Annotated in this window: 191 protein-coding genes and 9 pseudogenes (2 of these 200 running past the window's edge); 107 read left to right on the top strand and 93 right to left on the bottom strand. The window is 61.6% G+C overall.

Annotation, left to right across the window (positions count from 1 at the left end):
* Positions 1–13 carry the start of a LysR family transcriptional regulator gene (locus tag ACNQP3_RS16365; protein ID WP_012272777.1) on the bottom strand. It extends 929 nt beyond the left edge of the window, so the window shows 13 of its 942 coding nt (coding positions 1–13); the start codon lies at positions 11–13; its stop codon lies off the left edge, out of view.
* Between the two features lie 142 nt (positions 14–155).
* On the opposite strand from ACNQP3_RS16365, the gene ACNQP3_RS16360 reads away from it, so the two are divergent.
* From ACNQP3_RS16360 to ACNQP3_RS16350, 3 genes are all read left to right on the top strand, one after another.
* Positions 156–1,298: an iron-containing alcohol dehydrogenase gene (locus ACNQP3_RS16360; protein ID WP_060514380.1), complete on the top strand. Its 1,143-nt coding sequence runs from the start codon at positions 156–158 to the stop codon at positions 1,296–1,298.
* A 44-nt stretch (positions 1,299–1,342) separates the two neighbouring features.
* On the top strand, positions 1,343–2,686 hold the full coding sequence (locus ACNQP3_RS16355) for an MFS transporter (protein WP_060514379.1): 1,344 nt from the start codon (positions 1,343–1,345) through the stop codon (positions 2,684–2,686).
* A gap of 117 nt (positions 2,687–2,803) precedes the next feature.
* Entirely contained in the window at positions 2,804–3,589 is a 786-nt protein-coding gene (locus ACNQP3_RS16350; RefSeq protein WP_264316221.1) for a 2-keto-4-pentenoate hydratase, read from the top strand.
* Here ACNQP3_RS16350 and ACNQP3_RS16345 read toward each other — a convergent pair.
* On the bottom strand, positions 3,579–4,394 hold the full coding sequence (locus ACNQP3_RS16345; protein WP_264316220.1) for a helix-turn-helix domain-containing protein: 816 nt from the start codon (positions 4,392–4,394) through the stop codon (positions 3,579–3,581). The genes ACNQP3_RS16350 and ACNQP3_RS16345 overlap by 11 nt on opposite strands.
* A 105-nt stretch (positions 4,395–4,499) precedes the next feature.
* Between ACNQP3_RS16345 and ACNQP3_RS16340 the strand changes: the two genes are divergently transcribed.
* From ACNQP3_RS16340 to ACNQP3_RS16330, 3 genes are all read left to right on the top strand, one after another.
* A complete protein-coding gene (locus ACNQP3_RS16340; protein WP_060514378.1) occupies positions 4,500–4,814 on the top strand; it encodes a hypothetical protein in 315 nt (104 codons plus the stop codon).
* A complete protein-coding gene (locus ACNQP3_RS16335) occupies positions 4,811–5,248 on the top strand; it encodes an MAPEG family protein (RefSeq protein WP_060493511.1) in 438 nt (145 codons plus the stop codon). Before ACNQP3_RS16340 ends, ACNQP3_RS16335 begins: the two co-directional genes overlap by 4 nt.
* Before the next feature lie 84 nt (positions 5,249–5,332).
* Positions 5,333–5,566, top strand: a complete 234-nt coding sequence (locus tag ACNQP3_RS16330) for a hypothetical protein (RefSeq protein ID WP_012272770.1) — start codon at positions 5,333–5,335, stop codon at positions 5,564–5,566.
* A 73-nt stretch (positions 5,567–5,639) separates the two neighbouring features.
* Here the strand turns inward: ACNQP3_RS16330 and ppk2 are convergent, their stop codons facing one another.
* Positions 5,640–6,557 carry a polyphosphate kinase 2 gene (gene ppk2, locus ACNQP3_RS16325; protein ID WP_264316219.1) on the bottom strand — a complete coding sequence of 306 codons (918 nt, stop codon included), beginning with the start codon at positions 6,555–6,557 and terminating at the stop codon, positions 5,640–5,642.
* 181 nt (positions 6,558–6,738) lie between these two features.
* On the opposite strand from ppk2, the gene pstS reads away from it, so the two are divergent.
* The 9 genes from pstS to ACNQP3_RS16280 all read left to right on the top strand — a co-directional run bounded on the left by pstS (position 6,739) and on the right by ACNQP3_RS16280 (position 16,542).
* Positions 6,739–7,770, top strand: a complete 1,032-nt coding sequence (gene pstS / locus ACNQP3_RS16320; protein ID WP_012272768.1) for a phosphate ABC transporter substrate-binding protein PstS — start codon at positions 6,739–6,741, stop codon at positions 7,768–7,770.
* A gap of 70 nt (positions 7,771–7,840) precedes the next feature.
* On the top strand, positions 7,841–8,809 hold the full coding sequence (gene pstC / locus ACNQP3_RS16315) for a phosphate ABC transporter permease subunit PstC (RefSeq protein ID WP_004574212.1): 969 nt from the start codon (positions 7,841–7,843) through the stop codon (positions 8,807–8,809).
* The gene (gene pstA / locus ACNQP3_RS16310; protein WP_012272767.1) at positions 8,806–9,699 is read left to right on the top strand and encodes a phosphate ABC transporter permease PstA; all 894 of its coding nucleotides are present in this window, start codon (positions 8,806–8,808) and stop codon (positions 9,697–9,699) included. The genes pstC and pstA overlap by 4 nt, the downstream gene beginning before the upstream one ends.
* A gap of 50 nt (positions 9,700–9,749) precedes the next feature.
* Positions 9,750–10,538, top strand: coding sequence for a phosphate ABC transporter ATP-binding protein PstB (pstB, locus tag ACNQP3_RS16305; protein WP_012272766.1), 789 nt, complete (start codon positions 9,750–9,752; stop codon positions 10,536–10,538).
* A 94-nt stretch (positions 10,539–10,632) separates the two neighbouring features.
* Positions 10,633–11,331, top strand: a complete 699-nt coding sequence (locus ACNQP3_RS16300) for a hypothetical protein (protein ID WP_012272765.1) — start codon at positions 10,633–10,635, stop codon at positions 11,329–11,331.
* Positions 11,331–11,930 carry a hypothetical protein gene (locus ACNQP3_RS16295; protein ID WP_179027823.1) on the top strand — a complete coding sequence of 200 codons (600 nt, stop codon included), beginning with the start codon at positions 11,331–11,333 and terminating at the stop codon, positions 11,928–11,930. Before ACNQP3_RS16300 ends, ACNQP3_RS16295 begins: the two co-directional genes overlap by 1 nt.
* 241 nt (positions 11,931–12,171) lie before the next feature.
* Entirely contained in the window at positions 12,172–13,356 is a 1,185-nt protein-coding gene (locus tag ACNQP3_RS16290; RefSeq protein WP_264316218.1) for a porin, read from the top strand.
* A gap of 146 nt (positions 13,357–13,502) precedes the next feature.
* Positions 13,503–14,666 carry a nitric oxide-sensing protein NosP gene (gene nosP / locus ACNQP3_RS16285; protein ID WP_060514377.1) on the top strand — a complete coding sequence of 388 codons (1,164 nt, stop codon included), beginning with the start codon at positions 13,503–13,505 and terminating at the stop codon, positions 14,664–14,666.
* Entirely contained in the window at positions 14,635–16,542 is a 1,908-nt protein-coding gene (locus tag ACNQP3_RS16280) for a NahK/ErcS family hybrid sensor histidine kinase/response regulator (RefSeq protein WP_012272761.1), read from the top strand. Before nosP ends, ACNQP3_RS16280 begins: the two co-directional genes overlap by 32 nt.
* On the opposite strand, the gene ACNQP3_RS16275 is transcribed toward ACNQP3_RS16280, so the two are convergent.
* The 6 genes from ACNQP3_RS16275 to ACNQP3_RS16250 form a co-directional block, all read right to left on the bottom strand.
* Complete coding sequence (locus ACNQP3_RS16275) at positions 16,527–17,192, bottom strand: response regulator transcription factor (protein WP_012272760.1); 666 nt, start codon at positions 17,190–17,192, stop codon at positions 16,527–16,529. The two genes, ACNQP3_RS16280 and ACNQP3_RS16275, sit on opposite strands and share 16 nt — an antisense overlap.
* Positions 17,193–17,250: 58 nt before the next feature.
* On the bottom strand, positions 17,251–17,799 hold the full coding sequence (locus tag ACNQP3_RS16270; protein ID WP_012272759.1) for a PQQ-dependent catabolism-associated CXXCW motif protein: 549 nt from the start codon (positions 17,797–17,799) through the stop codon (positions 17,251–17,253).
* A 137-nt stretch (positions 17,800–17,936) separates the two neighbouring features.
* Entirely contained in the window at positions 17,937–18,728 is a 792-nt protein-coding gene (locus ACNQP3_RS16265) for an ABC transporter permease (RefSeq protein ID WP_012272758.1), read from the bottom strand.
* Complete coding sequence (locus ACNQP3_RS16260; RefSeq protein ID WP_012272757.1) at positions 18,725–19,465, bottom strand: ABC transporter ATP-binding protein; 741 nt, start codon at positions 19,463–19,465, stop codon at positions 18,725–18,727. Before ACNQP3_RS16260 ends, ACNQP3_RS16265 begins: the two co-directional genes overlap by 4 nt.
* On the bottom strand, positions 19,462–20,451 hold the full coding sequence (locus ACNQP3_RS16255) for a YVTN family beta-propeller repeat protein (RefSeq protein ID WP_012272756.1): 990 nt from the start codon (positions 20,449–20,451) through the stop codon (positions 19,462–19,464). The genes ACNQP3_RS16260 and ACNQP3_RS16255 overlap by 4 nt, the downstream gene beginning before the upstream one ends.
* A gap of 30 nt (positions 20,452–20,481) precedes the next feature.
* On the bottom strand, positions 20,482–21,660 hold the full coding sequence (locus ACNQP3_RS16250) for an ABC transporter substrate-binding protein (protein WP_060493515.1): 1,179 nt from the start codon (positions 21,658–21,660) through the stop codon (positions 20,482–20,484).
* A 150-nt stretch (positions 21,661–21,810) separates the two neighbouring features.
* On the opposite strand from ACNQP3_RS16250, the gene ACNQP3_RS16245 reads away from it, so the two are divergent.
* Positions 21,811–23,085: a histidine kinase gene (locus ACNQP3_RS16245; RefSeq protein ID WP_012272754.1), complete on the top strand. Its 1,275-nt coding sequence runs from the start codon at positions 21,811–21,813 to the stop codon at positions 23,083–23,085.
* Positions 23,085–23,723, top strand: a complete 639-nt coding sequence (locus tag ACNQP3_RS16240; RefSeq protein ID WP_012272753.1) for a response regulator transcription factor — start codon at positions 23,085–23,087, stop codon at positions 23,721–23,723. Before ACNQP3_RS16245 ends, ACNQP3_RS16240 begins: the two co-directional genes overlap by 1 nt.
* A gap of 66 nt (positions 23,724–23,789) precedes the next feature.
* Here the strand turns inward: ACNQP3_RS16240 and ACNQP3_RS16235 are convergent, their stop codons facing one another.
* Both ACNQP3_RS16235 and exaA read right to left on the bottom strand, forming a co-directional pair.
* Complete coding sequence (locus tag ACNQP3_RS16235) at positions 23,790–24,449, bottom strand: pentapeptide repeat-containing protein (RefSeq protein WP_060493517.1); 660 nt, start codon at positions 24,447–24,449, stop codon at positions 23,790–23,792.
* A gap of 67 nt (positions 24,450–24,516) precedes the next feature.
* Entirely contained in the window at positions 24,517–26,412 is a 1,896-nt protein-coding gene (gene exaA, locus ACNQP3_RS16230; protein ID WP_012272751.1) for a quinoprotein ethanol dehydrogenase, read from the bottom strand.
* Between the two features lie 254 nt (positions 26,413–26,666).
* On the opposite strand from exaA, the gene pedF reads away from it, so the two are divergent.
* From pedF to ACNQP3_RS16180, 10 genes are all read left to right on the top strand, one after another.
* On the top strand, positions 26,667–27,128 hold the full coding sequence (gene pedF / locus ACNQP3_RS16225; protein WP_264316217.1) for a cytochrome c-550 PedF: 462 nt from the start codon (positions 26,667–26,669) through the stop codon (positions 27,126–27,128).
* A gap of 5 nt (positions 27,129–27,133) precedes the next feature.
* A complete protein-coding gene (locus ACNQP3_RS16220; RefSeq protein ID WP_012272749.1) occupies positions 27,134–28,009 on the top strand; it encodes a substrate-binding periplasmic protein in 876 nt (291 codons plus the stop codon).
* 8 nt (positions 28,010–28,017) lie between these two features.
* Entirely contained in the window at positions 28,018–28,779 is a 762-nt protein-coding gene (locus tag ACNQP3_RS16215; RefSeq protein ID WP_012272748.1) for a quinoprotein dehydrogenase-associated SoxYZ-like carrier, read from the top strand.
* Positions 28,780–28,817: 38 nt separating this feature from the next.
* On the top strand, positions 28,818–29,759 hold the full coding sequence (locus ACNQP3_RS16210) for a quinoprotein relay system zinc metallohydrolase 1 (RefSeq protein ID WP_264316216.1): 942 nt from the start codon (positions 28,818–28,820) through the stop codon (positions 29,757–29,759).
* A gap of 208 nt (positions 29,760–29,967) precedes the next feature.
* Entirely contained in the window at positions 29,968–31,755 is a 1,788-nt protein-coding gene (pedH, locus tag ACNQP3_RS16205; RefSeq protein WP_012272746.1) for a PQQ-dependent alcohol dehydrogenase PedH, read from the top strand.
* Positions 31,756–31,881: 126 nt separating this feature from the next.
* Positions 31,882–33,402: an aldehyde dehydrogenase family protein gene (locus ACNQP3_RS16200; RefSeq protein ID WP_012272745.1), complete on the top strand. Its 1,521-nt coding sequence runs from the start codon at positions 31,882–31,884 to the stop codon at positions 33,400–33,402.
* 199 nt (positions 33,403–33,601) lie between these two features.
* Entirely contained in the window at positions 33,602–33,673 is a 72-nt protein-coding gene (pqqA, locus tag ACNQP3_RS16195; protein ID WP_071984777.1) for a pyrroloquinoline quinone precursor peptide PqqA, read from the top strand.
* A gap of 51 nt (positions 33,674–33,724) precedes the next feature.
* Positions 33,725–33,997: a pyrroloquinoline quinone biosynthesis peptide chaperone PqqD gene (gene pqqD, locus ACNQP3_RS16190; protein ID WP_012272744.1), complete on the top strand. Its 273-nt coding sequence runs from the start codon at positions 33,725–33,727 to the stop codon at positions 33,995–33,997.
* Between the two features lie 89 nt (positions 33,998–34,086).
* Positions 34,087–35,250 (top strand): alcohol dehydrogenase-like regulatory protein ErcA, encoded by a 1,164-nt coding sequence (ercA, locus tag ACNQP3_RS16185; RefSeq protein WP_012272743.1) that lies wholly within the window; start codon positions 34,087–34,089, stop codon positions 35,248–35,250.
* Positions 35,234–36,898 carry a NahK/ErcS family hybrid sensor histidine kinase/response regulator gene (locus ACNQP3_RS16180; RefSeq protein ID WP_264316215.1) on the top strand — a complete coding sequence of 555 codons (1,665 nt, stop codon included), beginning with the start codon at positions 35,234–35,236 and terminating at the stop codon, positions 36,896–36,898. Before ercA ends, ACNQP3_RS16180 begins: the two co-directional genes overlap by 17 nt.
* A 35-nt stretch (positions 36,899–36,933) precedes the next feature.
* On the opposite strand, the gene ACNQP3_RS16175 is transcribed toward ACNQP3_RS16180, so the two are convergent.
* The 14 genes from ACNQP3_RS16175 to ACNQP3_RS16110 form a co-directional block, all read right to left on the bottom strand.
* Positions 36,934–37,233 carry a hypothetical protein gene (locus ACNQP3_RS16175; protein ID WP_264316214.1) on the bottom strand — a complete coding sequence of 100 codons (300 nt, stop codon included), beginning with the start codon at positions 37,231–37,233 and terminating at the stop codon, positions 36,934–36,936.
* A 79-nt stretch (positions 37,234–37,312) separates the two neighbouring features.
* The gene (locus ACNQP3_RS16170) at positions 37,313–40,504 is read right to left on the bottom strand and encodes a UvrD-helicase domain-containing protein (protein ID WP_264316213.1); all 3,192 of its coding nucleotides are present in this window, start codon (positions 40,502–40,504) and stop codon (positions 37,313–37,315) included.
* Positions 40,501–43,116 (bottom strand): PD-(D/E)XK nuclease family protein, encoded by a 2,616-nt coding sequence (locus ACNQP3_RS16165; protein ID WP_264317303.1) that lies wholly within the window; start codon positions 43,114–43,116, stop codon positions 40,501–40,503. The genes ACNQP3_RS16170 and ACNQP3_RS16165 overlap by 4 nt, the downstream gene beginning before the upstream one ends.
* Before the next feature lie 189 nt (positions 43,117–43,305).
* A complete protein-coding gene (locus ACNQP3_RS16160) occupies positions 43,306–43,956 on the bottom strand; it encodes a HEPN domain-containing protein (protein ID WP_012272738.1) in 651 nt (216 codons plus the stop codon).
* 151 nt (positions 43,957–44,107) lie between these two features.
* Positions 44,108–45,139 (bottom strand): helix-turn-helix transcriptional regulator, encoded by a 1,032-nt coding sequence (locus tag ACNQP3_RS16155; protein WP_179027817.1) that lies wholly within the window; start codon positions 45,137–45,139, stop codon positions 44,108–44,110.
* A 73-nt stretch (positions 45,140–45,212) separates the two neighbouring features.
* Positions 45,213–47,306: an AAA family ATPase gene (locus ACNQP3_RS16150; protein WP_264316212.1), complete on the bottom strand. Its 2,094-nt coding sequence runs from the start codon at positions 47,304–47,306 to the stop codon at positions 45,213–45,215.
* Between the two features lie 185 nt (positions 47,307–47,491).
* Positions 47,492–48,439: a DNA-binding transcriptional regulator DsdC gene (gene dsdC, locus ACNQP3_RS16145; protein ID WP_060492470.1), complete on the bottom strand. Its 948-nt coding sequence runs from the start codon at positions 48,437–48,439 to the stop codon at positions 47,492–47,494.
* Positions 48,440–48,474: 35 nt separating this feature from the next.
* On the bottom strand, positions 48,475–49,812 hold the full coding sequence (locus ACNQP3_RS16140; RefSeq protein WP_012272734.1) for a D-serine ammonia-lyase: 1,338 nt from the start codon (positions 49,810–49,812) through the stop codon (positions 48,475–48,477).
* 34 nt (positions 49,813–49,846) lie between these two features.
* Positions 49,847–51,190, bottom strand: a complete 1,344-nt coding sequence (locus tag ACNQP3_RS16135) for a gluconate:H+ symporter (RefSeq protein ID WP_060492471.1) — start codon at positions 51,188–51,190, stop codon at positions 49,847–49,849.
* Positions 51,191–51,329: 139 nt separating this feature from the next.
* Complete coding sequence (locus ACNQP3_RS16130) at positions 51,330–52,466, bottom strand: MFS transporter (protein ID WP_012272732.1); 1,137 nt, start codon at positions 52,464–52,466, stop codon at positions 51,330–51,332.
* 76 nt (positions 52,467–52,542) lie between these two features.
* On the bottom strand, positions 52,543–53,265 hold the full coding sequence (locus tag ACNQP3_RS16125) for a proteasome-type protease (protein ID WP_012272731.1): 723 nt from the start codon (positions 53,263–53,265) through the stop codon (positions 52,543–52,545).
* A gap of 73 nt (positions 53,266–53,338) precedes the next feature.
* Complete coding sequence (locus ACNQP3_RS16120) at positions 53,339–54,118, bottom strand: transglutaminase family protein (RefSeq protein ID WP_264316211.1); 780 nt, start codon at positions 54,116–54,118, stop codon at positions 53,339–53,341.
* Positions 54,115–55,065: an alpha-E domain-containing protein gene (locus ACNQP3_RS16115; RefSeq protein ID WP_012272729.1), complete on the bottom strand. Its 951-nt coding sequence runs from the start codon at positions 55,063–55,065 to the stop codon at positions 54,115–54,117. The genes ACNQP3_RS16120 and ACNQP3_RS16115 overlap by 4 nt, the downstream gene beginning before the upstream one ends.
* 3 nt (positions 55,066–55,068) lie before the next feature.
* Positions 55,069–56,478, bottom strand: a complete 1,410-nt coding sequence (locus ACNQP3_RS16110) for a circularly permuted type 2 ATP-grasp protein (protein ID WP_012272728.1) — start codon at positions 56,476–56,478, stop codon at positions 55,069–55,071.
* A 552-nt stretch (positions 56,479–57,030) separates the two neighbouring features.
* Here ACNQP3_RS16110 and ACNQP3_RS16105 point away from each other — a divergent pair.
* The gene (locus ACNQP3_RS16105) at positions 57,031–57,594 is read left to right on the top strand and encodes a hypothetical protein (protein ID WP_012272727.1); all 564 of its coding nucleotides are present in this window, start codon (positions 57,031–57,033) and stop codon (positions 57,592–57,594) included.
* A gap of 107 nt (positions 57,595–57,701) precedes the next feature.
* Here ACNQP3_RS16105 and ACNQP3_RS16100 read toward each other — a convergent pair whose 3' ends face one another.
* Positions 57,702–58,628 carry a LysR family transcriptional regulator gene (locus tag ACNQP3_RS16100; RefSeq protein WP_012272726.1) on the bottom strand — a complete coding sequence of 309 codons (927 nt, stop codon included), beginning with the start codon at positions 58,626–58,628 and terminating at the stop codon, positions 57,702–57,704.
* A 268-nt stretch (positions 58,629–58,896) separates the two neighbouring features.
* Here ACNQP3_RS16100 and speB (ACNQP3_RS16095) point away from each other — a divergent pair, with 268 nt between their 5' ends.
* The 11 genes from speB (ACNQP3_RS16095) (at position 58,897) to lipA (ending at position 74,050) form a co-directional block, all read left to right on the top strand.
* Positions 58,897–59,868 carry an agmatinase gene (gene speB, locus ACNQP3_RS16095; protein ID WP_012272725.1) on the top strand — a complete coding sequence of 324 codons (972 nt, stop codon included), beginning with the start codon at positions 58,897–58,899 and terminating at the stop codon, positions 59,866–59,868.
* A gap of 15 nt (positions 59,869–59,883) precedes the next feature.
* Entirely contained in the window at positions 59,884–61,392 is a 1,509-nt protein-coding gene (locus tag ACNQP3_RS16090; protein ID WP_012272724.1) for an aldehyde dehydrogenase family protein, read from the top strand.
* Between the two features lie 96 nt (positions 61,393–61,488).
* The gene (locus ACNQP3_RS16085) at positions 61,489–61,668 is read left to right on the top strand and encodes a hypothetical protein (RefSeq protein WP_012272723.1); all 180 of its coding nucleotides are present in this window, start codon (positions 61,489–61,491) and stop codon (positions 61,666–61,668) included.
* A complete protein-coding gene (locus ACNQP3_RS16080; RefSeq protein WP_264316210.1) occupies positions 61,665–63,134 on the top strand; it encodes a cytosine permease in 1,470 nt (489 codons plus the stop codon). The genes ACNQP3_RS16085 and ACNQP3_RS16080 overlap by 4 nt, the downstream gene beginning before the upstream one ends.
* Before the next feature lie 4 nt (positions 63,135–63,138).
* On the top strand, positions 63,139–64,827 hold the full coding sequence (betA, locus tag ACNQP3_RS16075) for a choline dehydrogenase (RefSeq protein WP_012272721.1): 1,689 nt from the start codon (positions 63,139–63,141) through the stop codon (positions 64,825–64,827).
* 353 nt (positions 64,828–65,180) lie between these two features.
* A complete protein-coding gene (cycA, locus tag ACNQP3_RS16070) occupies positions 65,181–66,605 on the top strand; it encodes a D-serine/D-alanine/glycine transporter (RefSeq protein WP_264316209.1) in 1,425 nt (474 codons plus the stop codon).
* A gap of 94 nt (positions 66,606–66,699) precedes the next feature.
* Positions 66,700–68,232: a sigma-54-dependent transcriptional regulator gene (locus ACNQP3_RS16065; RefSeq protein ID WP_012272719.1), complete on the top strand. Its 1,533-nt coding sequence runs from the start codon at positions 66,700–66,702 to the stop codon at positions 68,230–68,232.
* Positions 68,233–68,491: 259 nt separating this feature from the next.
* Positions 68,492–68,869 carry a glycine cleavage system protein GcvH gene (gene gcvH, locus ACNQP3_RS16060; protein ID WP_012272718.1) on the top strand — a complete coding sequence of 126 codons (378 nt, stop codon included), beginning with the start codon at positions 68,492–68,494 and terminating at the stop codon, positions 68,867–68,869.
* Between the two features lie 15 nt (positions 68,870–68,884).
* Positions 68,885–71,755 carry an aminomethyl-transferring glycine dehydrogenase gene (gene gcvP / locus ACNQP3_RS16055; RefSeq protein WP_264316208.1) on the top strand — a complete coding sequence of 957 codons (2,871 nt, stop codon included), beginning with the start codon at positions 68,885–68,887 and terminating at the stop codon, positions 71,753–71,755.
* A 32-nt stretch (positions 71,756–71,787) separates the two neighbouring features.
* Positions 71,788–73,041: a serine hydroxymethyltransferase gene (gene glyA / locus ACNQP3_RS16050; protein WP_012272716.1), complete on the top strand. Its 1,254-nt coding sequence runs from the start codon at positions 71,788–71,790 to the stop codon at positions 73,039–73,041.
* A 34-nt stretch (positions 73,042–73,075) separates the two neighbouring features.
* Positions 73,076–74,050: a lipoyl synthase gene (gene lipA, locus ACNQP3_RS16045; protein ID WP_012272715.1), complete on the top strand. Its 975-nt coding sequence runs from the start codon at positions 73,076–73,078 to the stop codon at positions 74,048–74,050.
* 45 nt (positions 74,051–74,095) lie between these two features.
* Here lipA and ACNQP3_RS16040 read toward each other — a convergent pair whose 3' ends face one another.
* From ACNQP3_RS16040 to ACNQP3_RS16025, 4 genes are all read right to left on the bottom strand, one after another.
* Positions 74,096–75,025, bottom strand: coding sequence for a LysR family transcriptional regulator (locus tag ACNQP3_RS16040; RefSeq protein ID WP_264316207.1), 930 nt, complete (start codon positions 75,023–75,025; stop codon positions 74,096–74,098).
* 98 nt (positions 75,026–75,123) lie between these two features.
* Entirely contained in the window at positions 75,124–75,633 is a 510-nt protein-coding gene (locus ACNQP3_RS16035; protein WP_060492476.1) for a flavin reductase family protein, read from the bottom strand.
* Between the two features lie 25 nt (positions 75,634–75,658).
* On the bottom strand, positions 75,659–76,693 hold the full coding sequence (locus tag ACNQP3_RS16030) for a methionine synthase (protein WP_012272712.1): 1,035 nt from the start codon (positions 76,691–76,693) through the stop codon (positions 75,659–75,661).
* Between the two features lie 27 nt (positions 76,694–76,720).
* Complete coding sequence (locus tag ACNQP3_RS16025; protein WP_060492477.1) at positions 76,721–77,704, bottom strand: DUF1852 domain-containing protein; 984 nt, start codon at positions 77,702–77,704, stop codon at positions 76,721–76,723.
* Positions 77,705–78,203: 499 nt separating this feature from the next.
* On the opposite strand from ACNQP3_RS16025, the gene ACNQP3_RS16020 reads away from it, so the two are divergent.
* From ACNQP3_RS16020 to ACNQP3_RS16010, 3 genes are all read left to right on the top strand, one after another.
* The gene (locus tag ACNQP3_RS16020) at positions 78,204–78,344 is read left to right on the top strand and encodes a hypothetical protein (protein ID WP_012272710.1); all 141 of its coding nucleotides are present in this window, start codon (positions 78,204–78,206) and stop codon (positions 78,342–78,344) included.
* A gap of 103 nt (positions 78,345–78,447) precedes the next feature.
* Positions 78,448–78,948 carry a peroxiredoxin gene (locus ACNQP3_RS16015; protein ID WP_012272709.1) on the top strand — a complete coding sequence of 167 codons (501 nt, stop codon included), beginning with the start codon at positions 78,448–78,450 and terminating at the stop codon, positions 78,946–78,948.
* 86 nt (positions 78,949–79,034) lie between these two features.
* A complete protein-coding gene (locus tag ACNQP3_RS16010) occupies positions 79,035–79,973 on the top strand; it encodes a LysR family transcriptional regulator (protein ID WP_060492478.1) in 939 nt (312 codons plus the stop codon).
* Here the strand turns inward: ACNQP3_RS16010 and ACNQP3_RS16005 are convergent.
* Complete coding sequence (locus ACNQP3_RS16005; protein WP_012272707.1) at positions 79,950–81,080, bottom strand: porin; 1,131 nt, start codon at positions 81,078–81,080, stop codon at positions 79,950–79,952. The two genes, ACNQP3_RS16010 and ACNQP3_RS16005, sit on opposite strands and share 24 nt — an antisense overlap.
* Before the next feature lie 373 nt (positions 81,081–81,453).
* Between ACNQP3_RS16005 and ACNQP3_RS16000 the strand changes: the two genes are divergently transcribed.
* From ACNQP3_RS16000 to ACNQP3_RS15985, 4 genes are all read left to right on the top strand, one after another.
* Positions 81,454–82,755, top strand: a complete 1,302-nt coding sequence (locus ACNQP3_RS16000; protein WP_060492479.1) for an MFS transporter — start codon at positions 81,454–81,456, stop codon at positions 82,753–82,755.
* 1 nt (position 82,756) lies between these two features.
* Positions 82,757–83,941 carry a M20 aminoacylase family protein gene (locus ACNQP3_RS15995; protein ID WP_060492480.1) on the top strand — a complete coding sequence of 395 codons (1,185 nt, stop codon included), beginning with the start codon at positions 82,757–82,759 and terminating at the stop codon, positions 83,939–83,941.
* Positions 83,942–84,135: 194 nt separating this feature from the next.
* A complete protein-coding gene (locus tag ACNQP3_RS15990; RefSeq protein ID WP_264316206.1) occupies positions 84,136–84,393 on the top strand; it encodes a hypothetical protein in 258 nt (85 codons plus the stop codon).
* A 168-nt stretch (positions 84,394–84,561) separates the two neighbouring features.
* Positions 84,562–84,852 carry a hypothetical protein gene (locus ACNQP3_RS15985; RefSeq protein WP_060492481.1) on the top strand — a complete coding sequence of 97 codons (291 nt, stop codon included), beginning with the start codon at positions 84,562–84,564 and terminating at the stop codon, positions 84,850–84,852.
* A 54-nt stretch (positions 84,853–84,906) separates the two neighbouring features.
* Here the strand turns inward: ACNQP3_RS15985 and arsH are convergent, their stop codons facing one another.
* From arsH to ACNQP3_RS15930, 11 genes are all read right to left on the bottom strand, one after another.
* A complete protein-coding gene (gene arsH / locus ACNQP3_RS15980) occupies positions 84,907–85,608 on the bottom strand; it encodes an arsenical resistance protein ArsH (RefSeq protein ID WP_264316205.1) in 702 nt (233 codons plus the stop codon).
* A 13-nt stretch (positions 85,609–85,621) separates the two neighbouring features.
* Positions 85,622–86,092: an arsenate reductase ArsC gene (locus ACNQP3_RS15975; protein WP_060514066.1), complete on the bottom strand. Its 471-nt coding sequence runs from the start codon at positions 86,090–86,092 to the stop codon at positions 85,622–85,624.
* Positions 86,093–86,120: 28 nt separating this feature from the next.
* The gene (locus ACNQP3_RS15970) at positions 86,121–87,404 is read right to left on the bottom strand and encodes an arsenic transporter (RefSeq protein WP_264316204.1); all 1,284 of its coding nucleotides are present in this window, start codon (positions 87,402–87,404) and stop codon (positions 86,121–86,123) included.
* Positions 87,405–87,425: 21 nt separating this feature from the next.
* Entirely contained in the window at positions 87,426–87,773 is a 348-nt protein-coding gene (locus ACNQP3_RS15965) for a metalloregulator ArsR/SmtB family transcription factor (RefSeq protein WP_012272699.1), read from the bottom strand.
* A 120-nt stretch (positions 87,774–87,893) separates the two neighbouring features.
* Positions 87,894–89,402 carry a TolC family protein gene (locus ACNQP3_RS15960; protein WP_012272698.1) on the bottom strand — a complete coding sequence of 503 codons (1,509 nt, stop codon included), beginning with the start codon at positions 89,400–89,402 and terminating at the stop codon, positions 87,894–87,896.
* 37 nt (positions 89,403–89,439) lie between these two features.
* The gene (locus ACNQP3_RS15955; RefSeq protein WP_264316203.1) at positions 89,440–99,966 is read right to left on the bottom strand and encodes a VCBS domain-containing protein; all 10,527 of its coding nucleotides are present in this window, start codon (positions 99,964–99,966) and stop codon (positions 89,440–89,442) included.
* Between the two features lie 94 nt (positions 99,967–100,060).
* Positions 100,061–102,151: an HlyD family efflux transporter periplasmic adaptor subunit gene (locus ACNQP3_RS15950; protein WP_060492486.1), complete on the bottom strand. Its 2,091-nt coding sequence runs from the start codon at positions 102,149–102,151 to the stop codon at positions 100,061–100,063.
* Positions 102,151–103,497: an efflux RND transporter periplasmic adaptor subunit gene (locus ACNQP3_RS15945; RefSeq protein ID WP_012272695.1), complete on the bottom strand. Its 1,347-nt coding sequence runs from the start codon at positions 103,495–103,497 to the stop codon at positions 102,151–102,153. The genes ACNQP3_RS15950 and ACNQP3_RS15945 overlap by 1 nt, the downstream gene beginning before the upstream one ends.
* A complete protein-coding gene (locus ACNQP3_RS15940) occupies positions 103,494–104,246 on the bottom strand; it encodes an efflux RND transporter periplasmic adaptor subunit (protein ID WP_012272694.1) in 753 nt (250 codons plus the stop codon). Before ACNQP3_RS15940 ends, ACNQP3_RS15945 begins: the two co-directional genes overlap by 4 nt.
* A gap of 182 nt (positions 104,247–104,428) precedes the next feature.
* A complete protein-coding gene (locus ACNQP3_RS15935; protein ID WP_060492487.1) occupies positions 104,429–105,436 on the bottom strand; it encodes a zinc-binding alcohol dehydrogenase family protein in 1,008 nt (335 codons plus the stop codon).
* A 151-nt stretch (positions 105,437–105,587) separates the two neighbouring features.
* Positions 105,588–106,385, bottom strand: coding sequence for an SDR family NAD(P)-dependent oxidoreductase (locus ACNQP3_RS15930; RefSeq protein WP_012272692.1), 798 nt, complete (start codon positions 106,383–106,385; stop codon positions 105,588–105,590).
* 108 nt (positions 106,386–106,493) lie between these two features.
* On the opposite strand from ACNQP3_RS15930, the gene ACNQP3_RS15925 reads away from it, so the two are divergent.
* Complete coding sequence (locus ACNQP3_RS15925; RefSeq protein ID WP_060514124.1) at positions 106,494–107,444, top strand: GlxA family transcriptional regulator; 951 nt, start codon at positions 106,494–106,496, stop codon at positions 107,442–107,444.
* A 14-nt stretch (positions 107,445–107,458) separates the two neighbouring features.
* On the opposite strand, the gene ACNQP3_RS15920 is transcribed toward ACNQP3_RS15925, so the two are convergent.
* From ACNQP3_RS15920 to ACNQP3_RS15905, 4 genes are read right to left on the bottom strand one after another with little or no spacing between them, the layout of a single operon-like run.
* Positions 107,459–107,926: a DoxX family protein gene (locus ACNQP3_RS15920; RefSeq protein ID WP_179027802.1), complete on the bottom strand. Its 468-nt coding sequence runs from the start codon at positions 107,924–107,926 to the stop codon at positions 107,459–107,461.
* Positions 107,927–107,936: 10 nt separating this feature from the next.
* On the bottom strand, positions 107,937–108,692 hold the full coding sequence (locus ACNQP3_RS15915) for a DNA-binding domain-containing protein (RefSeq protein ID WP_264316202.1): 756 nt from the start codon (positions 108,690–108,692) through the stop codon (positions 107,937–107,939).
* The gene (locus ACNQP3_RS15910) at positions 108,689–109,522 is read right to left on the bottom strand and encodes a DUF692 domain-containing protein (RefSeq protein WP_012272688.1); all 834 of its coding nucleotides are present in this window, start codon (positions 109,520–109,522) and stop codon (positions 108,689–108,691) included. Before ACNQP3_RS15910 ends, ACNQP3_RS15915 begins: the two co-directional genes overlap by 4 nt.
* 16 nt (positions 109,523–109,538) lie before the next feature.
* A complete protein-coding gene (locus ACNQP3_RS15905) occupies positions 109,539–109,826 on the bottom strand; it encodes a DUF2282 domain-containing protein (protein WP_012272687.1) in 288 nt (95 codons plus the stop codon).
* Positions 109,827–110,012: 186 nt separating this feature from the next.
* Here ACNQP3_RS15905 and ACNQP3_RS15900 point away from each other — a divergent pair, with 186 nt between their 5' ends.
* Together ACNQP3_RS15900 and ACNQP3_RS15895 are read left to right on the top strand one after the other, a co-directional pair.
* Positions 110,013–110,600, top strand: a complete 588-nt coding sequence (locus tag ACNQP3_RS15900; protein ID WP_041166520.1) for a sigma-70 family RNA polymerase sigma factor — start codon at positions 110,013–110,015, stop codon at positions 110,598–110,600.
* Entirely contained in the window at positions 110,587–111,228 is a 642-nt protein-coding gene (locus tag ACNQP3_RS15895; protein ID WP_060492488.1) for a DUF1109 domain-containing protein, read from the top strand. The genes ACNQP3_RS15900 and ACNQP3_RS15895 overlap by 14 nt, the downstream gene beginning before the upstream one ends.
* A gap of 25 nt (positions 111,229–111,253) precedes the next feature.
* Here the strand turns inward: ACNQP3_RS15895 and ACNQP3_RS15890 are convergent, their stop codons facing one another.
* A complete protein-coding gene (locus ACNQP3_RS15890) occupies positions 111,254–112,636 on the bottom strand; it encodes a PLP-dependent aminotransferase family protein (protein ID WP_060492489.1) in 1,383 nt (460 codons plus the stop codon).
* Positions 112,637–112,757: 121 nt separating this feature from the next.
* Between ACNQP3_RS15890 and ACNQP3_RS15885 the strand changes: the two genes are divergently transcribed.
* From ACNQP3_RS15885 to ACNQP3_RS15825, 13 genes are all read left to right on the top strand, one after another.
* A complete protein-coding gene (locus ACNQP3_RS15885; protein WP_012272683.1) occupies positions 112,758–113,627 on the top strand; it encodes a DMT family transporter in 870 nt (289 codons plus the stop codon).
* Positions 113,628–113,840 (top strand): hypothetical protein, encoded by a 213-nt coding sequence (locus ACNQP3_RS15880; RefSeq protein ID WP_012272682.1) that lies wholly within the window; start codon positions 113,628–113,630, stop codon positions 113,838–113,840.
* Positions 113,819–116,134, top strand: a complete 2,316-nt coding sequence (locus ACNQP3_RS15875) for a tetratricopeptide repeat protein (RefSeq protein ID WP_060492490.1) — start codon at positions 113,819–113,821, stop codon at positions 116,132–116,134. The genes ACNQP3_RS15880 and ACNQP3_RS15875 overlap by 22 nt, the downstream gene beginning before the upstream one ends.
* Positions 116,135–116,227: 93 nt before the next feature.
* On the top strand, positions 116,228–117,202 hold the full coding sequence (locus ACNQP3_RS15870; protein WP_012272680.1) for an AAA family ATPase: 975 nt from the start codon (positions 116,228–116,230) through the stop codon (positions 117,200–117,202).
* Between the two features lie 11 nt (positions 117,203–117,213).
* On the top strand, positions 117,214–118,164 hold the full coding sequence (locus ACNQP3_RS15865) for a DUF58 domain-containing protein (RefSeq protein ID WP_012272679.1): 951 nt from the start codon (positions 117,214–117,216) through the stop codon (positions 118,162–118,164).
* Positions 118,161–118,658: a DUF4381 domain-containing protein gene (locus ACNQP3_RS15860; protein ID WP_060492491.1), complete on the top strand. Its 498-nt coding sequence runs from the start codon at positions 118,161–118,163 to the stop codon at positions 118,656–118,658. The genes ACNQP3_RS15865 and ACNQP3_RS15860 overlap by 4 nt, the downstream gene beginning before the upstream one ends.
* Positions 118,645–119,619: a vWA domain-containing protein gene (locus ACNQP3_RS15855; protein WP_264316201.1), complete on the top strand. Its 975-nt coding sequence runs from the start codon at positions 118,645–118,647 to the stop codon at positions 119,617–119,619. The genes ACNQP3_RS15860 and ACNQP3_RS15855 overlap by 14 nt, the downstream gene beginning before the upstream one ends.
* Positions 119,616–121,217, top strand: coding sequence for a VWA domain-containing protein (locus ACNQP3_RS15850; protein ID WP_060492492.1), 1,602 nt, complete (start codon positions 119,616–119,618; stop codon positions 121,215–121,217). The genes ACNQP3_RS15855 and ACNQP3_RS15850 overlap by 4 nt, the downstream gene beginning before the upstream one ends.
* Positions 121,214–122,524, top strand: a complete 1,311-nt coding sequence (locus tag ACNQP3_RS15845) for a hypothetical protein (protein ID WP_264316200.1) — start codon at positions 121,214–121,216, stop codon at positions 122,522–122,524. The genes ACNQP3_RS15850 and ACNQP3_RS15845 overlap by 4 nt, the downstream gene beginning before the upstream one ends.
* Before the next feature lie 44 nt (positions 122,525–122,568).
* Positions 122,569–123,579: an HAD family hydrolase gene (locus ACNQP3_RS15840; RefSeq protein ID WP_264316199.1), complete on the top strand. Its 1,011-nt coding sequence runs from the start codon at positions 122,569–122,571 to the stop codon at positions 123,577–123,579.
* Positions 123,580–123,663: 84 nt separating this feature from the next.
* Positions 123,664–125,232 (top strand): arylsulfatase, encoded by a 1,569-nt coding sequence (locus tag ACNQP3_RS15835; protein ID WP_012272673.1) that lies wholly within the window; start codon positions 123,664–123,666, stop codon positions 125,230–125,232.
* An 81-nt stretch (positions 125,233–125,313) separates the two neighbouring features.
* Entirely contained in the window at positions 125,314–127,842 is a 2,529-nt protein-coding gene (locus tag ACNQP3_RS15830) for a fused MFS/spermidine synthase (protein ID WP_264316198.1), read from the top strand.
* Positions 127,843–127,885: 43 nt separating this feature from the next.
* Complete coding sequence (locus ACNQP3_RS15825; protein ID WP_012272671.1) at positions 127,886–129,514, top strand: mechanosensitive ion channel family protein; 1,629 nt, start codon at positions 127,886–127,888, stop codon at positions 129,512–129,514.
* A 7-nt stretch (positions 129,515–129,521) separates the two neighbouring features.
* Here ACNQP3_RS15825 and ACNQP3_RS15820 read toward each other — a convergent pair whose 3' ends face one another.
* The 4 genes from ACNQP3_RS15820 to aspT form a co-directional block, all read right to left on the bottom strand.
* Positions 129,522–130,535: an AraC family transcriptional regulator gene (locus tag ACNQP3_RS15820; RefSeq protein WP_041166721.1), complete on the bottom strand. Its 1,014-nt coding sequence runs from the start codon at positions 130,533–130,535 to the stop codon at positions 129,522–129,524.
* A gap of 73 nt (positions 130,536–130,608) precedes the next feature.
* Positions 130,609–131,277 (bottom strand): DUF3313 domain-containing protein, encoded by a 669-nt coding sequence (locus ACNQP3_RS15815; protein ID WP_012272669.1) that lies wholly within the window; start codon positions 131,275–131,277, stop codon positions 130,609–130,611.
* Positions 131,278–131,327: 50 nt separating this feature from the next.
* Positions 131,328–132,620 carry an OmpP1/FadL family transporter gene (locus ACNQP3_RS15810; protein WP_012272668.1) on the bottom strand — a complete coding sequence of 431 codons (1,293 nt, stop codon included), beginning with the start codon at positions 132,618–132,620 and terminating at the stop codon, positions 131,328–131,330.
* Between the two features lie 212 nt (positions 132,621–132,832).
* Positions 132,833–134,515, bottom strand: a complete 1,683-nt coding sequence (gene aspT / locus ACNQP3_RS15805; protein WP_012272667.1) for an aspartate-alanine antiporter — start codon at positions 134,513–134,515, stop codon at positions 132,833–132,835.
* A gap of 310 nt (positions 134,516–134,825) precedes the next feature.
* Here aspT and ACNQP3_RS15800 point away from each other — a divergent pair.
* Together ACNQP3_RS15800 and ACNQP3_RS15795 are read left to right on the top strand one after the other, a co-directional pair.
* Positions 134,826–135,494 (top strand): annotated as a pseudogene (locus ACNQP3_RS15800) (PAS domain-containing protein); the annotation flags it as partial.
* 105 nt (positions 135,495–135,599) lie between these two features.
* Positions 135,600–135,797 (top strand): annotated as a pseudogene (locus tag ACNQP3_RS15795) (methyl-accepting chemotaxis protein); the annotation flags it as partial.
* 176 nt (positions 135,798–135,973) lie between these two features.
* Here ACNQP3_RS15795 and ACNQP3_RS15790 read toward each other — a convergent pair.
* From ACNQP3_RS15790 to ACNQP3_RS15760, 7 genes are all read right to left on the bottom strand, one after another.
* Positions 135,974–139,120, bottom strand: coding sequence for an efflux RND transporter permease subunit (locus ACNQP3_RS15790; protein WP_264316197.1), 3,147 nt, complete (start codon positions 139,118–139,120; stop codon positions 135,974–135,976).
* The gene (locus tag ACNQP3_RS15785) at positions 139,117–140,580 is read right to left on the bottom strand and encodes an efflux RND transporter periplasmic adaptor subunit (protein WP_264316196.1); all 1,464 of its coding nucleotides are present in this window, start codon (positions 140,578–140,580) and stop codon (positions 139,117–139,119) included. The genes ACNQP3_RS15790 and ACNQP3_RS15785 overlap by 4 nt, the downstream gene beginning before the upstream one ends.
* A complete protein-coding gene (locus tag ACNQP3_RS15780; RefSeq protein ID WP_264316195.1) occupies positions 140,577–141,830 on the bottom strand; it encodes a TolC family protein in 1,254 nt (417 codons plus the stop codon). The genes ACNQP3_RS15785 and ACNQP3_RS15780 overlap by 4 nt, the downstream gene beginning before the upstream one ends.
* A gap of 90 nt (positions 141,831–141,920) precedes the next feature.
* A complete protein-coding gene (locus ACNQP3_RS15775) occupies positions 141,921–142,157 on the bottom strand; it encodes a hypothetical protein (protein WP_306106069.1) in 237 nt (78 codons plus the stop codon).
* 212 nt (positions 142,158–142,369) lie between these two features.
* A complete protein-coding gene (locus ACNQP3_RS15770) occupies positions 142,370–142,843 on the bottom strand; it encodes an OsmC family protein (RefSeq protein WP_012272661.1) in 474 nt (157 codons plus the stop codon).
* A gap of 401 nt (positions 142,844–143,244) precedes the next feature.
* The gene (locus ACNQP3_RS15765; RefSeq protein ID WP_264316194.1) at positions 143,245–144,540 is read right to left on the bottom strand and encodes a DUF1254 domain-containing protein; all 1,296 of its coding nucleotides are present in this window, start codon (positions 144,538–144,540) and stop codon (positions 143,245–143,247) included.
* Between the two features lie 63 nt (positions 144,541–144,603).
* Positions 144,604–146,094 (bottom strand): DUF1254 domain-containing protein, encoded by a 1,491-nt coding sequence (locus tag ACNQP3_RS15760; protein WP_264316193.1) that lies wholly within the window; start codon positions 146,092–146,094, stop codon positions 144,604–144,606.
* Positions 146,095–146,275: 181 nt separating this feature from the next.
* On the opposite strand from ACNQP3_RS15760, the pseudogene ACNQP3_RS15755 reads away from it, so the two are divergent.
* Positions 146,276–146,365: pseudogene (locus ACNQP3_RS15755) on the top strand (transporter); the annotation flags it as partial.
* A 24-nt stretch (positions 146,366–146,389) separates the two neighbouring features.
* Here ACNQP3_RS15755 and ACNQP3_RS15750 read toward each other — a convergent pair.
* Together ACNQP3_RS15750 and ACNQP3_RS15745 are read right to left on the bottom strand one after the other, a co-directional pair.
* The gene (locus tag ACNQP3_RS15750; protein WP_264316192.1) at positions 146,390–146,947 is read right to left on the bottom strand and encodes a GNAT family N-acetyltransferase; all 558 of its coding nucleotides are present in this window, start codon (positions 146,945–146,947) and stop codon (positions 146,390–146,392) included.
* A gap of 111 nt (positions 146,948–147,058) precedes the next feature.
* Positions 147,059–147,853, bottom strand: coding sequence for an aminoglycoside phosphotransferase family protein (locus ACNQP3_RS15745; RefSeq protein WP_177336835.1), 795 nt, complete (start codon positions 147,851–147,853; stop codon positions 147,059–147,061).
* A gap of 171 nt (positions 147,854–148,024) precedes the next feature.
* Here ACNQP3_RS15745 and ACNQP3_RS15740 point away from each other — a divergent pair, with 171 nt between their 5' ends.
* Complete coding sequence (locus tag ACNQP3_RS15740; protein WP_264316191.1) at positions 148,025–148,645, top strand: tyrosine-type recombinase/integrase; 621 nt, start codon at positions 148,025–148,027, stop codon at positions 148,643–148,645.
* Positions 148,646–148,758: 113 nt separating this feature from the next.
* On the opposite strand, the gene ACNQP3_RS15735 is transcribed toward ACNQP3_RS15740, so the two are convergent.
* Complete coding sequence (locus ACNQP3_RS15735; RefSeq protein ID WP_264316190.1) at positions 148,759–150,168, bottom strand: sensor domain-containing diguanylate cyclase; 1,410 nt, start codon at positions 150,166–150,168, stop codon at positions 148,759–148,761.
* Positions 150,169–150,891: 723 nt separating this feature from the next.
* Between ACNQP3_RS15735 and ACNQP3_RS15730 the strand changes: the two genes are divergently transcribed.
* From ACNQP3_RS15730 to ACNQP3_RS15685, 10 genes are all read left to right on the top strand, one after another.
* Positions 150,892–151,758, top strand: a complete 867-nt coding sequence (locus tag ACNQP3_RS15730) for a pirin family protein (RefSeq protein WP_264316189.1) — start codon at positions 150,892–150,894, stop codon at positions 151,756–151,758.
* Between the two features lie 115 nt (positions 151,759–151,873).
* Entirely contained in the window at positions 151,874–152,563 is a 690-nt protein-coding gene (locus tag ACNQP3_RS15725) for a hydrolase (RefSeq protein WP_264316188.1), read from the top strand.
* A gap of 29 nt (positions 152,564–152,592) precedes the next feature.
* Positions 152,593–153,219, top strand: coding sequence for an isochorismate family cysteine hydrolase YcaC (gene ycaC / locus ACNQP3_RS15720; protein WP_264316187.1), 627 nt, complete (start codon positions 152,593–152,595; stop codon positions 153,217–153,219).
* Between the two features lie 72 nt (positions 153,220–153,291).
* Positions 153,292–153,699 carry an OsmC family protein gene (locus ACNQP3_RS15715; RefSeq protein ID WP_264316186.1) on the top strand — a complete coding sequence of 136 codons (408 nt, stop codon included), beginning with the start codon at positions 153,292–153,294 and terminating at the stop codon, positions 153,697–153,699.
* Between the two features lie 45 nt (positions 153,700–153,744).
* Positions 153,745–154,686, top strand: a complete 942-nt coding sequence (locus tag ACNQP3_RS15710; RefSeq protein ID WP_264316185.1) for a pirin family protein — start codon at positions 153,745–153,747, stop codon at positions 154,684–154,686.
* A 2-nt stretch (positions 154,687–154,688) separates the two neighbouring features.
* Complete coding sequence (locus tag ACNQP3_RS15705; protein ID WP_264316184.1) at positions 154,689–156,113, top strand: OprD family porin; 1,425 nt, start codon at positions 154,689–154,691, stop codon at positions 156,111–156,113.
* An 8-nt stretch (positions 156,114–156,121) separates the two neighbouring features.
* Positions 156,122–158,275, top strand: coding sequence for an FUSC family protein (locus ACNQP3_RS15700; RefSeq protein ID WP_264316183.1), 2,154 nt, complete (start codon positions 156,122–156,124; stop codon positions 158,273–158,275).
* The gene (locus ACNQP3_RS15695) at positions 158,265–158,471 is read left to right on the top strand and encodes a DUF1656 domain-containing protein (protein WP_264316182.1); all 207 of its coding nucleotides are present in this window, start codon (positions 158,265–158,267) and stop codon (positions 158,469–158,471) included. Before ACNQP3_RS15700 ends, ACNQP3_RS15695 begins: the two co-directional genes overlap by 11 nt.
* A gap of 2 nt (positions 158,472–158,473) precedes the next feature.
* Positions 158,474–159,421, top strand: coding sequence for an HlyD family secretion protein (locus tag ACNQP3_RS15690; protein ID WP_264316181.1), 948 nt, complete (start codon positions 158,474–158,476; stop codon positions 159,419–159,421).
* 6 nt (positions 159,422–159,427) lie between these two features.
* Positions 159,428–160,336, top strand: coding sequence for a LysR substrate-binding domain-containing protein (locus ACNQP3_RS15685; protein ID WP_264316180.1), 909 nt, complete (start codon positions 159,428–159,430; stop codon positions 160,334–160,336).
* A 172-nt stretch (positions 160,337–160,508) separates the two neighbouring features.
* Here the strand turns inward: ACNQP3_RS15685 and ACNQP3_RS15680 are convergent, their stop codons facing one another.
* On the bottom strand, positions 160,509–160,748 hold the full coding sequence (locus tag ACNQP3_RS15680) for a hypothetical protein (RefSeq protein ID WP_264316179.1): 240 nt from the start codon (positions 160,746–160,748) through the stop codon (positions 160,509–160,511).
* Between the two features lie 443 nt (positions 160,749–161,191).
* Between ACNQP3_RS15680 and ACNQP3_RS15675 the strand changes: the two genes are divergently transcribed.
* Positions 161,192–162,067 (top strand): hypothetical protein, encoded by an 876-nt coding sequence (locus tag ACNQP3_RS15675; RefSeq protein WP_264316178.1) that lies wholly within the window; start codon positions 161,192–161,194, stop codon positions 162,065–162,067.
* Positions 162,068–162,343: 276 nt separating this feature from the next.
* Here the strand turns inward: ACNQP3_RS15675 and ACNQP3_RS15670 are convergent, their stop codons facing one another.
* The 3 genes from ACNQP3_RS15670 to ACNQP3_RS15660 all read right to left on the bottom strand — a co-directional run bounded on the left by ACNQP3_RS15670 (position 162,344) and on the right by ACNQP3_RS15660 (position 163,967).
* Complete coding sequence (locus ACNQP3_RS15670; RefSeq protein ID WP_264316177.1) at positions 162,344–162,751, bottom strand: ACT domain-containing protein; 408 nt, start codon at positions 162,749–162,751, stop codon at positions 162,344–162,346.
* A 266-nt stretch (positions 162,752–163,017) separates the two neighbouring features.
* A complete protein-coding gene (locus ACNQP3_RS15665; protein ID WP_012272649.1) occupies positions 163,018–163,377 on the bottom strand; it encodes a cupin domain-containing protein in 360 nt (119 codons plus the stop codon).
* A complete protein-coding gene (locus ACNQP3_RS15660; protein ID WP_012272648.1) occupies positions 163,374–163,967 on the bottom strand; it encodes a GNAT family N-acetyltransferase in 594 nt (197 codons plus the stop codon). Before ACNQP3_RS15660 ends, ACNQP3_RS15665 begins: the two co-directional genes overlap by 4 nt.
* A 283-nt stretch (positions 163,968–164,250) precedes the next feature.
* Between ACNQP3_RS15660 and ACNQP3_RS15655 the strand changes: the two are divergent.
* A pseudogene (locus ACNQP3_RS15655) lies at positions 164,251–164,615 on the top strand (EamA family transporter); the annotation flags it as partial.
* A gap of 8 nt (positions 164,616–164,623) precedes the next feature.
* On the opposite strand, the gene ACNQP3_RS15650 reads toward ACNQP3_RS15655, so the two are convergent.
* Positions 164,624–166,093 carry an aldehyde dehydrogenase family protein gene (locus tag ACNQP3_RS15650; RefSeq protein ID WP_012272646.1) on the bottom strand — a complete coding sequence of 490 codons (1,470 nt, stop codon included), beginning with the start codon at positions 166,091–166,093 and terminating at the stop codon, positions 164,624–164,626.
* A 202-nt stretch (positions 166,094–166,295) separates the two neighbouring features.
* Here ACNQP3_RS15650 and ACNQP3_RS15645 point away from each other — a divergent pair, with 202 nt between their 5' ends.
* Positions 166,296–167,045: a class II aldolase and adducin N-terminal domain-containing protein gene (locus ACNQP3_RS15645; protein ID WP_060492520.1), complete on the top strand. Its 750-nt coding sequence runs from the start codon at positions 166,296–166,298 to the stop codon at positions 167,043–167,045.
* Positions 167,046–167,100: 55 nt separating this feature from the next.
* Positions 167,101–168,048 (top strand): choline ABC transporter substrate-binding protein, encoded by a 948-nt coding sequence (locus ACNQP3_RS15640; protein WP_060492521.1) that lies wholly within the window; start codon positions 167,101–167,103, stop codon positions 168,046–168,048.
* A gap of 71 nt (positions 168,049–168,119) precedes the next feature.
* Here ACNQP3_RS15640 and ACNQP3_RS15635 read toward each other — a convergent pair whose 3' ends face one another.
* The 3 genes from ACNQP3_RS15635 to ACNQP3_RS15625 all read right to left on the bottom strand — a co-directional run bounded on the left by ACNQP3_RS15635 (position 168,120) and on the right by ACNQP3_RS15625 (position 172,128).
* Positions 168,120–169,169 carry a GlxA family transcriptional regulator gene (locus ACNQP3_RS15635; protein WP_049773300.1) on the bottom strand — a complete coding sequence of 350 codons (1,050 nt, stop codon included), beginning with the start codon at positions 169,167–169,169 and terminating at the stop codon, positions 168,120–168,122.
* Positions 169,170–169,280: 111 nt separating this feature from the next.
* On the bottom strand, positions 169,281–170,942 hold the full coding sequence (locus ACNQP3_RS15630) for a choline dehydrogenase (protein ID WP_060492522.1): 1,662 nt from the start codon (positions 170,940–170,942) through the stop codon (positions 169,281–169,283).
* 22 nt (positions 170,943–170,964) lie between these two features.
* A complete protein-coding gene (locus ACNQP3_RS15625) occupies positions 170,965–172,128 on the bottom strand; it encodes an aromatic ring-hydroxylating oxygenase subunit alpha (RefSeq protein WP_060492523.1) in 1,164 nt (387 codons plus the stop codon).
* Between the two features lie 317 nt (positions 172,129–172,445).
* Between ACNQP3_RS15625 and ACNQP3_RS15620 the strand changes: the two genes are divergently transcribed.
* Positions 172,446–173,417 carry a hypothetical protein gene (locus tag ACNQP3_RS15620; protein ID WP_264316176.1) on the top strand — a complete coding sequence of 324 codons (972 nt, stop codon included), beginning with the start codon at positions 172,446–172,448 and terminating at the stop codon, positions 173,415–173,417.
* 47 nt (positions 173,418–173,464) lie between these two features.
* Here ACNQP3_RS15620 and ACNQP3_RS15615 read toward each other — a convergent pair whose 3' ends face one another.
* Positions 173,465–173,698 carry a hypothetical protein gene (locus tag ACNQP3_RS15615; protein WP_264316175.1) on the bottom strand — a complete coding sequence of 78 codons (234 nt, stop codon included), beginning with the start codon at positions 173,696–173,698 and terminating at the stop codon, positions 173,465–173,467.
* Positions 173,699–174,283: 585 nt separating this feature from the next.
* On the opposite strand from ACNQP3_RS15615, the pseudogene ACNQP3_RS15610 reads away from it, so the two are divergent.
* Positions 174,284–174,406 (top strand): annotated as a pseudogene (locus ACNQP3_RS15610) (MgtC/SapB family protein); the annotation flags it as partial.
* A 46-nt stretch (positions 174,407–174,452) separates the two neighbouring features.
* Here ACNQP3_RS15610 and ACNQP3_RS15605 read toward each other — a convergent pair.
* From ACNQP3_RS15605 to mrdA, 3 genes and pseudogenes are all read right to left on the bottom strand, one after another.
* Positions 174,453–174,677 (bottom strand): annotated as a pseudogene (locus tag ACNQP3_RS15605) (LysR family transcriptional regulator); the annotation flags it as partial.
* A 199-nt stretch (positions 174,678–174,876) separates the two neighbouring features.
* Positions 174,877–177,219 carry a penicillin-binding protein 1A gene (locus ACNQP3_RS15600; protein ID WP_264316174.1) on the bottom strand — a complete coding sequence of 781 codons (2,343 nt, stop codon included), beginning with the start codon at positions 177,217–177,219 and terminating at the stop codon, positions 174,877–174,879.
* 43 nt (positions 177,220–177,262) lie between these two features.
* A complete protein-coding gene (mrdA, locus tag ACNQP3_RS15595; protein WP_264316173.1) occupies positions 177,263–179,191 on the bottom strand; it encodes a penicillin-binding protein 2 in 1,929 nt (642 codons plus the stop codon).
* 265 nt (positions 179,192–179,456) lie between these two features.
* Here mrdA and ACNQP3_RS15590 point away from each other — a divergent pair, with 265 nt between their 5' ends.
* The 3 genes from ACNQP3_RS15590 (at position 179,457) to ACNQP3_RS15580 (ending at position 183,443) form a co-directional block, all read left to right on the top strand.
* Positions 179,457–180,380, top strand: a complete 924-nt coding sequence (locus tag ACNQP3_RS15590) for a carbon-nitrogen hydrolase family protein (protein WP_264316172.1) — start codon at positions 179,457–179,459, stop codon at positions 180,378–180,380.
* Between the two features lie 148 nt (positions 180,381–180,528).
* On the top strand, positions 180,529–181,842 hold the full coding sequence (locus ACNQP3_RS15585; RefSeq protein WP_319026126.1) for an MFS transporter: 1,314 nt from the start codon (positions 180,529–180,531) through the stop codon (positions 181,840–181,842).
* A gap of 71 nt (positions 181,843–181,913) precedes the next feature.
* Positions 181,914–183,443, top strand: coding sequence for an aspartate/glutamate racemase family protein (locus ACNQP3_RS15580; protein WP_264317302.1), 1,530 nt, complete (start codon positions 181,914–181,916; stop codon positions 183,441–183,443).
* Here ACNQP3_RS15580 and ACNQP3_RS15575 read toward each other — a convergent pair.
* Positions 183,406–184,317, bottom strand: a complete 912-nt coding sequence (locus ACNQP3_RS15575) for a LysR family transcriptional regulator (RefSeq protein WP_264316170.1) — start codon at positions 184,315–184,317, stop codon at positions 183,406–183,408. The two genes, ACNQP3_RS15580 and ACNQP3_RS15575, sit on opposite strands and share 38 nt — an antisense overlap.
* 100 nt (positions 184,318–184,417) lie before the next feature.
* Between ACNQP3_RS15575 and ACNQP3_RS15570 the strand changes: the two genes are divergently transcribed.
* Complete coding sequence (locus ACNQP3_RS15570; protein ID WP_264316169.1) at positions 184,418–184,747, top strand: peptidoglycan-binding domain-containing protein; 330 nt, start codon at positions 184,418–184,420, stop codon at positions 184,745–184,747.
* 25 nt (positions 184,748–184,772) lie between these two features.
* Entirely contained in the window at positions 184,773–186,473 is a 1,701-nt protein-coding gene (locus tag ACNQP3_RS15565; protein WP_264316168.1) for a peptidoglycan D,D-transpeptidase FtsI family protein, read from the top strand.
* Positions 186,474–186,684: 211 nt separating this feature from the next.
* Here ACNQP3_RS15565 and ACNQP3_RS15560 read toward each other — a convergent pair whose 3' ends face one another.
* The gene (locus tag ACNQP3_RS15560; RefSeq protein WP_401050508.1) at positions 186,685–187,569 is read right to left on the bottom strand and encodes a LysR substrate-binding domain-containing protein; all 885 of its coding nucleotides are present in this window, start codon (positions 187,567–187,569) and stop codon (positions 186,685–186,687) included.
* A gap of 242 nt (positions 187,570–187,811) precedes the next feature.
* Between ACNQP3_RS15560 and ACNQP3_RS15555 the strand changes: the two genes are divergently transcribed.
* Complete coding sequence (locus ACNQP3_RS15555) at positions 187,812–188,567, top strand: class II aldolase/adducin family protein (protein WP_264316166.1); 756 nt, start codon at positions 187,812–187,814, stop codon at positions 188,565–188,567.
* Positions 188,568–188,626: 59 nt separating this feature from the next.
* Here ACNQP3_RS15555 and ACNQP3_RS15550 read toward each other — a convergent pair whose 3' ends face one another.
* The 14 genes and pseudogenes from ACNQP3_RS15550 to ACNQP3_RS15485 form a co-directional block, all read right to left on the bottom strand.
* Entirely contained in the window at positions 188,627–189,562 is a 936-nt protein-coding gene (locus ACNQP3_RS15550) for a LysR family transcriptional regulator (RefSeq protein ID WP_264316165.1), read from the bottom strand.
* A 67-nt stretch (positions 189,563–189,629) separates the two neighbouring features.
* Positions 189,630–190,355, bottom strand: coding sequence for an SDR family NAD(P)-dependent oxidoreductase (locus ACNQP3_RS15545; protein WP_086976120.1), 726 nt, complete (start codon positions 190,353–190,355; stop codon positions 189,630–189,632).
* A 14-nt stretch (positions 190,356–190,369) separates the two neighbouring features.
* Entirely contained in the window at positions 190,370–191,293 is a 924-nt protein-coding gene (locus ACNQP3_RS15540) for an NAD-dependent epimerase/dehydratase family protein (protein WP_264316164.1), read from the bottom strand.
* Positions 191,294–191,303: 10 nt separating this feature from the next.
* On the bottom strand, positions 191,304–192,134 hold the full coding sequence (locus tag ACNQP3_RS15535) for a polysaccharide deacetylase family protein (RefSeq protein ID WP_264316163.1): 831 nt from the start codon (positions 192,132–192,134) through the stop codon (positions 191,304–191,306).
* Positions 192,131–193,555 carry an APC family permease gene (locus tag ACNQP3_RS15530; RefSeq protein ID WP_264316162.1) on the bottom strand — a complete coding sequence of 475 codons (1,425 nt, stop codon included), beginning with the start codon at positions 193,553–193,555 and terminating at the stop codon, positions 192,131–192,133. Before ACNQP3_RS15530 ends, ACNQP3_RS15535 begins: the two co-directional genes overlap by 4 nt.
* Before the next feature lie 17 nt (positions 193,556–193,572).
* Complete coding sequence (gene speB / locus ACNQP3_RS15525) at positions 193,573–194,529, bottom strand: agmatinase (RefSeq protein ID WP_086976113.1); 957 nt, start codon at positions 194,527–194,529, stop codon at positions 193,573–193,575.
* Between the two features lie 310 nt (positions 194,530–194,839).
* Positions 194,840–196,252, bottom strand: a complete 1,413-nt coding sequence (locus tag ACNQP3_RS15520) for a purine-cytosine permease family protein (RefSeq protein ID WP_264316161.1) — start codon at positions 196,250–196,252, stop codon at positions 194,840–194,842.
* Positions 196,253–196,868: 616 nt separating this feature from the next.
* Positions 196,869–197,648: an ABC transporter substrate-binding protein gene (locus tag ACNQP3_RS15515; RefSeq protein ID WP_264317301.1), complete on the bottom strand. Its 780-nt coding sequence runs from the start codon at positions 197,646–197,648 to the stop codon at positions 196,869–196,871.
* Between the two features lie 76 nt (positions 197,649–197,724).
* Complete coding sequence (locus ACNQP3_RS15510; protein WP_264316160.1) at positions 197,725–198,672, bottom strand: ornithine cyclodeaminase family protein; 948 nt, start codon at positions 198,670–198,672, stop codon at positions 197,725–197,727.
* Positions 198,669–199,646 carry a threonine/serine dehydratase gene (locus ACNQP3_RS15505; protein ID WP_264316159.1) on the bottom strand — a complete coding sequence of 326 codons (978 nt, stop codon included), beginning with the start codon at positions 199,644–199,646 and terminating at the stop codon, positions 198,669–198,671. The genes ACNQP3_RS15510 and ACNQP3_RS15505 overlap by 4 nt, the downstream gene beginning before the upstream one ends.
* A gap of 19 nt (positions 199,647–199,665) precedes the next feature.
* Positions 199,666–200,787, bottom strand: coding sequence for a succinylglutamate desuccinylase/aspartoacylase family protein (locus ACNQP3_RS15500; protein ID WP_264316158.1), 1,122 nt, complete (start codon positions 200,785–200,787; stop codon positions 199,666–199,668).
* 399 nt (positions 200,788–201,186) lie between these two features.
* On the bottom strand, positions 201,187–201,792 hold the full coding sequence (locus tag ACNQP3_RS15495; RefSeq protein WP_264317300.1) for a helix-turn-helix transcriptional regulator: 606 nt from the start codon (positions 201,790–201,792) through the stop codon (positions 201,187–201,189).
* A gap of 262 nt (positions 201,793–202,054) precedes the next feature.
* Positions 202,055–202,752: pseudogene (locus ACNQP3_RS15490) on the bottom strand (tyrosine-type recombinase/integrase); the annotation flags it as partial.
* A gap of 149 nt (positions 202,753–202,901) precedes the next feature.
* Positions 202,902–203,816, bottom strand: coding sequence for a LysR family transcriptional regulator (locus ACNQP3_RS15485; RefSeq protein ID WP_012272580.1), 915 nt, complete (start codon positions 203,814–203,816; stop codon positions 202,902–202,904).
* A 206-nt stretch (positions 203,817–204,022) separates the two neighbouring features.
* On the opposite strand from ACNQP3_RS15485, the gene ACNQP3_RS15480 reads away from it, so the two are divergent.
* From ACNQP3_RS15480 to ACNQP3_RS15470, 3 genes are all read left to right on the top strand, one after another.
* Positions 204,023–205,045: a zinc-dependent alcohol dehydrogenase family protein gene (locus ACNQP3_RS15480; RefSeq protein WP_264316157.1), complete on the top strand. Its 1,023-nt coding sequence runs from the start codon at positions 204,023–204,025 to the stop codon at positions 205,043–205,045.
* Positions 205,046–205,565: 520 nt separating this feature from the next.
* Positions 205,566–206,951: a hypothetical protein gene (locus ACNQP3_RS15475; RefSeq protein WP_264316156.1), complete on the top strand. Its 1,386-nt coding sequence runs from the start codon at positions 205,566–205,568 to the stop codon at positions 206,949–206,951.
* Entirely contained in the window at positions 206,951–208,303 is a 1,353-nt protein-coding gene (locus ACNQP3_RS15470; protein ID WP_264316155.1) for a GntR family transcriptional regulator, read from the top strand. The genes ACNQP3_RS15475 and ACNQP3_RS15470 overlap by 1 nt, the downstream gene beginning before the upstream one ends.
* 111 nt (positions 208,304–208,414) lie before the next feature.
* Here ACNQP3_RS15470 and ACNQP3_RS15465 read toward each other — a convergent pair whose 3' ends face one another.
* Together ACNQP3_RS15465 and ACNQP3_RS15460 are read right to left on the bottom strand one after the other, a co-directional pair.
* Complete coding sequence (locus ACNQP3_RS15465; protein WP_012272576.1) at positions 208,415–209,716, bottom strand: MFS transporter; 1,302 nt, start codon at positions 209,714–209,716, stop codon at positions 208,415–208,417.
* 66 nt (positions 209,717–209,782) lie between these two features.
* The gene (locus ACNQP3_RS15460) at positions 209,783–211,096 is read right to left on the bottom strand and encodes an L-fuconate dehydratase (protein WP_012272575.1); all 1,314 of its coding nucleotides are present in this window, start codon (positions 211,094–211,096) and stop codon (positions 209,783–209,785) included.
* A gap of 101 nt (positions 211,097–211,197) precedes the next feature.
* Here ACNQP3_RS15460 and ACNQP3_RS15455 point away from each other — a divergent pair, with 101 nt between their 5' ends.
* From ACNQP3_RS15455 to ACNQP3_RS15415, 9 genes are all read left to right on the top strand, one after another.
* The gene (locus ACNQP3_RS15455; RefSeq protein ID WP_012272574.1) at positions 211,198–212,145 is read left to right on the top strand and encodes a LysR family transcriptional regulator; all 948 of its coding nucleotides are present in this window, start codon (positions 211,198–211,200) and stop codon (positions 212,143–212,145) included.
* 27 nt (positions 212,146–212,172) lie between these two features.
* Positions 212,173–213,126, top strand: a complete 954-nt coding sequence (locus ACNQP3_RS15450) for a LysR family transcriptional regulator (protein ID WP_012272573.1) — start codon at positions 212,173–212,175, stop codon at positions 213,124–213,126.
* Positions 213,127–213,311: 185 nt separating this feature from the next.
* Entirely contained in the window at positions 213,312–214,853 is a 1,542-nt protein-coding gene (locus ACNQP3_RS15445; RefSeq protein WP_012272572.1) for a UxaA family hydrolase, read from the top strand.
* Positions 214,854–214,888: 35 nt separating this feature from the next.
* Positions 214,889–215,947: an Ldh family oxidoreductase gene (locus ACNQP3_RS15440; RefSeq protein ID WP_060514097.1), complete on the top strand. Its 1,059-nt coding sequence runs from the start codon at positions 214,889–214,891 to the stop codon at positions 215,945–215,947.
* A gap of 20 nt (positions 215,948–215,967) precedes the next feature.
* Positions 215,968–217,185, top strand: coding sequence for a fumarylacetoacetate hydrolase family protein (locus tag ACNQP3_RS15435; protein ID WP_012272570.1), 1,218 nt, complete (start codon positions 215,968–215,970; stop codon positions 217,183–217,185).
* Between the two features lie 99 nt (positions 217,186–217,284).
* Positions 217,285–218,586, top strand: coding sequence for an MFS transporter (locus tag ACNQP3_RS15430; RefSeq protein WP_049773234.1), 1,302 nt, complete (start codon positions 217,285–217,287; stop codon positions 218,584–218,586).
* 228 nt (positions 218,587–218,814) lie between these two features.
* Positions 218,815–220,464 carry a VRR-NUC domain-containing protein gene (locus ACNQP3_RS15425; RefSeq protein ID WP_264316154.1) on the top strand — a complete coding sequence of 550 codons (1,650 nt, stop codon included), beginning with the start codon at positions 218,815–218,817 and terminating at the stop codon, positions 220,462–220,464.
* Positions 220,461–222,722, top strand: coding sequence for an ATP-dependent DNA helicase (locus ACNQP3_RS15420; RefSeq protein ID WP_264316153.1), 2,262 nt, complete (start codon positions 220,461–220,463; stop codon positions 222,720–222,722). The genes ACNQP3_RS15425 and ACNQP3_RS15420 overlap by 4 nt, the downstream gene beginning before the upstream one ends.
* Positions 222,723–222,856: 134 nt before the next feature.
* Positions 222,857–223,888: a hypothetical protein gene (locus tag ACNQP3_RS15415; RefSeq protein ID WP_264316152.1), complete on the top strand. Its 1,032-nt coding sequence runs from the start codon at positions 222,857–222,859 to the stop codon at positions 223,886–223,888.
* 31 nt (positions 223,889–223,919) lie between these two features.
* On the opposite strand, the gene ACNQP3_RS15410 is transcribed toward ACNQP3_RS15415, so the two are convergent.
* Positions 223,920–225,101 carry an NnrS family protein gene (locus tag ACNQP3_RS15410; protein ID WP_264316151.1) on the bottom strand — a complete coding sequence of 394 codons (1,182 nt, stop codon included), beginning with the start codon at positions 225,099–225,101 and terminating at the stop codon, positions 223,920–223,922.
* Positions 225,102–225,315: 214 nt separating this feature from the next.
* Between ACNQP3_RS15410 and ACNQP3_RS15405 the strand changes: the two genes are divergently transcribed.
* From ACNQP3_RS15405 to ACNQP3_RS15385, 5 genes and pseudogenes are all read left to right on the top strand, one after another.
* Complete coding sequence (locus ACNQP3_RS15405) at positions 225,316–226,230, top strand: site-specific integrase (protein WP_012272565.1); 915 nt, start codon at positions 225,316–225,318, stop codon at positions 226,228–226,230.
* A 273-nt stretch (positions 226,231–226,503) separates the two neighbouring features.
* Complete coding sequence (locus ACNQP3_RS15400) at positions 226,504–227,337, top strand: urease accessory protein UreD (RefSeq protein WP_264316150.1); 834 nt, start codon at positions 226,504–226,506, stop codon at positions 227,335–227,337.
* A 9-nt stretch (positions 227,338–227,346) separates the two neighbouring features.
* On the top strand, positions 227,347–227,649 hold the full coding sequence (locus ACNQP3_RS15395; protein ID WP_003253929.1) for an urease subunit gamma: 303 nt from the start codon (positions 227,347–227,349) through the stop codon (positions 227,647–227,649).
* Positions 227,650–227,668: 19 nt separating this feature from the next.
* The gene (locus tag ACNQP3_RS15390; RefSeq protein ID WP_060493125.1) at positions 227,669–227,986 is read left to right on the top strand and encodes an urease subunit beta; all 318 of its coding nucleotides are present in this window, start codon (positions 227,669–227,671) and stop codon (positions 227,984–227,986) included.
* Positions 227,983–228,942 (top strand): annotated as a pseudogene (locus tag ACNQP3_RS15385) (urease subunit alpha); the annotation flags it as partial. The gene ACNQP3_RS15390 and the pseudogene ACNQP3_RS15385, both read left to right, overlap by 4 nt.
* Here the strand turns inward: ACNQP3_RS15385 and ACNQP3_RS15380 are convergent.
* Complete coding sequence (locus tag ACNQP3_RS15380; RefSeq protein ID WP_131949441.1) at positions 228,943–229,551, bottom strand: acyl-homoserine-lactone synthase; 609 nt, start codon at positions 229,549–229,551, stop codon at positions 228,943–228,945. It abuts the pseudogene before it with no gap.
* Between ACNQP3_RS15380 and ACNQP3_RS15375 the strand changes: the two are divergent.
* Positions 229,549–230,295, top strand: a pseudogene (locus ACNQP3_RS15375) (urease subunit alpha); the annotation flags it as partial. The gene ACNQP3_RS15380 and the pseudogene ACNQP3_RS15375 overlap by 3 nt on opposite strands.
* A gap of 10 nt (positions 230,296–230,305) precedes the next feature.
* A protein-coding gene (gene ureE, locus ACNQP3_RS15370; protein ID WP_012272561.1) for an urease accessory protein UreE crosses the window boundary here: on the top strand, positions 230,306–230,686 show its 5' portion. 117 nt of this gene lie beyond the right edge of the window; the window shows 381 of its 498 coding nt (coding positions 1–381); it begins with the start codon at positions 230,306–230,308; its stop codon lies off the right edge, out of view.

Here is a 230,686-nt window from a genome sequence, read left to right as displayed (position 1 = left end):
GCGAGGGGGTCATCGGGTATGCGTCCTGGTTATACCGATATGGATTGTTCTCAATACCATGGCCAGCCGTGCATTCCTATACTGGCGCTGCACAGCGTCGCTTCCCTTGCGGTTGAGACGCCCAGAACAATAAAGCCAGGAGCCTGCCAAGCCTTATGTCCCTGATCAACTACGTCACCCAGATTCAATTCGAAATCGGCGCCATCGCCCGCTTGCCTGCCGAGTGCGAGCGCATTGGTATAACCAGGCCTTTGATCGTGACCGACCGAGGCGTGCGCGCTGCCGGTATTGTCGATACGGCGTTGAACACCTTCGGCGACAGCACCGCGCAACTGCCGATCTATGACGGTACGCCACCCAACCCCAACGAGAATGCCGTGCGTGAAGCCGTGGCCATGTTCAAGGAGTGCGGCTGTGACGGCATCATCGCCATTGGCGGCGGTTCGGCGATCGACCTGGCCAAAGGGGTGGCGGTGTGTGCCCGACACGATGGCCCCTTGAAAAGCTTTGCGGTGATCGAGGGCGGCCTGGCCCGCATCACCCCGGCAACCGCGCCGGTGATTGCGGTACCGACCACCGCCGGCACGGGCAGCGAGGTAGGGCGGGGCGCCATCCTGATTCTGGATGACGGGCGCAAGGTGGGGGTGATCTCGCCCCATGTGGTGCCCAAGGCTGCCATCTGTGACCCGGCGTTGACCCTTGGCCTGCCGGCACAGCTCACGGCTGCCACTGGCATGGATGCGATTGCCCACTGCCTGGAAACCTTCATGGCCCCTGTATTCAACCCGCCTGCCGACGGTATTGCCCTTGACGGCCTGTGGCGCGCCTGGCGCTTCATCGAGAGCGCCACCCGCGAACCGGGCAACCTGGACGGGCGCATCAACATGATGAGTGCTTCGCTGCAAGGTGCGTTGGCTTTCCAGAAGGGCCTGGGCTGCGTGCACAGCCTTAGCCATGCGCTGGGCGGGATCAACCCGCGCCTGCATCACGGTACCCTCAATGCGATCTTCCTGCCTGCCGTCATCACCTTCAACCGCCAGGCCGAAACGGTGCTTGACGAGCACAAGATGCAACGCATCGCCCAGGCGATGGGGTTGGCGGACGACAGCCAGATCGAAGAGGCCATCCGCAACATGACCCGCACGCTGGGCCTGCCGACCGGGCTGCGCGAGCTGGGCGTCAGCGAGGACCTGTTCCCGCGCATCATCCAGGGCGCGCTGGCCGACCACAGCCACCGCACCAACCCGCGCGAAGCGTCTGCCGAGGACTACCAGGGGTTGCTTGCAGCGTCCATGTAAGCCGTTACTTGCGGTTCTTCCAATAACAACAAAAGTGAACGCCCATGAATAGCAAATACGCGCAAGCCGAGCTTGCAGGTTCGCCGGAAGCGGTCGCCAGCGCGAACCCCTTCAGAAAGTATCAGGTCATCACCGTCAGCCTGTTGCTGGTGATTGGCATCATCAACTATGTCGACCGCAGTGCGCTGTCGATCGCCAACACGTCGATCCAGCGCGACATGGGTATCACGCCGTCACAGATGGGCATTCTGCTGTCGGCGTTTTCCCTGGCGTATGCCTTTTCGCAACTGCCCCTGGGCATGATCATCGACCGCCTGGGCAGCAAGATCTCGCTGGGGGCGGCCTTGTTGGGCTGGTCGGTGGCGCAGACGGCTTCCGGCCTGATCAACAGTTTCTCAGCGTTTATCGGGCTGCGGGTGGTGCTGGGGATTGGCGAAGCGCCGATGTTCCCGTCGGCGGCCAAGGCGCTGGCAGAATGGTTCGAGGCCGAAAAGCGGGGGACGCCGACCGGCATCGTACTGTCATCGACCTGCATTGGGCCGTGCCTGGCGCCGCCGTTGCTCACGTTGCTGATGGTCACCTGGGGCTGGCGCGGCATGTTCATCGTCACCGGGGTGTTTGGCATCTTGGTCGCCGCCTGCTGGTTCGCCTTCTACAAAAGCAAGGCGCGCTACCTGGCCGAACTGCCTGCCGAAGAGCGTGAGCGGCTGCTGGCGACCCAGGCGTGTAAACAGCCGGAGGCAAGTGCCAGGCCGAGCCTGCGGGCACAACTGGCGGCGTGGGCCGAGTTGTTCCGCCACAAGAGCACCTGGGGCGCTGTATTGGGCTTCATGGGGGTGATCTACATGCTGTGGCTGCACCTGACCTGGTTGCCGGGCTACTTCGAACGTGAGCATGGCTTGAGCCTGTACCAGACGGCCTGGGTGGTTTCGCTGGCCTATGTGTTCGGTGCGCTGGGCACCATTGTCGCGGGACGCATCTGCGACCGCCTGGTGAAAAACGGCGCCAGCGTGCTGGGTAGCCGCAAGCGGGTCGTGGTGACGGCGTTGTTCGCGGCGGCGGCATTTACCGTTCCGTTGTCGTTCGGTAGCGGTTTCATGCTCAGCGTGGCATTGCTGTGCTGCGCGTTGTTCAGTGTGAACATGGCCAGCTCCACCGCCTGGATGATCGCCAATACGGTGGTTGACAGCCAGCGTGTGGCCTCGTTTGGCTCGATCCAGAACTTCGGCGGCTACCTGGCGGGCTCGGTGGCACCGATCGTGACCGGGTTCAGCATCCAGCAGACCGGGTCGTTCGCTTCGGCATTCCTGATCAGTGCAGCGGTGGCGGCAGTGGCGGCGATGGCTTATGTACTGTTGCTGAAGCAGCCGGTTTCAACGGATCAGTGATCGTCATGCCGATTCATAACGGCTTGTTATGCCAGGCATCATGACAATATATTTACCCTCATCAATTTCAGGCCCTAGCATCTGTTGCCCGCCATCGCCCATTTCCATGAGGTTTTGATGAACAGTTCGCTCTTCGTACACCAACGCACCGCAGCCCTGTTAATGCAGCACTGGCGCAGTGGTGACCTGCTGACGGAACTGCCCGCCAGCCTCAAGCCTGAGACGTTGAAGCAAGGTTATGACAGCCAGGACCAGTTGTTTGCCGCTGCCGCTGGCCAGCGCGCAGGTTGGAAGCTGGGCGTCGGCAGCCCCGCAGCCATGCGAGCAGCCAACTTGTCGCGGCCACTGATTGGCCAGCTGGAGGCGGGGCGTTGTCATGCGGATGGCGCACACATCCAACTGCCGGCCATTACACCGGTGACCATCGAGTGCGAGATCGCCTTCGTGCTTGACCGTGATATCCCGCCACAAGCTGGGCGGGCCCCGGTCAGTGAGGACATCCGCGCTACCTGCGTCACCTTCGAAGTGGTGCGCTCGCGCTTTGTCGACCGCAAGGCGGTCGGCTGGCCGAGCTTTGTGGCAGACAACGTAGGCTTCGAGGCGCTGGTGGTCGGCAGCAGCCTGGGCGCAGGCATCGCTGTACCGCTGTTGGCCGACCTGGCCGAAACCACCGAGGTGCACGTAGACGGTGAATTGCGGGCGCGTGGCCTGTCGGGCGAAGCGGCGACCGACCCGCGGGTGTCACTGGCCCACCTTTATGCACATGCCGCCGAACGCGGCGAGACCTTGAAGGCAGGTGATGTGGTGACCACGGGGGCCATGTGCCAGCCCTTTGACCTGGATGGAACCGGGTATCGGATAAGCGCCAGGTTCCTTGGCCAGGTGCTGTCGTTCACGCTGTAACGGCCGACCATTGCTCGAACGCCGCCTGCATCCTCTGCCGGGTCTGTGGGTCGGCGGGGATCAGGTGTTCGATGCGCAGTGATTCCACCGTGATATCCAGCGGCATGCCGAAGGTGGTGAACGTGGACAGGAACCTCAGCTCGCCATAGGGGCTATGCACACGCGTCAGCAGCACTGGTGTGGCAGCCGTTTCGAGCGGGCTGCCCGGAATCGGCAGTTTGCCCAAGCGCTCTGCCAGCGCCGGGTTGCCTGCCGCCTCCCTGGACGCACGTTGCCAGGCAGCGCTGCGAATTTCTTGCGCATTGGCCAGATGATCGCCCAGGCCGCCGGGGCAGAGCAGTGTCTGCAGCAGGTTGAGGCCTGTGGCCGGCTGTGCTGTAACGCCGGCCATCGCCAACAAGAGCCCGGTACTGGTATTGGCGGCGATGACGTCCCAGTTGCTGTCGATGACGATCGCAGGTGCGGGGTTGTTGACCTGCAGGATGTGTTCAATGGCGGCTTGCACCAGCGCCAACTCGGGCGCATCGAGTGGCGAGGCCGCGTAGCGGGGCGCGTAGCCGGCAGCGACGAACACTTCATTGCACAGCTCCAACGGCGCGCCAAGGGCCGAAAGCAGCGCATGCAAGGTGCTCGGGCTGGCCCTGGCGCGGCCGGTCTCCACGCAGCTCAGATGGCGCTGCGACAGCCCCGCCAGCAGCGCCAGGTCCAGCTGGCTGAGGCTGGCCTGCCGACGCAGGTGGCGTAGATGCTGGCCTGCCGAAGTATGTGGGGCAGGGCTATTGCGATGGAACAGGTGCTGATTCATGCGTGGCCTGATCGTCCTTGAGTGCAATGTACATGACCTCACTGGTCATTGAGCGCCAACAACCCTACCACTACTGTGCCCGCAAACCCTACCAAGGAGAACGATATGGGCTTGCGTATCTGCGCGCTGGCAGTGCTGATGCTGTTTTCGCTGTATACCGGCTGGACGATGCTGATTGCCGAGCAATCACTGCTGGCGTTCGGGCTGGCGCTGTTGTCCCGGCCGGACACTGCCCAGGTAGTCATCGACCTGTACCTCATGGCGGGGCTGGCTTGCCTGTGGATGGTCAAAGACAACCGACTACGGGGCAGTGCCGGCGTCGCGGTGCTGCCTTACCTGCTGCTGACCGTTGTCTTCGTTTCGCTGGGGCCGTTGTTGTACCTGGTGATACGAGGCGTTGCCGGAGGGCGACAGCCATGAGCGGTGCCTTGCAGGTGTACGCGTTGTGCGTGGTCGTGCTGTTTCTCAAGATGTTGTTGGTTTCCTGTTATCAGGGCTATCACCGCTTGCGTTTCGTGGCCTTCACCAACCCGGAGGACGCCGCTGTATTCAAACGCGCCGCACAGGCCACGGAACGCCCGCAGGTGTTGCGTGCAGCCAAGGCATGGGCCAATGACCTGGAAAATATCCCGTCCTTCTTCGCCCTTGGTGGCTTGGCCATCGCCCTCGACACACCGGCGGCGCTCGGTGCCTGGTTAAGCATCGTGTTCACCTGCGCCAGGGCCCTGCACACTTGGGCCTATCTGGCGGGGGTGCAGCCCTGGCGAACGCTGTTCTATGGCGTCGGGGTGGTCTGCCTGTTGGGCTTGTGCGCAATCATCGTGCTGAAGGTACTGAAGGGTTTGCTTCACTGATTCTGGCGAAAGAGCAAAGTTTGCATGAGTCAACTTGATGCTTTCCCGCATTGCTACTAATACTTAGGTACTGCCGGGAGAGGGATGATCATGCAGACGCGCTTTGTGGTGGTTCCAGCGGTGCCGCTCAAGAAAGAAATCTATCCACGCAACCTTGGCTTTCCCGCCACATTGGCGGCGGGCTATGACTTGTATGACACGCAAGAAAAGCTGCGTCTGAGCCTGCACTACCCGACACGCGCCGAAGCTGAGTTTCAATGTGCATGCCGCAACCGTTGTCGGGATGCCGACGAGGCGGATATCGCGGGAATTGGTTGAGCCCAGTGCAACATTGATACATGCAGAAAACCAAGGGCCGCCAGGCGGCCCCAATGCGTTGGGCTGACAGGCGTCAATAAATCTGCGGCACGATGATATCCATCGGCGTCGGGTTGCGAATGTAGTCCTCCTTCCTGACCCGTTGCGGCAGCTCGATCATCGGCACCTCCACTTCTTCATAAGGCATTTGCCCCAGCAGGTGGTGGATGCAGTTGAGCCGGGCTTTTTTCTTGTCGTCGGCCTGTACCACCCACCAGGGTGCCTCGGCGATGTGGGTGCGTTCGAGCATGATTTCCTTGGCCTTGGTGTAGGCCTCCCAGCGCCGGCGTGACTCCAGGTCCATGGGGCTGAGCTTCCATTGCTTGAGCGGGTCGTGCAGGCGGCTGAGAAAGCGCAGGTGTTGTTCCTGGTCGGAAATGGAAAACCAGTACTTGATCAGCTGGATGCCTGAGCGGGCGAGCATGCGTTCGAACTCCGGTACCGTGCGGAAAAACTCCTCGTACTGGTCGTCGTTGCAAAAGCCCATGACCTTTTCCACGCCGGCACGGTTGTACCAGCTGCGGTCGAACAGCACGATTTCGCCTGCCGCCGGCAAATGCGGAACATAACGCTGGAAGTACCATTGCGTGCGTTCGCGATCATTGGGGGCGGGCAGGGCGGCCACCCGACAGACACGGGGGTTGAGGCGCTGGGTGATGCGCTTGATCACGCCACCTTTGCCAGCCGCGTCACGGCCCTCGAACAGGATTACCACCTTGTGGCCGGTCTTGACCACCCAGCTTTGCAGCTTTACCAATTCCCCTTGCAGGCGGAACAGCTCGCGAAAGTAAGTCCTGCGTGCGGCTTTTTCGCTGCCATCCTCGACATGTTCATCAAACAGCGCATTCAGGTCATGGCCGCCTTCGGCCAGTTCCAGCTCCAGTTCTTCATCGCTGTGGTCAAGCAGTTCGCGGTGGATGCGCCGCATCAAGGCGTGTTCTGTGGCGGTCATGGCAAAGGCTCTCGTTAGCGGAAATGGCCAAGTGATAGTCCGCTTCGGTTACCAAGGCATGACATCAAGTTGCCGTCATGGCACAGGTAAAGCGCTCTAACACGCGGATGCCATTCAACAGTCACAAAGCTGTAACACAGCTGATGCAAAGTGTGCCGGCCATCACACGGAGCACTTTTTGATGAAACGCCTGATGAAGTCTGCTGCACTCGCCGTTGCGGTTTCCCTTTGCGCCACTTCGGCAGCCTTTGCTGCAGAAAACGTCCGCCTGACTGGTTCCGGCGCCAGCTTCCCTGCACCGATCTACCTGACCTGGTTCAAGGACTTCAGCAAGAACACCGCTGGCGTCACCGTTGACTACCAGTCCAAAGGGAGCGGGGCGGGTGTTCAGGACTTCCTGAACAAAACCGTCGACTTCGCCGCCAGCGACTCGGCCATGAGCGAAGCAGACATTGCCAAGGTTGGCGAAGGCGTGCAGTTGCTGCCAATGACCGCCGGTGAAATCGTCCTGGCTTACAACCTGCCGGGCAACCCGAAAGGGCTGAAGCTGCCGCGCGATGTGTATTCCAACATTTTCCTCGGCAAGATCACCCAGTGGAACGACCCGCAAATCGCCGCGGCCAACCCTGAGCTGAAACTGCCTGCCACCCCGATTACCGTGGTCGTGCGTGCCGACTCCAGCGGTACCACTGCGGTCTTCACCAAGCACCTGTCGGCCATCAACGCTGACTTCAAGCAAGGGTTGGGTGAAGGCAACACCGTCAACTGGCCGGCCACCGACAAGTTCATCAAGTCGCCGAAAAACGATGGCGTAACCGCCACCGTCCGCCAGACCCCAGGTGCCATCGGCTACATCGAGTACGGCTTCGCCAAGCTGGCCAAGGTCGACTTCGCCGTGCTGCAGAACAAGGCTGGCCAATACGTCGTGCCGAATGCCGAGAGCGGTGCCGAAGCACTGGCTGCGGTGAACATGCCGGAAAACCTGGTGGCTTGGCTGCCGGACCCGGATGGCGCCAAGTCCTACCCGATCACTTCCTACACCTGGATGATCTTCCGCAAGGACAACGGCAACCCGGAAAAGGCCAAGGCCATGCGTGAAATGGTCGAGTACAGCCTGACCAAAGGCCAGACCATCGCCGACTCGATGGGTTACATCCCGCTGCCTGCTTCGGTCGTCGACCAGGTGCGTAAAGCGTCCGCCAACATCCAGTAATACCCAGGCGCTCCCGGTATTGGCATGACGCCATGCCGGGGGTGTTTGTCCCTTGTCCCGGAACTCGCCAATGAACACACCCTTTGCCATACCGGATAACCCAGACTCCGCGTGCCAGCCACCGTCTGCGAAAGACTTCCTGGTCGATCGCACCTTCCGTGCGCTTGCGCGCATTGGTGTGGTGCTGGTGCTGGCGCTGGTCTTCGCGCTGGTCTACGAAGTGGGCCGCAAGGCACTGCCTGGCATCGAAAAGCACGGCTTTGACGTGCTGTTTGGCAGCGTCTGGGACGTCAACCAAGGCAAGTACGGTATTCTGCCAGCGATCTGGGGTACGCTTTACAGCGCCTTGATCGCCCTGTTGATCGCCGGTTTCTTCGGCGTCAGCATGGCCATTTTCCTTACCCAGGATTTTCTTCCGGCCAAGCTCGCCGCGGTGTTTCGCACCATCGTCGAGCTGCTCGCCGCCATCCCCAGCGTGGTCTATGGCCTGTGGGGCATCTATGTGGTCATCCCGGCAATTCGCCCGCTGACCGCCTGGTTGAACAGCGAGCTGGGCTGGATCCCGTTTTTCGGTACCTCCCTCAGTGGCCCCGGCCTGCTGCCAGCGGCGCTGGTACTGGCGATCATGATCCTGCCGACCATCGCTGCGGTTTCCCAGGATGCGCTGACCAGCGTGCCGATGAAAACCAAGCAGGCTGCCTATGGCATGGGGACTACCCATTGGGAAGCCATCCTCAAGGTGATGGTGCCATCGGCCGCTACCGGCATCTTCGGATCGCTGGTGCTGGGCCTGGGCCGTGCGCTGGGTGAAACCATGGCGCTGGCCATGCTGGTCGGCAACGCCAACACCATTTCCCTTTCCTTGTTCGCCCCGGCCAATACCCTGGCGGCGCTGTTGGCGCTGAACTTCCCGGAGGCCGGCCCCAACGAGGTCGAAGTGCTGATGTACGCGGCACTGGTGCTGATGTTCATCACGCTGCTGGTGAACGTGCTCGGCTCGATGATCATGCTCTACGCCCAGCGGGGTAACAAACAATGACTGACCTGACGACCCCTGTGGCCGCGTTGCCCAGCCTGCAGCGCAAGCTGGAAGGCCGTGCCCTGCGCAGCCTGGTATTGACCACCCTGGCCTGGCTGGCGGCGCTGGTGGCCAGCGTGCCGCTGATTTCCGTGCTGTACATGCTGATCACTCGTGGTGGTGCACGCCTTAACCTGGAAGTGTTCACCGAGTTGCCGCCCACCGGCTTCGAGATGGGTGGCGGTTTTGGCAACGCCATGGCCGGCACGTTCGTCATGGTCGGTATTGCCGCCGCCATCGCGGTACCGGTCGGTATCCTGGCCGCGGTGTTCCTGGCCGAGCTAGGCCCGGACAGCAAGCTGGCCAACGCCGCGCGCTTTGCCGCCAAGATGCTTACCGGCCTGCCGTCGATCCTGGCCGGCGTGTTTGCCTACGCCCTGGTGGTGATGACCACCGGTACCTACTCGGCACCGGCAGGCGGTGTGGCCCTGGCGGTGCTGATGCTGCCGATCGTGGTGCTGACCGCCGAAGAGTCGATGAAGATGGTGCCCAAGATCATGAAGGACGCTGCCTACGGCATGGGCTGCACCCGCGCCCAGGTGATCTGGAAGATTGTTTTGCCCACCGGCCTGCCGGCCATCCTCACCGGCGTGATGCTGGCCGTGGCCCGCGCCGCTGGTGAAACCGCGCCACTGCTGTTCACCGCACTGTTCAGTAACTACTGGATCTACCACGACGGTAGCCTGGCGGTCATGAACCCTACGGCCTCGCTCGCCGTGCTGATCTACAACTTCTCCGGCATGCCGTTCGACAACCAGCTCGAGCTCGCCTGGGCGGCCTCGCTGGTGCTGGTAATGATCGTGCTGGTCATCAACATTCTGAGCCGAGTCTTCGGCAAGCCCAAGTATTGAGAAAGGGAGCATCCAACTTGAACGTATCCACTGCGCAAAGAGCCGCTCCCATGGTCAGTGAAGCTACCCCGATCGTCATGGACTGCAAGCTGGACAAGATTTTCTACGGCAATTTCATGGCCGTGCGTGACAGCCATGTACCGATCCGCAAGAACGAGATCACCGGCTTCATCGGGCCGTCGGGCTGCGGCAAGAGTACCGTGCTGCGTAGCCTGAACCGCATGAACGACCTGGTGAAGGGCTTCCGCTTCGAAGGCCATGTGCACTTCCTGGGCCAGGACGTTTATGGCAAGGGCGTTGACCCGGTGGTGGTACGCCGCTACATCGGCATGGTGTTCCAGCAGCCCAACCCGTTCTCGATGAGCATCTTCGACAACGTCGCCTTCGGCCTGCGCCTGAACCGCTACAAAGGCGACTTGGGTGATCGCGTGAAGCACGCCTTGCAAGGCGCCGCGCTGTGGGACGAAGTGAAGGACAAGCTCAAGGTCAGCGGCCTGTCGCTGTCCGGTGGCCAGCAACAGCGCCTGTGCATTGCCCGTGCCATTGCCACCGAGCCAGAAGTGCTGTTGCTGGACGAGCCGTGCTCGGCGCTCGACCCGATCGCTACCCGCCGGGTGGAAGAGCTGATGGTCGAGCTGAAGAAGGACTACACCATCGCGCTGGTGACCCACAACATGCAGCAGGCGATTCGTGTGGCCGACACCACGGCGTTCTTCTCGGTCGATATCTCCCAGGGCACGCGCACCGGCTACCTGGTCGAGATGGGCCCTACCGCGCAGATTTTCCAGAACCCGCGCGAACAACTGACCAGCGACTACATCAGCGGCAAATTCAGCTGAGCCATGCATGCCCAAGGTGGCCGGGTGTCGCAGCCAGGGAGGTTGCAACACCTGGCCGCGTTACCTTCCGTTAAAGTGTTACCCAGGATTTCCAATGCGAGCGATGCGTCGTCTTGATCTGTCAGCGGTAGAGCGCGCACTGCGCGAGGTGCAGGGCCGCTTTGCAGAACTCAGCCAGCATTTCACCGAACCGCGCGACCCGTTCACCGACGAGGTGCTGCTGAATGTGCTTGAAGGCTATGCCCTGATTGACGACTATGTCGCTCGCGGTATCGACCTTTTCGACCTGCAACAGCTGAACCTGATGCTGGAAATCAATGCCACCGTGCTGTGCGGCAGCGACCCGGCCCGCCGCCTGGAGTTCGCCCCGCACCTTGCCGCAACCGAGGCGCACTTTTTCAACAACGTGGAAGGTGGCATCAAGGATTTGTACAACTGGTACTGCTCGTACCGCAGCGATTCGATCTGGAAGCGGGCAGCCGGTGTGTATGTACGTATCCTCAGCAAACCGCAGCTGTTCATCGAAGGCAACAACCGCACCGGTTCGCTCATCGTCAGCTACTTGCTGATGCGTGCCGGGCTGCCGCCATTCGTGCTGTCGCTGGATAACGCCGAGGGTTACTTCAACCCGTCCTCGGTCATACGCAACTCCGCTAAACACGGTGTCAAGGCTTTGTACGAACTCCCCAAGATCAAGAAAAAGTACGCCGCTTTCCTTGAAGCGAAGGCGCCTGAGCCCGGCAAGTTCTTCCTGAGCGGCACACCCGTGCCCGCCTGTGAGGGGCGCCGCTGATGCAACGGTCATCCATGTTCGCACGCGGGCGCCAAGCCATCGAACGCAAGCTCAAGCGTGGCCAGGTGCGCATTTCGTTCGATATCGACGACACGCTCGCCTGCCTGCCCGAGCACGCCGCCGCCGAAGACAGCAAGCTGCCAACCTTCGTCCACCGCTGGCTCGGCGAGCCCCTGCGCAGCGGCACCCGTTCGCTGATTCGCGATCTGCGCCGCCAAGGCTGCAGCATCTGGATCTACACCTCGTCGGGGCGCACCCCGGCTTACATCCGCCGCTGGTTGATGCTGTACGGCATCCATGTCGATGGCGTGGTCAACAGTGACCGGCACCAGCACATCCTGGCGCAGAAAGGCCTGGAAAATTCGCCGTCCAAGCTGCCATCGGCGTTCGACATCGACCTGCATGTCGATGATTCCGAAGGTGTGCGGCTGGAGGGCGTCGACCACGGTTTTCGCGTGGTGGTGGTGTGCCCGAAGGATGAAAACTGGGCGCAGAAGGTGATAGACGCGGCGGCCGATGTGCAGGCGCGGCTGGCCTGGCAACAACCGCACCGTTATGAGATGCCCGTGCGCCAACGCTCGCAGGCGCTGGCTTCCTGAAGTAACGCGATAAGGGGGCCGCAAGGCGGCCCCCAGTTCGTTCAGGCGTATTGATACCCGCCTGCTACTGATGTGTACACCCTAAGTCTTGCGCCCCGGCCCAGGCAGGTACTGGGTCCGAATCATCACGCCATACCCGCCGCTCCAAAGCACCCACCCAATCGCGCCAAAGCAGCGTATCTGGCAATTTGCCCACTTCTGATAATCGCCTCCGACATCCAGTCCCCGTTTGGAGCGCGCCATGCACAACAATAAGCACCTGCCGCCTCGTTTCCTCGCCGCCGCCATTGCCAGTGTTTCTGCCCTGGGCCTGAGCGGTGTCGCCGAGGCCGAGATCATGCTGTACGACAAGGACCAGACGACGTTTTCCACCGATGGCTATATCAACGCCTTCTACGTCAACAGCAAGGTCGACCGTGAGGGCGAACAGTTCGACCGCCGCCAATCGCGGGTGAAAATGGGTTTCTTGCCCAACTACCTGGGCTTCAACATGGGCAAGCAGGTGGATGACCTCAAGCTCGGTGCGCGTGCCTCGTTCTGGGTAACCATCAACGACAGTGAAACCAACGGCACCGACACCGCCATCGACGTGCGTCAGTTCTACGGCACGGTGGCCAACCCCGAATGGGGCGAGGTGCTGATCGGCAAGGACTTCGGGCTGTTCGCTCGTTCCAACATCCTGCTCGACGAACTGCTGGCCGGTTATGGCCAGGTCAGCGACACGCTGGGGCTGGTGGATGGCGGCGGGGTTTCGTTCGGCAACATCGGCAGCGGCTACCCGTACCCGTTCCCCACCTCGCAGATCACCTACCGCACCCCGGTGATGGACGGCCTGCGGGTGGCGGTGGGCATCATGGACCCGGTGGACACCAACGACAGCAGCCCCACCGGCAAGGCCTACCAGGAAAACCCCCGCACCGAGAGCGAGATCACCTACCAGTTCGACCTGGGTGGCGCGCAGATCTACAGCTGGGTCAACGGCAGTTACCAGACCTCTGACAACACGGACTCGACAGTAGAGACGATCACCTCCAAAGGGGTGGGGTACGGGGTGCAGGCGAAAATGGGCGGCTGGTCGCTGACCGGCTCTGGGTTCCAGGCCAAGGGCATCAACCCATTCTTCACCAACAATGCTGGCGAACCGGTGTTGCGCAATGTCGACAGTGACGGCTACCTGCTGCAGGGCTCGTACAAGTTCGGCAAGAACCGCGTGGCGCTGTCCTATGGCAAGACCAAGGACGATGGCAATGGCGCGGTGGGCAGCGGGGCAGACTACGAAACCCGCGGCGTGGCGTTGTTCCACGACATCAACGACAACCTCAAACTGGTGGCCGAGTACAACCAGTTCTCCATTGACGGGCATGACACCAGTGCCCAGAACGAAGACACCGATACCTTTGCGGTGGGCGCGGTGCTGACCTGGTGAGTGGTGGGGGCCGCGAAGCGGCCCCTGCAATGACAGGCTGACAACAGTACTCCCATGGAACCGCCCACCCGCTACCCAAGTAGCATTCGTCCCCCGTACCCACCTTCGTACACTGATCCCTCAGCCACCCCGCGCCGGAGACCACGATGCAGCAGGCCCAAAACGACGGTGTGGTCAGCGCCATGTCCCAGGCAACCGACGCACGGCTGGCAGCTCAGGACCTGGCGCGGCAGTTGCTGCACCCGCACTTGGGTTTCGTGTTGTTCTTCTGTTCCGCCGAATACGACTTGCAGGCCTTGGGCGAAGCGTTGGAGCAGGATTTTGGCGGTATTCGACTGGTCGGTTGCACCAGCGCCGGCGAAATCACCCCGCAAGGCTACGGCCGTAATTGCGTGACGGCGGTGGGCTTCGATCACCGGCACTTTTCCATCGCCACCGAGTTGATCGATGAAATGGAGCGCTTCAGCCTGATTGATGCGCAGCAGATGGTCGAGCGCCTGGTCGGCACCTGCCGCAGCAATACCCTGGCGCCCATCAAGGGCCACAGCTTTGCCCTGACCCTGCTCGATGGATTGTCCAGCCGCGAGGAGATGGTGCTCGCGGCCCTTAGCGCAGCACTGGGGGAAATCCCGCACTTCGGTGGATCGGCCGGTGATGACAACTACCTGAACCGCACCCATGTGTACTACGCCGGAGCATTCCACAACGGCGCAGCGGTGGTGGTGCTGGTCAACACCTGGCTGGACTTTGAAGTGTTCACCACGCACCACATTCTGCCGCGCCAGGAAAAACTGGTGGTCACCGGGGCCGACAGTGCTCAGCGCCGGGTTTTCGAACTGAATGCCGAGCCCGCTGCCGAGGAGTACGCCCGCCATATCGGCGTGCCGGTGGCCGCACTTGATCACCGGGTGTTCGCCGCCCACCCGCTGGCGGTACGCATTCACGATCAGTACTACGTGCGGGCGATTCAGCAGGTGCACCCGGACCTGAGCCTGAGCTTCTACTGCGCGGTGGAGAACGGCATCGTGCTGACGGCCATGACCCCAGGCCCGTTGTTGCCGAACCTGCACCAGCTATTCGACGGTTTGCACCAGCGGCTCGGCCCGTTGCTGCTGACCATCGGTTGTGATTGCTTCCTGCGGCGCCTGGAACTGGAGGCCCGGCACGGCCTGGAGCCAGTCGGTGCGTTCCTGCGCGAGCAACGGGTGATTGGCTTCAACACCTACGGAGAACAGTTCAATGGCATGCACATCAACCAGACCTTTACCGGGGTCGCCATTGCCCGCAACCGGCCGCCTGTCGGTCGCTGAACTGCAGGCCGAGGTTACCCGGCTGCAGCATCAGAACCACAAGCTGCAGCGCATCAACGGCGCGCTGATCGAACGCATCGAGTCCGGGGTAACCCGTGGCAACGACCCTTACGCCGCTTTCCAGCATTCGGTGGTGCTGGCCGAGCAGGTGCGTGAACGCACCGATGCGCTGAACCAGGCCATGGCGGAACTCAAGGCCGTCAACCGCTTGCTCAGCGAGGCCCGGCAGCGTGCCGAGACTGCCCACCAGCACCAGATTCGCCTGATCACCGACAACGTCCCGGCACTGATCGCTTACCTGAACGCTGATCTGGTCTATGAGTTCACCAACAAGGTTTACGAAGAATGGTATTGCTGGCCGCACGGGGTGATGCTTGGCCAGAGCCTGCGTGAGGCCCACAGCGAGCAGCATTACCAGCGCCTGGAAGCCTATGTGGCACGTGCGCTGGCGGGGGAGAGCGTAACCTTCGAGTTTGCCGAAACCAATATCAACGGCCAGGAGCGCTACATGCTGCGCTCCTACGTGCCTAACCGCCTGGCCAGCGGCGAAGTGGTGGGTATTTTCGTGCTGATCCGCGACATCACCGAACGCCGCAACACCGCCCAGGCGCTGCACCAGGCCTATCAGCACCTTGAGCAACGGGTGCGCGAACGCACCGCCGAGCTGACCAGCCTCAACGACCAGTTGCTGCGCGAAATCGAAGAGCGCAGCCAGGCAGAATCGCGCCTGCGCGAGGCCAAGCGCGAAGCTGAACAGGCCAACCTGTCGAAAACCAAGTTTTTGGCCGCGGTCAGCCATGACCTGCTGCAACCGCTGAACGCGGCGCGGTTGTTCACCAGTGCGCTGCTCGAACGCCGTGAGCCGCAGAACGCTGGCCACCTGGTGCGCAATGTCAGCAATTCGCTGCAGGATGTGGAGAACCTGCTCGGCACCCTGGTGGATATATCCAAGCTCGATGCCGGCGTGATCAAAGCCGATGTCGCCCCGTTCGCCCTCAGCGAGTTGATGGACAACCTAGCCGCCGAATACGCCCAGGTGGCGCGCAGCGAAGGGCTGGCGCTGCACTTCGTGGGCTGTTCTGCCGTGGTGCGCAGCGACATCCAGTTGCTGGCGCGCATTCTGCGCAACCTGCTCAGCAATGCCATCCGTTATACCCGCAGCGGGCGTGTGGTGCTGGGGTGTCGGCGCCTGCGTGGTGGCCTGCGGATCGAGGTATGGGACAGTGGCATCGGCATTGCCGAGGAGCACCTGGAAGACATGTTCCTGGAATTCAAGCGCGGTGATGTGCAACGCCCGGACCAGGACCGCGGGCTGGGCCTGGGCCTGGCGATCGTGGAGAAGATCGCCGGCATCCTCGGCCACCGGATCCGCGTGCGTTCGTGGCTTGGGAAAGGTTCTGTGTTCGCGGTCGAAGTGCCGCTGAGCGCCACGGCACCCAAGGCCCAACCGAGCCAGGCGATGTGCGAGCCGATGCTCGAGCGCCTGCGTGGTGCACGGGTGTGGGTGCTGGATAACGATGCGGCGATTTGCGCCGGCATGCGCACCTTGCTGGAGGGTTGGGGTTGCCAGGTGGTCACCGCGTTGTCGGAGGAAGACCTGGCGCGCCAGGTGGACAACTACCACGCCGAGGCCGACCTGTTGATTGCCGACTACCACCTGGACAACGATTGCAATGGTGTCGATGCGGTGGCGCGGATCAATGCCCGCCGCGCCCAGCCGCTACCGGCACTGATGATCACCGCCAACTACAGCAACGACCTCAAGCAACAGATCCGTGAGCTAGGCCACACCCTGATGCACAAGCCGGTGCGGCCGATGAAGCTCAAGACAGCGATGAGCCATTTGCTGGCCGGTGCAGGTCAACGCCGTAGGTAATCGGCGAAATCGATATCGCCGGCACTCAGGATCGCCTGCACCCGGTTGTGCACATTGAGTTTGCGCAATATCGCCGAAACATGGGCCTTGACCGTGGTTTCGGCGATATCCAGGGTGTAGGCAATCTGTTTGTTCGATTCGCCTTTGGTCATGCGCTCGAGCACCAGCAGCTGCTTGCGGGTCAGGGCCTGGAGCATTTCCGGCGGGAAGCTCGGGGCGTCGTTGTGGCGCCGGCTGGTGCTGCTTTTCTGGGCGCGGATGATGTCGGGCGGCAGGTACACATTGCCATTGAGGATTTGCTCGATCGCTTCGATCATCTGTGAGCGTGGCGAGGACTTGGTGATGAAACCCACGGCGCCGTAGGTAATGGCCTGCAGCACGATTTGCTTTTCCTGCTCGGCCGAAACGATCACCACCGGCGTGGTCGGTGCCTCGTTGCGCAGGGTGATCAGGCCGTTGAGGCCATGCATGCCGGGCATGTTCAGGTCGAGCAGGATCAGGTCGAGGTCGTCGTGTGCCTGAGTCAGTGCCAAGGCGCTGTCCAGGTCGGCGGTTTCCATGACTTCACTGCCCTGGAAACCATCGCTGATGACGTTGTGGATGGCTTCGCGAAACAGGGGGTGATCGTCGGCAATCAAAATTTTGTACATGGCCTTTTCACCTTGTTTTTATTGGATGGAGCGGGGCACGCATGCGCAGGCAGGCAATTCAGGGGAAGGGCACTGGTTGCGCCGGCTGCAATGGCAGGTTGGCTTGCTGCCAGGCATCCACGCCGTCGCGGTACCAATACAGGTTGTTATAGCCCAGGGCTTTCGCGCGTTTTACCGCGTTCCAGCTTAACCAGCAATCGGAGCGGCAGTAAAACACCAGTGGTTGCTCCGGGTGACCGGCGCTGGCTTTGTGCAGGTTACGCACGAAGTAGTCCTGCCAGGCCTGGGTCAGTTCGCCGTCGCCGGTGTTGGCCAGCCATAGGCTGCCGGGGAGGTTGGCGTGCGGCTCGTCTTCGATGAAGCGCCCTTGCAGCCATTGGCGGCGATAGACGTCGATCAGCACCGGCCTGGGGGTTTGGCCCAGCAGGTGCTGCAGCGTGGCGGTGTCGATGACCTGGCCGCCTTCGACCTGTTGCGGGGTCGGGCTGCGGTAAAGGGTGGCGCGATAGCCCTCGGCGGTAAACAACGGCGCGGTGTCGGCGTGGGCGATACCCAGTGACAGACACAGCGTAAGGGCAGCCAGCAGGGGGCGCGGGGCACGTGGCATGGTTTTATCCTTTTTGTTATAGGCCCATTACATGCCAGTGGTGGTGCGTTGTGAATGCGACGATCAGACAGCAAAGGCAGTACTAAAGTAGTAGGCGGCCGCCGCCACAAGAAAGGCGCACTCACAAGCCTGGTTGATCAGCGGGGCTTGCGCAGCGCCGCATGCTGGGGGTTGAAGGTGAGTATCGCCAGCAGCGTGAACAATGCGGTCAACCCAAGGCACACCACCAGTGCCAGCAGGTTCAGGCGCTCATAGAGCGCATACCGCACCAGCTCCACGGCATGGCTGAACGGGTTCACAGCGCACAGCCAATACAGCCACTGGCTGGCCTCGCGCATCTTCCACAGCGGATACAACGCTGAAGACAGGAAAAACAGCGGGAAAATCACGAAATTCATCACCCCGGCAAAGTTCTCCAGTTGGCGAATCGCGTTCGACAGCAACAGCCCCAGGGCGCTGAGCATGAAGGCCACCAGCAACAAGGCCGGCAACGCCAGCAGCAAGCCCGCAGCCGGTGGCTGCACGCCGTACAGCCAGGCGATGGCGAGGAAGGCATAGACTTGCAGCAGGGATATCAACGAGGTCGCCAACAGCTTGCTGGCCAGCAGAAACGGCCGGGGTAACGGGCTGGTCAGCAATACGCGCATGCTGCCCATCTCGCGGTCATACACCATCGACAGTGAGCCCTGCATGCCGTTGAACAACAGAATCATGCCGGCCAGGCCCGGAATGATGTACACCTCGTAGGGGATGTAGGTGTCGTAAGGCTCGATGATGGCAATGCCCAGCGCCGCGCGAAAGCCGGCTGCGAACACCAGCAACCACAGCAGTGGGCGCACCAGGGCGCTGAGCAGGCGCGTGCGCTGCAACACGAAGCGCAGCCATTCGCGCAGCATGATGCCGTTGAAACATTGCCAGTAGGCGTTCATTGGGCGTCGGCTCCTGAAGGGGTGCTGGTCAGGCGGGCAAAGGCGTTGTCGAGGTCGCCGCCGTGCTCCAGGCTCAGCGCATCGGCCGTGCCACTGGCCACCAGGCGCCCCTGATGCAGTATCAACAGGTCATCGCTGGGCTGCACTTCGTCCAGCAGGTGGGTGGCCCACAACACACTCAGTTGCTGCTCGCGGCACAGCCGACGCAGGTGCTGGTTGAGCGCCAGGCGGCTGGCCGGGTCGAGGCCCACACTGGCCTCGTCGAGCAGTAGCAGGCGTGGTTCATGCAGCAGCGCGCGGGCAATTTCCACCCGGCGGCGATGGCCGATGTTCAGCTCGCGCACTCGATCGCGCCGGCGCTCGCCAAGGCCTTGGCGGGCCAGTTCGGCTTCGACGCGCTGGTCGCTCTGGCGCCGCGACAGGCCATGCAACGCGGCGTGGTAGCGCAGGTTTTGTTCAACGCTCAGGTCCAGGTCCAGGGTGCTTTGTTGAAACACCACGCCCAACTGGCGCAATGCCGGGCGTGCAGCGTTGCGCAGCGAGCAGCCGCACACGCGGATGTCGCCGTGCTGCAGGTCGTACAGCCGGGTAAGCAGGGCGATCAAGGTCGATTTGCCGGCACCATTGGGGCCCAGCAACGCGGCAAAACGCCCGGGCGCCAGGCTGAAACCGACCTGCCGGAGTGCCTCGCGCGCGCCATAGGCAAAGCTCACGTCACTTACATCGAGGGCGTTCATGGTGTCACCACCACACCCCAGGGGTAGCGCCCGACCTTAACCGACTTGAGCACCTTGAGGTTCTTCACATCGATGACCGAAACGTCGCCGCTGACACCGTTGGTGGCCAGCAACTGGCTTTGGTCCGGGGTAAAGGCCAACTGCCAGACTCGCCGCCCGACCAGCAGGTAGTCGAGTACCTCGTAGGTCTTGGCATCGATCACCGCCACATGATTGGCCGGGCCCAGGGCGACGAAGGCGTACTTGCCATCGGCGCTGAGCTTGATGCCCACCGGCTGGACCTTGTCCGGGTGCACGCCCTTGATCTGGAAGTTCAGGGTTTTCAGCACCTGGCGCGTGGCCACGTCGAGGATGGTCACCGTGCCGCCGATTTCCGCCGAGGCCCACAGTTTCGAGCCGTCCTTGTCGAACTCGACGAAGCGCGGGCGTTGATCGACCAAGGTGCTGTCGGCCAGGGTCTGGGTGCTGGTGTCGATCCAGTGCAGCATGTTGGTGGTTTCGCTGGTGTTGACCGCCCATTTGCCGTCGGGGCTGACCGCCATGCCTTCAGGTTCGATGCCGACGTCGATCTGCCCGAGCACCTTGTCGGTCACGGTGTCGATCACCGTCACCAGCGCATCGTCTTCGTTGGACACATACAGCCAGCGGTCATTGGGGTGCAGGGCGAACTGCTCGGGGTCCTTGCCGGAGGGCAGCTCCTTGATGATCTTGCGGGTGGCCACGTCCATCACTTGCACCCGGTCCGAATCGCTGGCGCAGATGTACAGCAGCTTGTTGTCGTGGGACAGCAGCAGGCCGCGCGGGCGCTGGCCCACCGGCAGGGTTTCGGTGACTTGCAGTGTTTGCATGTCGATCAGGCTGAGGCTGTTGTCCTTTTCGTTGGAGACCCAGGCGGTGGCCGCCGTGGCGTGCCCGCAGGCCAGCGCCAGGGCGCCCGACAGCAGGCTGGGGTAGAGCAGGGCCCGGTGGAAGAAGGGGCGGCGCATGGCGAATTCCTTGTTGTTGTGGTTGTTGGGTCAGGGGTAGCTGCACGTCACTTCGGGCTTGTCGTAGCCCAGGCTGTCCATTTCATTGAAGGGATGCAGGAAGCCCTCCTGCGGCGAGGTGCTGACCAGGGCCCGCGGCTGCACCAGCGCAATCGGCTGGCGCAGTTCACCGTTCCATGGGCGGTAACTGAGCTTGCGGCCCTTGAAGCCGTCCAACGGCAACTGCTCGCTGAGCAGCAGTTGCTGCAGCGCGCGTGGTTCGGCCTGGCGCAGCTTGCTGGCCGCGCTGGCGACGCTGCGCACAGCCATCCAGGCGGCGAAGTCGCGGTCGTTCATCCAGCGCCCGGCCTGGGCCTCGAAGCGCTTTTGCAGCTGGGCCGCACCGAAGGTTTCCACGGTCTTGTGCCAGCCCGTGGGGGTCAGGCCCTGGGTGCCGGCCACCGGGCGCGGGTACCAGGTCTGGTAGGGCAGGTATTCGCCGAAGTCGCCGCGTTCGTCAGCCACCAGCACCACGTCGTATTCGGCGGTTTGGGTGAACAACGGCATGTCGGCCTGGGCGCTGCGGCGCTGGTCGTTGTCGAAGGTCCAGGTTTTTTCCGCGACCAGTTGCACACCAAAACGCTTCAGTGCGCGGCGCAGGGCGTCGGCGTAGGCTTTGTCGTCCTCGGTCTGGCCGACCACCAGCAGCGCCCGCTGCCACTTGCGCAGCACCAGGAACTGCACCAGGGCATCGGCCAGCATGGCCCGGCCCGGCAGGCTGTGCAGCACATTGCCCAGGCACTGGCTGCTGCGCAGGCTGTCGTCAGGGCTGCCGGCATTGAACAACAGGCTGTCGGGCAGGGCGGCGGACAGCGCGCGCAGGCTGGCTGCTGGGGCGTTCACCACGAACAGGCGCAGGCCTTGGTCATGTTGGGCGTTGGCGGCCTGCAGCAGGGCCTCGGGGCTGTCGACCGTGGCGCTGGTCAGCTGGAAGTGCTGTTTCAGGAAGCGCCCGGTGCTGTTGCTGTCGACAATCGCCAGTTCCGCCCCTTGCAGGCCGGCGTCGGCAGGCTCGGGGATGATGTTGGACAGCAGTGGGCCGGGGTCGGGGCGATAGCCCAGGTAGCCGATGCGCACCTGCAACGGTTCTGCAGCGCACACCAAGGGCGCCGACAACGTCGCGGCCAGGGCCAGCAGGCAGGTCAAGGCAAGTTGGGCAGGCTGGCGCATAACACACTCCACGGCAGATGGCGCCAGCATAGGAACCCCGCCGGGAGGGGGAAATATGCAGAAAGTAGCGCTCGGCCGGTACCAAGGTAGTAATTCACCGCGCAGGCCACGGTTTTACGATGGGCCGCAGCGCCCCGAGGAGAACCGCCCATGCGCCTCATCAACCTGTCTGCCCTGTGGCGTATCAACCTTTGGGTCACCTTCTGCTTTGCCCTGGTGACGCTGGCGTGCGCCGGGGTGCTGTTGCACCAGGCGGTGGCGGACGTCGAGCGTGAGTTGCAGTCTGCCGAAGCCGTGGTGGCGTACCTTGGCGACACTGCCGAGCGTGACCCGGCGAGCCTGCAACCCGGCCTGACCGAGCGCTTGCGCCATGTGCGGGTGCACTGGCTGGCGCCGGGTGAAGCTGCACAGCTTCCACACCAAGGCGGTGTCGATGCCTGGCTGGGGCGTCAGCTGTTTGGCGAGCGCGATCACAGCAGTCGGCTGCTGGCGCTGAGTGACGGGCGCCGAGTGTTGATAGCCGTGGATGCGCGGGATGAAATCGACGAAGTCTGGGATTCGCTGCAGCAACTGCTGAGCCTGTGCGGCCTGGCCCTGTTGTTGAGCCTGTTGACCATCCGCTGGGCGGTGCGGCGTGCCATGGGCCTGCTGGAGGAATTGCTGGGTGCCTTGCGCCAGGTTTCAGGCGGGCAATTGACAGCACGCCTGCGCGAAGCCGGCCTGCCGGAAGCGCGCCAGTTGGCGGAACACTTCAACCGCATGGCTGCCACGCTGGAGCAGGCCCAGGCTGACAATGCCCACCTGACCCAAGCCCTGTTGGCGGTGCAGGAACAAGAGCGTACCCAGCTGGCGCAGACCCTGCACGATGACCTGGGGCAGTACCTGGCCGGCATGCGTGCTCAGCTCTGCCTGTTGCGCATGGTGGCCGATCAGCCTGCGGTGGTGACGCAGACGGCGCACGCCCTCGAATTCAATTGCGAGCGCTTGCAGCAGGGTTTTCGCGCGCTGGTGCACAACCTGTACCCCGTGGCGCTGCACTACATGCCGCTGGCCGAGGCTTTCGGCCTGCTGGTGAGCCAGTGGCAGGCCAGCCAGGGCATCGAATGCCGGCTACGGGTTGGCGAGCACTTGCCGGCGCTGCCTGGGCCGAGCAGAACGCACTTGTACCGCTTGCTGCAGGAGGCGCTGACCAACGTCGCCCGGCATGCCGGCGCCAGCCAGGTGCGGGTACGTCTGCAGCGCAGTGCCAAGGGTTTGCGCCTGTTCATTCGCGACAATGGCTGCGGCGCACGCCCGCCCCAGCGCCCAGGGCTAGGTTTGCACTCGATGGCCGAGCGCGCCCGTAGCCTGGGCGGGGAGCTGCGTATTTTCAGCCGCCCGGGTGGCGGCTGGGCGCTGGCCCTGAACATTCCCAAGGAGGTGTGATGAATATCGTGTTGGTCGATGACCATGCCGTGGTCCGCCAGGGCTACGCCAGCCTGCTGCGGGCGGTGCTGCCGTTGATGCAGGTGCGTGAGGCTGCCAGTGGTGAAGAGGCGCTGGCCCGGGTGCAGGAGCAAGTCCCCAACCTGGTGATCATGGACTTTGGCCTGCCCGGTATCAGTGGCCTGGAAACCACCCGCCGCCTGCGCCAGCGCCTGCCGCAACTGCGGGTACTGTTTTTCAGCATGCACGACGAGCTGCCGCTGGTGCGTCAGGCGCTGGACGCGGGGGCCTCGGGCTACCTGACGAAGAACTCGGCGCCCGAGGTGTTGATCGAGGCGGTGCAGCGGGTGATGGCCGGGCATGCCTACATCGAGCAGCCTCTGGCCACCCAGTTGGCGTGCACGTCACAGCAGAGCGCCAGTGATCCACGGTTGCAGCGCATGACCCAGCGCGAGCTGGAGATTTTCACGATGCTGGCCAAGGGGACGCCGATGCGGGTGATTGCCGAGCAGTTGTGTATCAGTGCCAAGACCGTGTCCAACCACCTGACCTTGCTCAAGAGCAAGTTGCAGGTCAGCTCGCATGCCGAGCTGGTGCACCTGGGGATCGACCTTGGGGTGGTACGGGTGGCGGGGTGATGGCCGACATGACAGAAGTGGCGCTCGGTCTCCCAGGCGCCACACATCCCACGTCGAACCCTGCGCTCACTTGTCCCAAGTCTCAGGGCACCCTTTGCACCCTTCCATGTTGGCCTCCTGAAAATTCCCGTAATGCTGCCGCGCCCCGCGCAAATCGGCGCGGGCCAGGTTGCTCTGGCCAAATTTTGCTTCCTGCAGGTTGGCATCGCCCAGGTTGGCCCCTTGTAGATCAGCCTTGCTCAACCAGGCCATCTCCAGGTCCGCCGCCTGCAAGTTGGCCTGCTGCAGCTTCGCCCCGGACAGCCTGGCGAACTGCAGGTAGGCCGCACTGAGGTCGGCCTTGGCAAACTGTGCCCCTTGGGCGAACAGCCCCCAGCCCTGAATGGCCACCAGCCTGCTATTGCTCAGGTCGGCCAAGCGCAGGTTGCTCTGTTGCAGGCTGGCGCGGGTCAGGTTGGCGCCTTGCAGGCGGGCCCTTTCCAGGTTGGCCAGGTCCAACTGGGCATGGCGCAGGTCGGCATCGCGCAGGTCGGCGCCGGCCAGGTTCATCTTGCGCAGGTCCTGGTTGGCCAGCTTGGCGCCGCGCAGGTTGGCCCCCGGGCACTGGCTGGCTTCGGCAATCACGCAGCCGTTGATGGTCAAAGGGGCATCGTTGCCAGCATCGTCGGCATTCTCGGCCATGGCAGGGGACAGCACCAACAGCAAGGCAAAGGGTAAGTAGTTCATGGCGAAAGGCTCTATGCAGAAGAAGGGCTGATGCGGGGAGGGGCACAGGCCCGCTCCCCGCTGCAGGTCAACGCTGTGCAGTCTTGGTGTCCCAGCTAGGGATCTTGAACACCCAGAACGAGCCGCCCTGCGCCACGGGTTTGGTCAGCTCGGCCATGTCGCCGCCCCACAGCGGCACCGCGCCGCCATAGCCCACGGTCACGCCGATGTACTGCTCGCCATCCTGCTCCCAGGTGATGGGCGGCGAAACGATGCCGCTGCCGGTCTGGAACTTCCACAGCTCCTTGCCCGTCTTGGCGTCGAACGCCTTGAAGAAACCGTCACCCGTGCCGGTGAATACCAGGTTGCCCTTGGTGGCCAGCACGCCTGCCCACAGCGGCAGGTGCTCCTTGTGTTCCCACACCAGCTTGCCGGTAGTCGGGTCCATGGCGCGCAAGGTGCCGACGTGGTCGTCGTACATGCGCTTGATACGGAAGCCCATGCCCAGGTAGGCCGAGCCTTTCTTGTAGTTCACTTCCTCGGTCCAGTATTCCTCTTTCCACTGGTTGCCGGGGATGTAGAACAGGCCAGTGTCTTGGCTGTAGGCCATGGGGTTCCAGTTTTTGCCGCCAAGGAACGGTGGCGAGACTTCCACCGGCTTGCCCTTGGTTTCACCCGGCAACGGCTTGGCCGGGCGTTGGCCGGGGTTTTCCACCGGGCGCCCGGTCTTCAGGTCGATGTGGCTGGCCCAGGTGATGTTGTCGACGAAGGGGAAGGCGTTCTGCAGCTTGCCGTTGTTGCGGTCTACCACGTAGAAGAAGCCGTTGCGGTCGGCGTGGGCGGTGGCCTTGACCACTTTGCCGTCCTTATCTTTGTAGTCGAACAGCACCAGCTCGTTGTTGCCGGAGAAGTCCCAGGCATCGTTGGGGGTGTGCTGGTAGAACCATTTGACCTCGCCGGTGCTCGGGTCGACGCCGACCTGGCCGGAGGTGTACAGGCTGTCGAAGTCATGCGGGTTGCCGTCCTTCGACGTGCGCGCCCAGGTATTCCACGGGCCGGGGTTACCCGCGCCAACGATGATGGTGTTGGTCTCGGGGTCGAAGCTGGCGCTTTGCCAAGGGGCGCCGCCGCCGTGGCTCCAGGCCTCGACCTTGCCGGTTTCGGTGGTGGGGTCGTCTGGCCAGGACGGCGCCTTGACATCGCCGGTTGGGGTGCTGTCCTTGCCGTTCAGGCGGCCCATGTGGCCTTCGACGAAAGGCCGCATCCACACCTCTTCGCCGGTGTCCGGGTCGCGCGCGAACAGCTGGCCGACCACGCCGAATTCATCGCCGGAGCTGCCGTGGATCAGCAGGACCTTGCCGCTGGTCTTGTCCTTGATCAGCACCGGTGCGCCGGTCATGGTGTAGCCGGCGCTGTGGTCGCCGAACTTCTTGTTCCACACCACTTTGCCGGTGTTTTTGTCCAGGGCGATGACCCGCGCGTCTAGGGTGCCGAAGTAAATCTTGTCGCCGTAGATCGCTGCCCCGCGGTTGACCACGTCGCAGCACGGGCGAATGTTGTCGGGCAGGCGATGGTTGTAGGTCCACAGGCGTTTGCCGGTCTTGGCATCGAGGGCGAATACCCGTGAGTAGGAGCCTGTGACGTAGACCACGCCGTCGCTGACGATGGCCTGGGACTCCTGGCCGCGCTGCTTCTCGTCGCCGAAGGAGTAGGACCAGGCCGGCGTGAGCTTGAACACGTTCTGGTCGTTGACCTGGGCCAGCGGGCTCCAGCGCTGGGCGTTGGTGCCCATGCCGTACTGCAGCACGTCCTGGGTGGTCAGGTGGTCATTGGCGATGTCTTCCCAGGTGACGTGCTTGCCGGCAGGTGCAGCAGAGGGGGTGGCCGCTGTTGCCACAGTGCCCAGGGCCAGGCTACCGGCCATCAGCAGGACGCGCACGCTCAAGGCCAGAGGGGAAAGGGCGGGTAGCGATCTTATTGTCATGGTTGCAGTTCCCAGTGGAGGTTTTGGCCTGCACAGGGTGGGGTGGGGCGGTGGTTGCGGGATACGGAAAAATTCCCGCCCTTGCCGGGAAGAGTTCCCGCACGGCACCTCAATTGGCCCTTCGCCACAAGCCCTACTACCAAGGGAGTAAGGCCCGGCCACCAAAGCAGCATTCGGCCGCCTGCGGGCTGTTTCTAAGATGGCGGCACGGCCTCTGTGGTTGAGGCTTTGCGTGCAATGGTGAGGGCATAACAATGACAAAAAAACGCGATGTGTTGCTTGCTGCAGGGTTGCTGGCCGGGGCTGTGCTGACCGGCACGGCCTGGGCCCATGGCAACGTGGTGCCCCAGGCCGTGGAGACCAAGGGCTTGACCTCGATCAAGGACGCTGGCGTTAGCCTGGACGGCGACGGTTGGGCGGCAGTGAACCCTTACCGCAGCTCACCCGAGCACGACAAGGCCGTGGAAATCGGCGCCTCGGCCTACAACCAGAACTGCGCGGCCTGCCATGGGCTGGAGGCCAAGTCCGGCGGTATCGCCCCGGACCTGCGCATGCTCGATGCCGGTGATGCCGGCGATGAGTGGTTCGTTGAGCGGGTGCGCCACGGTGCGGTGCGCGACGGCCGCGTGTACATGCCTAAGATGGCCGATTACCTGAGCCAGGAAGCGCTGTGGGCGGTGCGCACCTACCTGGACAGCGTGCACGTCGAGGAGTGACGGCCATGCGCCTGTGGACGGTGCTGTTGAGTGGCCTGCTGCTGTGTTGCGCGGTGGCTCAGGCGCAGGTGCGCAACTACGACGCGATCATCGCCGCCGGCGAGTTGAAAGTGGCGGTGTACAAGGATTTCGCACCCTACAGTTTCCAGGACCACGGCCAGCCGCGAGGCGTCGATGTGGAGCTGGCACAGGCCCTCGCCACGGCCTTGGGGGTGCGCCTGCAACTGATTTGGGCACCGCCTGGAGAAAAGCTCGACGATGACCTGCGCGACTACATCTGGCGCGGCAGCCCGCTGCGCCACCAGCAATTGGCCGACCTGATGATGCGGGTGCCATACGATCACGATTACGCGCAGAAGCGCAACGAACTGGGCGAGCTGGAAAACGCCCAGGTGGTGATGTTCGGCCCCTATCAGCAAGAGCGCTGGCAGGTGGCCTATGACCAGCGCCGGCTGGCCTCGGTGGCCAGTGTGGCGGTGTTCCAGCAGCACCCGATCGGGGTCGAGGTCGACAGCGTGCCGTCGTTCTACCTGACCTCGGTGTTCAACGGCATGCTCAGCGCCAAGACCCACCATTACCCCAACGTGCAGCAGGCATTTGCCGCGATGCAGGCCGGCCAGGTGGACGCGGTGATGGCGATGCGCGGCGAGGTCGACTGGCAGCTGCACCAAGCCGCCGACCCGCAACTGGCCCTGGCGGAAAACGCCTACCCGAACCTTGGCAAGCAAGCCTGGGAAATCGGCATGGCTGTGCACGAAAGCAACCGGCAGTTGGCCTATGCGGTGGAGGAGGCCCTCGAGGGCATGATCCGTGATGGCCGGCTCAAGGCGATGTATGCCACTTACGGCCTGCGTTACGAGGTCCCGGAGATGTATCAATAGGAGTGGCCATGAACTGGCGAGCGACGTTCCTGCTGGCCTGCTGGATGCCCTTGGCGGCCCAGGCTGCGACGCAGGGCACCCACATAGACCCGGTGCCCTCGGTCATGTGGGACTTCTACCACAAGCAGATACTGGGCCAGGCAGCGTTCGTGTTCGATGACCGTGTAAAACTGCTGGCGCCGCCCTTTGCCGAGGACGCGCGGCAGGTGCCGCTGGAGATCGACGCCCGGGCGTTCACAGGCGAGGTGGTGCGGATCATCGCCTGGGCCGAACTCAACCCGCTGCCGCGCATCGTCGACTTCCAGCCTGGCGAGCGCGTGCTGCCCTGGTTGTCGATCCGTATTCGTATCGAGCAGGCCACGCCGCTGCGTGCCGCCGTGCTGACGCGCGATGGCCTGTGGCATGTCGGCTCGACCCTGATTGATGCCGCAGGTGGCGGGTGTACCGCGCCCAGCGTAGTCCGTACCCAACCCGGCTGGGAGGAGCACCTCGGTGAAGTGCTGGGCGGGCGCTACCCGCGTGGCGACAGCAGCCGCCTGCGCCTGCAGGTGGCCCACCCGATGGATAACGGCCTGGTCAGCGGCATTCCCGAGTTCTTCCTCAACCATGCCGAGTTGCAAGGCGACGACGGCCAGCGCCTGGCGAGCCTCGAGCTGTACCCGGCGGTCAGCGAAAACCCCAACCTGGGCTTTGACATCCGCGGCACCGGGCCAACCCGGCTGTTGTTGCAGGACAACAGCGGCAACCAGTTCGAGGCAGCGGTGCCCTGAGCAGTTGCCCGACTTCACCCCAGACCAGAGGCGCCGTCATGCGTTGGACCCTGCTATTGCTACTGTGCCTGGGGCTGCCGGCCCAGGCCGACCTGGAATACCGGCTCACTCCCCGGCAGATCGCCGAGGGCACCTGGTTGCTGGAAGGCAGCACCGACAATTTTGCCAAGGCCAATGGCGGCAATGTGGTCAACACCGCATTCATCGTCACCGACAGTGGTGTGGTGGTCATCGACAGCGGGCCATCGAAACGCTATGGCGAAGCGATGCGTCAGGCGATTGCCACCGTCACCGAAAAGCCGGTGCTGGAAGTGCTGTTGACCCATCATCACCCTGATCACGTACTGGGCAACCAGGCCTTTGCAGATGTGCCGATTGGCGCCTTGGCCGGCACCCGCGACCTGCTGCGCCAGCAAGGCGACGCCATGGCCGAAAACATGTACCGCCTGGTTGGCGACTGGATGCGCGGTACCGAGGTGGTGTTGCCGACCCAGGTGCTGCAGCCGGGGGGGCGTGAAGTGGGCGGGCACCGCCTGCGGCTGCTGGCGCTGAGCGGGCATACCGGTGCCGACCTGGCGATTCTCGATGAAAACACCGGCGTGCTGTTCGCCGGCGACCTGGTGTTCTACGAACGTGCCCTGACCACGCCCAACAGCCCGGGGCTGGAGGTGTGGCTCAAGGACCTGGACACCTTGCAGGCGTTGCCCTGGAAGCAACTGGTGCCCGGCCACGGCCCGGTGGCCAGTGATGCGCAGCCGTTCGCGCAGATGCGTGACTACCTGGGTTGGCTGGATGGCCTGATGCGTGATGGCGCGGCGCGCGGCGATGACATGGCAGAGATGATTCGCAGGCCCATCCCTGAGAGGTTTGCCGGGATCAGCTTGACGCGGTATGAGCTGATTCGCAGTGTCAGCCATCTGTATCCGCGTTATGAGCGACAGCAGCTGCGGCGGGTGGATGGGGGCGGTGAGGCTTTTTAGGGTTCGTCATGGCATTTTTTGCGCCTGTGAGATCGAGCGCCGCGCGGGCGGCGCTCGATCTGTGCCCCCACGCAAATCCCAAGCCGATACCAAGGAACTAGAAATCTCCGCACTGCGGCCAATTGTTGGTAACCGGGTAGGCAACCAAGAATTCTCGGCACACCGGGAAATTTTCCCGGACACAACAATAAAGCCAAAGGTAGCCGTCATGACCCGATCCCCACGTCGCCCCTTGTTCGCCGTGAGCCTGGTGCTCAGCGCCATGCTGCTTGCCGGCGCGGCTCACGCCGCTGTCAGCAATGAAGAAATCCTCCAGGACCCGAAGAACCCGCAGCAGATCGTGACCAACGGCCTGGGCGTGCAGGGCCAGCGCTACAGCCCGCTGGACCTGCTCAATGCCAACAACGTCAAGGAACTGCGGCCGGTCTGGGCGTTCTCCTTCGGCGGTGAGAAGCAGCGCGGCCAGCAGGCCCAGCCGCTGATCAAGGACGGGGTGATGTACCTGACCGGCTCCTACTCGCGGGTGTTCGCCGTGGACGCCCGCACCGGCAAGAAGCTGTGGCAATACGATGCACGCCTGCCGGATGACATCCGCCCGTGCTGCGATGTGATCAACCGTGGCGTGGCGCTGTACGGCGACCTGGTGTTCTTCGGCACCCTCGACGCCAAGCTGGTGGCCTTGAACAAGGACACCGGCAAGGTGGTCTGGAGCAAGAAAGTGGCCGACCACAAGGAAGGCTACTCCATCAGCGCCGCGCCGATGATCGTCAACGGCAAGCTGATCACCGGCGTTGCCGGTGGTGAGTTCGGCGTGGTGGGCAAGATCCAGGCGTACAACCCGGAAAACGGCGAGCTGCTGTGGATGCGCCCCACCGTGGAAGGGCACATGGGTTATGTGTACAAGGATGGCAAGGCGATCGAAAACGGTATTTCTGGCGGTGAGGCGGGCAAGACCTGGCCTGGCGACCTGTGGAAGACCGGCGGTGCGGCGCCATGGCTGGGCGGGTACTACGACCCGGAAACCAACCTGATCCTGTTCGGCACTGGCAACCCTGCGCCGTGGAACTCGCACCTGCGCCCCGGCGACAACCTGTACTCCTCGTCGCGCCTGGCGCTGAACCCGGACGACGGCACCATCAAATGGCACTTCCAGAGCACGCCCCATGATGGCTGGGACTTCGACGGCGTCAATGAGCTGATCTCGTTCAACTACAAGGACGGCGGCAAGGAGGTCAAGGCTGCCGCCACGGCCGACCGCAACGGCTTCTTCTACGTGCTGGACCGCACCAACGGCAAGTTCATCCGCGGCTTCCCCTTCGTCGACAAGATCACCTGGGCCACCGGTTTGGACAAGGATGGCCGGCCTATCTACAACGACGCCAGCCGCCCAGGCGCGCCGGGTAGCGAGGCCAAGGGCAGCTCGGTGTTCGTCGCCCCGGCCTTCCTCGGTGCCAAGAACTGGATGCCGATGGCCTACAACAAGGACACCGGGCTGTTCTACGTGCCGTCCAACGAGTGGGGCATGGACATCTGGAACGAAGGCATCGCCTACAAGAAGGGCGCGGCGTTCCTCGGCGCCGGCTTCACCATCAAGCCGCTCAACGAAGACTACATCGGCGTGCTGCGCGCCATCGACCCCATCAGCGGCAAGGAAGTGTGGCGCCACAAGAACTACGCGCCGCTGTGGGGCGGGGTGCTGACCACCAAGGGCAACCTGGTGTTCACCGGCACGCCGGAAGGCTTCCTGCAGGCCTTCAATGCCAAGACTGGCGACAAGGTCTGGGAGTTCCAGACCGGCTCCGGCGTGCTCGGCTCGCCCGTGACCTGGGAAATGGACGGCGAACAATACGTTTCGGTGGTTTCCGGCTGGGGTGGTGCGGTGCCGCTGTGGGGCGGCGAAGTGGCCAAGCGGGTCAAGGACTTCAACCAGGGCGGCATGCTCTGGACCTTCAAACTGCCCAAACAGTTGCAGCAAACGGCAAGCGCTCAGCCATAACGCTGTAACCCTACTACCAAATGACGAGAGCCCCGCTGCCAACGATGCATTCGCCCGGCACGCGGGGCATTTTACCATCGGTCCATCGCCTGTCGTGGGACAGGCATCGACCCGCAGAGGCTCAGCATGATCTACGCACAACCCGGAACTCCAGGTGCCGTCGTGTCCTTCAAACCACGCTACGGCAACTTCATCAATGGCGAGTTCGTGCCGCCGCTGGCTGGCCAATACTTCACCAACAGTTCGCCGGTCAATGGCCAGCCGATTGCCGAATTCCCGCGCTCCACTGCCCAGGACATCGACCGCGCCCTGGACGCCGCGCATGCCGCCGCTCAAGCCTGGGGCAAGACCTCGGTGCAAGACCGCGCCCTGATGCTGCTGAAAATCGCCGACCGCATCGAACAGAACCTGGAAGTGCTGGCCGTCACCGAAAGCTGGGACAACGGCAAGGCCGTGCGCGAAACCTTGAATGCCGACGTGCCGCTGGCGGCGGACCACTTCCGTTACTTCGCCGGTTGCATCCGTGCCCAGGAAGGTGGTGCCGCCGAGATCAACGAAGGCACCGTGGCCTATCACATCCATGAGCCGTTGGGCGTGGTCGGGCAGATCATCCCGTGGAACTTCCCGCTGCTGATGGCCGCCTGGAAGCTTGCCCCGGCGCTGGCCGCCGGCAACTGCGTGGTGCTCAAGCCGGCTGAGCAAACGCCCCTGTCGATCACCATTTTCGCCGAGCTGATCGCCGATTTGTTACCGGCCGGTGTGCTGAACATCGTCCAGGGCTTTGGCCGCGAGGCTGGCGAGGCCCTGGCTACCAGCAAGCGCATTGCCAAGATCGCCTTCACCGGCTCCACCCCGGTGGGTTCGCACATCATGAAGTGCGCGGCCGAGAACATCATCCCGTCCACCGTCGAGCTGGGCGGCAAGTCGCCGAACATCTTCTTCGAAGACATCATGCAGGCCGAGCCCGCGTTCATCGAAAAGGCCGCCGAAGGCCTGGTGCTGGCGTTCTTCAACCAGGGCGAGGTATGCACCTGCCCGTCGCGGGCGCTGATCCAGGAATCGATCTACGAGCCGTTCATGGCCGAGGTGATGAAGAAAATCGCCAAGATCACACGTGGCAACCCGCTGGATACCGAGACCATGGTCGGTGCCCAGGCTTCCGAGCAACAGTACGACAAGATCCTTTCGTACCTGCAGGTTGCCAAGGAGGAGGGCGCGCAGCTGCTGACTGGCGGCAGTGCCGAGCGGCTGCAGGGCGACCTGGCAAGCGGTTACTACATCCAGCCGACCCTGTTGAAGGGCAACAACACGATGCGCGTGTTCCAGGAAGAAATCTTCGGCCCGGTGGTGGGCGTGACCACCTTCAAGGACGAAGCTGAAGCGCTGGCGATCGCCAACGACACCGAATTCGGCTTGGGCGCCGGTCTGTGGACCCGCGACATCAACCGCGCCTACCGCATGGGCCGGGGGATCAAGGCCGGGCGGGTATGGACCAACTGCTATCACCTGTATCCGGCGCATGCAGCGTTTGGTGGCTACAAGAAGTCGGGTGTTGGCCGTGAGACCCACAAGATGATGCTCGACCATTATCAGCAGACCAAGAACCTGCTGGTGAGCTACGACATCAACCCGTTGGGCTTCTTCTAAACCACGCCGCTTGCTTGGCGGGCACGCCCGCTCCCACAGGGACCGCACAACTGCAGGCCTGTGGGAGCGGGCGTGCCCGCGAAGAGGCCCCCTACCAACGCACCCCGTAAGCTCGTTCCAAAGTAGCATTCGGCCCAGCCCGCCCCCGTGCATTAATGCTTCTACCGGAATTCTCCGGCACAAGAAGAGGACTTGCCCGATGTGGAATAAACCCGCTTACACCGACTTGCGCATTGGCTTCGAAGTGACGATGTATTTCGCCAATCGCTGATGCCTGCCCGGCCACCGCATCGGTGGCCGGGCCTTCAGTGCCGATGCCCCTGTGAAGCTGATCGATCGCGAGCACACACTGGCTTTGGGCAAAGGTTTCCGCCTGCACTGGGAGCCGCTGCAGGCTTGCCATGTGCTGCTGTACCCCGGAGGCATCATCGAGCTCAACGCCAGTGCCGGTTGGGTACTGGAGCTGCTGGACGGCCAGCGTAGCGTGGCTGCCATCATAGATCGCCTGGCAAGACGCTTCCCCAGCGCAGCAGGGCTCGAAGAGGACGTGCTGGCGTTCCTGGAGGTGGCCCGCGCCAAGGCCTGGGTCGAATGAACCGTGGCCCCGCTTTGGTCTGGTTGCTTTCGCGGCCGGATGCTTTACGCTGGCGGTTACCTTCCAGAACAATAAGAACAGGCTTTCCGATGAGCCAGAGTTTCAGCCCGCTTCGCAAGTTCGTATCGCCTGAAATCATCTTTGGTGCCGGTTGCCGGCACAATGTCGCCAATTACGCCAAGACCTTCGGTGCACGCAAGGTCCTGGTGGTCAGCGACCCCGGCGTGATCGCCGCCGGCTGGGTGGCGGATGTGGAGGCCAGCCTGCAGGCCCAGGGCATCGACTACTGCCTGTACACCGACGTGTCTCCCAACCCTCGAGTCGAAGAGGTAATGCTCGGCGCCGAGATCTACCGGCAGAACCACTGTGACGTTATCGTCGCCGTTGGCGGCGGTAGCCCGATGGATTGCGGCAAAGCCATCGGCATCGTGGTCGCCCACGGGCGCAGCATCCTCGAGTTCGAAGGCGTGGATATGATCCGCGTGCCCAGCCCGCCACTGATCCTGATCCCGACCACCGCCGGCACCTCGGCGGACGTGTCGCAGTTCGTGATCATTTCCAACCAGCAGGAGCGCATGAAGTTCTCCATCGTCAGCAAGGCGGTGGTGCCGGACGTGTCGCTGATCGACCCGCAAACCACCCTGAGCATGGACCCGTTCCTGTCGGCCTGCACCGGCATCGATGCGCTGGTGCATGCCATCGAGGCCTTCGTCTCCACCGGCCATGGCCCGCTGACCGATCCCCATGCGCTGGAAGCCATGCGCCTGATCAATGGCAACCTGGTGGAGATGATTGCAAACCCCACCGATATTGCCCTGCGCGAGAAGATCATGCTCGGCAGCATGCAGGCGGGGCTGGCGTTCTCCAATGCGATTCTGGGCGCGGTGCATGCCATGTCGCACAGCCTGGGCGGGTTCCTCGACTTGCCCCATGGCTTGTGCAACGCGGTGCTGGTGGAGCACGTGGTGGCGTTCAACTACAGTTCGGCACCCGAGCGTTTCAAAGTGATTGCCGAGGTATTCGGCATCGACTGCCGTGGCCTCAACCATCGGCAAATCTGCGGCCGCCTGGTGGAGCACCTGATTGCCCTGAAGCACGCCATCGGCTTCCATGAAACCCTGGGGCTGCATGGGGTGCGTACTGCCGATATTCCGTTCCTGTCGCAACATGCGATGGATGACCCGTGCATCCTCACCAACCCCCGTGCGTCGAGCCAGCGTGATGTTGAGGTGGTCTATGGCGAGGCCCTCTGACGAGCAGCAACGGGCGCTGGCCGGGCTGCTGGGGCTGGGCGACCACTCGGCGCGCAAAAGCCACTACCCGGAACTTTCCGCCCGTCTGGACGAACTGGAGGCCGAACGCAACCGCTACAAGTGGCTGTTCGAAAACGCCGTGCACGGGATTTTCCAGGCCAGCCTGCAGGACGGCATGCGTGCCGCCAACCCGGCGCTGGCGCGCATGCTCGGTTACGACGACCCGCAAGCGGTATTGTTTTCCCTGACTGACTTGGCCGCACACCTGTTTGACGGCGGCACCGAGGAGTTGCAGGCCATTACCGCTATCCTCGCCCGCGAGCACAGCCTGCATGGCTACGAAACCCGTTTGCGGCGCAAGGACGGCAGCCACCTCGATGTGCTGATGAACCTGCTGCTCAAGCCCGGCCAGGAGGGCATAGTAGAGGGGTTTGTCGCCGACATCACCGAACGCAAACTGGCCCAGCAGCGCCTGCAACAGCTCAATGACGAACTGGAGCAGCGGGTTGCTGCGCGTACCGATGAATTACTGGAGGCGCGTGATGCCGCAGAGGCGGCCAACCGCAGCAAGGACAAATACCTCGCCGCCGCCAGCCATGACCTGCTGCAACCGCTGAACGCTGCGCGCCTGCTGATCTCCACCTTGCGCGAGCGGCCGTTGCCAGAGGCCGAGCATGTGTTGGTGGAGCGCACCCACCAGGCCCTGGAAGGCGCCGAAGACCTGCTGACCGACCTGCTGGACATTTCTCGGCTCGACCAGGCGGCGGTCAAGCCGGACGTAGCCGTGTACCGCTTGGATGAGCTGTTCGCGCCGCTGGTCTCGGAGTTCAGCTCGGTCGCCGATGCTGCAGGCCTGAAGCTGCATGCGCGCATAGCCGACTATGCCATCTGCACTGACCTGCGGTTGCTGACACGTATCCTGCGCAACTTCCTCAGCAACGCGTGCCGGTACACCGACCAGGGGCGGATCCTGCTCGGCGCGAGGCGCCGCGGCGGCCATTTGCGGCTGGAGGTGTGGGATTCCGGGCGGGGCATTGCGCAGGATCGGCTGCAGGCCATTTTTCTCGAATTCAACCAGCTGGACGTTGGCCGCGCGGCGGATCGCAAGGGCGTGGGCCTGGGGTTGGCGATCGTAGAACGGATCGCCAAGATTCTCGGCTATCGGATCGAAGTGCGTTCGTGGCCTGGGCGTGGCTCGATGTTCAGCATCGAAGTGCCGCTTGGTAAAGCGGCGCCCCTGGCCGCTCACCAGGCCGTGCCGCTGCCAAGCGTCGGCAACCCGCTGCCGGGCCGCCGCCTGTTGGTGCTGGACAATGAGGTGAGCATCCTTGAAAGCATGGGCGCGCTGCTAGGGCAGTGGGGCTGTGAAGTGGTAACCGCAACCGACCAGGAAGGCGCCTTGCAGGCCTTGCAAGAGCGCGCTCCAGAGCTGATCCTGGCGGATTTCCACCTGGACCATGGTGTGGTGGGCTGCGAGGTGGTCAGGCACTTGCGTGAGCACTTTGCCGCGCCGATACCGGCGGTGATCATCACCGCCGACCGCAGCGATCAATGCCGGCGGGCCTTGCACAAGCTTGGCGCACCATTGCTGAACAAACCGGTAAAACCGGGGAAGTTGCGCGCGGTGTTGAGCCAGTTGCTGGGGTAATTCGCTAAAGCCCCGGTGTGAGGTTGCAGTTACGGCTATTGATCGTCTGCGAGAACCTTGTAGGTACTGTGCGCCACGCGCAGGAATTTGGCGGCGGCGCCCTTGTTGACGTTGTAGCCGCCTGCGCCGCTGTGAGCGTCACGGGCATAGTTGGCGATGGTGGTGCCGATTGCTGTTCTCATGAAAAACTCGAAACCGATTCGATACTTTTCGACCAGCGCTGGCCCGTTCGGGCACATTACCCGGCGGTGCTCGGACGTGAGCTCTTGAAGCTCGAAAGTATCTCCCAGAGCGCCATTACGGGTTTCCAGGACAATGGATTCGTACAACGTCATGTTCTTTCCTTGGTAAATGGGGCGGCCTGCTCAGTCAGGCCGCCTGAGTCTATCTGCAAACCTTGCAAGTGGCTGGTTTTCAGAACACGCGAACGGCACCGGCAGCTACGGGCAAGAACAGCCAGGCCTCTGTCACCGGCTTGCCTGATGCGGCCTCCACAGCCTTGGCGTAGGCCTGCAACTGCCCCGCGTGCGTTGCCGCCAGCCGCTGCCATTGCGCCTCGGGTGCCGGGTTGGACTTGTGGTCGATCAACACCCAACCCTCTGGGGTGGCCAACAGCAGGTCAATGCGGCCATCCAGTACCTGGCCGGCATCCAGCAGTTGTTGTACCGGGTATTCAGCCTCCGCGTCGGCGTGGGGCCAGCGACTTGCAATCCAGGCATGCAAGGCCGTCACCTGGGCCAGTACCTGGCGGGCATCGACGTGTTCGAGTACGTCCAGGCCCCGCAGCAATCGGTTAACCTCGTCCTGGCTTATCGGGCGCTCCGGGTCGCTGAACGACAGGCCAAGGCTGGCATGAATCGCAGTGCCTACTGCGCTCATGTCCGGGTTGCCTTGCAAGGTGATGCGGCTACCGATACGGCAGGTTTCCTGTGCACCAGCAAGCGCGCTGGCCTGGGTGGCCGAAGGCTGCACCCCAAGTGGCAATCGAGGTGTAACGCTGTCGGGGGACGCAAACCAGTGCAGCTGGTTGGTGGTGGCTGTTGCAATGACTGGCGCACTGCCGGCGCCAAGCGTGCGATGCTCGACGCGCACGGTTGTTCCACTTTTCAGCTGCAATTCATGTGTGCCTGCTTCGGTCGTCAGCCATGGAGCCTGGACGCAATCTAGCCACGGCCCAGTCAACCGCCTGCTGGAACGAGCAATCACCAGAAAATCACGGGCGCGGGTCATGCTCACGTACAGCAGGCGCTTGGCTTCCTCGACAGCCTCATCGCGGCACGCCTTGGCAGCGGGGGTTTTGCCGATGGTGTCCGCCAGCGGCACGTTTTTCTGCTTGCCCAGTGGCCACGGCCAGTAACGGATAAAGCGGTCGCGCAATGGATCATTCGGGTCCAGGGCACTGTCGGATTGCGCCGAAACCGACCACAGCCGCTCGCCAACGTCCCGCGCCAGGTCCATCAGGATGACCACGGGCCACTCCAGGCCCTTACTGGCGTGGTGAGTCATCACCCGGACCGCATCCAGGGCCGGGGTTGCCAGCGCATCATTGCCCGCGCCGGCGGTTTGCCCCAACCAGAGCACCAGCCCGGAAATCGATGCCGCCCCCAGCCCATTGCGACAGAGGTCTTGGTAGCGTTGCGCCAGTTCAAGCAACGCGTCCAGGTTGGCCAGGCGCTTCTGCGCCTGTGCCGGCGTGGTCGACCAGCCCGTTACGCAACGGGCCAAGTCGCATTCGGCGATCAAGCGCTGCAGCGCCTCGACCGGCGTCAGCAATGGCAGGTCGGCACGTAGCCGTGCCAGTTCGGCGACCAGCGGATGTGCTGCATGCGCATCGACTGTTTGTTCTCGCCATTGGCCTTGCGGGTGCCCGGCGTGCAGATAGTGCAAGCGCTCTGCAACCCAGCTTTCTGGTTCTTCGGCGCTGGTCATGGAGACGATCTGGGCGGTGGCCAGGGTATCCGTCGGGTCATTCAACCGGCGCAAGCAGGCCAGCGCCAGTGTCGCTTCTGGCGTTGCCAGCAGCCCGGGCTGGGCGGTGGAGCAGGGCAGGCCTGCGGCGGCCAGGGCCGCCGCTACCTTGGCCACATTGCTGTGGGAGTAGCAAAGCACGGTGATATCGCCAGCCTGCAGGTCACGGGCCTGCTGGGTGGTCTTGTCGAACACCTGGTAGCGGCTTTCGAGCAGTTGCCCTATCCCTTCGGCAAGTGCACAGGTCTGCTGCTCGGCATTGCTGCCATCGAGTATCCAGTTGGCAAAGGCGGGCCCGCCAAGCGGGTCCTGTCGAGTAGGCGTGAGCCGGACCTCGTCGGCGGACAGGCTGTTGCTGAACGCCTGGGTGAACACTTCGTTGGTCAACTCGACAAGCTCAGGGCGCGAGCGCCAGGATTTGGGCAATACCTCTTTGACCCCGCCCATGCCAGGCAAAGCGCCAAGGATGGCTTGCATCAAGGCGCAGTCGCTGCCACGAAAACCGTAGATCGCCTGTTTGATATCGCCTACCCAGTAAACCCGCTTGGCGATGCGGGCAAGCTTCAGGAAAATCGCCAACTGCATAGGGCTGGTGTCCTGGAACTCGTCAACCATGACCAGGTCCAGTTCTTGCTCCAGCACCTCGATGACCGCGGGGTTGTCCAGCAATCTGAGCAACGCATGTTCCTGGTCGGCGAAGTCCAGCACGCCCAGCTCGATCTTGTTACGGCTGTACAGTTGCAAGGCATCGATGGCGAGGTTGAATATCTGGTCCAGGTATTCCCTCAGATCGGCGTGCAGGCGCGGGTGCTCGGCATAGCGCTGTACCCTTTCGGTCACGCCGGCCACCAACGGTGTCAGCTTGGCTTCCGGTGCCGTTTTAGCCAGCTTTGCCCAGTCGCTCCAGCGGGCATTGCCTTGCTGCAGCTCACGCTGGAAGTCCTTGAGCAAGGTGATGTACGTTGCTGTCAGCTTGACTTTGCTGTTGGCGGCTTGCAGCAGTGCAAGCACATCGGGAAGGGTGCGCAGCAGCTCAGCGTCCAGATCGCTGCTGGTCACGCTGGGGAAGTGCGCAAGCAGGTCCTGGGCGTTACGCGCAGCGAAGTCGCGCGCGCGCTCAAGGTCAATGTCATTGCTGCGCAGCTGATCCAGCAGTCGGCGTAGTGCGTCTTGCCAGCTGTCACTCGGAAGGTCGCTCTGCTGCAGGGTAACCTCCAGCCCCAGGCGCCGACTGATGGCAAGGAACGCCTCCATGCGCGTACCGTCAAGGACGCTATCGACGGCCTGGTTGAGCAGCACCTTCGCCTGCTCTTCTTCCAGCACGCGCTGTTGCGGTGGCATGCCGGCTTCAAAGGCGAAGTGCTCGAGCAACTGGCCACACAGGCTGTTTACCGTACCGATGCGTGCCTGGCCCATAGCGCTGGCCAGGCCGACCTGCCCCTTGTCGAGCAGGTGGCTGCGCACGCGCTCGCGCAGCTCGGCAGCGGCTTTGCGGGTGAACGTGGTGGCGATGATGCCCTCTGGCTGCACCTGTTGGCTGGTCAGCTCCTGGTACAAAAGCTCCGTGAGCCGATAGGTCTTGCCGCTGCCAGCGCCAGCGCTGATGAACGTGATGCGCGGGTTGTCGGACATGCTCATTGCTCCCATCCAGCCAAGCTCAGGTAGTCGTTGTAGGCTTCTTTGAGGTATTCCATGGCCAGTGCATGCGCCGGTGGCTGGGAAGCCTCGTCCTCCTCGATGCCTACCAGTGCCAGCTCGAAGTGGCCATCGGCAAGCTGCCCTTGCCGCCATTTCCAGGCTTTGATGAAGGCCTGCCACAGCTCGCGGGTGTTGCCTGGGGGGTTGGCAGGCACCTGTTGCGCGTCGGCGAACACGCGGTCGTCCGGTGTCAGCAAGCGTGCAGGCTCCAGAATGAAATACGCCACGGATGGCACCGAGCCGGTCTGCTGCTGCAGCAGTTCGGCATAGATCGCCAGTTGCAGATGGCGGTTGGCCTGAAGTTGGTCGGGGTACTTCTTGCCACCGGCCCACTTCATGTCGACGACCGCACGCAGTTCGTTTGCGGTGGTCACTACCAGGTCTGCCGAGCCTGCCAGCGCACCGCCCACGAAGGTGCCGGCCAGTGGCTGCTCAGTGGTGACAGCCACGACATTGGCCCGTGCGAAGTGGCTGCGCAGCTGGATCATTGCGCGACGTACGCGGTGGCGCAGTGTTGCCAGATCGGCGCCACGGCCGCGCATCAGCAGGACCGCCCCTTCCTCGAGCACCACCTGCTCGAAGTGCGTGGCGAACCAGGTATCGAACGCGTCAGTGGACATCGTCAGCGCGTCCGGCACGTTGAAAAAGCGCTCGGCCAGGCGGTGTGCGAGCGCGCCATTCAGTCGATAGCTGTCGCTCAAGCTGGGGCTGTTGCTGGCCTGGATCCTGGCACCGTACTGCAGCAGCCAGTGGTAAGGGTTGAACAGCAACAGGTTAAGGCTTGTATACGAAGCCTTCTCTGGCGCAGCCAGTGGGGTGCCGGCAGGCAGCTTCCACCAGCGTTTGCGTAGCGGCAGCGCGTGCAGGGTTTGTGCCTGGCACAACGGCCCTGGCGCGAGCATGAGGTCCTCCAATGCGTGCACGTGCGGCTGGCTGACGACCGTTTCGATCAACTGCCAGAGCGGGTGGGGCTCTTCCTGGGGCGGCGCCAGCACCAGTGTCAACTGCTGCCGTGCTGCCAGGACGGGACGCAGCCAGTCCTGGGCTGCCTGAGCCAGTTGCGCGGTGCTGTCGGGCAAGGCGACACCCAGGTCTGCCCATTGGCGGCTTTCAGCTCTGGACCACGGGGAGCGTGCCGGCAACGCCGGCATGGCCAGGTTCCACCATGTCACAGTGTCGGCCGGTTCGATGGCTGCACCCGGGCGAGTGACGGTCAGGTAGGCGCCGGCCTGTGCCGCCAGCAGCGGGTTGTCCGAACCGTTTGCAGTCGCTTGCTCGACAACCTGCTGCAACTGCCGTGGGCGCAGGAACTCGACACCTTGCTGCTCGAGGGCGGCCAGTGCCTGCAGCGCTGCCTGACATTGGCCATGGCCGGCCTGCGCTGCCTGGCGCTGTGCTGGGTCCTGGTGCCCCAGGCGCAGCTGAAAGAACGCTTGCAAGCGCTGAACGCGCACCTGCACTTCGTTCAGCGGAGCACCCGTGTCAGGGGAAAACGTGGGTGCTTCGAGCCAATGTTCGATAGACGTGCGAACACTTGGCGCGTCAGGGCCGTAGTACGCGCTGATGCGTTCGAGCAGCCTGTCCCATTCGGCCCCGACAATGCCGGGCATGCTGGATATCTTGGCTGCCAGCTGGCGGCGGGCAAACAGCCGAACGGGGTTGATCGGATGGGTCAGGAACTGCAGAAGCACCGGGTAATTCAGCGGTGCCCAGAGCAATTCCATCGTCAGCGGCAAGACTTGCAAGGCCGGCCGCAGAATGCTGCTGCCAGAAAGGCCATGCCGGGCCTGGTTCGCACCTGCCAGGTGGCTGTCCAGGCAGGCGCCGTCGGCAGTGGCCACCAGCAGCGTCTGCCGGCCTTGGGGCAATGTGCGGCTGAGCCAGGTAGCGGCCAGCGTTCGGGTCTGCGCCTGAACCACCCGGACGCTTCCGTCATCCTGCCAGGGCACGGGGGAGACGGGCGCGCCTGCAACACTGTCGCGCAACACCGCCTGCAACTGCCCGAGAAAACCTGGTGCAGCACCCGACGGGTTAGGCAGCTGCGCGTGAGGCAGCCGTTGCAGCACCCGTTGCCAGGCCAGGGGGTACACCTCCCATGCATCGCTGAGGTACACGTTGGTAATGCAGGCGCGGCGAACGGCCAACGCTTCGGCAACCTGTTGCAGTCGTTGCCCGATGGACGGTGGCACGACCTCGCAAGCATCGGCTTCAACTTCGGCAAGGTCGTTGATCCGTTGGCTGGCAACTGCTTTTGCGCGTCCGTCCCAGCCGTGGAGGTACAAGTCGTCGCGCCAGGCCAGCAGCGTGGCTGCCACGCCCAGTTCGTCGGCGCTGAAGCTGGCGTGATAGAAGCGTCGCCCGTTATCGCACTGGGCCAGGCAGGCGCGGTACGCGGCTGCGCGCTGCGCTGCACATGGCCGCACGGCGAGCAGGCCCAGCTGGCCTTCGAGGATGTCCAGCAAACCTTGTGGCCCGACTGTCAGGGCGCCTAGCCGATTGCCGGGCTGTGTAGCCCGCTGACCGTCGAGTTGCATTCCGAACGTGATGAGCATTTCAGGCACTTTGGCGCTCCTTGTATCCAGCGCACCACTTGGGCAGCAGTGACGTTGGCCTGTGGGCAGGTTTGTTCCATTGTGTGAGCGGGGGGCGACAGCTTGTGTCGCAGCCAGCTTGTGCGCTGGCTGGCGGGCAATTGGCGCGATGGTGGCGTTGGCTGGACGTCAGGGCTCCGGGTCAGGAGGTCAGTCGCTGACCACCGGGTAGCAGGCGTCGCCCCAGAGGGTGTCGGGGTTGTCGAGCATAAGCAGGATGATCAAAGGGACCAGCTTGCCCAGCAGTTTGGTGCAGTCGCGCAGCTGTGTGCGATTGACGCTGCCGTTCCAGGTCGCACCGCCGTGCATCAGTTGATTGCGCAAGGTGTAGATGCGGTTGAACAGTACCCCCAGAACCTTGGCCGTATCACGTTCCGCCAGTGCGTGGTGGGCGGCGCGTTTGCCGTTGCGCAGGCGTTCTTCCCACTCGGCTTCGCTGATTTTGCCGTTCTGGAACTCCCAGAAGCTCTGGAACACATAGGGGTTGTCCAGCAATGCACGGATGCTGCCAGAAAACTCCGACCACACCAGTTTCTCGATGACATGCTCACTGTCCAGCACGCAGAGCTTGTGCAGGAAGGCCTTGAATGCCTCTTGTTCGGACAACCGATACTGCTCGTCGATATCCGTGGCGTAGGCGGCGTTGAAGGCGATCCACAGGAAAACGAAACGACCATCGACGTCGTCGGCCTGCTCGGCGCGCTGTAGCCAGCTCAGGGCCCGGTGTATACGAATCGCCAGGTTGGGGTGATGGGCGTCGCGTTCAATGCGCTGACGAGTCTTGAGCGACTGGTAGTCCATTGCGTTTGCTTCCTTGGCTTGGGGCAATGCTGGCTGGGAGGCCGTATTCGCGGGGCAGGGCCCATCAGGTAAGTTATGGCTATAGGCTATCACTCATTGCAGTCATGACTCTACTCGGTTACCGGGCTGTACCGCTTCGGGCACCAGGTGCTCAGGCCAGGCACTGTTCAGGCGCGTACGCGGCGGCGGCGCGGCGCAGCGTATCGCCGATCTGTTGGCGCAATTGTGCTGGCGCATGCACCACCACCGCGTCACCGAGCGACAACAGCCACCAGTGCAACTGCCAGGTATTGTTGACCGTTGCCTGAAGGCGGAAGCCTTGCTCCCACGGTTCGAGCGTCATGTCCGTGCTCAGTGGGGTTTCGCGAATCAGGCGTGCCTGGCGTTCGCTCACCCAAGCTTCCAGGCAGATCTTTTCGGGTTTGCCAAATTGCAGGGCATCCGTGGCGAGGTAGCTGTGCAATTCGAACGACTCCAGCCCCTGGCACGGCGAGTCGAGTACGGTCACCTCTCGGAAGCGGTGCACCGCGAATTGACGGACATCGGTGTAGGGCGCCGCCGTGGCGATGAGGTAAGTGATCAAGCCGCGCTGCACAATCGCCAGCGGGTTGAGTGTCAAGTCGCTTTGCTTGTCATTGTGCGCCGAATAGTACTGGCAGCGGATCTGCTGTTCGCTGATCAAGGCGTGCTGCAGGGCTTCAAGCGTTTCTGCATGAACCTGCGGCGCTTGCATGTTGAAGTCCGGCCGCACGCTGGCCACTTTGTCTGGCCAGCGGGCGGCTGGGTTGCCGTCGCCCAACCCCTTGAGCTTTTGCCGTGCGTGCTCGAAGCGTGGTTCCAGAACACTCAGCATGCTCCCTGGCAACAAGGGGCGAACGGCGTCCTCGACCAGCGCCAGGCTGACGGCTTCGGTCAACGTGATGCCTTGCAGCTCGACACTCACACCTGGCTTCCAGTACCAGCCCGATGGCGTTCCCCCTTCGTTGCGCTGCAACGGAAACACCAGGGAAAGGTCATGCAGATCGCGCTCGATGCTGCGTCTGCTGATGACGTAGCCCGCATCCGTCAGGCGGGCCAGCAGTTCAGTCACCGTGCTGCCGGGGGCGCGTTTTGGCAGCTGGCGCAGCAGCTCCCACTGGCGGCTCAGCGCGGTATGGGTCTTGGCTGAAGGCAAGAGAGTCATCCTTGTGGTGGCAGGGCTGGCTTATGGCCAGCAATGGCGGCTAGTCTGCCTATCGGCGCCAAACCTGCAACCTTTAATTCGTCCACTGGGTGAAGCCGATGGGGCGTTGTTGCGCCGTAGTTTTCAGGCGGCATTCGGCAATCAACGCCGTGGCCAGTTCATTGGCGTTGGCAAAGGGTTTGAATCGGCCGCGTCGGGCAACCGCGGCGAAGTCACCCGGGGTCAGGCAGGTTTCGCCGCGCAGACGGGCGGCGGCGTGCTGTGGGTCTTTGAGCCCCAGCGCCTTGAGGTGTGCGCTGAACAGCGCTTGAACCTGGGCGGTTTTCAGGTAGCCGAAATGCACTTTGAGGTCGAAGCGGCGCAAAGAGGCTTCATCCAGATCGCTCATCAGGTTGGTCGAGGCGATGAACAGCCCTCGGTAGCTTTCCATTTGCGTGAGCATTTCATTGACCGCAGTGACCTCCCAGCTCTGGCGAGCCTTGCGGCGGTCCTGCAGGAAGCTGTCGACTTCGTCGAGCAGCAGAACGGCCTGTTCTTGCTGGGCACGATCGAACGCTTGTGCCAGGTTCTGCTCGGTCGTACCCACGTAGGGCGAAACCAGGTCCGAGACTCGCTTAACCATCAGCGGTTTGCCCAGCTGTTGCGCCAACCAGTGGCCAAACGCGGTCTTGCCGGTGCCTGGCGGGCCGTAAAAACAAAGCCGGGCCTCTGCGTCAGCGCGTAGCCCGTCGACCAGCCCGTCGAGGGGCTGGTCGGTGTTGATCCAGGCGGGGGAATAGAAAGCGGGCAGAGAATGCTCATTGCTTTGCAGCTTGTCGAAACCTTGTGCCTTCAAGGTCGCGTTCACGACGCAACGAATGGTGTTGTCCAGCATCTTGCCGGCGCGCGGGGCCACGCTTCGCCCCACACGCACTGCCCGGTCCAGCACAGCAGGGGTGACCTGGTCATGGGCGCTGAGGTGTTCTACCAAGGTACTGCCCAGCTTGCCTGCGCCACATTCGCGCAGCATCTGCTGGCGCTGCGCCAAGGGCGGGTTCGGCACCTCGATCACCAGGTCGAAGCGACGAATATGCGCAGCGTCGATGTCTTCGATGCTGTTGCTCAGCCAAAAGCACGGCAGCGTGTTTTCTTCCAGCATGCGGTTGATCCAACCCTTTTGCGAGCGCTTGCCAGCGTCTGCACTGGCGGCCTGGAAGATGTCTTCGATTTCGTCCAGTACCAGCAGGGCGGATTGCGTTTGCAACACACTGTTGGCCGCGCGCAGCGAACACAGGCGCTGTTTTGCCGATACCGGGTCGCCGTGGCTGTCGGTGCAGGCTACTTCATAAAGCGCACGGCCCAAGGTATTGGCGAGTAGCCTGCTCAGCTGGGTTTTGCCAGTGCCAGGAGGGCCGTACAGCAGGATGTTCACACCTGGGCGCTGTTTGGCCAGGACGCTGCCCAGGTAGCGCTCGGCGATCAGCAACTGCTGGCTGACATGGCTGTAGTGTTCCGCCGTCAAGCTGCCAGGAGGGCTCAAGCGAAAAGCGTAGGCGAACAGCTCCAGGGGGGTACCCTTGTTGAAGCGCAACCGGCCAGGCAGCTCCTGGTTGCTCACCGACAACATCGAGCTCAGCGCCATGGCGGCGCGGTTGCTGGTGCTGATTTCCAGCAGGCCGGTGCGCAGCAACGGGCTGTTGTGTGCCAGGCAGGCTTCTACGGTCGCAAGTGGCAAGCCGAGGAGTACAGACAGCACTTTCACTGCTTGTTTGAACCCCAGCATGCCCAACTGGTCGGTGGCATCGCTCAGCGTTGGGTCGCAGTGCAACAACACGCAGAAGCCGAGTACCTGCAGGTCCGCTTCGGAAAAACTCAGCAATTGCCCCAAAGCCTCGAGATTGGCCGCCAGGTTATCCGGGTAATCTACTTGCGGATGCTCGGCGGTGAAGGCGCGCGCGCTCTTGCGCAACGCGGCCAAGGCAAGGGCAGGTTTGTAGTGGTCGTCATCCACCCACTTTGCGATGCCCAGCTCATAACCCAGGTCATCGTCATTCAGCCCGTGGCGGCCGATGAACGTACGATGCGCCCCAAGGTCCAGGAGCAGCTGGAAACTCCACTTCAGGGACAGTGTGCAGGTATCGACAGTGCGACGGCTGTCGAAGGCGAAGGGGTGCAGTCGAGAACCCATGATGAACATCCTGATGCTGTGGGGTGCTCATGGTCTGGGGGGCGATGGTCAGAATGTGTCGTCATCGGCGCTGCGCACCCCAGCGCAGCCGACCGCAAACAAATGAAAAGAAGCAATCGAACACGGGCGCGAAGCTTGGATACATCGATAAAGATAAAGGGTTGAAGCTTGCGCCGTCGTGCAAGTCATGGGTTCGGGCCAGGTGACTGGGCGCATTCCACGAGCCAGTCGATCAACACCTGCAGGCGTTTGGGCATCGGGTCATGATGCGGGTAGACCAGGTAATAGCCATAGTTGGGGGTGTCGACGAAACCGCCGAACGGCAGGACCAGTTCACCTTGCGCAATGCGCGTTCTGACCAGTTGTTCCCGGCCGATCGCGACGCCTGTGTGGTTCAGTGCCGCGAGCGTGCAAAGGTCGGAGCGATCGAAGGTGAGGAACCGGCGCGGGAGGCTGATACGCGCACCTGTGGTGCTGGCCCAGAGCTGCCATTCGGCATCGAATGCAGCGTTGTCCCAGGCCGCTACATCATGCAATGTGGTGCATTGATCCAGCCGGTTCAGGTCATTGGCCAATGCATGGGTCTGAGCGTAATGAGGGGAGCACACCGGGGCGATTCGCTCGTTCATCAAATGGATGCTCTGCAAACCCGGATGGTGACCATCCGAATAACAGAGGACCAGGTCGATCTTGCGGGTGCGGTAATCGATGCTCTCGTTGCCCACCCTGATATCGAGCTGGATGTCGGGGTAACGGGTGGTGAACTGCGCCAGCCGTGGCACCAGCCAGCACTGTGCGACTGACGGGCGTACATACAGCGTCAGCTGGCCGGCGATTTCGGCGTGCGCGCGTGCCTGCACGGCCTCGCTGAGCTCATCCATGGTGCGCTGCATGACCGCGAACAGGCGCTCGCCGTCTTCGCTGAGGCTGACTTTGCGCGGCATGCGGTGGAACAGCTTGAGCGCCAGTTCATCTTCCAGTCGATTGATGCGATGGCTCACGGCACTGGCCGTCAGGCACAGCTCATCCGCCGCGCGAGAGAAGCTCAAGTGCCGTGCGGCCACCAGAAAGACATGCAGGCTGCCCAGGTGCGAGCCACTGAGTTTCACGGCGCCGCCGCTGGGCTTTTTCATGGTTCAATCCTTCCTGTGCAGTTCACTGATTGCGGTTACACGCTGCGCCCTTTCGCCAGGTAGGCGTTGAACTCATCTTCCGGCACCATGCTGCCACCGGTTCCCCAGACGAGGTGGGTTGCCTGCTGCAGCTGGGTTGGGGTGAAGCCTTGACGAGCCAGGTACTCGTCTGCCTGCAATACCCGTAGCATACCGGGTACGCCGGCCAAGGCAGAAGGTTCCAGTTTGACCTTGTCCTGCTCATGGGCGATGACCATCAAGCGGTACAGTGCTTCGTCGGTCACGGTGTAGTAACCATCGATCAGCCGCTGCATGGCTTTGCCGACGAACCCGGATGGCCGCCCGACCGCCAGACCGTCGGCGGCGGTGATGTTGTCGATGCCGAAGTCCTGCACGCTGGTTTCATCGTGCAGGCCGGTGTACACGCCCAGCAACATGCAAGGGGAGTGGGTGGGTTCGGCAAAGATACAGTGCACCGCATCGCCGAATACCAGCTTCAACCCGAACGCTACGCCGCCAGGGCCGCCCCCTACGCCGCAAGGCAGGTAGACGAACAGCGGGTGATCTGCGTCCACCTGGATGCCAGCCTGGTCGAACTGGAGGGCCAGCCGTTCAGCGGCGACGGCATAGCCCAGGAACAGCTGAGGCGAGTTCTCGTCGTCAACGAAGTAGCAGCTGGGGTCGGCTGCCGCCTGTTGGCGCCCTTGCTCGACCGCAACGCTGTAGTCGGAGGCGTGCTCGACCACGGTCACGCCGTTGGCACGCAGCTTGTCCTTTTTCCACTGCCTGGCGTCGGACGACATGTGCACGCTCACCTGGAAGCCCAGCTTCGCGCTCATGATGCCAATCGACAAACCCAGGTTACCGGTCGAGCCCACGGCGATCTTGTACTGGCCGAAGAAGGCGCGCGCCTGCTCGCTTGCCAGCCGGGTGTAGTCATCCGTTGGCGTGATCAGGCCGGCCGCCAGGGCCAGGTCTTCGGCATGCTTGAGTACTTCATGAATACCACCCCGGGCCTTGATCGAGCCGGAAACAGGCAAGTCGCTGTCTGCCTTGAGCCACAGGCTGCCGGCGTTGCGCAATGCGCCTTCCTCGATCAGCCGTTGGCGAAGCAGCGGCAATGGGGCGATGTGCGACTCGATGATGCCACCGGCTGGCGCTGTTTCGGGGAAGACTGTTGCCAGGTACGGCGCAAACCGCTGCAGCCGTGCGCTCGCCGCCTGCACGTCTGCAGCCGTGAGGCCCACGTCGCGTAGGGCTTCGGATGCCTGGGCGATACCCGGGTTGAACCAGCTTGTTTCTTTCAGGGCGACCAGGTCGGCGATGATCGGGTGGCTTTGTTGCCAGGCTTCCAGGGTTTTTCCGTGAATCATGATTTCACCTGTTGTGCAGTCTTTGCAGAGTAGATCAGACAATTTTTGAAAGGAGCAGGGTCAGGCACAAGGCGATCACCGAGGCCAGCACTGTCGCCGCAGTGAATTTTTTCAACGCATCGCTGAGTGACAGCCCCAGATACTCCTTCACCACCCAGAACGCCGAATCGGTAATGTGTGTCCAGCCGATGGCGCCTGCACCGATGGCGATCACCAGGATTTCCCGGTTGTATTCGGGGTGTTGGCCCAGGATCGGCATGACCATGCCGGCCGCGCTGATCATTGCCACCGTGGCCGAACCGACCGCGAAGTGCATGATCCCAGCGATCAGCCAGGCGAGGATGACCGGGTTGAGCTGGGTCTGGTTGAGCACGTCAGCCAGCGCCTTGCCGATGCCGCTACCGACCAGCATGTCGTTGAAGGCGCCGCCGGCACCGATAATCAGCAAAATACCGGCCAGGGGCGGGAAGCAGCGCTGGGTCAGGTTGAGCAACTGCGCCATGTCCAGGCCGCGGCGCAGGCCCAGTGCCCAGTAGCCGAACATAACCGACAGCGCCAGGGCGATCAGTGGGTTGCCAACGAAGGCCACCCACTCGTACAGCGTGGAGCCCTTTGCCAGCACCATGACGGCCAAGGTTTTGCCGACCATCAGCAGCAACGGCAGCAGGACGGTGGCGAGGGTAATGCCGAAAGCAGGCAGCGGCTGGTCATCGACCTGGGCTTCGGTACGTGCCGAAAGGAAGGTATCTTGCGCTTGTGTTGCGCCGCGCTTGCAGGCGAAGCGTACCCAGACCGGGCCGGCGATGATGGCAGTGGGCAAGCCAACGATCAGGCCATAGAGGATGACCGTGCCGATATCGGCATTGAGCATGCCGGTAATCGCCGTAGCAGCTGGGTGTGGCGGCAGAATGCAGTGCACCACCATCAGCGAGGTGGCCAGCGGGACGCCGAGGTACAGCATGCTGATGCGGGTTTGCCGGGCAACCACGTAGATCAGCGGAATGAGCAGCACGAAGCCGACCTCGAAAAACACCGGGATGCCAGCGATGAAGCCCACCAGCATCATGGCCCATGAAGCATTGCGTTCACCCAACAGGTTCAGCAGCGTGGTGGCGATGCGCCTGGCCCCACCCGACTCTTCCAGCAGTTTGCCGAGGATACTGCCCAGGCCGATGATGCCGGCAAGAAAGCCCAGCGTGCTGCCCATGCCTTTTTCGAACGCGGCAACCATGGCCGTCGGCGGCATGCCGGTACCAATGCCCACCACCAGGCTTGCGGCCAGCAGTGCCAGGAAGGGGTGGACCTTGAGCTTGCTGATCATGACCACGATCAGCAGTATTGCAGTGCCCAGAACGATTAATGAGAACGTTGGAGTCATCGTGTAGTTATCTCTATCGCTGATCGCTTCCGTGCGAGCTTCTTGTTGGTTTGCAACCATTAGATTTCAGCGATTTGATCGACTCAAACGATCACTCCTCACACCATAGGTGAGCCCATGTCATGCATGGCGTCAGCACTCATTGTCGCGCCGACCAGGCGCAATTCAAGGCTGCCATCGCGATCGCCAGTGCCGCCCCGGCGTAGGCCCAGATCGCTGGCACCTGCGGCAGCAGCACACCCGCCAGCATCGGCCCGAGCCCCGCGCCAATGTCACGCCACACGGCGTTGCCGGCCAGCGCCTGGATGCGTTGTTGCGGGTTGCGCAGGGCCACCAGCGTCATCACCAGCGGCAGTTGCAGGGCGCGTAGCACCAGCACGAAGAAGGCGCCGATGAACAACCAGTGGCTGGCAAACAGCAGCAGCGCCAGCGACGTGGCCAGTGACAGCGCTACCAGCATGCGCAGCGGCCCGAAGCGGTCGGCCAGGCGCCCGCCGAAGGGGCTGAAGAGCATTTCGCTCAGGTAGCGCACCGCCATCAGCACGCCCGCTGCCAGCACGCCGGACTCCCCCAGGTGGGTTTGTGCGTAGAGCGAGAGGCCGAAGATGAACAAGCCGTCCAGGGTCACCCCTTCGATGAAGGACCAGGTAGCGATGCTGTCGGGCAGGCGCAGGCGCCGGCCCCCGCGGCTGGCGACCGCGTGGCCGGTGCCGGGCAGGGCGCGCGCACGCCACAGCCCGAACAGAGCACCGATGCAGAGCACGAAGAACACACTGCGCGGGCCGTAGGCCTGTGCCATCAGCGCACCCAGCGGCAAGGCCAGCATTGGCCCGATGGAAAGGGTCGCTCGCGAGCGTCCCGCACGGCGTGCCGCCCCTTGTACCTCAGCGGTAGCGAGGGTTTGGGTACTCAGGTTGAACGTGGCAAAGCACAGGCCCCAGACCAGGCGCAGCAACAGTAGCGCGGCGAAACCGGTCAGCATCGCATTGCCCAGTGCGCACACGGCGGCGGCGAAGGCCGCAAGGCTGCAGGCCGCGCGGTCGCCATGGCGGGCATAGAAGCGCACGACCCAGCCGTAACCGATGATGCGCACCAGGCGGTTGGCCGCCAGCAGCACGCCAGCTTCGGCCAAGGTCACGCCGAAGTCGGCTGCGTACATCGGCAGCAGCAGGTAGAGCAGTACGTCACTGGGCAGGCACAGGCTGAGCACCTGGGCCGCGTTGCGCGAGTCTCGGTCGGCGCGTTGGGTTTGCACCGGAGTGGCGACGGACGACATGACAATCTCGTGACAAGGGGAGGGTGCAGGATAACCTGCGTCGCTTCCCCAATGAAACCTGGCCACGGCGCCTCATTCAGCCATAAGGCGGCGCCGGCAGTTCAGCCAGGAGTGTCTTCAACCCGTCGCTCCATTGCTTGCGAATTTGCTGGTAATAGGCATCGTCGCTGTTGATGCGCCTGCGTGTCATGCTCTCCAGGCTGTTTTTGCGGTACACCAGCAAGTCCAGCGGCATGCCCACCGACAGGTTGCTGCGGATGGTGGAGTCGAACGAAATCAGGCCACAGCGCAACGCTTCATCGAGCGGCGTGCGGTAATCCAGGTTGCGGTCGAGTATGGGCCGGCCGTACTTGCTTTCACCCAGTTGCAGGAACGGAGTATCCGGCGTGGCCTGAAAGAAATTGCCCTGCGCGTAGACATTGAAAATGGCCATGGGCCCGGCGGCTATCTGGCCGCCGACAATGAATGAACTGCTCAGGTCGATGCCCGCGGTGAGTTTGCTGCGGTCACGGCTGACCACTTCGCGCAGGGTGTCGGCAACCAGCACCGTGGCATCGAAAAGCGTGGCAACGTTCAGCAGGTGCTGGCCGCTGCCCAGGGTACGCTGGCGCAGCAGGTTGACCACGGACTGCGAGGTCGCCAGGTTGCCGGCGGTCTGCAGCACGATCAGCCGCTCGCCTGGCACGCTGAAGACGAACAACTTGGCAAAGGTGGAGATCTGGTCGATGCCGGCATTGGTGCGTGAGTCGCTGATGAAGACGAGCCCGTCCTCCAGGTGCATGGCGACGCAGTAAGTCATGCGGTTTCCCTTGTGTTGCGTATGGAGTGGCCTTGCCGCGCTCGCGCGACAAGACCTGCCTGCAGCCAACCTGTCACTGGCGATGAACGTGGACGTTGGCCTGCATCGATTCGACGCCGCCGCCACGGCGCACCCCCCTGACTGGGCAGGCATCGAGGTAGTCCAGGCCAACTGCCAGCTTCAGGTGACGTTCTGGGCGCGTCAGGCGGTTGGTGACGTCGAAGCTGAACCAGGCGTCGTTGATCCACGCTTCGGCCCAGGCGTGGCTGGCCAGATGCTGCTCGTCCTCGGTGCACAGGTAACCGGAAACGTAGCGTGCCGGCACCCCCAGGCTGCGTGCGCAGGCCAGGAAGGCATGGGTGTGGTCCTGGCACACGCCAGCGCCACCCCTGAACGCTTCGATGGCTGTGGTGCCCACCGAGGTGGCCCCAGGGCTGTAGGGCATGTGCTCGGCCAGGCCTTGCATCAGCCCCGTCAATGCCCCCCGGTCGCGATGCTTGCCGCACTGCCGGTTGGCGAAGGCCTTGAGTGTGTCATCGGCTTGAGTCAGTCGGCTGTCACGCAGGAAGGGCAGAGGCGACTGGCTTTCGCCCTCCTGCTCGCAATCCGGGTCGATCTCTACCTGGCCACTGGCAGTCAGTGCAAGGTGCCCGTGGGGTTTGTCCAGGGTCAGCACATGCAGGATGTTGCCGTACGGGTCGATCTGGCTCTTGACCTTGCTGGGAAGGACCAGTTGCCAATCATCGATGCGTTGGCGTTCGCTGCTGCGTGGCGTCAGGCGCAGGAACTGAATGCTGTTGCTGACGTCGCTGGCGTAGCTGTAGGTAGTGTCGTGGCGAATGCACAGTTTCATACAACCTCCAGGTAGGAGTGATGGACCGCCTGGCCCAGTTGGTTGACGCGGCCGATGAAGTCGGTCAACCAGGCGTGCAAGCCTGCGTCGAGGACTTCGTCGATGGCGGTGTAGCGCAGGCGCGCATTGAGTTCGGCGGCCATGCGCTGGGCGGCGCGCCCACTGCTGCCGGGCAGGCCGGCCAGAATCAGGTCCAGCTCCTCGATGCAGGCATGCAGCGAGCGCGGCACGTCCACCCGCAACAACAGCAGCTCGGACACCGGCCGGGCACTGGGCGCCGCGCGATACAGCTCGTTGAAGGCTTCATACGAGGTCAGCGCCCGCAGCAGGGCGCTCCATTGGTAATAACCGCGGGCGGAGCTGTCGCTGACCTCTTCGGAAGCCTCGCCGAACATTTCGTAGCGCGCATCGAGCAGGCGCAGGGTGTTGTCCGCCCGTTCCAGGAAGGTCCCCAGGCGGATGAAACTGTAGGCGTCGTTGCGCATGATGGTGCCGGAGGTCGCGCCACGGAACAGGTGCGAGCGCTCCTTGACCCAGTCGCAGAACTGGCTGATGCCATAGCGGCCAAGGCCATTGCTGGCGATGTTGCGCATTTCGATCCAGGTGGCATTGATGTTCTCCCACATGTCGGCGGTGATCCGGCCGCGCACCGCATGGGCATTGGTCCTGGCGGCCTGCAGGCAGCAATAGATACTGCTGGGGTTGGTCGCGTCGAGGGCGAAGAAGTGCAGCATGCGCTCGGTGTCGAGCTCGGTGTGCCGGCGGATGTAGTCGTCCAGTGTGCCGGAGGCCAACAGCGACATCGCCAGCTCGGCATGGCCGTCGCTGCGCCCAGCCTGTGGCATCAGCGACAGCGAATAGCTGACCTCAAGCATGCGCGCGAGGTTTTCTGCACGTTCCAGGTAGCGGGACATCCAGTACAGGTCCGAAGCGGTTCGCGAAAGCATGGTTCAGTCCTCCACCACCCAGGTGTCCTTGGTACCGCCGCCCTGCGACGAGTTGACCACCAGCGAGCCTTCCTGCAATGCCACGCGGGTCAGGCCGCCGGGCACCAGGCGCGTTTCACTGCCCGATAGCACGAACGGGCGCAGGTCGATGTGGCGCGGTGCGATGCCACTGTCGACGAAGGTCGGGCAGGTTGAAAGGCACAAGGTGGGTTGCGCGATATAGGCGTGCGGGCGGGCTTTGATGCGCGCACGAAAGTCCTCGATCTGGGCTGCAGTCGACGCCGGCCCGACCAACATGCCATAGCCGCCGGAGCCTTGGGTTTCCTTGACCACCAGTTTGGGCAGGTGGGCCAGCACATGGGACAGGTCCGCCGGCTTGCGGCATTGCCAGGTCGGCACGTTGTTGAGGATCGGCTCTTCGCTCAGGTAGAAGCGGATCATGTCGTCGACATACGGGTAGATCGACTTGTCGTCGGCCACGCCCGTGCCCACTGCGTTGGCCAGCACCACATTGCCGGCACGGTACACCGAGATCAGCCCCGGTACGCCCAGTGTCGATTCCGGGTTGAAAGACAGCGGGTCGAGGTAGTCGTCGTCCAGGCGCCGGTAGATCACGTCCACTTGTTGTGGGCCGGCGGTGGTGCGCATGTAGACATGCTCGTCACGCACGAACAGGTCAGCGCCTTCGACCAGCTCGATACCCATTTCCCGGGCCAGAAAGGCATGCTCGAAGTAGGCGCTGTTGAACCGGCCAGGGGTGAGCAGCACGGCAGTGGGGTTGTCCAGTGGGCTGGCGCTCTTGAGTGTGTCCAGCAGCAGGTTGGGGTAGTGGTCGATGGGCGCGATACGCTGCGCGGCAAACAGTTCGGGGAACAGGCGCATCATCATCTTGCGGTCTTCGAGCATGTAGCTGACGCCGCTGGGGGTGCGCAGGTTGTCTTCCAGCACGAAGTAGCTGCCATCGCCGTCCCGCACCAGGTCGACCCCGGCGATATGGGCATACAGCCCACGGTGCAGGTCCAGGCCCTGCATGGCGATCTGGTAGCCCTCGTTGGCCAGTACTTGCTCTGGCGGGATGATGCCGGCCTTGAGGATGCGCTGGTCGTGGTAGATGTCCTGCAGGAACAGGTTCAGCGCCTGCACCCGCTGGATACAGCCACGCTCGACCGTGCGCCATTCGCTGGCGCGGATGCTGCGCGGGATGATATCGAAGGGGATCAGGCGTTCGGTGTCCTGTTTGTCGCCGTACAAGGTGAAGGTGATGCCAGCGCGGTGGAACAGCAGATCGGCCTCGCGCCGGCGCTGCTCCAACAGCTCCAGCGGGGTGTTGGCCAGCCAGCGGGCGAACTCCTGGTAATGCGGGCGGCAACTGCCGTTCGCTTCGTACATTTCATTGAAAAAAGCCCGGGACATACCCACTCCTTGCCGCCGTCGCCGGCAGCTTCATTGCTGTTTTTCTGGGTTCTACAGGGTGCTGCCTTGCTGGGGTCGGTGGGTGCTGTGAGCCTCGGTTGCAAGTGATCGTCTATGCGTCATGCGCACAATTGCCTTTGCAATGAAGGTGCCTAAAGGCCTGTGGCGTTCCGAAATAGAGTGGAACGGGCGCGAAAACAGCAAATAGGTGCTGCTTCAGGTTGCCAGTACACGGCGGTGTTCGCCTCGGCCCCAAACAAGCAACACCTGGCTGGAAGAAGACGTGCATCAAAAAAGGGCACTTTGAATCCGCTTATGGGTTTTGACCCGCGTTGGGGCGTGCAGCGAGCAGGCTGTCCGGTGTCACCTGCGAAGAGGGCGGTATTACTTGCCAGAGCGCTCGGGAGCAAGCTTCGGAGGTAATGGCTTATGGACCTGGCACCTGATGGATGGCACTGACGAATACAGCGGTGGCACAATAATGGCGGTCACCTTTGTAGCGTTTGCGCAAGGCTGGCGCTATTTCCAATCTTTCGTTTGCCAGGGACACCCATGCGTCAACCAATAAGAACGCTGAACGCCGAAAACATACACGCCATCAAGAGTGAGTTTGAACAGAGCCTTGATTGCCTGGGGGCGTCAATTCAAGGCAAGCACGGTGTTCAGCTATTGACTTCGATCAAGCGGGATAAGGTGGGGGCCGGCCCCTACCCGCAGGTCACCCTCTTTGAAGCTGCCAACCGAATCATGTCCGACCTGGTGATCCTCAATGGCATCGCTGGCCTGCTTAGAGAAAAAACATTCCCGTTCACCGAATACACGGTGGAGTTTGGAAATGAAGACAAGAACGGCTTCGACATTCGCGCCTCCTCCCCCAGCGAAACGCTGATTGGCGAGGCCTTCAATGTCGCGCCGTCGTTCTTCCAAGGCAAAAAGGCCAGCGCCCTGCGCAAGTTACGTCAAGGCGGCGCTGCCGCACGCTACAAGCTGCTCATGTTCAATTCAGATGCCACGCCTGAACGGTATTCAGCCAAGCATGAACCGGGCACCTTCCACATTGCAGTCGATATTGCCTCCGGCATGATCTCGGTGCGCTGCGCGCCGGTGACAGCGTAAATTTCAACAACGAAAAGATCAGTCCAAAACCTGGTGCAAGGTTCGTCAGGAGGATGAGCATTTCAGAGTGACTACGTATTTGCTGAAGACATTGCTCAAAGACATTTCTAGACGGCGTCGAGATGAGAGGCCGTCCTCACGGTACAGGCAGCCAAATCCTCCAGAAAGGCCTGCAGGATAGGCGGGCGCGACACACCGCGCCGGGTAGCCACATCGAAGGGCGAGCTGAGGTCCAGCGTGTTGGCCCCCAGGCGGCGCATTTCGCCGGTCTTGACCCATTGCTCGGCAAAGTGCACGGGCAAAAAGCCGATATAGGCCCCGGAAATGATCAGGATCGCCGCTGCCTCGATGTTCTCCACCGTCGCATCGGCCTTGGTGATGCCCAACTGCTCCAGGTCGTACTGCTGCATGTAGCCGCGCACCACGATACGGCTTTGGCGCACGTCCTCCATCAGTCGGCCGTTGCCCGCATTGCTGGCAAACAGCGGGTGACGCCTGCCGCAGTACAGGCCAAGCGCCTCGTCATAAAGCGGCAGGTAGGACAGCCCGGCGACGCGCAAGGGAAAATGGCCGATTGCCAGGTGCAGCCTGCCGTCCAGCACGCGCTCTTCAAGTTCTGCCGGGGCACCGATGTAGATGTGCAGGTGGGCATCATGCCCACGTGAAACGAAGCGTTGGGTGGTGCGCGGCAGTGGCGAGACGGGGTCGGTCAGGGTGGAGTCGATGATGCCCAGGTTGAGCTTGCCGCTGATGTGCTGCTTGAGCACGTCGGCGTCCAGGCAAAAGCTCTCCACGGCACTGAGCAGGCGCAGGGTTGCCTCATGGATTGCCACCCCTTGCTCGGTCAGGCGAAAGCCACTGCGCCCGCGCTGGCAAAGCCTGACCCCCAGGCGGGTTTCCAGGTGCGACATCTGTTCGCTGATGGTCGACTGCCCGGCATTGAGCGCCGCTTGCGCTGCGGAAAAGCCGCCGCACCGGACGATAGTGGTGAATACCCTGAGCAGCTTCAGGTCGACATCGTGGAGCTGGATCACCGTAGCCTCCCGGCAGAGCCTCACATCGCCAGTGCTGATATGAGCGCCCATGTATTGTTCTTGTTGCGCAAGCTAAACATGAGCGCCTCGCCACTGCAATGCCTGGCATTTTCTGGACTCGCTGCCTGCCAATACTTCGGGCTATGGCGATGTATGTATCTGCACTTGCGCATTTTTCCCCGCCAACCCGGTTGCCATAGTGGCTGCAACGGTGGTCGAGCAGTCGCCCCGTCTCCTGACATAGAACAACAAGTGGAGAAAGCAGAACATGGCAAAGCACGGTTACGAGTCTGGCCGCCTGAACCTGCCCTTCGTGGGCCATTGCACGTTCGCCAAGGCGCCGGTATGCACCGACTGGGCGGCAATCGACGCCGATGTGGCGATTTTGGGGGCACCCAACGACATGGGCACCCAGTGGCGTTCGGGTGCGCGTTTTGGGCCGCGCGGCATTCGTGAGGCATCGACCTTGTTTTCCTTCGGCCATGCCGGTGCCTATGACTTCGAAGATGACGCCACCTACCTGACCGAAGACCAGGTGCGCATGGTCGATGTGGGCGACGCCGACATCGTGCACACCGACATGGCCAGCAGTAACGCCAACATCGAGTCGGCCGTGCGGCAGATTCTTGCGGCGGGGGCGATGCCGGTGGTGCTGGGCGGTGACCATTCGGTGCATGCCCCGGTGATCAAGGCGTTCGAAGGCCATGGGCCGATCCACATCGTGCATTTCGACGCCCACCTGGATTTCGTCGACGAGCGCCACGGCGTGCGCTACGGCCACGGCAGCCCGCTGCGCCGCGCATCGGAGCTGGAGCACATCGTTGGCATGACCCAAATGGGCATCCGCAACGTGTCCTCATCCAACCGCGACGACTACGACGCCGCGCGTGACGCCGGTTCGCAGATTCTTTCGGTGCGTGACGTACGTCGGTTGGGCTGCGAGGGCGTGCTGGCGAAAATTCCTGAAGGCCGCAACTACTACATCACCATCGACATCGACGGCTTCGACCCGTCCATCGCCCCGGGCACTGGCACGCCGAGCCATGGCGGATTCTTGTACTACGAAGTGCTGGAGATCATCCAGGCCCTGGCCCGGCGCAGCCATGGCCGCATCGTCGGCATGGACCTGGTCGAAGTGGCCCCGGCCTACGACCCCACCGGCATGACCTCGATCCTGGCCGCACAATTGCTGATGAACAGCATCGGCTTCATCTTCCACGCGCGCGCCAACGCCCGCTGACCCGGAGACTGTACTGTGGACAACAAGGTTAAAGCCTACTTGCAGGCCTTTGGCGTTTCCGAGGCGACCCAGCGTTTTCTCAGCAAGCCGCAGCGCATGTTCATCGGCGGTGCCTGGCTGGAGGCCAGCGACGGAGGTACCGCCGAGGTCATCGAGCCCTCCACCGAAGGGGTACTGACACGCATCCCCATGGGCACCGCAGATGACCTCGACCGTGCCGTGTGCGCCGCGCGCGCGCAGTTCGACGGTGGTGCCTGGCGCCAGCTGAAGCCGCTGGAGCGCGAGCGCCTGATTCATCGCCTGGCCGACTTGATCGAAACCCACGGCGACGAATTGGCGCAGATCGAAGCCATCGACATGGGCAAGTCGGTGGTGCAGGCGCGCGCAGTCGACATCCAGGGCACGGTCGATACCCTGCGCTATTTCGCCGGCTGGGCCAGCAAGATCCACGGCCGCACGGTCGAGCCTTCGCTGCCTGGCAATTACCTGGCGTATACCCGCAAGGAGGCGGTGGGAGTGGTCGGCGCCATCGTGCCGTGGAACTTCCCCCTGCAGACCATGGCCTGGAAACTGGGCGCGGCGCTGGCCACCGGCTGCACCGTAGTGGTCAAACCGGCAGAGCTGACCTCGCTGTCGGCGCTGCGCTTTGCCGAGCTGGTACAGGCGGCAGGTATTCCCGATGGCGTGGTGAACATCGTGACCGGGCGCGGCAGCGTGGTCGGCCAGGCGATGTCCAGCCACCCAGGCATCGACAAGCTGAGCTTTACCGGCTCTACCCCAGTGGGGTGTGCGGTGGGCAAGACGGCGATGGACCAGATGAAGCGCCTTACCCTCGAACTGGGTGGCAAGTCACCGGTGATCGTGTTTGCCGACGCGGACATCGAGGCGGCGGCGCAAGCCGTGGCCAATGGGGTGTTCTTCAACTCTGGGCAGGTGTGTGATGCCGGTACCCGTGCGTATGTAGAGCGCAGTGTCTATCCGGCATTTCTCGACGCGTTGGCACGCTACACGGCGACGTTGAAGATTGCCCCAGGGCTTGACCCCGATTGCTTCATCAGCCCGATGGTGTCGCAGCAACAGCAGCGGCGCGTGCTGGACTATATCGCCCTGGGTAAGGCCGAAGGCGCGCAGGTGCACTATGGTGGCGAGCTGCTCGACGGCCCCGGCTTCTACGTGCAGCCGACGATCTTCGCCCATTGCCGCAATGACATGCGCATCGTCAGCGAGGAGATCTTCGGCCCTGTGCTGGTCACTCAGCCGTTCGACAGCCAGGAGGAGGCACTGCAGCTTGCCAACGACTCGCTGTTTGGTCTGGCAGCGGCGATCTACTCCAACGACCTGGGCAAGGTGCATGGGCTGATCCCGCAGCTTCGCGCCGGCACCGTATACGTCAATGCCCACAGTACCCTCGACCCGGCCATGCCGTTCGGTGGCTACAAACAGTCCGGCTACGGCAAGGACCTGGGCGCGGAACAACTGGAGTTTCTGCTGGAGACCAAGGCGGTGTGGATCACCTTGCCCTGAGGTTCAGGGCCGGCCTGCGTCGCTGAGGTTTGGCGAGCGACGCGGGTTCAATCAAGCATCGAATTTCAAGAACAAGAACCTGTAGAGGTGATGCCGATGAACAGCCAAGTGGATGTAGAGCGTGCGCAAGACCTGGAAAGGCGCCTGTGCGCCTATGAGGAACTGGAGAGGAGGGCGCATTGGCCGGGCGCCCTGACGGCGGCAGATGTGGTCGCACTCGCTTTGCTGGTGCTGGTGATGATCGCTGGCGCGTACTACCTGGGAGGCCACCCATGAGTGCTTCCCGTGAGCAGGAGTTTCGCCTGGGTGCGGAACGTGGTGACACCCCCTTGCTGCCCAGTGAGCGGGTGTGGGGTTTTTGGGGCTTTGCCTACGCCAACTCGGCGCTGGCGGTGGCTACCTGGGTGTTCCTGATCGGCGGTGCCACGGCGCTGTTCGTCGGCCCCTTGCAAGGGATTGCGGCGATCATCATCGGCAACATCATCGGCGTGGTCCTGGCAGCCTCGTCCACCTGCCTGCCCTGCGGCAAGTACGGTGTCGAGCAGTTCACCTTCCTGCGCAGCATGTTCGGCCTCAATGGCAGCCGCCTGGTCTACTTCCTCTCGGTGGTGGTGCTGACCATGGGTTGGCTGGCGGTGCTGGGGCTGATGTGCGGGCGGGCGCTGGACAACCTGCAGACCCTGGTGCACCAGGCCCAACCCAGCGGCGACGGTTGGCTGGTGACCGGCGGGGCGTTGCTGGCCATTGTGCTGGCAGCGCTGGTCGCCATGCGCGGGCCAGACATGATCCGCCGCCTGAGTGCGGTGATCGCGCCCAGCCTGATCCTGATCATGCTGGCGCTGATGTACTTCATTTCGCGCCGCTACAGCCTTGACCAGCTGCTGGCCATGCCGCCCTTGCAGCCACCGTTCGAGAACCCGCACGTCAACTTCATGGTCGCGGTGGAAATCAACATTGCCGCGGGCTTTTCCTGGTGGCCCTACATCGGCAACCTGTCGCGCCTGTGCAGCAACCAGCGTACCGCCTTCTGGCCCAACCTGGTGGGCATCTTCGGTGCCGCTTCACTGGGCGAGTCGGTCAGCCTGTTCGCCGCCACCACCCTGGGCAGCAGCGACCCTACCGCCTGGATGCGCCTGGCCGGTGGCATGGGCTTTGGCATCATCGCCCTGAGTTTCCTGGCGCTGGCCAACCTGACCGGCATGGTCAACATCCTCTACACGGCGGTGATCGGCCTGCGTCAGCTGGCCGGGGAACGGCTGCGCAGCATGGGCTGGGGGGTATTGATCTCGCTGTTCTGCATCATCCCGGTGGTGATCGTGGTGCTGCTGCCGGGTATCTACGATGGCTTCTTCATCTTTTTGGTGTGGACCTCCGCACTCAACAGCGCCCTGGCCGGCATTGGCATCGCCGATTACTTCTTCCTTCGCAAGCAGCGCTTGAACCTGCGCCAGCTCTACGCCGAACCAAGCGTATCACCCCTGCGCTACTGCAAAGGCTTCAACCCCATTGCGCTGGTGGCGCTGGTGGCGGGCTTTGCGATCTATGTGGTGGTGTTCAACCCGCAGACCCTGGCCCATACCAACTTCTTCACCTTCGCCACGGCCTCGCTACCGTCCTGCCTGCTGGCCGGGCTGGTGCATTACGGCTTGACCCGACTGCTGGCCGCGCGCCTGGGTTGGGGCGGCTATCCAAAGCGTAACGAACGCAACATCGAGGCCGTCGGCCTTCGCGCACAGGACTAGAACAATGACCAAGCGATACGACTACATCATCATCGGTGCGGGCTCTGCCGGCTGCGTGTTGGCCAACCGCCTCAGCGAAGACGCCGGTACCTCGGTGCTGGTACTGGAGTTCGGTGGCAGCGACCGCAGCGTGCTGATCCAGATGCCCAGTGCGTTCTCCTTGCCGATGAACACCAAGAAATACAACTGGCACTACGAGACCGTGGCCGAGCCGCATCTGGACAACCGGCGCCTGCATTGCCCTCGGGGCAAGGTGCTGGGCGGCTCGTCGTCGATCAATGGCCTGGTCTACATCCGCGGCCATGCCTGTGATTTCGATGAGTGGGAAAGCCTCGGCGCGAAAAACTGGAGCTACCGCAACTGCCTGCCGTACTTCAAACGTGCCGAGCAGTACAAGTTCGGTGGCGACGACTACCGGGGCGGCGCCGGGCCGCTGTCGACCAACAACGGCAACAATATGCAGAACCCGCTGTATGGTGCCTGGGTCGAGGCGGGCGCCGAAGCCGGCTACATCAAGACCGATGACTGCAACGGTTACATGCAGGAAGGCTTTGGTGCCATGCACATGACGGTGAAGGACGGTGTGCGCTGGTCCACCGCCAATGCCTACCTGCGCCCGGCGATGACCCGGCCGAACCTGACCGTGATCACCCATGCCATGACCCGGCGTATCCTGCTCGATGGCAAGCGGGCGGTGGGCGTGGAATATGACCATGGCGGGCAGACGCACAAGGTCATGTGCAACCGGGAAGTGCTGGTGGCGTCCGGCCCGATCGGCTCACCGCATTTACTGCAGCGCTCTGGCATCGGCCCAGCGGCGGTGCTGAAAAGCGCCGGCATTGAGGTGCGCCACGACCTGCCGGGGGTGGGCGAGAACCTGCAGGACCACTCGGAAATCTACATCCAGTATGCGTGCAAGCAACCGGTGACCCTCAACGGCAAGATGAACCTGCTGGGCAAGGCCATGATCGGCTTGCGCTGGCTGCTGTTCAAGGACGGGCTGGGGGCCAGCAACCACTTCGAAGCCGGCGGTTTCATCCGCTCGTCCAAGGGCTTGCGCTGGCCGGACATCCAGTTCCACTTCCTGCCGGCGGCCATGCGCTACGACGGCGACAAACCGTTCAAAGGCCATGGTTTCATGGTGCTGACCGGGCCCAACAAGCCCAAGAGCCGAGGCCATGTGCGGGCGTTGTCGGCCGACCCGTACCAGCATCCGCAAATCCGCTTCAACTACCTGGAGAGCGAAGAGGACCGCGAAGGTTTCCGTCGGTGCGTACGGCTGACCCGCGAGATCATCGCCCAGCCGGCCATGGACCGCTACCGTGGCGAGGAGCTGGCGCCCGGGCCGCAGGTGCAGACCGACGAAGAAATCGACGCCTTCGTGCGCGCGAACATGGAAAGCACCATGCACCCGTGCGGCTCGTGTCGTATGGGTGAGGATGAGATGGCGGTGGTCGATTCAATGCTGCGCGTGCGTGGATTGCAGGGGCTGCGGGTGATCGACTCGTCGGTGTTCCCGAGCGAGCCCAACGGCAACCTCAACGCGCCGACCATCATGCTGGCCGAGCGCGCAGCCGACCTGGTGCGCGGGCGTCAGCCGCTGGCGCCGGTCGATGTACCGGTGGGCCTGGTGGGGGGCTGGGAGGAGGAGCAGCGTAGCCGCAAGCCCGTGCGGGAGATGCCTATCCGTTAAATATCCGCTTGATGGGGTCAACGTGGGAGCGGCCAAGGCCGCTTCCACAGAGGCCAGTCGATGATTGTGGAGTGAATACGCTCCATTGGAATGATTTCGATACGTGGCGGGCAAGTGCAGTGCTGCCGATGCCTCCGGCAGTTAAACCGCCTGATTGATACGAATATATGGAGTGACTTCTTTACAGGAAGTACCCGTGCTCTCAATAAACCCCCTCTAACTAGCGCTATTTGCACTTGGCACAGACCTTGCTCCCGACCTTGCACTCGATCGGCGTTGAAAGTTGTTCATCCGGTCTCGAGCGTTGAACTTGTGACGTTATAAAAACAATTAAACTAGCAAGGTACATGACAATGAATAACTTGCCGCACGGTCACTGCCCGCCTGAGGGCGATACTCACGAACTCAAGCGCAACCTTTCCAACCGCCATATCCAGCTGATCGCCATCGGCGGTGCCATCGGCACCGGCCTGTTCATGGGCTCTGGCAAGACCATCAGCCTTGCCGGGCCTTCCATCATCTTTGTCTACATGATCATCGGCTTCATGCTGTTCTTCGTCATGCGGGCCATGGGCGAGCTGTTGCTGTCCAACTTGAATTACAAGTCGTTCATCGATTTTTCCGCCGACCTGTTAGGGCCGTGGGCAGGCTTCTTTACGGGCTGGACTTACTGGTTCTGCTGGATCGTCACCGGTATTGCCGACGTGATTGCGATCTCTGCCTATACCCAATTCTGGTTCCCGGACATGCCGTTGTGGATACCGGCGCTGGCGTGCGTTGGCCTGTTGCTCACGCTGAACCTGATGACGGTGAAGATGTTCGGGGAAATGGAGTTTTGGTTTGCCATGATCAAGATCGTGGCTATTTGCGCCCTGGTCTGCACAGGCTTCTATATGGTGGCGGCAGCGTACCAGTCGCCGGCCGGGCATGCGGCCGCGCTGGCCAACCTGTGGAACGACGGGGGGATGTTCCCCCATGGCGCCATGGGCTTCTTCGCTGGCTTCCAGATCGCCGTGTTTGCCTTCGTCGGCATCGAGCTGGTTGGCACCACTGCGGCCGAAACCAAGAACCCGGAGCGCAACCTGCCGCGGGCGATCAATTCGATTCCGGTGCGTATCATCGTTTTCTACGTGCTGGCGCTCATCGCCATCATGGCCGTGACCCCCTGGCGCGAAGTGGTGGCCAACAAGAGCCCCTTCGTCGAACTGTTCGTGCTGGCCGGCCTGCCCGCCGCTGCGGGCATCATCAACTTCGTGGTGCTGACCTCGGCCATGTCCTCGGCCAACAGCGGGGTGTTCTCCACCAGCCGCATGCTCTATGGCCTGGCGGTGGATGGTGATGCGCCCGGCAAGTTCAGCGCACTGTCCAGCCGTGCCGTGCCCTCCAATGGCCTGATCTTTTCCTGCGTGTGCCTGACCGGTGGGGCATTGGTCATCTACTTGGTGCCGAACATGCTCGATGCCTTCACGCTCATCACCACGGTGTCGGCCCTGCTGTTCATGTTCGTCTGGTCGATCATCCTGCTGTCGTACCTGGCGTACCGCAAGCAGCGCGACCCGTTGCACCAGATGTCGAAGTACAAAATGCCGGGCGGTACCTTCATGTGCCGGGTGTGCCTGGCGTTCTTCGCCTTCATCCTGGCATTGCTGGCCCTGGAAGCCGACACCCGTATGGCCCTGTACCTGGTGCCGGTGTGGTTTGCCGTGCTGGGGCTGGCGTACCGCTCCATTCGCCAGAAGAAACAGGAGACCGCGCAGTTGTCATTCGACGCCGATTGATCGGCACACTCACGTTTTGCCCAAGGGGGACGGCGCCATTGCGCTGTCCCCCTGTTGTCTTTCTGCCAGGCAGGGCTTTGGATAAGGAGCTTTGATGAGAATCCACGTCACTTTCGTCGACCGTGTCGGTATCACTCAGGAAATCCTGTCGCTGCTTGGGGCGCGCAACCTCAACCTGGACGCGGTGGAAATGATTCCGCCCAACGTCTACATCGATGCCCCAACTTTGTCTCCGGCCGTGCTGGATGAGCTGTATGCAGCCCTGTTGGGTGTGGACGGTGTGCAGGAGGTGTCGCTGGTCGACTTCCTGCCTGGCCACCGCCGGCGCCTGCAGCTGGAAGCCTTGCTGGCGGCCATGAGTGACCCGGTGCTGGCTGTGGACCCCGCTGGCCATGTGCTGTTGGCCAACCCGACGCTGGTCAGCCTGGTGGGCCGCGAGCCGGCGGGGGAGCCGTTGAACAGATTGTTTGCCGAGCCGAACCTGGCCCGCACCCTGATCGACAAGGGCTTTCGCCTGCCGATGTGCGAGGTGAGCTTTCAGGACCAACCGTTGCTGTTGGAGGCTACGCCCATCAGCGGCGGGGCCGATGGCCTGGTCGGTGGCCTGCTGACCCTGTACCCGGCGAGCCGCATCGGCGAGCGCCTGGCCTCGTTGCTGCATGACAACGCAGACGGGCTGGGCGCGTTGTTGGGGGAGTCGGCGGTGCTGCAGGCGCTAAAGGCACGTTTGCACAAAGTGGCGAGCCTGGAGGCACCCTTGCTGATCCAGGGCGAGACCGGCACCGGCAAGGAGCTGGTGGCCCGCGCCTGCCATGCGCTCAGCGCCCGGCGCGACACGTCTTTCCTGGCGCTGAACTGCGCGGCACTGCCCGAAAGCCTGGCTGAAAGCGAACTGTTCGGCTATGCCGCTGGTGCCTTCACCGGCGCCCAACGTGGCGGCAAGCCAGGCCTGCTGGAACTGGCCGACGGCGGAACGGTGTTTCTCGATGAAGTGGGCGAGATGTCGCCGTACTTGCAGGCCAAGCTGTTGCGCTTTCTCAATGACGGCAGTTTTCGCCGGGTAGGGGGCGGCAACGAAGTGCGGGTGAATGTGCGCGTGGTCTGTGCCACCCACCGCAATCTGGAGAGCATGGTGATGGAGGGCAGTTTTCGCGAAGACCTGTACTACCGGCTGAACGTGCTCAACCTGAAGGTGCCGCCGCTGCGTGAGCGGGGCAAGGACATCCTGCTGCTGGCCGAACACTTTCTGCGCCAGGCCTGTGCGCAGATACAGCGTGCGCCATGCCGTCTGGCGTTGGCGACCCATCCGCTGCTGCTGGGCAATCGCTGGTCAGGTAACGTGCGCCAGTTGCAGAACGTGATTTTCCGCGCTGCGGCGATCAGCGAAGGCGAGGTGATCGATTGCGATGACCTGGAGCTGGCCGGTACCGCGTTGAGCAGTCAGCAGGCTGACGGGGCCGAAATCATCAGCCTGGAAGCCGCCGTTCAGGCCTTTGAAAAGTCCTTGCTTGAAAAGTTGTACGAGAGCTACCCCTCGACTCGGCAGTTGGCCGTGCGTCTGCAGACGTCCCACACTGCCATCGGCCAGCGCCTGCGCAAGTACGGGATCGCCAGCCGGGCTTTGTAACCGGCTCGGTGCGAATGCGCTCCGCTGGAGCGATAGCGCTCCGTTTGTCTGTGAGGCGCGCATTCAATGGGCGGCCCCAAAAGAAGCAGGCAGAGGGTTCAGGCAGTGGAGCGAATACGCTCCGCTGCAGGGGGCGAAAACACTACGATACGTCTATAAGCACCTGATAAATATAAATAAATACTGATTGGCATTGCTCTTGCTCTGGTATCCGGCAGCCCCGCGAAGGGGCCTACCCAATAACAAGAGAGGACAATCCATGAGCACTCTGCGTTTTACCCCCGAACACGAATGGCTGCGCCTGGAGGCGACTGGCGAGTTGACCGTCGGTATTACCAGCTATGCCCAGGCGGCATTGGGGGACGTGGTGTACGTACAGCTGCCGGAGCCGGGTGCGTATGGCGAGGGCAATGAAGTCGCGGTGCTTGAGTCGGTGAAGGCCGCCAGCAACATCACCATGCCTTTGACCGGCACCGTGGTGGCCGTCAACCAGGCGCTGGCCGACGACCCAGAGCTGGTCAACGCCTCGCCAATGCAGGACGGCTGGTTCTTCCGCATCCAGGCCAGCAACCCTGGCGACCTCGATAGCCTGATGGACCAGGACGGCTATGACCGTTTCCTGGCCGAAAACGCCTGAGCCGGGGTGGCAGCCATGAACAAACCGCGCATCCCGCTGGGCACCGATAATGAGTTCGTCGCCCGCCACATTGGCCCGCGCGAAGACGATATCGCGGCCATGTTGGCGCTGACCGGCCATGAATCGCTCGACGCGCTGATCGACAGCGTCATCCCTGCCAGCATCAAGGGCAGCAATGTGCTCGAGCTGACCCCAGGGCTGGGCGAAGCAGAGGCCTTGGCCGCGCTCAAGGCCGTTGCTGCCAACAACCAGCTGTACCGCAACCATATCGGCCAGGGTTATTACCCCTGCCATACCCCGACACCGATCTTGCGCAACCTGCTGGAAAACCCGGCCTGGTACACCGCGTATACGCCCTATCAGCCAGAAATCTCCCAAGGGCGCCTGGAAGCGCTGCTGAACTTTCAGACCCTGGTCAGCGACCTGAGCGGGATGGAAATCGCCAACGCCTCATTGCTCGATGAAGCCACGGCTGCCGCCGAGGCCATGACCTTCTGCAAGCGCCTGGCAAAAAACAAGGCGCCGGCGTTTTTTGCTTCCCGTCATTGCCACCCGCAAACCCTGGATGTGTTGCGTACCCGTGCCCAGCCACTGGGGATCGACGTGGTCATCGGTGACGAGGCGGCCCTGGATGGCCAGCCGCTCGACGGCTATTTCGGCCTGCTGCTGCAGTACCCGGCCAGTACCGGCGAAATTGTCGATCATCGTGCCTTGATCCAGCGCGCCCATGCCGATGGCGCACTGGTTTCGGTGTGCGCAGACCTGCTGGCACTGACGTTGCTGACCCCGCCGGGAGCGCTGGGTGCCGACGTGGTCATCGGCAGCGCCCAGCGCTTCGGTGTGCCGCTGGGTTTCGGCGGCCCGCATGCGGCCTATTTTGCAACCCGTGACGCGTTCAAGCGCGACATGCCTGGCCGGCTGGTCGGGGTATCCATCGACCGCTTCGGCAAGCCGGCATTGCGCCTGGCCATGCAAACCCGCGAGCAACACATCCGCCGCGAGAAGGCCACCAGCAACATCTGCACCGCGCAGGTACTGCTGGCCAACATCGCCAGCATGTATGCGGTGTATCACGGCCCTCAGGGCTTGAGCCAGATCGCTCGGCGTGTGCATCGCCTGACCACGATCCTGGTGCAGGGGCTGCGTCAGCTTGGGCATCGTGTGGAGCAGGCGCATTTCTTCGACACCTTTACCGTGGTGACTGCAGGGCCAGTGGCCGATGTGCTTGCCGCGGCTAAAAGCGCAAGACTGAACCTGCGTCCGATCGACTCGGTGCGGGTCGGCCTTTCACTGGATGAAACCTGTGAGCAAGACAGCGTCGAGGCGCTGTGGCAGGTGTTTGCGGTGGCCGGGCAAACGCTGCCGGATTACGCCGCCCTGGCGGCCGACGGCACCGACTGCCTGCCGCTGGCGCTGCTGCGCGCTACGCCATTCCTGCAATACCCGGTGTTCAACCGTTACCACTCGGAAACCGAGCTGATGCGCTACCTGCGGCGCCTGGGTGACAAAGACCTGGCCCTGGACCGCAGCATGATTGCCTTGGGGTCGTGCACCATGAAGCTCAATGCGGCCAGCGAGATGATCCCGATCACCTGGCCCGAGTTCGCCGCCCTGCACCCGTTCGCCCCGGCCGAGCAAGCGCTGGGCTACCGTCAGTTGACCGATGAGCTCGAAGCCATGCTGTGTGCGGCCACCGGTTATGACGCCATGTCGCTGCAACCCAACGCAGGGTCCCAGGGCGAGTACGCTGGCCTGCTGGCCATTCGCGCCTACCACGCCAGCCGTGGCCAGGCGGGGCGCGATGTGTGCCTGATTCCATCGTCAGCCCATGGCACCAACCCGGCCACGGCGCAGATGGCCGGCATGCGGGTGGTGGTGGTCAACTGCGACGCGCGTGGCAACGTCGATATCGACGACCTGCAGTGCAAGGCCGAGCAGCATACAGACACGCTGGCGGCCTTGATGATTACCTATCCCTCGACCCACGGTGTGTTCGAAGACGGCATCACGCGCATCTGCGACATCATTCATGCACACGGCGGCCAGGTTTACCTGGATGGCGCCAACATGAATGCCATGGTTGGCCTGTGTGCACCGGGCAAATTCGGTGGCGACGTGTCGCACCTGAACCTGCACAAGACCTTTTGTATTCCCCATGGGGGCGGTGGCCCTGGGGTTGGTCCGATCGGGGTCAAGGCGCATCTGGCACCGTTCCTGCCGGGGCATGGCCATTTGCAGAAGCAGCAGGGCGCGGTCAGTGCGGCGCCGTATGGCAGCGCCAGTATCCTGCCGATCACCTGGATGTACATCCGCATGATGGGCGGGGCAGGGCTCAAGCGTGCCTCGCAGCTGGCGATCCTGAGTGCCAATTACATTGCCCGGCGCCTGGAGGAGCATTACCCGGTGCTGTACACCGGCGACAACGGCCTGGTGGCCCACGAATGCATCCTCGACCTGCGCCCGCTCAAGGACAGCAGCGGCATTGGCGTCGAGGACGTAGCCAAACGGCTGATCGATTTTGGTTTCCATGCCCCGACCATGTCGTTTCCGGTAGCCGGCACGCTGATGGTCGAACCGACCGAGAGCGAGTCGAAAGAGGAGCTGGACCGCTTCTGCGCCGCGATGATCTGCATCCGCGAAGAAATCCGTGCGGTGGAAAACGGCACGCTGGACGCACTAGACAACCCATTGAAGAACGCCCCGCATACCGCCAGCGAGCTGGCGGGCGAATGGCCGCACCGCTATAGCCGGGAGCTGGCGGTGTACCCGCTTGCCGACCTGCGCGAAAGCAAATACTGGCCGCCCGTGGGGCGCGTGGACAACGTCTACGGCGACCGCAACCTGGCCTGCGCCTGCCCGCCGCTGTCGAGTTATCAAGACGCCTGAACTTGCCGATCTAACCAAAAGGAATCACCCCCATGTTCCATAAAAGCCTGACCCTGTCTGACTTCGACCCTGCGCTGTCCGAGGCCATTCGCCGCGAAGTGCAACGCCAGGAAGACCACATCGAGCTGATCGCCTCGGAAAACTACACCAGCCCGCAGGTGATGCAGGCCCAAGGTACCGAACTGACCAACAAGTACGCCGAAGGCTACCCAGGCAAGCGCTATTACGGTGGCTGCGAGCATGTCGACGTGGTCGAGCAACTGGCCATCGAGCGTGCCAGGCAACTGTTCGGCGCGGGTTACGCCAACGTCCAGCCGCACTCAGGCTCGCAGGCCAACGCCGCGGTCTACCTGGCCTTGCTGCAGGCCGGGGATACCCTGCTGGGCATGAGCCTGGCGCACGGCGGCCACTTGACCCACGGCGCCAAGGTGTCGGCTTCGGGCAAGCTGTACAACGCTGTGCAATACGGCATCGATGCCAACGGCTTGATCGACTACGACGAGGTTGAGCGCCTGGCCGTCGAGCACCAGCCGAAGATGATCGTGGCAGGCTTCTCGGCCTATTCGAAAACCCTCGACTTCCCGCGTTTCCGGCAGATCGCCGACAAGGTCGGGGCCTACCTGTTCGTTGACATGGCCCACGTCGCCGGCTTGGTGGCGGCAGGCCTGTACCCCAATCCGCTGCCTTATGCCGATGTGGTCACCACCACCACCCACAAGACCCTGCGCGGGCCACGGGGTGGCTTGATTCTGGCCAAGGCGGACCCGGAGCTTGAGAAAAAGCTCAATTCGGCGGTGTTCCCAGGCGGGCAGGGTGGGCCGCTGATGCATGTGATCGCAGCCAAGGCGGTGTGCTTCAAGGAGGCCCTGGAACCTGGTTTCAAGGACTACCAGCGCCAGGTCGTCAACAACGCACAGGCCATGGCGCAAGTCTTCATGCAGCGGGGCTTCGACGTGGTTTCCGGGGGCACCGACAACCACCTGTTCCTGCTTAGCCTGATCCGCCAGGGCATCACCGGCAAGGACGCCGACGCCGCGCTGGGCCGGGCGCACATCACGGTGAACAAGAACGCCGTGCCTAATGACCCACAGTCGCCGTTCGTGACGTCGGGCCTGCGCATTGGCACCCCGGCGGTAACGACCCGTGGTTTCAAGGAAGCGGAATGCCGGGCCCTGGCGACCTGGATCTGCGACATCCTCGACCACCTTGGTGATGCCGATGTCGAGGCCCATGTGGCGGGGCAGGTGGGCGAACTGTGCAAGCTGTTCCCGGTTTATCCGGCCTGAGCCCAACACCTGAATCGCAGGCCAGGAGCCAGCCATGTCAACCGAACAACTGCAACACAGCCCACCGCGTCCCCAGCCGCTGCAGGCCGGGGTGAAACTGCGCGGTGCCGAGAAGGTGGCGCGCATCCCGGTGAAAATCCTCCCCACCGAAGATGTACCCCGCAAACCCGACTGGATCCGCGTGGCGATTCCCACTACACCGGAGGTGGCGCGGGTCAAGGCCCTGCTGCGCAAGCACAAGTTGCACAGCGTGTGCGAGGAAGCCGCCTGCCCGAACCTGGGCGAGTGCTTTTCTGGCGGTACGGCGACGTTCATGATCATGGGCGACATCTGCACCCGGCGTTGTCCGTTCTGCGATGTCGGCCATGGTCGGCCCAAGCCGCTCGACGTCGACGAGCCGAAGAACCTGGCCATCGCCATTGCTGACCTGCGCTTGAAATACGTGGTCATCACCTCGGTAGACCGCGACGACCTGCGTGACGGTGGTGCCCAGCACTTTGTCGATTGCCTGCGCGAGATCCGCGCATTGTCGCCGGGCATCCAACTGGAAACCCTGGTGCCGGATTACCGTGGGCGCATGGACGTGGCGCTGGCGATCACCGAGCAGCAACCACCGGATGTGTTCAACCACAACCTCGAGACCGTGCCACGCTTGTACAAGGCGGCACGTCCGGGCTCGGACTTCGAGTGGTCGCTGGACCTGCTGGAGCGCTTCAAGCAACGTGTACCCACGGTGCCGACCAAGTCAGGGCTTATGCTTGGCCTGGGCGAAACCGATGCCGAGGTGCTCGAAGTGATGCAGCGCCTGCGCGAGCATCAGGTCGACATGTTGACCTTGGGGCAGTACCTGCAACCTTCGCGCAGTCATTTGCCGGTGCAGCGCTTCGTCCACCCGGACACGTTCGCCTGGTTTGCCGAGCAAGCGTTGGCGATGGGTTTCAGGAATGTAGCTTCCGGGCCATTGGTGCGCTCGTCCTACCATGCGGACCGACAGGCGCAGGCTGTGTAAGCGTGGGTTGGGCAGCGGGGGATGAAACGGCTGCCCAACTTTCTTTCAGAGGACCGGGCCTGAAGCCACGCTGACACCCGCCAGCGTGGTGAAGGAGATGTCCTTGGCCGTGAGCAGAAAATCACTCACGTAGGGTACTTCCAGCATGTCGCTGCGCAGCGCTGCGTAGAGGTTTGCCTGCAAGCCGTGTTCGCCGAGGCGCTTGGCGGTGACATAGCCGCGTGAGCTGTACTCATGCACTGCCCAGTTGGGCAGGCAGCAAACGCCGCGCCCGGAGGCCACCAGTTGCATCATCATCACGGTCAGTTCAGAGGTGCGCACCTGTGCGGGTTCGACGTCGGCGGGGTCGAGGAAGCGGGTGAAGATGTCCAGGCGGCTGCGTTCGATCGGGTAGGTGATCAGTGTCTGGCTGGCAATATCGGCGGGCCCAAGGTAAGGCTTGTGGCGCATGACGTGATGGTTGTCGATGGCCAGCAGCGCCTCGTAGCCGAACAACGGCACGTAGCTGATACCCGGCAGGGTCACCGGGTCGGAGGTCACCACCAGGTCCAGGTCCCCGCGCTCCAGGGCCGGCAGCGGCGCGAAGGAAAAACCGGAAGCGAGGTCCAGCTCTACCTCTGGCCAGGCGCCACGGAACTCATCCACCGAAGGCATCAGCCACTGGTAGCAGCTGTGGCATTCGATGGCGATGTGCAAGCGCCCGGCGGAGCCCCCGGCCAGTTTGCCCAGGTCCCGTTCGGTGCTGCGGATCTGCGGCAGTACCTGATCGGCCAACTGCAGCAGCTTCAGCCCGGCACTGGTGAAGCGCACCGGCCTGGATTTGCGCACGAACAACGGCATGCCGATGCGCTCCTCCATATCGCGGAACTGGTGCGACAGGGCTGATTGGGTCAGGTGCAGGCGCTCGGCGGCCTCGTGCAGGCTGTCGGTTTCACGCAGCGCGTGGAGGGTTCGCAGGTGGCGTAAATCGATCATGGGTAAATTACGGATCCACTCGCTAGAGGTGGGTTTTCCTCATTATCGAGTGGTCCTGACAATCCCTTTCAGTGGGTTTCCGTGAGTAGGGCTGAGGCTCAAGCCGCGTGGTGCGCGGCGAGGTTGCAATATTGCCCCTTGAAATACAGCAGCGGCTGCGCAGCAGCACCTGCCTGCAGGTTCAGCGCTTTCACTTCGCCAATCACGATCAGGTGATCCCCGGCGGTGTGCTCGGCGTGAATTTCGCAATCGAGCCAGTGCAGGCAGCCGGCAATGATCGGGTTACCCAGCGGCGACACCTGCCATTGGACGCCGTGCCACTTGTCGGCGCCTCGCTGTGCAAACCGGTTGGAAATGCCGGCCTGTTCACCCGACAGGATATTGACCATGAAGCGGCCAGCCTGGCGAATTCTTGGGTAGCTGGCCGAACTGGACATCACACTGAATGACACCAGCGGCGGGCTCATCGACACGCTGTAGAACGACTGGCAGGTGAAGCCGATCGGCTCACCGTCATGGTGCGATGAAATCACCGTGATACCAGATGCGTAGTGCCCGAGTGCCTGGCGAAAAGCCGATGGCTCGATAGCCTTACCGGTAAGCAACATAGTAGGTCCTGTGGCTGCGTTTGCTTCAGCGTGCGTTAGCGAGTTCCTGGCGGACGATGGCCGCGCCTGCACTCAACGCTTTGAGCTTGCCGCTGGCAACTTGGCGCGGTAGCGGCGCCATGCCGCAGTTGGTGCAAGGGTAGAGCTTGTCGGCGTCGACGAACTGCAGTGCCTTGCGCAAGGTGGCAGCGACCTGCTCGGGTGTTTCAATGGTAGGGGTGGCCACATCAATGGCACCGACCATGACTTTCTTCCCGCGAATCAGCTCGATCAGGTCCATCGGCACATGCGAGTTATGGCACTCCAGCGAAATGATATCGATGCTGGACTGTTGCAGCTTGGGGAAGGCTTGTTCATATTGCCGCCATTCGGCGCCCAAGGTCTTTTTCCAGTCGGTATTGGCTTTGATGCCATAGCCATAGCAGATATGAACGGCCGTTTCGCACTTCAGGCCTTCAATGGCCCTTTCCAATGCGGCCACGCCCCACTCATTCACGTCGTCAAAGAAAACATTGAAGGCGGGTTCGTCGAACTGGATGATGTCAACGCCCGCGGCCTCCAGTTCCCTGGCTTCCTGGTTGAGAATCTTGGCGAACTCCCAGGCCAGCTTCTCACGGCTTTTATAATGGCTGTCATACAGCGTATCGATCATGGTCATGGGGCCGGGCAGCGCCCACTTTATCGGCTGTGTGGTTTGCTGGCGCAAGAACTTGGCATCGTCGACAAAAACCGGTTTTTGCCGAGCGACTGCACCCACCACTGTAGGAACGCTCGCATCGTAGCGGTCACGGATTCTAACGGTTTCACGTTGCTCGAAATCAACACCACTGAGGTGCTCGATAAACGTGGTGACAAAGTGCTGACGGGTTTGCTCACCATCACTGACGATGTCGATACCGGCGTGTTGTTGTTCTTGCAACGCCAGGCGCAAGGCATCCTGCTTGCCTTCGCTCAGTTGTTCGTCTTGCAACTTCCAGGGTGACCAGAGGGTTTCGGGTTGGGCCAGCCAGGAGGGTTTAGGCAGGCTGCCGGCAGTGGAAGTGGGGAGCAATGTGTTCATGAACAGTGACCTTGTACTTTGAATTAATCAACGGGCGTATTGCGCGGACCATTGTTCCAGCGTGGCCTGGTAGGGTTTGACAAATTGCGCTTCGGCAAATTTGCCCTGCTCGATCGCCAGGCGACCGCGCTCTTCCCGGTCGTAGACAATGCGCGTGAGCGAGTAGTCCTGGTGCTTCAGGCTGGGCTGGTAGGCATGGCCCGCAGCGGAGTTGGCGTTGTAGATCTCGGGTCGGTAGATCTTCTGGAAGGTGTCCATGGTGCTGATGGTGCTGATCAACTCAAGGTTGGTGTAGTCAGCCAGCAAGTCACCGGCAAAATAGAACGCCAACGGCGCGACACTGTTCGGCGGCATGAAATAGCGCACCTTCAAGCCCATCTTGTTGAAGTACTCATCCGTCAGGGAGTATTCATCCTGCTGATACTCGATACCCAGCACGGGGTGCTGGTTTTCGGTCCGATGGTAGGTTTTGCTGCTCGAGACGCTCAGGCAGATAACCGGTGGTTTGTTGAAGTGCTCCTTGTAGGTTTGCGAGTTGACGAAGCACTTGAACAGGTTGCCATGCAGTTCGCCAAAGTTGTCAGGCGTGCTGAAGGCTGGCCGATGCTTGTTGTGTTCGAGCAGCAGCACGCTGAAGTCGTAGTCACGCACGTACGAGGAAAAGTTGTTACCTACCATGCCCGCCAGGCGGGTGTTGGTTTTGCGGTCGACAATATGGGTTTTCAATATTTCGATCAACGGCAGTGCATGGCCGTGCCGCTCGGCTTCAATGTTCAATTCGACCGATATGATTTCCAGTTCGACGTGATATCGATTACTTTCAGGGTTATCCCAATGCGCCAGTGCATTGAAACGGTTGTCAATCATGGCCAACGTGTTGCGCAGGTTTTCCTGGCGGTTCGCACCCCGCGCCAAATTGGCGAAGTTGGTCGTGATGCGGGTGTTTTCGGCAGGGTGATAATGTTCGTCGAAGGCGATGCGTTTGACGGTAAATTCAGGTTCAATATTCATCTTGGGCGCTGTCCTGTTGCCTGAGGTCGATCGACTCGGTCATTTCCCGGGGCCTTCACTCAGGCGTCTTAATGTTGTCCTTGATTAAGACGTATTTTAGGCAGCCCCCTTGCATGAAGGGTATTGAAGATATTTCACAGATTTTTTAGTGCTGTTCATGATGCGTTCTACGATTCGGCCTGTTGGGTGTCAGGGCTGAGGACCGAATTGTCCAGCAAGGGCACTGCTTGCAGGGTTGATGAGGCGGTTTTTGGGCCAGGCGGCTGTGCGTGATAGGGCCACAGAAGTTGTCACACACATTGGAGGGATTTACAGTTGGCATGAATATCTCATGCCAATCGCAAGCCATACGATTATCCAGGCTTATCAACCACCCTCCATGGATGAAGAACAAAAGGGGGCTTACATGAGTTGTCTGATCTGCGCAGGGCAGGCGGAATCCGTCGAGTGTGCCCACGGGTGGGAAGAGCGGTGTTGTTCCCGATGCGGATGTTACCGAATGTCCCAGGCGCTCATTCTGGTCATGATGGAAGAGGGGCAGATCTTCGATACCGAGCGCATGCGCGAATGGCTGGTCGCGCAGCGCGGTCAGGTGTCGGTTCCTGCCATCGATCATGCTCAGGCGATACTGTTCCCCTGAGCAGCGGGTTAACTGGCGGGCGTTGGCGCAAGCACTGTGTACCTGGCGTGGCGCACTGCGGCATCATATCCCGCTCGGCCATCACCCTAATCAGGAAACAGCGATGATCAAAATTGGCGATCAACTGCCCGACGTTACCCTTTACCAATACAACACTGACGCAGGCGCCTGCGCGATCGGCCCGAATGCCTTTTCCATTCGCGAGCGTTGCAAGCAGAAAAAAGTACTGATCTTCGCATTGCCGGGCGCGTTCACACCGACCTGTTCTGAACGTCATGTTCCCGGTTATGTCGCTGAAGCACCTGCGCTGTTCGCGGCTGGCATCGACGAAATTCTCTGTGTCTCGGTGAACGATGCCTTTGTCATGAATGCCTGGGGCAATAGCCTGCAGGTGGGTGACGCGGTCAAGATGATCGGCGATGGCAATGGCGAATTCAGCGAGGCGCTGGGCCTGATCCAGGACCTTTCGGCGCGCGGTATGGGGCGTCGTTCACAGCGCTATGCCATGTTGGTCGACGACCTGGTGGTCAAGCACATCGCGGTGGAAGCCCCCGGCAAGTTCGAAGTCAGTGATGCCGCCAGCATGCTGGCTGCGCTGCGCTAGTTTCACGCTTCAGGCCTTGCCGGCATAGGCTGTCGGGGCCGCCAAGGAACATTTCAAACCGCCCGCTAACAACAAGGTAAAGACGGTTGAAACTTCACCAACTCAGGGCGCTGGTCGCCATCCATAACGCAGGCAGCATCCTTGAAGCTTCCAAGCTGATGCACATTACTCAGCCTGCGCTGAGCCGTTCGATCAAGGAACTGGAGCGGGAGGTGGGCTTCATCCTGTTGCAGCGTTCTCACAAAGGCATGGCGCTTACCGAAGAAGGCAAGCGTGTCATCCGCCATGCCAACCTCGTGGTGGAAAGCATCCGCCGCCTGCAGATCGAAGCGGCGAGCATTCAGGATGCGGCGCTGGGGGCGGTGTCGATCGGGGTGACATCGCTGACGGCAATGCTGGATGGGGTCGACGAAAGTATCCTGGCGTTCAGGCGCAAGTACCCTCGGGTAAAGATCACCATCACCGACTTGCGCCCCAGCCAGATCCTGCAGCGTTTGCGCGACGGTAGCCTGGACTTTGCCATTACCTCGCAGCAACCCCTGAGCCGGCTTAGCCTGGATTGGGAGGCACTGGGCAGTATCAAGGGCAGGGTGATCTGCCATGCCTCTAACCAGCAAAAGTTCACCCAGTCACTGCGCACCTTGCAGTATGCCCACTGGATCAGCCTGGACGAGCTGTCCGACCAGGCTTCCCAGTTCCATCAGCTGTTCGAAGCCAACGGCCTGCGGGTACCGCAGAACACCGTCGAATGCACCTCGGTGATGATGGCGCTCAAGCTGCTGAAGAACACCGAATCGTTGATGACCATCAGCCAGCTGGCGGTGGACCAGGGGTTCACCTTCGGCGTCGATTGCGAGTACGTGGCAATGCCGGTGCAAGAGCTGATTCCCGATTACCCCATCAACCTGGTCTGCATTGACCGCCACAGCCTCACGGCGCCTGCCCAGGAGCTGTTCCATAGCTTGCGCGGGCAGGTGCTCAGGCAAACCCGTCCAGTGGCGTCAGAAGTGGTAGTACATGCCTAGCGACACGTTGCTTGGGTTGTCACCCACCTGATCCACCGGGGTGCCTGCGTAGGTGACCGATGACGCGCGCTGGTTGCCGATCATGCCGAGCCGCCCGTACACGGCCCAGCGCGGGGTGATGAAGTGGTCATAGCCGACCATCGCCCCCCATGCGTCCTTGTCATGGGCGGTGACCTGGCGCTGCATCACCGCCAGGCGCAGCACATCCCGCTCGCCGACTGGCGCCATCACGCCGAAAGTGTACAGCGTGGTGCTGGGCGTGCCGGCCTGGTCCACGTCCTGGCGCTGCCAGGTCAAGCTGGTGGCCAGCGGACCGAAATCGTAGAACGCTGACAGGCTTTTGTAATAGTTGGCGGTCTGGCGAGAAACGCCACCGTCATCCCAGGGGTCGCTGTAGTACAGGTTGTACGAGGCCAGCAGCATCACCCGGCTGTTGCGGTATTGCAACCTGGCACCGCCGCCGCGCACGGTGCGCCCTTGGCTGGCGGCATCGTCGAAGCCGAAACTCAGTGCGGTACCGAGGCTGAAGCCGCTGAGGGTAGGGCTCGTGTAGGCCAGGGTGTGCTTGGGGCGCAGGTCCAGGTAGAAGGCGCCCTTGCCGGCGGCGGGCAACGCCAGATAGGTGTAGGGCGAGCCATAGGTGGCCAGGAACGGGTCGGCGTAGGTGGGGGTGCCCATGCTGTAGGTCTTGCCGAATTCGAGTTTGCCCAAGGTGCGCGAGCGCAGGGCAACGGTCGCCAGGCGCAGGGTACCGAGGGTGTCCCAGGTGCCCTCCAGGGCCTTGCCATTGACGTTGAAGCCTTCCTCGACGTCAAGTTCCACGACGGTATCGGGGGTCAGCCCCTTGCGTGCATACAGCCCGAGCTTGTTGGTCCAGGCACCGCCACCGGCCAGCTTGAAGCCCGAGTGGTGCTGTGAATCGTGATAGCTGGCGAACGCATCCACGGTGCCGTAGACCTTGAGTTTGTCATCGAAACCTTGATCCACCCCGTAATACCCAAAACCCGGCGCAATCCGAGCGAGCGTCGGAAAGCCCTCTGCCTGTGCCTGCGCGGCCAGGCAGGCCCCTTGGATCATCAACAGCAACGACGTAGTGCGAGTGTTCATTCACGACTCCAGGCCAGCACGGTGATGTGGTGGCTGTAGCCTCGGTGAACAACAGGTTGCAGCGTGATTGCTTATTCAGCCAGGTCATGCCGTTTGGTTAATCAAAGGCCGGCGCAGCGCGAGGATTGGCGCTAGCACGCGCATTAGACAGGCGTGGAACAGGCTGCAAGGCCGCCCCAAGGTCGCTGCTCGGTGAGCCTTGTTGGGGCAGCGCGCGGAGTGAGGGCGAACTGTGCGCCAGCTCAGGGCAATTTAGCCAACGGCCGCGCCAGGCAATTAACCATTGGTTAGCCACATGCCGAAACTGCAAGTGTGTTGAGTGCCCGATTGGCTGATATTCGCTGCACGCCGCGATTTGCCAACGGAGATAACAATGACCAGACCGCTACCCGCATCGCCAAGCTTGCACAAGGGCGCGCATTCTGCCGCGCAGGCATCGTCTTCACGCAAAACCTTGATCGCCTGCTCGTTGGGCAATGCGCTGGAAATGTACGACTTCACGATCTACAGCTTCTTTGCTGTATTGATCGGCAAGCATTTCTTCCCCTCCGACTCGGCGATGGCTTCGTTGTTGATGTCGCTGGCCACGTTTGGCGTCGGTTTCCTGATGCGCCCGGTCGGGGCGATGATCATCGGTCGCTATGCCGACCGGCATGGGCGCAAAGCGGCATTGAGCCTGACCATCGGGCTGATGACCCTGGGCACCGCATTGATTGCCTTTGCCCCCACGTATTCGCAGATCGGTATTTTCGCCACGCTGCTGCTGGTAACCGGCCGGCTCATCCAGGGGATGTCGGCGGGTGGGGAGATCGGTACCGCGTCGGTGTTCCTGATGGAGTCCAGTGCGGTTGGCAACCGCTGCCAGAGCGTGAGCTGGCAGGCCGCCAGCCAAGGCTATGCCGCGTTGGTCGGGGCCGGCTTTGGCCTGGCCCTCAGCCAATTGCTCGACCCCGCTGCGCTCGAAAGCTGGGGGTGGCGGATACCGTTCATTTTCGGCCTGCTGATCGGGCCGGTCGGTTGGTACATTCGCACGCGTTTGCCGGAAACCCACGAGGCCGCGCCGGCGCGCGAAGGGGAGAAGAGGCTGGACGGCGACCTGCTCAAGCGCATCGCGCTGGGCATCGGCCTGATGGCCAGTTCGACCATTGGCATGTACCTGTTCGTGTTCTACATGCCCACCTACTTGACCACGGCCTTGCATTATCCGGCGGGCAGCGCGATGGCGATTGCCTGTATCAGTAGCGGTTGCATGGCGGTCATCTGCCCGTTGGCGGGCAAGTTCGCCGATAAGTACCAGCTCAGAAAGCGCCTGCTGGTGTGGACGGTTGCCGCGCCAGTGGTGTTGACCTTGCCGGTGTTCTCCCTCTTGGGGCATGTGCAGCACATGGGCCTGGCCATGATGTGTGTGGCAATTCTGATCCTGCCGACCTGTATCGGTGCCGGTGCGTTCTTTGCGCTGATCATGGAGGGCTTCCCGAAGGCCAGTCGCTCCTTCGGTACTTCGGTCAGCTACAGCCTGGGGGTGACGTTGTTCGGCGGCTTTTCTCCGTTGGTGGCCACCTGGCTGATTGCCGCGCTGGGCACGCCGTTGGCACCTGCCTATTTCCTGCTGGCCGGCGGTGTCGTCAGCCTGGCCTGCCTCAAAAACTTCCCCGAAAACAAAGGATGCGCGTGATATGGGTATTTTGCACAGCAATCAACCCCGGCACTCGGCAGCAGCGCTGGACGAGTTCGTCATGCTTCGCCGGCAGATCCACGCCGCGCCGGAGCTTGGTGGCGACACCCCCGATACGGCGGCACTGGTGGCCGACAAGCTGCAGGCCTTGGGCTATGTGGTGCATCGCAATGTGGGCGGGCATGGTGTGGTCGGGGTGCTCAAGGTTGGCGACAGCCCGCGCAGTGTGGGCCTGCGGGCAGACATGGACGCATTGCCCATGAGCGAAAAGAATCCCTTTGCGCATGCCAGCAAAACCCCTGGGCGTATGCATGCCTGCGGCCATGATGGGCATACCGCGATCCTGCTGGCAGCCGCTGCCCAGCTGGCGGCAACGCGCAACTTCAACGGCACGCTAAACGTGATCTTCCAGCCGGATGAAGAAGGGCTGGCCGGCGCCAAGGCGATGATCGACGACGGCCTGTTCGAGCGCTTCCCGTGTGACTCGGTATATGCGCTGCACAACATGCCCGGCATGCCGGTGGGTACTTGCGTGGTGCAGGCGGGGCCAACCATGGCGTCGTCCGAGCGTGTCAGCATTCGAATCACCGGCAAAGGCGGGCATGGTGCGATGCCGGAGCTGTCGGTAGACCCGGTGATGGCGTTGAACAGCCTGATCAGTGGCATCCAGACCATCAAGTCGCGCAACCTGAGCGTGGAAGAGTATGCGGTCATCAGCATCGGCATGATCCAGGCTGGCACCGTTTACAACATCATCCCCGATGAGGCCTGCATGCTGCTGAGTGTGCGCACCGACACGGCCGAGACGCAGCAGAAGATCAACAGCCGCATTGACGCCCTGGCCAAGGGGCACGCCGCAAGCTTTGGCGTGGAGATCGAGGTGCAATTCACCCAACTGGCGCCGGCATTGTGCAACAGCGATCACGAAAGCGCGTTGTTGCGTGAAAGCCTGCGGCCGTTGTTCGTTGAAGGCGCGTTGCTGGACAAAATGCCGAAGAAGGTCATGGGCACCGAAGACTTCGCCTACATGCTGCAGGCACGGCCTGGCTGCTACTTCATGCTGGGTAATGGCACCGGCGAGTTTCATGGTTGCTCGGTGCACAACCCTCATTATGATTTCAACGATGCGTTGGTGAAGGTGGGCGCCGATTGTTGGGTGAAGTGGGTCCAGGACTATTTGCGCTGACACCTTTGCCGGGGCCGCAAAGCGGCCCCGATGGCTTGTCTGGCTTGCGCTCGTTCAAGCCAGGACATCCACGCGGCTACGCCGAAATAGACTACCCTTTCAGCCGAAGCCCGCCGTAATGGGCTTTCATCCTGCTATCGTCGCTCTGGCGATTCACACCGGCGGACCAGATTCGGTCCCAAGAGGGTGCACCGATGGCGACCATCGAAACTCAGGCCCTTGAAAAAGGCCTGCAGCAGGTTGAAGCCTGCTGGCAAAAGTATACCTCGTCACAGCGACTTGTCGAAGGCCTGAAGGGGAGTGACCTGAGCGCAGCCGTTGACACGGCCAAGCGAGATTTCACAAGGTTTCAGAACCAATGCCAACTTTTCTACGCCGAGGTGCGCAAGCGGGCAGCGGACGCGGACAAGCTGGAAAGCGACATGGCACGGTATCCCCATCACTACCCGTAGACGCCGGATTCGATCCAGCGGCGCATCGGTATTTAGCGTGGCTCAGTATCAAGTCACTGCATTTGGTATCGCTCATCGGAAACGTCGGGAATAGATGCACCCACGCCAGCAAACCCACAGTCGTACAAACACACAGGCCTTTCTGTGTGTGACTTGAGGTAAGCGATCATGGCTAACAATCAAGACAAGGGCGGCAATCAGGGCAATACCAACACCGGTGCGGGCAACAACACCGCGGGTGCTGGCCAACAAGCTGGTCAAGGCTCGGGTGGCGGTAGCCAAACCGGACAAAAACCTGACGACAAGATGAACAGGGAAGGAGACCGCGCTAGTGATACTGGCAGCAAGGGAGGCAGCCCTGAACACCGCGGGACCGACAAGCAGAATGTGACGGATAAAGACCGCATGGGCGGCCAGCAATCGCAAACCGATAAACCGCAGTGGGACAAAGACCGCTAATCGGTGCTCATGCGCACCGGGGTGGGATAACCACTCCGGTGCGAACGGAACGCGTCAGATTGAGCGCTGATTGACGCGGGCAGATAGCTGCTCGGCGCTTTCCTTGCGCTCCGAATAACGATCCACCAGATACGCCTGGCGGTCGCGCAGCAGTAGGGTGAACTTCACCAGTTCTTCCATCACATCAACCACGCGATCGTAATACGGCGAAGGTTTCATGCGCCCGGCCTCATCGAATTCCAGATAGGCCTTGGGTACCGACGACTGGTTGGGGATGGCGAACATGCGCATCCAACGGCCCAGGACGCGTAGCTGGTTGACTACGTTGAACGACTGCGAACCGCCACACACCTGCATCACGGCCAGGGTCTTGCCTTGGGTTGGGCGCACCGCACCCAGCGCCAGGGGGATCCAGTCGATTTGCGCCTTGAACACGGCGGACATCGCCCCATGACGCTCCGGCGAGCACCACACCTGGCCTTCCGACCACAGCACCAGTTCCCGCAGTGCCTGCACCTTGGGGTGCTCCACGGGCGCATCATCAGGCAACGGCAGGCCTGATGGGTCGAACGTGCGGGTTTCGGCACCGAAGTGCTCCAGCAGGCGCGCGGCTTCTTCCACCAGCAAGCGACTGAAAGAGCGCTCGCGGGTCGAGCCGTACAGCAGCAGGATGCGTGGTTTGTGTTCGCAGGTTCCGGCTGCCGCTGGCGGCAGGTCGAACAGCGTGAGGTCGAGGTTAGGCAGTTGCTCGGACATGTATTCCTCCTGCTCAGAGCGTGCCGATGCGGTCCAGCTCATGCTTGAGCTGCTCGCGGTCGAGGGTGCCGAAAGGCAGAGCGAAGAAGGCCTGGCAACGGTACTCGATGCGGGCCAGAGTGGCGCGGAAAGCCGCGTCGACCGACGCCTCGTCCCCCTTCACATCGGAGGGGTCTTCCAACCCCCAGTGTGCCTTCAGTGCAGGGCCGAAATACACCGGGCAGGCTTCGCCGGCAGCCTTGTCGCACACGGTGATGACGATGTCCGGCGGATTATCTTCGAAAGCATCGTTGCCTTTGCTGGTCAGGCCTTTGGTCGAGATGTTGGCGTGCTGAAGTGTGGTCAGGCTGCGGGGTAAAACCTGCCCCTTGGGAAAGCTGCCGGAGCTGACTGCCTCGAAACCGGGCGGCGCCAGGTGGTTGAACAGCGCTTCGCAAAGGATGCTGCGGCAGCTGTTGGCCGTGCACATGAACAGGACTCGCATGGAGGGTTCCTCGGTTTGATGGCGGACGTCAGAGGCTCAGGCGCAGTGCCAGGGCCGAGAGGGTGATCAGCAAAACCGGCAGGGTCAGCAGGAGGCCGACAGCAAAGTAGTAACCCCAGGTGATGCGCATGCCTTTGCGCTCCAGCACATGCAGCCAAAGCAGCGTGGCGAGGCTGCCTATCGGGGTGATTTTTGGACCGAGGTTGCAGCCGATGACGTTGGCGTAGATCATCGCCTCACGTATCAGGCCCTCTGCGCCGCTGGCCTGGATCGACAAGGCGCCGACCAGAACGCTGGGCATGTTGTTCATCACCGAGGACAGCAGCGCCGAAACAAGGCCGGTGCCGATGGCAGCACTCCATAGGCCTTGTTGCGCAAGCCGGTCGAGCAGGTGAGTGAGCATGTCGGTGAGACCGGCGTTTTTCAGGCCATACACCACCAGATACATCCCGAGCGAGAAGATCACCACCTGCCACGGGGCCTCTCGCAGCACGCGACGCGTTGAAATACGGTGACCGTAAGCAGCGACGGCGAACAGAGCGGCGGCACAGGCTGCGGCCACCGCACTGATCGGGATACCCAGCGGCTCCAAGGCGAACAGGCCTGTAAGCAGTGCCACCAGTACCCACATTCCGACTTTGAAGGTGGCGCGGTCGACAATCGCCTCGCTCGGTTTCTTCAGCGCATCGAGTGCATACCGCCTTGGGATGTCACGGCGGAAAAACAGATAAAGCACCACCAGGGTGGCTGCCACGCTGGCGATATTCACCGGCACCATTACCGAGGCATATTCGGTGAAACCCAGGCCGAAGTAATCGGCCGAGACGATGTTGACCAGGTTGGAGACCACCAGCGGCAGGCTCGCCGTGTCGGCAATAAAGCCCGCAGCCATGACAAAGGCCAGTGTCGCAGCAGGCGAGAAGCGCAATGCGAGCAGCATCGACATGACGATTGGTGTAAGAATCAGCGCCGCGCCATCGTTGGCAAACAGCGCCGACACGGCGGCGCCGAGCAACACGCTGAAGGCGAACAGGCGATAGCCGCTGCCGTTTGCCCAGCGCGCAACGTGCAGCGCGGCCCATTCGAAGAAGCCGGCTTCATCGAGCAGCAGGCTGATGATGATGACGGCGATGAAGGTGGCGGTAGCGTTCCAGACAATGGCCCACACGGTGGGGATATCGTGCAGGGAAACCGCGCCAGCCAGCAAGGCAATGACGGCACCCAGCGCGGCACTCCAGCCGACGCCAAGCCCCTTTGGCTGCCAGATGACGAGGGTGAGGGTGAGGACGAAGACAGCAATAGCGACCAGCATGAACATTTCGCTTGGTGAGGATCAGCAGCAGGCGGAATCACGAACGGGGCGCCCGTCCATGTTCTTCAGGCGAAGGGAATTGTCTGCCAGCCACTGCGAATTGGCCTGCAGGGTGACCTGCAACATTTCAAGTACCCAGGCGGGCAACTGTGGATTCAGGCGGTAATACACCCACTGGCCCTGGCGGCGATCCAGCAACATGCCGTTGCTGCGCAGTTGCGCCAGGTGGCGACTGATCTTGGGTTGGCTGTCGTCCAGCGCGCACATCAGTTCGCAGACGCACAACTCCCCCAGACTGGCGATCAGCAGGGTGGCACGAGCGCGAGTCTCGTCTGACAGGCTTTTGAAAACTTCAGGTGGAGTGATCATGGCAGCACCAGACATATGGAAAAGCGAATATACGTTTATCCATATGTTTGGTGCAAGCGCAGCTTGGCTGAAGCTCAGGCGAGGGTCACCCACTGGCGCAGGGTAACCTGCGCCGGTCGGTCACTTTGCAGCGGATATCAGGTTTTCCTGGCTCTGCTGCTCGACCGTTCGCTGGATCTCCCGCGCCAAGGTCTTCACATCATGCTGCTCGATTTCCTTGGGCATCACTTCAAAGCCAACCGAGTTGTACAACCGCCCCCAGGCGGCCTGTGCATCGGAGTAGGCCGCCTCGCGCTGGTAGCGTGACAGCAGCAGGCGGCCTTCGGCGCGGATCAGTTCCAGCTCGCTACCCAATGCGGCGCTGCGCGAGGAACGGGCGTAGTCCAGCAGGCTTTGATCGACGCGCAGGCTTTCGTCGGCGAAGTCCACTTCCTGGCGGGCCAGCTGGTAGCGCAGCAGGCCCACGCGGACCTGGGTGAGGATGGCCATGGACAACGCCGTGCGGCGCATGTCGTCGGTCTTTTCCTGGCTTTTTTCCGCAGCGGTGATGTCGGGGTATTGCAGCAGGCGCAGCAGGTTCAGCGAGACATTGATGCCGGTCTGGTTCCAGTCGCTGTTGTACAGGTACTTGTTGGAGTCGTACTCGTAGCCGTAGTTGAAGCTCACGTTGGGCCACAACTGGGCCTTGGCGATCTTCAGGTCGTTCATGCTCACGCGCTTGCGGTACCACTCTTCCATGATTTCCGGGCGGCGCTCCAACGACAGGCGTTCGAGTTTTTCCATGTTGCCGTTGAGCAGTGGCAGCGGCTGCTCGTTGGTGTCGGCCAGCACCATGCGGGTGTTCGGCGGCAGCGACATCAGCGCGGCCAGTTCGGCGCGGGCGAACTCCAGGTCCTGGCGGCGCACGGTGAGCATGTACACCGAGTCGAGCAGGGCGCGTTGGTAGGCGAGGATGTCCTGGCGCGGCAGCAGGCCACGGCCCTCGGCTTCACGGGCAGAGGTCAGGGCACGGTGGGTACGCATCAGCAGGCCGTCCACTTCCGGCAGCAGGCGTTGCGCACCGAGGGCACGCCAATAGGCGTTGCGCACGTCCTGCAGGACGTTTTGCGCCACCTTTTCCCGGCGTTCCTCGGCCATCAGCATCTGGTCGTTCTTTTGCTGGGTGCGGAAGTAGGCAACACCGAAGTCCAGCAGGCTCCATGACAGGCCGAGGCTGTAAAGCGTGCGGTAGCGCTCCTCGGAGGTGGACGGGCGCAAGCTGACCTGGCGGTCTTCGATGCCGATCGAGGTGCCGCCGGAATCGTTGTTGCGCCCGGCGTAGCCGGCGGAGGCCACCAGGCGCGGCAGCATCTCGTGGCTGGAAACATCGCGCAGGTCCGAGGCCAGGGCGCTCTCCAGCAGTTTCAGGCGATAGTCGAGGTTGTATTTCAGGGCCCGCGCCGACGCTTCGTAGAAGGTAATCGGCCCGTTGACCGGTTCCTGTTCCTTGTACATGCGCGCCTGGTCCTCGATGACCCGCTGACGCATTTCGTCTTCACTGTAGGGCTTGGGCTCGAAGGCCGAGCAGGCGCCGAGCAGCAGGCCGAGGGCTGTGACGGTGCTCAGGCTTTTCAATGTCGATACGGGCATAGGCTGTCCTTGTTCAATCCGTGATGAGACATCGGCGTCATGGTGCGTTGCTACCGCGACGCTGCGCGGCTTCGCGCAATTGTGCGCGGAAGCCGTTCGCCGGCTGCGCGCGTTGTTCAGGCGCCATGTCACGAGGCAGAGGTGCCCACAGTGACGGGTCTGGCAACAGGCCATCGGCACTCAGGCTGATGACGCCCTGGCGGCCGTCGACCCAGTCCTTGTCCTCCTCGCTGGCCAACCGGCTGGCGGCCACTGCCTTGGCGACGAACTGGCCGTTGACCAGGCCAAGCTGGGCGCCGAGGGACTGGCTTTCGATTTCGGGTGTGGCGAACAATTGAACGTTGCTGCCATCGGCTCCCCAGGCCGACAGGGTCAGGGACTGGTTGATCTGTTCCACCACCGGCGTGACGTAGATCGCTGGCGTAACCTCCGGCAGCGGCAAGCCGCCCAACCTTTCCTGGCTGTCGCGGTCCAGGTACGGCCCCGGTGGAATGTAAGGCGTGGAAATATCCAGGGTGATGGTCAGCTGGGCCTGGTCGGTTGCACCGGCCAGGTCGCTGACGGTGTAGGTGAAATAGTCCTGGAGCACTTGCCCCAGGCCCGCCGCCGCCAGCACCTCGCGGTTGCTCAGGTCGATGGTGTAGGTGTAGCTGCCGTCGGCATTGAGCACCAGGGTGCCGTAGCGGCCGGCGATGGGCTGGCCAATGACACCGGCAGTGCCACTGGCGCCTTCCTGGCCGCTGCGGATACCCGTGACGGTCAGGCTATCGCCGCCGTCCACGTCGCTGTCGTTGGGCAGCACATTACCGCTGGTGTGCGGCGCTGGTACCTGGTCACTGGCAGTGTTGCTGTCATCGCGGGCCACCGGGTTGTCGTTGGCCCCCTGGACGGTCACGCTCAGACGTGCCTCGGAGGTGGCGCCAGCGGTATCGCGCATGCGGTAGGTGAACACTTCGCGTAATGTTTCGTTCGCACTGCGCATGGCCTGCACGATGGGGTTGGTGTTGTCGACCAGGTATTGGTAACTGCCGTCAGCACTGATCAGCAGGGTGCCATACAGGCTTTGCAGCAGTTGGCCGGCGCTGGCGGTCTGGCCGTTTTCGGCGCTGTACTGCAGCACGGTCTTGCTCTCACCGTACTGCACGCCGTCCACGTCGGTGTCGTTGTCCAGCACGTTGCCGCGCGGGTCTACCCCCGCGCCGGTATTGTTCACACCGCCGGCTTCCACGGCGATGGCGGTGTCATCGTGGGCTACCGGGACGTCGTTGCGGCCGTCGATGGTAATGCTCAGCAGGCCGTTGGCGGTGCCGCCCCAGAGGTCGGTGAGCAGGTAGGTGAAGTTGTCCACCAGGGTTTGGCCGCTGACACGCAGTGCCTGCACCGTTGCCAGGCTGTTGTCGAGCACGTAGCTCCAGCTGCCGTCGGCGTTCAGGGTCAGGTCGCCGTACTGGCCGCGCAACGTTTGCCCGACTGCGGTGGGGCTGCCTGGCAATGGCCCGTCGCCGCTCCAGAACGCCAGCACTTCGAGGGTTTCCGGCACGATGATGTTGATGGTGTCGGGGTCGCTGTCGTTGTCCATCACGTTGCCGGACGGGTTGCTGCCGGGGATGGCGTTGTCCAGGCCGCCGGCTTCGATGGCCAGGCCCTGGTCAGGGTTGGCCACCGGTGGCTGGTTTTCACCGCGGATGAGCACGAAGAGGGTCGCGGTGTCGCTCAGGCCGCCGCCGTCGGTGACCTGGTAGGTGTAGCGCTGGATGACGAAGCCCAACGGGCCGAGTGCGATGATGTCCGGGTCGCTGGAGTTGACCACGAAGCGGTAACTGCCGTCGGCATTGAGGGTCAGGGTGCCATAGTTGGTGGTGACGGTGGCGCTGCCGGTCAGCGGGTCGAGCGTCGGGTTGCTGCTTTCTTCGCCCACACCCACGGCGGTGACGGTCTTGCTGTCATTGGCATCCACGTCAGTGTCGTTGTTCAGCACATTGCCGGTGGGGTTGCGCCCGCCATTGCCATCGTCATCGGTGGCCACCGCGTACGCCAGGTCATCATGGGCCACGGGGGTGTCGTAGCGCCCTTCGATGGTGATGGTGATTTGTGCCTGGGAGCTGGCACCTTCGGTGTCGTGCATGCGGTAGCTGAAGGTTTCGACCAGGCTTTCGCCGGCCTTGAGAGCCTGTACGGCCGCCAGGCTGTCGTTGACGGTGTAGACGTAATTGCCGTTGGCATCGATGCTCAAAGTGCCGTAGCTACCGGCTACCTGCGTGGCGCCCGCGCCAACCTGGACGAACGTACCGCCGGCGGCGAGGGTGCCCAGGTAAACACCATCCAGCGTCTTGCTGTCACCGGCGTCCACATCAAGGTCATTGCCCAGGGCATTGCCGCTGCCGGCCTGGCCTGGCGTGCCGTTGTTCACGCCACCGGCTTCGACGGCGATGGCGCTGTCATTGGCGGCGATCGGCGTGTCATTGCGACCGTGAATGACCACGGTAAAGGTGGCGGTGACGGTCTTGCCGTTACCATCGCTGACGCTGTACTGGAATACCTCGGTGAGCCGGTCGGCATCGGTACGCAGGGCCTGCACGGCGCTGTTGGCGTTGTCTACCACGTAGCGGTAGTTGCCCTGGCTATCCAGGACCAGGCTGCCGTAGTTGCCCGCCAGTGGTTGCCCGAGAATGCCTGTCACCCCCGTTGGGCTGAGCACGCCGCTGATGCTCAGGGTATCGCCGTCGGGGTCGCTGTAGGCAGCACTGATGTTGCCGCTGGGATCGACGCCGGCGATGGCGTTGTTCAGGCCGCCGGCTTCGATGGCGTCGATGCTGACGGCGTTGACCACGGGTGGGTCGTTGACCCCGGTGACGGTGATCACCAGCTGCGCCTGGTCCGTCAGGCCGCCGCTGTCGTGGATCTGGTAGGTAAAGATCACGTCGAGGCTTTGCCCGGCCGCCAAGGCACGTATGGCAGGGTCGGCACTGTTGACGATGAAGGTGTAGGTGCCGTCCTGGTTGAGGATGAGCTGACCGAAGTTGCCGCTGATCAGGCTGTTGTCGGCCAGCCGGGCCACGCTGCCGTCTATGGCTGCGGGGCTGCCGGCGCCGACCGGGGTGAGTGCACCCCCGGTGCTTTCCAGGCCACTGCGCACACCGTCGACCTTGAGCTGGGTGGCGGTTGGCTGGTCAAGGTTGTCGACGTCGGTGTCTGCGCCCACGCCACCGTTGCCGGTGATCACGTTGCCACTGGCATTGACCGGTGCTGGGCTGCCATCGCTGGCACCGGCAGTGGCGGTGCCATGGTCGTCCACGGCCACCGGCGCATCATTGGCACCCTGGATGGTGATAACCAGCACGCTGATGGAACTGAGGCCATCAGTATCGGCCATCTGGTAGCTGAACTGTTCGACCAAGGTCTGGCCGGGGGACAGCGCCTGGACGGCAGCGTTGTTGTTGTCGACCACGTAGCGGTAACTGCCGTCGGTGTTGAGGGTCAGGGTGCCAAAATTGGCCACCATGGTGGTCGACCCACCGCTGGGCAGGGGGATGATGCGCCCGCCGCCCGGGCCGTCGAAACGTAGGGTGGTGACATGCTTGGTTTCGCCCAGCGCTGGGGAGTCCACGTCAGTGTCGTTGTCCAGCACGTTGCCGACTGCGTCCTGGCCCGGTGTGCTGTTGTTGGTGCCCCCGGCTTCGATGGCAGTGGCGACGTCGCCGTGGGCGATCGGCGTGTCGTTGGCACCGTGGATGTTGATCTGCAGCACCGCGCTGCTGCCCAGGCCGCCGGTGTCGACGATGTCGTAGCTGAAGAACTCGCTGATGAACTGGCCAGCGGTGCGCAGCGCCTGCACAGCGGGGTTGTCGTTGTCGACGATGTACTGGAAGCCCCCATTGGGCCGCATGACCAAGGTGCCGTAGAGGCCCTGCAAGACTGTGACGAGATTGTCGCCCACCGCCACACCCCCTGGCGTGAGGTTGTTGGCAATGCGGGTGACGGTAAGCACGTCGCCGTTGGTCTGGATATCGACGTCGGTGTCATTGAGCAGCACGTTGCCGGTCGGGTTCACGCCCGGGTCGCCGTTGTTGAAACCGCCGGCCTCCACCGCGATCGCCAGGTCGGCGTTGGCGATGGGCGCGTCGTTGACCGGGGTGATGATGATGTTCATCACGTCGGTGTCGGTCAGGGCATCGACCGGGTTTTGCCCAGGAATACCGTCGCCGTTGAGCGGGTGGTCGCCGTAGTTGCCCTGGTCGTTGGTGACCATGGTCAGGGTTTCGGCGGTGCGTGCCGTGTTGAAGTCCTGGTCGCCTTTGTAATAAAGCTGCGCGAGCAGTGCGTTCAACTCGGCCAGGGTGCCAGTCAGTACCAGGCTGCGTCCGGCACCGGCCGGTGGTGTGGCATTGGCTGCCGGAGGGGTGGCGCTTTGCCAGAGCACCCCGTGGAGTACCGACAGGGTAATGGTCATGACTCCGTCGGCATTGCCAGCATTCACGTCCACGTCGCTGATGGCCAGCCCCGTGAGGTGCAGCACCGTGTCTTCCAGCCCCTGTTGGTCGGCCACGGTGTTGACCGGGGCTTCGTTCAGGTGCACGTAGCCGGCATCGGCGGTGCCAGTCGAGCCTTCGCCCAAGGCCAGGTTGATGCCGCCAAGCCCGTTCGCCGCAGTGCCGGTATCGCTGTCGATGCGTAACCGGAAGTTGTTGTTCGCCGCTGCTTGATGGTCTTGCGCCACGGCCACCAGGTAGCTGCCCGAGGGCAATAGGGCGAACTGGTACAAACCGCCATTGGCGGTAACGGTGGTGAAGGTGCGATCGTCAGCGGTGCCGAACTGGCCGTCGTCTCCGGCCCAGGTCAGGGTCACGTCGATGCCGTCCAGGCCTGGGCCATCGGGGGTGACGCTGTCGGTGGCGCTGCGGGTGTCGTCCCATAGCGTGCCTTGGATCACGCCCATGCCAGCCCCTTCGCTGAGCACGTAGTTGTTCAGGCCGTTGGCGCCGTCCTGGCCGTTGCGCTCACCGGTGGCGCCACCGGCGATGGCGGGCAGCGAGCCGCCCCAGCCGTTGTTCTCGAAGTCGGTGGGCAGGCTGGTCCAGGTCAGTACCGCAGAACTGGCAGCATTGTCGGCGATGGTGACGTTGGGCAGGGTGACCGTGTAGATCACCTGCACGGTGTCGCCTGGTGCCAGGCGATCGAAGCCCAGTGAAATTCCCGTACCGTCGCTGAAGCTGACGCCTGCCGGCAGGTTGGCCAGGTCCAGCGCCGCGCCGTTGAGCAGAATGCTTTGTACCAGGTAGTTGCTGCCGTTGGGGAACTGGTCGGCCAGGTGAGTGTTGTAGGCGGGCACGTCACCGTTCTGGGTGAAGCTTACCGAAACCGTGGCGTTGGTGGTGCCGTTGCCTGGGCTGACGTCGATGACCGATTTGTCCAGGTTGACGAAGCTGGGCTCGACCACCCGCTCGAACAGGGTGTCGCTCTTGCCCCTGTCCACGCCGCCGTTGAGGCCGACGTGTTCGTGGGCCGACACGCCCAGGTTGGCACCGGCCTGGTTGCTGGCCACGTTGCTGACGCGCACGTTGAATTCCAGCACCACGCCTTCGACATCGGGGTCGTTGATTTCGTTGTTGATCAGGTTGCCCAGGCTGAACGTGACGGTCTGGCTGCCATCTGCATGGGTGGTAATGACCAGCCGCCCATTGTTGATGTCGAACACCCCGGTCGGTACGGCGCCGGACAGATCTGGGTTGATGCCTTGCGCCACATCGCTGAGCTCGTTGCCCGGCATGCTCAAGGTGCCGCTGCTGATCAGGTTGGTGGCATCGGTGGTCAGCCCGGTAGGGGTGTTGGACAGGAAGGCGATGAGGATGTTGTTGAGGCTGGCGGGAATGAACTCCAGGCCTGCGGCGAGTTCGATGCGGATCTGGTAGTCAGGGTTGTCGCCGGTGGGCACCAGCACAGCCACGCGATAGCGCACGATTTCACCGACCACCACAGTCTCGGAAACACCGCTGGTGTCGGTCACGCCGCTGCTGTTGGTGGCGGGGGGCGTGTCGGTGACGCCGCCTACCCGAGAGATGCGCACGCCGTTGCTGACCTGGAAGGTGAGCAACGATGCCAGTCGGTAATCGTTCAGGCTGCCGCCATTGAGCAGGCCATCTTCGCCACTGCGTTCGCCATTGACGGTGTCGATCGCATTGCTGCTGCCGTCAAGGCTGGTCCAGCGCACCTCCACGGCGTTGGCAAAGGCCGCTTCACCGGCTGCCGTGGCGTTCACGGTGCCGGTCAGTTGCAGCACGATGCGACCGCCGTTGGCGATGTCGATATTGGCCCCGCTGACGCTGATCAGTTGGCCACCCTGGATGATGAAGTCCGCGCCGCCATTGTTGGTCGCACCACCGCTGTAGGTAATGCCGGTAATGCTGACGCCAGAGAGTTCGGTGGGCAGGCCGTCGAGCAGGCTGATATCGAAGGCGTTGGTACCCGAAGTGTTGGTGATGACGATCTCGAAGGTGACCACGTCGCCGTCTTCGTAACCTCCGAACACCGGCGTAGAGGTGATCTGTTGCGTCACCGTCAGCGTCGGCTCGACGATGGTGACGCTCGGTTGCTGTGCGCTGACCACGTTGCGCTCTACCGGCGTGGCGCCATTGGGGGTATCGCCGTCGGGGTCGCTGTATACCAGTTGCGCCCCGTTGTTCAGCGTGGTGCCTTGCTGGTTGCCAGTCACGTTGCTGGCCACCAGTACCAGGCGGATGACGAAGCTGTTGTTGCCGGTTACGTTGTCGGCGTTGGCACCGGCACTGCTGAACACCAGTTGCAGGTCGGCACCGTCACTGCCGTCCGGCGTGAGTGGGTTGATACTGACGCTGCCATTGAAGTCTGCGGTCAGCGCCGCGCTGCCGGCCACCGTGGTAATCAGCTGGTAGCCGAGGTTGCCATTGAAGCGTGGGTCCAGGCGCAGGCCGGGCGGGATCAGGTCGTTGAGGCGCAGGTTGCTGGTCACGCCTTCGGGCAAGGTGATGACGATGTCGTAGGTCATGCTTTCGCCGACCACCAGGTTGCTGCCGGTGGTGTGCGCGGCACTGGAATCATCGTCGCTGAGGCTGCCGTTCTGGTAGGTCTTGCTGATGCCAGGGGCGGCGACCTGCTGGTTGGCGACTTCCACCAGGTCGGTTGGGGTGAAGTCCTGGCCGCCATTGACGCTGGCGTAGTTGGTCAGCGCTGCGCTGCTTTGCAGGGTGCTGGAGGCGAGGATCGCGTCGTTGACAGTGACGTCGTAGGTGATGACTACCACGTTGGCACCGGACAAGTCGCTGGCGGTGCCTGCACGGCCAGCCAGGAGGGTGGCCTGGCCATTGGCGTCGAGGAACGTGATGGTGCTGCCGTTGACGCTGTAGTCGGTGCCGGCCACCAGCAAGGTGCCGTCGCCACGGTAGATTTGCAGGTTGGCCGCCGCCAGGCTGCCACCGACAAAGGCAAGCCCGGTGGGCAGGGTGATGCTGGTGCTGACATCGTAGGCACCGCCGCCACCGGTGTTCTTGAGGGCGGTGGCCAGGCGCAGGGTGTCGGCGCCGTCGATGCCACTGACGTTGCCGTCCACCGCCGCCAGGCTGGTGACGCTGCCGCCGAACGGCACGCCGCTGGTGCCGGGTGCGTTCCAGCTGCCCGTGGTGCCGGTGACCGTGCCGTTGCTGCTGGAGACAACCCCGTGCTTGATGTCCAGCACCGGTTCGGCCACCGACTCGATCACCGCCACGTCCGAGGAGACGAGCACGGTCTTGTCCACCGTGGTGGTCTGGCTCGATTGCGCCAGCACGTCGAGTTCACGCTGGTCGGCGAACGGCTGGTCGCCGACCACCATGGTGAAGCGCACTTGCACCGTGCCGCCATTGAGGCCGCCGGAGGCGTAGTTGCCGAAGTCGAAGACGATGGAGTTGCCGGGGCCGGTGGTGACGCTGTCCGGCACGTCCAGAATGGTGTTGCCGCTGCCGATGCTCCATTGCCCGACACCGGTGCCGAAGCTCCAGCTGATGCCGCTGGCATCCAGCAATGGCAGCGGCAGGTAGGCGGTAAGCTTGAAATTCTCGTAGTCGGCTATCAGCAAGTCGTAGCTGATGGTGAAAGTCACCACATCGCCTGGGCGCAGCTCACCGTTGGCGGGCGGGTTACCGCCGTTGACCTGGGTGAGCTCGATATCGACGTTGGAGGTTTCGATGGTGCTGAGGGTGCTGGAACCATCCGTCTGGGTGCCGCCGATGTTCAACGCATCGCGCAGCACAGTAGCGGCCACGATGGCATTGTTGCCCACGCTGTCGCCTTCGTTGAGTTGGTCGTGGGGCGGGTGGTCGGTGGTGTAGGTGGTGTCGACAGTAGCGTCATAGACGATGCGCAGGCCGGTAGCGCCGTTCTGTTCGGTATCGTCGTAGAGGTCACCGAACAAGGCCGCCACGCCGGGGCCGGCGATTGCCTGGCGAATGGATTCGGCAATGTCGAACACCAAGGTGGTGCTGCCGTCGGCGTTCACCGTCTGGGTAAAGACCAGGGCGATGCTCAACGACGTGCCGTTGCCCTGCAGCAGCAGGGTGGGTGGGTTGGCTGAGCTGAACGTCAAGCCGTCGCCGAGCTGGTCGGTGACGGTGAACTGGCCTTGCTCGAGGATGTTTTCGCCGAAGGCGAAGAAGTCGGAAATGGCCACGTCCATGGTGTAGCGCAGGGTGTCGCCGGGGGTGAGGCCGACGCTGCCGACGTCGTTCTGCAGGTCGACTTGCTTGAGCAAGGTGATCGACTTGGCGACGAAGGTCACGCCCTGGCCATTGCCGGTTTCACTGAACGGGTAGCCGTCCGGGTCCAGCGGGCGGTCGCGCGGGTCGAGCGGGTTCCAGCCGCCTGTGACGCTGGCGGTCCCGAAATTGATGGTGACCGGGTTGCCGGTAGTCGGGTCGAGCACTGGGCGGCCATTGGCGTCGATTTCCGGCACATAGAAGCTCACCTGGGTTTCGCTGGCGGCGCTCAGGCTGTCGTAGTGAATGGCATAGCTGGCCACGAAGGCGTTGGGGTTGGCCAACGCTGCTGCGATCAGCGCGGGGTCGGTCAGCACCGTGCCGTCGTGCAGGGTGACCGACGTCAGCGTGCCGCCGGGGCCTGGGGTGATGGCGCTGACATGGACCTGATCGGGCACCGTCTGGGTCACGGTGACGTTGGTCAGGGTCTGGCCGGGGGCCGGGGTCACGGTGACCGTCTGGGTGCGGGTGTAGTTGGGGCCGGTGACGGTTTCGCCTTCGGGCATGTTGACCGTTTGCGTGACCTTGAGCAGGGTGGGGGTGATGATGAAGCTGTGCAGCGAGGCTTCGACCAGGCTTGGGTCCTGAACCGGGTTGTTCAGCGAGTCGTTGCCGTACTCGAAACCGGCCCTGGCATTGATGGTGAGGTTGGGCGCGCCATCGGAGTAACTGGTATCGGCCAGGTTGCTCAACAGCCCGGTGACCTGGATGTCGATGCTGGGCTGGCCATTGGTCACGCTGGCGTAAGGCAGTTGCAGCACCACCATCTGGTCACCGGGCTTCATGCCGACACTGGCGGCATTGATTACCAGTGCATTGCCACTGGCATCCTTGGCCAGCGGGTGGCTGGCATTGCCGTTGGCATCGAAGGTGATCACGAAGCTGTTCACTGCCTGTCCCAGATAGGTAGCGGACACGAATGTGGCGCCATCGTTGCCGTCACGGCCAGTGGCGGGCATGAACAGGTCGAGATAAGGGGCGTAGCCTTCCTGGGTCGAGGGGTTGGTGAAGCTGACGGTAAAGGTGAATTGTTCGCCCAGCTGCACTTCGGCGCCACCGCTGCCAAGGCTTGCGGTGGGGCTGGCATCGGCCAGCAGGCCCTGGAAGCTGGTCAGCGTGGAGGCGGCCAGGGCGATGGTCTTGTCCACGTCGCCGCTGCGCACTTCCAGGCGCCAGTCGCCACCGGCCAATTGGCTGCCGGTGGCATTGTTCGAGGCGCCGACATCGGCGCCGGTCCAGCGCGCCAGTTCGTCAACCAGCGCCTGGCCGCTGCTGCCGGCGCCGACGTCGCAGCCGTACAGCTGGATGTCGGCCCCGGCATTGAGTTCGCCGCGCCATGCGCTGAGGCGCTCGCCCAGTTGCTCGACGGATTGCTGGGTGAACACCTGGTTGCCCAGGGTGAACTGGCCAGCGGCGCCGTGGGAGAACACCTGAATGGAATCGACCTTGCCCAGTTGCGCCAGGGTATTGCTGATGGCCGCGATGGCGTCCTGGCCTGCGTCCACGACCAGTGCGGTGGTGCCGGCCGGCAGGCTGGCGACGAGCTGGTCGCGGTTTTCCACGCGGGCGTCGACCACCACCAGGTTGCGCGGTTGGGCGGCGGGTGCGGCGGTGGTTTGCGCTTCACTGGCGGTGGGGGCGGGGTGGCTGGTGTCCTTGGCCTCGGCGTGACCGGGGTCGCTGTGCTGCTGGTCGACAGCGGCAGCGGCTGCACCGTCGAACAGAATCCGTTGTTCGAGGGCCAGGGTTTGTGACCGGGGGCGCAAGGTAGCGCCGATACCGGCTCTGTTCTTCATGTCCATGATGAATACCTGCTCGCAGAAACGTCACCAGAATCGGGATCTCAGCAAGCGTAGTCGCTTCCCATTCTGGTGCAAGCATGGCCGGTGCGGTCGTTCAGAAGCCGCTTTCGCGCAACACTACCGACGCCAGCCAGGTGCCCAGTTCCCCTAGTACGCTGCGCCGCTGCCCTTCGATCTTCAGCCTGCCACGCATCTCGTGCAGGCTTGCAGGAGGCTCGTCCAGTGCGATCAGTACTTGGAACATGGCGTTGTTGGGCACCAGCGGTTGCGAGCCGGTTGGTACCGGCCCGCCGAAGTGCGAAGACAGCATGCGGTGGGCCAGCTGGCTGGCGCGCGTGCTGCCGATGGCCAGGACCTTGCCGCGCAAGGCGCTGGCCTGCCCCTCGGGATAGAACAGTACGGGGTTGCCGACGGCCAGGTGGTGAACCTGGTCCTGCGCCACATAGGCATCGATCTGCCAACGGCTGGGGTCGATCAGGATGCCCAGGGGCTCCTGGCGACTGACCCACTGGCCGGGGCGCAAGTCCTGGTCGTGGTCCAACCAGGTGCCTGCGAACGGCGCTTGCAGGTTAAGCCGGGCGATTTCGTTGCGTGCGGCACGCGCCTCTTCGTTTTGCACACTCAGGCGTTGCTGGGTGGCCGCGTCCACGCTCAGCCCGGCCGGGTCGGCCAGCAGGCCGGACAGGCGTGCCTGATAACTGCGGGCGGTGGCTTCGCTGCTGCGCAGGCGTGAGTCCAGGTCGGGTTCGTCGAGCACTGCCAGCACTTCGCCGGCCTTGACCGGGCCCTGTTCACGCAGGGTTTGCAGGCGCGCTGGGTAGGGCGTGTAGACCCGCAGTTGATGCTCGGCGCGGGCCACCCCTACGGCATCCACCTGGCTGTGCCAAGGGATCGCCAGCGCCAGCACGGCCAACCCCAGGCCCAGGTAGAACAGTTGCTTGCGCCGCCCCGGGATGCGTGTACGTTGCTGCCACCAATGGTTCAGCTCGCGCTTCACCGGCAAGGCAATGAACCAGGCGATTTCAACCATGAACAGAACGATCCCCAGCAGTTTGAAGAAGAACAGGTACACCGCCACGGCGATACCCAGAAACAGCACCAGGCGGTACAACCAGGTGGCGAAGGCGAATGCCACCAGCAACCGACGTTGCCCGACAGGGAACGGCTCTGGCCACGCTTCCTGCAGCCCCAATAGGTTGCGCCGCAGGGCAACCCGTGCCAACGCGGAAGCGCGTTCGTGCAGGTTGGGAAAGTCGAGCAGGTCGCTGAGGATGAAATAGCCGTCGAAGCGCATGAACGGGCTGGCGTTGAGCGCCAGTGACAACACCCAGCTGGTGGTCGCCAGGTACAGCAGGGCATTGCGCAGCGGGCCGTCGTCACATAGCGCCCAGCCCAAGGTTGCAAGGCCCGCCAGGGACAGTTCGGTGGCGATGCCTGCCGAGGCGATCGCCAGTCGCTGGCGGGGACGTTTGAGCTTCCAGCTTTCGCCGGTATCGGTGTACAGCATGGGCCACAGCACGAGAAAGGCCACGCCCATGTGCCCGACCCGCAACCCCAGGCGTGTGGCCACCAATGCATGGCCCAGCTCATGCAAGGTCTTGGCGACGATCAGCGCCAGGGCGAAGCTCAACAGCCCTTCGCTGGAGAACGACTCCACCACCGCATGGGTGAAGCTGTCCCACTGTTGCATCACCAGGATGATGCCCAGCAAGCTCAGCGCGACCACCGACAGGCCGGTCAGTGGGTGGAACAGCCAGCCCAGGGCTTTGGCCAAATGCTGCAGCGCCACTTGCGGGCGCAGCAGCGGGATGCGAAAGAACAGGTAGTGGTGCAGCCACCAGCGCCAGCTTGACCAGGTGCGCGCTTCGCTCTGCGCCTGCAGCCGGCCCAGTTGCTCGCTGCCGGGGCGCAGCAAGTGGTGTTGTTCGAGAAACGCACGCAGCTCCAGCACCTGTTCCACATCCGGGTTCAGTGCGCTGTCGCGTGACACTTGGGCGCTGATCTGGCGGGGCGACTGGCCCCAGCGCAGCAGGCATTCGAATTCCAGCCAACCGATGCGGTAGAAGCGGTTGATGACCGTGTCGTGGATCATCCAGGCAGGCTCGCCGTCGCGGTTGTCGGCCGCTTCGCACAGGCGCAGGTCTTCGCGCAGCGGCGGCAATGGCAGGTCGGCGGGATCGAGCATCACCAGCCGCTCCAAGCCCGCAGGCTGGCCAACGGTCGGCGCAGCAGGTAATAGCCGAGTATCACCCGGTCGCCGTAGAGCTTGGCTGTGCCATGCAGGCCAAGGCGGGCATGCGCGGCATGCTCGTCGATGCTGGCCAGCAGGCGGTAGGCCACCACGCCATCGTCGGCAGGCCTGGCCTGGTAGCTGGTTTCAAGGACTTTGCCTTTGAGCGGGCTGAGCGGGTAGGCGGTGAGGAACAGGGTGACTTCTGCACCCGGCTCCAGGGCGATGGCATCGGCCACGGCGAGTTGAATCTGCATCGCCGGTTGCGCAGGGTCGGCGACTTGCATGATCCGTTCGCCGGTCGAGACAGGTTTGCCGAGCCAGTCGTTGGGGTCACTGAATACCGCCACGCCGGCCCGTGGTGCCAGCACCTGGGTACGCTTGAGCTGCGCCTGTACGGCGGCAAGCTCCGCGCGCCGCTGCTGGGCCCGGCCTTGCAGCAAGGTCAGTTCGCCCTTGCTTTGCGGGTTGTCGAAGGCGCGCTGGCTGGCGGCCACAAGCTCGGCATCGGCCACTGCAACTTCTTTGCCGAGCACATCGGCGCGGCTTCGCAGGGTGGTTTCGTCCAGGGCGAACAAGGGTGTACCGGCCTCGACCGGTTGGTTGGGGCGTACCTGTACCTGGTTGATCACCCCATCGATCGGTGAAGTGACGATCTGCGCCTGGCGCGAAACGATTTGCGCCGGCGCCAGTGCAGTCTGGCGCACGGGCACCAGCAGCAGGGCGCCGAACAGCAGCGCGACCAGCAGCACCTGGCGGCGGCTGGGGCGCCAGCGGCCGAGGCGCTGGCGGCGGGTCAGGGCGCTCCAGCAGTAAGCCCAGGTACGGGTCAGACCGTCCAGGTGCTGGTACAGCGCAGCGGGCGGGGCTTCTTCGAGCAACAGCACCAGCACGCCCAGGCGTTCACCTTCTTGCGTATGCAGCGGCACGCAGAGCAGGCCAGACGGCCACCATTCCGACCAGCCTTCGGCAATGTCTGGCGGGGGCGTGGCCGTGGTCTGGGTCAGCCACGCAGGTGTTCGATCGGTCAACTGCTCAGCCAGCCAGCGGCTGGAGCGCTTGAGCCAGACCAGGTAGGGCGAGTCTTCGCTGGGGCGCGCCAGGCCCGATACGCACAGCAGCTCGAGCGCCCCCTTGGCCTGCCTGAATACCAGCGCTTGGTGAAACGGCAGTAGCGGGTAAAGGTCGTTGGCCATACTGAAGGCCAGGGCATTCAACGACTCGGCGGTCATGGCCTTGTCGCGCAAGGCGTCCAGTTGCAGCAACAGCTGGGGGTGGGGCAATGGCTGGTTCATGGTCATGGCGCGAACCGCGCCGTGCCGCTCATGCCCGCCATCAACTCAGGGAACGGCTGGTCGAAGCGTGCTTCCAGTTCTACGGTCTGAGCCACCGCGTCGACCCTGGCGTTGATCACACTGACTTTCGCCGGGTAGGTCTTGCCGGTTTCATGCACCTGCACTTGCAGCGCTTGGCCGGGGCTGAGTGTCTTCAGTTGGCTGGAGGGCACATTCAAGCGCACTTTCAAGGCGCCATCACTGACCAGGTCGAACAGTGGCGTGCCAGCGCTGACCGTCTGGTAAGGCTTGACGTAGACCTTGGCGACATGGCCGGAGAACGGCGCTTGTACCTGGCAGTAACTCATCTGTGCCTCGCCCATGGCCCGCGCCCCGTCGGCTTTCTGCACTTCGGTGTTGGCGGCGGCCACTTCGATATCGCCCACGGCATCCAGCTTGCGCAGCTGCTTCTTGGCCTCCAGGTTCTGCCGGGCCATGGCCAGTTCGGCCACCGCCACCTTGCCCCGTGCCTGGGCTTCGCTGCAGTTGAAGCGGGCCAGGGTCGCGCCCTTGGCCACCCGTTCACCGAAGCTGGTTTTCAATTCGCCCAGCGTGCCGTTCATCTGGCTGGACAGGGTGGTTTCCAGCTCGGCGGCGAGCAGTACACGGATCGGCTGTGTGCCCTCGGCCGGTATCTCCTGTTCGGCATAGGCACAAAGGCTGGTCAGGGCCAGCAGCATGGGCAGGCAATGACGGGCAACGACGGGTATGGGCATTCTCGGTTCCTTGTCGAGAGGCGTCGGGACACGCAACAACAATGCTGCAACGCCTTCATACTAGAAAGGAAACCGATTTTTGCCCAATTGCCTCCAACGTTTTTGCAGGGCGCAGCCGATCAGCACAGGGTACGCAGCGGCAAACCGGCTGGCAGGCTCAAGCAAGGTGAGTCAACACACGATCAGAAGCCTTCCAGAACGATCTTGCCACGTGCTTTTCCACTCTCGATCATGGCGTGGGCACGTTTGAGGTGCTCGGCGCTGATCGTGCCGTAGTGCTCGCCGAGGGTCGTCTTCAGCACGCCCTCATCGACCAGCTGCGAAACGCGCTCGAGCAGTTGATGCTGCTTGATCATGTCCTCGGTCTTGTACAGCGAGCGCGTGAACATCAGCTCCCAGTGCAGGGACAGCGACTTGCGCTTGAGCGGCACCACATCCAGTTGCGCCGGGTCGTCGATCAGTGCCAGCTTGCCTTGTGGGCGAAGCACTTCGATCAGCTGGGTGAGGTAGGTGTCGGTGTGCGTCAGGCTGATCACATGGTCGACCGGGTCAAGCTTGAGCGTTTCCAGTTGCAGGGGGATCGATTCGGTGTGGTCGATGACATGATGAGCCCCCAGTGCTTTGACCCACGCTTGGGTTTCAGGCCTTGAAGCGGTGCCGATGACGGTCAGCTGGGTGAGCTTGCTGGCGAGCTGCACCAGGATCGAGCCAACCCCGCCAGCGGCACCGATCACCAGAAGGCTCTGGCCCTGGCCGCCGTTTTCTTCAACGCCCAGGCGGTCGAACAGCAGCTCCCAGGCGGTAATGGAGGTCAGGGGCAGGGCAGCGGCATTGGCGTTGTCCAGGCTGCGGGGCTTGTGCCCGACGATACGCTCGTCCACCACATGGAATTCGCTGTAGCTGCCAGGGCGGTCGATGGCGCCGGCATAGAAAACTTCGTCGCCGGGCCGGAACAACGTTACTTCTGGGCCGACTTCGCGGACAACGCCGACCGCATCCCAGCCGAGGACCTGTGGTTGCTCTCCACCACGGCTTGCACGGATCTTGGTATCGACCGGGTTGACGGCGATGGCCCTGACTTCAACCAGAAGGTCTCGGGCGCCAGGTTTCGGTGTGGGCAGTTGTGTGTCGTACAGCGACTGTGGGTCCTGGATCGGCAACCCAGGCTGGGTGTAAACGACGGCCTTCATTGGCGCTACCTCATTGGGGATTGGAAAAGTGGGTTCAGGCTATGCGTTTTGATTGAGTCGATAAACAGCTTGAATAGCGCAAGACTTTCTCTCTTGAAATGAAAGTTGCATGAAGCGCTGGCGGCAAGGTCCCAGCGCTCCACGCCAGCCCTTACTCAACGCTGTAACGCGGCGCCAACTGGTTGCTGGACAGCAAGCCGAACAGGGCCTGTCGGCCAGCTTCGTACTGGTCGAAAGCTTGCAGGTCGTGCAGTGATGGAAGGGAGATCAGCACGCCGTTGTCGAAGTCCTGCAGCGCGCCGTCCACCAGGTCCTGGGCCGACATCACGATGGCGGGGTCGAGGTTTTCAACCGGCAAGCCGCCGATTTGCCAGAAATCAGTGGCGGTGGCCCCAGGCAGTACCGCCTGTACCTTCACGCCCTTGCCCGCCAGTTCCTTGTTCAACGCTTGGGTAAAGGCGGTGACATAGGCCTTGCTGCCGCCGTAGACGCCGTTGAGCAGCTCTGGCGCCAGGCTGACGACGGACGAGATGTTGATGACCGCACCTTGCCCGCGAGCGACAAAACCAGGTACAGCCGCATAGGTCAGGCGGGTGAGGGCGGTAACGTTGAGGGTGATCATTTCGGCCATGCGCTCGACATCGCTGTCCAGCAGGCTGGTATGGGTGCCGATGCCGGCATTGTTTATCAGCACGCTGATGCTGGCGTCTTCGCGCAACTTGCGTTCGACCTTGGCCAGGTCATCGGCATTGGCCAGGTCTGCCGGGAACACTTCCACGTTCTGTCGGGTTTCGCTGGTGAGCCGGCCGGCCAATGCGTTCAGGCGCTCCCGGTTGCGTGCCACCAGCACCAGGTCATAGCCGCGGCGTGCCAGCCGCTCTGCGTAAATCGAACCGATGCCGGTGGAGGCGCCTGTGATGAGCGCGGTGCCTTTGAATACCTGTGTCATGGTGATACTCCGTTGTTTGGGTATGTGTGGCCATGATGCAGAAGGCGCTGCTTGTCTTAAACGACGTATATGGTAGTGTTTCAGGACATTGCGCAGAGGGCTTCCACCATGCACCGGGTCGGCTATTTGATCACCGAAGGCTTCCAGATCATGTCACTGGCCACGCAAACCGTGTTCGAGCTCGCCAACATCGTCGTGGGCAGCGCGGTTTACCGGATCGAGAATTTTTCCATCGAAGGCGGCATGGTGCGCTCCTCGCTGGGGATGCATATCGACACGCTACCCATGGCCGCCCCGGGCCTGGCGGACACCTGGATGGTCACTGGCACGTTGACGCCCTGGACGCCGCCCGGTGCAGAGGTACTGGCCTGCGTGCGGGGCTTCGTCGATGCTGCGCGGCGCACAGCAGGGCTTTGCACCGGCTGTTTCGTGCTGGCGCAGGCAGGCGTGCTGGATGGGCGACGCGCAACGACCCACTGGGCCTATGCGCCCAAGCTGCGTGAATTGCACCCCAAGATCGATGTCGAGGAAGACCGGATTTTCATCGTCGATGGAAACATATGGACGTCTGCCGGCATGACCGCCGCCCTGGACATGGCGTTGGGCATGGTGGAAAAGGACCTGGGCGCCGAGATGGCCAGGTCGGTTGCGCACAAGATGGTCATGCACCAACGCCGTTCCGGCGGGCAGTCCCAGCACTCCGAACTGTTGTCGCTTGCGCCCAAGTCGGACCGTATCCAGAGCGCGCTGGACTACGCACGCAAACACCTAAGCCGCCCATTGAGCGTGGAGGAGCTTGCCGAAGTGGTGCACCTGAGCCCGCGCCAATTCACCCGTGTGTTCACCGCCGAGACCGGGCAGTCACCGGCCAAGGCCATCGAGAGCCTGCGCCTGGAGGCTGCCCGGCTGATGATCGAGCAGAGTCGGCACAGCCTGGATGTGGTGGCCAAGGAGGCTGGCTTCAGGGACCGTCGCCATATGCGCGAGGTGTTCATCCGTGGGTTTGGTGTACCCCCTCAAGCCGTGCGAAGAGATGCTCGGCAGGTGCCGGCCCTCTGACAGGGAGGGCCACCTCAACGCAGCCCCAGTCGGCGATCGAGCGACAGCGCACCCGCTCCACGCCCGATCAGCAGCAGCAACAGGCCGGCCCAGGACAAATGGGTCGGCCAGGCATCGGGGTAGACGAACACCTCGATCACTGTGGTCATACCCAGCAGCGCGAACGCCGAAAGCCGTGTGAACAGGCCAAGCACCAGCAGCAGCGGGAACAGGTGTTCAGCGTAGGTGGCCAGGTGGGCTGCCAGCCAGGGCGATACCAGCGGCAGGGCGAACTCGCCTTGGAACAAGTCGTATGTAGAGGGGGTGATGGTCAGCAAGCCCTCGACTTTGGTGCGGCCAGAGAGAAAGAAGATCGAGGCGATGGCAACGCGCGCCACCAGGCACAGCAGGGTGTCGCTCAACAGCGTCTGCACCCGGTCGGCAAGGTGGTTCCAGCGCTGGCGCAGGCCATTGCCGGGGTGGGAGAGGTGAGTGGTGTCCATGACGCCTCCTTCAGGCGAATGACAGGGGACGAAAGACCTGTGCCGCCAGCATGCGGCTGAGTAGCTGTGTGAAGTCCAGGTCGGGCTGGGCCGACAGTGCGACCTGTGAGGCTTGTTCCAGGGGCAGGCCTTGGGCGCAGGCATCCAGGAAGGCGCAGCCGCCGACTTCCAGTGTTTGTTTGGCGACACCTTCTGCCGTGCCGCTCAACAGCGCGCCCTCTGCGATCCAGGGCTGCTCTGGCGGCCAGGCCAGGCCCTCGCGGCTGTAGTGCCACAGGGTGAAAACCGGGTGCTGTGCGAACCAGTGCCAACGCACGCTGCTTCGTGGTACCAGGCAGCTGTTTGCCAGGTCTGCGGCGGTCATCCCAGCCAGGTCGGTCAATACAAGGCAGGGCTCCAGGGGCGCTGCAAATGCTTCGCACCAGGCAAAATCCAGGCGGGCGACATCGGCCAGGTAAGGCATGTCGTAGTGGCGCTGCAGCGGTTCGAGAAAGGCGGCGAAGGCCGCGCCATAGTGGATCAGCCGTGGGTCGTCTGGCGGCATTCGTTGTGCGTAGGCCGCGGCGACCTCCTGCATCCAGGCCTGGCCGACCAGCGCTTCGACGCTGGGGAAGTTGCCGCGCAGGGCTTCGACAGCACCTGCCAGCACGCTGTTGCGGTACACCGAGAATGCAGCTTGGCCCGCCAGTGCGGCCAGTTGGGGGGCAGGGCGGTGATACAGTGCGTCGATGAAAGCGTCCTGAAACTGGCCAAGGGAAAGTGTCATGGTCGTGTACCTGCCTGATCGAGCAGCGCCTGGGCGGTGTCACGCTCTGCCAGCAATTCATCGAACGCAGGCAGGTTGCCGTCGCGCTCGACCAACGTCGGGCGGGGGCCGATACGGGCGATCAACTGCTGATACAAGGCCCAGACTGGCGCGGTGATGGCGGCGTCATGGGAGTCGATCAGCAGGCTGCCCTCGGAGTCGTGGCTGTGGCCGGCCAGGTGTATTTCGCTGATGGCCGCAGCCGGAAAACGTTCAAGGTACGCTGCCGCGCTGAACCCGAGGTTGTGGGCACTGACGTATACATTGTTGACATCCAGCAACAGGCTGCAGCCAGTGCGACGCACCAGCTCGTTGAGAAAGCCGATTTCATCCCAGTCATGCCCCTCCAGTCGCAGGTAGTGGCTGGGGTTCTCCAGGGCGATGCAACGCCCCAGGGCATCCTGGGTGCGCGAGATGTTGTCGCTGATGCGGGCCAGGGCCTCGTTGCTGCGGGGGAAGGGCAGCAGGTCGGGGTGGTACAGCCCGCGCCAGGTCGACCAGGCCAGGTGCTCCGACACCAGCGTCGGCTGCACCTCATCGACCAGCGCCCGCAGGCGTTGCAGGTGTGCCGCATCCGGTGCGGCGTCCGCCGCCAGCGATAGCGCGACACCGTGCAGCGACAGCGGGTGGCGCTCGGCGAAGCGTTGCAGCCAAGCCCTGCGCGGGCCGCCGACCATGTAGTTCTCCGGGTGCACTTCGAACCACAGCCCACTGGCCTGGCACGGCAGGGCGTCGGTGTAGTGCTCGGCCTTCAGCCCGAGCCCGGCGCCCAGAGGCGCGATGCTATTCATGGTCGGCGGCCTGCGCTCAGGACTTGATCGGGGTCAGCGAGCCCATGCCGCTGGGTGTCTTGATGGACGTGCAGGTGCCTGCGGGCACGTTTTTCCAGTGCATGCCGTCGTAGTCCTTCTTGGCACTGCCGGCACAGGTGGTGCCGGCACCAGCCTTGCAGTCGTTCTTGCCGGCCATGGCGACGCCGTAGCATTTCTCCATGGCAGCGCCAGCGCTGGTGGTGTTGGCCGGGTCAGCGGCCAGCGCAGCACCGGCCAGCGAAGCCAGGGCGAGGGCGGCGGTGGCGAGGGCGAGGGTTTTCATGATGCGGTCTCCGGAAGATGGGGCCGCGGCGTTGTACCGGCGGCTCATGGAGTAGTTCGCCCGCTGGGCCGAACCGGTTACAGCACCTTGAAAAAAAAGTGCGGCCGCGTGACAGTCGCCTACCGTATGAAGGCGGCAGGTTTTACGCGACAAAAACTTCCACGGTGGGTGTAACCCGGGTGGCCGATGCAACGAACTATTACTCAGGAGGCACTTGGCGCACGCGAGGCCCAGTTGCAGGCGTTGCTGCTGCAAGGGCTGACCGGCGATGCGGCGGCCTATCGGATGTTCCTGGCGGCGTTGGCCGTGCACGTGCGCAGTTTTTTGTCACGGCGCCTTGCTCAACGCCCCTGCGAAGTCGAAGACCTGCTGCAAGAGGTGTTGTTGGCCGTGCACAACGCCCGCCACACCTACCAGGCGCAGCAACCGCTGACCGCCTGGGTGCAGGCCATTGCCCGCTATAAACTGGCGGACCACTATCGCAGTTACGCCCGCCACGATGCGTTGCACGAAGGGCTGGAGGATGACAGCGACCTGTTTGCCGCCAGCGAGCAAGAGGCGGCTCAAGCCACTCGGGACCTGGCCAAGCTGTTGGCGCAATTGCCAGAGCGCCAGCGCTTGCCCATCGTCCATGTCAAGCTGGAGGGGCTTTCGGTGGAAGAAACCGCGCGCATGACCGGCCTGTCCAGCTCGGCTGTGAAAGTGGGCATTCACCGGGGCCTGAAGGCATTGGCCAAGCTGATGGGAGGCAAGGGCGACGATGAAGACCGATGACCTGATAGCCCTGCTGGCCGCCGGCGAAGGGCCGGTGCAACGCCATGCGCTGGCCCGACGCCTGGCGCTGGCGGTGCTGGGCGGTGCGTTGGGTGCGGTACTGATGACTGTGGCCTTGTACGGTGTGCGCGCCGACCTGGCATTGGTGGCGCACACCCCGCTGTTCTGGGCCAAGCTTGCCTTGCCCGGTAGCGTGGCGCTGCTGGCGCTGTGGCTGACCCAGCGGTTGGCCAGGCCTGGAGTGAAAGGCGGCGCGCTATGGGGGCTGCTTGGTTTACCGCTGCTGTTGGTCTGGCTGGGGGCTGCGACGAGCTTGCTCGGTGCCCCAGAGGGTGCCCGTGCCGAGTTGATCCTGGGGCGCACCTGGCGCACCTGCGCCTTGAACATCGCCTTGCTGTCGGTACCCACCCTGATTGCCATTGGCTGGGCGCTGCGTGGCCTGGCACCCATTCACCTGCGTCAGGCGGGCGCGGCGGGCGGTCTGCTGGCAGGTGCCACGGCTACCCTTGCCTATTGCCTGCATTGCCCGGAAATGGAGGCGCCGTTTTGGGGGCTCTGGTATGTGCTGGGCATGCTGGTGCCGGCTTTGGCGGGCACCTTGCTCGGGCCACGCCTGCTGCGCTGGTGACCGAGGCAGCTTTGTGGCCTTGCGGCTAAGCACCCAGGGCCCGTTTCAACACGTCGTAAACTCTGGCGTCACCTGATTGAGCAACGTTGAAACGAAGGAAGTCGCCTGCCGTCATGGACTGGCTAAAAGCATTTCCGGGCGCAAGCACTACACCGTCATTCAAACAGGTTCTCGCCAGCGTTGCTGCGTCCTTGCCTTGTGGGAGCTGGCACCACACGTACATACCTGCCTGGGGCGTTATCCAGGGTTTGATACCAATGGCCTGAAGCCTGGCCACTGTTACGTCCATTTGCTCGGCCAACCGGAGGCGAACGCTTTCCATGTGTTTGCGGTACCCGCTATCGGTAATAGCGTGATGGATGATGTCCGCGGCCAAGCGCCCACCGCCGAAGGTTGTCGCAATCTTGAGGTCGACCAGGCTGTCGATCCATTCACCACGCGCAGCGATATAGCCGCAGCGGACAGAGGCGGAGATAGTCTTGGAAAAGCTGCCGATCTGGATGACGCGAGAGAGGCCATCGAAGGCAGACAGGCGTGGCGCGGGCGTATGTTCGAAGTCGGCGAAGATATCGTCCTCCACGATCACCAGGCTGGAGTTGTCGGCCAGCTTGAGCAGGCGGTGTGCCGTGACCGGAGAGAGGGTGGCCCCTGTTGGGTTGTGGATGCCGGAATTGGTGATGTACAACCGGGGGGCGTGCTCGAGCAGGGCAGTGCCGAACGCCTCGATGTCTGGGCCCGTTGCCGTGTAGGGTACGCCTACGATGTTTACCCTGTGCGCTTTCAGAAGTGCGTGAAAGTTGAAATAGCAGGGGTCGTCCACCAGCACCGTGTCGCCCGGTTCCAGCAGAAAACGGCAAATCAGGTCGATGGCGTGCGTGCCCGATTCGGTGAGCATGATCTGTTCAAGAGGGGCTTCGATCCCGATGCCAGCCAGCCGCCGTGACAAAAACTGCCTGAGCGGCGGATGCCCAAGCGGAGAAGCGTATTCAGTCAGTTTGGCCGTGTCTGAACGGGCAACGACCCGAAGCGCTTTACGCATGCCCGCTTCGAACATCCAGGAGGGCGGTAGCCAGCCGCATCCCGGTTTCAGCGCATCGCTGGAGGTTTCCAGAGACTGGCGCGAGATCCACAACGGGTCGACCTCAAGATCAAGTTTTGGGCCAAGTTCGGTGAGTGCCAATGGCGCCACCGGCCCGGCTACGTAAAAGCCCGAACCAGGGCGCGAGCTAAGTACACCCTCTGCCATTAACCGCTCGTAGGCCTCAAGGACGGTAGAAACCGAAAACTGCATTGTCTGAGCCATTGCGCGGACCGAAGGAACTCTCGCACCCGGTGTGTAGGCCCGAGAGGCTATCCTGGACTGGATCTCACCCATGACCGTTCGAATTCGCGTGCCATTGCGCTTCATCGCATCCTCAACTGTGCTGGATTAATGTGCATAACAGTTCTGTTGAATTGTATTGGATTGTACGTGGCCTTGGTGAGCCTGTCAGTGATGTACTGAGCCCTGACTTATCGAGGGCTTACCGATGGAAAGAACAACAAGCGGGTGGATCAACGGCTTCATTGGCGTCGCGATCTTTGCGGGCTCGTTGCCCGCCACCCGTGTGGCAGTGGCGGCCTTCGAACCTACGTTTCTGACCTGTGCCAGGGCAACGATTGCCGCCACGGTGGCTGCGTTGTTTTTGATCGTGCTACGGCAGCCGCGACCTAAACGTGGTGATGTGTCCTCCTTGGTGGTTACCGCGCTGGGTGTCGTTATCGGTTTTCCGCTACTGACGGCGCTGGCCCTCCAGCACATCACCTCGGCACATTCCATTGTTTTTGTCGGGCTGCTGCCACTGTGTACCGCAGCGTTTGCCGTTTTGCGGGGCGGTGAACGACCTCGGCCACTGTTCTGGCTGTTCTCGTTGACCGGTGCTGGGCTGGTCGTTGGCTATGCGTTGATGAATGGCGCAGAGGCGTCGGTGGTGGGCGATTTGCTGATGATGGCTGCTGTAGTCGTTTGTGGCTTGGGGTATGCCGAAGGGGCGCGTCTTTCGCGAACATTGGGCGGGTGGCAGGTGATTAGCTGGGCGCTGCTTGTAGCCTTGCCGTTTATGTTGCTGCTGACTATCGCCAATTTTCCAGCACCTGATGCCTTTGCCAAGGTAAGCGGCCCTGCGTGGTTCAGCTTCGGCTACGTTTCACTGTTCAGCATGCTGATTGGCTTTGTGTTCTGGTACCGAGGGCTGGTCCAGGGTGGCATCGCGGCAGTGGGTCAGCTGCAACTCTTTCAGCCGTTCATGGGGCTTGGGCTGGCCGCATTGCTTCTGCACGAGCACGTCAGCTGGCTGATGCTTGTGGTGACGCTGGGTGCGGTTATCTGTGTTGCCGGGGCCAAGAAATACGCGCAGTAAATGGCTGACGCCGTTTTCATCCAGACGATACCGGGGCGCAATTTTCTTGCGGCGCTGCGCCTGTACGGCAGTGAAGATGCCTTCTACGATCAGACCTGGAAGTCGGACGCCGTCGCGAACGTCAGACAAGGGGCACGACACGCGACAGCACTGAAAACAGCCCGGGACAGGGCGGAGCGTGGAGCTGATGAATGGGATGGCGTACACAGGTGATGCAGGGCGGTTGGGTGGCGCTCTGCCTGGGGGTCCTATTACTCATTTCAAGTGGTGTCAGCCTTGGCGCGGCAGCTGTTGGTGAAGGCCAACTACCTGCCTTGGCCAAGGACCGCGAGGGCTACGCCGATGCCGACAGTTGCCAGGGCTGCCATGCCCAGCAGGCCGGGCAGTGGCAGCATTCCGACCATGCCTGGGCGCTGCGCGACGCCAGCGCGGCGAATGTGCTGGGCGATTTCAACGATGTGCACTATGACCAGGACGGGGTCAAGGCACACTTCTATCGCAAGGGTGGCGGGTACTTCGTCAACATCGAGGGCGAGGATGGCAAGCCTGCGGACTTCCAGGTGCTGCATACCTTTGGCTACGCGCCGCTGCAACAGTACCTCGTTGCCTTGTCGCGCGGCCGCCTGCAGGCGCTGACCATTGCCTGGGACAGCCGGCCAGCGGAGCAGGGTGGGCAACGCTGGTTCTCGCTGTACCCCGGGCAGCGCTTTGCACCGGGCGATCCGCTGCACTGGACCGGCCGCTACCAGAACTGGAACGGCATGTGCGCCGATTGCCATTCGACGCGGCTGGTCAAGCATTACGACGATGCCAAGGACAGTTTTGCCAGTACCTGGCAGGAGAAGACCGTTGGCTGCCAGGCTTGCCATGGCCCAAGCCAGGCCCATGTCGACTGGGCCCGCGAGCATCCCGGCGCTTCGCCAGCCCAAGGGCTGAGCGTGGACGTCAAGGCGTTGGGCAGCAGAGGCCAAGTGGAACAATGCGCCTACTGCCACAGCCGTCGGCAGAGCCTGGGCACTGGCCAGATGCCTGGCCACCCGCAGTTGGACCAGAGTTTGCCGGCCACACTGCGCACCGGCTTGTACCATGACGACGGGCAGATCGACGGCGAGGTCTACGAGTACGGGTCCTTCACCCAGAGCAAGATGTTTGCCGCCGGGGTCGGTTGCACCGATTGCCATGATCCCCATACCACCCAGGTGCGTATCGAAGGCAACGGCTTGTGCCTGCAATGCCACAACGCTCAACCCAACACCGCGCGCTTCGCCGGCCTGCAGGCCAAGGACTACGACAGCCCCGCACACCATCACCATGCCGCCGGCTCACCTGGGGCGCAGTGCGTGAACTGTCACATGCCAAGCAAGGATTACATGGTGATCGACCCTCGGCGTGACCACAGCTTGCGCATCCCTCGGCCTGACCTGGCTGCCCAGGGCATTGGCCCGGATGCTTGTACCACCTGCCATCAGGGCCGCGAGCCGGCGTGGGCTGCCAGTGCGATCGATAGCTGGTTCACCGCACCCAAGCGCGCGGCCCATTACGGGCAAGCGTTCCATGGCGTTCGTCAAGACCCAGGCACCAGCCTCAGCCGGCTGGGCTACCTCCTCGCGGACAAGCACAACCCTGCGATCGTGCGGGCAACGGCTGCCCAGCAACTGGCCGATCTTGGGCCTGCGGCCGCCAGCAATCTGCGCTGGGCGTTGCAGGACAGTGACGCGCTGGTACGGGCCTATGCCGTGGGCAGCTTTACCCGTTTGCCGGCTGAACAGCGTATTGCGCCGTTGCTGCCGCTGTTGCAGGACCCCGCCCTGGCGGTACGCGATGAAGCCGTGCGGGCCTTGGCCGATGTACCCGCCGCACAGCTTCCCGAAGCCAGCCGCGCAGCGTTCACCACTTCGCTTGCCGACTACGAGCAGCGCTTGCGGGGTAATGCCGACCTGCCTGGTGGGCGGCTCAACCTGGCGGTGCTGATGCAGCGCCAGGGCCATGACGCGCAGGCCATGGAGCAGTACCGCCAGGCGTTGCACATGGACCCGTATTTCACACCGGCCAGGGTCAACCTGGTGACCCTGGCCAGCAGCAGCCAACGTCTGGATGACGCCGAAACACTGCTGCGCGAAGGCGTTGCGCTGGACAAGATGCCGGCAACGGACCGTGGCAACCTGGCGTACATGCTGGCCCTGTTACTGGTCGAGCGGAGCAAGCCGCAAGAAGCGGTCGACTGGATGGAGCAGGCAGCTGTGGCGCTGCCGGGCAATTCGCGTATTCGCTACAACCAGGGCCTGTTGCTGTCCCGCATGAACCGCCGCGACGAAGCGCTGCAGGCCTTGCGCAGCGGCCTGCAGCAAGCGCCTGAAGATGCCGACTTGCTGTATACGCTGATCTACCTGCATGCCTTGGCCGGTGAGCGTGAACAGGCCTACCCGTATGTGCGGCGAATGCGCGAGGCCGCGCCCGACGATCCACGGTTGCAGGCGATCGAACCTTACTGGCGCAACAACCCGTGAGTGCTGCCATGTTCTCTTCACGACACCCCATTGCAGCCTTGCCGTGCGCGTCTAGATTTACCACACCGCTCATCCCACCGAAGGACCGTTGCCGTGAATACCCACGAACACGTCCAGGCACTGGAAGCATCGGTCGCGGAAAAGGTCCTCGGCCAGGCTGATACCATTCGCCATGTCCTGTTAGGCCTGCTGGCCAACGGTCATGTCCTGCTCGAGAGCCTCCCAGGCCTGGCCAAGACCCGCACGGTCAAGGCACTGGCGACGCACCTGGACGCGCAGATGCGGCGCATTCAGTTCACCCCCGACCTGTTGCCTTCGGACATCACCGGTGGCGAGGTGCTGCAGCAGACGGCCGAGGGCAACACGATCAGCTTTCAGCCTGGCCCGTTGTTCGGCAATGTGATCCTGGCCGACGAAATCAACCGTGCTCCGGCCAAGGTCCAGGCAGCCTTGCTCGAGGCCATGGAAGAGCGCCAGATCACGGTGGCCGGGCAGAGTTACCCGATGTCTGGGCTATTCATGGTGCTGGCGACCCAGAACCCGATCGAACAGGAAGGCACCTACCCGTTGCCCGAAGCGCAGATGGACCGCTTTCTCATGAAGCTGCAACTCGATTATCCACGCCCTGAAGATGAAACCCAGGTACTGCGCTTGGTGCGGGAAGAGGACCAGGCCGGTCATGAGGCGGCGGCGCAACCTGCGCGCCTGGCCCAGCAGGTGATCTTCGATGCCCGTCGCGAGGTGGCGCGGGTGCACGTATCGCAGGCCATCGACCGATACCTGGTCGACCTGATCAATGCCACGCGCTATCCCGCCACGCATGACCCTGACCTGGCGCGCTGGATCAGGATCGGTGCCAGCCCGCGCGGCGGCATCAGCCTTGACCGGGTGTCGCGCGCGCATGCCTGGCTCAACGGCCAGGATTTCGTTTCGCCCGACAATGTGCGTGCCGTGGTGCACCCGGTACTGCGCCATCGCCTGCAGCTTTCCTATGATGCGATCACCGATGGCGTGGCGGCCGACCAAGTCATCGACCGGTTGTTGGACAAGGTGGCCATTCCCGCCTGACGGACTTGCCCATGGATGCGAACATGGTAGTGCCGGATGGTTTCGCGTATGCCTCGCTTGCCGAGTTGATGGCGCTGGAGGCCCGTGCCCAGGGGTTGAGCTTTGTCGCGCGCCAGCCGCTTGCGAGCATCCTTTCCGGCAACCATGCCTCACGCCTGCGAGGCAGGGGCCTGAGTTTCGACGAGCTGCGCCGCTACCTGCCCGGCGATGACCTGCGTCACCTCGACTGGCGCGCGTCGTTGCGCTATGGCAAGCCCTTCGTGCGCACCTTCACCGAGGAACGTGACAGGCCCACCCTGGTGCTGGTCGACCAGCGCATGAGCATGTACTTCGGCTCGCAGCGTTACTTCAAGTCAGTCAGCGCCGCGCAGTTGGCGGCGATCTGTGGCTGGGTGGCCTTTCACGCCGGTGACCGGGTGGGTGGCATGGTCTTCGATGGCCAACGGGTAGAGTATGTAAGGCCCCTGCGCAGCCGAGCACGGGTTGAAGCGTTGTGCAGCGCAGTGGTCAAAGCCAATCATCGGCTGTCAGCCTATGCCGCTGATCAGGAAAACGATGCACAGCTGGACAAGGTGTTGCGTAGCTGCGCCGCCAGTGCCGGTCACGACCACCTGATCTGCATCATCAGCGATTTTGCCGGCACTACGGCCGAAACCTTGCCGTTGTTGCGCCGGCTGAGCCTGCACAATGATGTGATCGCCATCCAGGTCTATGACCCGATTGCCCTGCAGGTGCCGGACAAGGGGCGGTTGAATGTCACCCAAGGCGCCGAGCAGGTCGAACTGGCGGTGGGCCAGCGGCGTATCAACCGGCCGTTGGCCGAGTTTCTTGCCGGGCGCCTGCAGGGTGTGGCCGAACTGCTGCGCCGTAGCCAGGTGCCATTGATGCGGGTCAGCACCGCCGATGACAGCCTGCAGCAACTGCGCCGCGAGCTGGGCCGCCTGGCTCAGGTGCCGCGATGAACGCTGCCGCCCCCTCCATCGACCAGTTGCGCGAGCTGACGCCGGGTGTGCCGCCGTTCAGCTACCTGCCGCAGACCTGGGCCTGGTGGGTGCTTGGCGTACTGGTGCTGTTGCTGGCCTGCCTTTGTGGGGCGCTGCGCTGGCACCGTTGGCGGCGCGACCGGTACCGCCGTGAAGCGCTGGCCCGGCTTGATGAGCTGGCAGCGAGTGAGGGTGAACAACGGCTTGTGGCGTTGCGTGAACTGCCCGAATTGCTCAAGCGTGTGGCGCTGTCGATGCCGGATGCGCCGCCCGTGGCGAGCTTGGCCGGCGCGCAATGGCAGTGCTTCCTCGACCAGCGCGCCCGCCGGCCGCTGCCATCGGGCTTTGCCGACACCCTGCAGTTGCTTGCCTATGCGCCGGACGCGACCTTGCGCCGGCTGGACACGCAGCAGGCGAACGCGTTGTTCGGTGCCAGCCGTGGCTGGATCGAGGGGCACCATGTGGCGCTTTGACTACCCGTGGGTGTTCCTGCTGTTGCCGCTGGCGTGGTTGGCCTATCGTGCGCTCAGCCCGTACCAGGAAGGCCGTAGCGCGTTGCGGGTACCCTTCTTCGCAGCCATGAGCCGCGCTGTCGGCAAGCAGCCCGGGAGGGCCAGCAGCGGGCAAGGGCATGTACTGCTGAACCTGCTGGTGTGGTGCCTGTTGGTGGCCGCTTGCGCAAGGCCTGTGCTGGTGGAAAAGCCGATCCAGCGCGAGCAGCCAATCCGTGACCTGATGCTGGCCATCGACATTTCCCAGTCGATGGAAGCGACCGACTATACCGACGCCAATGGCGCTAAAAGCGACCGCCTTAGCGCGGTGAAGTCCGTGGTGCGCGACTTCATCGCCCGGCGCAAGGATGACCGCATTGGCCTGATCGTGTTTGGTACCGGTGCCTATCCGCAGGCGCCGTTGACCCTCGACCATGCCAGCCTGTTGCTGTTGCTCGATGAGGTGGGGATCGGCATGGCTGGGCCAAACACCGCGCTGGGCGACGCCATCGGCTTGACCATCAAAGCCTTGGAGAAGACCCCAGAGCAGGAGAAAGTGCTGATCCTGCTGACCGATGGCAATGACACCAGCAGTGCCATTACCCCTGACCATGCGGCCCACCTGGCCCAGGCCAACGGTATCGTGGTACATACCATTGGTATCGGCGACCCGCAGGCGACTGGTGACGCCAAGGTCGACCTGACGACCTTGCAGGCAATCGCCCGCACCACCGGCGGGCAATTCTTCCGCGCCGACGACCGCCAGGCGCTGCAACAGGTGTATGCCACCCTCGACCGCCTGAACCCGCACAAGGTGCAGACCTTCAGCCACCAGCCCAAGCGTGACTTGTTCGTCTGGCCATTGGGTATGGCAGCCGGTTTGCTACTGGCGGGGCAACTGCTGGCCCTGGTCCGGGCACGGCTTGCGCAGGTGCAGGCATGACCATCGACCTTGCGGCCTTTCACTTCCTTCGCCCCTGGTGGTTGCTGCTGATCGTGCCGGGTGTCGTGCTGCCCTTGCTGTGGTTGCGCCGACACGATCTGCGGCATCAGTTGAGCGGCATCATCGCTCCACACCTGATCAAGCACCTGATGATCACCCCGGCCCACGCGCGGCGGCTGCGCCCGGTCCACCTGCTGGGTGCGGCACTGGTGTTGAGTGCCATTGCCGCTGCCGGGCCGACCTGGCAGCAGGACACACCTGATTTTCTCGACGACCGCGCACCGCTGATCGTTGCCGTGGACCTGTCGCCCTCGATGGATGCCGACGATGTGCCGCCCAGCCGGTTGGCCGCAGCCCGACATACCTTGCACGACCTGGTCATGCGCCGTGGCGGCGCGCGTACCGGCCTGATCGCCTATGCCGGCAGTGCGCATCTGGTGTTGCCTTGCACTGAAGACCCAGGCTTGCTGGATACCTTTATCCAAGCCTTGTCGACCGACTTGATGAGCGCGCCCGGCAAGAATGTATTGGGCGTGATCGACGAGGCCTTGAAGCTGCTGGGTGCGGAAAAGTCCCCTGGAACCTTGCTGCTGTTGACCGATGGCGCCGATGCCAGCCAGTTCGACGCCATCGCCAAGCGGCTAGCCGGCACGCAGTTGCAAGTGTTGGTGCTGGCTGTCGGCAGCCAGTCCACCGGCCCCCTGCGCAACGCCCAGGGCATGCCGCGCCTGGATACCCTGGGCCGGCCGGTGCTAGGGGGCTTTGACGTTCAGGGCCTCAAGGGCCTGGCCAAGGCTGCCAGTGCGCCCTTGGGCAGTTTATCGCTGAACGATGACGACCTGGATTGGGTCGAGTTGCATGCCCAGCGGCACTTCAAGGCCGCCAGTGCCGAAGCCGACCAGGTGCACTGGAAAGATGCCGGTTACTGGCTGTGCTGGCCGTTGTTGCTGGTGGTGCTGTTCAGCGTGCGACGTGGCTGGCGGGTGAACTGGCTGCCGGGGCTTTTGTTGGCCGTGCTGCTGGGGACAGGCGCTGAGCCCGTCAGGGCCGGGGGATTGGCCGATGCGTTTTTCACGGCTGACCAGCAAGGGCGCTGGGCATTCGAGCATGGCCGTTACCCGCAGGCCGCCGCGCACTTTCGCGACCCTTACTGGAAGGGCGTTGCCGCCTACGAAGCGGCCGACTACCCGGCCGCGCTGGCGAACCTGGGCAAGCTGGACACGGCACCGGCCTGGTTCTATCAGGGCAACAGCTATGTACGGCTTTTCAAGTTCCCGCAGGCAATAGCGGCATATCGCCAGGCGCTGCGCCTGCAACCTGACTTTGCCGAGGCCAAGGCCAACCTGGCGCTGGCCGAGGCGTTGCTCAAGGACTATGAGGGCCAGCAGCAAGCCGGCACGCCTGACGAAAAGGCCGACAAGGTGGTGGAGGATCAGACACCCGCCGCCGGCGACCAGCAACAACAGCAGAAAACGCCGCAGGCGGCTTCCGACCAGCTGTGGCTGAACAACCTCACCACGTCCCCTGCGCAGTTTCTCAAGCGCAAGTTCTCGATCCAGGATGCCGCCGCGCAGCAAGCGGCCAAGGAGGCGCCATGATCCGCCTGGTGGTGCTGGTGCTGGCTGGCCTGGCAACCGTTGCCATCGCCGCCGAGCCCGAGGTACGGGTGCAGGCGCGCTTGGTGCCGGATACAACGGTCATGGTCGGGGCCAGTGTGACACTCGAGGTCGATTTGCTGGTCGACACCTGGTTCACCGCGCCGCCGGAGCTGCCGGTGTTGCAGTTGGCCGGTGCCGTGGTCAGCCCGCCCGGTGGCGAGGCTGAGCACCTCAATCAGCGGCTCGATGGCAAAGCCTTCTTCGGCCTGCGCTACCGCTATCAGATCACACCGAGCGTGGCGCAGTCGTTCACGGTTCCGGCACTGACAATCCGTGTCCATCCTGGCCAGGCCAGCGCTGCGCAGACAGTGCAAAGCCAACCCTTGTCGTTTGCCGCCAAAGGGCAGGCCGGTGGCGATGGCGAACAGCGCTTGGTGGCACAGGCGCTCGACGTCAGCCAGGCCATCGAGCGCTCGCACACGCCGCTGCGCGCTGGGGATAGCATCACCCGCCGTTTGCACATCGTGGCCCGCGGGGGCCAGGCAATGCTGATTCCGCCGCCGATCTTTGCCGAGGTCGATGGCCTCAAGCGCTACGCGCAGACCCCAATCGTGTCACCGGTCAGCGACGGGCGCGGTGGCACCCTGGGCGGCCAGCGCGAGGACAGCGTGACCTATGTGGCCGCTGCCGCTGGGCACTATCGGCTGCCTGCCATCGAAGTGACGTGGGTGGACGCTGCGAGTGGTGAACCGCGCACGGCCTCGGTGCCAGCGCTGGACATGGAGGTGGGCAAGGGCAGTTACCAGGCACCGTTCTCCTTGAGCGAAGATTTGCGCGCACTTGGCCGAGGCGCGCAAATCAGCATCGCTAGCCATTGGGTAGTGCTGGTGCTGCTGGCGTTGCTGGTGGGCGGGGTGGGCTGGGCCGGTCGCGCTTGGGGGCAGGGCGCCTTGTTGCACTTCAAGCGCTGGCGGGCTGGCCGCCAGCAGGCCTGGCTGAATTCACCGAACTACGCCTGGCGTCAGGCTCGTCGACAGTGCGCCAGCGAGCCGGCACGGCTGGATGCCATGTATCTGTGGCTGCGTCGGGCCACAGGCCAGCGCACGCTGTCGTCAAGTGAACATCCTCGTGGCAGGCAAAGCGAAGAGGCTTTGCTAGCCTTTTTGCAGGATTTCTATGCTGCCGGGCGCCTTCGGCCACCCCCCGCCGATGCCAGGCTGAGCCTGTTGTACAGCCTGCGGCAACAGGTTGAGGCGCACCCAGCCAAGCCTGTCGGCAAGCACGCGCTCAAGCAACTCAATCCCTGACAGCCTAGCTGTCAGGTCGGCAACTCAAGCAGGGATGATTGGCCATGCGCAAGGTCCTGGTGAGCACCGCTTCCGTTCGTGCGCTGTTATGTGTCTTGCTGCTGGTGCCGGCCCTGCAGGTGCTGGCCGCTGAGCCGTTGGCCTCTTGGCGTGACGGGCCGTCGCGCCAGGCCATCGAGGCTTTTGTTGGCGCGGTCACCCAGCAAGGTGGCCCCGACTATGTCGCCCCGGCCGAGCGCATCGCGGTGTTCGACAACGATGGCACGTTGTGGAGCGAGCAACCGTTGTATTTTGAAGTGCTGTTCGCCATGGATGAGGTCAAGCGCCTGGCGCCGCAGCACCCGCAGTGGCGTAATCAGCAGCCGTTCAAGGCGATACTCGAGAACGATCACCAGGCGCTGGCGGCGCAAGGCATGGACGGCATGCTCAAGATCGTCGCGGCCACCCATTCGGGGATGAGCAGTGAGGATTTCATTGCCCGCAGCCGCAGCTGGCTGGTCAGCGCCCGTCACCCACGCACCGGCAAGCCGTACACCGAGATGGTGTTCCAGCCAATGCTCGAGCTGCTGGGCTACCTGCGTGACAACGGCTTCAAGACCTACATCGTGTCAGGTGGCGAGGTCGCCTTCATGCGCGCCTTTGCCGACGAGGTGTATGGCATCCCGCCGGAGCAGGTGATCGGCACGACCCTGGAGGCTTCGTTTCAGGACCAACAGGGCAAGCTGAGCATCCAGCGTTTGCCCAAGGTAGTGCACAACGACGACGGCCCGGGCAAGCCGGTGAGCATCGATTCGATCATCGGCCGCCGACCGCTGCTGGCGTTCGGTAATTCCGACGGCGACCTGCAGATGCTGCAGTGGACTAAAGCGGGCAAGGGCCGACGCTTTGCCGGGCTGGTCCACCACACCGATGCCCACCGCGAATGGGCCTATGACCGCAAGAGTTCGGTCGGGCGCCTTGACAAAGCCCTGGACCAAGCCACCGCCAAGGGCTGGACCGTGGTCGACATGGCCAGTGAATGGCGCCGTGTCTACCCCTTTGAAACACCGCAATGATTCATCAACCAGCCGCAGCAGCACGGCGATCGCCGTGCCAGCAGTCGTGGACGACAGCAGTGACGTGAAACGGAGAGCGTAGCTATGAAGTCCAGTAGAGCATGGTTGTCGGCGGCCGCCCTCGCGGCAACGGCAACGTTCGGGGCGGGGCTGGCCAGTGCGGCGGACAAGCCGAACATCCTGGTCATCTTCGGTGACGACATCGGCCAGACCAATATCAGTGCCTATGGCAAGGGCGTGGTCGGTTACCAGACGCCGAACATCGACCGCATCGCCAAGGAAGGCATGATGTTCACCGACTATTACGCGGAGAACAGTTGCACCGCCGGCCGGTCGACGTTCATCACCGGTCAGTCGGCATTGCGCACCGGCCTGTCCAAGGTCGGTATGCCTGGCGTACCGGTGGGCCTGCAAGCACGCGACGTTACCATCGCTCAAGCGCTCAAGGCACATGGCTATGCCACTGGCCAGTTCGGCAAGAACCACCTGGGGGACAAGGACGAGTACTTGCCGACCAACCATGGCTTCGACGAGTTCTTTGGCAACCTGTACCACTTGAACGCCGAGGAGGAACCGGAGCGCCCTTACTGGCCCAAGGATGATGCCGAATTCGTCAAGGCCGCTTCACCACGCGGTGTGATCAAGTCCAGCGCCGACGGCAAGATCGAAGACACCGGTGCGTTGAACAAGAAACGCATGGAAACCATCGACGACGAGACCACCCAGGCGGCGATCAACTTCATCGACAAACAGGTCAAGGCCGACAAGCCTTTCTTCGTGTGGATGAACACCACGCGCATGCATGCCTTTACCCATGTGCGCGAGTCGATGCAGGGCCAGAGCGGCATGGTGGGTAACGAGTATGCCGACGGCATGCTTGAGCATGATGGCGACGTGGGCAAGCTTTTGAAAACCCTCGACGACCTCAAGGTGGCTGACAACACTATCGTGGTCTACACCACTGACAACGGCCCGAACCAGTGGTCCTGGCCGGATGCGGCGACTACACCGTTCCGCAACGAGAAGAACTCCAACTGGGAAGGGGCCTTCCGTGTACCGGCTATGATTCGCTGGCCAAACCATGTCAAGGCGGACACCGTCTCCACCCAGATGATGTCGGGGCTGGACTGGTTCCCGACGCTGCTTGCGGCCATTGGTGACACTGATATCAAGGACCGCTTGCTCAAAGGGGCCGATGTCGGTGGCAAGAACTTCAAGGTGCATCTGGACGGCTACAACCAACTCGACTACCTCACAGGCAAGAGCGACAAGAGTGCACGAAACGAGTTCTTCTACTTCAGTGACGACGGCGACCTGGTAGCGATGCGCTACGACAACTGGAAGATCGTTTTCTGCGAGCAGCGTGCGCCAGGTGGTCTGAAGGTATGGAGCGAACCGTTCACCTGCCTGCGGGTGCCGAAGCTGTTCAATCTGCGGATGGACCCATACGAGCGGGCAGACGTAGTGTCTGACCAGTACTACGACTGGCTGACCAAAAACGACTATCTGATATTCAACGGCGTGAAGAAATCGGCGCAATTCCTGCAAACCTTTGTCGAGTACCCACCTAGCCAGCGGCCGGCCAGCTTCAGCATCGACCAGATCCGCGCTGACGTGGACAAGAAAATTGAAGAAAAGATGAACAAGCAGTGAGGACTACACTGTAGTGCCATGACCGCAGGGGCGGGCGTGCTCGCTCCTGCATCTTTACCCGTATGCACAAGGCGCTCATTCATGGCATCACCTGCAGCATCTTCCGCTGTTTCCCGTGAGCCTCGCACCCAGTCCCGTCCACTGCTCGCATTGCCTGCCACGCTGCTGTTCCTCTCCGGTGCTGCCGGTCTTGTCTACCAAGTGCTGTGGATCAAGCAACTGTCATTGGTCGTGGGTGTGGAAGTGCATGCCGTCGCCACCGGTATCAGTGCCTTTTTTGCCGGGCTTGCCTTTGGCGGCCTGCTGTTCGGGCGTTGGGCCGACCGCCTGCAACGCCCAGTGCGCCTGTACGTTTATCTTGAGCTCGCCGTTGCGCTGCTGGGGCTCGGCGCCACCCTTGGCCTGGCCCATGCCGCCGGACCGTTCGCCCGCCTCGAGGCCAGTGCCGGCCTGCTGGCCTGGGCGCTGCCCTTCGTGCTGGTGGGCGTACCGGCCTTGCTCATGGGCGGTACCTTGCCCGTACTGGTGCGCACGCTGGCGCCTGTCACCGGGCAGTTGGCAGAGGCGGGTGGGCGCTTGTACGCGGCGAACACCGCTGGCGCGATTGCCGGCACGCTAGCGGCGGCCTTCGTACTGCTGCCGCGCCTTGGCGTTACAGGCAGCGCCTGCGCAGCTGCCAGCCTGAACCTGCTGGCAGCATTGGGTGCCTGGCTTTCTTACCGGCGAGAAGTGAGCTTGCCGCCGCTTGCCAATGCCTCGTCGACATCACGCTCGCCGCAGGCACGCCTGGCCATCGCCCTGTATTGCATCGCCGGGGGAGTGGCGCTGGGCTACGAGGTGGTGTGGAGCCAGTCGATCGTGCCCTTCATGAGCACCCGGTCCTATGCCTTTGCCGTGGTGCTGGCCACTTACCTGGCCGGGCTGCTGGCCGGTAGTGCGCTGTATGCCAGGCGTGCCGACCGAATTCGTGATCCTTGGGGTGTGTTCGGGCTGTTGATTGCCATTGCCGGGCTGCTTGCCCTGTTGCAGCTTGCCGGGCTGGGCCGCTGGCTGGTGCAGGCCCAGACGCAGGCCGAACTGTTCGCCCTGCAGCTGACTGGCAACGAACTGCTCGGCATGTGCGCGCGTTTCGCGGTGGCGGCCGCGTGCATGGTGTTGCTTCCAACCACATTGCTGGGCGCCGCATTTCCACTGGCCTTGCGCCTGGTGGTGGACAGCGGTCATGTGGGGCGGGATGTGGGCGCGGTGGTGGCGCTCAACACCCTGGGTGGCATCGCCGGCGTGCTGCTCACGGGGTTCGTACTGGTGCCGCAATTGGGCCTGGTACGTGCCTTGGGGGCGCTTGCCGCAATGGCCGTGCTGGTAGGGTTGGTGGCGGTGTGGCGTGGCCAGGGTGTACGTCGCCCTGCTGCGTTGGCCGTGTGCCTGGTGGCCCCTGCAACCGTGCTGGTGGTGCTGTTGATGCCGCCGCAGCGCCTGGCCGAGCTGCTGCCAGGCGCACGCAACGGGCAACTCACCTACTACCATGAGGGCAAGGGCGGCACGGTGGCAGTGGTCACCCAAGGGCGCCAGGGGCAAACCTTCAGCCGCCTTTACATCCAGGGTGTTTCCAATACCGGCGACGCCATGCCATCGCTGCGCTACATGCGCTTGCAAGCCTTGCTGCCGTTGCTGATCCACAATGGCGAGCCGCGCTCGGCCTTGGTGATCGGCTTTGGCACCGGTATCACCGCCGGGGCGATGCTACGTTACCCTGGACTGGAGCGCCCGGTGGTGGCCGAATTGCTGCCTGAAGTCTTGCAGGCGGCGCCCCGTTTCAAAGGCAACTATGCCGCGGTGGCGGACCCACGCCTGGACATTCGCTTGCGCGATGGTCGCCGTGAGTTGCTGCGCAGTGAGGCGCGCTACGATTTGATCACCCTGGAACCACCGCCACCCTCGGCGGCCGGCGTGGTCAACCTGTACTCGCGCAACTTCTATCAGCTGGCCGCCGCCCGCTTGCAACCTGCTGGCCTGGTCGCGCAGTGGCTGCCCTTGCCGACCCAGAACGACGAAGACAGCCGCTCGCTGGTGCGCAGCTTCATCGATGTCTTCCCCCATGCCACGCTGTGGACCACTGAGTTCCACGAAATGCTGCTGATCGGCTCATTGCAGCCATTGCAGTTGGATGTACCGCGTATCCGCCAGCGCCTGGCGCAAGCGAGCGTGGCCCAGACGCTGGCCGAGGTGGGTGTCGCTTCGCCAGAGGCCTTGCTGGCCACCTGGATTACCGACCGTGCCGGGCTTGAACGTTACGCCGGCAATGCATTGCCAGTGACCGACGATCAGCCACGCATCGAGTACGCGCCGTGGGTGCGCCCCCGGGAAATCACCCGTGTGCTGCCAGCCTTGCTGGCCCTGCGCAGCACGCCACCGCTGCAGGGCGCGGAACCAGGCTTCGCCAGCGCGGTGAGTGACCAGTGGCGCAGCCTGGCACTTTTCTACAGCCTCAGCTTGCATGCCTACAACGGCAACCGCCAGGCCTGGGCGCGGGAAGCCCGCGAACTGGCCCGCAGCGACGGCGGCAACCCGTATTATCGCTGGTTCCTTGGCCCCAGTACCGGCCAGTGAAGCCTGTGCTATCACTACAGGACTATCGGCCAGGGAGTGAGCAATGAACCGTCTGTTGACTGCGCTGTTGATGCTGTGTGCCTTGCTGCCGCTGGCGGGGCATGGCAAGGATGCGGTGGGTAGCGCGACCGATGGCGTGCCGGGTGAACCGGCAGAACTGCGCATCGCCAACCGCAGCATCTTCACCTTCCACGCCACCTTGCTCGGCGAGACCCCGGCCGCGCGCGCGCAGCGGGCGACGGCGGTGATCGATGAGGCATTGCGCGGCACCGACGAGCTGAAAGTCAGCGTCGACCCCATCGTCAACAGCCACCTGGTGCTGCTAGGTGGGCGGCGGGCCTTCATCGTCGCCCCGCAGGACCTGGGCGTGGAGGGTGGCGACACCCGGGAGGCGGCCGAGCAGGCTGCGGCCACGTTGCGTCAGGTCGTGGATGAAACCGGCGAGGCGCGCAGCCTGCGTTTTCTGCTCAAGGCGCTGGGCTTTTCCGCCGTCGCGACACTGGTGTTCGTGCTGCTGATCAAGGCTGCCAACCTGGGCCGACGCAGACTGCGCGGCCGTTTGCCGCAATTGATGCGAGAACGAGCCCGGCAGATCAAGGTAGGCCAACTGCCGCTGTTCGACATGCAGTATGTGTACTTTGTGATCGACCGGCTGCTGCGCCTGATGTACTGGGTGATCGTCTTGCTGCTTGGCTACCAGTGGCTGAGCTTCGTGCTGTCGCAATTCCCCTATACCCGGCCGTGGGGCGAAAGCCTCAACGTGCATCTGCTCGACCTGCTGCGCTACCTGCTCGACGGCATTCTGCATGCCATTCCCGGTATTGCCGTGGCCGTCATGATCTTTTTCATCGCCCGCGGCATCAGCGGCTTCAGCCGCCGCGTGCTGGAGCGCATGGCCCGCCCGGGTACGCTGAAGTGGTTGACCGAAGAAACCTTGCAGCCCACCACCCGGCTAACTTCACTGGCGATCTGGCTGTTTGCCCTGGTGATGGCTTACCCGTACCTGCCGGGCTCTGGCACCGATGCCTTCAAAGGGCTTTCGGTGCTGTTGGGCCTGATGATTTCGCTGGGTGCCTCCAGCGTGGTCGGGCAGGCTGCGGCGGGGCTGATCCTGACGTATTCGCGCACACTGAAGGCCGGTGAATACGTGCGGGTAGGGGATAACGAAGGCACGGTGACCGAGGTGGGCATGTTCAACACCACCATCCGCACCGGTTTGGGCGAGGTGTTGACGCTGCCCAACTCGATGATCACCGGGTCGGTGACGCGCAACTATTCACGGGTGGTGCAGGGCCAGGGGTACATCGTCGATACGGTGGTCACCATCGGCTATGACACGCCCTGGCGCCAGGTCGAGGCGATGCTGGTGGAGGCCGCGCAGCGCACCGAGGGCATTCTTGCCAAACCCAGGCCGCAGGTGTTCCAGACCGGGCTCTCGGACTTTTACCCCGAATACCGCCTGGTGGGCCAAGCGGTGCCCAGCGAGCCACGGCCGCGCGCCGAGCTGTTGAGCCTGTTGCACGCCAACATCCAGGATGTATTCAATGAATACGGCGTGCAGATCATGTCGCCGCATTACCTGGGCGACCCGGCTCAGGAGAAGTGGGTGCCGCGTGAGAAGTGGTTTGCCGCGCCGGCGCGGGAACCGGGTGGCGATGGCAAGGATGCCTGAGCGCTACTCAAAGTGCGGCGATCACCGGGTCGCCGTATTGCCGTCGATGCTCAAGCGGCGTGATATCGAACCAGCGCAAATGCGCACGGCAGAACGAGGTGGTACGGCGATAGCCCAGCTCGTTGGCGATCTGCCCGACAGACAAGGTGGTCTTGCGTAGCATCTGTTGTGCCTGGCAGCGGCGAATACCGTCCAGATAGCCTTCGAATTCGATACCATCGCTGGCCAGGTGCCGTTGCAAGGTGCGTGAATTCATGTTCAAGGCCAGCGCCACCTGTTCCAGGGTGCAGCGTTGGGCGGGCAGCAGCATCTGGATCTTGCGCTCTACCGAGGCCAGCAGGCTGTCGCAAGGGACGGCCTGGTTCTCCAGGAAGTGGCGGACGATGGCATGCAGGTCGGCGTCATGGTGCACGCAGGCTTCTTGCAGTACGTCAGCCCCCAGCACCAGGCTGTTGTGGGCCTGGCCGAACAGCACCGGGCAGTCAAAGTAACGTGTGTAGCCCGAGGCATCGCCCAGCGCGGCGTGGCGCAAGGTCACCGCCCGTGGCCGCAGTGGCGCGCCGCGCAGCTCGCCAATCAGCAGCCGCGCCCCCATCACTGATTTCTCGACAATTTGCGGCGTCTGTTCGGAACTCGGCAGGCCGTTGTCGAAAAACAGCATGGCCTGCCCGGCGCGGTGTTCCAGGCGAAAGTGGATAGCCGGGCTGTAGTGGCGCATGTAACGGATTACCGCCACCAGGGCGTGGCCTACGGTGGGGGCGGAGTTGGCCAGGTGGCGCAGCGGGCCGACCAGGGTCGAGCCTTGGCGCAACGCCAGCTCCAGGCCGAAGCGGGGCAGGCTCAGGGCGTGCGCGCTGCCTTCGAACAGTTGCACCAGGCTCAGGTAGGGTAGGTGCTTGCCGTAGTTGCCGACCACATCCGGGGCAATGTGCAGCGGGGCCAGAAAGTCCCGCTGCGCAGCACCGTGTTCGACCAGTAGCTGGTCATATTGCAGCAATGCGCTGCCGCGAATGCTGTCCATGGAATCGCGCCTCATCAGTGACCGGGGGCAGGCCTGCACGCTCCTGGGCAGGGCCGTGCTTGAGGGAAGCGGCCTATTTCCGCAATGCCTGGAAGGAGCCGACCATGTCCTTGGCCCAGCCATCGAGTACGGCTTTGGCGTCTTTTGCCTGCATGACCTGGGATGAGTCATCCAGCTCGGTACCTGCACCTTTGCGCACCACTTCGGCCACCACCTGGTTGCTGTCACCATCAAGGAACGCCGCTTCGGTGGCGATGCTGGTGTCCTGGTCACGGATACCGGTGGCGGTGCTGATGCCTGCGGCGATCAACGCAATCGGAATGACTTCATAAGGGCGCAGGCTTTTGGTCTGGGCGCTCACCGCCGTTATCGCCGGGCGCACCACCAGTACGCGCGGACCAGGGCTGGTGGCCAGCGGTAATACCTGGGAGAAGTGGTTCTTCAGGGTCTGGTCGTAGTACTGGGTGATCCCCGTCAAGGTCGATTGCGGCACTTTGTCGGTCGGTTGCGGTTTGGGGTAGAGCTGGCTTGGCTCTATGTACACGCTGGTGTAGCGCTTGGCATCGACCCCGGGCTTGATCCAGCGCATGACTGGCGCGCCGGACGGCGACTTGTCTTCCTTGAGGATGCTGTAGTCCTTCAGGAACCCTGAATACTGGTCGGACTCCACGTACTTGCTGGCGCACCCCTGCAGCATGAGGGTTGCAAGGCACAGCGATGCAGCCAATGTCTTGGTGTTCATGCAGCTTCTCCTTCGTTGCGTTGATCAATGCCCACCGCTTTGCCGGGGCGTCAGAAGCGCCAGGTGGCGCCACCGCCAATGATGTGCAAAGCGCTGTTGTCATAGCTGCCTGACAGCGTGTTGCCCGAGCGCGCCTTGGTCTGCTCGACGTCCATGTCGCCGAGCCACACCAAGGTGTAGGCCAGGTGCAGCTCCAGGCCCTCATCGACCTGGTAGTTGACCCCGGTAGCCAACCGCCAGGCCTCGCCCATGGGGTTGTCGACCGTGCGGTCCTTATCGTCCACGGCCGAGCTGTCGTAACCCAGGCCGACGCTCCAGCGCCATTGTCGGGTGGCCTGGTACTGTGCGCCCACGGAGGCATGCCAGGTGTCCTTGTATTGGCGGTCGACGGTGCGGCTGGTGCCGCCAGCGTCGCTGTCCACCTCCACGCCGACGTCGCCAAAGTCGCTCCAGTCCTGCCAGTTGAGGCTGCCGAGCAGGGTCCACTGGTCGTCCAGCTCGTGGGCGATGCTGAAGGTGACGGTTTGCGGCACGTTGAGGTCGAGCTCCAGCGAATCTACGTCGAGGCGGCGCAGGGCGACGTTGAGCAGCGGGTTGTCGATGTCCTTGAGGTGCGGCTTGTCCTCGAACTCCAGCTTGACCTTGCTGGTGTAGGCCAGGCCCACACGGGTGCGGGCATCAAGCTGGTACAACAGGCCCAGGTTGACGCCTACGCCGACATCGGTGTCCTTGTACTCCAGCTGGCCATCGGGCCGGTCGGCCAGGCCCAGCAGGTTATTGTTGATGGCCATCTCGGTGCGGTAGTAGCCGACCATGATGCGCGGGCCAACCCCGATGGACAGGTCGTCGGTGAACTTGTAGGCCCAGGTCGGTTGCATCGAAACGCCAATCACTGCGGCCTCCTGGGTGAAATAGCGGCCGGCCCAGTCGTCGTCGTAGTCCAGCGCCAGGCCAAAGTTGCCATACATGCCGAAACCGATGGCAGAGCGCTCGTCGAGCTGGTGGCTGATGAACAGGCTGGTACCGGGCAGGTATTGCAGCGCATTGCCGCCTTCGTTGCCGTCGAACTGGTTGCCGGCGTCGCGGGAAAAACGCAGGTCGCCAAGAATGACCTGGGCGTTGGCGCTAATCTGAGTGCCTTTGAGCCGGGTGATGCCCGCCGGGTTGCTCATCAGCACGCTGGGGTCGGTGGCCAGTGCGGCAGACCCGGCATTGGCCAGGCCGTTGCCCTCCTGGCCGGCTTCATAGATGAGGATGCCACCAGCCCAGGCCGCATTGCCGAACAAGGATGCCGTGCAAAGCAACAGGGCTGCTGAGCGGCGCAGGCAGTACAACGATTCCATCAGACGCTCCTTGTGACTGAAGCGCTGTACCGTTTTATGGCAACTACCAGCGAACGTTGAGGCGTAGTAGAAGCAGGGTAGCCATGTTGAAATCAGGCAGCTGGCGCCGGGCACACTCTTTTCACGACAATTTCACATTCTGAATGAGTAGCAGCTGCTGGCACTGTGAGTCAGTACTTTAGACGACACTTGCCGGCGGGCAAGTCGAGGCGTCAGGCAAAGGCGATGATGATCGGGCCACATACTGCGAGCAGCACATTGGAGACGGCATAGCAGACGGTGAAACCGATGACTGGGGTATTGCTTCCCGACTGCTCGATGATCTTGTTCATCGAGGCCGCTTCGGTCTGTGCTCCGGCCAGCGCGCCCAACAGGATCATCGGATGCAAGCGCAGCACGTAGCGGCCAACGTAGAGTGTGACCAGCGGCGGAATGAGGGTCACCAGTGCGCCTGCCAGCAACAGTGCCATGCCTTGTTCCCTGACCGCCGTCAGCGCCGCCGGCCCGGCCAGCAAGCCCACGACCGCGCCGAAGGCGGTCAGGCCAAACTCGGAAAACGCCCACTGTGCGGCAGGTGGCAGGGCGCCGAGATCGGGATGTCGCGAGTTGTACCAACCGATCAACAGCCCGGCTAGCAACACGCCACCGCCGATGCCGAGTTCCACTGGAATCATGCCGATGTGGGTAGACAGCAGCCCCACCAGTGAACCGGCAACCAGGCCCAGCGCATGGATGGCGATATCGCTGCGGTAGCTGGCGTGTCGGATCCGGCCCAGTTGCGCGGCCAATGCGTCAACACTGCTGGCTCGCCCAGTAAGGCTGATGACATCGCCCCGACGCAGAATGGTTTCCGGCAAAAGGGGCAGGGGCAGGCCTTGACGGGTGATGCCCGTGAGAAAGCAACCCATGCGCTCGGAACCGGTAAGTGCGGCCTTCACCTGATGCAGGCTGCGACCGGCCAGGTGGCGGCTGGTCAGCACGATGTCGGCGCTGCGGGTGGCGAACGACAGGCTTTGCGGGTGATCCACTTCCGGGCCTATCCAGCCGTGCAGATCGCTCACAGCATCGCGCAGGGCGTATATGCCCAGGATGTCGTCACGTTCAAGGCGCAATGCCGGGTCGCGCTCCAGGTGTTGCCCGGCGCGGGTGACGCGTTCGATGCTCAGCGCCGGGTGCAGCGCCTCCACATCGGCGATGGTTGTGCCGGCTGCATGGGCGGCCGTGAGCCGATGGGCGCGCACGACGATGCGGGTATAAGGGATGCTGATGGCGTCTTCATTGCGTTCAATGCCCAGTTCACGCTCCAGCGCCTGGGCGCTGCTGCGCAAGTCCACCCCGAGCAGGCGTGGCGCCAGGCTGCCGACGAAGACGATCAGCCCGACGGTGCCGAATACATAGGTGATCGCATAGGCTACAGCCATGTGGCTGTTGAGCTCGGCCTTGGCTGCCGCGTCCAGCGGTAATTGGGCGATCGCGCTGCTGGCCGTGCCCATGATCGCCGTGTCCGTCAGGGCGCCGGCGCCCAGGCCTGCGGTAAAGCCTGCATCGAAGCCGTACAGCGCGTTCATCGCCAGAATCACTGCCAGGGCAGTGCCGCACAGCACCAGCGAGAGAATGACCAGCTTGAACGTGCCGCGGTTGAGGCTGCCGAAGAATTCCGGCCCACTCTTGAAGCCGACCGCATAGATGAACAAGGCGAAGAATACCGATTTCAGTTCGTGGGGCACTTGCAGGCCGATCTGACCAATCAGCAGCCCCATCAGCAGTGCGCCAGCGACAGAACCCAGATGGAAACTGCCCAGCTTGATACGGCCGAGCAGGATGCCCAGGGCAATGGCGAGAAATACAGCGATTTCGGGATTGTCTCGCAGTGCATCCATGACCCGGTCAAGCATGGTGGCAACCTCCTGAAGCGGCGATGGCGGACATGTCTTCATGAGTATGCGTGCAATTAGCTGATGCACGGTGCATGTCGCCAAATGCGCATGCTCTGGTGGACCGCATGAAAGTCACGCAGGGACAAGCTGGCTGGCAGGTTCAAGCAAGCAATAGGGGCTGGCAGTAGAGGATAGTGGCGCTGCCTCACCAGGCGATCTCTTACTTCATACGTACTGCATTTAAGCGCCGGCCTCCCGCCGGCGTTTTTTTGTATGACGTCCAGAGCGCGTACGCCTGTACGTCGAAAACCACAGCAGGAGCGGGTGCATGTTTTTCAGGAAAGTCCACTGGATGCAGGCGTTTTCCCAGGCACTGGCCCAGGCCCAAGCGGGGCAGGTGCCACAGCGCTTTGAGTACCCGCTGCTCGCGCGTTGTCCCGAGGTGCTGCAAGGTTTGAGCGAGGTGGTTGCGCAGCGCCAGCAGAGTGCTTTGGCGTTGCGCCGGCTGGAAGTGTCGCTGGGAGCCCGAGAGGTAGAACTGGAGGCCGCTCGCGCTAGCTTGCGAGCAGCGGAGCTGCGTGAAGCTGGCCTTGTCGAGCGCAATCGTGAACTGGACGCACGACGTGTCGAGCTTGCGCAGCAGGCGCAGGTATTACTGGATCAACAGCAGCTTTGGGCGTTGTTGCAGACCACGCTTACCGAAGGGGTGTGGGATATCTCGGTAGCCCATGGCGATGTCGGGCACCCGTCCAGTCACATGCGGTTTTCCGACCAGTTCCGCTGCCTGATGGGCTATACATCCGAAGAGTTGCCTGATGGCTGGCAATCTCAGGTCGACATCACTCATCCAGACGACCTGCCGGGCATCATGAGCGTCTTCGATGCCGCGATCATCGCGCCGGTTGAGGCGGCGGAGTACGTGTTCGAATACCGCATGCGCCACAAGCAGCGGGGTTATATCTGGTGCCGCGAGCGAGGGCGCGCAGTGCGAAACGAGCAAGGGCGGCTGGTGCGCGTGATCGGGGCTGTGCGGGATATCAGCGATGAGCGCAGTGTCCAGGCCAGCCAAGCGCAGATGCGCCAGCAGAATCAAGCCAGCTACGAGCGTATCGCACAGATGATCAGCGTCATTCGAAGTATCGCCGAGCAGACCAACCTTCTGGCGTTGAATGCGGCCATCGAGGCCGCCAGGGCGGGCGAGGTGGGGCGAGGGTTTTCGGTGGTTGCCGATGAAGTGAAGAAACTCGCGCAAAGTACCCGCCAGGCGACGCAACAGGTTCAGGACATGCTCAATGGGCTTTCCTAGCCGGTTGCCAGGCCGTGCAGATGACCGACACCTGCGTGGACTGCACCCAAAGGTCACTTGAAACTCATCCTGTTTGCTGGGTTCTGGCAAACAGGATGAGCAACCGGAGGGTTAGTGCTTGCGGATGTCTTCGATCGTCGCAGCGCTCCCCTCCATAGGGAAATCGAACCTCACCTTGCCCCTACCTTCAAGCCGTCAACCTGTCGGCGTCGGATCATCCAGTACGCTGCGGGGATGACGAACAGCGAGAGCAAGGGTGCAGTCAGCATGCCGCCCACCATCGGTACAGCGATTCGCGCCATCACTTCGCTGCCGGTGCCGTCGCTCCAGAGAATCGGCAGCAGCCCTGCGACAATTACCGCCACGGTCATGGCTTTGGGGCGAATACGATGCACGGCACCTTCGCCAATCGCGTCCAGCAGCGCTGCTTGCGTGTGCTCGCCTTTGGCTAGGCGCTCGGCCCAGGCGTTGTTCAGGTAGAGCAGCATGATGACGCCGAACTCCGCGGCCACCCCTGCCAAGGCGATGAAGCCGACACCCGTGGCCACCGACAGGTTGAAACCCATCAGATAAAGCAACCACACACCACCGGTGAGGGCGAAGGGCAAGGTACCCATGATCAGCAGCGCTTCTTCCATACGGCCGAAGGTGAGGTAAAGCAGAACGAAAATGATCGCCAGCGTTGCCGGTACCACCCACGTCAGGCGAGCATTGGCACGCTCCAGATACTCGAACTGGCCGGAGTAGCTGAGGCTCATGCCGGGTTCAAGCTTCACCTCGCGCTCTACCACTTGGCGCAGGTCGGCCACCACGGACGACAGATCACGACCGCGTACGTCGATGTAAACCCAGCCCGAAGGGCGGGCGTTCTCGCTCTTGAGCATCGGTGGACCATCGGTGATGCGCACCTGTGCGACGGTACCAAGGGTGATCTGCCCGCCCTGGGCTGTGTAGATCGGCAACTGACGCAGTGCATCGGCGGAGTCTCGCCATTCCCGTGGGTACCTTACGCTGATGGGATAGCGCGCCAACCCTTCAACCGTTTCGCCAATGGTTTCACCACCGATGGCTCCGGCAACAATGGCTTGCACGTCTGCGATGTTCAGGCCGTGGCGCGCTGCCGCCTGACGGTCGATATCGAGGTCGATGTAGCGCCCGCCAGTCAAGCGCTCAGCCAATGCCGAGGTCACGCCGGGCACCGTTTTCGCTGCCCGCTCGACGGCCAGTGTCACGCGATCGATCAGCCCGGGGTCGCTGCCAGCCACTTTCACGCCAATGGGGCTCTTGATGCCGGTAGCCAACATGTCGATCCGGTTTCGAATGGGCGGAATCCAGATGTTGGTCAGCCCTGGTACCTGAACTGTCCGGTCGAGCTCTTCAATCAGCTTCTCGCTGGTCATACCCGGTCGCCACTGGTCTTTCGGCTTCAGGCGCACGATGGTTTCGAACATCTCCAGCGGCGCGGGGTCGGTCGCCGATTCGGCGCGCCCGGCTTTGCCAAATACGCTGGCCACCTCGGGCACGGTCCGAATCAGCTGGTCGGTGCGCTGCAGCAACTGTGAAGCTTTTTGGGTGGATAACCCAGGAAGCGCAGAGGGCATGTACAGCAGGTCGCCCTCGTCCAACGGCGGTAGAAACTCCCCGCCTAAATGGTTCAATGGCCACAGGCTGCTGAGGAGGATCAGCAGTGCGCCCATCAGCGTCATGCGTGGTCGGCGTAACACAACCTCCAGCGCGGGGCGATACAGCCGAATCAGCCCGCGGTTAAGCGGGTTGCGCGCCTCCGCTGGCAGCGGGCCGCGAATCCAGTAGCCCATCAGCACCGGTACCAGCGTCACCGCCAGCCCTGCGGCAGCAGCCATGGCGTAGGTCTTGGTGAACGCCAACGGTGCGAACAACCGTCCTTCCTGGGCCTGCAAGGTAAAGACCGGAACGAACGACAGTGTGATGATCATCAGGCTGAAGAATAGGGCCGGCCCCACCTCGACTGCCGCCTCGGTCATGACCTTCCAGTGTTGTTCGCCCTGCAGCTGGCCCCCCGGGTTGCGGGCATGCCAGGCCTCGACATGCTTGTGTGCGTTTTCGATCATTACCACTGCCGCGTCGACCATTGCACCGATAGCGATAGCGATGCCGCCAAGTGACATGATGTTGGCGTTCATCCCCTGATGGCGCATGACGATCAGTGCAATCAGCACCCCCACTGGCAGGGAGACGATCGCCACCAGTGATGAACGCAGGTGCCAGAGAAACGCCGCGCACACCAGTACGACCACGATGAACTCTTCGAGCAGTTTTTGGCTCAGGTTGTCCACGGCGCGGTCGATCAATTGGCTGCGATCATAGGTGGTGACCAGCTCCACCCCGGCGGGCAGGCCCTTCTTCAACGCTTCGAGTTTTTCCTTGACGCGGGCAATGGCTTCCCTTGCGTTTTTGCCGCTGCGCAAAATGACCACACCACCCACGGCCTCGCCCTGGCCATCCAGTTCACCAATCCCTCTGCGCGCCTCTGGCCCAAGCTGTACGGTGGCGACATCGCCAAGCGTTACTGGTGCGCCATTGGTGGCCAGACGCAGGGGGATGGCGCGCAAATCATCGAGTGTCTTCAGGTAACCCGAAGCACGAACCATGAATTGCGCCTCACCTTGCTCAAGGACACCCCCGCCGGTTTCCTGGTTGGCCTTGGCGATGGCATCCGTCACCTGCGCTTGGGTAATGCCAAGCGTGGCCAGGCGCAACGGGTCGAGCACCACTTGGTACTGCTTGACCATGCCGCCGATACTCGCCACTTCGGCGACATCAGGCAGGGTCTTGAGCTCGAAGCGCAAGAACCAATCCTGCAGGCTGCGCAGTTGCGCCAGGTCATGACCACCACGGCGGTCGACCAGCGCGTATTGATAAATCCAGCCCACACCTGTGGCATCTGGCCCGAGTATGGGTTTGGCCGACGCAGGTAGGCGCGATTGCACCTGGCTCAGATACTCCAGGACCCGCGAGCGTGCCCAGTAGAGGTCGGTGCCATCCTCGAACAACACGTAGACGAAGCTGTCGCCAAAGGCCGAGAAGCCGCGCACTGTCTTGGCGCCAGGCACTGAGAGCATGGTGGTGGTCAGTGGGTAGGTCACCTGGTTTTCCACAATCTGTGGCGCTTGCCCAGGGTAGGAGGTGCGAATGATGACTTGCACGTCCGACAAGTCCGGCAACGCGTCGATTGGCAGGCTACGCACCGAGAGCACGCCCCAGGCCACCAAAAACAACGTGGCGAACAGAACCAGCACCCGGTTGCCCACCGACCAGCGTATCAGTTGCGCAATCATGGCTGACTCTCCTGCGCACCGATCTGCTCGATCACCATGCCTTCGTCACGTTCGCGGATACCAAAGTGAATGCGACTACCCACTTTCAGCCCGGCGAGCATCACGGAGTCGGCCACCGGGAAGGTCATGGTCATTCCAGGCATGCCCAAGGTGATGAAAGGGCCATGGGCGATGGTGAGCTGCTTGCCGTCTATCTGCACAATTTGCCCGTCTGCCTCGTGCAGTGGCGGTTGTGCAGGTACCAGTGGGGTCTCTTGCGCAGTTGCAGCCTCGATGCCCTTGAGGCTGGCCTCGGAGTCAATAAGAAATTGCCCCGACGCCACTACCCGCTGGCCTGCCTGCAGCCCTTGCAGCACGGCGACCTGGCCACCGCTTTCCTGGCCCAGCACCACTTCGATCGGGCGGAAGTGGCTTTGATCTTCGGCAAGCATCACCACATTGCGTTTACCGGTACGGATCACGGCCTCGGCAGGTATCAGCAAGCTGTCATCGGCTTGCCCAACCGGATGCAGGGTGACCTGGGCGGTCATGCCAGGGCGCAATCGACCCTCGAGGTTGGGCAGCTCGATGCGCAGCCGCAAGGTACGGCTTTGCAGGTCCGCATCAGCCAGCAGCGCTGTCAGCTTGCCGGTCAATGCATGGCCGGGATAGGCGGGCAGTTCGGCTTGCACTGCCAAGCCTTCACGCAAGCCCTGAGCCTGAGCTTCAGGTACTGCTGCCTCAAGCCAGACGTTGGTCACACCGTTGATGCGCGCCAGGGTAGCGCCAGGTAGTACGGTCATGCCTGGGCGTAGCTCCAGCGCCTGGATGACACCGGCGGTGGGGGCAACCAATGTCACCAGGGCCTGCACCTTGCCGCTGCGTGCGACCCGGTCAATCAACGTCGCCGGCATTCCCGCCAGCAACAGGCGCTGGCGGGCGGCTGCCTGCAGGCCGGCATCACCCGAACGACGCAGCGCCAGAAACTCTTCTTGCAACCCTACCCATTCTGGCGCAAGTACATCGGCCAGCGGTGCCCCCTTGGTCACTGCATCACCTGTGGCGCGCCCGTAAGTGCGTTCGACGAACCCTGCGGTTCGCGCTTGCAGCACACTGAAGTCGCGCTCGTCGAAGGCCAGTACACCGCTGACCTGCAGTGTGCGCTCAAGGCGACCCTGGGTAACTGTCGCCAGCCTGACCCCAAGGTTCTGCTGGATACCCGGCGTAATCTGCACAGCGGGCCGTGTGTCATCCGGGGTGCCTCCCGCGTATTTCGGCACCAGCTGCATATCCATGAAGGGCGACTTGCCTGGTGCGGAAAAGTGTTGCTGCGGGTACATCGGGTCGTACCAGTAAAGTGCCTTTTGCTCCTCTGAACTCGGCGCCTTGGCACTTTGCCCGCGTGCTGCCAACCAATAGCCCGCACCGCCACCCAGAGCCAATGCAACGGCTGCGATCAGACCGATAGACGTACTTTTCATGCCCGCACCTCGCCGTACGCGAAATGCAAACGTGCCGCTGTCGCTGCCAGTTGGCCTTGCAGGTCTAAGTCCTGTAACCGCGCGTCTACCCGTTGCCGCCGCGCCGCGAGCACTTCACTCAAGGCCGATTTGCCTGCTCGGTAATCTGCCAATGCCAAACGCACGCGTGCTTCGGCGAGCGGTAGCAGGGTGTCTCGGCTTCGCGCCACTGCACGCTGCAGGCGCTGGTATTCAGCCATGTCTGCCTCCAGCTGCGCGGTATGCTCCCGCAGGGCCGCGTCTTGCTCGTCCTCCAGCTGGCGCACCTGTGCACGCCGGGCGGCGATCATCGGGTCTTGCCGAGAGCCTGCGAACAAGGGCAATTGAAAACTGACCTGCACACTCACCATGTTGCTGAATGCCGGCCCGCGCCGTTGGTAGTCCAGTTGCCAACCCCAGTCAGACTTCTTCTCGGCTTGCGCCTGATGCACCTGGGCTTCGGCTTCTCGGCTCATGGCGCCATAAACCGCCAGCGCAGGGTGGGCGTGTAGCGCATGCAGGTAGTCAGTTGCATTTACCGCCCACTGAGGAAATGCGCGTGCTTGCACATCTGCGTCCTGGCCGGTCCAGCGTTTGAGGGCGGCTCGCGCCTGGCTCGCCTGGCTTAGCAGCAGGTCTTTCTGCGCGTCCAACTGAGCCATTTCCTGGTTTGGAGCAAGTGCATCGGTTGCTGCACCGCCTCCGCCGGCCAGGCGGGCGTGGACGGCCGAAGTCAGCAGCTGATTCTCTTTGTAGAATTCGTCGAATTGCTGCAGCTTTCGCTGCACCGTGTAGGCCGCCAGCCACGCCTGTGCCGTCGCTGCGCGTACGTTTTGACGCTCCAGAACCGCCTCGGCATCGGCGCGTTCAACCGCTGCCCGCGCGGTTTCGACCCGTGCCTTGCGTTTGTCTCTGTTGGGCACTTCCTGGGACAGGCCAACCACCTGCATGGTCATGAAGTCTCGGCTTGTGCTCCAGCGATCACTGCCGTCCACCGGCAGGTTCTGCAGCCCGAGATTCAGCCGAGGGTCGGGCAGTTCACCCGCAGGCAGGATCGCGCTGCGTGTCGCCGACACCTGCTCCTGGCGTGCCTGAAGCGAAGGGGCATTGCGCTCTGCCAGTTGCAGCGCATCGTCCAATGAAAATGAAGCGGCCTGCGCCGATAGCGTCGGCAGCAGGATTACCAGGCCGAGCGCAAGCGTCCGTCCTGGATGCAAACGTAGGGGAGTCATGAGCATGATTCCTCGAAAAAACCAGCGCGCACGCGCATGCCATCGTTCGGCCGCCAAGGCAGAACAATCGTGTGAGGTTTTACGAAGGAATCAGGCCCGAGGAGGGCGCCAGTGGTCAGGCGGGGCGCTGGCTACCAGGCTTTCGGTATAGGTATCGGCAGGGTGCGAGGTAGCGAAGGTCAACACAGGCTCCAGCATGCTGACCTGGAGCGCAGTCGCCGTTCTACATTCCTGGCCGACCTTGCAGGTTTTGGTGTCGTGATGGGAGGACTTGCCCTGATCTTGCTCCTGGCAGCAGTCGTGCTCCATGCCGGCCATCATTTGCATACCCATGGCCTGCATGGGGCACGGTTCTATGGGTGAGTCGATACCCGCCATCCCGTTGAAAGGAAGCGCGATAACCAGCAAGAAGAGGGTAACCAGTCGCAAGAAGCGGTTCATGCGGCGAGTGTAAGCGAAGTCGATTAGCGCTGCATTAACGTTGCTTGGCGCGATACCGGGCACGGTGGCATGCGCCAGCTTGCTGACCCACTGGGAATCTAGCGCTGATGGTGAATGACAGCCCTGCATTTGATGGGGAAGTTGACCGAGTTGGCAATGAAGCACTCATGATGAGCATCGTCATGCAGACGCATCGCGAGGTCGATATCCGATTGGCTGCTGATGACGATCTGAGGCCGCAACTCTGCGTCCTTGAAATGCCCCTTTTGCTGTGCATCGCCCTCAACCATCCGGGCCACTGGGTAGTCGACGTACTCCAGCACGTTCACATTGTTGACCGCACACAAATGGAGATACCACAGTTTATGGCAGGCCGAGATCGAGGCCAGCAACATGTCTTCTGGGTTCCAACGATTGGAATTGCCGCGAAAGGCCGGGTCGGCGCAGCCGAGGATTTGTGGCTTGCCCAGGCCTTCTACAGTGAAGTCCCTCTGGTAGGACGTATAGCTGGAAGTACCTTCACCCGTGTTTCCCGTCCAGTTTACGGTAACAGCGTATGCGTGTTCTTTCATCGTAGCGCCTGTGTTGTAAAAGCTGCCCGGAAGATAATGTTGGCCCCTGCCTGTGCTGAAAGTATCTTGCACGCGCTAGGTGGCTTCGCACCAGCACCTGATGATTGCAGTGGTGCATGCCCTCACGGTGCGTACGCACAGCGTCTTCCAGCGTTCTGGCCTGATGCTATCCTTGCTGACCGGCAGCTCTGGGTTGATAACGGCTAACCCTGATCACACAAGACGCCTCCAGCAGTCAGCTGGGGCGGGGGTTAATTTGCGTGTTTAGAAAAAGTTTCTTTTGCGTCAAGGGAGCAATCAAGGTGTGAAAGGGCCAGGCCCGAAGACGTCTGCGTAACTCAACGGCTCCTGAGCGCACCCTCAGAAGCCTTTACCAGAGAATGCAATACCCTCCGCACGAATCAGTGCGAGGTCACTTCGACGGGCGGGAACTTGTACCCGCCGCCTTGCACTGCCTTGCTCGGGCCATACAACCTCAAGACAATGTAGGCATCCTTTTCCGGAATTGGCAGGTAATTGGGGTTGCTCTCTTCACCCTTGGCGCTCAGCTCAATGGTGTATTCGCCATTGGCATCCGGTTTGAGTGTGCGGTCGCCGCAGCTATGGCGATTGATGGCGTTGTGGGCCATCAGGCGGTTGTCTGAGGCGTAGACGGTAAAGGACCAGAACTGGCTGACCTCGGGCGCCTTGAAGTGCATGGCGTACGACTTACCATTGGCACCATTGATCGGCTTACCGTCGGCAGCGGTCTCGGTGCGCAGGTAGATACTTTCATCTGGGGGCAGCCCCCACTGGCCGATGTAGGTGCCCTCGGCGAACAGGTCACGGGGGCCGTCACCCAACTGCTCGCGGGTGCCCAGCAGCTTGCCGGCGTCGGTCATCTTCGGAGCGAGGTCCTTGATGTGCTTCATGCCCAGTTCCTCACCCTTCTTCGCAGCTGCCAGCTGCTCCTTGGTGAAGTTTTCTTTGCAGGGTTCGACGCCGACTGACTTGTACTGGTCGAGCCATTTCTTGTCGGCCTGGCCCATGTTGCCGTCACACAGCACGAAGTTCACCCGTTGCAGCCAATTGGTCTTGGCTGGGTCGGGGTAAGTGCGCTGCTTGGCTTTTGGGCCGGGCTCGCCCAGGTAGGCCGAAAGCGTACGGATGTTCCAGTCATCCATGTAGGCAAGCGCCTTTTTCTGGTCCTCAGGCCCGGTGGACATGATCCTGCCCATCAATTTAACCAGGTTGGACTCGACACGGATCACTTCGGTGACACTGTCGGGCACCGTGCCCTTCCACTGGGGTGAGGCGAACATGAAGTGGCCGCCTTTGGTGTCCCGCGTGCGGGAGCCGATCATGGACGTCGTGTAATGGCCCATGTCCATGGTGTGCAGGATCCAGTAACGACCTTTTTCCATGTCCGGAACGCTGACGATCACGGGTTCTGCGGCGATATCCAGCCAGCCCATCAAGTGCAGCGTGTCATTGTTGATGGTCGGGTGATCGACGTAGGTGTCATCGGCCAGGTGGCGGATGTTCTGAAAGCGATTGAGCGGCGTGTTGGTCTTGACTGCCGTCTCATAGAAGAACTTGTAGGCCTCGTCCATTGAGTAACCATAGATGTAGGCATCTTCCGCCAGCTTGTCGGGGATCTGTGCGAAGGCCGGCACGGCAAGCGAAAGCAGGGCTGCTCCAAGCACCATGGGTTTCATCAAGTCTCCTCGGGCCAGCGGGCCAGCCCCTTTGGTTTGGTTTTTCAAGGTTGTAGGCAGTGCTCAGGGGATTACCCGTTCGAAGTCGGGCAACTTGAAAGTCTTGTTGTTGAACGCTTCGGTGGGACCGTAGAAGCGCATGGCCGGCAATGGGCGCTTGCCGGAGGTGGGAATCCAGTTGGCTTCCTCGCCTTGTGGGGCCGTCGGCCCGATATAGATCGTCACGCCGCCATCGGCATTCTTCTTCATCTTGTCGACGTCGAACGACGACAGCGTGGTGCGGTTGCTGTCGCTGTAGATGAACGAGAAGGTGGCTCGGTCATATACCGTCAGCGCCCAGAACTGCTTTACCGGCATGTCCTTGGGCACATCGAGCTTGTAGAGCTGGCCGGCTTCCAGCGGTTTTCCATCCTTGTCGGCCATCGCCATCTGGTACGACGTCGCCGGTGAGGCGCTGAGGACTTTAGGCATGTAAGTGCACCAGAAGTACTCCGCTGCCCGTTCGAGCAGGTCGATGCGATCTTCGTAGATGAACGTGAACTTGTGATTGGCATCTGGCTGCAACAGCGAGACGTAGTGCCGATCCGGCCAGTACACGCGCTTGGACATCTCGGTGTCGAACCATTGCTGGAGGAAGAACCAGGCATCGATGGCGGCCTGGTGCATGGCCTTCTTGGCGGTTTCGTCCGGTGCGAAAGGTTTGCCCTTGACGATGCCCAGGGACGACAGCATGCCCATCATGACCTTGTCGTGTTCGCGCACTGGCTCCACGCTCATGATCGCGTGCATGTCTTCGAAGTGACGTTCGTCGTAGAACGGCAGCGTCGGGTAGCGCTCATGGGCTGGGTCGATGAACTTCTGCTGCGGTGGCGACTTGGCTTCAGCCAGGTAATACATGCGCAGGCGCTTGGCGTATTCGTAGGCGTCCTTGGCGGTCTTGCCCGCGGGCGGCACCGAGCGAAACGCCAGGGCGATACGGTAGTTAGGCGAGGCCACATGGATATAACCCTTGGGTACCTCACCCTTGTAATCAGGTGCCGTGAACAGGTACTTGCCACCTTTGCCTTTGTCGAGCCCTGCCGGGCCTACATCGGCGATGGTGAGTTGCCAGGCATCCACCACCTGGCCATAAAGGCTACCGTCCGCAGAGGCTGCCGGGATTTCCAGCACCACAGGGCCTTTGCGCAGGTCCGTGTAGGCTGCGATGTAAGGCGTGGTGCTATTGGCAGTAATGGCTTCAAGTTGCGGGCTAGCCGTTGCCGAGTAGGCAATGATGTCATTGTCCTTGTAGCCAAGATCCTTTTCGGCAGCACGGCGGAAGGAATAGATGGCAATCGCCGGCATGTTCCAGAGGATGGCTTCGAACGCACGCTGGTACTTGATCTGGTAGTCGAAGTCCTTCACCGAAGGGGTGGCTCCCGCTGGGGGTTGCCCGCCCAAGGGTTCGGTTGCTGCCTGCGCGGTGACGACAGTACAAGCGGCAATGGCTGTGACTAGCAGGCAAGGCTTCAGACAGGTGACCATCCGAGTCATCAATCCCTCAATGGCATCCATGAGGATCTCCTGTGGGCAAGAGACTGCCGGTAGCCCGCTGCTTTGCAGCATGGCCGCCTTCATCGAACTTGAAGCAGTGTAGGTGAGGTTTTCTGGACAATCGGGAAAATGCTTACGTTTTGCACCCGTTCTTTAACGCCGCTGCGGTGGCACGGGTTGCATCACTCGCCAAGGCTGCACCACCACTTATGGCATCACGGAATCGACCTATGACTGGCATTTGCGCGAGTGGTCTATCCCCATCAATCTGACCGTCACCCAACTGCTCAGATGGCGGCGACTGAGTGCATAAAAACTAGCGGCCGGCAATTGACCTTTCTAACCAGTCAGCACGAGTCATCTCCCATATTTCGACCTCCATCATTCCAGATACAAATTCTCCTGCCTGCACGTCTACCAAGCGCATACCCTCATGTTTCGAGACCCTGCGAGATGCGTCGTTGGCAACAGCTTTGGGAACCTGCATGACCGGACGCGACAGTGTCTCGAACCAATAGGCATTGATAATCCGGCATGCCTCACGCATGTAGCCCTTTCCCCACCACTGTGGTGCGAGCCAGAAGCCTCTGTTGTTTCCAGGCTGATCATACAAACTGATGCTACCCAGGGTGCAGCCAGCATCGTTGCGCATGCGGATCATCCAGTGCCTTTCACGACCTGCTGCCATAGCAGGCAGGGCGATATCTCGGACATAAACCAGCGCCCCGTCTTCTGGATACGGCCATGGGACACGACGATCCAGGTAGCGAACCACCTCCCAGCAGGGGAACAGCTCCTGAATGATGGGTGAATCCTCCAATTGGAGAGGGGTGAGAACCAGCCGATCGGTGATCAGCGTCGGAAGACAGTCCATGACATTCGTTCCTGGGCATCCCTGTGAGACGTTGATTATCAGTACAGGGCTTGCCTGTGTCGACCGCTCTCTGATTTGTGAAACGTCACTGGCCTCGCCCTACCGTAAAACTCACAAACCGAGCGCCAACGCTGCAAGCTTCGCCACCTCAAGGGGTACATTCGGATCAATGTCGTCCTCGAGCATCCAGGCTGCTGACAACCCGGTCCAGGCGAGCACCCATTGCAACAACCTGCGGCGATCAATTTCGGAAGCTTGTGCCACGACCCCTATACGGCGCTCGAAACAACCTGGAGCCAAAGCGCTTTTGATATCCGGATTGCAGAAAATATTCGCGTAATCGAAGCCGCGCTCACCGTACAGTCCCTTAGGATCGATAGCGAGCCATCCCTTGGGGCCAAAGTCCAAGACATTTCCGTGATGGATATCGCCATGCAGTACCGTGACTTCGCGAGGGCACCTAAAAAGTTGGCGGGCGGTTTCTGCGCTTTGTTCAAATACACCTCTGTGCGTTGCCGCTGCGCTCCATAAGGCTTCGAACCGTTTAACCAGGGGGACCAAAGCAGGTAGCGGTTTTGTACGAGGGATGTGGAGGCGGCGGACCACCGCACAGATAATACGAGTAGCCTCGTCGTCCTGGCCGCAGCTTACCATGTGCCCAAGGGAGACCGAGCCGTTCGCCCGCTCCATGAGTAAGGCCTCACCGTCATGTGCCAGCACGGGAGCTGCTCCTTCACCGTCCCACCAAGCCATAAGCAGGTTGCCTGCTTGCTCTTCTAGCGCTTGCGAGATTTTGAGCATGGCTGGCAGGCCGTGGTGGCGAACGGGCAGTAGATGTCCATTCAGCGAGGCGAAAGCATCACCGTCGATGGTCAGCTCCCATCGTTTCAAGTATTGATCAAACATAAATTTATTAACTTTCGCACTTTCCAGAGCAGCATCATGAATGATTGAGGCATAAGACGAAATGTCTGCTTAGGTCAGCACTGCTGACTTGTCCCTCGGGTAGCTTTGGGTCGGTTAGCGCCCCTGGATCGGGATGACCATCCTTGTCCTCCCTCACGTGGAGGACAAGCCATGAAAACCATTACGACCGGCAGCCATCAACCTTGGAACAAAGGAAAATTGGTCGGGCAGAAAGCCCCGCTCCGACTCAAAGATATCTGGGCCATTCGGGTAAGGCTCCAAATCGCGGAGGAAACTCGTGATTTAGCTCTCTTCGATCTGGCCATCGACAGCAAGCTACGAGCCTGCGATTTGACCAAGCTTCGTGTACGCGACGTTGCGCATGGGGAGCACGTGTCATCGCGAGCAATAGTGATGCAGCAGAAAACCCAGCGCCCCGTGCAGTTTGAGATTACTGAGCAAACGCGGGTGGCTCTGGAGGCCTGGATACATCAAGCCCATCTCCATAGCGAGGATTGCCTTTTTCCAAGCCGGCTACACGCCTCACTGCAACTCTCTACCCGGCAATACGCCCGAATCGTCAAAGCTTGGGTAAAAGCTATTGGCCTTGATCCAGCCATGTATGGCACCCACACGATGAGACGTACGAAGGCATCGCTGATCTATCGCAGGACGAAGAATCTGAGAGCAGTTCAGCTCCTGCTAGGCCATACGAAGCTTGAGGGCACGGTGCGATACCTGGGCATTGAGGTCGATGACGCATTGGAGATGGCGGAGCAGACGGAGGTCTGACAACTTACAGCGGCGGTCGAGGTATGACCGTCGCTATCCGACCCATAGCAGACAGCGATCCAAAGCTCTATAGTCAGTACCGGCTGCATCGCCGGCAAGCTGTGCAGGATCAACTAACAGTTGTCCGCATGCCGTATAGGAGCGATTACTATCCGATTTTTGCCCCTTTTTTTTGCTTGATACATTGCGTCGTCAGCCTGGGCTAAAAGCTGATGCGTGTGCATTCCGTGCGTGTCGTAGAAGGCAGTCCCGACACTGACTGAAATTGAAGCTTTCTGACCTTCAAAGCAGAAGTCTATTTTTGCCTCGTTTAGGATGCGGTTCAAAATAACATCGGCTTCGTGCTCATGGTTCAGGTTGCCTAGAATTAATACAAACTCATCTCCTCCGACGCGCGCAAATGTGTCGGAGTTGCGAAGGCAGTGCTGTATGCGCGAGGATACCTCAACTAAAACTTTATCTCCAGTGGCGTGCCCGAAGGTGTCATTAATTTTTTTTAGCCCATCCAAGTCTAAGTATGATATCGCGACCTTTCTTCGAGTTCGATTTGCGTCGTCGGTGGCCAGTTCTAGTCGTTCCATGAGTAAACGGCGATTCGGTAGTCCAGTTAGTGCGTCGTAAAGGGCGATGTCTTTAAGTTCTTTTCTCTGTAGGGCGAGCTCTATGCCCATGTAGGCTGACCAAGCTATGAAGCTACAAATGAGTAGTGCTAGACAGATTGCAAGAAATAGTTTTCTATATCCTAGTTGGTTTATGCGCGCCAGTCTTAGCGTTAATGATGTACCCATTATCTCTCTTTCAATTGAGCGCTGTTGCTCGTCGGGCGCTATGTCGGAGCTGGGTAAGACTTCTAGCTTTCCGGTGATCGGATTTGTTCCAGATATCTCATGGTGATATCCTCTCTGTTTTACGGCTTTCAGATCAAAATCAAGGAAGGAGTTGGTTAAGCTAATGGCAACAACTGTCAGCCCCCAAAATGTTTTATCTTCAGGGTGCTTTCCGATGTAGATCGGTAGGATGCCAATTGCCCCCAAAGACCCATTACCTAGACGTATTGGTCCTTTGAATGTCACTTTGTCTTGAGGTAATTTCAACAGTTCCAAATCGTAGCGATATCCATTGAATAGGCTGGCCAAGTCGCCATTACCAACCAGGAGTGGGCGTGACGCAGGTGCAACCGAGTCAATAGTGCCATTCGGCGCTAGTGCAAGGGCGTAAAGATGTTCGTCATGAGGGACTATGTATTTAGCTAATTCTTGAAAATCGTCAAGTCTGCCTTGGTGGTGTCGGACGGCGGCACCGAGACCGTACGCCGCATTCAATGAGTGGCTAAGGGAGCGTTCAAGCGCATGAGCCAGTTGGTCAGCGGCTTCGTGCGCTTTACCGGTACGTATTTGTCTATAAGAGTCTTCGAGTGCAAATACAATCGTGAGGGCTGTCAGAAATGAGAGGATGAACGCTATAAGAGGAAGAGTCAGTTTAGGCTTAATGGTTGTCCTTGCTATTGTCCCTGGCATGCTCATAAAAAAATCCTATTATTTAATCGAATACTGCTGAGCTGTAGCGCAAAAGGGTGGCTGTTTGAGGTTTGGCGTGAGGCGTAAGGGTGTGGCTGCTGATAGCACGCAAACTGCTAACAGCTAGGTATCATTCCATCAAAAAAGCATCCACTCATACGGATATATCAGGACTTTGTAATAATCAACAAATTAGTTGGCGATGTCGCTTTTTTGTAAGAAGCGTGTCGTGCGGAGGCTCTACCCTGGGCGATGGTGCTGAACATCCCCAACTCAAAAATAGCCGATGCCATGACTAAGAATTAATCGCAGTTGGCTTTGGGCTCTGGCTATTGTGGATGCTGCTGTGGTCATCAGCTATGGCACATGCCGCCCGGTAGAAACGATGTTACTAGAGGCGGCTGGGCGACCATCGGTATCGCGCAGCCCCTGCCAAAATGCTCCAAGCCGGCCTCTCGTACATTTACTCCGAATACCGTCTAGTAGCCTAGGCGATTCTCTTTGTCCAAGATGGCCTAGGTCGCGCATCGCCGACGCGAGATCGACTGCTTGCACTACGCGGGGATAGAGCCCTATGGGATGTATGTTCGAGAGGGATTAGCATTTGCCGCTCACGATCGCGTGTCAGTGTTCATGCAATAGAACGCTGAGATCCATTTTTAGCCCTATCGCTGACGGTGTGGTGTGACTAGCTTTAGCGCCTACCGTCGTCGCGGCAGAGGCTGAGCCATGAATAAGATTCTGGGTGTATACACAAGCGCCAGTCCGCATTGGGTTGGGGACGGTTTCCCGGTGCGCACGCTGTTTTCCTACAGCAACCAAGGGAAGCATATTAGTCCGTTTCTCTTGTTGGACTACGCCGGGCCTCAGGACTTCACTCCAACCGATCAGCGTCGAGGCGTAGGGCAGCACCCTCATCGCGGCTTTGAAACTGTCACGATCGTTTACCAGGGTGAGCTGGAACATCGGGACTCGACAGGCGCAGGTGGGCGTATTGGCCCAGGTGATGTGCAATGGATGACAGCTGCAGCAGGCATCCTGCATGAGGAATTTCACGCTGAAACCTTCAGCCGGGTGGGCGGCACGCTGGAAATGGTGCAGTTGTGGGTCAACTTACCCGCTCACGACAAAATGTCATTGCCGCGGTATCAGACCCTACTTGACCACACCATCCCTGCCATTCCATTGAATCGAGGAGCGGGAACGCTTCGCCTGATCGCCGGTGCGTTCGATGGTCGGCAAGGACCAGCGCTCACCTTCACACCCATTGATGTATGGGACATACGACTCAAACGTGACAGGTCGCTCAAATTGCCACTCTCCAAGGGGCGCAACGTCATTCTGGTGGTGTTGCAAGGCACCTTGCAGGTGAACGGTGACCAGATCGTGCGCGAATCTCAGACAGTGCTGTTTGACCGCATGGGCGATCGGCTGCTGCTGGTAGCGAACGATGATGCCCATGTCCTGTTGTTGAGCGGGGAACCCATCGATGAGCCAATCGCTGGCTATGGGCCTTTCGTGATGAACAGTGAAGCTGAAATCCAGCAGGCGATTCAAGACCTCCAGGCGGGGCGTTTCGGAGTGCTGAACGACTAGCGGTGACGGTGCATCCGTGATGTTCACCTAATCTGATTATCCCCACGAGGGATATGTGGATACGTTCTGCCCTGATTGGCAGGACGGCCTTAAACCCGTGAAAGAGGAACGCATCATGAGCAACTTTGGACAAATCGCCAATCTCAACGGTCAGGTCCCACGGATTGACCCTGACAAGGCCGCGATGCTGTTGATCGATCATCAAAGCGGATTGTTCCAGACGGTTAAGGACATGCCCATGACCGAGCTGCGGGCCAATGCCATCACCCTGGCGAAGATCGCCAGCCTGGCCAAGATCCCGGTGATCACCACTGCCTCTGTTCCACAGGGCCCCAATGGCCCGTTGATCCCTGAAATCCACGAAGCCGCGCCTCATGCCCAGTACGTCGCCCGCAAAGGTGAAATCAATGCCTGGGACAACGCTGAATTCGTTGCCGCTGTTGAAAAAACCGGCCGCAAGCAACTGATCATCGCCGGCACGATCACAAGTGTCTGTATGGCTTTCCCCAGCATCAGCGCCGTGGCGGCCGGCTATCAGGTGTTTGCGGTAATCGATGCATCAGGCACCTACTCCAAGATGGCCCAGGAGATCACCTTGGCGCGCATCGTCCAGGCCGGCGTGGTGCCGATGGACACCGCCGCCGTGTGTTCCGAAGTACAGCAAACCTGGAACCGGCCGGACGCCGCCCAGTGGGCCGAGGCCTACAGCGCGGTGTTCCCCCACTATCAACTCCTGATCGAGAGCTACATGAAGGCTCAGGCGGTGGTGAGCAACCACGAGCAATTGGATTCCGAACGTAAGTAACTTTTTCTACTTCAGAAAGGAACACAACCATGGCTTTCCAATACAAGCGTCTTGACAAGAACAACGCCGCTGTTCTGTTGGTCGATCACCAGACTGGCCTGCTCTCACTGGTACGGGACATCGAGCCTGACCGTTTCAAGAACAATGTGCTTGCCCTGTCGGATCTCGCCAAGTACTTCAAGCTGCCGACCATCCTCACCACGAGCTTCGAGAATGGTCCCAACGGCCCGCTGGTGCCCGAGCTCAAGGAGCAGTTCCCAGATGCGCCTTACATCGCTCGCCCAGGCAATATCAATGCCTGGGACAACGAGGACTTTGTCAAGGCGGTGAAAGCGACCGGCAAAAAGCAACTGATTATCGCCGGCGTGGTGACCGAAGTATGCGTGGCCTTCCCGGCGTTGTCTGCCTTGGAGGAGGGCTTCGATGTCTTCGTGGTCACCGATGCCTCCGGCACCTTCAACGAACTGACCCGCGATTCGGCCTGGCGGCGGATGGAAGCTGCCGGTGCCCAGCTGATGACCTGGTTCGGCGTAGCCTGCGAGTTGCACCGTGACTGGCGCAACGACATCGAAGGCCTGGGCGCGTTGTTCTCCAACCATATCCCGGATTACCGCAACCTGATGACTAGCTTCAGCTTGCTGAACACTTCCAAGTAAGCCCACATCGAGGAGCCGTATCGTGGTGTATGGCTCCTCGAACCGTTGAATTAGTTCAGTATAGGCGTCTCAATGAAAGAGCTCTCCGTCCGCGCATCCTCTACAAGCGCGGCATTCCAGGTCATCTTGACCGATGATCAGCACCACTGGAGTAGCGATGTTCCCGAAGCATTAGGTGGAGGGGGCACCGCACCGACGCCTCACCAACTGCTGCTGTCGTCTTTGGGGGCATGCACGTCCATCACGGTCGCCATGTACGCGCAGCGAAAAGAGATGCCGCTGACGTCCATCGAGGTGAATCTGAGCATCCTGCACGAGCGGCTTGGCAACGATGCCCAGCTCCAGATTTCCCGGGATATTCGTTTGTGTGGCTCACTGAGCGATGAGCAGCGTGCTCGCTTGCTGGATATCGCCAACGCTTGCCCTATTCACAAGGTGCTCAGTGGTGAAATCACCATTGCCAGCACATTGATCGAGTGAGCATGTGTGCCATGAGCGCAAGGCTCCATCGTCGGGTACAAAAAAATGAGTACACACGAAACCCATAGCGAGCTCTCCTCGTCGCACGACTGTCCGATCATTGGCGGTGTGCGGGCGATTCAATGGATCTCGGCGCGAAGTGCCGAGGTCGGCGGTGGTATCCCGGTGAGTCGATTGCTGCCTTCGCGACACCGACGGATGATCGGCGCATGGTGCTTCCTCGACCATGCAGGCCCGGCGGTGTTCAAGTACGACAACGGTTTGCGAGTGGGACCACACCCGCATATTGGTTTGCAAACCTTCACCTGGATGATCGAGGGCGAGGTGCTTCACCGTGACAGCCTGGGCAATACACAGGTGATCCGACCTGGCCAGGTGAATTTGATGACCGCGGGCTACGGAATTACCCATACCGAGGAGTCCTTGCCAGGCCAAGAGCAGTTACACGCCGTCCAGCTGTGGATCGCCTTGCCATCGTCCGCAAGCGACCGCCCGGCAGCCTTCACGCACTATGGTGATTTGCCTCGGTGGCACGTCGACGATTTCGACCTGACCCTGCTGGCCGGAGTTTTTGAACATCATCATGCGCCTGCATGCATCTACTCGCCCCTGATGGGGATAGATCTGGTCGCCGGTGACGCCGCGCGCACTCGCATCAAACTTGATAAAGGGTTCGAATACGGGATCTTGCCCTTGGAGGGCCAGTGGCGAGTCAACAGCGAGGATTTCGGCGCCAACGAACTCGCCTACTTGGGGTGTGGCCTGGACCCGCTCGAGCTGCAAGCTTCCCCTGGAGCTCGCGCCATTCTGGTCGGTGGCCGACCATTTGAGGAGGAGATCTTCCTGTGGTGGAACTACGTCGGGCACACCAAGGAAGCGATCATTCAGGCCCCGCGTGAGTGGGAGGATGGCAGCATCAGGTTCGGTGATGTCACCGGGTTCGACGGCGCGCGTCTGACAGCGCCCACAATTCCTTGGCGAGCTTGAAAATGAGCGCCGCAGTGACTCATCGGTACCTGCTGCTGTGCAATTGGGCGGTTGGCGTGCTGTTGTGTTCGCCCGCCGAGGCCGACAATGCCTTGGGGCAGAAGGACAACATCTTCACTGGCGTCAACGAGCGACAGGCTGTCGAACTGGGCATTGCGCCGGGCTTGATCGAGGGGGCGCGACTGGATGCACTGGCCAGGAATTACTACTTCCAGCGCGACAATCACTCCGACCTGGTCACTCGGGACCCGACTGAATGGGCACAAGGTTTTCTGTTCTCGTTCAGGTCCGGTTTTACCGATACACCGGTTGGCGTGGGTGTGGATGCCCATGGCTTCCTGGGGCTCAAACTCGACGGTGGTGATGGCAGTGGAGGCGCTGGCTTACTTCCGCTGGATGCGTCCCTCAAACCTGAGTCCGAGTTCGCCAGCGCGGGCGCGGCCCTCAAACTCAGGTATCTCGACACCTTGGTCAAAGCAGGTGACCAACTGATCGAGAACCCGATTGTAGCCAGTGGAACGAGTCGCCTGTTCCCACAGGCCTACCGTGGCGTGACGCTGAAGAACTACAGCGTTGAGAACCTGTGGCTGGATGCGGGGTTTGTGGAATCCACCCGACTGCGTAACCAGAGTGGTCATTCCCACCTGGTCACGGCCTATGGCGCGCGCAACAACGCTGGTGTCGCCGCGGACCGCGAAAGCCCGCACATTGGCTGGGTGGGCGCTGCCTATAGCCGACCCGACGGGTTGCAGCTCACCGTCTATGGCGGCCAGCTAGAAGACATGTGGAATCAGTATTACCTAGGGTTGTCGGAAACCTTCCAGATGAATGACGTACTCGTGCTCAAACCCTACCTGCACTATTACAAGACACGGGATCAAGGGCGTAGTCAGTTGGGTGACATCGACAACGACACCTATAGTGTCGGCATTTCAGCGACAGCATATGGTCAGACCCTCACCCTTGGGCTGCAGAAGGTCGATAGTAGAACCCCGTTCGATTACATCACGCAAAACGACCGGATCTTCTTGTACCTGAGCAATTCGCAGCAGTTCGCCGACTTCAACGGCCCTGGAGAAAAATCCTGGCGCTTGCAGTATGAAACCAATCTGGCGGCGCTCGGCGCGCCTTCTCTACAGTTCATCGCGACCTATACACGCGGCGAGGCGGACCTGACCCGGGTGGACCCCAGTAGCATCGGCTATGGCTACATCTACAACCCCGATGGCAAGCACGCCAAGCATTGGGAGCGGGACCTGGCGTTCAAGTATCAGGTGCCTTCAGGCCCGGCCAAGGACCTGTCGCTGACTGTGCGCTGGGCCACGCACCGAGAGGGCGGCGGCTATACTGCGCCAGGCAATACTCGTGGCAACTCCAGCGCGGATGAGTACCGGCTGATCGTCGATTATCCGATCAGCGTGTTTTGAGGCGCCCGATGGCTCCGTTGATCTCTTATTTAAAAATGGCCTTGAACCCTGGCCGCAGGGTGCTGTTTTTCGCCTTGCGCACCATTTTCGCCGGCTTGTTGTGTCTGTACCTGGCGTTCATTTTCGATCTGGAACAGCCGAAGTGGGCGCTGATGACTGTGATCATCATCAGTCTGCCGCTGGCCGGCATGACTCTCAAACGCAGCTTTGCCCAAGTGGTGGGAACAATGGTGGGGGCGGCGGTGGCAGTGGCGATCATGGCACTGTTCCCCCAGGCACCGATGCCTTTCATCGTCTGCCTTGCCCTGTGGCTGGCCTTCTGTACGGCAGGGGGGACCCTGCTGCGTTATACCGACTCGCATGCGTTCGTCCTGAGCGGATTTACCGCTGTGGTGGTGGCGATGCTGGCGGTCCCGGAGCCGGACGGCATCCTCATGCTGGCTATCACACGGCTGACCGAGACCCTTCTCGCGGTGGCCTGCGTCGCGGTGGTCAGCCTGTTGACGGCGCGCCCCCAGGCCGTGGCGCAGGGGTATTTCAGCAAGGTCGACAGTTTGGTCAAGCTGATCGCCCAGCATGCCGCCGAAGTGGTCCGGACCGAGGAGGACGATGCAGCGTTCAATAGGCGCCAGGCTCAACTGATCGCCGAAGTTAGCGCGTTGGAAGGCCTACGTCGGCATCTTTATTTCGATGCCCCGCACTTGCGCAGCGCTGACGGGCTGGTGCAGTTGCTGGCCAACCAGCTGGTGTTGTTGGTGTCGCGCCTGCAGGTATTGCGTCAGCAGCGTGCGCTGATCAAGCAGCATTGGCAAGGGCCGCTGCCGTCGGATATCCAGCTGTTGCGCGAGGCAGAACTCGACAGCCTGGATGCGCTTGCACTTGACGGTGTAGCACTGTCGGCCTCGCGTCGCGAGGCGATCCGCAGGTTGCACCAACGCTTCGACGAAGCCGCCGACCGTGTCGAGTACCTCAACGAGCCATTGTCGCCGCCTATGCGCCCGCTGGCCTGGGCTTTGCGTTGGGAGCAGGCACGCTTACTGGAACAGTTGGACGAACTGATCGAGCTCAACGAAGCGATTCAACAGGGGCGGATGGCCAGTTGCCCCCAGGTGCAAGGGGAGGTCAGCGCTCTGCATCTGGACTTTCGCCTGGCCGGCATGAATGCGGTGCGGGCGTTCCTGGCGCTGTTGCTCTCCGGCTGGCTGTGGATCGAGACGGCTTGGGATGGTGCGCGTTCAGGCGTGATCCTGATGGGCGTCATGTGCTCGCTGATGGCGACGTTACCCCGGCCCTTGCTAGCCAGTCAGAACTACAACCGTGGCTTGCTGGTGGCGATGGTGTTGTCAGCGGTCTACCAGTTCGCCCTGCTGCCGCTCTTCACCGATTTCGAAATGCTCGCATTGTGCCTGATACCACTGCTCTACCTGGCCGCCGTAGGCCTGGCAAGCCCCATGACCGCAGGCATCGGCATGGGTATCGGGCTGATCGGGTTATTGATGATCGGCCCACAAAATGTCGGCACTTACCACAATACGGCCATCCAGTGGTTCGAGTTCGCTGGCGGGTACGCGGCCGCCGGTGTGCTGGCCATGGTGGTGTTCGCTCTGGTGTTTCCATTCAACCCGCAAAAGCGCATGGCCCGGCTGTTCAGCTTGAGCCGCGAGGACGTCTACCAACTGGTGACCGCGCCTTCCAGCTTGGTGCGTCAGTTCGATTTCGAGAGCCGTATGCTGGATCGGCTATCGGCGATGATCGGTGTGCTGCCGGCCACCAGCGATGCTCGTTCCCGGGCGTTGTTCGAGTGCGCTCTGGTGTGCCCCGTGCTGGCGACTGTGTTGGTACAAGCACATGCTCAGTGCACCACCAGCGAGGTGTTGCCGGAATACACGAAGTCGCGTTTGCGCCTAGTGTTGCAGGAGATGGCGGAGGTGATCGGTGCTCGCCGGCAGGTGGACGTCGATGCTTTGCTGCGAGCGTCGGATGAACTGGGTGAGGCCTTGGATGCATTGCACCAGAGACATTCTGATGCTGGGAGGGAGGCTCTGCGTCGGTTGTTCATCTTACGGGTCGCGTTGGCAATCGCCGGCCAGTTGCTGCGGCGCTACCGAGTGGTCCTGGCGCCGAGGGCCGCGCCAAAAGAGGAGGGCGTTTATGCCCATTGATTTTGAGTTCGGCGGTGTTTATCTGCCGCCGATTGCCCAGGCGTTGTTGCTGGCGTTGCCATTGTTCCTGATCGCGGATGCCGTGTTGCGTCGGGCTGGCGTGCTGGCGCTGGTGTGGCACCCAGCCCTGTTTCAGGGGGCTCTGTATGCCACTATCTGCGCGGTGCTGGTGTTGTCGATGGGAGTGAGTCTGTAAAGATGACTGCGTCGAAACCTGTTCTTTCCAAGGCCTTGACCCTGGTGGTCCTTGCGCTTGCGTTGGTACTGGGCTGGTTTGCCTGGGACTACTATACCCGTGCGCCCTGGACACGTGATGCACGGGTGCGAGCAGATGTGGTGACCCTGTCAGCCGAGGTCACGGGTCGCATCATCGACCTGCCGGTGCACGACAACCAGTTCGTCCGCCAGGGCGATCTGCTGCTGCAGATCGATCCTGCTCGCTATGAGCTGGCCGTACTGCATGCCGAACGTGCCGTCGAGGTGGCGCGCGCCGCCCTAGGCCAGTCCCAGGCGTCCATCGTCGCCAACGAGGCCCTGCTCAAGCAGCGTCGCAGCGAGGAGCAGCGGCGGCGCAAGTTGCAATCGCTGTCAGCGATCTCCGCCGAGGAATGGGAGAAATCCAGCACTGACGTGGCGGTGGCCCAAGCTGAGCTGCTGCGTGAGCAGTCCAATCTCGGCCTGGCTCAGGCCAATGTGCAACTTGCCGACGCCACCTTGAAACAAGCGCGGTTCGACCTCGAGCGAACTCGGATCAGTGCCCCGGTCAGCGGCTATGTAACCAACCTGCTGACACGTCAGGGGGACTTCGCTCAACCGGGGACTCCGCTGTTGGCCTTGGTGGACAGCTCCTCGTTCCACGTCAGTGGCTATTTTGAAGAAACAAAGTTGCCTAAGATCAAGGTGGGCAGCCGCGCGCGTATCGCCTTGATGAGTGGTGAGGTGATGGAGGGCACGGTGGAGAGCATCGCTTACGCCATCACCGATCGCGAGAACCAGCCGGGTAACCGGTTGCTGGCCAACGTCAACCCCAGCTACACCTGGGTAAAGCTAGCCCAGCGGATCCCCGTGCGCCTTCGCCTCGAGCGCAGCGCTGATGCGCCACCGTTGCGAGCTGGCACCACAGCGACAGTCACCATTCTGGAATGAAGCTGCATGTTCGATCTGAATGATTTGTATCTTTATACCAAGGTTGTCGAACACGGGGGCTTTGCTTCGGCGGGTAGGATACTTGGCCTGCCAAAATCGCGTTTGAGTCGGCGTGTAAGCAAGCTCGAAGAGCGGTTGGGGGTGCGACTGATTCAGCGCTCCACTCGTCAGTTCACGGTCACCGAACTGGGGCTTGAATATTACAAGCACTGCGTCTCGATGATGGACCGAGCTTTGGCCGCAGAAGATGCAGTCGAGCGCAGCAGGGGGCTACCCAGTGGAGTCATTCGTCTGGCATGCAATACATCACTGTTAGATACGCATTTGGCACCGATGTTGGCACGCTTCATCGCTGAATGCCCGGTGGTGGAGTTGGTGGTCAAGAGCTTTAACCGACGGGTGGATGTCATCGGTGAGGGCTTCGACTTGGTCCTGAGCTTGCATCATCGTCCGCTTGAAAGCAGCGAACTGGTGATGCGCACGCTCGCCGAGAGCCGCCAGTGTCTGGTGGCCACGCCACACTTGCTCGCCGGTCTCGTTCATCCGCTGTTGCCAGCGGACCTCTTCGAGCTCCCGAGCCTTGGCTGGGGGATCAGTGCTCAGGAGTACACTTGGGACCTGGACGGGCCGGACGGCATCGCAACATCTATTCGCTTCCGGCCCCGACTGGTGTCGGACGACTTGGCCGTACTACACGAGGGCGCGTTGGCTGGGGTCGGGGTGGTGGTGTTGCCAGAAGAATTGGTACGTGCCGATCTGGCTAGCGGACGGCTGGTTCATGTATTGGAGCGCTGGAGTCCGCAAAAATTTGAGATCGTAGCCCTGTTTCCGTCGCGACGCGGTCTGATGCCAGCGGTGCGCAAGTTGATCGACTTTCTGGTAAATGAATTCCAAAGTACAACGCGCACGTCATGAATCAGGCGCTCATACTTGAGCACATTGCGGGTGCTGGTATCGTAGTGCTCGCTGAACGACCGCTTTGGGTCGGAAGCGGTCATTCGCGACGGGCTGCATTCGCCCCATAGCAAACTGTGCAGAAGCAGGGCCTAGTCATTTTTCTGACCCCGAGCTGTGTGAGCAATGGTGATCAGAAGGATGTGCGTACTCGCTGCCACTCCTTCCAGCACTCCTCTGGGACGATGTCTCTATAACCCCGCTCTTTCTCCATCGCGAAGGCGACACTGAACGGCACTGCCGTCGCGGTTGCATGATCACGAATTTCAAGCACCTCACGCTCGCTGAGTACTGAGCCTTTACGATCCTCTGCCGCCTTTAACAGTACAACAAGCGCCGGTACGAAAACGAGACATAGCGGGTCTGTAGACAATGGTTAGCCCCTAGCGGAAAAGTAATCCGTACTCCTAGTTGCAGCTTATAGGCCTGAGCGAGCACAGGCAAAGCTCAAGCCCACCTTTGCTGCTTCAGACATTCGCGGCGATCAACTACAGGTCTAAGCCGCCGGTGCGGGCGGTCGCTGTCGACCCAAAGCTGCCGCTCATAGAGGGCAGCTTTCGTCCAGAAGCGGATATCCACGCAGAAGCCATGGAGACCGTCCAAGCCTGATTGTATCTCGTGAGCAAGAAATGCTTCTCGCTCGCCATGGAGCGCGGCAACTCGGGTTGCAACTCCATCTGGGGAACCGAATTCATTTTAGCTGACAAGCACCAACAACTCGCAGTAATGAGCCCGATCAAGCAGACTTACGCCAAAGAAGCATCTTCAAATCTCAACATGTACGGTCGATTTTTAGATTGGGGAAATAACTAGAGGATGGAAGAAGTGCTAAAGGGAAGAGACGTAATTGACGCATTCAAGTCTGACATAGAGGGGTTCTTCTACCCTACGGCAGGCTTTGTAATGAATATCTCTGTGCAAGGCACGCGCACAGCATATAGAGGCAGTGCAGACAGTGGAGGCATCCTGATCAGCACTGACCTCGCGGAATGTGAGGTCGACAGCCTAGAGAGGATGATGTTTATACTCCTGGTTCTGGGCCACGAGACAGCACACCTACTCAACGTGCATGGCGGATTTCGAGATGAGTCCAACCAAGACACCAAGGCTCTTGAAGTATGGGCAGACTTCTTCGGCACTAAGGTAGCCATGGTGGCAATGACGATTGGCGACAGGATACAAGACATGGTGACCGGGTTGCCCGGCGGGAAGGAGACGGGTGCGCGCGTGGAGGCGATTGGCGCGGCAATCGGCCTATTAGGAACGACGTATTTCGAGACCGGAAGTACCCGATATGAGCCCGCACCTGTTCGTGTGGCGACTTGTGTTGCGGGCGTCATGTCTGCACTGGACACATTTTGGTCGTTGAATGGTATCCCGCGCAACGTAGGGCGTTCGATGTCGCTGCAACTGCGGCTGTATAAGTCGCCCGCAATGCGCTTGATGCTCAGCAAAGTGGAAGGTACGGGCGTTCCTGAGCGCGGTCAGTTCCCGACCATTCGACGAATTCATCAGCACATCCAGAGCGACAGAACCTCCATAACAGTGGGCATGCTCCCTATCCCATCGGCTTGGCTGCACACTAACTATGAGGGAAGCGAGCAGGAGCGTATGGCGGAAGCAGAACGGCAGCTGGATAAGCTGAAGGAAGAGCTCGCTAAACTTGGGCTGGATCTGCCTGAGGACTGGTAGGAACGCTACTGTTCGAAAACCTTGACTTATCATATGGGGGACTACCCTTTTGATGCAGTTCGACATTAGCGGCGCTGGGGCCAGTCAATAGGTCGACGTATAACCAGACCGCGCGCTCGCGTCAGAGACTGGCACACATTCCAGCCGACACGCATGTGGATGTCCGCTTAGGGTCGATTGCGGCCACTCGCGACCGTCTGCCTTCGATCCAAGGCGGGCGCTCACCATTGGCACATTTCGCCAATAGGCAGACTTGAAGCATCTTGGCTAGGGGGGCTAACTGGATTCGCCTGCGCGAGATAAAGCTTGGAGGACATCGATGGCTTTAGCGGCATCATCCTTGGCCACGAAAATGTGATCATGGTAGAACGCGGCGATCACGTTGCAACTGATGCCAGCCTTTCCGAGTGCGGTCGCGAATGCGGCCGTCAAACCCACCGCATCAAGCGCTGAGTGGATCGTGAGCGTGATCCAAGCCGCCACAAAATTGTACTCAAGGCCCAGTGCATCAGCGCGTTCGCGCTCAATGATGACAGTGAAGCCTTCTTTTTCGCGGAATGTACCAAGTACATCGGTACCCAGAAGCGCGGACGCGTCCGGCACTGTGCAGAATACAAAGTCGCCTTCATTGAGGACTGGGCTCATGCCGCGGAGCAGGGCTGAGATGGATTTTTCGCCTGACATAGGGTTACTCCCGCTTGAAAGGCAGTAGTGTGCATTTCAGCGGGTCATTAGTTTAATCAATTCTACTCATTATCGATTAGTTCTACTTATGCAAGATCCCGCCCAAGTCACCTTTCGTTCACCAGGCTAGACCAGGTCTGCCAGACGCGAGTGGCGCCATGCAGTAGAGGGCTGTTGTAGCCTCCTGTGTAGAGCATTCGAGCGCCGCCAGTAGGCAAGCATGCAAACTGTCCTTGCGCTGCGCTCGATGAAACGCAACCCCGTGCCTAGTTCGTGGGCAAGAGGATCACGAAGTTCTTTTTCATATCTTCCAGCACGGTCCATTTCCCCTTGGCGCCCGGCTCGATAATGAACGTGTCCCCAGCGGCCAGTGTGAGGGGGGCGCAACCTTCAAGTTCAATGACGCAGCATCCACTCAGGACATGGCAGAACTCCCAAACTTTGTAGTCGATGCGCCACGCTCCGGTGCTGGCTTCCCATTCTCCAGAAATGCGACCTTGCTGTTCATCGTGATAGTACTTGGACGTCAGCGTATGAGGGGTGCCTTCCACGACCTCTTCAAAAAAAGGCAGGTCGCGCACCGGTTGGATATCCAGTTCGCGGAACACGGTCAGTTTCTTGTTCATGGTTTTTTCTCGAGCACGTTGTGGGTAGGGCGATACATCAAATAGGCTTCGCCGGTTACGCTCAGCATGGGGTGCGGAACGATCTGGCAGGTTTTAACAATTTGAAAACCGTGACGTTCATAGAAGCGGCGTGCACCGTGGTTTTCTGCATAATCGATCAGGCATAGCCCATCCAGGCCAGCGTCGTCGGCGCGCTGCTGGGCGTGGCGAAGAAACTGGACGCCCAGCCCCTGGCTGCGCCAGGCCTCATCTAACGCCAGGCTGGATATGTATAAGGTGGCGGGTATTTCCATGTCGGAATAAGGCGCGAGGACCGGGTCTGTCTCGACAGGCCTGTCAGGGGTCTCGCGCAAGGCATAGCTATGCATCATGCCGATGACGCGCCCTTCGAAAGTGGCCATCAAGCAGTTCTTGTAGGAAAAGTCACCCTGTTCCCTGGCATAGCGAGACGCACCGACACTCAGCAATGCTTCTCCTGGCACGGCAAGCTTGCTCCATATGTAATCGGCCATGCCCTCCGATGTCAGTTGAAAGAAGCGCGCAATATCGTGCGCGTCCGCGGCTTGAGCGGGTCTGAATTCGATAGACATGTACGGTGCTCCCATGGGATCGGGTAGTTCGTTTTCAAGGATTACGCCTTTGACAGGGTGGCAGGGTAGGCGGGTTTAACGGTTCCCATCATGCTCTGGGCGAACACCGTCAGCATGGTGTGCGACGCTATCCCACGATCAAAGGCTCGTGGCCGTCTAATGGCTCAAGCCTGGGAAATCGATCGATCAGTTGCCGGAGGTGGTGAGGCGAGAAGCAGGGCAACGTGTACTTCCATGGCGGGATGGCAGGATTCAGCGCGGGTTTGCCTCCTAGTGGGGGCGTCTAGGAGCCGCACTGGCTATCGCTGGAATTTCGGTAATCTTCGGTGGCGACCTGCAGCCGGTTTTAGCCTGCAAGGTGCTGCGCTCACCTCCATTGCCGGCACCGGCTATGGGGCCTTTTCGGTTGCCATGAAACGTATGGAGGTATCGGGAGGGCTGCACTTCACCCGGCTGTTGTTGCTCTTTGGCAGCCTGTATCTGCTGATGCCGGCTGCCGCCGAACGTTTCGTGATCGGCGAGTTGTCGCCGCTGCTGGCGCTGGCTACGCTGCCGACAATCCTCGGTTTATTCTGCACCACCAAGGCCATCGAGTACCTTAAGCCATCCCACGTCCAAGCGTTGGAGCTTACGGAGCCACTGTTCGCCAGAAGTCGTCATGTGAACCAGTTCAACGCCCGAGGCTCGCAATTGAGTAGCACGTGTTTGAGTTCACTGAATTCCTCCAGGCCCGTCGCCGATAGCTCGCGGCCGATGCCGCTGGCCTTGAAACCACCCCAGGGCGCCTGGGGAAATGCCAGGTTGTAATCGTTCACCCACAGTGTCCCAACCCGCAGCCGCCGGGCCATGCGATTGGCGCAGCCCAGGTCGCCGGTCCAGACCCCGGCCGCCAGGCCATAGGGCGTATCGTTGGCCAACCGCACGGCATGTGCCTCGTCGGTGAAGCGTTCGACGGTGATTACCGGGCCGAAAATTTCTTCGCGAGCAATGCGCATGTCGGCCTGCACGTCACTGAGCAGGGTAGGGCGTAACCAGAACCCCTTTTCCAGGTGCGCATCCGTGGGGCGCTGGCCGCCGGCGCGCAGGCGAGCGCCTTCGCCTTGTGCCGCCTGGATCAGCGACAGCACGCGATTCCGCTGGGCCGCCGATATCAGAGGCCCCATACGCGTGCGGCTGTCGAAGCCATCGCCGAGAACAATAGCGTCGATGCGTTCGACCAGGCGCGCGACGAAGCGATCATGCACGGAGGCTTGCAACAGCAGGCGCGAGCCGGCCGAGCACACCTGCCCTGCGTTGAAGAACACGGCGTTGAGCGCCTGGTCCAGGGCCACGTCGAGGTCGGCATCAGCAAACACGATATTTGGGTTTTTGCCACCGAGCTCCAGCGCCAGGCGCTTGAAGTTGCCACTGGCGGCCTGCATCACCTTGGCACCGGCTTGGGCGCCACCGGTGAACGACACCATGTCCACCCGGTCGCTGAGCGCCATGTGGTGGCCTACGGTGCCATCGCCGCAGACCAGGTTGAACACCCCGGCTGGCAGCGCCAGGGCGGCCAGCAAAGCCGTCAGGTGCAAGGCACTTAGCGGCGTCAGTTCGCTGGGCTTGAGAATCACCGTGTTGCCCGCAGCCAAGGCGGGGGCGAGCTTCCAGGCGGTTTGCAGCAGAGGGTAGTTCCACGGCACGATCAACGCGCAGACACCTACCGGCTCATGGCGTGTGACGCTGATGACGTGGTCGGGGGCATGCGGGTGAGCGCGATCGGTGCGCGCTTCAAGCAGCCCTGCGTAGTAGCGGAAGGTGGCCACCACGCAGGCCATATCGGCCTCGCTCTCGCACAGGGTCTTGCCGGTGTTGAGGGTTTCCAGGCGCGCCAGTTGCGCGGCATCGGCTTCGATGGCTGCCGCGATGCGCAGCAGCCAGGCGCTGCGCTCACTCGGTGGCAACTGCGGCCAAGGGCCGTGGTCGAAGGCGTGACGGGCGGCGTCGATCGCGGCGTCGACATCCTGGGCGCCGGCTTCTGGCGCCAAGGCCAGCAAGGACTCGTTGGCGGGGTTGAGGATTTCCCGATAGCGGCCGCTGTGTGGCTCACGCCATTGCCCTGCGATGAATAGCGATTGATGGGACACACTGAGTCTCCTGGCTTGCCTATGTATGGGCACACCATAGACAGGCAGCAGGGTGCGAACTTGACGAAATACGACAGGCCAGTGCTGCGCTCGTTCGCGACAAGGCAGGTCGCATCGCATCAAGTCAAAAGCGTCGCCATCCCTAGACTCGAAGGGTATGAACGCGCCCCCGAGGGGCGCGCCTGCCGCCCGAGGAGCTGCCATGCACAACTCATCCATCGCTGTTCTAGACGCCCATGCCCAGGCCCGCGTCGAGCTCGCCTGCGCATTTCGCTGGACCGCCCGCCTAGGGATGCACGAGGCGATTGCCAACCATTTCAGCCTGGCTGTTTCCGAGGATGGCCGGCGTTTTCTGATCAATCCCTATGGCCGGCATTTTTCCAGGATCCGCGCCAGCGACTTGCTGCTGCTCGATGCCGACGACCCCTCGGCGTTGCAGCGCCCCGGGGCGCCGGACATCACTGCCTGGGCCCTGCATGGCGCCTTGCACCGGCGGCATCCGCATGCGCGCTGCATCCTGCATGTGCATTCGAAGTACGCCACCGCCTTGGCCTGTTTGGCCGACTCGCGCCTGCCACCGATCGAGCAGAACGCCATGCGCTTCTTCGAGCGCGTGGCCATCGACGAGGGGTTCGACGGCATGGGGCTGGGGGATGAAGCCGAGCGGGTAAGCCGCCAGTTGGGCGACAAGCCGATTCTGCTGATGGGCAACCACGGTGTGCTGGTGGCGGCCCCAAGCGTGGCCCAGGCCTTCGACGACCTCTACTACTTCGAGCGGGCCTGCGAGCTTTACCTCACCGCGCTTGCCAGCGGCCGCCCTCTGCGTATCGCCAGCGATGCCGTGGCGCGCAAGACAGCCCGGCAATGGCTTGATTATCCGGATTTCGCCGCCCGCCATTTCGCTGCGCTGCAGGAAATCCTCGATGAGCAGGAGCCGGACTATCGCAGCTGAGTGCATACGCCCGTGCATTGTCACGCCCACCCTGAACCGTTCTGGAGTCGCTCGCATGCCAAAGAAAACCTCAGTGCCCGTGCTTGCCGCATCGCTGCTCGTCGCGTCCATCGCCACCGCCCAGGCCAGTGACCCCGCTGCCTGCCAGACAGTCAACTTCGCGGAGGTCGGCTGGGCTGACATCGCCGCCACCACTGGGCTCGCGACTACCGTCTTGCAAGGCCTGGGTTACAAGACCAAGACCCAGATGCTGTCGATCCCGATGGCGTACCAGGCCATGGAAATGAAGAGCATCGACGTCTACCTTGGCGCCTGGATGCCGTCGATGGCGGCAATTTCCACGCCTTTTCTGGAAAAAGGCAGCGTCGAGCGGGTACGCACCAACCTGACCGGTGCCAAATACACCCTGGCCGTGCCGGACTATGCCTACGAGGCCGGGCTCAAGCGCTTCGAGGACATCGCCCGGTTCAAGGACGAGTTGCAAGGGCGCATCTACGGCATCGAGGCCGGCAATGATGGCAACCAGATCATCCAGGGCCTGATCGACAAGGACAGCTATGGCCTCAAGGGTTTCCGCCTGGTCGACTCAAGCGAGGCCGGCATGCTGGTGGAAGTACGCCGGGCGGTGCGCTCGAAAAAGCCGATCGTGTTCCTGGGGTGGGAGCCGCACCCAATGAACAGCCAGCTGTCGATGCGTTATCTGAGTGGTGGCGACGCTGAGTTCGGCCCGAACTACGGGGCTGCAGTGGTCGACACCCATACGCGCAAAGGCTTCGGCCAGGAATGCCCGAACGTAGGTGCGTTATTGTCTCGGATGGCGTTTGAGCTGGGGATGGAAAGCCAGATCATGGGGGCCATTCTCAACGACAAACAAAAGCCTGCGCTGGCATCACGGGAGTGGCTCAAGCGCAACCCACAGGTGCTGGAGAACTGGCTGGCGGGGGTGACGACGTTCGATGGCCAGCCAGGGGCATCGGCGGTGCGCAGTTACCTTGGGCTTTAACCTATGGCCCTGGGGCGCTTTGCGCCCCAGGGCGGCGATGCATCTGTGCAAGCCCGCGCAATGCACCGAGATCAGATCGCCAACGGTTGCCGGTCATGCCCCAACGGCTGGCGCATGACCGGGGCGCTCAAACTCTGCGAACGGTCGTTGCTCGGTGCACAGCCGAATTTGGCGCGGTAGGCGCGGGAGAAGTGTTCCAGCGAGCCGAAACCTGCACTGGCTGCAACCTGGGCAACGCTCATGCGGGTTTGCTGCAACAGGTTGTGGGCGCGTGCCAGGCGCAGGCTGAGGTAGTACTTCAGCGGCGTAAGGCCGGTGTGCTGCATGAACTGGCGCTCCAGTTGGCGACGCGACAGTGCCACACGCTCGGCGATGGCCTCGCAGCTCAGCGGTTCTTCCAGGTGCTGTTCCATCAACTCGATGGCCCGCCCCATCTTGCCGGCCTGGGCATGCAGGTTGCGGCGATAGCCTTCGGCTTGCTGGACCTGCGGCTCGCGTACCTGCTCGATGAGCATGTGCATGGCCACTTCGCGTGCCAGGTTGCCACCGGCCAGCCGGTCCAGCCAGCTGAGCACCATGTCCAGCACGGCAGTGGCGCCTGCGCAGGTCAGGCGCTTGCGGCCCAACGAGTAGAGCTGCGCGCAGGCTTGCACCCTAGGGTAGCTTTCCTGGAAACCTTGCAGGTTGTCCCAATGGACGGCGGCCGGGTGGCCGTCGAGCACACCTGCCGCAGCCAGCAGCTCGGTGCCGGTTTCGATCCCTACCATGACTGCGCCGAAGGCCGCCTGGCGCTTGATCCAGGCCTTGAGGGCCGGGTTGCGCGCGTGGCGGTGCACATCGAAGCTGGCGATCACCACGCAGGCATCGAATTCGCTGTGCTCGCCGATGCCCGCCTGGGCACCGGCGAGCAGGCCGTTGCTGGCGGGCACCGGCTGGCCGTCTACCGAGAGCAGGGTCCACTGGAACAGGTTGCACTGGGCCAGCCAGTTGGCGATCGAAAGCGGCTCGATCAGCGAGGCCAGGCCGAAGTTGGAAAACGAAGGCAGCAACAGGATGCCGATGCGCAGCGGAGGGCTGGCAGGGCCCTGCCACTGAAGGTCAAGGGTTTCGGATCGTTTCATGGTTGCACCAGGCTCGGCAATGGGCGCCGGCTGCATTGGCCGGCACCTCGTTCACAGGAAAGGCCCGCTGCGCCTATGCAAGCGCAGTGGGCCGGCTTTGGCAAGTACCCCTCAACGCTGGCATTCGCGCCAGCGTGGGTGAACCCACACAGGTGCATCGCTTGCGGTAAGCGCGGTGAGGCCACGGATCAGGTCGCTGGCCTTCTCGGCGATCATCACCGTGGGCGCGTTGGTGTTGCCGCTGACGATCTGCGGCATGATCGAGGCATCGACCACCCGCAGCCCGCGCAGACCGTGCACGCGCAATTGTGGGTCGACCACTGCTTCGGGGTCGCTGGGCGGGCCCATCTTGCAGGTGCCGCTGGCGTGGTAGCCAGTCTCGGTGATGCGTCGCGCCCAAGCGTCGAGCTGCGCATCGCTCACCTGGTCGGCACCGGGTACCAGCTCGTCACCGGCATAGGCGCGCATGGCCGGCTGGGCGAGGATCTCGCGTACCAGGCGGGCGCCTGCACGCATGTCGGCGCGGTCGCGCTCGGTGGTCAGGTAGTTGAAGAGGATGCGCGGCGCCAGGTGCGGATCGGTGCTGACCAGGCTGACGCTGCCCAGGCTGGTGGGGCGCATCAGGTCGATGTGCACCTGGAAGGCGTGCTCGGGCACCAGGTCTACGCTGCCTGGCTGGACCGCCAGCGGCATGAACGTCAGTTGCAAGTCGGGAAACTCCACCCCGGCCCGCGAGCGAATGAACGCGCCCGCCTCGAAATGGTTGCTCGCCGCCAGGCCATCGTGGCTGGCGAACCAGCGCGCGCCGATCAGCCATTTGCCTGGTGCACGCGTCCAGGGGTAGAGCGACACCGGCTGCTTGCAGCGATACTGAACGACGGTATCGGGGTGATCGTTCAGGCGCTGGCCTACTCCCGGCAGGTCGCGTACCAGGGGGATGCCCAGGCGCCGCAGATGCTGGGCCGGGCCGACGCCAGAAAGCATCAGCAGTTGCGGTGAGTTGATGGCGCCAGCACTCAGTAGCACCTCTTGGCGCACACGCACCTGGTGCACCACGCCGTCCATTTCGAACTCCACCCCGTAGGCTTGTTCGCCGTCGAAGAGAATCCGCCGGCTCAGCGCCGAGGTGGCGATGGTGACGTTGCCGCCTTTGAGTGCTTCAGCCAGGTAGCCGCGCGCGGTGCTCCAGCGCTTGCCGTCGCGGGTGGTGCGGTCGACCGGGCCAAAGCCTTCCTGGCGGTGGCCATTGAGGTCGCTGCTCACGCCATAGCCGGCTTGCTGGCCGGCCTCGATGAAGGCCTGGCACAGTGGCGGCGAGGTATCGCCTGGTGTGACGTGAAGCAGCCCGGTTGCGCCGCGGTAGGTGTTGGCGCCGTCCCGATGGTTTTGCGCCCGCATGAAGTAGGGCAGCACCTCCCGATAGCTCCAGCCTTCGCAGCCTTGTGCAGCCCAGCCGTCGTAGTCGCGGGCATGGCCACGAATGTAGACCATGCCGTTGATCGACGACGAGCCGCCCAGGGTGCGCCCGCGTGGTGTGCCGATGCGTCGGCCGTCCAGGCCCGGCTCCGGTTCGCTGGTGTAGCTCCAGTTGAAGCGGGTGCCGCCTACCACGATGCCCACTGCCGAGGGCATGTCGATGGTCCAGCTGGCGTCCGGCGGGCCGGACTCCAGCACCAGGATGCGCAGGGCCGGGTTCTCTCCCAAGCGCTTGGCCAGCACGCAGCCGGCCGAGCCGGCACCAATGATCACATAGTCGTATTCATGCCCGAGCATAAAGGCTCCCCCATGACAGTGGTCAGCGGCCTGCGCCGATGCCGTCGAACACCAGCTTGTGGAAGTGATGCACCAAATGCTCGCTTTCGTTGCTGCGCTCGGCGTCGATCATGTAGCGGCCCTGGTCGTAGCCGAGCGAACGCAGGCCTTTCTGCACGCTGATGTTGAGCTCGATGTCCTCGGGGCCGAGGTCCTCGTTCATCCACTTCATGCAGGCGTGGGAAACCTCCGGGACCTGCTCGTGGGGGCTGTAGTAGCCAAAACGCAGCAGTGAGCGCTCTGCGTCCAGCGGGATCATGATGAACGTGCCGAGAAACGCCGAGAAGGGGAAGGTATAGAAGGTGTTGTTCGGCCACAGCCCGATGTTGAAGAAGCGCTCATCGGGGTTGCGTGGCCCGCTCAGCTTGACGCCGTAGGCTTCCTCGGCCTGCTGGTTGGCCGGTGCGATGTACGTCCACCAGTTGTCGCGCTTGGTCAGGCGGTAGCCCTTGAAGTCGATCAGCTTGGCCAGGTCGATATGGCAGGGCCCGGACAACTTGAAATGGTACCCCTCGATGGAGTTGTCCATGATCACCTTCCAGTTGGCCGGTACGATCACGTCCTGCTCTTCGATCAGGCGCATCTTGCCAAGGTCGGGAAAGACCGCGCGCATTTCTTCGTCGGCACCTGGGAACAGCTCCGCCAGCGACGGCGCGTCTGCGTCGAAGTTGAAGTAGACGAAACCGCCGAGTTCTTCGACGCGGACCTTGGGAATGTTGAATTGCTGCTTGTCGAAGGCTATCAGCCGTTCGCTGCGTGGCGCACTGCGCAGGCTGCCGTCCATTTCGTAGCACCAGGAGTGGTAGGCGCAGCGCAGCACTCGGGTGTCGTTACCACGACGCACATCCAGCAGGCGATTGCCACGGTGCTGGCAGACATTGTGGAAGGCATTGATCTTGCCATCGTTGCCACAGGCCACCACCACGCTCTGGTCGAACATGTCGCACACCACGAACTGACCAGGCTCGGCGAACTCGTTGCGATGGCCGGCCAGGTGCCAGGCACTCATGAAGATACGGTCGCGTTCGGCAGCGAAGATCTGCTCGTCGAAAAAGTACCGCGAGGGCAAGGTGAAGGCGTGTTCCGGGCGCTGCTCGGCCCAATCTGCAATGGAAGTGCTGTGTTTGAACTGCTCGACGGATTGCATGGCTGGTCTCCTCCAGACACTGCCCCTGGGGTTCGATCAGGGGCTCGCTCGGGAGTTAATCTAGGGGAGGGTGAGGGGCTGCTCTTGATGGAAAGCGACAACATACGCCGATGTGCGCGGTGTCGAGGCTTCGAGAGGACGGACACCTTGCAGTGCTGTCGGAGCAGATATGGAAACGTGAGCTTTGCCGCCAGCCTGGCCATGAGAACTGGGGGGTGTCTTGTTGGTGGCACTTTGATATTGCATGGTATTGCATGCAGACTAGGCGCGGTCACGACTAGATCGGGGCGCCCATCTGCTGATCAAATTGAGGGAACATGAGATATATCTATTTGATTTTGACCGCTGCCCTACTGGGGGGGTGTGGCAAATACAACGCGGTCGACACCCTGTCTGACGCTAAGCCGGATAGTCGAGACATTGGTCTGTGTGGAGGCGGACTTGGCATCGACAATCAGGTGGGTCTGATCATTCGTAGTGAGGCCGAAAAATCAGGTGGTGAGCTTTCGGCTTCTCAACGTTCGAAAATCCAGGCGTCAGCGGTCGATGCGGGGATTTTGTCAACCAACGACAATTACGAAACCTATGTGAAGTGCATCCTCGAGCTAAACAAGCGACGTGGCGACACCCAGACGCTGAATCTGCAAAAGCGCCTGCAGCAACCTGCGTTGAAGGTCTGGCGTCAGGGCTATGAACACGAGTCCAGTTACGTTCGGCGCTTGGTGATCGAAAACACGGGTGAGGAGCTGACAGAACTGCAGGTCACCCAAGCGCCCTTTCTTGTGATCAGCGGAATGTGCACTATTGATCTGGCCAGGGAATACGACAAGAAGAAGTGCCGTGATTTACCCGTCGCATATATTCCCCTTGAAAATTATTACTCCTTAGTTACCTGGGTTGGCGCCTATACGGGCGAGCTCTATTCGGTCGATGAAGCACCAGATGGCATGGATGAGGTGGTGAAGCGTTTTGCAGGTGCCAATGCTCTGCCCGGAGCCCTAGCATTGAATGACAATCTGGTGCTTCTGGTGAGGGTTCGTTACAAGGACAAATTTCAAGAGACGCACGAACGCTTTTTCGATGTAACGTTCACGCAGATTGAGCTTGAGGCCGATCTAGGCCAAGCGCTCTTTGCAAGCCGAGATGAGCTGCTTCAGGCTGGCTTGGTGGTCGATGTGCGAAGGATTGCGGTATCACGGCTGCTAGAGGTCTGGTCAAGCCTTCAGCAGCCTAGGAGTGAGCTGCCGACTTTCTGGCAGCGTTTTGAAAAGCGTCGGAGTGAGGTCTGAACTCAACTTGGCAATCTACGCAATGGAAATGAATAGATCTCCATGATCTATGAGGCGGCAGAAATGATTAGATGAACAACCCGCCCGACGATGCCTAGAGACTGTCCGGATCCCCGAAGAACTTTTGGAAAGGCCTCTGGAACGGCATTTCTGGCTTCAAAAAGCAGAAATGTACCCCCAAAAATACCCGCGATACCCCCAGCAGGATGCACGATCGAGAATGGTGACCGCTGTCGCCGTCCCTTGTACATACCGTACTTGTCGTGTTCTTCGAAGTTCATAGTACGCTCCTGGCCAGCGGCCACAGGCAGCAGAGCCTCTCGACTCTTGGTTCAACGCTGCTCGGGTGACGCCGGCGGGAATGTCGGCGTCATCTGACCTTTTATAACCGCGCGATATCCGTCGAGCATTTAGCAAGGCTCGTACGAGAAGCGGGCGGGACAGCGAGCGACGGAATAGGACACTAAGCTACGACAGCCTGGATGCGTTCTGCGGCGCTCAGAATAGGAGAGTGGTCAGCATAACCAGCCGTTCGCTATTTGCGACCAGTGGTGGGACATGGAGTCGACTGAAGCGGCTGCGGATTTCCGTCAATTTGGTCCGAACGCCTTAAGGACACACAGCACGCGTCGAGAACATCTACGGCGACCCGCGCTACTTGATGCTGACCGTTAATTGCAGAGACGAACAAGAGGTTTGCCCACGAATACTGCACGGTGACCATTTGAGCGTTCGATGCAGCAAGCTCGCAGTCACACACTGTAACTGCCTCCGGAAGACCCGGCCATGCCCATCGAGATCATGAAAACGCCTATCCGCGTACGCGCCAGCAGAGGCCGAACGTGTAAACGGCCCGGACCCCGTCCATGGATCTGATCTGGCAAACAATCCAGGCCGAGTTCGCCGACATTGGCGATGAGCGCGGGATCGTGCGAATCCTCGTACGCCTGTTGATGGCTGCCGTACTGGGCGCGGTACTGGGCTTCGAATGCCGTAGGTAATGGCCTCTCGTAAAACATAGCCCAGAATGTGTTCACCTTCGGTTTTTTCACCACGCTCGATGTCTCTAAGCATAGACGTGGAATAGGCCGACTCTGGGTCAGTGAAAACCTCTCGATAATTTCGAAGGAACTCTGAGGTCATGGGGTACTCATGCTCCAGTTGGTGAATTTGCCGTCCCAAAGCAGAGGCGGTCAGATTGACGCAGAGAGCGGCTGATGAGACAGAACCTTGTTCTGCCACCGCTAGCACGTAATTCATTACTTGAAGTGGCATGCGCAGCAAAGCGCCTACGATTTTCGATCTACCCAACGATCTCTCCTGAAAACAAACTGGCCAAGTTAAGCCGCTCCAGATGGTAGCTATCCTTGATTGATGCGTGTTGTTTGGCCCCAGACTCATCCTAGGTCGAGGTTCATCGGCAGTTTCTATTTTCGCTACCACATTTCAGTGGCTTCTATCAGAACAGATCCTGTGGGATTTGGTCTCCGGCGTTCGCAGAAGAGTCGACACCGATCGAGTGCACTTCCGGTGAATTCTCAACTTTGAAAACCTCCAAGGCCGTCTTCGGCCCGTGCGCAGTTGCCGCCGTACCGTCATCGGTATTAATGAGCCGGGTTATGATCCCGTCGGGCTCAGGCTGCGAGTAAGGGGCTGTCCCTGCAAGTGCCTCCTTCATGAAGTCCATCCAGATAGGTAGGGCAATGGTTACCCCCCATTCCCTCCGCCCCAGGCTCTGCGGCTGATCGAATCCTGCCCAGACGCTCGTCACGTAATTGCCATTGTAGCCCGTGAACCAGGAGTCCTTGGCTTCGTTCGTGGTACCCGTTTTCCCCGCGATGTCTGGGCGATGCATAGCTGAAGCGGCACGACCGGTGCCGCGTTTGATGACATCCTGGAGCATGCTTGTGAGTAAGTAAGTCGTACGGCTGTCTACCACCTGTTCAGCGACGGATTCTGGCGTTGGATTCTGTTCGCTGGGCGCAGTGCGGGGGGCAGCCTGGAAGACAACCCGGCCTATGCGGTCTTCGATCCTGTCAATGAAGAACGGCGTGACCTTGTAGCCGCCATTGGCGAGGACACTCCAGCCGCCGACAACTTCCATAGGCGTCACGGAAGCTGTGCCCAAGGCGAGGGAGAGGTTATGCGGCATGTCTTTGGGATCGAATCCGAAACGCGTGATGTAGTCGATGGTCGGGTCGATCCCCATGGCCTGCAGAAGGCGTATCGAGATCATATTCCTGGAGCGATAGAGCGCTTCACGTAGGCGAATGGGACCAAGAAACGTGCGGTTTTCGTTCTGTGGGCGCCATGCCGGCCCTGAGTAGTCGCTGCCCAACACGATAGGGGCGTCATTGACGATGCTTGCCGGTGTGTATCCGTTGTCGAGCGCCGCACAATAAATGAAAGGTTTGAAGCTAGAGCCCGGTTGCCGCTTGGCTTGCACCACACGGTTGAAACCGCTCTGGTGAAAATCGAAGCCACCGACAAGAGCCTGGATCGCGCCATTTTGCGGAGCTACCGAAACCAGCGCACCCTGAACCTTGGGTACCTGGCTAAAACTGAGCGTCTGGGAGTCTTCCTGATCAACCCTGATGACGTCGCCTGGCCTGACCACGTCTGCAGGCCGCAGGGGTTGTGGCCCTAATGCACTGTGGTTAATGAATGGGCGCGCCCATGCCATGGTCTGCCAAGCGACTGGGCGTTGCTGACCGGTCTGGTCGACCACCATGATGCGGTTGTCGAAGACCTTAGTGACGGCTACGGCTTTCAACCCCCCAAGCACGGGATACGCTTTCAATCCTTCCAGCCATGCCTGGCTCAGGTTGCCTGGGAAATGGCCTTCGGGGCCGCGATAGCCATGGCGCTTGTCATAGGTTTTCAAACCATTTTGTAACGCATCGTTAGCGGCCTGCTGCAACTTGCTGGAGACGGTTGTCACCACGCGAAAGCCTTGCGTGTAGGCTTGATCCCCGAAACGATCGAACATCTGCGCCCTGGCCATTTCAGCGATGTAAGGCGCAAGGACTTCGGTTTCAGGCGCGTGATAGCGGGCTGTGATGGGCTCTTCCAGCGCTGCGTGGTAACGAGCGTCATCGATGCTACCCAGCGCGAGCATCCGGCCCAGAATCCAGTCTCGGCGCTGCTTGGCCCTTGTGGGGTTGTTGATGGGGTTGAACCGTGAGGGTGCCTTTGGCAAACCCGCGATCATTGCGGTCTGTGCCAGCGTCAGTTGCGATACCGGCTTTCCGTAATAGATCTGAGCGGCTGCAGCGATGCCATAAGCCCGCTTGCCCAGGTAGATCTTGTTGACGTACAGGTTGAAAATTTCATCTTTTGATAAGGCCCGTTCTATTTTCAAGGCCAGCAGTATCTCGGTCAGTTTGCGAGAGAATGTCCGTTCTTTACTCAAGAAGAAGTTCTTTGCCACCTGCATGGTGATGGTGCTTCCCCCGGAGCGTACATGGCCGCTCATGACCAAGGCTAAAGCCGCACGCATCAGGCCTGTAGGGTCGACGCCAGGGTGGTGGTAGAAGTTGGCATCTTCTGCGGCCATGAAAGCGGCCAGGAAGTCGCTGGGAATCTGCGAGTAGGGCAGGGGGATTCGACGTATTTCTCCAAATTCGGCGATCAGTCTTCCGTCGGCGCTCACTACTTGCAGTGGCTCTTGCAGTTGCACGTCCTTGAGGGTTGCTACATCGGGCAACTGTGGGCTGAGGTAAAGATACGTACTGCTTGCGCCCAGCAGTATCACGCTGGTGATTGCCAACGTACACCAGCCAAGGGCTTTTAAAAGCCGCATGCATCGCTCCTTATATACAATGTTCGATTCCCGTGTACAGGCTTCAGAGGATTCCAGTGCGTGCGTCGGCACCTATCGCATTGGGTATCGAGGCGTTTTGCAGGGTATTCGGGACGGTAAATTTCGGCTTAAGTTGCCCGTTCGCATCCAATAGCCAGGCGTCCATGACCTTGCGCACCACCGGCCCCGCCACTCTGGCCCCGGCTTCTCCGTTTTCAATCATGACCGCGACCACGATGGCCGGACGTTGCGCGGGGGCAAAGCCGACAAAAAGCGCGTTGTCCCGGTGGCGTTCCTGGGTCTTGTTGCGGTTGTATCGTTCACCCTGCTTGATCGCGATGACCTGTGCTGTCCCGCTCTTTCCGGCTATTCGATAGTGCGCACCTTGGGCCGCCCGGCGCCCGACTCCTCGAGGGTTGTGCATGACCATTTCCATGCTCTTTACAACCTCGTCCCAGACCCTCGGATCCTTGAGGGTGATATTGGGAAACGGATGGGGATCGCCTGGCTTCTCGCCTCCAATTGAGCGCGCCAGATGTGGGCGGTGCCAGATGCCTTTGCTGGCAATCAGGCTGGTGGCCTGCGCCATTTGCAGGGGCGTCATCTGCATATAGCCCTGTCCGATGCCCAGTATCAGCGTTTCGCCGGGGTACCATGCTTGACGGCGGGTTGCGCGTTTCCATGCGGGGGATGGCATCAGCCCAGGGGACTCTTCGAACAGATCAATTGAGATCTTCTGCCCGAGGCCAAACTCACTGAGGTAGGTGTCCAACCGTTCAATACCTAGCTTGTGCGCCAAGTCGTAGAAGTAGGTGTCATTGGAGCGCATGATGGCGTCGTACATGTCGACCCAGCCGTCTCCCGCCCGATTCCAGTTGCGGTACTTGTGATTGTAATTGGGCAGTTCGTAGTAGCCACGGTCGAATACCCGTTGGCTTGGGGTAATCACGCCACTGTCCAGACCTGCAACCACGACCATGGGTTTGATCGTTGAACCAGGCGGGTAGAGCCCGCGAAGCACGCGGTTGAACAGCGGCATATCGGCTGAGTCGCGCAAGGTCGCATAGTCGCGGGCCGTGATGCCTTTGACGAACGGGTTGGGGTCGAAGCTTGGCCGGCTGACCATGGCCAAGACTTCCCCTGTGTCGGGGGCCAGTGCAACCAACGCGCCACGCCGGTCTCCCAATGCCTGCTCGGCAGCGGCCTGCAGTGCCACATCGAGCGTCAGCACGATGTCCTGGCCCGGCACGGGGTTGTGACGGCCCAGCACACGCATGACCTTGCCTTGAGCATTGGTTTCTACTGTTTCGAAACCCATCTCGCCATGCAGAACATTCTCATAAAACCGCTCGATGCCGGTTTTTCCGATCAGTTGCGTGCGCAGGTACTTAGCGTGATCGAGGTGCTTGAACTCTTTTTCGTTGATGCGCCCCACATAACCGACCGAGTGCGCAAAGTGCTCACCCAACGGATAAACCCTGGAGAACTGCGCTTGAACCTCCACGCCTGGTAACTGAAATTGGTTCACCGCGACCCGTGCAATTTGTGTTTCAGTGAGGTCCGACATCAGGATGACGGGCTCGAAGGCTCTGCGCGGGCGATGCAGAGCCCTGTCCATCTTGTTCATTTGCTCGGTGTTCAGCGCAAGGACCTGGCCGAGCTTTTTGACGACCGCCTGCACATTGCCTGCGCTTTCGCGGAGGATAGACAAGTTGAAGATAGGAATATTGTCGGCCAGCACCACTTTGTTCCGGTCATAGATAATGCCCCGTGCGGCAGGCAGTGGCCGGATATGGATGCGGTTCTTTTCTGCAACAGCAACGTGTAGATCATGTTGAGTGACTTGCAAGAAGAACAATCGGCAGACCAATGCAATTGTCAAGGCCAGTACCAGAAGGGCGCTGGCGATAATGCGGGTTCTTACAATTCTGTTACTGGCTTCCCGGTCCGATAGGTGGGTGGGGTATGTCATCAATAAACCATTACCGCTTAATCAGCTCTCGCTTCCTCGGATTTCGATTATTTTACGGTCAATGAATTATACGGCAATGGGGTTTTTTAAATATCTGATATAATTTCAATTGATGTCGTGATGTTTCAGTTGGTGTTGAAATCCGAGCGAAAAGTGCGGCATGATATAAAATAAGTTGATATCAGATGTGCTTTTTTGCGCGTTGCTCTATATCGAGGCGGGGAGGAGTATTCATCAACCTTCCATCACCTGAGAATAACAACGTATGACTATTTCTACTGTTGCTGCACTGCAAATGGGTTCGCACCCGGACGGCAAACAGAAAACCCTGGAGGCGATTCTTGCCTACGAGTCTGAAATAAAGGAGGCCGGCGCCCAGCTGGTGGTGATGCCGGAAGCTTTGTTGGGCGGTTACCCCAAGGGCGAAATCTTTGGTACGTATATGGGATATCGCCTGCCTGAAGGCCGAGAAGCCTTTCGGCATTATTTTGCCAATGCCATTGATGTTCCCGGTGCTGAAACAGCGGAGCTCGAAGGCTTGGCCCAACGTACCGGCGCGCAATTGGTGGTTGGCGTCATCGAACGCGCTGGCAGTTCCCTGTTCTGCTCTGCGCTGTTCTTCTCACCGGAAGAAGGCCTGGTGGCGAACCACCGCAAGCTGATGCCCACCGGCAGCGAGCGCCTGATCTGGGGCCAGGGCGATGGCTCTACTATTCCCGTGATCGATACCCCAGTGGGCAAGATCGGGGCAGCGATCTGTTGGGAAAACCACATGCCACTGCTGCGCACGGCGATGTACGCCAAAGGCATCGAGGTCTGGTGTGCGCCGACGGTGGATGAGCGCGATAACTGGCAGATATCCATGCGCCATATCGCTCATGAGGGGCGGTGCTTCGTGGTCAGTGCCTGCCAGTACCAGCCGTCACCGCGCGACTTGGGGGTGAGCCTGCCGCACTGGGATGACGACCGTCTACTGATGCAGGGTAACAGCGTCATCATCGGCCCCATGGGCGAGGTCATCGCGGGCCCATTGAAGCACGGCTCTGGCTTGCTGGTGGCCCAGATCGACTCGGCGGATCTGGTTAAGGCGCGTTATGACTTTGATGTGGTCGGCCATTATTCACGCCCTGATGTCTTCACCTTGATAGTTGATGAGCGGGCGAAAGCCTCGGTGAAGTTTCAGCGATAACGTAACGCTGTCTTTACCTGCCCTGGCATCTTCCTGATGCCAGGCGTTTGTTCAGTCTGGCGTGCATCGGTTATTTGATGTCGTCTTGCAATACCTGTGTTTCACGTAGCCCTGGATCAATAAGAAAAATATTTGAGGCTTGTCAGAAATGAATAATGATTCGCTCATGTTGTACAGGAAGATTGCCTGGAAAATATTGCCCTTGTTGTTTGTCAGTTATATCGTCTCCTACCTAGATCGGGTCAATATCGGGTTTGCGGCGTTGCGCATGCAGCAGGACCTGAATCTCAGCGATGCCGTTTACGGCCTCGGTGCCGGCGTGTTCTTCATTGGTTATGTACTGTTTGAGGTGCCCAGCAACCTGCTCCTGACCCGGATCGGTGCGCGCAAGACCATCATGCGCATCATGATTTCCTGGGGGATCGTGTCGTCCTGCATGATGTTCGTGCAGACGCCGCTGCAGTTTTACATTGCGCGTTTTTTGTTGGGGGTGTTCGAAGCCGGTTTTTTCCCGGGGATCATCCTCTACCTGACGTATTGGTTCCCTGTGCGCATGCGCGGCAGTGTGATCGCCGTGTTCATGTCGGCAATTGCCCTCGCGGGCATCATTGGCGGGCCGGTTTCAGGCTGGATCATTCGTGCCATGGAGGGTGTCAGTGGGTTTAGTGGCTGGCAGTGGATGTTCCTGCTGGAAGGGGCGCCAGCTGTCATCCTGGGCATCCTCGCCGGCTTCATGTTGATCGACCGCCCCGAGCAAGCCAAATGGCTGAGCAGCGATGAGCGCAAGCGCATCGCGCTGGAAGTCGGTACACCCGCCAGCAGCGAAAGCCACAGGCTTGGTGCGGTAGTACGCGACCCACGCATCTATGCGCTCGCACTGGTGTATTTCTCGGTGATGGCCGGGCTTTACATTCTCGGTTTCTGGCTTCCGGGGATGATCAAAAGCTACGGCGTTTCAGATCCTTTCCATATCGGCCTGCTGACGGCTGTGCCTTACATGGCCAGTGCTGTGGGGATGATTGTGATCGGTAGGCACTCCGATGCCGTGGGCGAGCGCAGATGGCACCTGGCAACCTGCATGGTGGTGGCCGCCTGTGCCCTGATCACCTGCACCTTCGTACCGGGCAACCTGGTGCTGGGCCTGGGTACCTTGAGCGTGGCGGCGGTGGGCCTGTATGCCTCGATGCCATTATTCTGGACCATCCCCACCCGTTACCTGGGCCGCGAATCGGCTGCTGGCGGCATCGCGCTGATCAACTCCCTGGCGCTGTTTGGCGGCTTCACCAGCCCTACGGTGCTAGGCCTGGTCAAAGCCAATACCGGTAGCCTGGACATCGGCCTGTACCTGTTCGCCGGCCTGCTGGTCGTGGGGGCCACGACGTTGATCCTGGCGCTGCCCGCTCGGCTCATCAAGGAAGACTTATCGGTGCCGGTACAGGGCCAGGTCTGCGAGTCGCTTTGAATCAGGCTAAGCCACTCAGGGTTCGCGCCGTGAGTGGCTTGTCCGTGGTTAATATCCAACAGGCCAAGGTCATGAAAATAAAGATGCAAGCGGGTGGTGATGTCACGGTGCAGAAGATCGGGGTGATCGGCGGGCTTGGGGCGCTGGCATGTGCGGACTTGTTCTTCAAGTTGACCAGATCACGGCAGGTGCTTGCGGAGCAGTTTCACTGCCACCTACTACTGGAGCAGCAGGCCTTCGACGATGCCGCGTTGCCGCTCAACAAAGGGGTCAACATCGCGTCCCGCAAGTTTTACGTCTATGAGATGTGCAAGGTATTCGAGGCGCGCGGTATCGAGCGGGTGATGTTGCCTTGTTTCGCCAGCCACACGTTCCTGGACGAAGTTCAGGCGCAATTGAGCCTGCGCATCCTCGACATGATGGAAGCTGTGAAGCGGCATATTGATGGCCGCTATGCCTCCGGGACGGCCCTGGGGGTACTGACGTCGGATATGGTGCGTGAGTCTGGGTTGTTCGAGCGCTATCTGGGCAGCCATACCCTCATCTACCCGTCAGCCCCCGAGCAGGCGGCACTCATGGAGGCGGTGTACGGTGCCGGTGGGATCAAGGAGGGAGGGCTCGAAGGCGGGTCACTCGAAACCGTTCAGCGGTTGTCCGCCGCGTTGCAGGCGCAAGGTGCGGCGGTCATCGTGCCAGGCATGACCGAACTTGCGCTGGTGTGCGTGGCTTTGCAACGCAGTGGTATTGCCATGCTCGACAGCAACGAAATCTATGCCGATTTCGCTGCCAGCGAGCAGCACTCGCACGCAGCAGCGCCGTTCAAGCTGGGGGTCGTCGGGGGTGTCGGGCCCGCAGCCACGGTGGATTTCATGGACAAGGTCGTGGCCAATACGCCTGCAGGCAAGGACCAGGACCATATCAAGATGGTGGTCGAGCACAACCCACAGATCCCGGACCGCACCGCCAACCTGCTCCGGGCTGAAACGGACCCGACCATTGCGCTCTATGCCACCTGCCAGCGGCTGGCTGACGCCGGTGCCGATGCCATCGCTATCCCGTGCAACACCGCGCATGCTTTTATTGCGCGTATTCAGCAGCATCTGGATGTCCCGATCATCAACATGCTCCACGAGACGATCGCGTCCATCGTCTTGCAGCATGGGGCAAGCACGCCATTGGGGTTGCTCGCCACCTCGGGTACGGTGCAAAGCCGTGTCTACCATGAGGCTGCCAGGTCCGCTGGTTTGAACATCATCACGCCTGGCCATGAATACCAAGCGCTGGTGATGGAGGCCATTTATGGGCCTCGCGGTATCAAGGCAGGTTTTACCGATGGCATCTGCAAGGAGCAGTTGCTGGTAGTGGCGGAGCACCTGTGCGAGCTGGGTGCCGGGGTATTGATACTGGGCTGCACGGAGCTGCCCCTGGTGCTTGCGCATGCGGATGCGTTCCCGCTGGGCAGGCACCGGGTAGCGATGGTTGACCCGACTACAGTGCTTGCCCTCAAGTGCGTTCAGCTGGCGCTCGATGCACGCGCAAGCCGAGGCGATGCAGACACAAGCGTCAGGACAGGCAGAAGGAATTCTCTACCAGCTCGATGATCAGTGCCTTGACCGTTTGCAGCGTGTTGTCGTGCTTGCTGCCTACCCGTGTGCCGATCTCCAGGTCGTAGGAGGGCAGGGGCACAGGGCAGGGGAAGGTTTGCAGCGTGCTGACGCGTTCCATGGCCTGCGCCGCGTGGGTAGGCACCGTGGTGATCAGTTTCGAACCTACCAGCAGAAACGGCACTGCGGCGAAATGCGAGGTCGAGGCGCGAATGCTGCGCTTGTATCCGGCAGCATTCAAACCTTCGTCGACGATGCCGACGAAGCCGCCCGACGACACCAGCAGGTGGGGCCGTTGGGCGTAGTCTTCAGCGGTCGTCGGTATGTCGTTATTCGCATCGGCAATGCACAGGTAATTGCCCCGTCCCAGGCGTTGCCGCGCAATCAACGGCGAAGATAGCCCACCGGCAGAAACGGCGATATCTATCTGATGGCGCATCAACATGTCCTGGACCAAGCCACTGTGGGTTTGCCGAAAAATGATGCGCAAACCGTGCAGGTGCTCGTCGATCTGCGAAACCAGGCTTTGGCCCAGGGCGATTTCACTGTCATCGGACAAGCCGATGGTGATCGTCCTGCCCTTGATGTCTTTGCCGCCTACGGAAAGCGCGAGCGCTTGCCGGCAGCAATTGAGCGCTTCGCCAATCAACGGCGCCAGTTCATTTGCACGCATGGTCGGGCGCAGGCCTCGGCCGGTACGCTCGAACAACGGGTCGGCATATATTTCCCGCAAACGGGCAAGTGCTGCACTGACCGCAGGTTGAGTAACGCCCAGGCGAATGGCCGCGCGACTGGCGCCGCCTTCCTCGATCAGGGCGACAAATACCCTGAGCAAATTCAGGTCGACAGCGTCGATATCAGTTGTGTTCATATCAGATATCTTGATAGTTAATTGATTTATAGTATAGGGGTGCGGACAATGCCCGACAAATAGCTAACAGCTTTTTAATCGCTCACTCTCTGAAAAGGTGATGTTCACACTCATGAAGGGCAGGAAAGTTGTGGCAGCAGTGGGCCTTGTGATGTTTGTCAGTACGTTGGAGCCTGCGTCTGCACAGCCGCAAGATATACCGCAAGGCAGCATTTTCACACCGCTCGGCAAACAGTTGATTGCCGAGCTACAAGTCGCTCTGTTCGGGCGCAATTATTATCACGGTGAGATCGATGGGCTGTTTGGCAGCGAAACCCAAGAGGCCATCTACCTATTGCAAATGGAACAGGCATTGCCAGTGACCGGCAGTATTAATGCGCAAGTACTGAAAGGGCTCGATATTGATCCGCCTGCCTGGTTGCCGCACTGATTAACCGTTGCAAGTGAGTATGGCCATGTCTTCTGCTGACGCAGCTCCGCCGGGTTATCCGTGGCGGTTCAGGTTCGTCGTTTGCCTTGTGCTGATCCTGGCGTTGGTCCTGTGCTGGCGAATTATCGAATTGCAGGTCGTCGATAAAGCCTTCCTTCGCCAACAGGGCGATGCGCGAAGCCTACGGTACTGGTCTGAACCTGCGCCGCGCGGGGTGATTACAGACCGGGCCGGACAACCCTTGGCGGTCAGCACCCCGATGGTGAGCCTATGGGCTGACATGCGTGAACTGGCCACCGAAAAGCCTAAATGGCCGGTGCTCGCCCAGGCGTTGGAAATGCCACCAGCCGAATTGGAAACACGCTTGTCCCATAACCTGCGCAAGGCGTTTTTCTACCTGCGTAGGCGCCTTTCCCCCGAGCAGGCCGGACAGGTTTTGCAGGTGGTTCAGCAACAGCACATCAAGGGCATCTATAGCCTCGAAGAGTCGCGACGCTTTTATCCTGCCGGCGCCATCGCCGCGCATGTAGTAGGTTTTACCGATATCGACAACAAGGGCAGTGAAGGCCTGGAGCTCGCATACGATCAGTCCCTGCGTGGTGTCAGCGGCAAGCAGCAGGTTATCAAGGACCGCAGAGGGCAGGTGATCCAAGACCTGGGCGTAACCTCGCCGGTAAGGCCCGGGCAGGGTCTGGCGTTGTCCCTGGATATGCGGCTGCAGTACTTCGCCAGCCACGAGCTGGAAAAGGCCGTGGTCGACAATGGCGCCGACGCCGGCAGCGTCGTCATTCTCGATGTTGAGACTGGGGAGTTGCTGGCACTGGCCAACTATCCGACCTACAACCCGAATAACCGCGCCCATGCCAGCCCCGCAGCAATGAGAAATCGGGCGCTGGTAGATGTGTTCGAGCCTGCTTCGACGATCAAGCCCTTTTCAGTTGCAGCGGCGCTGCAAACCGGGCGCTGGAAAGCTTCCGACACCGTGTTGGTGAAATCGGGCAGCTTGAAGGTTGGCAAGTTCACCATTCGCGATGCCTCTCGCACCGCGGGTGAGCGGCTTGACATGACCGGGATCCTGGTACGCTCCAGTAACGTTGCGATCAGCCAGGTGGCGTTCGATGTCGGCGGCGAGACGATTCACGATCTGCTGCAGCGGGTCGGCCTGGGGGAGGCGACCGGGTTGGGATTTCCAGGAGAACGTTCAGGGGTGCTGCCCAGCCGTCGCCAGTGGCGGCCCACCGAAACGGCGGCGCTGTCTTACGGCTACGGCGTTTCTGTCACGGCCGTTCAGCTGGCCAAGGCCTATGCGACTTTGGTTAACAGCGGCAGGCAGGTGCCGGTGTCGCTGTTGCGGGTGTTGAAACCGCCGGTGGCTACCCAAGTGATGCCTGCGGAAGTGGCCGATGCACTCAAGCACATGTTGGTACAGGTCGTCGAAGCACCTAGAGGTATTTACCGTGCCAAGGTGCAGGGCTATCACGTCGGGGGCAAGAGTGGCACGGCCAGAAAGCCCAGCGCTACCAGTAAGGGCTACCAGAGCAATTCGTACCGGGCGATGTTCGCCGGGTTCGCGCCTGCTGACGAGCCGAAGTTTGTTGTGGTTGTCATGATCGACAACCCTACGAAGCACGGCTTTTTCGGTGGTCTGGTTTCTGCGCCAGTCTTCAGCAAGGTCATGGCGCACGCGCTTCGGTTGTACAACATTGCCCCGGACAATCTTCGCTGAAACCTCAGCGCGGGTTGACCAGCGCAGTACCAGGAGGGCGTCCAAGGCGATTACCAGCGACAACAGGTACAGCGCCAGGCTAGCACCTTGAGCGCAGCGGCGTCTGTGGCTCGGCTTTTCGTCCGAATAGAGATCTCGTGGGGATCTGAAATTGCTAATGCAACTGGCGCAGATAGGCCAGCTTCGAGCTGGTTCGGCTCAAGGACCGGAGTCAGGTTGTCTGAGCGAGTGTTTCAACCAGCCAATCGCTGAACGCCTTGATGATAGGGCGGTCTGCCTTAGCTGGATGGCAGACCAGAAAGTACGCCCGGTTTGAGCGCGTGCTGATCTCGAACGGGCTCACCAAGAGACCACGCCTCAGTGCATCGCTGCTAAGCAAGTTATCGCCCATCGCGACGCCTTGGCTTGCTAAGCAGGCGGCCAGAGCACAGGGGGCGTCGGAGAACAAAATTCCGGAGGAGGAATCAACTTGGTTGCGGCCTGCTGCCCCCAGCCATACCCGCCAATCCGTGTAGTCGTTCATGTGCAGCAGCGTGTAGTTCAGTAACTCATCGGTATGCCTGAGACCGCCGTTGGCATAGAGCAGTTGAGGGCTCAACACCGGAAAATAATGCAGGTCCACCAGCGGCGTTACCTGCAGATTCGGCCAATCACCCGTGCCGTAGGAAATGAAGATATCCGCTTCGCTCGAACTGGTATCGGCCGGGGTTCGTGGGGAGATCAGGTGGAATTGAACCTGAGGATAGAGCGTCATGAACTCATTGATGTGCTGGCACAGCCAGGCGCTGGCAAAACCGGTGTTGCAACTGACGCACAGGCGCCCCGCGATCTGTTGCCCATGCTGTCCTGCTGCGGCTAGTTGAACGCGCTCAAGGATCTGCTGCACCTCCCGGGCGAACTGCTCCCCTCGAAACGTTAGCCGGATGCCTCGGCCAACTCGTTCAGTCAGCGCGAACCCCAGCTGTTCCTCAAGCGTGCTGATGCGGTGGCTGACCGCACTTCGCGTGAGGCTGAGCTCGTCAGCTGCACTTGAGATGCTTCCGAGTCGTGCCACCGCATCCAGTGCACGAAGCGCCGTCATTGATGGGAAGTGCATAAAGCCCCGCACGTGGAGAAAATGAGCAATTGGTGAAACTAACACTACATCACTAGCGAAATTAATTCGATTGTTGCTAGTTTTCATTCACCCATACTGAACCTAAGGATCAGTGCCCACTCGACTACCTCGAGAAGAGGTGACTCGCTTTTCAGACGGCGTAGACCACTAACGTCGCTGATGGCTGGAGAGGACACAGAGCGACCAAGCCAGAGCCTCACATCAGTATTGGAGCGAAATGCATGACCCCAACCGAACACGTGCTGCGCGAAGAGCTAGCCGCCTGCTTCCGACTAATCGCGCATTTCCGCATGACTGATTTGATCTTTACCCACATCTCGGTGCGTATACCTGGTCCAGAGCATCATTTCCTGATCAATCCCTACGGACTGATGTTCGATGAAATCACGGCCTCCAATTTGGTCAAGATCGACCTGGATGGGGCGCCCGTTGGCGATACGCCTTACGCAGTCAACCCAGCCGGTTTTGTCATCCACAGTGCTATCCACCGTGCGCGCCATGATCTTCAATGCGTACTGCATACCCACACTCGCGCCGGCTGTGCGGTTGCTGCGCTGGAGTGCGGTTTACTGCCCGTGAATCAGATGTCCATGGAGTTCTACGGCGAGGTCGCCTATCACCACTATGAAGGAGTTGCCTTGGATCTCGATGAGCAACAACGTCTGGTCGCGGATCTGGAAGACAAGAACGTGATGATCTTGCGTAACCACGGCCTACTGACGGGAGGACGCACCGTGGGGGAAGCGTTCATCAGGATGTACTACCTGGAAAAAGCCTGTGAGATACAGCTCGCGGCCCAGCAGGCTGGTCAGTTGCTGTTGCCTAGCCATGAAATTTGCGCCCATACAGAGCGACAATTCAATGAGCCGCAGCGCGAGCTGAAAGAGGGTGAGTTGTCAGATCCCGATGCGGCTACCCTGGCCTGGAAGGCCTTGCTGCGCATGCTAGACCGAGTCGCTCCCGACTACCGCAACTGAATCGGGAATATCCCGCGGGATCAATGGGGGCAGCGTTCGTCGCACCCTCCACTGATCAGTCAGGTGCTTGCCGGCATCGGAGGTTCACTCGCAGATAGCTGATTGACGCTTGTGAGTATGTTGAGGAAGCTGGCCAAGCCTGTCTGCAAGTCCATGCCTTGCCGAGTGATGCAGTGAAACGCTGAAGTGTAGGCGAGCCGATCCGGAAGAATCGCTCGCAGACGCCCTTGTTCGACCCAGGTTTTCGCATAATGGGATGGGAGGTAGCCGATGTACGTCCCCGAGAAAACCAGCAGTGCGATGGCCTCCATCGAGAAGGCACTGATCATGTTGTTGAAGCGCAGTTCGTAAGGCCGGCGGTTTTCTGCGACGTAGCCGCGATCCACATAGTCGGAAGCACTGATCTCTTCGATGGAGAGTGTTTCATCTGCTCGTTCAAAGAACGGATGATCACTGCTGCAGTAGAGGTTCTGCTCCTCGTTGAACAGCGGTCTGTAGTCCAGGCCTGAGAGCCGATGGTGAAAGGCCCCCATCGCCAAATGCAGGCGTTCTTCCAGCACTGCTTGCTCCAATTCATCGGGACGCATCACATGCAGCTGCAGGCGAATCCTTGGGTGGTTTTTGCGAAAACGGGCAATTGCATTCGGAAGAGGGCTCTCCGGCATTGTTGCCAAGCTGTCTACGGTACCCAGCTGAAGGTGTTCCTGGCTACGGCCGTTCACCTCCACTGTTCTTTGTCGAAAGCGTTCAATATCGGCAAAGAGTTCCTGGGCAGCGCTGTAGGTGGCCAAACCTTCTTCTGTGAGCTGAAAGCCGGACTTTCCCCGTTTGCACAACGAGTAACCCACACGAATCTCGAGGTCGCGGATCACGACACTCAGCCGCGGCAGACTCATGTTCAAACGGGTCTGGGCTGCAGTGAACCCCCCAGCTTCAACAATCGTGCAGAACGTGCGGAGCATCCGCAGATCCACGTCATTTAGATTTCCAAGCATGACCACCTCTAGTCGTGTGGGCTTTTTGAAGCCCTGCTACCGAGATAGCAGGGCTGATGAGCAGACCTTACCCGTTCATCACGCCGCCGCCGTTCACGCCCAGTACCTGGCCTGTGGTGAAGCTGGCTTTCTCGGAGGAAAGGAACACCACTGTATGAGCGATCTCGTCTGCGGTCCCGAGGCGCTGGAGTGGATATCGTGCCGCTTCTTCTTTCACGTAGGCCGGCCCAAGTCGCTCGACCATTGGTGTAAGTGTGCCACCAGGTGCCACCGCGTTCACTCTCACGGCATGGGGCGCGAGTTCTCTGGCTAGCGATTTGGTGAAAGCGATAATCCCACCTTTTGCTGCGCAGTAGTGACACAGATTGGCGCAGCCCAGCTGGCCAAGGTCAGAGGCAATATTGATGATGGCGCCACTGCCTTGTCGGGTCATGAGTCGAGCGGCTTCCTGCGCGAACAGGAAGGTGCCGTACAGATGCACGCGTATCATCAGGTCCCATTGCTCGAACGCCATCTGGGTGATCGGCGCTTCGCTCAGGATGCCAGCATTGTTTACCAGCACATCCAGTCGTTCCAATCCGCTGAAGGCGTGTTTCACCGTCGTCGGCGACGAGACGTCACCCAACGCAATACGAGTTGTGACACCTTTGGATTCCAGTTCCTGGACCAGCGATTCAAGCTCATGGCTGAAGCTCAGATCATTCAGCACTGCCGTGTCGCCAGTTTCAGCCAAGGCGAGGGCGATAGCGCGGCCGATACCATTGGCGGCGCCTGTCACAAGGTAGGTTTTCATGAAGCGGTTCCCGATCAGTAGGGGTGGTTTTCGAGCCAGCGTGCGTAGGTCACCAAGCCGTCGCTTAACAGAAACTCAGGGTGGTAAGCGAGCTGTTCACGTGCTGCGGTGATGTCGAACCGGGCGTTCTCATCGAGGACGTCAATCGTGCCGGGGCCGATGGCAATGTCCGCTGCCGGATATAGAGCGCGCACGCGCTCGGCAACTGAGGAATAGCTCTCCTGCTCGCCGGCGGTGACGTTGAACACGCGCTGAGTCAATCGACCATCTTCAACGGTCGCCGCCAGTAGGCAGGCCGCTGCTACGTCCGTAACGTGCACGTATTGCAGGCGGTAATCACCGCCAGCGGTTTCAGCGAGTGGCTTTCCATCGATGGCTGCACGTAGCAAGTCCTTGAGATAGCACTGCATGAATTGGCCTGGCCCGTAGATCCAGCCCGGGCGCAGTGAAACAACACTGACCTGGTAGAGGTCGGTGTAGACCTGGCCAAGCTTTTCGGTGAATACCTTGGTGCAGCCGTAGGGGGTGGTTGGTTGTAGCGGCACCGACTCGTCGATCACGCCGAGTGCTTGGTTATTGCCGTAGGCACATTCGGAACTGAGGTTCACGACTCGCGGTGTTCCGCTCAGGCGTGCGGCTTCCAGCACGTGAGTAGTGCCCAGCGCGTTGGTCAAAACGGTCTGAAGAGGAATGCGCCGCGAATCAACAGGGTGGGAGATTGCTGCCGTATGGATGACAGCATCAAACTTCTGGGTCTGGAAGGTTTCCAGCAGACTGGCCAGGTCGATCAGATCGCCCTGGCGATATTGGTAGTCAGCAGCTTCGATTGCACAGGTCAGGCTGCGATCATAGCCAGTCACGCGGTGACCTTGCCTTAGAAGCTGACGCACGACTTCTTGTCCGAGGAAGCCCTTGGACCCTGTCACGAGAACATTCATGGGAAACCTCTCAGTAGGGGTGAACGGGCAGATCCAGCGCGCCCTTGCGCACCTGTTCGTACACGTCGTCAGGCGTGCACCACCAGGCGTCGTCATGCTGTTGAATGCATTGGATCAGGCGCTCCAACATCAGGAGCCTTGATGGCCTGCCAATCAGCTGTGGATGCATGGTGAGAATGAAATGGCCGCCATACGCGTGCATGCCTTCTATCTCTGCGGTCCAGAGACTCAAGACCTTGTCCGGCGCCTCGATCACGCCCCCCACGGCAGGCTCCGCGGAGTAGGCAAATTGTTCCCAGTCATCCAACGCCCAACTGACCGGCAACTCTAGAAGTTGCCCTGGCTCGCCGCCTACCAGATAGGGACGGTCATCACCCATCAGGCTGCTATCGGTTCTGAACCCGAGCTCGACCAGTGAGCTGATGACATCCGGCGTGATTTCCCAAACCGGAGCACGATAGTGATTCACCTCGCGTCCAATGGTCCGCTCTAGCACTGCTTTGCTATCGCGGAGGATGCGCAGGTTCTGCTCTGGTGTTTGTTCGTCGACGCGTTCGTGGAAATACCCATGACAGCCAATGCCATGCCCGGCTTCTGCGATTGCGCGAACGACATTTGGGTCCATCTCGGCGATCAAGGCCGGGATGTAGAACTGGGCACGGACGTCGTACTTCGCAAGTAGCTCGAGAATGCGGGGTACACCCACGCGACGGCCATAGGCGCCCATCGAGCGCAAGGTCAGCCGGCGCCCATCCAGGCTGGACGATTCCCATGCCGTTTCAGCATCCAGGTCAAAGCTCAGGGTTACAGCGAAACGTTTTCGATCAGGCCACATGGTCATGGGGAAACGATCCTTTGTGAAGGCGCCTTTCGGCGCAGTCGGTTGTAAGTGAGCACGACCGCACCGCTGGCGATGATGACGATGCCGCAGTACCAGGCGTGATAGAGATAGGCAGGGTCCGCAGGTTGGGCGCCTGCGGTGTAGGCGATGTAGGCGAGAGTCAGCAGCGCCAAGGCTGGCAAGCCGGACATTGCGAAGGCTTTACCAAGCGGCTGCTCGCGGAAGACCGCGAAGATGAAGCAGAGGATCATCGTGCCATAGGAGATCATCATGGTGATCGACACCACATCGTAGTACCACTGCAAGTCGCTCACCGGTTTCGCCCAGATCATTGCCAACCCACAGACAGTGCCAATCACGGTCAGTCGCGCAGGAACCCGCCTCGGGTTTAACTTCTCCAGCGCCGCCGGCAACTCGCCATCGCGACTCATGCGATAGCCTGCGCGAACCCCAGCATTCAGCGAGATGTTCAAACAGTTGCAAGCTGACGTGATGATTACCAGGGTCGGTAACCAAAGCAGCCAGGAGGGCAGGTATAGCTGTGCAATGCTGCCGATTGCTTGTGCGCTGTCGGCGAACATGCCGGCGAGGGTGCTGGCAGGGACTGCCATTTTCCAGCCGATAGCTGCCATCGAGTAGATCACCAGCATTGCAGTCAGCGTCAGCAAGAATGACCGCTGGATGGTTCTCACGGGGGTTTTGGCCTCTTCAATGAAATTGATCGAAGAGTCGAACTGCGCGAGCATCCACATCCCAAATAACATGCCTGGGCCAATGGCCGTCCAGAAGCTGTCCAGTGACGAGGGCAGGTAGGAGCTCAGCACGCCTGCACTGGGTACTTGTGGATGGATGATGCCTGCCAAACCCAGCCCCAAGAGCACTGCGAGTTCGAGGGCCAGCAAGCAGATGGCAACTTTGGCAGTAGCCTCAACACCCCTCAGATTCAGCACCATGAATACGAGGAGCATCGTGCTGGCCACGACCTGCCCGGTATGAGCTGAACCATCAAGGCCGAGGAGGCTTTGTGCGTATTGCGCCCCGACTAGCGCGCACATCGCGGTCACGCTGAAGCACATGATCACGTACGTCCAGCCAAGAATGGTGGCCGCTCCTGGTGTCAGATAGCGTTTGCTGAACACAAACACGCCACCTGCTGCAGGCGCCCTTCGAACCAGGTACACAAGGCTGAAGGCGATCACCATCATCGGGAAGAAGTACGCAGCGAGAATCGACAGTGGAGCCAGTTCTCCAGACAGCGTGTAAAGCAGGGGCATCGACGATACCCCGACCCACGCAGGACCATTGAAGGCCAGTGTGTTGGCACAGACGTTGAGCGTGCTCAAGCGTCCCTTGGACAGGGTGGTATCGATCTCTCGAACCTCACCCTGCCGGTCGTAACCGATGAAGTCGCTGAAGCTCATGATGGCTTCTCCTCGACTTAGGCGTGGTCAGCCAGAGCATCCGCGAGTATGCAGAGCAGTTCGAACATCATCGTTGCGCCGACGAGTGCTGTGGCGCCTCCCAGGTCAAACGGTGGGGAAACCTCAACGACGTCAGCACCGACCAGGTTCAAACCGCGCAGACCGCGGATCATTTGTTGGGCCTGCAGCGTTGTCATCCCGCCAATTTCTGGTGTGCCAGTTCCAGGTGCGAATGCCGGATCCAAGACATCTACGTCGAAGCTGATGTAGGTAGGATCGTCGCCAACCACTCGGCGAACCTCTGCCAGGGTGCCCTCCACACCGAGATCGCAGAACTCCTCCATGTGGATCACTCGGATCCCACACTCCTCAGCGAATGCTTCATCTTCGGCAGAGTAGATCGAGCCGCGAATGCCGATTTGCACGGTGCGTCGCGGGTCCAGCAGACCTTCTTCAATCGCTCGGCGGAAGGGCGTGCCATGGGTATAGGGGTTGTTGCCGAAATAACGATCATTGGTGTCGGAGTGAGCATCGAAATGCACCATACCGATTGGGCGGTGACGGGCGAGTGCACGGAAGATCGGCAAGGTGACCAGATGATCGCCGCCAACAGACAAGGGGATGACGCCAGCCTGGTGCAGTTTGCTGAAGAACCCTTCGATCTGCTTCAGCGAGTCGAGTAGGTCGATCGGGTTGACGGGCGCATCGCCTAGATCTCCGACGCGGACCAAGTCGTAGGGCGCGATGCGGCTCACGTGATGAACCTTGCGCATGAGGCTGGACATGTTCCGCACTTCACGAGGTCCATGGCGTGCGCCGGCACGGTTGGTGGTACCGCCATCCCAAGGTACACCTACCAAGCCAATACGAACCTGGGTCGGGTCTTCGAAGGCCGGTAGCCGCATGAACGTGGGGATGCCTGCGAAGCGTGGCACCAGGGCCGCATCAATAGGCTGTGGGTTTTTGTTAGTCATGTAGGTCTCCACGTCGACCTATATTGGTCGACTTTTTATGTTTGTCATTAAGGAGCGAGTTACAGGTAAAACCGTTTGAGTAATAACGGCAGGCAAGGCAATAGCCCGGGAGGATGGGGCAATGCTGTATGCTTTTTTGTTGTTACTCTTTAGCCAGGCCAGAGTATGAATAGCTTGCGCTCAAATAAATCGCCAATTACGAAAGCTGGCTTATCCAAAAGTGAAAGTGAACCGTGGGCGGCGTAGCTATATCATTGATGGGCTGAGTGATGCCAAAGCAGGCGCTAGTGGCCTGCTTTGGCACATGCTGTTAAGTATTGGGGTGTGCCTGGGCAAGCATAGTCGACACGTTTCGTTTCGCAAAGATGTAATACACAACGCCGGGGATGATAAGCCCAATAATCCAGGAGATATCTACTCCGCCCATTTTCTCGACCAAGGGGCCGGTGTACAGGCTGGTCGAGATAAAGGGCATCTGGATCAGAACACCGAGGATGTAAGTGCCAATCCCCACCATGTTCCAGCGGCCATACTGCCCGTTGGGGTCGAACAAAGCGTTGAGGTTATATTGCTCCTTGTTGATGAAGTAGAAGTCAACAAGGTTAATCGCGCTCCATGGCGTGAAGAAGGCAAGCAGGAACAATATGAATGATTTGAAGGTTCCGATGAACGAATCCTCTCCGAGCAATGCCACTGTCGTGGATGCGCCGACGATGCACAACACAAAGCAAACCCTTTGAGCCGCGCTGATTGCCACATCGCCACGGAAACCGCTGATGACCGTGGCGGCGCACATGAAGCTGCCGTACGCGTTGAGTGTCGAGATGGTGAGCTTGCCAAATGCGATGCTGAAATAGATCAGCGCTGCTGCCAGGCCCGTGCTGCCGAGCCCTACGATGACGGATACCTCATGACCAGCGAAGCTGGCCCCGGCCAACGCGGCTGCGAACACGCCAAGTACCATAGAAACTTGCGCGCCGATCACTGAGCCCAACCCGACAGCCAAAATGGTTTTGAGAGGCGATGTTTTGCTTGGAAGGTAGCGAGAGTAGTCCGCGACGTACGGGCCATACGCGATTTGCCATGAAGCCGAAAGCGACACGGCGAGCAGGAAGCTACCCCAGTCAAAGTGACGAATTGCCAGGAGCTGGCCGATATCATTGGTCATCGTCAGGCGGACAAACAGATAGCAGAACGCGATGACACCCACCACGCTCGCTGCGCGACCTGCGATGTGAATGAAGCGGTAGCCCATGATCGTCATGAGCATGGTCAGCCCAGCAAAAATCAGAATGCCGCCACTGTTGCTCACCCCAACTAATTGCGCCACGGCCTGGCCGGAGAGGATGGCGCCTGTAGCGTTGAAGCCCAGGTACATGAGGGCGACCAGCACGATAGGAATCGTTGCCCCGTATACGCCAAACTGGACTCGACTTGAGATCATCTGGGGCAGGCCGAGCTTCGGCCCTTGAGCGGCATGAAGGGCCATGACGGCGCCGCCAAATATCTGGCCGACCAACAGTCCGATCAGCGACCAGAACACGTCACCGCCCAGAACGACCGCAAGGGAGCCGGTCAACAGTGCGGTAATTTGCAGGTTGCAGCCGAGCCATAGCGTGAATTGGCTATAGAGGCTGCCATGTCGTTCTGATTCTGGAATATGGTCGATAGAGCGTTTTTCGAGCAAAGCGGGCTGACGCGGTTCAACCGAAGAGGTGGGCATTTGCTATCTCCACGGGACATTTAACTGTCCTCGTAATTTTTGTTGGCGTAAGAGATGGGCAGTAGCGAATTGAGCGAGGTACACGTTGTACTTATTGTGTGTTGCTACCAGTGAAGGTTATCCTCGAAAAAGGCAGCGGTATACGCTTAGTTGGTTAAGCCAGCTTTATGGTTCTGTTAACTGAAGGGGCGAAGAGGAGAGAAGGCCGGCTGCGCCATCGTCAACCGGTCTTACTAGTTATCGCAAAGGGGGGTGTGGTGCTTGGATCGCGGTGACCTCTAAAGGCCAGCGCCCCGAGTTAGAAACAGCCTCAAGGCAAAGCTCAACATCGCTCAGTGGCCAGCATACGAAGAATCCACCATCTATCAAGTCAGGATGCGAGAACTGCCACGTGCGTTCACTTTCCTGAGTAAAAGGTAAGATTGGTCTTTCACATTTTATGACTGTGAAGAAGCCTGAAGAAGTTACTTGGCGTTCTACCACTTCGCTAGAGCACTGCTCAAAGGCCTCTAGCATCTCGTTGAGAGCAGTTGTTTCCAGAGAGTCAAGATTCATCAGGGCCGCCTTATTTATCGTTATCAGCGCCTTAATTTATTCGAACTGTGAGGCTGGTCTTTTACTCGCCGTAGATGTCGAACTTGAAGTACTGATCTTGAATGGCTTTGTATTCGCCGTTTGCGCGGATGGCCGCTAGAGCCTGGTTGAAGCGGTCCGCTAACCCTTTGTCACCTTTGCGCACGGCGATACCTACACCCTCGCCAAAGTATTCAGGGTCTCTCAACGGTTCACCTGCGAACGCGTAGCCTTTGCCATTCGGGGTATCAAGGAACCCGATCTGCACAGCCACATCGTCACCTTGCACCGCATCCAGTCGCCCGGCAATCAGGTCCAGGTAGGCTTCATTCAGCGAGGCGTAGCGAATGACCTGTGCCCCGATCGGCGCCAGTACTTTTGTTACGAAGCGGTCGTGAATGCCTGCTCGCTGCACGCCCACTCGTTTACCGACCAGCCCTGAAAAATGGGTCCCCAGGTCGGCCCCTTCCTTCATCACGATTCGCCCGGCGGCTTGGTAGTAACGATTGGTGAAATCAACGGATTTTTTTCGCTCCTCGCTGATGGTCAGCGACGAGAGAATGGCGTCGATCTTCCTTACCTTCAATGAGGGGATCAGCCCATCGAACTCTTGTTCGACCCACTGACACTTGACCTGCATTTGCGCACACAGAGCATTACCGATGTCGTAGTCGAAGCCAACGATCTCGCCGTTACCGGTTTTCGATGCAAAGGGCGGATAGGCGGCTTCGATGCCAATGCGCAAGCTATCGGCCGCTCCGGCGTGGGAGGCCAAGAAAAGCGCAAATATTGAACTTGAGAAGAGGATGGAGAGTTTTTTTATTTTCATGACGTCACTCCAGCAGTAGTGCACCCCGCGCCCTGAGAGCTGGGCGCGAGAGTGCGAAGGGAAGGGAGAATCAGCCTTGCATGGAGGCCAATGCACAGCTCGAAATCTGAGCGTCCTGGACGGCCACACCGGTCAGATCAACCAGGGTGATCTGATCGTCGTTTTCACGGCCACGTACTTTGCCAGCAAGCAGTGCACCCAGTTCAGCCAGTTGGCTTTCACCGATCAAGCCGGCGTTGAGTGCATGAGAAATCTCGCCGTATTGGCTGCACTGATAAATCGAGTCGACGATGATGCGGTCTGCCCGTGCGACGAGCGCGGCGTCGAGCTCCTGTTTGCCTGCAGCGTCGGCGCCGACAGCGGTGATGTGAGTGCCAGGCTGTACCCACTCGCTCATCAGCAGAGGTTCGCGGGAAGGGGTTGCGCTGACGATAAGGTTCGCGGCGCGGGCAACATCAGCGGCGTTTTTGGTGGTCTGCACCTGATACCCCAGCTCGGTGGCGAAGGCCTTGTAGGCTTCGAGCTCGGGCTCACTGCGGCCCCATACGATGACCTTGCGGCACGTAATAACAGCACCTAGTTGCTCCAGTTGCATCCGCGCCTGCATGCCGGCGCCGAGAATGCCGATAGCTTTGACGTTTTTGGGAGCCAGCAGACGGGCTGCGATACGGCCAGCCAATGCGGTGCGGATGCATGTCAGCCAACCTTCATCCTGCATCAGCGCGAGTGGCCGTCCAGTCCTAGCAGACAGCACCATCATCAGGCCGTCGTTGCTTTCCAGGCCTTTGGACGGATTGTCGTAGAAACCGGTCGAAATTTTCACGGTGAAGGTGTCGCTGCCTTCCACGTATGCCGACTTCACACAGCAGTCACCATTCGCAGCAGTGAACGCAAATGCTTGAACCGGTGGCACCTGAACCTTGCCGGCGGAAAAGGCAACAAAACCTTCTTCCAGGCGCTGTACTGCCCGTTCCAAGTTGAGTTGAGAGATGATTTGCTCTTTGCTAAAGACTTTCATTGAACTGCCCCAAGGAACTTTTCGAGAAGGATGTTGCGGCCGCAAATGACCACCGCGACACGCTTGCCCCGGTATTCCTCTGCCAGTTTTTGCGTGCTGGCCACCGCGACGCCGGCAGCGCCCTCGATGATCCAGCGTTCGCAGCTAGCGACATCGCGCATCGCCGCTTTGATTTCTTCCTCACTGACCAGCACTGTCCGCGTCAGCAGGCTCTGGCAGAGGGGGAAGGTGATGCTGCCTGGCTCGATGCCACCGGCAGTGCCATCGGAAATGGTGTCGTCTTCTTCCATTTCGATGATTTCGCCAGCTTCGAGGGATTTCTGCATGGTGGGGGCGTTAGCTGGCCAGCAACCAATGATGTCGATCTTCGGGCTCAGCGCGCGCAAGGCAGCCCCGATCCCGGAAATCATTCCGCCACCGCCAACGGCGACGAATACCGCATCCAGGTCCGGTGCCTGTTCGAAGAGCTCGATTCCGATCGTGCCTTGGCCCGCGATGATTTCTGGATCGTTGTAGGGCGACACGAAAGGCTTGCCTTGGATCTCGGCCTGACGAGCTGCTTCCAGCTCTACACTCAGCGGATCCATGTCGAGGCTGACGACTTTGGCACCAAGGGCCCGGATGGCATCCAGCTTGTACGGGGACGCAGAGGTCGTGGTATAGACCGTGACCGGTACCCCCAGCACTTTGCCGGCGAGTGCCAGACCTTGCCCGTGGTTCCCCGACGACGCAGTGATCACCCCAAGCTTGCGCTGCGCTTCAGGCAGTAACCGGATCTTGTTGCTGGCCCCGCGGAACTTGAAGGAGCCCGTGTGCTGAAGGTGCTCACATTTGAGGAAAACCTCGCATCCTGTCATGGCGGACAGGCGTGCGCTGTGGGCAAGTGGTGTGACACTCACTGCCGGGCGCAGTGCTTGGTGCGCTTCGGCAATTGCCTCGTATAGCGAAAGCAGGTATTTGGCGTCGACAGTCATTTTTTGACCCTTGGTAAATTCAGAAGTGATTGAGCAATTGGCCGGCTTGTCGATTGGGCAGCGGTTCGGTACCGGCAAGCAGTGCAACGCGTTGGCCAGCTCGTACCAGCTTAAAGAGCGGTTGAACCACGAGAACACCATCTACATCGCTGTGAATGGGCGTTCTCGGGGTGCCGATCGAGGCGTCGATCGAAACGAGCTCGGCGATCAATTCGCCCTTCGAGACGCTGTCCCCAGGACGTTTTTTCCATGCCAGCAGACCATGCCCTGGTGAGGGCAGATGGCTTGCGCCCTCGAGTGGGTAAACTTGAGGTGAGCGTTTCACAAGCGGCTGGTCGTCGAGTCGCAAGAGCCCCTCGCTTGCCAGGAAATTCAGAATTCCTTTCGCGTCCTCCCGGGCTAATTCGTCGTCCACATCTGCTTGCCCACGAAGCTCGATGCTGGCGGCGAAAAGACGCTCTTCCTGGGGGCTCAACCCTTGGTCGATGAGCCAATTCCATGGGCGGTTGCACGACTCATCGAATGGTTGGCCACCCGCTGAATGCTCGAGAAAGACAACATCGATGTTCATGCAGGCAGCAAGTCTCGTTGCCCGTTCACGTTGGGCCTCATTCGCGTACAGGTGCAGCACACCTGCGGTATCGCAATGCAGATCCAGCACGACGTCATGCTGGAGCGCTTCGCTCAAGAGTGCTTTGCGCAGCGCGCTGACGGTGTCCGTGGCCGGCAGTGCGGCAATCGCTTCCTGTAACTTCTGCTCCGGCATCGCAGCACTGCTGTCGATGTGCTGAGCTTCCAGCAACGGGATGAGATCTGGAAAATTGCGATTGAAGTTTTCACCGTTGGCTAAGTTGAAGCGGCCGGTCCAGAACCCGAGTACGTTTTGTGTCATTCCCACTGGATTAGCGAATGGACAGATCACGATCTTGCCCAAGATTCGACCTTCCTGGTGCAGGTCAACAAGCATTTCCTGCAGATGCCAAAGAGCAAGCAGCCCTGGATGCTCGTCAGCATGAAGGCCGGCTTGGATATAGGCACTACGGGCAGATTCCTGTCCGCTGAATTCATGGGTGAGCAGGCGGACCGTATTACCGGGCCCGAGGGGGGGCAGGTCCGTGAAGCGAGTCTGAATAGACATCATGCAAGGCTCTTTCGTGGAATATTTATCCACAATAGACTTGTTATCTCTATTCGACAAGGCCCCTCAGGCGCTCGGATTCCCAATTTACGCCGGTCCCGACTCAGATTCGGGTGAGCTAGTACCGCCTAAATCAGTGCTTTCACGGTGCTCGTGTAGCAACGGCAGCGCGTGGAGGAAAAATCTCTAATGGATATCTTTATGTCTATCCCAGTCGTACCCGTCTTCCATAAACAGCACAGTGGAGGCCTGCCATCATGGTGATGGACATGATTGTGGGCGAGGTCCGTTTGCCTAGCCTGAAGCGTAAGATCGGAGTGATGGCCGTCGACCGAAAGGTCTTGCGCTACGGTGGAGAGTGAGGCCGACTAATCAAAGGCGGACCTCGCGTGCGAGCGAGAGCTAGGCTCTCAGTTCCTTGAGGTACTTGTAGACGGTTGCCCGGCCCATGCTTAGTACGTTGGCCACGTAGTCCGCACCACTTCGGCCCTCGAATGCGCCCTCCGCGTGGAGGGCCTCAACGAGGGTTCGCTTATCATTCATTTTCAGTGTGCGCAATGACAGATTTCGTTCTTTGAGCCAGCTGTGTAGGAACGTGTTTATCCGTTCCTGCCAATCATCTTTGAACAGCGAGTCGGGTTGCGGGATCAAGCGGCTGACCTGGAAGAATGCATCCAGCGCTTCGCGTGCTTGCTCCAGTACCGAGAAATTCAGATTGATGCAGAGGAGATATTCGGCTTCTCCGTGCTGATCGTACAGAACGCTGGTGATCGAGCGGATTTTCTGCCCATCCCAATTGACCTTCTCATACGGGCCAATGCTAGCGGAGCTACGAAAATCGCCGAGTTCCTGGTCAAGTGCCGAATCGTCTCCCAGCTGCCGCTTGGAGAAATTGTTGGCTATGTGAACGACGGTTTGGCTTTCAACCTCATGGACGATGACTTCCGCATGAGGGAAGAGCAGCAGCGCAATGCTGTCAGCGATCGCTTTGTAGTTCTCTATCTTCATCATCTGGAAAGGTCGATTTTTTGAATGTGTAGTCTGCTAGGCAGAGGAGGGCTTTGAGTGCGTGGCAATTTTTTCCATGGTGGACTGAAAAGGTACCGCTTTCAAGAGAATAGGCCGCCTGCGCCTAGTTGTGGCGTGAGGATGAGGGAGGAGCTGTGGCGGCTTTTGAATCACCCCTGATTTCGTAGATACCTCCAAGCCTCAGTTCAGGAACTCCACTTGAGCATACGGCTACAGCCTAGACATCAGGTGTGGGATTCTGAAATTTGCCAAGGTCGGCAGGTCTTTCTATCGCAGGGTTGCTAGTCACTACATGCCGGACTTTGAGCTCCTCAATATTGCTTAACGAGACGTTTCGATCTACCCAACCGCGCCCTTCGGCAAAACCCAGTACAGCCCGAATGATCGTGCGTACACGCTTGGCCATTGCCATGGTACCTCGCCGCCGAAGCGTGGTGAGGATCGAGCCAATGTGCTCCAGTTTGATCTCGGTGACCGGTTTTTTACCTATCGCTGGGAGGACATGGTGGTCTAGTGCACCTCGAAATCCAGCAAGCGATTTGCTGACCAAATCCCCGGATTTGAAGGTGAGCCATTGCTCAGCCACATATTCGAAGGTGCGCTCTTCGTTCAGTAGTAGGGCTTCGATTTTGGAAGTTTTGGCTTTCAGGGGAGCTATGGAGTTGGCAATGTCTCGCCGTGCGCTCAGCGCAGATTCTCGGGCAGCCTTTAGCCCTACCTCTGGGTAAGCGCCAATCGAGTAGCGATTTTCCTTGCCGTGCAGTCGGTACTTCAATCGCCAGTGTTTGGATACAGGTTTTCCGCTCTTGCGCGACGCCCTGACTCCAGGTAAAGGCCAGGCATCTCACCGTCTGTGTATTTGCCTGGTTCGGTCAAGGCGCGAATGTAGGCGTCGCTAAGTTTCCGCCTGAAAATCGGTGATTTTTCTGGGGATATCATTTGGGGGCATCACTTTTACAAATCCAGCTGTTGCCCCCAAGTATGCCCCCAAGCGCTGCGGAAACCAGTGGACCTGACGGGTGGCTGTGGATTCCAATTATCATAAAGTACTGATTTTTATTGGCTTTATGGAGCTCAGTGGAATTCACTCACAGACTATCGGGGTCCCCGAAGAACATCTGTATCCGCGACCGCAGCCACCGCTCCGCCGGGTCGTTGTCCTGCGCCCCGCGCCAGGCCATGTGCAGTTCGAAACTGCGCACGGGTATGGGCAAGTCCTCGGCGCGCAACCCGCCCGCCGCCGTCAACGCCTCTGCGGTGTAGTCCGGCACCGTGGCGACGATATCGGTGCCCGCCAGCAAGCTCCCCAGCCCGTTGAACTGCGGCACCGCCAGCACGACATGCCGCTTGCGGCCAAGTTCTTCCAGGGCTTCATCGATGAAGCCAGACAGGTCCCCGGCAAACGACACCAGTGCATGCGGCCGTGCGCAGAAGTCGTCCAGGGTGATGTTGCCGGGTACGCTGTCGGCCCGCAGCAGTTTAGGCATGCTGCGGCGCAGCACCTTGCGCTTTGCATTGGCCGGCAGTTCGCTGGTGTAGCTGACACCCACCGAAATCTCGCCCGAGGCCAGCAGCGTGGGCATCAGCAGGTAGTTGACCCGTCGCACCACCAGCACGATACCAGGGGCTTCGGCGCGAATACGCTTGAGCAGTTGCGGCAGCAAGGCGAACTCGGCGTCATCCGAGAGGCCGATGCGGAACACTGCGTTGCTGGTGGCTGGGTCGAATTCGGCGGCGCGGCTGACCGCCGTGGAAATCGAATCCAGCGCCGGCGACAGCAGGGCGAAGATCTCGTGGGCCCGTGCCGATGGCTCCATGCTGCGGCCGGTGCGCACGAACAGCGGGTCGTCGAACAGGTTGCGCAAGCGCGACAAGGCTGCGCTGATGGCCGGTTGGCCGAGGAACAGTTTTTCCGCGGCACGGGTCACGCTGCGCTCGTGCATCAGCGTTTCGAACACGATCAGCAGGTTGAGGTCTACGCGACGCAGGTCGTTTCGATTCATCGGTGTGCTTCGCCTAAAGTGGGGCAGGGGTGAATCTTAAGGCCAAAGGCTGTTACCCTGCACGGGTTTAGGGGGACCAATCGCAGGGAAAGTCAGGTGCCCAATCGATGACAAGCATGTCGACTATTAATGACCACTGATGGTCTAACGAGCAAAGCCCGGATAAAGTCAGTGGTAATTAGAGGTTCACAAAGGCGAGGTATGCGATGTCCCGCATGATCCGTTTCCACAAGTTCGGCGCTGCCGATGTGCTCCGTTGCGAGGAGCAGGCCGAACCGTCACCCGCTGTCGACGAGGTACAGATCCGCGTCGAGGCGATTGGCGTCAGCTGGTATGACGTGCTTTGGCGCCAGAACCTGGCACCATCCCAGGCACGCCTGCCAGCGGGGATCGGCCACGAAATGGCTGGGGTGGTGACTGCGGTCGGTGAAGGGGTCGAAGACATTGCCGTCGGTGATCGGGTTGCCAGCTTCCCGGCCACCAGTGCCAACGACCACCCGGTGTATGGTGATGTCATCGTGCTGCCGCGCACTGCCATTACCCGCTACCCGGATGTACTCACCCCCATTGAGGCCAGCGTGCACTATACGCCGCTGCTGATCGCCTATTTCGCCTACGTCGACCTGGCGCGGGCCAAGGCGGGTCAGACTGCGTTGGTCACCGATGCCAGCCATTGCGCCGGCCCTGCTTTCGTGCAACTGGGCAAGGCACTGGGGCTGAAAGTGTTCGCCGCCACCAAGGAAGCGGAGCAGCGTGAGTACCTGCTGGGCCTGGGTGCCGACAAAGTGATCGTTACCGAAGAGCAGGACCTGCTGCTGCAGATTGGCAAGTACACCGATGGCCGTGGCGTGGACATGGTCCTCGATGGCATGGGTGGGCCGCAGATGTCGCTGCTGGGTGATGTGCTGGCACCGCGTGGTAGCCTGGTGCTGTATGGCCTGCAAGGCGGCAACCAGACGCCGTTCCCGGCCTGTGCGGCATTTCAGAAGAACATTCAGTTCTATGTCCACTGCATCGGCAATTTCACCGGCAAACCAGAACTTGGTATCAGCCAGGATCAGGTGGCACTGCAGCGTGCCTTGCGCGATATCAACCAGTTCACTGCCGACCAGTTGCTGACACCGCAGATCATCAAGGTGTACCCGTTCGAGCAGGTGGTGGAGGCGCATCGCTATATGGACCAATGCCCGTGTGGCGGACGTGTGGTGCTGGACATGGCACAACACTGACGGTTCTTTGTGTTATCGGAAAGCCCGGGCAGCGTCCCGGGTTTTTTTATGCGTGGGGTAAAATGATTTAAGTCTTAAAAAGTAGGAGCGTTCCTACAATTAAATACGACATGGACTACATTCTGGTCGATGACTTTCGGGGTGTTGGAAATATTGCGCCAAGTATTCAGGCTTGAACTCTTTTTCTCTGGGGTGCAATGTGGGGTCGCACTTTTGCTGAATGGTTTTTTTACCGTGAACTGTGTCTTCAATTCGCTCTGAATTCCTCTCGATAATGGCCCAATGATAGTTTGCGCAAGGAGCGTGGAATGAGCATGGCTATGCCTGGAGTAGGGCGGTGTGTGGCAGCGGCTGGCCGTCGCAGTGGTGGTTATTTTTCGATGGCTTGGCGACAGTGAAGGGTTACGTCATTACTTTCATTTTGTTGTAGGAAATTTCTTCTGGAAAAGTTCAGGGTATGTCGACGCGCCAGTGTTTGGCTCGGCATTCGCTGGCTGCATGAAGTTGATGAGGTGATTTCGTGACTGCTATTCACGACCAGGCAATGCATTATATCTACCAGCAAGTGCTCGAACGCTTGCTGAGCCACATGTCCCAGGCACAACGTGCTTCCCTGCAGTTGCTGATACAACGGCTGCTGGTTGCTGCCGGCGGGCCCGAATACATCGGTACCTTCCGTTTGCAGGTATTGCAAGGCAGTGATCCCCAGGGCATCCGGCTGCTGGCCATGCTGCGTGCCGCGCAACTGAGTATTGCCCTGCGTGCCCCGGAGACCTTCCAGTTGCGGGTGCTGGTGGTCAGCCTGCCGGTTGTCGATGGTGCCACGCTGGAGGCTCACGAGCGCAGTTTCAGCGCCTTGTTCATGCAGGATGACCCGCGGGTGCAATTGCAGATGATCGAGGGGTGCACGGTTGTGCCGTTCAGCCGTCGGCCCTCGGCAACGCCCGAGCATTGGCTACTGGCAAAGGACGCCATGTTGATGTTCGGCCACCTGATCGATGCCAGGCCCGAAGCCCTGCTGGGTAGCCGCTTGCACCTGGAACTGGCGGGTGCCGTTGGTTTTGCGCTGCTGGCAGAGGCGCCCGCCGATGCATTGGTCACGGCTATACCCGCCTTTCAGCGCCGTCGATACCTGGCGTGGGCGAGGCGTAGCCTGCGCCTTGCCGGGGAGCGCGGTCCGTATGCGGTACACCAGTGCCTGGCGGCGCTGGTGAATGGCTTGGGCCGGTTACATGGCGCTGCCGGTGGCGCGCAGGGTAGCCTGGTAGAGCCGGCATTGGGTGCTGCACCGGAAGGGGCGACGGTGCGGCTGTTAGCCCTTGATGACTTGCTGCCGCACTTGCTTGAAGAGCAGCCGCTTGATGCCATGCTGGGGTGTGGTTTCGAGGCCGTCCCGGATGCTTTGCCACTGTCGGAATTCGTCGACTCGCTAACCATGGCACAGTTGCACCAACTGCGTGCGCGCAGTCTGGAGCCACAGGCTGGTCGTCCAGCGCTGCGGCTGGCAGGGCAGGTGGCCGGTAGCAAACAGCGCGAGGCACATCAGTTGCAACTCGGCAAAGCCTACGGCATCAATCAGACCCAATTGGTGTGCTTGCTGTTCAGCCCCTTTGCCAGGCAGGGGAAAAATCTCGAGCGGTTCTTGCAGTGTCGGCATGCCGACATGCTGGTAGCGTTGCCGTACCTGCACAGGGCCTTGCAAGGCAAACCCTGCCCCGATGCGGTAAAAGCCTGGTTGGTGAACACAAGTGGCATGCCGCTGGGCCAATTGCGGGCGATTTATGCCGGGCAGTTGCCGCTGACTGCCTGGCGTCTGCTTAACTATCTGGCCCGCCGCGATGTGCACCTGAGGTTGTTGCCGCGGCAGGCGTCGGGGCGGCGGCGCGGCTTTGTGGGGCTGCCTTGATGGGGCGAGCGACCGCCGGCGAGTTCGCGTATCGCAAGGTGTATCGCTACCTGGAAGCATTGATCGATCAGGCTGCTGGCGATGGCCCATGCCGGTTACCGTCATTGCGTGCGCTGTCCCGGCGGCTGCGGGTGTCGTTGGCCACGGTACAGAATGCCTATAGCCTGCTGGAAGAAGAGGGCCGCGTGCACTGCCGGCCGAGGTCGGGCTATTACGTGGATAACGCTGGCAAAGAACAGGCCGTGGCTACGCACAGGCAGCCTCCCTTGCCGGCGCAGCCGCTGTTGGAGCGCATTCTGCTAGGCCACGAGCGGCGCCTGGCCCGCCAACGTGACTGCAGCGTTGCACCCTGGGATGCGCTTGGCAGCACCCGATTGCGCAATGCCATTGCTGAACGCTATACCCGCTCCTCCAGCCAGTACTGGCGTGCCGATGATGTGCAACTGGCCCCCGATGTGCTGGCGTTGATCGAGACACTGCTCGCGGCGCTGGCCTTGCATGGCGGTACTGTGCTGGTACATTCGCCCTGTTGCTGGCAGGTTTTACGCGCCTTGGCGCGTGCTGGCATGCGCGTATTGGAGGTGCCACTGGATGCTCAGAGCAACCCAGACCTGCCTGCCTTGGCCAGGTTGCTGGGGAGCGAGCCGGTAAACATGCTGGTCATGCCATCGTGCCTGGGCATGCCACAAGGGCGGCTGCTTTCACCGTACTATCAGCAGCAGCTTGGTCTATTGCTTGGCCAGTACCCTGTGTGGTTGCTGGAAAACGACCTGGACAGCGAACTCTGTTACAGCGGGCCACCGAACAAACGCTTGCGCGACTGGGTGGACCCGCGTTGGCTGTTGGTGATGGGCACGTTCGAGGCTGCGGTGGGGCCCGAAGCGCCGTATGCCTATTTACTGAGCCGTGACGCCGAGTTGGCCAAGGCGTTCGCCGAGCGAGCATTTCGGCTGGCGCCGCTACGCTTGCAGGCGCTTGCGCACATGCTGGGCAAGGGGGAAATCGAGACGCAATGGGTACAGTTACGCCTGGACCTGCAAAGGCGCACGCAATGCCTGGCGCGTGTGCTGGCGTTGCAATTCGGCCAGCGGGTGGTGCTGGAGATGCCGCAAGGCGGGCAGATGCTGTGGGTGCGCTTCCGTCAGCCGCTGGTGTGGGAGGGTATTAACGCAGCGTTGGCAGGCTCACCGTTGCATGTGCTGTCCGGCGAGCAGTTCAGCCTGCAGGGGCGCTACACGCAATACCTGGCATTGATGTGGTTGGGGGGGCACCCGGATGATCTGCAACAGGCGGTAACGCGCTTGGCACAGGCGTTGGAGCCGCGTTGCGGGCGTCGTACTCGCAACCTGTAGCAGTAGCCTTGTGCTGCGAAAGGGTCGGCATGCCAAATAACTGCATGAGGCATTCATGGCTTTTTCGTAACACAAGGCTGCTCCTGGCAGGGGCGTGAAATTGCGTACTACTTAGTGTTGTTCCTGCCCTTGGCGCAAACGGGTACTGACCAGTGCCGCCAATACGAGCAATGCTGCAATGATCCATAGACCATGGCGGGTGCTACCGGTGGTCTGCTCGATCAACCCCATCACCGACGGCCCGACGAAGCCACCCAACAGGCCACAGGTGGTGACGAAGGCCAGGCCCGCCGCCAGTGCGTTACCGCTCAGACGGCTGGAGGGGAAGACAAAGATGATCGACTGCACCACGAACAACATCAGTGCGGTAAGGGAAAAACCGATCAGGCCAATGAAGGAGCTGCTCAGCGATGCCAGCAGCAACCCGGTGGCCATGGTCAACAGGCCGAAGAACAGCAGCGTGCGGCAGCGGCGCGGTGAGGTGGCCAGGCGTGGGAAGGTGGCGGCGCCTATGGCAGCGGCAATCCAGGGCACTGCTGTCAGCAGGCCGACCTGGAAGGGTGATAGGGCAGCGTAGGTGCTGATGATGCCGGGCAGGAAGAAAATCACCGTGTAGATGGTGATCTGGTGCACGAAGTACACCCCGATCGCCAGCCAGATCTGCCGGTCGCGGAACATCTGCCCCAGCTTGCTCTGCTGCGGTGCGGCAGCCCGTTCGGCGGCCAGGCGGCGTTCGATGTCCTGGGCGTCGGCGGCCGACAGCCAGGGCGCCGAGGCCGGGCCGTCCGGCAGCTTTTTCCACACCACGAAGGCCAAGGCCACGGCAGGCAGGCCCTCGAGCACGAACAGCCACTGCCAGCCGTGCCAGCCCAGCACACCATCCATTTCCAGCAGGGCACCGCCCAGCGGGCCACTGAGGATGTTGGCCAGGCACACGCCCAGCAGGAAGTAACCGGTGGCGCGGGCGCGCTGTTCGCGGTCGAACCAGTAGGTCAGGTACAACATTACACCGGGGAACAGGCCCGCTTCGGCCACCCCCAGCAACAGGCGCATGATGTAGAACGACGTTTCACCCTGGACGAAGGCCATGCCCGCCGAGAGCAGGCCCCAGGTAATCATGATGCGGGTGATCCAGAAGCGCGCGCCCACCCGGTGCATGATCAGGTTGCTGGGCACTTCGGCCAGGGCATAGGTGAGAAAGAACAAGCCAGCGCCCAGGCCATAGGCTGCTGCCGAAAGGCCCAGGTCGATGCCCATGCTCGCTTTCGCCAGGGCGATGTTGGTGCGGTCAAGAAAGCTCATCACGTAGACGACGATGAGCAGTGGCATCAATCTGCGTAGCAGCAAGCTGTTCAGGCGCTGTTCGTTCGTGGCGGCAGGGGCCGAAGCCGCTGCGCGGGTGAGGGTTGTCATTGTTTTTTTCCCCATGAAAAGTGCTGGTGGCGTGCCGTGTGGCCACGGCACACCCAGGTCTGTGGGTCAGGAGCGGTTGATGTCGAGCCACACTGCGCCATTGGGGTACTGGTAGCGCTCCAGGGTCTCGGCGTGCATTTCAATGCTGTAACCGGGGCGTTGTGGCGGCATGTAGCGCCCGCGTCGGATCACCACCGGGTCGATGAAGTGCTCGTGCAGGTGGTCGACATACTCCAGCACCCGGTTGTGCAACGAGGCCGACACCGCGATGTAGTCGAACAAGGCAATGTTCTGCACATATTCGCACAGCCCGACGCCACCGCCGTGCGGGCACACCGGCACGTCGTACTTGGCCGCCATCAGCAGTACGATCAGCACTTCGTTCAGGCCACCCAGGCGGGCTGCGTCCAGCTGGCAGAAGTCCAGCGCACCGGCCTGGAACATCTGCTTGAACATCACCCGGTTATGGCAATGCTCACCGGTGGCCACGCCAATCGGCGCGATGCGCTGGCGTATGGTGGCGTGGCCGAGGATGTCGTCGGGGCTGGTCGGCTCTTCGATCCACAGTGGTTCGAAGGCAGCCAGGCGGCGCATGTTGGCAATAGACTGCTCCACGCTCCACACCTGGTTGGCGTCCATCATCAAGGTGCGGTCCCAGCCAATTTCTTCGCGCAGGATGCTGGCGCGGCGGATGTCCTCTTCCAGGTCGGCACCGATCTTCTGCTTGATATGGGTCCAACCGTCTGCCACGGCCTCGCGGGCCAGCGTGCGCATTTTCTCTTCGCTGTAGCCCAGCCAGCCCGGTGCAGTGGTGTAGCCTGGGTAGCCTTCACGCAGCATCTGCGCCTCGCGCTGGGCTTTGCCCGGTGCCTGACGGCGCAGCAGGGCGATGGCTTCTTCGGGTGTGAGCACATCGGTGACGTAGCTGAAGTCCAGGCAGTGCACCAGCTGTTCGGGTGTCATGTCGGCCAGCAGCTTCCAGACGGGCTTGCCCTCGTGCTTGGCCCACAGGTCCCATACGGCATTGATGATGGCGGCAGTGGCCAGGTGGATCACGCCCTTTTCCGGGCCCAGCCAGCGCAGCTGGCTGTCGCTGACGGTAAAGCGATGCCAGAAAGCGCCCATGTCGGCGGTGATTTCTTCAAGGGTAAGGCCGACGATAAGGGGGGCCAGCGACTGCACCGCTGCCGCGCAAATCTCGTTGCCACGGCCGATGGTGAAGGTCAGGCCGTGGCCTTCAAGGGCTGCTGCGTCAGTGTGCAGCACCACGTAGGCCGCCGAATAGTCGGGGGCGCTGTTCATGGCGTCGGAGCCATCCAGCGACAGCGAAGTGGGGAAACGGATGTCACGAACGCTCAGGTGGGTAATACGTATGCTCATGGTCGGCTCTTGTTCTGTTCAAGCACTGGGAGCGCTGACTGTAGGTTGTCGAGCGATACAGGCATAATCGCCAAATCTTAACCAGCGATACCGGATTCGATATGTCTCGCTCGTCAACCGACAACACCCAGGTGCCTGCCAGCCTCGGCGCACTGAAGATCTCCAGCCGGCAGATCACGTTGCTCAATGCCTTGGGCGAATTCGGCAACCTGCGCCGTGCGGCGGCCGCGATGCACACCACGCAACCGGCTGCCAGCCTGTTGCTGCAGCAGCTCGAGGAGCGCCTGGGGGTGCGTTTGTTCGAACGCCTGCCACGGGGTATGCAAGCGACGCTGTATGGCGAGGTGATGATCCGCTATGCGCAGAACGCGTTGCATGAGTTCGAGCATGCCCAGGCGCAAATTGCCGAACTGGCGCGCGGGGCTTCCGGCCTGGTGCGGGTGGGCAGCGTCATGGGCCCGGTACCGGGTGTGCTGACCAAGGCGGTGCTGGCCTACAAACGCGACCACCCCAACGTGCGCATCGCCTTGGAAGTAGGCACCAGCGATACTTTGCTGCCCGCCTTGCTGCGTGGCGACTTCGACATGGTGGTGGGGCGCCTGCCGGACCAGAGCGACAGCCAGGCGTTGAACATCGAGCTGTTCGAAGGCGGTGAACAAATGCGCGTGATTGCCCGCGCAGGCCATCCCTTGGCTACAGTCGCCTGCCTGCAGCTAGCCGATCTGGTGCACTTGACCTGGATTCTGCACCCCATCGGCAGCCCGATGCGCCGCCGCGTCGAAAGCGCATTGCAGGCCGGGGGCATGGTGCAGTCGCTGGATATCGTCGAAACCGCCTCGATCCTGGCGACCACTGCCATGCTCGAAGCGTCTGAAATGATCGCGGTGGTGCCCAATGACGTGGCCCAGCACTATGCCCGCTATGGCATGGTCGCCATCCTGCCCGTGGAACTTCCTCTGGCCATGGCCAACCTTGGCGTGCTGACCCTGCGTTCGCGGCCCAACTCGGTTGCCCTCGATACCTTGCTGGGCTATTTGCGCGCTCAATAACTTTCACCCGCACGAGGCCCTGCGTCTATGCCGCCGGACATGACCCATTCCAGTTTTTGCAACTGGATCCGCTACAAGCACCTGGTGCTGATCGATACCCTGGCGCGCACGCGCAACATGCACGCTACTGCCACACGCATGAACCTCAGCCAACCAGCACTCAGCAAGATGCTGCGTGACCTTGAGGAGCAGTTCGGCTTTGCCCTGTTCGAGCGCCTGCCACGCAGCATGCCGCCCACCGAGCTGGGTGAATACGTGGTGCGTTACGCCCAGGGTGCGCTGGCCGAGTCGCAACAGTTTGTCGACCAGGTCAACCGCCTGCGTAACGGCGGGCATGGCTTTATCCGCGTTGGTGGGATCTTTGCCGCAACCGCCTTGGTGCTGCCGCAGGCCATCGCCGCCATCAAGGCACGCAGCCCATTGCTGTCGATTGAAGTGGTGGAGCATTCCAGTGATCACCTGCTGACCATGCTTGAGCAGAACAAGCTGGACATCATGATTGGCCGTTTCACCGAAGAGCGTTTCAGCCAACTGTTCGACTTCCAGCCGCTGGAGCCCGAGCCCTTCAGCCTGGTAGTGAACAGCGAGCACCCGCTCAACCAGCTCGACAGCACGCCACTGGAAGCACTCGGCGACTGGCCGTGGGTGCTGTACCCGGTGGGCACGCCGATCCGCAACCGCCTGGAGCAGGCGTTTCGGGTGGCCGGTATCGCAACGCCCGCCGACAGCGTGGAGACCATCTCCATGCCGATGTTCCTGCAACTGCTGCAATCAGCCCCGATGATCGCCATGTTACCGCGCTCGATGGTTGCTGCGCAGTTGGCCAGCGGGCAGTTCAAGGAGCTGCACAGCCCCTTGCATGTGCCGGCGCTGGAGTATGGTGTGGTCACCCGCAAGGATGAACCGCTGAGTGCTTCGGCCCGCGCGTTTGTCGAGATCTTGCTGGAGGGCGCACAACGTCGCAGGGCAGCGCTAGCATAGGAAGCGGGGGGCTGCTGCACGACCCAATGGCCCCCATAGTCGATTGAAGATTTCGCACCGATATCTTGTTGCGATAACGCCAGGTTATCGTTCGATCGGATCATCTCATTGGGAATGTTGCGCAAGGCTTCTTACAGTGGCGACAGCCATAACAAGAAGTCAGCCGCACCGCCCTGAGAGGTCCCATGCAACTGATTGCCAAATCCGGTGACCCAGCCGTCATCCGCCTCAACCCGCTGGACAATGTGCTCATTGCTCGCCAGGCCCTGCCGCAAGGGCTGCGCCTGGATGCCGAGGCGATCACCGTGCGCCAGCCAATTCCCTCGGGCCACAAGCTCGCCACCGAGCGTGTGGAGCAGGGCCAGCCGCTGCGCCGTTATGGGCAGATCATCGGCTTCGCTTCGCAGGCTATCGACGCTGGGGACCATGTCCATGTGCACAACGTGCAGATGGGCGATTTTGCCCGTGACTATGCCTTTGGTGTCGATACCCGCACTCAGCCGGGCAGCACCGCACAGTTTCAGGGCATCGTGCGCGCCGATGGCCGGGTCGCTACCCGCAACTACATCGGCATTCTTACCTCGGTGAACTGCTCGGCGACCGTGGCCCGCGCCGTGGCCGACCATTTTCGCCGTGACATCCATCCCGAGGTGCTGGCCGACTATCCGAACATCGACGGCGTGGTGGCCCTGACCCACGGTGCCGGTTGCGCAGTGGACCCCAGCGGCGAAGCCCTTGGCCTGCTGCGCCGCACCTTGGCCGGGTATGCCGTTCACCCCAACTTCGCTGCCGTGCTGATCATTGGTTTGGGCTGCGAAACCAACCAGATCGAAAGCCTGCTGGAAACCCAGGGCCTGCAGGCCAGCGCGCAACTGCGCGCATTCACCATCCAGGGGATTGGTGGCACGTCGAAAACCATCGCAGCCGGTATCGCACAGGTCAAGACGCTGCTGGCCGAGGCCAATCAGGTGCGGCGTCAGCCGGTCAGCGCCCGGCACCTGGTGGTCGGCCTGCAGTGTGGCGGCTCCGATGGTTACTCGGGGATTACCGCCAACCCGGCATTGGGCAATGCTGTCGACCGCCTGGTGGCAGCCGGTGGCACCGCGATCCTCTCCGAGACCCCGGAAATCTACGGTGCCGAGCACTTGCTGACGCGCCGCGCGGTAAGCCGTGAGGTGGGCGAAAAGCTGGTGGCGCGCATCCGCTGGTGGGAAGACTACTGCCAGCGCATGAACGCCGAACTGAACAACAACCCCTCGGCCGGCAACAAGGCAGGGGGGCTGACCACCATCCTCGAGAAGTCCCTGGGGGCGGTGGCCAAGGCTGGCTCCAGCAACCTGGTCGATGTGTACCAGTACGCGGAAGCCGTGCGTGCCCAGGGCCTGGTGTTCATGGACACCCCTGGCTACGACCCGGTATCGGCCACCGGTCAGGTGGCCGGGGGGGCCAACCTGATCGCCTTCACCACCGGCCGTGGTTCGGCCTACGGCTGTGCCCCGGCACCGTCGATCAAGCTGGCGACCAACAACCGGGTCTTCGAGCACCAGCAAGAGGACATGGACGTCAATTGCGGTGGCATCGCCGACGGCTCTACCAGTATCGAGGAGCGCGGCGCATTCATCTTCGAACAGATGCTGCGCATTGCCTCTGGAGCACGCAGCAAGAGCGAACAGCACGGCTATGGACAGAACGAATTCGTGCCCTGGCAGATTGGGGCAGTGACCTGATCGACCGCTCCCGTCCCCTTTTCGAGGTAACTGCCATGACTCAAAACACGCAGTACGACGCGCAAGCACTGACCACGTTTGTCGAGCGACTGTTCACCAAAGCCGGTGCCGATGCCGATGTCGCCCAGGCGGTGACCCGGGTGCTGCTCGAAGGCGAATTGCTCGGCCATCGTACCCATGGCCTGAACCTGGTCAGCCGCTACATCGACGGTATGCTCAGCGGGCACGTCAAGGCCCGCGCGCAGGCGCTGGAACAGGTCGCGGACAGTGGCATTTCCAGCTTGTTCGACGGCCATTATGTGTTGGGGCCGTATTGCGTCAGCCGGGCCCTGGACTGTGCGGCCAAGGGCGCGACCGCACAGGGCATCGGTATTGCAGTGGTGCGCCGTGCGGCGCATATCGGCTGCCTGGCTGCCTACCTCAAGCCCTACACCGACCAGGGCTTGGTGGCCATGGTTTACTCTTCGGACCCTTCGTTGGGGCTGGTTTGCGCCCATGGCGGCATTGACCCGGTGTACACCCCCAACCCGATTGCTGCCGGTATCCCGACCCAGGGCGAGCCGATTCTGCTCGATGTCAGCATGTCCACCGTCACCCTCGGCCTGGTCGGCCAATGCCGCGATGCCGGCAGCCGCCTGCCGCACCCGGTAGTGGTGAGCAATGAGGGGCAACTGAGCGACGACCCAGGTGATTTCTTCACTCGCCCGCAAGGCAGCATCCTGCCCTTGGGTGGCCAGGCCTTTGGCCACAAAGGCTTCGCCCTGGCGCTGCTGGTTGAAGCCCTGACGTCGGGCTTGGGCGGCCACGGGCGCAAGGATGCACCAGAGCAGTGGGGTGCCTCGGCTACTGCCGTGGTCATCGACCCGCGCTTCTTTGGCGGCCTGGAAGCGTTCACCGATGAAACCAGCTTCCTGGGCCGACTGGTACTTGCCAGCCGCCCGCTCGACCCCGAGCGCCCAGTGCGTTTGCCTGGGCAAGCTGGCCTTGCCCTGCGTCGCCAGGCCCTGGAGCAGGGCGTGAATCTTTCGCCTCAGGTGGTGGCCGACCTTGACCGCCTGGCCGGGCAGTTGCAACTGCCGGCACTTTCCCATTGATGCACATTAAGGGTACACCGATGACTGAACGATCGAACGCCAATCAACCGCTGACGCTAAAACATGATGCCAGCGTGTTCGATAACGGCAGCTGGGTAGGGCGGGTCTGGTTGCCGGACCAAGGGCCGGCGGTAGTGCTGGTGAAAGGCGGTGCCGTCTACGATATCAGCACCCACGTGGCGACTGTATCGGCCCTGCTGGAAGTGGCCGACCCGGTGGCCTACCTGCGTGCCTTGCCGTTGGCCGAACCCTTGATTGCGTTGCCGGCATTGCTGGGCAACAGCGACCCCGCCCAGCGCGACCCACGCCAACCCTGGCTGCTGGCGCCGATCGACCTGCAAGCGGTAAAGGCCGCAGGCGTGACCTTCGCCACCAGCCTGCTGGAGCGTGTGGTGGAAGAACAGGCCAAGGGCGACCCGGCCAAGGCTGACGCTATCCGTGACACCCTGGCCAGCCGCATCGGGGCCGATTTGTCGCAGATCGTACCTGGCTCGGCCCAGGCCGAAGCGCTACGCAAGGTGCTGGTAGAGCAGGGCCTGTGGTCGCAGTACCTGGAGGTGGGCATCGGCCCGGATGCCGAAGTGTTCACCAAGGCCCAGCCGCTGTCGGCCGTTGGTCACGGCGCCGACATTGGCATCCACCCCAAGTCCAGCTGGAACAACCCAGAGCCCGAAGTGGTACTGGCGGTGTCGAGCGATGGCAGCATCAAGGGCGCCATGCTCGGCAACGACGTCAACCTGCGTGACTTCGAAGGGCGCAGCGCCTTGCTGCTGTCCAAGGCCAAGGACAACAACGCGTCCACTGCACTGGGCCCGCTGCTGCGGCTGTTTGACGAAAGCTTTGGTCTGGACGATGTGCGCGCCGCCGAGGTGGACCTGCGGGTCGAAGGCATGGACGGTTTCATCCTGTCCGGGCGTAGCTCAATGCGGCAGATCAGCCGTGACCCGCAAGACCTGGTGCAGCAAACCCTCAACGAGAATCACCAATACCCCGACGGCCTGGTGCTGTTCCTCGGTACCCTGTTCGCTCCCAAGCAGGACCGCGATCAGCCGGGTAACGGCTTTACCCACAAACCGGGTGACGTGGTGAGCATCAGCAACCCGCAACTGGGTACTCTGTGCAACCGCGTGACCACCAGCGATCTGGCACCGCAGTGGGCCTTTGGCCTGCGCGCGCTGATCGACAACCTTGGCCAACGTGGCCTGTTGGAGGTTGCAGCCACCGCGCGCCAGTTTTGAACGACACGCTGCGTCAGGGAGGGGCGCAGCAGCATCGAGGGATCGTCAAGGCGCTGATAGCGCGGCAACAATAATAAGAAAGGTCATCACATGAACCCTATGAAGAAGTACCAGCGCATCACCGTCGTGTTCCTGCTGCTGATCGGCATCGTCAACTACCTGGACCGTAGTGCGCTGTCGATTGCCAACACCTCCATCCAGAAAGACATGATGATCAGCCCGTCGCAGATGGGCATTCTGTTGTCGGCGTTTTCCATTGCCTATGCCTTTGCCCAATTGCCCATGGGCATGATCATCGACCGCCTGGGCAGCAAGATCGCCTTGGGTGCCTCGTTGCTGGGCTGGTCGGTAGCCCAGGCAGCGTTTGGCATGGTCAACAGTTTTGCCGGATTCATGGGCCTGCGGGTATTGCTGGGGATTGGCGAGGCGCCGATGTTCCCATCGGCGGCCAAAGCCTTGTCGGAGTGGTTCGACGCCAACGAACGCGGCACCCCGACCGGCGTGGTCTGGTCGTCGACGTGCCTGGGCCCATGCCTGGCGCCACCCTTGCTGACGCTGTTCATGGTCAACTTCGGCTGGCGCGGCATGTTCATCATTACCGGTGTGATCGGCGTGGTACTGGCGGTGTGCTGGCTGACCTTCTACAAGAGCAAGGCCCGTTACCTGGCAGAGCTTGCGGCCGAAGGCAAGCCATTGCCGGGCGAGCACCAGGCGCCGGTAACCGCTGCAGCCACGCCGAAGGCATCCTACTTCGCCGGCTGGCTCGACCTGTTCAAGCACCGCAGTACCTGGGGCGCGGTGCTGGGTTTCATGGGGGTGATCTACATGCTCTGGTTGCACCTGACCTGGCTGCCAGGCTACTTCGAGCGTGAACATGGGCTGGACCTGTACAAGACCGCCTGGGTCGTGTCGCTGGCCTACGGTTTTGGTGCCGCGGGTACCATCGTTGCCGGGCGCTTCTGTGACTGGCTGGTAAAGCGTGGCATGAGCGTGCTGGGTGGCCGCAAGTTCAGTGTCATCACCGGCCTGGTGCTGGCCGCGCTGTTCACCTTGCCCCTGTCCTTCGTCACCGGCCTGACCGGCTGCATCATCCTGCTGTGCCTGGCGCTGTTCAGCATCAACATGGCCAGTGCCACCGCCTGGATGATCGTCAACACCATTGTCGACAGCCAGCGCGTGGCGTCGTTTGGTTCGATCCAGAACTTTGGCGGTTACATCGCCGGTTCCGTGGCACCGATCGTGACCGGGTTCAGCATCCAGTATTCGGGCTCGTTCACCACGGCGTTCATGATCAGCGCGGTGGTGGCGTTGTGCTCGGCAGTGGCGTACTTCCTGCTACTGCAGGCGCCGATCGGCAGTGCCAAGGTCGAGGCAGAGGGGATGGTTCCAGCAACCAAGTAGTTTGATACGTCACGCAACCCCTGTAGGAGCGGCCTTGTGTCGCGAAAGGGCCGCCAAGCGGCCCCAGTGATATTGGCGTTGTTCTCGATATCCGGGGGCTGCTGCGCAGCCCATCGCGACACAAGGCCGCTCCTACACAAAGCACCATCGAACTGACCCACGGCGCTTGTCAGGCATGCTTGTCTGTATGTATAACCAGTGCCTGTTACCGCAAACTGACCTTAATCCGTGATCGCCCATTCCGTCGACGACCCGTTCTACTACCTGTTCAACTTCCGCCAGGTTGTGCTGTGGGTCGAACAGCGCTACCAAGACCTGCTCGATGACCAGGAACTGGCTTTCATCCGCGCATTCAGCCAACTGCAAGCACCAGCCCAAGCCTTGATGGTGCGTATGGTCATGCGCAAAGGCGAGTTGTTTCGCAGCGACCGGCTCGACTACGTCGAAATCGGCGACACTGCGCTGGCGCTGCAGCCATTGCAGGCCCTGGGCTGGGTGCGGGAGCCCGAACAACTGGAACTGGAGCAGCTGTTCGCCTTGCTACGCAAGGACGAACTGGCCCGTTGTTTCGCCCGACAACTGAGCCGCCCGCGTGCCGCCAAGCATGAGCTGTTGGCACAGCTGAAGCCACTGGAGCTGGCGGCCCGGCCTTTGGCCGAATGGTTTCCCGACAGCGAGGTGCGCATCCTTCAGTGGTGCTTGCAGCCTCTGTGCGACCGGGTGCGTTTGTTGTTCTTCGGCAACCTGTACCAGGACTGGTCAGACTTCGTCCTCGCCGACCTTGGCCTGCTGCGCTACGAGCAGGTGCCGTTCAGCAGCGATTCCCGAGCCTTGCAACGGCGTGACGAGCTCGACCTGGCCATGGCGTTGCACCAGTGCGCCGAGCGCCTGGAGCAGGGTGGCGACCCAGTGTCGATCCTCGCGACCCTGCAAGGGCTGCACAGTGAAAACCCTTGGCTGGCCCGGCGCCATGCGCGGCTGCAATTCGCCTTGGGCCAACAATGCGAGCGCCAGGGTGACTGGGATCTGGCCATGGCCGTGTACGCGCAGTGCGACCATGCCCAGGCACGCATTCGCCAGGTGCGGGTGCTGGAGCGCAGCGAACAGTGGCCCCAGGCCCATGCACTGGCGCTACAGCTGGCTGCGGCACCGGCCAATGCGCTGGAAGTGCAGGCCCTGGAACGGATGCTGCCACGCCTGGCCCGCAAGCTTGGCGGCCCGCCACAGCGGCGCCAGCGTGTCGCGCCGCTGGAGCTGATCGAACTTGAACTGCCCCGCGAGCACGCGGCACTGGGCGTGGAAGAAGCCGTGCGTCAACACCTGGCGCTAGAGGGGGGGCAGGCACATTATGTGGAGAACACGTTGTTCAACAGCCTGTTTGGCCTGTTGTGCTGGGAGGCCATCTTCGCCCCGGTGCCCGGCGCATTCTTCAACCCGTTCCAGGCTGCGCCACAGGACCTGCACGACAGCGACTTCCAGCAACGGCGCAGTGCACTGTTCCAGCGCTGCCTCGGGCGGCTCGATGACGGCAGCCATCACCAGGCGATTCTCGACTGCTACAAGGGCAAGCAGGGCCTGCAGTCGCCGTTCGTGTTCTGGTCCATGCTCAGCGAAGACCTGCTGCAACAGGCTTTGGCTTGCCTGCCGGCCGCCCAACTGAAGCAGTGCTTTCTGCGCCTGCTGCAGGACATTCGCAGCAACCGCGCCGGCATGCCGGACCTGATCCAGTTCTGGCCCGAGCAGGGCCTTTATCGCATGGTCGAGGTCAAGGGGCCCGGTGACCGTCTGCAGGACAACCAACTGCGCTGGCTGGAGTTCTGCAGGCAACACGGCCTGCCCGTCGCGGTGTGCCATGTGCGCTGGAGCGAAACGCCTTGAGCTACAGCGTGGCAGTGCGTGCCTTGTGCGAGTTCAGCGCCAAGGTCGGTGACCTGGACCTGCGTTTCACGCCGTCGCCCACCGCCCAGGAAGGCATTGAAGGGCATCAGCGGGTAGTGGCCCGGCGAGCTGCGGGCTACGAGTCCGAAATCACCCTCGAAGGCCAATTCGAAACCCTCAAGGTGCGGGGCCGCGCAGACGGTTATGACCCTGGCAGCAATCGCCTGGAAGAGATCAAGACGCACCGAGGCGACCTGGCGCGTCAGCCGGCCAATCACCGCCAGTTGCACTGGGCACAGGCCAAGGTCTATGGCTGGCTGATGTGCCAGGCACGCCAACTGCCGAGCATCGAGGTGGCGCTGGTGTACCTGGACGTGGACAGCGATGGCCAAACGTTGTTCAGCGAGCACTACACGGCTGCCGAGTTGCGGGAGTTCTTCGAAATCCAATGCCAGCGCTTTCTCGGCTGGGCCCACTATCAGCATCGACGCCTAGGTGATCGTGATCAAGGCCTGCAGGCACTGAGCTTCCCCTATCCACAATTCCGCCAGGGCCAACGGCAGCTGGCCGAAACGTTGTACAAGGCGGTGAGCACCGGCCGTTGCCTGATGGCCCAGGCCAGCACTGGCATTGGCAAGACCCTAGGCACCTTGTTCCCGCTACTGAAGGCAATGGTGCCGCAACAGCTGGACAAACTGTTCTTCCTCACCGCCAAGACCCCAGGCCGGGCGTTGGCCCTGGACGCCATCCGTCAGATCACCGATGCCACGCCGCAACCTGCCTTGCGCACACTGGAGTTGATCGCCCGCGACAAAGCCTGTGAGTACCCGGACAAGGCTTGCCATGGCGAATCCTGCCCATTGGCTGCGGGTTTCTACGACCGTTTGGCGGCAGCACGCGAGGCTGCGGCCGCACAGCCGTTGCTCGACCGCGCCAACCTGCGCGAAGTGGCGTTGGCACACCAGGTATGCCCGTACTACCTGGGCCAGGAGATGGCGCGCTGGGCCGACGTGCTGGTTGCCGACTACAACTACTACTTCGACGCGCATGCCTTGCTGTTTGGGCTGACCCAGCTCAACCAGTGGCGCGTAGCGGTGCTGGTGGACGAAGCGCACAACCTGGTCGAGCGTGGGCGCGGCATGTACAGCGCCAGCCTTGACCAAGGGCAACTGCTGGCCTTGCGCCAGAGCAAACCGCCCGGGCTGGTCAGTGCGCTGGACCGCCTAAACCGGTACTGGAACGCGCTGTATAAAGAGCAGCGTGCGCCGTACCACGCCAGCGAGTCGCTGCCCGACGGGCTGTTGCGTGCTTTGCAGCAGTGCATCGGGCTGATTCAGGAGCAAATGAACCAAGCGCCGGCACACGTGGACCCGCAGGTATTGCAGTTCTTCTATCAGGCCTTGCAGTTCAGCCGGGTTGCCGAACTGTTCGATGAGCACTTCCTGTTCGACATCAGCCAGCGCCAGGGCACGCGCAAACGGCGGCTGGCCACACTGTGCCTGCGCAACGTCACCCCGGCGCGCCTGCTGGCCCCACGTATGCAGGCGGCGCGCAGTGTGACGCTGTTTTCCGCCACGTTGAGCCCACGGCACTTCTACAGCGACCTGCTAGGGATGCCCGCTGACACCGCCTGGCTCGAAGTGTCCGCGCCGTTTCGCGCCGAACAGCTGGAAGTACGCATTGCCAGCCAGGTGTCCACCCGCTACCAGCAGCGCCAAGCCTCCCTGGCACCTATCGTCGAGCTGATTGCCCGACAGTATGAGCGCATGCCGGGCAACTACCTGGCGTTCTTCAGCAGTTTCGAGTACCTGCAACAGGTGGCCCGGCTGTTGGCCGAGCAGCATGGCCAGATTCCACTGTGGGCTCAGGAACCGGGCATGGACGAGGCGGCCCGCCAGGCATTCCTCGATCGCTTTGTCGCCGATGGCCGAGGTGTGGGCTTCGCCGTATTGGGCGGTGCTTTCGGCGAAGGGGTGGACTTGCCAGGCACGCGGTTGATCGGCGCGTTTGTCGCCACCTTGGGGTTGCCCCAGGTCAACCCGGTCAACGAACAGTTCAAGCAGCGCCTTGGGCGGCAGTTTGGCGCGGGGTTCGACTATGCCTATCTCTACCCGGGCGTGCGCAAGGTGATCCAGGCGGCTGGCCGGGTTATCCGTGGCGACCAGGACCGCGGGGTGTTGGTGCTTATTGACGAACGTTTCGCTGAGCCCAGGGTTCAGCAAATGTTCCCTGGGTGGTGGCCGGCGGCTATCGTCTAGCGGTTTCTTGCCTTGGGCGATCACTCGCAATCCGACTGACTTGTAGGACGTATCTGAATTTCAACGGGTGACGATTACAACTCCCTTGCTGATGTTAGGTTTTCCAACCTGGACCATGCACAGGGAGTTTGTTTATGCGAGCCAATCTGGAAGGACAAGGTCAGGCAGTCGACGCATTGCCTGGTACGCTGGAGCCTGGCTTTTACGTGGTTCCTCGACGCATGTCGTTCCCCCAGGTGCTGCTGCAACTGGCCGAGCACGCTGCCACGTTGCCGATTTCCCTGTTACAGCGGCTCAACCCGACGTTCGAGCAAGGGTTCAAGGCAGGTGAAATCTTCGTCATGGGTGACCCTGACAACGAACATGCCTGGGGGCGCGAGGAGCGAGAACTGATGGCAGCTGCACAGCACGCGCGGTACGCGCTGAAGGTGCTCGATTTCGCTGAAGCGGACTTCATGATGCAGCACCAGGCCGATATCGCCGGTTTGCTCGGCAACGCCAGCCTGTCCATGGGCGTGGGGAGGGACAAGCTGGATCAAGGCTTGGAGCGGGTCATTCATACATTGATGCGTATCGAGCAATTGCACATCAACTACAGCCCGGCTTTCTTTGCCGAACGCCGGCAGTTACTACAGCAGTTGGATGATCAGCTGAAGGCGGCATTCCTTAACAAGCAGGTGAATCTGGGGCGCTATGAACGGCTGAAGAATCGTTTGAATATTTCGACCAAGTGCCTGGTGCACCATTGGTCGAAAGCGGGAGGCCCGGGGCAGATTGCGGGGTATGCGACGCATTTGGATAAGGTGGCGCGGCTCGGTAAGTACCTTAAAGAGGGTGGGCATGCTGCAATTGGGCTCGGAGGTACTTCGTCTTGCATGAACATTCAGAAGGTTTGCCGGGCCGGTGAGACGCAGGTGTGCAGAAAGATCCGAATGACAGAGGCAGTTAGTTTTGCCGGAAGCCTTGGGTTAAGTGCGCTCGTTTCCACTGGCGCTGGATTGGCCGCCGGTACGTTATGCGCGGCTTTTGCGGTTGGGGCTGGCGGCATCAGCGTTCCAGTGTGTGGGATTCTACGGGTCGGAGCTGAAGGGGCTGTTGGCGGCCTCGAGAGGGAAGTGCTTGGTGAGAAGGTAGGTGAATTCATCTACGCGGCTACAAGCGATTGACGTTAACGACTGGCCCATTTCGGCGAGCCCGTTAGCCCGGCATGCCGTCTGTCCTCGGCTGCAACAGGATGGGGAGATAATGGCGCAGGAATAGCAGCAGTGCCAGGCACCAGCACAGTGCCGAAAGGCTAACCCCCAGCGATGAGAACAGCGGCAGAACCACCCGCGCCAAGGTCGCCAGTTGCATCAGGGCAAAAGCCCAAACCATGCTGGTTGGCACCTGCAATGGCCTGCCGGTGTGGCCCAGGCTGACCCGCGCCATCATGGCCAGGATCAGCCCGGTCATGGCCCCGACCGTCAGGGCATGGGTCACCAGGCTAGGGTTCAGTGCCACCCCGGCGTGCCACAGTGCCATGCCCAGGCAGGCGAGGGCGATCCAGGCGTAGGCCAGGTGCAGCGACCACAGCAGCGGTACGTGCCACAGGCCACGGTCGTGCCACAGCACCAGGCGGGCCGAGTGCAGCGTGAACAGTGCAAAGAACAGCACCGCCAGGCTGGCACGCGGTGTATCGGCAAGGCCACTGACAAACGCCAAAGGTACGGCCACGCTGAACAACAAGCAGGCCCGGTCCAGCCATGGGCGGGCAGGGGCCGCGCTCATGTTGCCCAGGCCTCGGCGGGTAAAGAACGGAATGACCCGGCCGCCGAGCACGGTCATCATCGCCGCCACCAGCCACAACCCGGCAAACACGCCCCGGCGTTGCCACAGTTCGTCCTGGCGCAGCCAGCCGGCCAAGGTTAGCCACTGGCAGGCGGCGATCAACATTACCAGGCCGACGATCGGGTAATTGTTGCGCAGGCGCCGTTGCACGATCGGTCGCGCCAGGCTAAGCGCCACCAGCGGAAGGAAGCTGCCTTCGATCAGCACCAGCAAGCCACCCGGTAACGGCAGGAACCAACTTGCCCGGCCCAGCAGCCAAAGCAGGAACACACCCTGCAGCGCCCGCCCGCTCAAGCCAGGGATGCCACTCCAGTTCTGCACGGCGGTCAGCAGGAAACCCGCGATAATGGCAGCGGCGAAGCCGTAAAGCATTTCGTGGCGGTGCCAGGCGAGCATGCCGCCCGGCGGGGCAGGGGCCAGCGCCCCGGTCAGTACACCGACCCACAACAACAAGGCGACCAACGCAAATAAACTGCCCCCCAGGAAGAACGGGCGAAAACCTAGGCCCCAGACGGCCTGGCGTGGGCGTGAAGCGATCGGTTGCACGAGCATGGGCGGTCCTTGGTTCGTTCAGTAGGCTTCAGTTGGGGTAAGATCACGATCCGTGCCAGTTGCAAAGCCCTTGAATATCAAGGTGATGGCACTGCTCAGGGTCCGAATGACATGCGCGTTTCGCGGTCATTGGGACTTGCATGTATGTCGTTTTGACTTGCTTCAGGGTTTGCCGGTTTGCTCCCGGCTGACGCTTCGCTACAGGATTCACGCTTTGTCCGACCTCTCGAAAAATCCGCTGCTGCAGTACATGGCCCGCCTGGCCCCATCCAGCCAGCAAACCATGCGCTACATCCTTCAGGACGCCGCCGATCGGCTCGGCTTTGTCGACTGCAACATCGTCGATGTGCCCTGGCATCGGCTCGAGCCCGGCCATGTGATCGCGCTGGTGGCGGCGCTGCGGGCCGACGGTTACGCGCCCAACAGCTCATCGCTGTATGTCAACGCGATTCGCGGGGTGATGAACGAGGCCTGGCGCCAAGGCCTGATCGACCATGAGCTGCTGTTGCGCATTCGCGAGGTCAAACCGGCCACGGGCACCCGCCTGCCGCCAGGGCGCAACCTGCGGCGCAGCCTGATTCGCGAGTTGATGGACGTGTGCGCGGCCGACCCCAGGCCACAGGGGGTGCGTGACGCGGCGATCATTGCCTTGCTGTACGGCACAGGCATGCGCAAGTCGGAGTCGGTCGACATCGACCTCGACCAGGTCGACTTCCAAGCGCGCAGCTTGCAGGTGGTGGGCAAGGGCAACCACCAGTTGGTCAAGTACGCACCGCCGTGGGCGTTCGAGAAGTTGCAAGCCTGGCTTGACCTGCGCCGCCAGGACCTGCCTGCCGGGGCGGAAGATGACCCGTTCCTGTTCAACCGCATCCGTCGTGGCAGCCACATCACCCGAGCGCGAATCACCAAGCATGCGATCTACTACATCGCCCGCCAGCGCGGCGCGCAGGTGGGGGTGAAGATCATGCCGCACGACTTCCGCCGGGCGTTCATTACCCGTGTGATCGAAGAGCACGACCTGTCGATCGCGCAGAAGCTGGCGCACCATGCCAATATCCAGACCACGGCCATCTATGACCGGCGTGATGACAACGAGCGCCGGCGTGCGGTGGACCGCTTCGACTACTGAGCTTTGATTGTTTGGGCTGCAGAGCAGCCCCATCTGCACGTATAGCACCGAAACAGGGCCCAAGCGCGCCCCCGCTTTGTGCGCCATCTCCTGTATGCCCGATGCCAGAGCGGTCGCGGCAAAAGTTTCATCATCGTTCACCTGCGAAGTTGGCCCGCAACCTGCTATATCCAGCCTGCGAATTTGATCGAGTGGTCAGGCCGTGCGCGCTAGCAGCCGCCCGCGCCGTACCCTCTAAACGGCCAGCAGGCCACGTATTTCAGGGGCCGCAGGATGTCGCTCGCGGAGCAGATCGAACAACAACAAGGCGATGCGGGCTGGAGCGCTCACTTGCAACTGCGCTTTGTCCAGCGTGGCGACGTGACCCGCCTTGGTGCGTGGAAACATTTCGGACCTCTTTTGGTGCAGCGGCCTTTCTATCCCGAAGGTTCGCCGTGCCATGTCTATGTATTGCACCCACCGGGAGGCATCGTCGCCGGCGACCGCCTGGAGCTGAACATTCACCTGGAGCCGGGCAGCCACGCGCTGCTGACCATGCCCGGCGCCAGCAAGTTCTACCGCAGCATCGGCCCGACCGCGCGGCTGACCCAACGCTTTCACCTGGCCGCTGGCAGCACCCTGGAGTGGTTGCCGCAGGACAGCATCTTCTTCTCGGGCGCCCGCGCCAGCCTTGCCAGCCGTTTCAGCCTTGAGCCGGGCGCCCGCCTGCTGGCCTGGGAAACCCTGTGCCTGGGCCGCCCGGTCATGCACGAGCGTTTCGACCACGGCACCCTGTACAGCCTGTTGCACATCGAACTGCCCGACGAGGTTGGCCTGCATGAGCGCCTGCGTATCGCCGGCGGGCATCTGGACAAGCTTGGCGGGCATCCGCTGCTTGCCACCTTCTGTGCCGCACCGGCCGATCAGGCCGTGCTGGAGCAGGTCCGCTCATTGCTCGACGAACTGGGCAACCCGGCTGGCGCGACCCTGCTCGGGTCGCTGCTGGTGATCCGCCTGCTCGACCACGACAACCAACACCTGCAACGCACCCTGCAACGCCTGTGGCATGTACTGCGCCCGGCCATCCTCGGCCTGCCATCCTGCCCACCGCGTATCTGGGCCACCTGAGAGAGCCCCATGGAGCTTACCCCGAGAGAGAAAGACAAACTGCTGCTGTTCACTGCCGCGCTGCTGGCCGAGCGTCGCCTGGCCCGTGGCCTGAAGCTCAACTACCCGGAAGCGGTGGCGCTGATCAGTGCCGCTGTGCTCGAAGGTGCCCGCGATGGCCGGACGGTCGCCGAGCTGATGAGCCTGGGGCGCGAGGTGCTGACCCGTGAGCAGGTGATGCCCGGTATCGCCGAAATGCTCCACGACGTGCAGGTCGAAGCGACCTTCCCGGATGGCACCAAGCTGGTGACCGTACATGACCCCATCGTCTGAAACTACCAATGAGGGCAGCATGATCCCAGGTGAAGTCCAGGTCGCCGCAGGCGACATCGAGTTGAACAGTGGCCGTGAAACGGTCACTACAACGGTGGCCAACCATGGTGACCGACCGGTGCAGGTCGGCTCGCACTACCACTTCTTTGAAGTCAACGAGGCGCTGGTGTTCGACCGTGCGCCAACCTTGGGCTTTCGCCTGGATATACCGGCCGGCACGGCCGTGCGCTTCGAGCCGGGCCAGGCACGCACCGTGCAACTGGTGGCCTATGCCGGAAAACGTGAGGTGTACGGCTTTCAGGGCAAGGTGATGGGCGCGCTGGAGGGCAGGGCATGAGCCGTATTTCCCGCCAGGCCTATGCCGACATGTTCGGCCCTACCGTGGGCGACCGCGTGCGTCTGGCCGATACCGCACTGTGGGTTGAGGTAGAGAAGGACTTCACGGTTTATGGCGAAGAGGTGAAGTTCGGCGGCGGCAAGGTCATCCGCGATGGCATGGGGCAGGGCCAGATGCTGGCTGCCGAGGCCATGGACCTGGTGCTGACCAATGCCCTGATCATCGACCACTGGGGCATCGTCAAAGCCGACATCGGTATCAAGCACGGGCGCATCGCGGTGATCGGCAAGGCCGGCAACCCCGATGTGCAGCCAGGGGTGAACGTGCCGGTCGGGCCGGGGACCGAAGTAATCGCGGCCGAGGGCAAGATCGTCACCGCCGGTGGGGTGGACTCGCATATCCACTTCATTTGCCCGCAGCAGGTGGACGAGGCCCTGAACAGCGGTGTCACCACGTTCATCGGCGGCGGCACCGGGCCTGCCACCGGCACCAATGCCACCACTTGCACGCCGGGCCCCTGGTACCTGGCGCGCATGCTGCAGGCCGCCGACAGCCTGCCGATCAACATCGGTTTGCTCGGCAAGGGCAACGCCTCGCGGCCTGAAGCGCTGCGAGAACAGATCGCGGCCGGTGCAGTTGGCCTCAAGCTGCACGAGGACTGGGGCTCGACGCCAGCGGCCATCGACTGCTGCCTGGGCGTGGCCGAGGAAATGGACATCCAGGTCGCGATTCACACCGACACCCTCAATGAGTCGGGCTGCATCGAAGACACCTTGGCGGCCATTGGCGACCGCACCATACACACCTTTCACACCGAGGGGGCCGGTGGCGGCCATGCACCGGACATCATCCGCGCGGCGGGGCAGGCCAACGTGCTGCCGTCCTCGACCAACCCGACCCTGCCGTACACGATCAACACCGTGGACGAGCACCTGGACATGCTCATGGTGTGCCATTCAGGCGGCGATGGCTTGCCGGGCTGCCTGCCCCGGCTTGATTCCTAATGCCGCAAACGTTTGCGGATCAATATCGATCCAGCATGCGACCACCAGACGTCCGTCCACCTGCTTCGGCGGGCCTGCGCGGTGCGCGTGTATGCCGATCCGGCGGAACAGCCGCTCCATGCTCGCGAACGTCACGCCGATCAGCTGCCGCGCGCCGAGCTGCGCCGCGCATTCGACCACGGCCGCGAGCATCGGCCGCACGGCCCACTCGGCATTGCCCGACCCGCCTTCGTCGTCGGTCGCCGCGAACCTGGACAGCTCCCAGACGGCCGCCGATTGCGGCAGCGGCATGTCTGCGGCGATCAGGTCGGCGAACAGCGACTGCAGCAGATACGGGCGCGTCGTGGGCAGCAGGCGCGCACATCCGCACACGTCGCCGCCGGCATTTCGCGCGAACACGTACACGGTATCGTCGCGATCGAACTGGTCGCGCTCGAAGCTTTCGTTCGCCGACGGGAGCTCCCAACCGAGTTGTTCGACGAACACGCGGCGCCGGTAGCGCCCGAGATCCGCTGCAAGTTCGTGTGGTAACCGCCCTTCTTCGTGAACGAAGGTCCGCATCACCTGGACCCGAGCATCGCCGAGGACGTGGCCTTTGCCGAATCGCGCATCCGCCGCGAGACCATCGCCGCCGAGGACATCCTCCACGACATGGGCGCCTTTGCCATGACCTCGTCCGACTCCCAGGCCATGGGCCGGGTTGGCGAAGTGGTGCTGCGCACCTGGCAGGTCGCGCACCAGATGAAACTACGCCGTGGGCCGTTGGCACCGGACACCTATTACAGCGACAACTTCCGGGTCAAACGCTACATCGCCAAGTACACCATCAACCCGGCACTCACCCATGGCATCGGCCACGAAGTGGGCTCGGTGGAGGTGGGCAAGCTGGCCGACCTGGTGCTGTGGTCGCCGGCTTTCTTCGCGGTCAAACCGGCCCTGGTGCTCAAGGGCGGGATGATTGTCACGGCGCCGATGGGCGACATCAACGGCTCCATTCCAACGCCACAGCCGGTGCACTACCGGCCGATGTTCGGCGCGTTGGGCGCGGCACGCCATGCCACGCGCATGACCTTTCTGCCCCAGGCTGCCATGGACCGTGGCCTGGCCGAGGAACTGAACCTGCGCAGCCTGATTGGCGTGGTCAACGGCTGCCGTCGGGTACGCAAGCCCGACATGGTCCACAACACCCTGCAGCCCCTGATAGAAGTCGATGCGCAGACCTACCAGGTGCGTGCCGATGGTGAGCTGCTGGTGTGCGAGCCGGCCAGCGAACTGCCGCTGGCCCAGCGTTACTTTCTGTTCTGAAGGAGCACCGATGATTGTCTTGACCCGCCGTATCAGCGACCCCGGCACGCTTGCTGTGAGTGGCACCGTCACCCTCGATGTGGACAGTCGCATCAAGAGTCGTTTGCGGTTAACCCTGGACGATGGCCGCGAGGCCGGCTTGATGCTCGAACGCGGCCACCTGTTGCGCGGCGGTGAACTGCTGGCCGATGCCGATGGCACCCACCTGATCCGCGTGTTGGCGGCGCCCGAGGCAGTGTCCACGGTGCGCTGCGCCGACCCGCACTTGCTGGCCCGCGCCGCCTACCACCTGGGTAACCGTCATGTGCCGCTGCAGATCGAACCCGGCCTGCTGCGCTTTCAGCACGACCATGTGCTGGACGACATGCTGCGTGGCCTGGGCCTGACGGTC

Origin of the sequence: Pseudomonas sp. LFS074 (assembly GCF_047978165.1) — a bacterium.
GTDB classification, from domain to species: Bacteria; Pseudomonadota; Gammaproteobacteria; order Pseudomonadales; family Pseudomonadaceae; genus Aquipseudomonas; species Aquipseudomonas putida_P.
This window is presented reverse-complemented; position numbering and strand designations above follow the sequence as displayed.

What these genes read in the sequence shown, in the direction of transcription:
- ACNQP3_RS16360 (WP_060514380.1), top strand. Translation starts at nt 156, where the DNA reads ATGTCCCTGATCAACTACGTCACCCAGATTCAATTCGAAATCGGCGCC.
- ACNQP3_RS16355 (WP_060514379.1), top strand. Translation starts at nt 1,343, where the DNA reads ATGAATAGCAAATACGCGCAAGCCGAGCTTGCAGGTTCGCCGGAAGCG.
- ACNQP3_RS16350 (WP_264316221.1), top strand. Translation starts at nt 2,804, where the DNA reads ATGAACAGTTCGCTCTTCGTACACCAACGCACCGCAGCCCTGTTAATG.
- ACNQP3_RS16345 (WP_264316220.1), bottom strand. Translation starts at nt 4,394, where the DNA reads ATGAATCAGCACCTGTTCCATCGCAATAGCCCTGCCCCACATACTTCG.
- ACNQP3_RS16340 (WP_060514378.1), top strand. Translation starts at nt 4,500, where the DNA reads ATGGGCTTGCGTATCTGCGCGCTGGCAGTGCTGATGCTGTTTTCGCTG.
- ACNQP3_RS16335 (WP_060493511.1), top strand. Translation starts at nt 4,811, where the DNA reads ATGAGCGGTGCCTTGCAGGTGTACGCGTTGTGCGTGGTCGTGCTGTTT.
- ACNQP3_RS16330 (WP_012272770.1), top strand. Translation starts at nt 5,333, where the DNA reads ATGATCATGCAGACGCGCTTTGTGGTGGTTCCAGCGGTGCCGCTCAAG.
- ppk2 (WP_264316219.1), bottom strand. Translation starts at nt 6,557, where the DNA reads ATGACCGCCACAGAACACGCCTTGATGCGGCGCATCCACCGCGAACTG.
- pstS (WP_012272768.1), top strand. Translation starts at nt 6,739, where the DNA reads ATGAAACGCCTGATGAAGTCTGCTGCACTCGCCGTTGCGGTTTCCCTT.
- pstC (WP_004574212.1), top strand. Translation starts at nt 7,841, where the DNA reads ATGAACACACCCTTTGCCATACCGGATAACCCAGACTCCGCGTGCCAG.
- pstA (WP_012272767.1), top strand. Translation starts at nt 8,806, where the DNA reads ATGACTGACCTGACGACCCCTGTGGCCGCGTTGCCCAGCCTGCAGCGC.
- pstB (WP_012272766.1), top strand. Translation starts at nt 9,750, where the DNA reads ATGGTCAGTGAAGCTACCCCGATCGTCATGGACTGCAAGCTGGACAAG.
- ACNQP3_RS16300 (WP_012272765.1), top strand. Translation starts at nt 10,633, where the DNA reads ATGCGAGCGATGCGTCGTCTTGATCTGTCAGCGGTAGAGCGCGCACTG.
- ACNQP3_RS16295 (WP_179027823.1), top strand. Translation starts at nt 11,331, where the DNA reads ATGCAACGGTCATCCATGTTCGCACGCGGGCGCCAAGCCATCGAACGC.
- ACNQP3_RS16290 (WP_264316218.1), top strand. Translation starts at nt 12,172, where the DNA reads ATGCACAACAATAAGCACCTGCCGCCTCGTTTCCTCGCCGCCGCCATT.
- nosP (WP_060514377.1), top strand. Translation starts at nt 13,503, where the DNA reads ATGCAGCAGGCCCAAAACGACGGTGTGGTCAGCGCCATGTCCCAGGCA.
- ACNQP3_RS16275 (WP_012272760.1), bottom strand. Translation starts at nt 17,192, where the DNA reads ATGTACAAAATTTTGATTGCCGACGATCACCCCCTGTTTCGCGAAGCC.
- ACNQP3_RS16270 (WP_012272759.1), bottom strand. Translation starts at nt 17,799, where the DNA reads ATGCCACGTGCCCCGCGCCCCCTGCTGGCTGCCCTTACGCTGTGTCTG.
- ACNQP3_RS16265 (WP_012272758.1), bottom strand. Translation starts at nt 18,728, where the DNA reads ATGAACGCCTACTGGCAATGTTTCAACGGCATCATGCTGCGCGAATGG.
- ACNQP3_RS16260 (WP_012272757.1), bottom strand. Translation starts at nt 19,465, where the DNA reads ATGAACGCCCTCGATGTAAGTGACGTGAGCTTTGCCTATGGCGCGCGC.
- ACNQP3_RS16255 (WP_012272756.1), bottom strand. Translation starts at nt 20,451, where the DNA reads ATGCGCCGCCCCTTCTTCCACCGGGCCCTGCTCTACCCCAGCCTGCTG.
- ACNQP3_RS16250 (WP_060493515.1), bottom strand. Translation starts at nt 21,660, where the DNA reads ATGCGCCAGCCTGCCCAACTTGCCTTGACCTGCCTGCTGGCCCTGGCC.
- ACNQP3_RS16245 (WP_012272754.1), top strand. Translation starts at nt 21,811, where the DNA reads ATGCGCCTCATCAACCTGTCTGCCCTGTGGCGTATCAACCTTTGGGTC.
- ACNQP3_RS16240 (WP_012272753.1), top strand. Translation starts at nt 23,085, where the DNA reads ATGAATATCGTGTTGGTCGATGACCATGCCGTGGTCCGCCAGGGCTAC.
- ACNQP3_RS16235 (WP_060493517.1), bottom strand. Translation starts at nt 24,449, where the DNA reads ATGAACTACTTACCCTTTGCCTTGCTGTTGGTGCTGTCCCCTGCCATG.
- exaA (WP_012272751.1), bottom strand. Translation starts at nt 26,412, where the DNA reads ATGACAATAAGATCGCTACCCGCCCTTTCCCCTCTGGCCTTGAGCGTG.
- pedF (WP_264316217.1), top strand. Translation starts at nt 26,667, where the DNA reads ATGACAAAAAAACGCGATGTGTTGCTTGCTGCAGGGTTGCTGGCCGGG.
- ACNQP3_RS16220 (WP_012272749.1), top strand. Translation starts at nt 27,134, where the DNA reads ATGCGCCTGTGGACGGTGCTGTTGAGTGGCCTGCTGCTGTGTTGCGCG.
- ACNQP3_RS16215 (WP_012272748.1), top strand. Translation starts at nt 28,018, where the DNA reads ATGAACTGGCGAGCGACGTTCCTGCTGGCCTGCTGGATGCCCTTGGCG.
- ACNQP3_RS16210 (WP_264316216.1), top strand. Translation starts at nt 28,818, where the DNA reads ATGCGTTGGACCCTGCTATTGCTACTGTGCCTGGGGCTGCCGGCCCAG.
- pedH (WP_012272746.1), top strand. Translation starts at nt 29,968, where the DNA reads ATGACCCGATCCCCACGTCGCCCCTTGTTCGCCGTGAGCCTGGTGCTC.
- ACNQP3_RS16200 (WP_012272745.1), top strand. Translation starts at nt 31,882, where the DNA reads ATGATCTACGCACAACCCGGAACTCCAGGTGCCGTCGTGTCCTTCAAA.
- ercA (WP_012272743.1), top strand. Translation starts at nt 34,087, where the DNA reads ATGAGCCAGAGTTTCAGCCCGCTTCGCAAGTTCGTATCGCCTGAAATC.
- ACNQP3_RS16180 (WP_264316215.1), top strand. Translation starts at nt 35,234, where the DNA reads ATGGCGAGGCCCTCTGACGAGCAGCAACGGGCGCTGGCCGGGCTGCTG.
- ACNQP3_RS16175 (WP_264316214.1), bottom strand. Translation starts at nt 37,233, where the DNA reads ATGACGTTGTACGAATCCATTGTCCTGGAAACCCGTAATGGCGCTCTG.
- ACNQP3_RS16170 (WP_264316213.1), bottom strand. Translation starts at nt 40,504, where the DNA reads ATGAGCATGTCCGACAACCCGCGCATCACGTTCATCAGCGCTGGCGCT.
- ACNQP3_RS16165 (WP_264317303.1), bottom strand. Translation starts at nt 43,116, where the DNA reads ATGCTCATCACGTTCGGAATGCAACTCGACGGTCAGCGGGCTACACAG.
- ACNQP3_RS16160 (WP_012272738.1), bottom strand. Translation starts at nt 43,956, where the DNA reads ATGGACTACCAGTCGCTCAAGACTCGTCAGCGCATTGAACGCGACGCC.
- ACNQP3_RS16155 (WP_179027817.1), bottom strand. Translation starts at nt 45,139, where the DNA reads ATGACTCTCTTGCCTTCAGCCAAGACCCATACCGCGCTGAGCCGCCAG.
- ACNQP3_RS16150 (WP_264316212.1), bottom strand. Translation starts at nt 47,306, where the DNA reads ATGGGTTCTCGACTGCACCCCTTCGCCTTCGACAGCCGTCGCACTGTC.
- dsdC (WP_060492470.1), bottom strand. Translation starts at nt 48,439, where the DNA reads ATGAAAAAGCCCAGCGGCGGCGCCGTGAAACTCAGTGGCTCGCACCTG.
- ACNQP3_RS16140 (WP_012272734.1), bottom strand. Translation starts at nt 49,812, where the DNA reads ATGATTCACGGAAAAACCCTGGAAGCCTGGCAACAAAGCCACCCGATC.
- ACNQP3_RS16135 (WP_060492471.1), bottom strand. Translation starts at nt 51,190, where the DNA reads ATGACTCCAACGTTCTCATTAATCGTTCTGGGCACTGCAATACTGCTG.
- ACNQP3_RS16130 (WP_012272732.1), bottom strand. Translation starts at nt 52,466, where the DNA reads ATGTCGTCCGTCGCCACTCCGGTGCAAACCCAACGCGCCGACCGAGAC.
- ACNQP3_RS16125 (WP_012272731.1), bottom strand. Translation starts at nt 53,265, where the DNA reads ATGACTTACTGCGTCGCCATGCACCTGGAGGACGGGCTCGTCTTCATC.
- ACNQP3_RS16120 (WP_264316211.1), bottom strand. Translation starts at nt 54,118, where the DNA reads ATGAAACTGTGCATTCGCCACGACACTACCTACAGCTACGCCAGCGAC.
- ACNQP3_RS16115 (WP_012272729.1), bottom strand. Translation starts at nt 55,065, where the DNA reads ATGCTTTCGCGAACCGCTTCGGACCTGTACTGGATGTCCCGCTACCTG.
- ACNQP3_RS16110 (WP_012272728.1), bottom strand. Translation starts at nt 56,478, where the DNA reads ATGTCCCGGGCTTTTTTCAATGAAATGTACGAAGCGAACGGCAGTTGC.
- ACNQP3_RS16105 (WP_012272727.1), top strand. Translation starts at nt 57,031, where the DNA reads ATGCGTCAACCAATAAGAACGCTGAACGCCGAAAACATACACGCCATC.
- speB (WP_012272725.1), top strand. Translation starts at nt 58,897, where the DNA reads ATGGCAAAGCACGGTTACGAGTCTGGCCGCCTGAACCTGCCCTTCGTG.
- ACNQP3_RS16085 (WP_012272723.1), top strand. Translation starts at nt 61,489, where the DNA reads ATGAACAGCCAAGTGGATGTAGAGCGTGCGCAAGACCTGGAAAGGCGC.
- ACNQP3_RS16080 (WP_264316210.1), top strand. Translation starts at nt 61,665, where the DNA reads ATGAGTGCTTCCCGTGAGCAGGAGTTTCGCCTGGGTGCGGAACGTGGT.
- betA (WP_012272721.1), top strand. Translation starts at nt 63,139, where the DNA reads ATGACCAAGCGATACGACTACATCATCATCGGTGCGGGCTCTGCCGGC.
- cycA (WP_264316209.1), top strand. Translation starts at nt 65,181, where the DNA reads ATGAATAACTTGCCGCACGGTCACTGCCCGCCTGAGGGCGATACTCAC.
- ACNQP3_RS16065 (WP_012272719.1), top strand. Translation starts at nt 66,700, where the DNA reads ATGAGAATCCACGTCACTTTCGTCGACCGTGTCGGTATCACTCAGGAA.
- gcvH (WP_012272718.1), top strand. Translation starts at nt 68,492, where the DNA reads ATGAGCACTCTGCGTTTTACCCCCGAACACGAATGGCTGCGCCTGGAG.
- gcvP (WP_264316208.1), top strand. Translation starts at nt 68,885, where the DNA reads ATGAACAAACCGCGCATCCCGCTGGGCACCGATAATGAGTTCGTCGCC.
- glyA (WP_012272716.1), top strand. Translation starts at nt 71,788, where the DNA reads ATGTTCCATAAAAGCCTGACCCTGTCTGACTTCGACCCTGCGCTGTCC.
- lipA (WP_012272715.1), top strand. Translation starts at nt 73,076, where the DNA reads ATGTCAACCGAACAACTGCAACACAGCCCACCGCGTCCCCAGCCGCTG.
- ACNQP3_RS16040 (WP_264316207.1), bottom strand. Translation starts at nt 75,025, where the DNA reads ATGATCGATTTACGCCACCTGCGAACCCTCCACGCGCTGCGTGAAACC.
- ACNQP3_RS16035 (WP_060492476.1), bottom strand. Translation starts at nt 75,633, where the DNA reads ATGTTGCTTACCGGTAAGGCTATCGAGCCATCGGCTTTTCGCCAGGCA.
- ACNQP3_RS16030 (WP_012272712.1), bottom strand. Translation starts at nt 76,693, where the DNA reads ATGAACACATTGCTCCCCACTTCCACTGCCGGCAGCCTGCCTAAACCC.
- ACNQP3_RS16025 (WP_060492477.1), bottom strand. Translation starts at nt 77,704, where the DNA reads ATGAATATTGAACCTGAATTTACCGTCAAACGCATCGCCTTCGACGAA.
- ACNQP3_RS16020 (WP_012272710.1), top strand. Translation starts at nt 78,204, where the DNA reads ATGTCCCAGGCGCTCATTCTGGTCATGATGGAAGAGGGGCAGATCTTC.
- ACNQP3_RS16015 (WP_012272709.1), top strand. Translation starts at nt 78,448, where the DNA reads ATGATCAAAATTGGCGATCAACTGCCCGACGTTACCCTTTACCAATAC.
- ACNQP3_RS16005 (WP_012272707.1), bottom strand. Translation starts at nt 81,080, where the DNA reads ATGAACACTCGCACTACGTCGTTGCTGTTGATGATCCAAGGGGCCTGC.
- ACNQP3_RS16000 (WP_060492479.1), top strand. Translation starts at nt 81,454, where the DNA reads ATGACCAGACCGCTACCCGCATCGCCAAGCTTGCACAAGGGCGCGCAT.
- ACNQP3_RS15995 (WP_060492480.1), top strand. Translation starts at nt 82,757, where the DNA reads ATGGGTATTTTGCACAGCAATCAACCCCGGCACTCGGCAGCAGCGCTG.
- ACNQP3_RS15990 (WP_264316206.1), top strand. Translation starts at nt 84,136, where the DNA reads ATGGCGACCATCGAAACTCAGGCCCTTGAAAAAGGCCTGCAGCAGGTT.
- ACNQP3_RS15985 (WP_060492481.1), top strand. Translation starts at nt 84,562, where the DNA reads ATGGCTAACAATCAAGACAAGGGCGGCAATCAGGGCAATACCAACACC.
- arsH (WP_264316205.1), bottom strand. Translation starts at nt 85,608, where the DNA reads ATGTCCGAGCAACTGCCTAACCTCGACCTCACGCTGTTCGACCTGCCG.
- ACNQP3_RS15975 (WP_060514066.1), bottom strand. Translation starts at nt 86,092, where the DNA reads ATGCGAGTCCTGTTCATGTGCACGGCCAACAGCTGCCGCAGCATCCTT.
- ACNQP3_RS15970 (WP_264316204.1), bottom strand. Translation starts at nt 87,404, where the DNA reads ATGCTGGTCGCTATTGCTGTCTTCGTCCTCACCCTCACCCTCGTCATC.
- ACNQP3_RS15965 (WP_012272699.1), bottom strand. Translation starts at nt 87,773, where the DNA reads ATGATCACTCCACCTGAAGTTTTCAAAAGCCTGTCAGACGAGACTCGC.
- ACNQP3_RS15960 (WP_012272698.1), bottom strand. Translation starts at nt 89,402, where the DNA reads ATGCCCGTATCGACATTGAAAAGCCTGAGCACCGTCACAGCCCTCGGC.
- ACNQP3_RS15955 (WP_264316203.1), bottom strand. Translation starts at nt 99,966, where the DNA reads ATGGACATGAAGAACAGAGCCGGTATCGGCGCTACCTTGCGCCCCCGG.
- ACNQP3_RS15950 (WP_060492486.1), bottom strand. Translation starts at nt 102,151, where the DNA reads ATGCTCGATCCCGCCGACCTGCCATTGCCGCCGCTGCGCGAAGACCTG.
- ACNQP3_RS15945 (WP_012272695.1), bottom strand. Translation starts at nt 103,497, where the DNA reads ATGACCATGAACCAGCCATTGCCCCACCCCCAGCTGTTGCTGCAACTG.
- ACNQP3_RS15940 (WP_012272694.1), bottom strand. Translation starts at nt 104,246, where the DNA reads ATGCCCATACCCGTCGTTGCCCGTCATTGCCTGCCCATGCTGCTGGCC.
- ACNQP3_RS15935 (WP_060492487.1), bottom strand. Translation starts at nt 105,436, where the DNA reads ATGAAGGCCGTCGTTTACACCCAGCCTGGGTTGCCGATCCAGGACCCA.
- ACNQP3_RS15930 (WP_012272692.1), bottom strand. Translation starts at nt 106,385, where the DNA reads ATGACACAGGTATTCAAAGGCACCGCGCTCATCACAGGCGCCTCCACC.
- ACNQP3_RS15925 (WP_060514124.1), top strand. Translation starts at nt 106,494, where the DNA reads ATGCACCGGGTCGGCTATTTGATCACCGAAGGCTTCCAGATCATGTCA.
- ACNQP3_RS15920 (WP_179027802.1), bottom strand. Translation starts at nt 107,926, where the DNA reads ATGGACACCACTCACCTCTCCCACCCCGGCAATGGCCTGCGCCAGCGC.
- ACNQP3_RS15915 (WP_264316202.1), bottom strand. Translation starts at nt 108,692, where the DNA reads ATGACACTTTCCCTTGGCCAGTTTCAGGACGCTTTCATCGACGCACTG.
- ACNQP3_RS15910 (WP_012272688.1), bottom strand. Translation starts at nt 109,522, where the DNA reads ATGAATAGCATCGCGCCTCTGGGCGCCGGGCTCGGGCTGAAGGCCGAG.
- ACNQP3_RS15905 (WP_012272687.1), bottom strand. Translation starts at nt 109,826, where the DNA reads ATGAAAACCCTCGCCCTCGCCACCGCCGCCCTCGCCCTGGCTTCGCTG.
- ACNQP3_RS15900 (WP_041166520.1), top strand. Translation starts at nt 110,013, where the DNA reads ATGCAACGAACTATTACTCAGGAGGCACTTGGCGCACGCGAGGCCCAG.
- ACNQP3_RS15895 (WP_060492488.1), top strand. Translation starts at nt 110,587, where the DNA reads ATGAAGACCGATGACCTGATAGCCCTGCTGGCCGCCGGCGAAGGGCCG.
- ACNQP3_RS15890 (WP_060492489.1), bottom strand. Translation starts at nt 112,636, where the DNA reads ATGAAGCGCAATGGCACGCGAATTCGAACGGTCATGGGTGAGATCCAG.
- ACNQP3_RS15885 (WP_012272683.1), top strand. Translation starts at nt 112,758, where the DNA reads ATGGAAAGAACAACAAGCGGGTGGATCAACGGCTTCATTGGCGTCGCG.
- ACNQP3_RS15880 (WP_012272682.1), top strand. Translation starts at nt 113,628, where the DNA reads ATGGCTGACGCCGTTTTCATCCAGACGATACCGGGGCGCAATTTTCTT.
- ACNQP3_RS15875 (WP_060492490.1), top strand. Translation starts at nt 113,819, where the DNA reads ATGGGATGGCGTACACAGGTGATGCAGGGCGGTTGGGTGGCGCTCTGC.
- ACNQP3_RS15865 (WP_012272679.1), top strand. Translation starts at nt 117,214, where the DNA reads ATGGATGCGAACATGGTAGTGCCGGATGGTTTCGCGTATGCCTCGCTT.
- ACNQP3_RS15860 (WP_060492491.1), top strand. Translation starts at nt 118,161, where the DNA reads ATGAACGCTGCCGCCCCCTCCATCGACCAGTTGCGCGAGCTGACGCCG.
- ACNQP3_RS15855 (WP_264316201.1), top strand. Translation starts at nt 118,645, where the DNA reads ATGTGGCGCTTTGACTACCCGTGGGTGTTCCTGCTGTTGCCGCTGGCG.
- ACNQP3_RS15850 (WP_060492492.1), top strand. Translation starts at nt 119,616, where the DNA reads ATGACCATCGACCTTGCGGCCTTTCACTTCCTTCGCCCCTGGTGGTTG.
- ACNQP3_RS15845 (WP_264316200.1), top strand. Translation starts at nt 121,214, where the DNA reads ATGATCCGCCTGGTGGTGCTGGTGCTGGCTGGCCTGGCAACCGTTGCC.
- ACNQP3_RS15840 (WP_264316199.1), top strand. Translation starts at nt 122,569, where the DNA reads ATGCGCAAGGTCCTGGTGAGCACCGCTTCCGTTCGTGCGCTGTTATGT.
- ACNQP3_RS15835 (WP_012272673.1), top strand. Translation starts at nt 123,664, where the DNA reads ATGAAGTCCAGTAGAGCATGGTTGTCGGCGGCCGCCCTCGCGGCAACG.
- ACNQP3_RS15830 (WP_264316198.1), top strand. Translation starts at nt 125,314, where the DNA reads ATGGCATCACCTGCAGCATCTTCCGCTGTTTCCCGTGAGCCTCGCACC.
- ACNQP3_RS15825 (WP_012272671.1), top strand. Translation starts at nt 127,886, where the DNA reads ATGAACCGTCTGTTGACTGCGCTGTTGATGCTGTGTGCCTTGCTGCCG.
- ACNQP3_RS15820 (WP_041166721.1), bottom strand. Translation starts at nt 130,535, where the DNA reads ATGGACAGCATTCGCGGCAGCGCATTGCTGCAATATGACCAGCTACTG.
- ACNQP3_RS15815 (WP_012272669.1), bottom strand. Translation starts at nt 131,277, where the DNA reads ATGAACACCAAGACATTGGCTGCATCGCTGTGCCTTGCAACCCTCATG.
- ACNQP3_RS15810 (WP_012272668.1), bottom strand. Translation starts at nt 132,620, where the DNA reads ATGGAATCGTTGTACTGCCTGCGCCGCTCAGCAGCCCTGTTGCTTTGC.
- aspT (WP_012272667.1), bottom strand. Translation starts at nt 134,515, where the DNA reads ATGCTTGACCGGGTCATGGATGCACTGCGAGACAATCCCGAAATCGCT.
- ACNQP3_RS15790 (WP_264316197.1), bottom strand. Translation starts at nt 139,120, where the DNA reads ATGATTGCGCAACTGATACGCTGGTCGGTGGGCAACCGGGTGCTGGTT.
- ACNQP3_RS15785 (WP_264316196.1), bottom strand. Translation starts at nt 140,580, where the DNA reads ATGAAAAGTACGTCTATCGGTCTGATCGCAGCCGTTGCATTGGCTCTG.
- ACNQP3_RS15780 (WP_264316195.1), bottom strand. Translation starts at nt 141,830, where the DNA reads ATGACTCCCCTACGTTTGCATCCAGGACGGACGCTTGCGCTCGGCCTG.
- ACNQP3_RS15775 (WP_306106069.1), bottom strand. Translation starts at nt 142,157, where the DNA reads ATGCAAATGATGGCCGGCATGGAGCACGACTGCTGCCAGGAGCAAGAT.
- ACNQP3_RS15770 (WP_012272661.1), bottom strand. Translation starts at nt 142,843, where the DNA reads ATGAAAGAACACGCATACGCTGTTACCGTAAACTGGACGGGAAACACG.
- ACNQP3_RS15765 (WP_264316194.1), bottom strand. Translation starts at nt 144,540, where the DNA reads ATGAAACCCATGGTGCTTGGAGCAGCCCTGCTTTCGCTTGCCGTGCCG.
- ACNQP3_RS15760 (WP_264316193.1), bottom strand. Translation starts at nt 146,094, where the DNA reads ATGGATGCCATTGAGGGATTGATGACTCGGATGGTCACCTGTCTGAAG.
- ACNQP3_RS15750 (WP_264316192.1), bottom strand. Translation starts at nt 146,947, where the DNA reads ATGGACTGTCTTCCGACGCTGATCACCGATCGGCTGGTTCTCACCCCT.
- ACNQP3_RS15745 (WP_177336835.1), bottom strand. Translation starts at nt 147,853, where the DNA reads ATGTTTGATCAATACTTGAAACGATGGGAGCTGACCATCGACGGTGAT.
- ACNQP3_RS15740 (WP_264316191.1), top strand. Translation starts at nt 148,025, where the DNA reads ATGAAAACCATTACGACCGGCAGCCATCAACCTTGGAACAAAGGAAAA.
- ACNQP3_RS15735 (WP_264316190.1), bottom strand. Translation starts at nt 150,168, where the DNA reads ATGAGCATGCCAGGGACAATAGCAAGGACAACCATTAAGCCTAAACTG.
- ACNQP3_RS15730 (WP_264316189.1), top strand. Translation starts at nt 150,892, where the DNA reads ATGAATAAGATTCTGGGTGTATACACAAGCGCCAGTCCGCATTGGGTT.
- ACNQP3_RS15725 (WP_264316188.1), top strand. Translation starts at nt 151,874, where the DNA reads ATGAGCAACTTTGGACAAATCGCCAATCTCAACGGTCAGGTCCCACGG.
- ycaC (WP_264316187.1), top strand. Translation starts at nt 152,593, where the DNA reads ATGGCTTTCCAATACAAGCGTCTTGACAAGAACAACGCCGCTGTTCTG.
- ACNQP3_RS15715 (WP_264316186.1), top strand. Translation starts at nt 153,292, where the DNA reads ATGAAAGAGCTCTCCGTCCGCGCATCCTCTACAAGCGCGGCATTCCAG.
- ACNQP3_RS15710 (WP_264316185.1), top strand. Translation starts at nt 153,745, where the DNA reads ATGAGTACACACGAAACCCATAGCGAGCTCTCCTCGTCGCACGACTGT.
- ACNQP3_RS15705 (WP_264316184.1), top strand. Translation starts at nt 154,689, where the DNA reads ATGAGCGCCGCAGTGACTCATCGGTACCTGCTGCTGTGCAATTGGGCG.
- ACNQP3_RS15700 (WP_264316183.1), top strand. Translation starts at nt 156,122, where the DNA reads ATGGCTCCGTTGATCTCTTATTTAAAAATGGCCTTGAACCCTGGCCGC.
- ACNQP3_RS15695 (WP_264316182.1), top strand. Translation starts at nt 158,265, where the DNA reads ATGCCCATTGATTTTGAGTTCGGCGGTGTTTATCTGCCGCCGATTGCC.
- ACNQP3_RS15690 (WP_264316181.1), top strand. Translation starts at nt 158,474, where the DNA reads ATGACTGCGTCGAAACCTGTTCTTTCCAAGGCCTTGACCCTGGTGGTC.
- ACNQP3_RS15685 (WP_264316180.1), top strand. Translation starts at nt 159,428, where the DNA reads ATGTTCGATCTGAATGATTTGTATCTTTATACCAAGGTTGTCGAACAC.
- ACNQP3_RS15675 (WP_264316178.1), top strand. Translation starts at nt 161,192, where the DNA reads ATGGAAGAAGTGCTAAAGGGAAGAGACGTAATTGACGCATTCAAGTCT.
- ACNQP3_RS15670 (WP_264316177.1), bottom strand. Translation starts at nt 162,751, where the DNA reads ATGTCAGGCGAAAAATCCATCTCAGCCCTGCTCCGCGGCATGAGCCCA.
- ACNQP3_RS15665 (WP_012272649.1), bottom strand. Translation starts at nt 163,377, where the DNA reads ATGAACAAGAAACTGACCGTGTTCCGCGAACTGGATATCCAACCGGTG.
- ACNQP3_RS15660 (WP_012272648.1), bottom strand. Translation starts at nt 163,967, where the DNA reads ATGTCTATCGAATTCAGACCCGCTCAAGCCGCGGACGCGCACGATATT.
- ACNQP3_RS15645 (WP_060492520.1), top strand. Translation starts at nt 166,296, where the DNA reads ATGCACAACTCATCCATCGCTGTTCTAGACGCCCATGCCCAGGCCCGC.
- ACNQP3_RS15640 (WP_060492521.1), top strand. Translation starts at nt 167,101, where the DNA reads ATGCCAAAGAAAACCTCAGTGCCCGTGCTTGCCGCATCGCTGCTCGTC.
- ACNQP3_RS15635 (WP_049773300.1), bottom strand. Translation starts at nt 169,169, where the DNA reads ATGAAACGATCCGAAACCCTTGACCTTCAGTGGCAGGGCCCTGCCAGC.
- ACNQP3_RS15630 (WP_060492522.1), bottom strand. Translation starts at nt 170,942, where the DNA reads ATGCTCGGGCATGAATACGACTATGTGATCATTGGTGCCGGCTCGGCC.
- ACNQP3_RS15625 (WP_060492523.1), bottom strand. Translation starts at nt 172,128, where the DNA reads ATGCAATCCGTCGAGCAGTTCAAACACAGCACTTCCATTGCAGATTGG.
- ACNQP3_RS15620 (WP_264316176.1), top strand. Translation starts at nt 172,446, where the DNA reads ATGAGATATATCTATTTGATTTTGACCGCTGCCCTACTGGGGGGGTGT.
- ACNQP3_RS15615 (WP_264316175.1), bottom strand. Translation starts at nt 173,698, where the DNA reads ATGAACTTCGAAGAACACGACAAGTACGGTATGTACAAGGGACGGCGA.
- ACNQP3_RS15600 (WP_264316174.1), bottom strand. Translation starts at nt 177,219, where the DNA reads ATGCGGCTTTTAAAAGCCCTTGGCTGGTGTACGTTGGCAATCACCAGC.
- mrdA (WP_264316173.1), bottom strand. Translation starts at nt 179,191, where the DNA reads ATGACATACCCCACCCACCTATCGGACCGGGAAGCCAGTAACAGAATT.
- ACNQP3_RS15590 (WP_264316172.1), top strand. Translation starts at nt 179,457, where the DNA reads ATGACTATTTCTACTGTTGCTGCACTGCAAATGGGTTCGCACCCGGAC.
- ACNQP3_RS15585 (WP_319026126.1), top strand. Translation starts at nt 180,529, where the DNA reads ATGAATAATGATTCGCTCATGTTGTACAGGAAGATTGCCTGGAAAATA.
- ACNQP3_RS15580 (WP_264317302.1), top strand. Translation starts at nt 181,914, where the DNA reads ATGAAAATAAAGATGCAAGCGGGTGGTGATGTCACGGTGCAGAAGATC.
- ACNQP3_RS15575 (WP_264316170.1), bottom strand. Translation starts at nt 184,317, where the DNA reads ATGAACACAACTGATATCGACGCTGTCGACCTGAATTTGCTCAGGGTA.
- ACNQP3_RS15570 (WP_264316169.1), top strand. Translation starts at nt 184,418, where the DNA reads ATGTTCACACTCATGAAGGGCAGGAAAGTTGTGGCAGCAGTGGGCCTT.
- ACNQP3_RS15565 (WP_264316168.1), top strand. Translation starts at nt 184,773, where the DNA reads ATGTCTTCTGCTGACGCAGCTCCGCCGGGTTATCCGTGGCGGTTCAGG.
- ACNQP3_RS15560 (WP_401050508.1), bottom strand. Translation starts at nt 187,569, where the DNA reads ATGCACTTCCCATCAATGACGGCGCTTCGTGCACTGGATGCGGTGGCA.
- ACNQP3_RS15555 (WP_264316166.1), top strand. Translation starts at nt 187,812, where the DNA reads ATGACCCCAACCGAACACGTGCTGCGCGAAGAGCTAGCCGCCTGCTTC.
- ACNQP3_RS15550 (WP_264316165.1), bottom strand. Translation starts at nt 189,562, where the DNA reads ATGCTTGGAAATCTAAATGACGTGGATCTGCGGATGCTCCGCACGTTC.
- ACNQP3_RS15545 (WP_086976120.1), bottom strand. Translation starts at nt 190,355, where the DNA reads ATGAAAACCTACCTTGTGACAGGCGCCGCCAATGGTATCGGCCGCGCT.
- ACNQP3_RS15540 (WP_264316164.1), bottom strand. Translation starts at nt 191,293, where the DNA reads ATGAATGTTCTCGTGACAGGGTCCAAGGGCTTCCTCGGACAAGAAGTC.
- ACNQP3_RS15535 (WP_264316163.1), bottom strand. Translation starts at nt 192,134, where the DNA reads ATGACCATGTGGCCTGATCGAAAACGTTTCGCTGTAACCCTGAGCTTT.
- ACNQP3_RS15530 (WP_264316162.1), bottom strand. Translation starts at nt 193,555, where the DNA reads ATGAGCTTCAGCGACTTCATCGGTTACGACCGGCAGGGTGAGGTTCGA.
- speB (WP_086976113.1), bottom strand. Translation starts at nt 194,529, where the DNA reads ATGACTAACAAAAACCCACAGCCTATTGATGCGGCCCTGGTGCCACGC.
- ACNQP3_RS15520 (WP_264316161.1), bottom strand. Translation starts at nt 196,252, where the DNA reads ATGCCCACCTCTTCGGTTGAACCGCGTCAGCCCGCTTTGCTCGAAAAA.
- ACNQP3_RS15510 (WP_264316160.1), bottom strand. Translation starts at nt 198,672, where the DNA reads ATGAAAGTCTTTAGCAAAGAGCAAATCATCTCTCAACTCAACTTGGAA.
- ACNQP3_RS15505 (WP_264316159.1), bottom strand. Translation starts at nt 199,646, where the DNA reads ATGACTGTCGACGCCAAATACCTGCTTTCGCTATACGAGGCAATTGCC.
- ACNQP3_RS15500 (WP_264316158.1), bottom strand. Translation starts at nt 200,787, where the DNA reads ATGATGTCTATTCAGACTCGCTTCACGGACCTGCCCCCCCTCGGGCCC.
- ACNQP3_RS15495 (WP_264317300.1), bottom strand. Translation starts at nt 201,792, where the DNA reads ATGAAGATAGAGAACTACAAAGCGATCGCTGACAGCATTGCGCTGCTG.
- ACNQP3_RS15485 (WP_012272580.1), bottom strand. Translation starts at nt 203,816, where the DNA reads ATGAATCGAAACGACCTGCGTCGCGTAGACCTCAACCTGCTGATCGTG.
- ACNQP3_RS15480 (WP_264316157.1), top strand. Translation starts at nt 204,023, where the DNA reads ATGTCCCGCATGATCCGTTTCCACAAGTTCGGCGCTGCCGATGTGCTC.
- ACNQP3_RS15470 (WP_264316155.1), top strand. Translation starts at nt 206,951, where the DNA reads ATGGGGCGAGCGACCGCCGGCGAGTTCGCGTATCGCAAGGTGTATCGC.
- ACNQP3_RS15465 (WP_012272576.1), bottom strand. Translation starts at nt 209,716, where the DNA reads ATGACAACCCTCACCCGCGCAGCGGCTTCGGCCCCTGCCGCCACGAAC.
- ACNQP3_RS15460 (WP_012272575.1), bottom strand. Translation starts at nt 211,096, where the DNA reads ATGAGCATACGTATTACCCACCTGAGCGTTCGTGACATCCGTTTCCCC.
- ACNQP3_RS15455 (WP_012272574.1), top strand. Translation starts at nt 211,198, where the DNA reads ATGTCTCGCTCGTCAACCGACAACACCCAGGTGCCTGCCAGCCTCGGC.
- ACNQP3_RS15450 (WP_012272573.1), top strand. Translation starts at nt 212,173, where the DNA reads ATGCCGCCGGACATGACCCATTCCAGTTTTTGCAACTGGATCCGCTAC.
- ACNQP3_RS15445 (WP_012272572.1), top strand. Translation starts at nt 213,312, where the DNA reads ATGCAACTGATTGCCAAATCCGGTGACCCAGCCGTCATCCGCCTCAAC.
- ACNQP3_RS15440 (WP_060514097.1), top strand. Translation starts at nt 214,889, where the DNA reads ATGACTCAAAACACGCAGTACGACGCGCAAGCACTGACCACGTTTGTC.
- ACNQP3_RS15435 (WP_012272570.1), top strand. Translation starts at nt 215,968, where the DNA reads ATGACTGAACGATCGAACGCCAATCAACCGCTGACGCTAAAACATGAT.
- ACNQP3_RS15430 (WP_049773234.1), top strand. Translation starts at nt 217,285, where the DNA reads ATGAAGAAGTACCAGCGCATCACCGTCGTGTTCCTGCTGCTGATCGGC.
- ACNQP3_RS15415 (WP_264316152.1), top strand. Translation starts at nt 222,857, where the DNA reads ATGCGAGCCAATCTGGAAGGACAAGGTCAGGCAGTCGACGCATTGCCT.
- ACNQP3_RS15410 (WP_264316151.1), bottom strand. Translation starts at nt 225,101, where the DNA reads ATGCTCGTGCAACCGATCGCTTCACGCCCACGCCAGGCCGTCTGGGGC.
- ACNQP3_RS15400 (WP_264316150.1), top strand. Translation starts at nt 226,504, where the DNA reads ATGTCGCTCGCGGAGCAGATCGAACAACAACAAGGCGATGCGGGCTGG.
- ACNQP3_RS15395 (WP_003253929.1), top strand. Translation starts at nt 227,347, where the DNA reads ATGGAGCTTACCCCGAGAGAGAAAGACAAACTGCTGCTGTTCACTGCC.
- ACNQP3_RS15390 (WP_060493125.1), top strand. Translation starts at nt 227,669, where the DNA reads ATGATCCCAGGTGAAGTCCAGGTCGCCGCAGGCGACATCGAGTTGAAC.
- ACNQP3_RS15380 (WP_131949441.1), bottom strand. Translation starts at nt 229,551, where the DNA reads ATGCGGACCTTCGTTCACGAAGAAGGGCGGTTACCACACGAACTTGCA.